Genomic DNA, 230,686 nt, shown 5'->3' on the forward strand with positions numbered 1-230,686 from the left:
TTGAGCGTGAAAGACAGCCTGCCCGCACGCGATTTGCAACAGGTCGATCGTTATCTGCTGGACAACGGCGCTGGCGGTACCGGAATTCGCTTTGACTGGTCGGTTTTGCATGGCCAAACGCTGGACAACGTGATGCTGGCTGGCGGCCTGAGTGCAGACAACTGCGTGGATGCGGCCCTGCTGGGCTGCGCGGGCCTCGATTTCAACTCTGGCGTAGAGAGCCAACCCGGCATCAAAGACGCCGAGCGTCTGGCGGCGGTGTTTCAAACCCTGCGCGCCTACTGATTGCGAACCTCATTTAACGGATAATAACGGGAAAAATAATGACGCTGCTTAACCCTTACTTCGGCGAATTTGGCGGTCAGTATGTGCCGCAAATTTTGATGCCAGCCCTGAAACAACTGGAAGAAGCCTTCGTCAGTGCCCAGCGTGACCCGGAGTTCCAGGCAGAGTTTATCGATCTGCTGAAAAACTATGCGGGCCGCCCAACGGCACTGACACTGTGCAAAAACCTGACTGCCGGTAGCAAAACCAAACTCTACCTGAAGCGTGAAGATCTGCTGCACGGCGGTGCCCATAAGACCAACCAGGTATTGGGCCAGGCGCTGCTTGCCAAACGCATGGGCAAAACCGAGATCATTGCGGAAACCGGCGCTGGCCAACACGGTGTCGCCTCTGCATTGGCCTGCGCCCTGCTCGGTCTGAAATGCCGTATCTACATGGGCGCCAAGGACATCGAACGCCAGTCACCCAACGTATTCCGTATGCGCCTGATGGGAGCTGAAGTGATCCCGGTACACAGCGGTTCTTCCACGCTGAAAGATGCCTGTAACGAGGCGCTGCGCGACTGGTCTGGCTCTTACGAGAAGGCCCACTACATGCTGGGTACTGCCGCAGGCCCGCACCCGTTCCCGACCATCGTGCGCGAATTCCAACGCATGATCGGTGAAGAAACCAAAGCTCAGGTGCTGGAGCGTGAAGGCCGCCTGCCGGATGCCGTATTGGCCTGCGTTGGCGGTGGATCCAACGCCATCGGCATGTTTGCCGACTTTATCGATGATACCAGCGTTGGCCTGATCGGCGTGGAACCCGCCGGTCTGGGGATCGAAACCGGCCAGCATGGTGCGCCGCTGAAGCATGGCAAGGTGGGGATCTACTTCGGTATGAAATCACCGATGATGCAGACCGCTGAAGGCCAGATCGAGGAGTCTTACTCGATTTCCGCCGGTTTGGACTTCCCTTCCGTTGGCCCGCAGCACGCCTATCTCAACAGCATCGGCCGTGCAGAATACGTGTCGATCACCGATGATGAAGCGCTGGAGGCTTTCAAGGAGCTTTCCCGCCACGAAGGAATTATCCCGGCGTTGGAGTCTTCCCATGCCCTCGCACACGCGCTGAAAATGATCCGTGAAGAGCCGCAGAAAGAACAGATCCTGGTGGTTAACCTGTCCGGTCGCGGCGACAAAGACATATTTACCGTTCACGATATTCTGAAAGCACGGGGAGAAATCTGATGGAACGTTATCAGCAACTGTTCAAACGGTTGGAAAATAATAAAGAAGGCGCCTTCGTGCCGTTTGTGACCCTTGGTGACCCAAACCCGACGCTATCGTTACAGATCATCGATACGCTGGTGGAGAACGGTGCGGATGCATTGGAGTTGGGGATCCCCTTCTCGGATCCGTTGGCCGATGGCCCAACCATTCAAAGTGCAGCGCTGCGTGCTTTCGCTTCTGGCGTGACGCCAACACACTGTTTTGAAATGCTGGCGGCAATTCGTCAGAAACACCCGGATATTCCGATTGGCCTGTTGATGTATGCCAACCTGGTGTTCCACGGCGGTATTGACGCGTTTTATCAGCGCTGTGCGCAGGCCGGAGTGGATTCGGTATTGATCGCGGACGTGCCTTTCGAAGAATCAGCGCCTTTCCGCGCGGCGGCAACTCGCCACGGCATTGCGCCAATCTATATCTGCCCACCAAATGCCGATGAGGATTTACTGCGTGAAATCTCGTCCCACGGCCGGGGTTACACTTATCTGCTGTCACGTGCCGGAGTAACCGGAACGGAAAGCCGTGCTCAGTTACCGCTGCACCACCTGGTCAACAAACTACGCGAATACCATGCGGCACCACCACTGCAAGGTTTTGGTATCTCTGAACCTGCACAGGTCAAAGACGCATTGCAAGCCGGGGCCGCCGGGGCAATCTCAGGCTCGGCAATTGTTAAAATCATCGAACAGAACCAGGCACACCCGGCAGAAATGCTAGCCAGGCTGGGCAAGTTCGTGCGTGAGATGAAAGCCGCAACCCGTTCTTAATCTTCGTCAAACACCGGATACAGGGAAGTATCCGGTGCTAACGCCTTGTTTCCCCCTGATGTTACTGCAGATAATTGATTAAAAGGTTTGAACAAACCCCACGCCTGCTCCACAATCATATTGACCTTATGTCCCTGTGTTATTCAATAAATACGATCCAGTTAGCTGATTGAAATCAGCCAGTAGTTTCAACAATAACATTTGCAAGGAGAGTCATTTATGAAGCTTTTTAAAACCCTTTCGGCACTGTGCATGGCGGGTATTTTGGCTATGGCCGTTTCTGCCTGTGCTCCAACGGCAAAATCTGAAGGGACGGGCGGCTATATTGACGATACGGTCGTTACGACCAAGGTGAAGTCAGCACTGCTGGCGGATAAAACCATCAAGTCCACCGAGATTAGCGTTGAAACCTTTAAGGGCCGGGTACAGTTGAGCGGTTTTGTCAGCTCCAGTGCCGATGCTAACCGCGCCGTTCAGGTCACACGCGGCGTGGCAGGGGTTAAATCTGTCGAAAACGATATGCGCATTAAATAACTGAAGAGGGAGGCGCCGAACGGCGCCTCCTTTATTGCTGGCTTAGAAGCGGTAACCCGCACCAAACATAAACACCCACGGATCCAGACGCGTATCAATGCTCTGACTTGAGCCACCAGCAACATCAAATCGGGTCTTGGTTTCGATATTCATCCACCAGACCGACATGTTCAGCATCCAGTGCTCATCCAGGTTGTAATCCATCCCCGCCTGGGCAGCAACGCCCCAAGAATCTTTCAGATCCAGGTTGCTTAAACCCGCGCTTTTACCGTAGTCGTTGAACTTCTCATTGAAGAACGTGGTGTAGTTTACGCCAACACCCAGATAAGGGCGTAGCTTGTCCTGCTTGTCACCAAAGTAGTACTGTGCCATCAGCGTTGGCGGCAGTTGGTGAACTGTCGCAATATCCTGGCCCGCCAAGGTAACTTTATGGCGGAATGGGGTAGCAGCCAGCAGTTCAACGCCGATATTGTCGGTCACCATATAACCGAACGTCAGGCCGAGCTGAGTGTTGTTTTTAGCATCGAGCGTCCCCAGCCCTAAGACGTTATCCGAACCCGCATTCGGACGAATTGTTGCAGTACCTGCACGGAACAGGAAATCACCCGCTTGATGCGCGCTTGCTACCATAGGAGCCATCAAAGCCCCTAACACCACCAGAGTTGTCTTTTTCATTATCCATTCCATTTGTGTGGTTTATAGTCGCGATGAATATACCTATTAACAGGTATTTATGATCCCATCGAGATCACATCTTAAGTGTAAAAATTTAAATTCCCACCAAAAACAAAGCCAACTAAGGATTTTAATAAATCAATAATTGATCTGAATCAATAAACGCATTTTGTTGAAAATTTTATGCATGTTTACATTTCTGTTACCAAAAAAAGTTGCTAAAAAAAATGCCTCTGCGTAATTTCATCATTCCTGTTGGTTTTGGTTGGGCCGGTAAGGAGTCGGTGGCAATCAAGATGAGCGAAATTCAAAATCCCTGCACCAGCTGCGGCGCCTGCTGCGGTTATTTCCGAGTATCATTCTATTGGGCCGAAGCGGAAGATGGCGGCGGCGTGGTACCTATATCCTTAACTGAGCCCTTGAGCCCCTTTCTGCGCTGTATGCAGGGGACCAACAGCAAATCCCCACGCTGCACCTCGCTGATCGGTGAGATTGGCCAGGCGGTGTCCTGTTCGATCTACCCCAATCGCCCTAGCCCCTGCCGCGAATTCAATCAATCCGGGGAAAACGGCCTGCGCAATGAAGCTTGCGATCGAGCCCGTGAACGTTATGGCCTGCCTCCCTTGCCGGTTCCCCTGCCATTATCATTGTCAGAGACCATAATCGCCCAAGAAATCAGCACAATGCCATTCGCGGGGTGCCACAGCGGCGTGGAACAAGGTACAATCGTCCACTGATTTAACTACCTTCCCGACGCCAAGGAGTCTGCATGCCACGCATGCCAATTACGGCCAACACGTTGTACCGTGACAGTTTTAACTTTTTCCGTAATCAGGTTGCCAGCATTGTGCTGTTGGCACTGCTGACCGCATTCATTTCAGTGCTGCTTAATCAGGCGTTCAGCCCCGATATCGAGCAGTTGAAGATCCTGACCGCGACGGAAAGTGATTTGGCCTCCACCGCCGGTGCCGGCATGGGGATCCAGGAAATCATTCAGCAGATGACGCCTGAACAGCAGATGGTGCTGTTGAAAGTGTCCGCCGCCGCCACGATTTCCGCTTTAGTGGGTAACGTGCTGTTGGTTGGAGGCATGTTGACGCTGATCCGCCTGGTTTCTGAAGGCCAGCGCACCAGTGCGCTGCGGGCTATCGGGATATCTGCCCCGCTATTACCACGTTTGCTGTTGCTGTTGTTTGTCTGCACCTTGCTGACCCAGCTTGGCCTGACGCTGTTCGTCGTGCCCGGCGTGATCATGGCGATCTCGTTCTCGTTGGCCCCGGTGATTTCCGTGGCCGATGGGAAAGGCGTCTTTGCCTCGCTGAAGCTGAGCTGCAAGCTGGCCTTTGCCAACGCGCGGGTGATCGTACCGGCGATGATGCTGTGGCTGGCGGCCAAACTGCTGGTGCTGTTTATGGTCAGCCATTTGTCGGTGTTGACGCCACACGTTGCCAGCATTGTGCTGACTGCATTAAGCAACCTGGTTTCCGCCCTGCTGCTGATTTATCTGTTCCGGCTGTATATGTTACTGCGGGAGTGATTGTCGGCTGGATGGATATGGATAAAGGGCACGCCGTTTGGTGTGCCCTTTTTATTTACTGCGCCGTGGTCGGTTCGGCCTGCTCCTTACTTTGTATCAGCTTAAGCGCCAGATAGAGATCGGGCACCAGGATCAGATCCTTGTCGCGCCCAAACCGATTGATACGAAACCAGCGCGTTAACTCGGTGCGCCGCCCGGCCAGCACCAGCTTTACGTTACGTTGTAACAAATCGCGTTTCAACTCATCAATCGCTGCCAGCACGCTGATATCCGCATGGGTAAAACTGGCTACGGCATCAATCACCACCCAGCGCGGTTGGAACGGCGTGCTATCGACCAGATTGAGGATTCGCCGTTTGAAGTAGGCCACGTTAAAATAGGTCAACGGGGAGTTAAAACGGTACATCATCACGCCCTGCACCGCTTTCACCCCGTTGTTGTTGCCCATTGAGTGGATCATGCCTTCCCCATTGACCCCCAGCAGCTGCTCCGTTGGGCGGAACACGGTGCGGAGAAACTGCATCAGGCCAAGCAATACCGCCAAGCCAATGCCGCTGATCACCCCCACCAGCAGTACGCTGACGAAGGTGAAAGCCGCCAGCCGGAATGCCTGGGTATTGCGTTTGCGCAGGATCCAGATACCGCGAATATCGATCAACGACCAGGCTGCGTACATCAGCACTACGCCTAATCCGGCCACCGGAATAAATTGCAGCGGCGAAGTCAGAAACAGCAGCACAATACCAATCACGATGGCAGCAATAATTGATACCAGTTGGCTCTTGCCGCCGTTGGCATCATTTACCGCCGTACGCGAATCGGCACCGCTGATAGCAAACCCTTGCGATAGCGCGGAGACAATGTTTACCAGCCCCAGCGCACGGAATTCCGCATCGGCATTAACTTCATAGCCATTTTTCGCCGCGAAGCTGCGTGCCGTGAGCATCATGCTGACAAAGCTGACTACCGCCAGGTTGAGCGCCGGTATCACCATGTCACGCAATAAGCCCGGCTGAAAATCCGGCCACTGAACGATGGGCAGCATACCGCTGAAGCCCCCTACGGTAATAATACCGTGCTGCTGCAAATTGCCCGCCCAAGTGATGAAGGCCACCAGTACAATGGCAAACAACGGCGCTGGCCAGTTAGGCCGCAGCTTTTTAACTCCCACTAGCATCGTCAGCGTAAGCAACGAAATGCCCACCGTCAGCCAATCGCTGTGCAGAATATTGCCGGGCAAGGCATAAATACGTTCAATCAGCTGCGCCGGTGGCGTTGCGAACCCCAGCACTTTACCGATCTGATCGACGATAATGGTCACCGCCACACCGTTCAGCAATCCGCTGAGGATCGGGCGAGAAAGCAGGTCTGCCAGTGCCCCAAGCCGGAAGCGGCTGGCCAACAGACACCAGGCCCCCGTCATGGCGGTCATCATGATGGTGAGCTGCCAGTGCAACTCCATGCTTCCTGCGGCAAGCGGAGTCACCACGGCGGCGATCACCGCACAGGTTGCGGCGTCCGGTCCAACAATCAGTTGCCGTGACGAACCAAAAATGGCATAGGCGATCATCGGTAAAATACAGGAGTAAAGCCCGACTACCGGGCTGACACCGGCCAATTCGGCATAGGCGATCGCCACCGGCAAAGCTACCGCGGCGACGGATAACCCGGCACGAATATCCGGCTTCAACCAACTGCGTTCATACCCTAACAAATGCGTCAAACCAGGCGTCCACGCCCGCAGAGATTTCCACTGCATAGCTGTTTTCCATGGTAAATTATGCGGCTATTATTATGCTTAATATGCGTCGTAGACCGAGCGCTTGCAAATAACCGACGGTAACAATCGTAAGTTTATGCAAATTCTGGTGTTTACAGCAGCAATCTAGCGGACGAACACCGATAATCTGCCCTTTAGTGCGATACACAGATCGCGCCAAATCCGGTATAGTCGCCCGATGAACCTATGATGGATTGATTTATGAAGCAGTTTCTTGATTTTCTACCCCTGATTGTCTTTTTTGCCTTTTATAAGCTTTACGATATCTACGTCGCCTCTGGTGCTTTGATAGTCGCGACCGCCCTGGCACTGGTCTTTACCTGGCTGAAATATCGCAAGGTTGAGAAGATGACGCTGATCACCTTTGCCATGGTCGCCGTATTCGGCACCTTGACCCTGGTGTTCCACAACGACCTGTTTATCAAATGGAAGGTCACGGTCATCTACACCCTGTTCGCCCTGGCGCTGCTGATCAGCCAACTGATACTGAAAAAGCCGCTGATCCAACGCATGCTGGGTAAAGAGCTGACCCTGCCGGACAGCGTCTGGAACCACCTTAACATTGCCTGGGCCCTGTTCTTCCTGGCCTGCGGCTTGGCCAATATCTATGTAGCATTCTGGATGCCACAGGACGTTTGGGTTAACTTCAAGGTATTTGGCCTGACCGTGATGACGCTGGTCTTCACCCTGTTAAGCGGTATCTATATTTACCGCCATATGCCAGAAGAGCAGAAGAAATAATGACCGAACAACGACCTTTGCCTAGCGGTGAGCTGGTGCTGCGTACGCTGGCCATGCCGGCAGATACCAATGCCAACGGGGATATTTTTGGCGGCTGGCTGATGTCACAAATGGACATCGGCGGCGCAATCCTGGCCAAAGAGATTGCCGAAGGGCGCGTAGTGACCGTGCGGGTAGACGGTATGACCTTTCTCAAGCCGGTCGCCGTGGGTGACGTGGTGTGCTGCTATGCCAACTGTATCCGCAGTGGCCGCAGCTCCATTACCATCAATGTGGAAGTTTGGGTCAAGAAAGTGTCTTCTGCACCGATCGGCCAGCGCTACCGCGCCACGGAAGCGGTCTTTACCTATGTAGCGGTAGATGATGGCGGCAGCCCCCGAGCCCTGCCAGACGGCAAGATGAACTTCCGCGTCGGCGAGTAAGCTAACGCCAGATAGCAAAAAGGTCGCAAACGCGACCTTTTTTATTGCTTACTCAACCGTCGAACCTTCCATTTTGAAGACGATGGTCTTCGTCAGGTTCTGCGCCGTTTTGGCTTCATAGCGCCATTTACGCATTGCCTGCTTCACCTCACGCTCGAACATATTACGTGGTTCCGCAGACAGAATACGCACGTTAGTCACCCGCCCGTCGCTATCGACGTCAAACTGAACCTTGACCTTGCCTTCGATCTGCAATGCCTGGGCGCGCGGTGGGTACATCGGCTTGCCGATGCTCAGGGCTTTCGGCCCCAACTCACGGGAAGTTCCCGGTGCGGGTGCTGATGGTGCCTGTTTGACCGGTGCCTTGTCGATCGGCTTGGCTTCGGATTGATTGTCGAACGGCGAAGGTTCACGCGGTTCAGTCTTCTTCACTTCGCGTTTGACCGGCTTCTCTACCTTCGGCTTCGGTTTTGGCTTCGGCTTGGGTTTCTCCGGCTCCGGTTTAGGAATAGCTACCGGTACCGGCGGTGGTGGCTCAGGTTCCGGAAGCGGTTCTGGCTCAGGTTCGACCTGCGGCTCCGGTTCCGCCGCAGCTGGCGGTGGTGGTTCTGCCAGCGCGGCCATATTCACCATCATGACGCTGATAGGGGCATCTTCCTGCTTCGGCAGCTCCAACACTTCGTTGACGGAGGCGTAGAGCAAGGCGGCCACCAGGGCACTGTGCAAACCAACGGAGAGGACAATTGGCACGGAAATTCGGCGAATAAGGAACATCTTGTTTAGCGGCATAATGATTCTGTTTCCTCTGGTGCGCCAAGTTTAAATGCAAATAGCAATCATATTCAATAACGAAAGACAAACTATCGCTTTAATCGGCATTATTAGGCGCTAAAACCAGCAAACTCATAGGGATATTAACCTTTAATTAGCCTTTTATTGAGCTTTGCATACGGATTGTTAACCAATATGTTCCATCACTCGTCAATCGCACCACACGAAGCTATCCTCAACACGGTAACGAATTTTTATCTGGATTGGCATTCCCTTGTCACAGCTTTTGCGCTACTTTGTGATTACCGTTGTATGGCAATGATTTTAAAGGTGAAATATGCTTTATCTGATCTACGCACAAGACGTACCTGGCACGCTGGAACAGCGCCTGGCCGTTCGCCCCGCCCATCTGGCTCGTCTACAGGTGCTGCGTGATGAAGGCCGGTTGGTGGTCGCTGGTCCAAACCCGGCTATTGATAGCAACGATCCAGGCCAGGCCGGATTTACCGGTTCTACCGTGATCGCCGAGTTCCCTTCGCTGGAGGCGGCAAAATCCTGGGCAGCACAAGACCCGTACGTGGACGCGGGTGTGTACGGCGAGGTCACGGTGAAACCGTTTAAACAGGTATTTTAAGCAAAAAAAAGCCAGCACTGAGTATGCTGGCTAAGGTGGGTTCTTCGAGGGAATATCTTTATGCGTTAACCATACTCGCCGAGCGGGATGAGCGCTATCTATCACTGCAATAGGTCAACCTTGGCGAACCGTATCGGTAAGAACCCACTTTTGCAGATCGGCAAACATCTCTTCCCATTCCTGCTGAGTAATATCCATAAAGCCGAAGAAGCGCAGCATGAAGGCCCCTTCGGTAGCCAGGAAGGCCAATCGCGCCTTTCTTCCCTGCTCACTACTCAGGTCCAATCCGGCGATGCGGCTGCGATACCATTCTCGCGTACTGTCCAGATGCTCTGGCGTCTGGATTAACGTGGCCATCAATCCGGCCGCCTTGGCACTGGAAGCCTGATCCGAACTGCGGGTAGCCTGCATATGCGCCTGGACGATGGTCAGCGGGTCCGGTTCGCTGCCCGCGATATCGTCAAACACCTGCTCATAAACCTTGCCCCAACGGTCAAACATCGCATCAATGAGCGCATCTTTACTCCCAAAACAGTATTGCACGCCCCCCTTGGAGATCCCCATGGCTTTGGCCACCGAATCGATGGTTAGCCCTGCCGCACCTTGGGTCGCCACAATCTCTTCTGCGGTATCCAGCACCTTGTCACGATCGATACTCCGTTGACGCCCCATTGAGAAAACCCCTTTTCAATACGTACGTATGGATTTATATTATAGCAGTATACCATCGGTGCTACCGGGTGGTTACCGTAAGGTGACGCAGCCGCGTCATCGGTTTACTAGGATACTCTTTATGCACGCCCAAAACCGCTGGTTGATCCTGGCAATGATCTCCAGTGCGCTATTTTTAATCATTACCGATATGACCGTGCTTTACACCGCGTTGCCTCGCCTGACCCAGGCATTGGATGCCACAGCCTCACAAAAACTGTGGATCGTTAACGCCTACCCGTTGGTGGTTGCAGGGCTACTTCCCGGTGCCGGCATGTTAAGCGACCGTCTTGGCCACAAGAATATGTTTATCGCCGGTTTGCCGGTCTTTGCCCTGGCCTCACTTTGCGCCGCGTTCTCCCCCAGTGCCGAGCTGCTGATTGCGTCACGGGCTTTCCTGGCCCTCGGGGCCGCGATGATGATGCCGGCCACGCTATCTATCGTGCGCCACGTCTTTACCGATGAGCGTGAACGTGCGCTGGCGATTGGCATCTGGGCCGCCGTCGCCTCCGGTGCTGCCGCACTTGGCCCGGTAGTGGGCGGCGTACTGCTGTCCTATTTCTGGTGGGGTTCGGTATTTCTGATCAACGTGCCGGTGGTGATGCTGGTCCTGCCGCTGGCGGTATATCTGATCCCTCGTTGCGGTGGAGACAGCCAACGCCCCTGCGATTTTATCAGCTCGCTACAGATCATGTTCGGCCTGGTGGCGTCGATCTATGCGCTGAAAGAGCTAAGCAAACCCGCGTTCTCCCTGGGTGACTTCGCCATTGCAGCGGCGCTCGGTACGCTGTTCCTGACCCTGTTTGTCCGCCGTCAGCAGCGGGCGCAACACCCCATGATCGATTTCTCACTGTTCCGCAATCGCCTGTTTGCCAGCGGTGTCGGTGTGGCGATCGTTTCAATGATCGCGCTGATCGGGATCGAACTGGTATTAAGCCAACGGTTACAGTTGGTGCTAGGCATGACGCCGCTGCTGGCCGCATTGTTTATTTTACCCATTCCGGTAGCCTCTGCGCTGGCTGGTCCGTTAGCCGGAGCTTTACTACCACGCTATGGCGAACGCTACATGTTGGTGGGCGGCTTTATTCTCACCGCCTTAGGCATTGCGGGGGTCGCCCTGTGGTATCAAGGCAACGTCATTATGCAGCTGGCCTGCCTGTTTGTAGTGGGCTTTGGCCTCGGCGGTGCCATAACCGCTGCCTCAACGGCCATTATGCTCAACGCCCCCGAAGACAAGGCGGGCATGGTCGCCGCCATTGAAGATGTCTCGTGGGAGTTGGGTGGCGTGCTAGGCGTCACGCTGCTGGGCGGGTTGATGACGGCGGTCTATAGCCACAGCCTGGTATTACCTGCCAATCTGCCCGTAGGCGATCTCGCTTATGACAGTATTGATGAGGCGTTACGGCTGGCCGGAAATATGGGCACGGACAGCGCAGAAAGGCTGATCCAGCTGGCTAGAGGCGCCTTTGATCAGGCATTTATGGCCGTGCTGATCGCCGCCGCATTGCTCACCAGCCTGAGCGCCGGTGTGCTAAAATTTGCTTTGCGCAAAAGGGCGCAGGTGTAATTTAATCGATGAAGTTAAGTGGGCGCAGCATGTACAGCGCCCCTACCCGATTAGCCAATTGATGAATGTAAACAACTTGAAAGACGACGGGTAAATTGGTTTGAGCGATTGAATTGATGCTTAGTAGCAACTTTAACCTTTTGATAGATCCGGCTAACCTGTTTTGTATGGATATCAATCTAGATAATCGACACAAATAATCAGGAGAAGATTATTATGGCAACGGCAAAGAAAGCGACCAAGACTCATATCGGCCTGGACACCAAACAATCAGCAAAACTCTCTGAAGCACTAAACGCCCTGCTGGCTAACTACCAGGTGCTGTACATGAACGTACGCGGCTACCATTGGAATATTTCCGGCCCGCACTTCTTCGAGCTGCACGTCAAGTTTGAAGAAACCTATAACGACCTGCTGACCAAGGTGGATGAACTGGCAGAGCGTATTCTGACTCTGGGTTCACAGCCTCGCCACGCCTTCAGTGATTATCTGAAAACGGCGGATATCAAGGAAGACACCAATGTCACCGACGATAAAGGCACTCTGCGCGGCCTGCTGGAAGGTTACGCCATTTTGTTGCAACAGCAGCGAGAACTGCTGACGCTGGCCGCAGAGGCCGGTGATGAAGGCACCTCTTCGCTGATGAGCGATTACATCAAAGAGCAGGAAAAACAGGTGTGGATGTTGAACGCCTATCTGGGTAAATAACCCAGGCCCAGCAAATAGCAGAACAGCCCATTACGGGCTGTTCTTGTTTTACCACTCGTAAGCCACAACGAACAATAAGGCTCTGCGGTGCTGATCGTCCAAACGACGGCGAACACGAATGATATGCCGATTGCTGCACGACTGGCGTTCCAGCCAACGATGCCTGCGTCGCTGGCTCTGCCGTAACATCCTCCAGCGGCCCACTTCATTTCTACTACGTCTCATTTTACGTTACCCATCAATGCCAACCGCGGGCATTATAGCCCTTTCAACGCGCGATCCAAGTCATGCACTCGCCAGCGTCGCCCTCCCACAGGCGACAAAAAGTACGGTTTTTATTTTCGGCAAGTCCCTTTAGTCAATCATTTTTATGTAACTTAACCACCGAGAAAAGGTTTCACCTTTGTTGTTCTGTGCGTACACTCATTATTGGTGGCTTAGCAACGGAAATTTTTGCCTTTATGACAACCTTTTATACCGTAATTAGTTGGCTTTTGGTGTTTGGCTATTGGCTGCTTATCGCCGGGGTCACATTGCGTATTCTGATGAAACGACGCACCGTGCCTTCGGCCATGGCCTGGCTGCTGGTGATCTATATTCTGCCATTGGTCGGTATCGTCGCTTATTTATCCTTTGGCGAACTGCACCTTGGCAAGCGCCGCGCAGAGAGAGCCAAGGCCATGTGGCCCTCAACCGCTCGCTGGCTGAATGAGCTTAAAGGAAGCAGCCGGATTTTTGCTACCGAGTACAGCGAAGTGGCCCGTCCGCTGTTCGAGCTTTGCCACCACCGCCAGGGTATTGATGGCGTCAAAGGCAACCAGCTACAGTTGCTGACGACCACCGATTCAACGATGAATGCCCTGGTGCGGGATATCGAACTGGCGCGCCATAATATCGAGATGGTGTTTTATATCTGGCAACCCGGTGGGCAGGTCGATCAGGTCGCCGAATCATTGATGGCCGCCGCGCGCCGTGGCGTGCACTGCCGTTTGATGCTGGACTCGGCTGGCAGCGTAAAGTTCTTCCGCAGCCCTTATCCCAGCATGATGCGTAACGCCGGTATTGAAGTGGTTGAGTCGCTCAAGGTTAACCTGTTCCGGGTATTCCTACGCCGCATGGACCTACGACAACATCGCAAAGTGGTGCTGATCGATAATTACATTGCCTACACCGGCAGTATGAACATGGTCGATCCACGCTTCTTCAAGCAGGAAGCCGGGGTTGGTCAATGGATCGATCTGATGGCACGCATGGAAGGCCCGGTGGCAACCACGATGGGTATCGTTTACGCCTGTGATTGGGAGATTGAGACCGGCAAACGCATTTTGCCACCGCCGCCAGATGTGAATGTCATGCCGTTTGAGCAGGAAAGCGGCCACACCATCCAGGTTATTGCCTCCGGCCCGGGATTCCCGGAAGAGATGATCCATCAGGCGCTGTTGACGGCGGTCTATTCCGCGCGTGAGCAGTTGATCATGACCACCCCCTACCTTGTACCAAGCGACGACCTGCTACACGCCATCTGCACGGCAGCGCTGCGTGGCGTTGACGTCAGCATTATCGTTCCGCGCAACAACGACTCAATGATGGTGCGCTGGGCCAGCCGCGCCTTCTTCTCGGAACTGTTGGAAGCGGGCGTGAAGATTTACCAGTTTGAAGGTGGACTGTTGCACACCAAGAGCGTGTTGGTCGATGGCCAGCTCAGCCTGGTCGGTACGGTCAATCTGGATATGCGCAGCCTGTGGCTGAACTTTGAGATCACCCTGGTGATTGACGACAGCGGTTTTGGTGCCGATCTAGCCTGTGTACAAGATGATTACATCGCCCGCTCGCAACTGTTGGATGCCAAGCAATGGTTGAAGCGCCCGTACTGGCACCGCCTGGTCGAACGCCTGTTTTACTTTTTCAGCCCGTTGCTGTAAAAGCGGCAACGAGCATGGTTTAATAACCTCAAATCATTTGTTATCAGGATTTTTATATGGACTTGAATAATCGCCTTACCGAAGATGAAACGCTGGAACAAGCCTACGACATCTTCCTTGAGCTGGCTGGCGACAATCTGGATCCCGCAGATATTCTGCTGTTCAATTTACAGTTTGAAGAGCGCGGCGGTGCCGAGCTGTACGATCCGGCAGAAGACTGGCAGGAGCACGTGGATTTCGATCTGAATCCGGACTTCTTTGCCGAGGTGGTGATCGGCCTGGCGGACAGCGATGGCGAGCCCATCAACGATGTGTTTGCCCGCGTGCTGATCTGCCGCGAAAAAGATAACAAGCTGTGCCACATTTTGTGGAAAGAATAAACCGATTAACGGTATAAAAAAACCTGCCCAATGGCAGGTTTTTTTTATTGCTAATCAACCAATTACAACGGATCAACTTTCAGGCACGATACCGCATGACGGAAGCTGCCTTCCAGCAGTGGGCGCGTTTTAGCGCATTCCGGCCCGGCAATCGGGCAACGGGTGCGGAACACACAGCCCGAAGGTGGGTTGATCGGCGATGGCAGTTCCCCTTCCAGCAGTTGGATCTGCTTTTCCTTCTCCTTGTCCGGATCCGGCACCGGAACCGCCGACATCAGCGCCTTGGTATAAGGATGCTGCGGGTTATGATAGACCTCATCATAGGTTCCCAGCTCCACCGCATGGCCCAGATACATCACCAGCACCCGATCGGAAATGTGTTTAACCACTGCCAGATCGTGGGCGATAAAGATTAACGATAATCCCATCTCGCGCTGCAACTGCTGCAACAGATTCACCACCTGCGCCTGGATAGATACGTCCAAGGCGGAGACCGGCTCATCACAAATCACCAGTTTCGGCTCCAGGATCAAGGCTCGGGCGATACCGATACGCTGGCACTGCCCACCTGAGAATTCATGCGGATAACGGTTGATCAGGTTCGGCAACAGGCCCACCTTCAACATCATCGCTTTGACCTTATCCTTCACTTCCTGGCGCGGCATTTTAGGATTATAGGTACGCAGCGGTTCGGCGATGATCTCACCGATGGTCATTCGCGGGTTCAGCGAGGCCAGCGGATCCTGGAAAATCATCTGAATATCGCTGCGTGTCTTGCGCCAATCGGCATCGCTCATGCCCAGCAGATCTTTGCCCAACCAGGCAACGCGGCCACTGGTCGCCTTTACCAGACCGATGATTGCCCGGGCAAAGGTAGACTTACCGCAGCCCGATTCCCCTACCACCCCTAGCGTCTCACCTTCAAACAGCCGCACGGTAACACCATCTACCGCCTTCAGCGTTTTAGGCGCCTGCCAGAACCACTGCTTGTCATCATGAATATCGAAGTGAACTTTCAGATCTGCCACTTCCAGCAGCACTCTTTTATCGGTTGCGGTCATACCAACGCCTCCACCGGCTTGAAACAGGCGCGCAAGCGCCCCTCACCAAACTGCTCCAATGGCGGAGCACTCGCGCACTGCTCCATCGCATGCGGACAACGCGGTTGGAACGGACAGCCCTTCGGCAAACGCAGCAGGTTCGGCGGATTACCAGGAATCGTCATCAGCGCTTCACCTTCAGCATCCAGACGCGGTACCGCATTGAGTAGGCCGATGGAGTATGGATGGCTAGGACGATAAAACACATCGCGCGCGCTGCCATATTCCATGGTGCGGCCAGCGTACATCACCAACACCTTGTTGCAGATCCCGGCAACAACGCCCAAATCATGGGTGATCATGATGATCGCCGTATTGAATTCACGCTTCAGTTCGTTAAGCAGCGTCATGATCTGTGCCTGCACGGTCACGTCCAGTGCGGTGGTTGGCTCATCGGCAATCAGCAGCTTTGGCCGACACAGCAACGCCATGGCGATCATCACGCGCTGGCGCATCCCGCCGGAAAACTCATGCGGATACATACGCATACGCTTACGGGCTTCCGGCATTTTGACCGCATCCAGCATGCGGACCGACTCTTCAAACGCCTCGCTTTTGCTCATCTTTTTATGCAGCATCAGCACTTCCATCAACTGCTCGCCAACCCGCATATAAGGGTTCAACGAGGTCATCGGGTCCTGGAAGATCATCGAGATCTCTTCGGCCCGCAGCTTGTTGAGTTGGCTTTCTGGCAGGTTGAGAATTTCACGGCCGTTGAATTTTGCCGAACCACCGATGCGGCCATTACTGGCCAACAGGCCCATCAACGCAAATGCCGTCTGTGACTTGCCGGAACCCGACTCCCCGACGATGCCCAAGGTTTCACCCGCGCGCAGATCGAAATTGAGATCGTTCACCGCGGTAACATCGCCGTCTGGCGTACCGAACGTCACACGCAGATCTTTGACGTCCAGCAGCAGTCCGTTTTGTGGTTGAGAATTAATGCTCATGGTTGCACTCCTTAACGATCTTTCGGATCGAGGGCATCACGCAGGCCATCGCCGATAAAGTTGAAACAAAACAGAGTGATAACCAGGAAACAGGCTGGGAACAGCAGCAACCACGGTGAGACCTCCATCGAGTTGGCACCATCGCTCAACAATGCGCCCCAACTGCTCAACGGCTCCTGAGTGCCCAGCCCCAGGAAGCTGAGGAAGGATTCAAACAGGATCATGCTCGGCACCAGCAGCGAGGCATACACCACCACCACGCCCAGTACGTTCGGCACGATATGCCGCAGGACGATATTGCGGGTCGATACGCCGCACACCAGCGCCGCTTCGATAAACTCTTTACGCTTAAGGCTGAGCGTCTGCCCGCGCACAATACGCGCCATATCCAGCCACGACACCATGCCGATCGCCACAAAGATCAGCAGGATGTTTTGTCCGAAGAAGGTCACCAGCAGGATCACAAAGAACATGAACGGGAAGGAGTTCAAAATCTCCAGCAAACGCATCATCACCGAGTCGGTCTTGCCGCCCAGATAGCCAGACAGAGAGCCGTATAAGGTGCCCAAGACCACGGCGACCAGCGCTGCGGCTACACCCACCATCAGCGAAATACGCCCACCAATGGCCACACGCACCAGCAGGTCACGCCCTGAGGAATCGGTGCCAAAATAGTGCCCGGACTCCAGGTTAGGCGCAGCGGACATCATTGCCCAATCGGTGTCATCATAAGCAAACTGCGACAGCCAGGGGGCACAGATCACAAACAGGGTGATCAGCGCTAACACAAACAGGCTGGTCACTGCCGCACGGTTATGCATAAAGCGGCGGCGGGCGTCCTGCCATAAACTGCGCCCTTCAACTTCCAGCTGTTCGCTGAAGTTTTCCAGAGCTTCGCTGTTCTTTTTCGTCAACATCTTGCGTGCTCCAGCTTAGTAACGGATTTTCGGATCGATCACGGCATACAGCACATCGACGATCGCGTTAAACAGAATGGTCAAGCCACCGACCAGAATGGTCAGGCTCAGCACCAGCGAATAGTCACGGTTCAATGCACCGTTAACGAACAACTGACCAATTCCCGGCAGGCCGTAGATGGTTTCAATCACCATCGAACCGGTGATAATCCCAACAAACGCTGGCCCCATATACGACAGCACCGGCAGCAACGCAGGTTTTAACGCGTGGCGCAGAATGATGCGACGCATCGGCAAACCTTTGGCGCGGGCGGTACGGATAAAGTTGGAGTGCAGCACCTCAATCATCGAACCGCGGGTGATACGTGCGATGCTGGCGATATAGGCCAGGGACAGCGCCACCATCGGCAGGATCATGAACTTCAGCGCCCCACCGTTCCAGCCCCCACCGGGCAACCACTTCAAGGTAATGGCGAAAATCAGCACCAGTAAGGGGGCGACAACAAAGCTGGGGATCACCACTCCGGTCATGGCGAACCCCATCACCGTATAGTCCCACTTGGTGTTCTGATTCAACGCGGCAATAACCCCTGCGCTCACTCCCAGCACCACCGCCAGAACAAAAGCGGCAAAACCCAGTTTGGCTGAAACGGGGAACGAGGCCTTGACCAGGTCATTAACCGAATAATCTTTGTATTTGAATGAAGGGCCAAAATCGCCTTGCGACAGCTGCACCAAATAGTGCCCGTACTGTTTCCAGATCGGATCGTTAAGGTGATATTTGGCTTCAATGTTGGCCAACACTTCGGGTGGCAGCGCACGTTCACCGGTAAATGGGCTACCGGGTGCGAGGCGCATCATAAAGAAAGAAATGGTGATAAGGATAAATAGTGTCGGGATCGCCTCTAACAAGCGACGAAAGATAAATTTAAGCATTGCCCTAGCCCTGTGCTTCAGCCTGATAACGGCTTATTGTCTTGAAATGGGCCGGCGACCTGTGCCGCCAGCCCTTGCCGCATCAATGTTTGATGATGTACAGGTTTTTGTCGTAAACGTTATCAAGCGGATCTTTGCCAGAGTAACCACCCACGTAAGGTTTCACCAGGCGAGCATTCACATAGTAATAAAGCGGAACGATGGCAGAGTCTTTATCCAGCTGGACTTCCGCTTTCTGATACAGACCGGCACGCTCTTCTTTGGTTTTCGCCGTCAATACGTTGCCCATCAGCTTGTCGAATTCTGCACTCTTATAGTGTGGGGTGTTACTGCTGCTGTCGGAAAGCATCATGTTGAGGAAGGAGCTTGGTTCGTTGTAATCAGCACACCAGCCAGCACGTGACACGTCATAGGTGCCCTGATGGCGGGTATCCAGGAAGGTTTTCCACTCCTGATTCACCAGCTTCACATCCACGCCCAGGTTTTTCTTCCAGATAGACGCAGCGGCAATGGCCAGCTTCTTGTGCAGATCGGAGGTGTTGTACAGCAGCGAGAAGGTCAGCGGTTTACCTGGGCCATAACCGGCTTCAGCCAGCAGTTTCTTGGCTTCTTCGTTACGCTTTTCCTGCGTCCAGCCAAACCACTCTGGCGGGGTCAGCTTGGCACCGTCGGTGTAAGGAGGAGTAAAGCTGTAAGCGGGCAGATCGCCCTGGTTTTTCACCTTGTTGACGATGATATCACGATCCATCCCCAGCTTCAGTGCTTCACGTACACGAGCATCGGTGAACGGCGCTTTCTGGTTGTTGATTTCATAGTAATAGGTACACAGGTATGGATCGACGTGCACTTCGTTCGGGATCTCTTTTTTCAACTTCTGGAACAGTTCGATCGGCATGTTGTTATAGGTCATGTCGATTTCACCGGTGCGGTAGCGGTTGACGTCAGTGACTTCTGAAGCGATCGGCAGGAAGGTGACTTTATTAATGACAGTTTTGGCGTTATCCCAGTATTGCGGGTTACGTTCCAGCACGATACGTTCGTTAACCACCCAGTCTTTCAGCTTGTATGCGCCGTTGCTGACGTAGTTCTGTGGCAGGGTCCACTTCTCGCCAAACTTCTCTACCGCTTCTTTATTCACTGGCTTCATGGCGTAGTGCGGTGTCATTTCTACCAGATACGGAACCGGCTCGGTCAACGTGACCTGGAAGGTATGATCGTCGATGGCCTTTACGCCCAGCGTCGATTTGTCTTTTTTACCCGCGATGATGTCATCCACGTTTTCTACGTGGGCATATTGCAGATAGCTGGCATAAGGAGAGGCGGTTTTCGGATCGACCAAACGTTGCCAGCTATACACGAAATCTTGTGCCGTTACCGGCTCACCGTTCGACCATTTGGCGTCTTTACGCAGATGGAAGGTCCACACTTTAAAATCTTTGTTATCCCAGCTTTCTGCTGCACCCGGCACGACTGAACCATCCAGGCTGTTATTGGCCAACCCTTCCATCAGATCGCGCGTCACGTTGTTTTCAGGCACGCCTTCGATCTTGTGCGGGTCAAGAGATTGTACTTCGGAACCGTTGTTCTTAACGATCTCCTGCTTGTCTGCCAGTTGTACGCCCGCTGGCACATCGGCCGCAAAAGCAGTTCCTGCCGCCGTCAAGCCTAGCGCCGCAATAATGCCTGCTGCCAGCAGGGACTTCTTCGTGATGTTGGTCATGTGTATAAACTCCAGTTTTTATTATCACAACTCCGTCGTGGGAGCTGCGTTGCCCGTTAACCGGGGGTTGCTATGGCTGGACGCCGTGGAACGAAACGGCGCTGCCTTTCCTGTGTATTACCGGCTGCTATCACCGCCGATAACACCCTTCATTACCTTTTGATGAGGTAAAAGTTTTTCAGATCGATATAGTCTTGCGGGTCTTTGCCGGTGAAACCGCCAACCGTAGGTTTGACCAGCCGCGCACTGACCCGATAATAAACCGGGATCAGCGCAGAATCTTTGTCCAGCAAGGTTTCCGCCTGCTGATAAATAGCCCCGCGTGCAGCGGCGTCCGGCGCTTGCAGGGTGCTGGCCATCAGCGCATCGAACGCCGGGCTTTTATAGAAGAAGGTATTATTGCTGCTGTTGGAAAGCAGCATATTCAGAAACGCGCTCGGTTCGTTGTAATCCCCACACCAGGTAGCACGGGCCACATCAAACTGCCCTTCATGACGGCTCTGTAGCGAGGTTTTCCATTCCTGATTTTGCAGTGTGACCTGTGCGCCGAGGTTCTTCTTCCACATCGAGGCGGCGGCAATGGCCTGCTGCTTATTTTGATCGGAGGTGTTGTACAGTAGGGTAAACTTGAGCGGTTTCTCAGCGGTGAACCCGGCCTGTGCCAGCAGTTTCTTCGCTTCTTCGTTGCGTTTTTCCTGCGTCCACCCTGCCCATTCCGGTTGGCTGAAGTTGCCCCCCTCGGTAAAGGTTGGCGTAAAGGTGTAGGCAGGGATTTGACCCTGGCCCATAATCTTGTTGGCAATAATGTCGCGATCCAGCGTCAATTTGACAGCCGCACGCACACGCTCGTCGGTGAACGGCGCACGTTGATTGTTGATTTCATAATAGAAGGTGCACAGGTAAGGGTTAACGTGCAACTGTTCTGGGATCTCGCGCTTCATTTTTGCGTACAGATTTGGCGGGATGGCGCTATTGGTAATATCGATTTCACCACTGCGGTAGCGGTTAATGTCGCTGACCTCGGAGGACAACGGCAGGAAAGTGGCCTGCTCAATCACCGTCTTGCCATTATTCCAGTAGCTCGGGCTGCGTTGGAGCACGATACGTTCGTTCACGACCCACTCGGATAAGCGATATGCACCGTTGCCCACATAGTTCTGTGGCAGTGTCCACTTATCACCAAACTTCTCAACCACGGCCTGCTTCACCGGTTTCATTGAAGTATGGGAAAGCATACTGACAAAATAGGGCACCGGCTCGCTGAGCGTTACCTTCAACGTTTTGTCATCAATGGCGCTGACGCCAAGTGACCGGGCCGGTTTTTTGCCGCCAAGAATAGCGTCAATATTTTCAATTCTGGCGTATTGCAGGTAGCTGGCATAAGGAGAGCCGGTCTTGGGATCCGCCAGGCGCTGCCAGCTGTAAACGAAATCCTGCGCGGTCACCGGCGAACCATCACTCCATACCGCCCCTGGACGCAGGTGGAAGGTCCACGTCTGGTAATCGGTATTTTCCCAGCTTTCCGCTACCGCTGGGGCCAAATGGCCATTGGCATCGGTGCTGACCAACCCTTCCAGCAGGTTGAGGATAATATTGCTTTCAGGCGTTCCTTCGACCTTATGCGGATCCAGTGAAGCGACTTCCGAACCGTTGTTGATCACCATGCGCTGAAGTGGCGCCAATTGCACACCGGCCGGAACCTCTACGGCCTGCAGGTTTTGGCTGGCGATCATCCCCAACACGGCGGCGATGATAACGGCCAACGGTTGATGCTTCGTGGTTTGCGGCATAGTACGGGCTCCTTTTCACTGCTAAGCAATAATTGTGAAATAGTTATCAAGCAGGCTAAATAAACGGATACCAGCAAAAATCATTCCTGTCTGGCGCGCCAAAGATAAGATTCTTCCTTCTGACAAGTTGCTCGGAAATTAGCAGAAGCAAAAATTCATAGCCAATAATTTTTACAGAAATGTTAAGAATTTCTCTTTTATCATCCCATAGCCATACAGACACCTAGCCTTTCCACCCGTTGGAGCTGGTGTTAATTATATGATTTTAATAGATAAATTATAACAACACTGTTAAGCTTTTTGACTGGGATAAAAAACACCACTCAAAAGAAACATTCCGTTAACAAAAATGCCGTTCAGAGAATAAACACCTGCCTATGCGTGGTTAATCACTAATAACACCTGTGTGAAACGGAGACAAGCCCTACAGAATGATGTGATTAAATTAACAACAGTTTTACCCGTTAGGGAGACAAAAAAACCGTCACGCGGATTTTAAAAGTGGAGAAAATAACATCTTGGTGCTTTATCGGCCGATAAAGTGAGATTTGTGCCACAGGGTTGGGCAAATAGAATGAAAAGCAGGCAGGTTATGCACTTTAATAATGCATTGGCTGAGAATATTTGAAAAATTAAAAATAACTTAAGCCGCAAACAGGATTATCCGCGGCTTTTTTAAGGTTATAACAACCCGGGGAAAATGGCTTTGATCCCAGTGACAATAAATTCAATCCCCAGTGCCATCAACAACAGCCCCATGATACGGGTAATGACGTTGATGCCGGTTTGCCCCAGCAGACGCACCAGCAGCGGAGCTGCCCGGAACAATAGCCAACAACAGAAAGCGAACAAGGCGATTGCCACGGTGAAACCTAACAGGTTCTGCCAGCTGTGGTAACGAGAACTCCAGACGATGGTGGAACTGATGGCACCCGGCCCGGCCATCAGCGGCAGCGCCAAGGGAACGACCCCGATGCTTTCGCGGATCGCGCTCTCTGACTTTTCCTGTTTGTTCTGCTTGTCTTCACCCAGTTTGCCACTGATCATCGACATGGCGATAGTCACCACCAGGATGCCGCCGGCAATACGGAAAGAATCGATGGAAATACCGAACATACGCAATATACCCTCGCCCAGGAACAGCGAGGTCCACAGAATAATCGCCACCGACAGGTTAGCCGTCAGGTTGGTTTTGTTACGCCCGACCTCAGCCTGATAGCTGGTCATGCTGATAAACACCGGCAGAATACCTACCGGGTTGACCAGCGCAAACAGGCCCACAAAGAACTTGATGTAGCCGGAAAAATCCAACAGAGATTGGCCCACGAAAAACTCCGCATAAATAGCTGTAAAAAGAGACACTGCCGATGCGCGCTAATGTAATGGAATTGCGCCAGCTAATCCATCCACTCAGACAGCATTTTTCCCTACCCCAACATAATGTTACAAAGCAATTCGCTATTGTTAATGCTTTGTGTGTTGCTTGCTGTTATTAAGTATCATCTCATCCTTCGCCAAATGCCTTGTTGATAATCACTCTCAACAAACGCCAGCTGAAAGGTGTCAGCATGCGTTTTTTATGATGTACATCACAAAAAATCTACTCAGGAATAGTTAAGCTCTTAGTCGTAGTCAAAAGGTAGCACGAAGTAGAGATACCGATTTCTGTCTCGCTTGCCTACTACCACTTGCACTTGGTAAAGCTCTTTAAGTAAATCAGCAGTATGGGTCGCTAACTGCGGGAAAAGTCTCATGATTTAACGGACGCCTTCCTGACAGATGTCTATACTAGTTCCTCGAACGGCTTATTTACTGAAAGAGTTTAACATTTATCAGGAGAGCATCATGGCTGTAACGAATGTCGCTGAATTGAACGAGCTTGTTGCACGTGTCAAAAAAGCCCAGCGCGAATATGCCAACTTCTCACAAGAGCAAGTTGATAAGATCTTCCGCGCCGCTGCCCTCGCCGCCGCAGATGCCCGTATTCCTCTGGCTAAAATGGCCGTTGAAGAATCAGGTATGGGTATCGTTGAAGACAAAGTCATCAAAAACCACTTCGCTTCTGAATACATCTATAACGCCTATAAAGACGAAAAGACCTGCGGGATCCTCTCCGAAGATGAAACTTTCGGTACCATCACCATTGCAGAGCCAATTGGCCTGATTTGCGGTATCGTGCCAACCACCAACCCAACTTCTACCGCGATCTTCAAAGCGCTGATCAGCCTGAAAACCCGTAACGGCATTATCTTCTCTCCGCACCCACGTGCCAAGAACGCTACCAACAAAGCCGCAGATATCGTGTTGCAGGCTGCTATTGCTGCTGGCGCCCCGAAAGACATCATCGGTTGGATCGACCAGCCAACGGTGGAACTGTCCAATCAGTTGATGCATCATCCAGACATCAACCTGATCCTGGCAACCGGTGGCCCAGGCATGGTTAAAGCCGCTTACAGCTCTGGTAAACCTGCTATCGGCGTTGGTGCCGGTAACACTCCGGTGGTGGTTGACGAAACTGCCGACATCAAGCGCGTCGTTGCCTCCATCCTGATGTCAAAAACCTTCGACAGCGGTGTGATCTGTGCGTCTGAACAGTCCGTGATCGTGGTTGATTCCGCATACGATGCTGTGCGCGCACGCTTCGCTTCACACGGCGGCTACATGCTGCAGGGCAAAGAGCTGAAAGCCGTTCAGGACATCATCCTGAAAAACGGTGGCCTGAACGCCGCTATCGTTGGCCAGTCAGCACCAAAAATCGCTGAAATGGCCGGTATCAAAGTGCCAGCCAACACCAAAATCCTGATCGGTGAAGTGAAACTGGTTGACGAATCAGAGCCGTTTGCTCACGAAAAACTGTCACCTACCCTGGCGATGTACCGTGCCAAAGACTTTGAGGACGCCGTCAGTAAAGCCGAGAAACTGGTCGCCATGGGCGGTATCGGTCACACCTCTTGTCTGTACACCGATCAAGATAACCAGACTGCACGTGTAGAGTATTTTGGCGACAAAATGAAAACCGCACGTATTCTGATCAACACCCCGGCTTCTCAGGGTGGTATCGGTGACCTGTACAACTTTAAACTCGCTCCGTCACTGACGTTGGGCTGCGGTTCCTGGGGGGGTAACTCCATCTCTGAAAACGTCGGTCCAAAACATTTGATCAACAAGAAAACTGTAGCGAAGCGAGCAGAAAACATGTTGTGGCACAAACTTCCTAAATCAATCTACTTCCGCCGTGGTTCTCTGCCAATCGCGCTGGAAGAAGTGGCTACCGACGGGGCAAAACGCGCCTTCATCGTTACCGACCGCTACCTGTTCAATAACGGCTATGCCGATCAGATCACCAAAGTTCTCAAATCGCACGGTATTGAAACTGAAGTGTTCTTTGAGGTTGAAGCTGACCCAACGCTGAGCATCGTACGTAAAGGTGCCGAGCAGATGAACTCCTTCAAACCAGACGTGATCATCGCTCTGGGTGGTGGTTCACCAATGGACGCTGCGAAAATCATGTGGGTGCTGTACGAACATCCTGAAACCCATTTCGAAGATCTGGCGCTGCGCTTTATGGACATCCGCAAGCGTATCTACAAGTTCCCGAAAATGGGCGTGAAAGCGAAAATGATCGCCGTCACCACCACTTCAGGTACCGGTTCAGAAGTCACGCCGTTTGCGGTTGTGACCGATGACGCCACCGGCCAGAAATACCCACTGGCTGACTATGCACTGACCCCGGACATGGCGATTGTCGATGCCAACCTGGTGATGAACATGCCTAAATCCCTGTGCGCCTTCGGCGGTCTGGATGCGGTCACTCACGCCCTGGAAGCCTACGTTTCCGTACTGGCCAACGAATATTCAGACGGCCAGGCATTGCAAGCGCTGAAACTGCTGAAAGAATATCTGCCAGCCAGCTATCACGAAGGGGCCAAAAACCCGGTTGCTCGTGAGCGTGTGCACAACGCCGCCACCATCGCCGGTATCGCGTTTGCCAACGCCTTCCTGGGTGTTTGTCACTCAATGGCCCACAAACTGGGTTCTGAGTTCCACATCCCGCACGGTTTGGCCAATGCCTTGTTGATCGCTAACGTTATCCGTTATAACGCCAACGACAACCCGACCAAGCAGACCGCATTCAGCCAGTATGACCGTCCTCAGGCACGTCGTCGCTACGCAGAGATCGCGGACCACCTCGGTCTGAGCGCTGCCGGTGACCGTACGGCACAGAAGATCGAAAAACTGCTGAAGTGGCTGGACGAAATCAAGGCCGATTTGGGTATCCCAACCTCGATCCGCGAGGCTGGCGTACAAGAAGCCGACTTCCTGGCCAAGGTCGACAAACTGTCTGAAGATGCATTTGATGACCAATGTACCGGTGCCAACCCACGTTATCCGCTGATTGCCGAACTCAAGCAAATCTTGATGGATACCTTCTACGGTCGCGAATTCAGCGAAGCGACTGAAGAAGAGAAGGTAGTTGCAGCACCTGTTGCAGCCAAAGCGGAAAAAAAGTCCAAGAAATAACCGTTCTCTGAATGGTCAAAACCCGCCGAATGGCGGGTTTTTTTATGCGCGGGATAAACTGCACTCAACGAGCACCACGCAACTTTGACAACAATACCTGCTTACCTAAAGGGTAGCATCCAAAAACGCCGCATAGGCCTTCTGCTGCGCTTCTGGCACAATATCACTCTGGAACCTTGATCGCTTCCTTGTAGTGCTTGCGGCATACCGAAACATAGCTTTCGTTACCCCCGATCACCACCTGCTCCCCCATATGCATCGCCTTGCCATCTTCCCCCAGACGCAGCACCATATTGGCTTTACGCCCGCAATGACAAATGGTCTTCAATTCAACCAGTTTATCGGCCCAGGCCAGCAGATGATGGCTGCCAACAAACAGCTCCCCTAGAAAATCCGTGCGTAAGCCATAACACAGCACCGGAATATCCAGTTGGTCGACCACCTCGCAAAGTTCTTCAACCTGTTCTTTGGTCAGGAACTGGCTTTCATCCACCAGCACGCAATGCACGGGCTGCTGCTGATGCTCCTGATTAATCATGGCGTACAGTTGAGTGGCGTTATTATAAAGCTGTGCTTGCGACGACAACCCAATCCGCGAACTCACTTTGCCCACGCCGAAGCGGTGGTCGATCTCCGCGGTGAACACCAGTGTGCGCATACCACGTTCTTGATAATTATATGAAGATTGTAACAGTGCCGTCGACTTCCCCGCATTCATAGCGGAATAATAAAAATAAAGCTGAGCCATGTGGCCGCGACTCCAATGGTTTAAAATATATACCCTAAGACTTTCTGGTTATAGCCTAGCCCCCCGCGGACTCCCCCTCTGATCTTGCTGGCGCGCTACACTGCGCCCTTGCCAATCAGGGCGAATATATTCGCCCCTGGTTGATGAGTCTGTTGCGGTTAACAACGCTGCGGCCTGAGAGACGACGGGTATATACTGTCGGAAGGTGCAGGTTGACAGTGTAGCATAGACCGTGGCCAGACTCAGCAAGCGGGTAGACATTATCTCGGTCTAAGAAAATAGCCATCAGCCAAGTTTCATGTGAAACATTTTACATGCGCAATGCACACTTTTACATCTATTTACAGATTGCTGTGGTTTATCAAGCACAATTAATTATTGTTAATGATTAACTAAACTCATTAATGCTCAAACGGATATGTCCTGCTAGCGAGCAACCTGCCCCCACCCGCTGGCAATGCAATTAAATGTGTTTTGAGCGATGGCGGCCCGGTTAATTGGAACACTTAACAACTTACTCTCTCCTGACGGACTGTTTACCACTATACCCCCATTCTTTACAGTACTAGTCCTTTTGGGGAAGTGATTATGGACACAAATCCTTCCCGATACTGTTATAGCGTATAATTATGTCAAGCTGACAAAAATGACTTTAAGCTCGGTGATTATGCCTTCCGGTTGGACAATTTGGCTTAAAAACCGGGCAGGATAAAAGCCTACTTCCCCTATGTTATTAGTCGGACAGTTCTCAATATCGGTTTCTTAAAGATAAATTTAGTCACTCTTTCAATTTGGCTATTGCAGAAAAGAAAGGAGCACTCTATTATTATCGTCACGCCCCCCCACCAATATAATTTGAGACTAGAACAATGAGCGAAGCATTGAAGATTTTGAACAACATCCGTACTCTACGCGCACAGGCAAGAGAATGCAGCCTGGAAACGCTGGAAGAGATGCTGGAGAAGCTGGAAGTTGTTGTTAACGAACGCCGCGAAGAAGACAGCCAGGCTCAAGCAGAAATTGAAGAGCGCACTCGTAAACTGCAACAATACCGCGAAATGCTGATTGCAGACGGTATTGATCCAAACGAACTGCTGCAAACTATGGCTGCTACCAAAGCCGCTGGTAAAGCAAAGCGTGCTGCACGCCCAGCTAAATACCACTATAAAGACGAAAACGGCGAAATGAAAACCTGGACTGGCCAGGGCCGTACTCCAGCCGTGATTAAAAAAGCTATCGAAGAGCAAGGCAAATCCCTGGACGATTTCCTGCTGTAATAGCATTTTAGTTGCCTTCAGAAGGCTCCCTATGGGAGCCTTTTTGCTTTCCAACCACGGTAATCAATCACCTTGACCTCCACGTGCGTTATCCCGTCTGACTAGCAAAATTCTGATGTACAGGAAAAGAAAAAGGAGCCGAAGCCCCTTATTTTACCCGTCTATCATTCGGTTACTGAACGTTATAAAACGCCCGATACCAATCAACAAACCGTTTAACCCCTTCATCAACGCTGGTCCCAGGTTTAAACGCGATAGTCTGGTACAACTCCTCGGTATCCGCGCTGGTATCCAAAACGTCACCTGGCTGCATCGGCAGCATATTTTTGTGCGCCGTGATGCCTAACGCAGCCTCCAGAGCATGAATATACTCCATTAACTTAACAGGGCTACTGTTGCCGATATTATAGACATGGTAAGGCGCAGAACTGCTGGCTGGAGACCCTTGTTCCACCGTCCAATTGGCATTGGGTTGAGGAACAATGGCCTGCAAGCGCACTACCGCCTCGGCAATGTCATCAATGTAAGTAAAGTCACGATGCATCTCACCATGGTTATATACATCAATGCTCTCACCGGCCAATATCGCCTTGGTGAATTTAAACAGCGCCATGTCAGGACGCCCCCAAGGGCCATATACGGTGAAAAAGCGCAGGCCGGTGGTTGGCAGACCATATAAATGCGAGTAGCTGTGCGACATAAGCTCATTGGCTTTCTTCGTCGCCGCATACAGGGATATTGGGTGATCGACCGAGTCATCCGTCGAAAACGGCAGCTTGCGATTCAGGCCATAAACCGAACTGGAAGACGCGTACAGCAAATGCCCAACCTTATTATGCCGACACCCTTCAAGAATGTTCAAATGGCCAATCAGGTTGGAATCCGCATAAGCCAAGGGGTGCTCCAGCGAATAACGCACCCCGGCCTGGGCGCCAAGGTGAATGACCCGCTCAAACTGATGTTCAGCGAACAGCTCGGCAATTCCATTGCGATCGGCCAAATCCAGTTTGATAAACTGAAATGCTGGCTGATTAGCCAGCCTGTCGAGTCGTGCCTGTTTCAGGCTGACAGCGTAATAATCATTCAGGTTGTCAATACCGACAACCTGATGCCCCATGGCTAGCAGGCGCTCCGTTACGTGATAACCAATAAACCCTGCCGTACCTGTTACCAGGAATTTCATACTCACCTCTTAAATGACCGGCTTAATCGATGCGCCGCGACCAATACCATAATAAGTAAAGCCGCGAGCTTGCAGACGTTCTGGATCAAACAGGTTACGGCCATCAAAAATAACGGGCTGCTTCAAGGACGCCTTAATCACATCAAAATCCGGAGCGCGGAAGCTCTGCCATTCGGTACAGATCACCAACGCGTCGGCTCCCTGTAACGCCGCTTCTTTGGTACCCATCAGTTTCAGATCGGCGCGTTGCCCATAGATACGCTGTGCTTCGGCCATGGCTTCCGGGTCATAGGCTTGCACGCTGGCGCCTAACTCCCACAGCGTCTCCATCAGCACACGACTGGAAGCTTCACGCATATCGTCGGTATTAGGTTTAAACGCCAGGCCCCACAGCGCGAAGGTTTTCCCTTTTACATCATTAGCAAAATGATGCTTGATGAACTGGGTCAGCTTATATTTCTGCTGGTTGTTCACCTGCTCTACCGCCTGCAACAGTTTTGGTTGATAACCGATATGCTCAGCGGTACGGATTAGCGCCTGAACGTCTTTCGGGAAACAGGAGCCGCCATAGCCGCAGCCTGGGTAAATGAAGTGATAGCCAATACGTGAATCCGAACCGATCCCCTGACGCACTTTTTCAATGTCCGCACCCAGCATCTCTGCCAGATTGGAGATTTCGTTCATAAAGCTGATTTTGGTCGCCAGCATGCAGTTGGCGGCATACTTGGTCAGCTCTGCGCTGCGGATATCCATCAGGATCATGCGGTCGTGATTGCGGTTGAACGGTTCATACAGCTCACGCAGCGGCTCGATGACGTCTTTGTTGTCGGTGCCCAGTACGATACGCTCAGGGCGCATACAATCGGCAACGGCGGCCCCTTCCTTGAGGAACTCAGGGTTGGAGACAACATCAAACGCCACGTCGCTGCCGCGCTTGCGCAACGTCTCGGTCATCACTTCGCGAACTTTATCAGCGGTACCTACCGGTACGGTTGACTTATCGATCACCACTTTGCGGTCTGTCATATGTTCGGCGATGGTGCGTGCCACGGCGGTGACATATTTCAGATCGGCAGAACCATCTTCGTCCGGTGGCGTTCCGACGGCGATAAACTGGATAGCGCCATGAGCAACGCCGGCTTTCGCATCGGTAGCGAAATGTAGACGACCAGCTTCATAGTTTTGCTGTACCAACGAGGTCAGGCCCGGTTCAAAGATCGGAATATTGCCTTTTTTGAGATTTTCGACCTTCTGCTCATCGATGTCGATACACATGACATCATGACCCACGTCAGCCAATACGGCTGCCTGTACCAGGCCAACATAGCCAATACCGAAAACGGTTACTTTCATCGGGAAGTCCTAATTTTCAAATTTAACAAAATGTTATCAAGCTACTTCTGTTTGTCTGCCACCTCAGGTAGCAGCCAAACCAGCAATTCTTTACCCGGATTGGGTGGTCTTTTCGTCTCGACACGCTATGGGTCAAAGCGCTCACAAACGGGCCTATCACCCGCAAATGGCTACTGAGGTCCTGACGAACCAAGCGGCTCTATTTTCGTGCTCAAATTACGCACTTACTCCGCCATACGAAAAACCCTCAAAGTATACCAGCTTAAATCCGCCGAGTATTACCCCAAGCTCAAATAGCAATAAATTAAGACAACTACCTATGAAAACAACGGTGATAGAGAATAAGAATAAACGGAGGCAATTGTGGGAGTTCCATTGATGATTTATTCAACACTCAGCATCAGACGTAACCGGCCGCCGCTACCCCAGACCTGGCACTGCCAGGCATCACAGCGTTGGCTAATTTGATTCATGTAAGTGGTGCCAAGCGTTCCCAAGGGGACACCATTAGCTAATTGAATCAGGTTATCCCCTGTATTTACATTGGCATGCAAACCAGCAGAAGCCAGCACCAGATTCTTATATTCGGCATGATAATAGCCCACCAACAGCGGAAATTGTCCTTCCAACTTGCCTTGGCGCAATAATTGGTTAACTTGTTTTAACAATGCAGACATTTGCGGCAGGCGATGCTGTTGATTGGCTAAATGATCTTGCAGTAAGCCGTTGAATAACGCACGCAATAGCAAGGCAGCCATCACGCCATTATCTCCCGCACGGGTGACATCAAGGCAATAAAACGCCAGATCTTTATCCGACAGCGCAGCGATATCCAGCACCAACCCCGGATTTTCGCTGGTAGTTAATTGCCGATAATTAATACGGCAACCGGCAATAGACTGCTGCACTGGTGGTTGTAACTGCTTGAGTAATCTCACGGCCTCGGAGGGGTTTTGGCTTAAAGCCTGCCAATCCTGGATCAACTCGGCCTCTTCGATCGCCTGCGAAGTAAACATATTAGGATAGAGGCAAGCCAGTACCACTTCACGCAGCCGATTGAGATCGCTCAATGGTTTCAGCAGCACATCCTGTACGCCGAGCCGCAACACCTTGGCGATATCCGCCATTTTATCGGTCGCCGAAATCACCAATACCGGGATCTTTATCCCTTGCAAACGCAGATGCTCAACAAACTCGATGCCGTCCATTTCCGGCATGGCGAGGTCGCACAGGATCAGATCGGGAGCGAACTCTTCAACCGCACTCAACGCCAAAAGGCCATTGGCCGCCTCGCTGGTATGCGCTCCCAAGGATGCAAGATAACCTACAAGCACAGAACGGAAAACCTGCTCGTCCTCAACGATTAAGATGCGCTTGTTTATCAGTGGTAATGCCATCGACCCAGCCTCTTCCCTTTTGATGTTGTAATAGTGGCTCATAATGAGCACTTGTGCTTGTCGAAAACACGCCCGATAGCATCATTCCACCCTAACAAATGGTAATCATTTATTTTTTATCAATGGTGCCAAAACATCTATCTGTTTTTCGACCGCCAAACAGCCTGCCTCTATCGCCTCGCTGGCCCGATGAAAATCCAGGGTGGATATTTGGGGACAATACGGTTGGATCAGCACGTCCGGCGGGTCGCTGGCCATACGGGTTCGCTTCACCCGATTCTCCAGCATCTGAATCGAAGCGCTCATGATCTCCATCGCCGTGGGGGTGAAAGTGGTTTTCTTCAGCATCATTTTATTCATGCGTTCCCGCAGGCGGTCGCGCCAGTTGTTGGCATCGCTAATGCCTGTTTCACTCTGCTCGCCAGTGTCATTACGTACCGAAAACAGATCCTGCTGCATCAGATGCGCATCATGTTGCAAATCCACGGCGATCACGATGTCTGCCCCCATCGCCCTGGCCAATGAAATAGGGACCGGGTTGACCAAGGCGCCATCCACCAACCAATACCCGTCAAACCAGACCGGTGCCAACAAGCCCGGCATACTGCAGGAAGCACGAATGGCTTGCTGGATATCCCCCTTGGTCATCCACAGTTCGCGGCCGGTACTGAGGTTGGTGGTCACCGCACCAAATTTCAGTGAGCAGTCGGTAAAGTCGTTAATTTTCAGCAATTGGCCGACGACGTTAAATACGCGTTCACCGCGTAATAATCCACCGCGCTGCCAGGAGAGATCCATCAGCCTGATCACGTCCCAGTAGCTGAATGAGCGTACCCACTTCTCCATCGCTGGTAACCGGTGGCTGGCAAACGCCGCCCCGACCAGTGCTCCCACGGAACATCCTGCAACAATATCTGCTTCGATACCCAGCTTACGCAGTGCGTTAATCACGCCGATATGCGCCCATCCCTTGGCGGCCCCGGCCCCTAATGCCAACCCGATTTTAATTTTCCGCATGCTTCGCCTATCCTTTGCACAGTGAATTCACTCAGCCCAATCGTAGGGTACATTGTCATCAACGAATGATGTTAGGTAACATATGCGTTAAATTCATTTTAGCTGCGGCTATACATCACGCAGGCTAACCACTGAGAGGCGATATTTTTGACTGAGCGATGCCCCTGCGGCAGCGGGCTGGACTACAGCGCTTGCTGTGCGCCCTATATAACAGGTACTCAATACGCCATGTCGCCGGGCATATTAATGCGTTCGAGATATTCCGCCTATGTAAAACGGGATGTGGATTATCTTATTGCGACCTGGCACCCAGACTGCAATCCCGAAGAGTGGCGCAGCGCCATCAGCGGCAGTTTTGGCAATACCGAATGGCTTGGGCTGACGGTAGTAGCGGAAACCGCCGGCAATAGCGCCGATGAGGGGTTCGTTGAATTCATAGCCCGATCGCGCGATGGGGAAAGCGCGAGTGCCATGCATGAGCGTTCCCGCTTCCTTCGTCTTGATCAACGCTGGTACTATATCGACGGAACCAAACCTCAACCGGGCAGAAATACCGTTTGCCCCTGCGGTTCAGGCAAAAAATATAAAAAGTGCTGCGGGCAATAAGCCTGCGGGTTAAGAATCAGACGGAAGCGACACACTCATGCCACAGCAAAACGTACAAAGAAAAATTTTACGCACCATCTGCCCCGATGCCAAAGGGCTGATTGCCAAGATCACCAACATTTGTTACAAGCACGAATTGAACATTGTGCAGAACAATGAGTTTGTCGATCACCTCACCGGTCGTTTCTTTATGCGTACCGAGTTGGAAGGGATCTTCAATGACTCGACCTTGTTGGCCGATCTGGACGGCGCGTTACCGGATGGTTCAGTGCGCGAGCTGCACAGCGCAGGCCGCCGCCGCATTGTGGTGCTGGTTACCAAAGAAGCCCACTGCCTGGGCGATCTGCTGATGAAAAGCGCCTATGGCGGACTGGACGTTGAGATTGCCGCCGTCATTGGCAACCACACCACGTTGCAGACGCTGGTTGAACGTTTTGACATTCCGTTCCATCTGGTCAGCCACGAGGGGCTGACGCGTGAGCAGCATGATCAACAGATGATCGCTCAAATCGACCAATACCAACCGGATTACGTAGTATTGGCCAAGTATATGCGCGTACTCACCCCGGCTTTCGTTCAGCATTACCCGAACCAGGTGATCAATATTCACCATTCGTTCCTGCCAGCCTTTATCGGTGCACGCCCTTATCACCAGGCTTATGAGCGTGGCGTGAAGATCATCGGGGCAACGGCGCACTACGTGAACGACAGCCTGGATGAAGGCCCAATTATCATGCAGGACGTTATTCATGTCGATCACACCTATTCGGCAGAAGATATGATGCGTGCCGGGCGTGACGTGGAGAAAAACGTACTTAGCCGCGCACTGTATCATGTGTTGGCTCAACGCGTGTTCGTCTACGGTAATCGCACGGTGATCCTGTAATTGCTTAAGAAAGCGGTGTCTTTCGTTCACGGAAGCACCGCTGAGAATAAAAAAGCGACAAACAATTCATTTTCTGCATTTCAATGCTTTACACAAGCGCTTCATTTGATATGATGCGCCCCGCTTACCGAGACAGACGTTTCGCTAGCAATTATGTAGTACCGAGGGATCTAGCCGATTCCCAGTAAATAGTAGTGAACCATGAGCATCATGGTGGGGTTCCCGAGCGGCCAAAGGGAGCAGACTGTAAATCTGCCGTCACAGACTTCGAAGGTTCGAATCCTTCCCCCACCACCATCTCCGCCTCGACCACTAAAATGAAATGTTGTTCAGAGTTTCATTTAGCACTGAGGAGGAAGGATGAGAAGCTTCAACCAAGGTTCGAGTCCACATCGTGGACAACGCGCTTGCGCGGTAATCCTTCCCACTACCATCATATGGTGAAGCGGTTACGGACTGACGAACACTACAAAACAAAAATGGAAATCTAGCCGATTTCTTGCCAGAAAAAAATCCATGAATACCATGGTGGGGTTCCCGAGCGGCCAAAGGGAGCAGACTGTAAATCTGCCGTCACAGACTTCGAAGGTTCGAATCCTTCCCCCACCACCATCTCTCTATACAACTCCCAGTTTCAAATCATCATCTCATTCCCATTTACCACCGAATTGGGAAGGATGAGAAGCTTCGACCAAGGTTCGAGTCCACGCAGTGGACAACGCGCTTGCGCGGTCATCCTCCCCACCACCATCTCTTTATATACCTCCCACACTTTAAATCATCACTCCACTCCCATGTACCACCGAATTGGGAAGGATGAGAAGCTTCGACCAAGGTTCGAGTCCACGTAGTGGACAACGCGCTTGCGCGGTCATCCTCCCCACCACCATCCTTGTATCCCCATCACAGACTAAATATTTCCGTCGTATCAGCATGCATCACCGAATCAAATAGCTGCTCCTCATTGTGATTCCGGTGGAAGTCATACAGAACGCCGACACACCGTAAACCCATCCCTGGGGGCTCGAAATCGCGCATCCCTGCGCTCAACGGTCGACTAACCTGCAATGACTCCCACCGGACGTCGCGGTATAAAACACTATTACTCAGACAACCAGTCTCGCCTGTACAAAGCCATCCTCCCCACCACCATTGCAATACCAATTCCCCCTTGAACTCCCGCCAACAATTCGCTATACCACTGGCTTCGTTAAAGCAGCAAGGGAAAGTCATGCGTAACAACATTTGTATCTTTTGTGGTGCCAGCGAGGGCAATAATCCGGCCTATGTCGAAAACGCACGTCAACTAGGCCATCTGCTTGCCACCCAAGGGCGGCGTCTGGTGTATGGCGGTGGTAAGAAAGGGTTAATGGGCGTGGTTGCCGATGCAGTTCTAGAGGCCGGTGGTGAAGCAATCGGCATCATTCCCCAACGGCTGGTCGAGGCGGAAACGGCTCACCGCGGCCTGACCGAATTGGAAATCGTCCCCGACATGCACACCCGTAAAGCGCGGATGGCCGAGCTGGCCGACGGCTTTATTGCTCTGCCTGGCGGTATCGGTACGCTGGAAGAGCTGTTCGAAATCTGGACCTGGGGGCAGATCGGCTATCACAGCAAGCCGGTCGGGTTACTGGATATTAACGAGTTTTACCACCCGCTAAGCCAGTTTTTACAGCACGTCGCCGACCAAGGCTTTATGCGGCATGATTATCTCAAGACCCTGCATATCAGCGATTCTCCAGCAGCCTTAATCCAGCTGTTTGATGACTATCAGCCACAGAATTACGACCGCTGGGCAAAATAACCCCTGGCCGCCAGCCAGCGGCAAACCGCCGCTGGTCCGCGTTACATTTTCGGCCAAACTCTGCTACTATCTGAACACATTTATTCGGATAAAACGGCAGCGCTCATGAAGTTTGTTTCTTTTAATATCAATGGACTGCGTGCACGTCCGCATCAGCTGGCAGCAATTATTGAACAGCATCAGCCGGATGTGATCGGCCTGCAGGAAACCAAAGTCCACGACGATATGTTCCCGCTGGAAGAAGTCAGCCAACACGGCTATCACGTGTTCTATCATGGGCAGAAAGGCCATTACGGCGTCGCGTTGCTGACTAAAGATCAACCTCTTGCCGTACGCCGCGGTTTCCCTACTGATGAAGAAGATGCGCAGCGTCGTATCATCATGGCCGACCTGGCAACGCCACAAGGCACATTGACGGTGATTAATGGTTACTTCCCGCAAGGAGAAAGCCGCGACCACCCTATCAAATTCCCGGCCAAAACCCGCTTCTATCAAGACCTGCAAAATTATCTGCAACAACTGCCGGCAGAATCGCAGGTATTGATCATGGGCGATATGAACATCAGCCCAAGCGATCTGGACATCGGCATTGGTGAAGAAAGCCGCAAACGTTGGTTGCGCACGGGTAAGTGCTCCTTCCTACCGGAAGAGCGTGAGTGGATGGGCCGCCTGCTGGACTGGGGGCTGGTAGATACCTACCGTCATGCCAACCCTGAGCGTAACGATGAGTTCTCATGGTTTGACTATCGTTCGCGCGGTTTTGATGAAAACCGTGGCCTGCGCATCGATCTGCTGTTGGCTAGCACCTCATTGGCTGCGCGCTGTACCGCCACCGGCATTGATTATCAGATCCGCGGTATGGAGAAACCCTCAGACCATGCTCCCGTCTGGGCCGAGTTCACACTGTAATCTCCCAGCCCCGATACACGTCGGGGCAATATTGAATACTCGCTATGAAAATCATTGATGTCGTTGCCGCCATTATCGAACAAGACGGCAAAATCCTGCTCGCCCAGCGCGATAGCAGCAGCGATCAGGCTGGCCTATGGGAGTTTCCCGGCGGTAAAGTCGAAATGGCTGAGAGCCAGCCCCAGGCGCTCACACGTGAACTGAGGGAAGAGTTGGGCATTATCGCCAAAGTGGGGAGCTTTGTGGCCAGCAATCAGTGGCCGCAAAAGGAAAGAATTATCCGGCTACATGCCTGGCAGGTTGTCTCCTTTAGCGGGGAATTACAGCGGCATTGCCATAGTGCATTTGCTTGGGTTACGCCCGAGCAGGCCAGAGATTACCCGCTAGCCCCCGCCGATATTCCCCTGTTGGAAAGCTATACCCGATTATTATCCCCCTCGCCCTAACTCTCCTTTAGTGAGAGGGAGCTGTAATGGTGCCGTTGTCAGGAATTGAAATCAATTGGTGGCACGGTTAAGGTGAGTACAGAGGTCAGGCTGTTGCTATCACCGCTTGAGGCGGATCCAGATTAACGGATTGGTGCCCGTTACGTTAGGGTCACGCGCGCATTGCATCATCTCGTCACCCACTTTCAGCAGCGCACCTTCAGAATAGTTTTGATTCTGATAAATGCAGCAACGATTGCAGGGCGGCGGCGTTGTCGTGGTACGTGCGGTACCCCATATTTCAGGGGAAACCGGCACGACGACATCGACATTGCCGCGATTGGCCAATACGCCAGTGGAAAACAGTGCCAAACAACCAATCAACAAGGGTATGCGGCTCATTCACTTTTCTCCCGTGCCTTACCGGCACTTTTTTTACGCTTTTTCGCCCCGGCTGACGGTGCAGGCGATAAGCCACGAAACGCTATACTGGCCCGGCTCTGCTTGGCCTGATAGATCAACTGCTGCAGTGTACCCTCCAACGGCTGCATAAAATCCTGATAACGGCAGGATTTTTCGCTGATTTGCGTCAACGTTGACTCCCACTGCGCCGTCATATCAGGGCGTGCCGCCAGGTCTGGCAATGAATGGATCAATGCCCGTCCGGTTTCGCTGGAATGAATATAGCGCCCTTTCTTGTAGAGAAACGCCCGCTTGAATAGCAGCTCGATAATGCCTGCGCGCGTTGCCTCTGTCCCTAAACCATCGGTCGCTCGCAGGATTTTCTTTAGCGCTTTATCCTGCACGAAACGCGCAATCCCGGTCATGGCCGACAACAGGCTGGCATCAGTAAAGGGCCTCGGCGGTTGAGTCTGGCGTTCAACCACTTCGCCACGCTCGCACAACAACTCATCGTCTTTGGCGACAACGGGCAGAGGTGCACCTTCGTTTTCCTCATCACGCTCTTTGCTACCCAGCAAGGTTCGCCAGCCCGCCTCAGCCAGGAAACGCGCCTTGGCGATAAACTTGCCGCCAGCGATATCCAGCTCGATGACGCACTTGCGGAACATCGCATCCGGGCAGAACTGCATCAGATATTGTCGGGCCACCAAACCATAAACGTTGAGTTCATCCTGGCTCAGACTGGCCTTGCTGGCACGCGCCGTGGGAATAATCGCGTGGTGAGCATCGACCTTTTTGTCGTCCCAGCAGCGGTTACGGCGTTCGCTATCGATTATCGGCTGTGGATAGAGATCCGGCTGATGGACGCTGATAGCGTTCAACACGGCATGACGCCCGGCAAAGTGCTCCTCTGGCAGATAACGGCAGTCAGAACGCGGATAAGTAATCAGCTTGTGGGTTTCATACAACCGTTGGCAAACGTCCAACACCTGCTGGGCGCTGAGGTTAAAGCGTTTCGATGCCTCAATCTGCAGCGTGGAAAGGGAAAACGGTAGTGGAGCAGTATCCGATTCCCGTTTATCGTTATACGAGGTGACCAGCGCCGGTGCGCCTTCGATGCGTTTAACTACGTGTTCGGCCAACGGCCGGTGCAGTAAACGCCCCTCCTCATCCTGATAAGGTTCACAAGACTCACTCGGTTGCCACAGGGCGACAAAGCGCTCTTCCTTGGGCGTGACGATGTGCGCTTTCACCTCAAAGAAGTCTTTCGCGACGAAGTTTTCGATCTCTTCATCGCGCCGCACCACCAGCCCCAACACTGGCGTCTGTACCCGCCCCACCGACAACACGCCGTCGTAGCCCGCGTTACGCCCTAGCAGCGTATAAGCCCGGGTCATGTTGATGCCGTAAAGCCAGTCGGCACGCGCACGCGCCAACGCAGAAACGCATAGCGGGATAAAATCACGGTTATCACGCAGGCGCTGTACCGCACGCTCCACCGCCTGTGGGTTGAGATCGTTAATCAGGCAACGTCGCACGTTCTGGCGTTTTTCCTGCGTCAGTGCCAGATAATCCAGCACCTCATCCACCAGCAACTGCCCTTCCCGATCCGGGTCACCCGCGTGGATCACTTCGTCGGCCTCTGCCAGCAGCTTTTTGATCGCGTTCAACTGTTTGCTGACCGAAGGACGCGGCTGCAATAGCCACTTCTGCGGGATTATTGGCAAGTCGGCCAACGACCAGCGCGCGTAACGGCTGTCGTAAGCATCCGGCTGCGCCTGCTCCAACAGGTGCCCAACGCACCAGGTCACCACATCGTTGCTGCCACAGGCAATAAAGCCGTCACCCCGACGATGGGGTTTGGGTAGGACATCAGCAATGGCGCGGGCCAAACTCGGTTTTTCGGCTATAAACAGTCGCATTATTCACCGTTATTCTGGCTATACGTCATCAGGAACTCTCTGACTTCCACGTAATTACCGCGAAAGATCACACGTTGGGTTTTCTTCTCTAGTTGATAGCGATACATCGGGTCGTAATAGTGCTGCAACAGCGGTACCAGCCATTGCTGATGCGCTTCGCTTTGGCCACTGAGCCGTTGCACTTGCAGCGCCGATCCCAGACGCACCGTCAACTGCTGGAACAGTTCCAGCCCCAGGCGGCGGCGGATGGCAAACAGGCCATGATGCAGATATTCATCATATTGCCGCCAGCCATCTTGCTCGCCATAAGCTTGCTCAAAGGCAATGCGCATCCGGTCGATGTACTCATCTTGCAGGCGTGCCACACGCACATCAAACGGATCGTCAATCACCACCAGAGCAGCCTGCTGCATGCCATTGAACAAGCTTAAAGGCAGATTGGTAGAACCGATAATCCGGCTTTCATCTTCTAACACCCAATGGCGGCAACCAGCATGCTGTTTTTTCAGCATGCGTATGGCCAGATGATTTTCGAAATCTATCTGGGTAGGCTGTTTCACCAGCGTACGGCCAAAGGAGGAGCCACGATGATGGGCGATCCCTTCCAGATCGATACCGGCCGCCAATTCATTAATCAGCAGCGTCTTGCCGCAGCCGGTATTACCGCCAACGATCAGCATAGGCAACGCAGCGGCGGCCTCAAGCGCACCGAGCAGAAAATTGCGCAACGCCTTATAGCCACCCACCACACGCGGATAATCAACGCCAGCCTCAAGCAGCCACTGTTGCACCAATTGCGAACGTAGACCACCGCGGAAACAGTAGATATAACCTTCTGGCTGCCGCGCACACTGTTCGATCCAGGCTTGCGTGCGCTGCTCTCGCAGTTTACCGTTGACCAGGCTGTGTCCAAGGGCAATCGCTGCTTGTTGACCATGCTGCTTGTAGCAGGTGCCCACCGCCTGACGTTCACTGTCGCTCATCAGCGGCAGGTTAACTGAACAGGGGAATGCCCCCTGCGTAAACTCTATCGGCGCGCGCACGTCAATCAGCGGCACATCCTGTAGAAAAAGGCGCTGGTAGTCTTGCGTATCCTGTCGAGTCTGCACCGTTGACACTAGACAACCTCGATCAGTGGTTTACCCGCCTGTGCGGCCTGCAATTCACCAATCGCGTTCAGCGTGATGCCATGTCGGGCTGCTATCGCCTGCACCTCGGCTTCGGCTTCCGGCAAGACCGCCAGCAGCAAACCGCCAGAGGTTTGCGGATCGCACAGCAATTGACGTTGCAGATCGCTCATAGCGCCCACCAGATGACCATAGCTTTCAAAGTTACGCCCGGTACCTCCCGGCACGCAGCCTTCGCTGATATAACGTTCGACATCCGGCAGTTTCGGCACGCATTCGAACCATACGGTTGCCTGCAGATCGGAACCCTGGCACATCTCGCTAAGGTGACCAAGCAGGCCAAAGCCGGTGACATCGGTCATCGCCGTTACGCCTGCCACTTCGGCAAAGTCCGCCCCAGGCTTGTTCAACTGGCACATGACCTCAGTAGCCAAGCCTTGGTGTTCGGCCAGCAGTTTGCTTTTCTTCTCTGCGGTGGTCAGTACGCCAATGCCCAGCGGTTTGGTCAGGAATAGCTTGGTGCCTGCCTGCGCCGCACTGTTTTTCTTCACCAGTTCGGTTTTGACGATGCCGGTCACGGCCAAGCCAAAAATCGGCTCTGGAGCATCGATCGAATGGCCACCCGCCAATGCAATCCCCGCCTGCTGGCAAGCATAGCGGCCACCGTCGATCACCTGTTGGGCAACCTCTGCGGGTAATTTGGCAATCGGCCAGCCGAGAATGGCAATCGCCATGATTGGCTTACCGCCCATGGCATACACGTCGCTGATGGCATTGGCTGCCGCAATACGGCCAAAATCAAACGGATCGTCGACGATCGGCATAAAGAAATCGGTGGTGCTGATGATGCCCACGCCGTTACCGATGTCATACACAGCGGCATCATCACGCGTTTCATTACCCACCAACAGATGGGGATCGATAAACTTTTCCTGCTCGCTATGCAGTATCGTTTCAAGCACTTTGGGCGAGATTTTACAGCCGCAGCCAGCGCCGTGGCTGTACTGGGTCAAACGAATGGCCGACGATGTCATAGTCCACTCCCTCTGGGTAACAAACGAATGTAAGGATATCACAATGGGATATAGGGTAGCGCTTGCCGAGGGGATTGATAAGAGCAGGTTGGCATTATGCGTGCGACCTGCTCAGAAACAGTACAAAACTGCGGGTTATCGCGCATTCTCGAGCGAGTTCCCGCATGGCGGATCAGAAGTAGCGGACGAAAGGTGTACTGTCTGGAGCGACCACTTTAGTGGAACCTTTTAACTGCGGCGTACCCAGATAGAGGAAACCGACGATCTCGTCCTGCTCACGGCAGGCGAAGGCTTCGCGCACCAACGGATGCTCTGTCCAGGCACCGCTGCGCCAGATGCCATTAAAGCCTTGCGCCAAGGCGGCCATTTGCATCGCCTGCACGGCGCAACCAGCAGAGACAACCTGCTCCCAGCGAGGCACTTTCGGGTTTTCACTGCAATGAGCAACCACTGTGATAATCAGTGGCGCACGAAAAGGTGCCTGTTTGGCCTTTTCCACCGCACTCTCATCCAGCTCATCGTGTCTGGCGGCCGCTTGCAGTAATTCACTGAAGCGTTGCAGACCCTGATCCTCGATCAGGATAAAACGCCACGGCTGTAACGTCCCGTGATCCGGTGCGCGCAGCCCTGCGTTGATGATATTCTGACGCACTTCACCTGTGGGTGCCGGGGCGGTCAGGCGTGACGCAGAACGGCGATTGAGTAAAAGATCCAGTGCATCCATCATTAACTCCTGATAACAATTTTCGTATAAATCACGTTAACATAGCTCTACATAGAGTTACAGCCTCTGTAATACTGCCTATACCCGTTGCCATTCAAGCTGCATGGGGATAAATGGCAGGTGATTTAAAGCTGACATTTCTTCGGCCGCTCATTAGGATAGCGGAACATTCTAGACTCTTGTTGGAGAGCACATGCGCACATTGGGGCGAATTATTGCAGGTATTTTCAGATGGACATGGCGTCTGCTGAATTTTGTCAGGGAACTTATCCTGAACTTGTTCCTGATTTTCTTGATCCTGGTCGGGGTCGGTATTTATCTCTCACTCCAAGGCAATTCTTCGGTAGTAACGCCACATGGCGCACTGCTGGTCGATCTCAGCGGCGTGGTGGTCGATCAACCTTCGGTGAACAACCGCGTTCGTCAGTGGGGCCGCGAACTGTTGGGCGCCTCCAGCAACCGTCTGCAGGAAAACTCACTGTTTGACCTGGTGGATACCATTCGCAAGGCCAAAGATGATAAAAACATCACCGGCATGGTGTTGCAGCTGAACGATTTTGCCGGGGCAGATCAGCCTTCCCTGCAATACATCGGTAAGGCACTGCGCGAGTTCCGCGACAGCGGTAAACCAATCTATGCCATCGGCGACAGCTATAACCAGACGCAATACTACCTGGCCAGCTATGCCAACAAGATCTACCTGTCACCTCAGGGTGCCGTCGATCTGCATGGTTTCGCGACCAACAACCTTTACTACAAATCCCTGTTGGAAAAGCTGAAGGTCACTACCAATATTTTCCGCGTGGGCACCTATAAATCTGCCGTAGAGCCGCTGATCCGTGATGATATGTCACCGGCAGCGCGGGAAGCCGATAGCCGCTGGGTCGGCGGGCTGTGGCAAAACTATCTGGCTACGGTGGCGGCTAACCGTCAACTCACACCCGATCAGTTGTTCCCAGGCGCAGCAGATATTCTCAGTGGCTTAAAGGCAGCGGGTGGCGATACCGCACAGTTCGCCCTGAACAGTAAACTGGTGGATGAACTGGCCTCCCGCACTGCGATAGAAACACAGTTGGTAAAAACCTTCGGTTGGGACAAGCAGAGCAATGACTTCAATGCGGTCAGCATCTACGATTACCAGCCGCAACCGGCACCGGATCAGGGCGGTGAGATCGCCGTTATCTTTGTCAATGGCGCGATCATGGATGGCCCACAGACGCCAGGATCGGTCGGTGGCGATACCACGGCCTCACAGCTGCGTCAGGCGCGTCTGGATCCGAAAATCAAAGCCGTCATCCTGCGCGTCAATAGCCCTGGCGGTAGCGTCAGCGCTTCAGAAGTGATCCGCTCCGAGCTGGCTGCGGTTCGCGCCGCAGGTAAACCGGTGGTGGTTTCCATGGGCGGAATGGCCGCGTCTGGCGGTTACTGGGTGTCGACTCCGGCAGATTACATTATTGCCAACCCGAGCACCCTCACCGGTTCCATCGGTATCTTTGGCGTGATCAACACCTATGAGAACACGCTGGACAGCGTTGGGGTACATACCGACGGCGTTGCGACGTCACCACTGGCCGATCTGGCCGTGACCAAAGCCCTGCCGCCAGAGTTCTCACAGATGATGCAGTTGAACATCGAAAACGGTTACCAGAACTTCATCAACCTGGTGGCCACCGCCCGGAAAATGACGCCGGAGCAGGTCGATCACATTGCTCAGGGGCACGTCTGGATCGGTAGTGACGCCAAGAAAAATGGCCTGATTGACCAACTGGGTGACTTTGACGACGCCGTGAAGAAAGCGGCAGAGCTAGCCAAGCTGCCACAGTGGCAACTCAACTGGTTTATCGATACCCCTAGCATGACGGATATGCTGCTGAGCCAGTTTGGCGTTTCTATCCACGCCATGCTGCCTGCGGCGATCCAGTCCATGCTGCCAGCTCCGTTGGCATCGGTGGCGTTGGCGGTGAAAGAACAGCCTGGCCTGTTTAATAACCTGAACGATCCACAGCATCGTTATGCCATATGCCTGACTTGCGGAGAGGTCCGTTAACAAATAAATCTCTAGCCCGGCAGCCGCCGGGCTTTTTTTCTGCTGCCATCTCCCTATAATTCAGCCTATCTGACAGCCACAAGATCGAAGCCATGCAAAAGAAATCCATTTACGTCGCCTATACCGGCGGTACTATCGGTATGCAGCGTTCCGAACAGGGCTACATCCCGGTTTCCGGCCACCTACAGCGCCAGTTGGCGCTGATGCCCGAGTTCCATCGGCCAGAAATGCCGGATTTCACCATTCATGAATATGCCCCGTTGATCGACTCTTCGGATATGACCCCCGAAGACTGGCAGCATATCGCCGACGACATCAAACAGAACTACGCTCACTATGACGGCTTTGTTATTCTGCACGGCACCGATACCATGGCGTTTACCGCTTCAGCCCTGTCCTTCATGCTGGAGAACCTGGATAAGCCGGTGATCGTCACCGGATCGCAAATCCCACTGGCAGAATTGCGCTCCGACGGTCAAACCAATCTGTTGAATGCCCTCTATCTGGCCGCCAATCACCCGGTGAACGAGGTCAGCCTGTTCTTCAACAACAAGCTGTTTCGTGGCAACCGCACTACCAAGGCACATGCCGACGGCTTTGATGCCTTCGCCTCGCCTAATCTGCCGCCCTTACTGGAAGCAGGTATCCACATTCGCCGCCAGACCGGCATCGCCTCTCCGGTGTGCAACGGGGAATTGATCGTGCATAACATCACGCCACAGCCCATCGGGGTGGTGACGATTTATCCGGGGATTTCCGGTGCCGTGGTGCGTAACTTCCTGCTACAACCGGTCAAAGCATTGATCCTGCGCTCTTACGGCGTCGGTAACGCGCCGCAAAAGGCCGAACTGGTGGATGAATTGCGTGACGCCTCCGAGCGTGGCATCGTAGTGGTCAACCTGACACAATGTATCTCCGGCCGGGTCAATATGGAGGGTTATGCGACCGGTAATGCCCTGGCCCATGCTGGGGTGATCAGCGGTTTTGATATGACGGTGGAAGCCGCACTGACCAAGTTGCATTACCTGTTGAGCCAGTCATTAACCCCGGAAGAGATCCGCAGCCTGATGCAACAAGACCTGCGTGGCGAACTAAGCGCTGCGGGCTAACCGAAGTAGGAATCTTGATGAAAACAGCCCTGTTGCTGATTGATTTGCAAAACGACTTTTGCCCCGGCGGCGCTTTAGGCGTGGCGGAAGGTGATGACACCATTGCCATCGCCAATCAGGCTATCGCAGCCAGCCTGGCCCGTAACGAAATGGTGATTGCCAGCCAGGACTGGCACCCGGTGGATCATCGCAGCTTCGCCATTAACTCCAGCGCACAGATTGGCATGCTTGGGGAACTTGAAGGGCTGCCCCAGATTTGGTGGCCGGTGCACTGCGTTCAAGGCAGCCCTGGCGCAGAGCTTCATCCCCAGCTTGATAAGCAGCATATCGCAGCGATATTCCGTAAGGGCGAGAACCCGGATATCGATAGCTATAGTGCTTTCTTTGATAACGGGCACCGGGCGCAAACGGCACTCGATGGCTGGCTGAAGGAGCGCGGCATCACTCATCTTGCCGTGATGGGGCTGGCCACCGATTATTGCGTCAAGTTCAGCGTGCTGGATGCCTTGCGCTTGGGTTATCAGACTCAGGTCATTACCGATGGCTGCCGAGGTGTCAATTTGCGTCCCGATGACAGCGAGCAGGCTTTAGCCGAAATGCAGTCGGCTGGCGCACAATTAGTTACGCTGTCACAATTTACTCAGCGCTAACGGTTTTTGGGGCTGCTTGACCTCTGCGCCCCATATCCCCCGCCAACCGCTTTATTTTCGACGCTGCTCACATTCCCACCATTCTTCTGCGATGTTGCCTTGTCCCCTCCCGTCTCTTTTGCTGTTATGGCTGCTGGTGCATTGGCATCAATAAGTTATACGCATCCGGGGCCTGCTGAGCCCGGCTTTATTGATACCGCCACGTGCGGTTCAGGTCAGCCTTGCTGACCAAAGGAGACAATATGGCTTTAACCCGTAAACTGCTGCCCTTGCTGGTCGCGGTGCAACTTGGTATGGCTGGCGTGGGCATCGCGCACGCGGCACCTTATCTTTCTGTCGGCTACTTCAACGGCGGTGGCGACGTAACCGCCGGGCCTGGCGGTGATATCAACCAGCTGGACGTCAGCCAGATCACCCACCTCAACTACTCTTTCGGCCTGATTTATAACGCTGAAAAAGAGGAAACCAACCCGGCACTGAAAGATCCCTCCCACCTGCACCAAATCTATCTTTCCCCAAAAGTCGAAGCAGACTTAAAGCGATTACCCGTATTGCGCCAACAAAACCCGGCGTTGAAGGTATTGCTGTCCGTTGGCGGCTGGGGCGCTCGTGGGTTCTCCGGCGCGGCAGCGACACCGGAAAGCCGGGCGGTATTTATCCGTTCGGTGCAGGAGGTGATTGCCAAGTATCAGCTTGATGGTATCGATCTGGATTGGGAATACCCTGTTAACGGTGCCTGGGGATTGGTGGAAAGCCAACCGACTGACCGGGCCAACTTCACCTCCCTACTGAGCGAACTGCATCAGGCGCTGGGTAAAGATAAACTGCTGACCATCGCCGTGGGGGCCAACGTCAAAAGTCCGCAGGAATGGGTCGACGTTAAGGCTATCGCGCCCTATCTGGACTACATCAATCTGATGACCTACGACATGGCGTACGGTACCCAGTATTTCAACTCCAATCTCTATGACTCCAAGGAGTGGCCAACCGTGGCTGCCGCCGACAAGTACAGCGCCGACTTTGTGGTTAACAACTATCTGGCCGCCGGGCTGAAGCCTGCTCAACTCAATCTGGGGATCGGTTTCTATGGCCGGGTACCTAAACGCGCCACCGAGCCAGGTATTGATTGGGATGTGGCAGAAGCGGCCAAGCATCCCGTCACCCAGCCCTATTTCACCGCACGTGAAAAAGACGTCTTCAAGTCGCTGGGCGTGGATTTGGATAAAGACAGCTACATCAAGTACAACGATATCGTGAACAAGATGCTGAAAGACCCACAACGGCGCTTCACCGCGCATTGGGATAACGAGGCCAAGGTGCCCTATCTGATGATGAAGTCAGCCACAGGTAAGCCGCTGTTCGCGATAAGCTATGAAAGCCCACGCTCGGTAGCCATCAAGGCCGAGTACATCAAGAGCAAAGGATTGGGAGGGGCGATGTTCTGGGAGTATGGCGCGGACGATAACAACCGCTTGGCCCATCAGTTGGCAGAAAGCTTAGGCTTGAGCCCGCAGAAGCAGTAAAACCATCAGGGCGATGACAACATCGCCCTATCAGCAACAGGTTACTGCGGCTTCAGCTTGGCCAACGGCTCGGCCATAAACTGCTGCTTCAGCTCCTGTTTGCTTTTCATCACGATTTGCCCGTCGGTGCCTATGCTCATGTGCTGTGGGTCCGCATTGTTCATCGACTGCCACAGCATCACCGCCTGCAGGCTGTGTTCTTTCTGCTCTGGCGTCAATGCCACACCATCCGGCCACTTGCCCAGTTCCACAGCCAGCACCAGCCGCTGGTAGATTTCCGGCGTCATGGCCGCAATCAGATCTTTTACTTCCATCAGAGCATGTCCTCACCCAGGGATGAATAATTAGCTGAATCGATTTTGTTGGTTTGGTTACAGCTTAACCTGCCGTCTGCTCGCCATTCTCGTCATCGGTGAAATTCAGTGACGCGGAGTTGACACAGTAACGTTCGCCAGTCGGCTGCGGACCATCGGGAAACACGTGTCCCAAATGCGCGTCGCAGTTACCACAGCGGATCTCAACTCGATGCATATTATGTGAATTATCATCAAGATAACGAATGGCATCGTCCGAGACTGGCTGATAGAAGCTGGGCCAGCCGCAGCCAGAATCAAACTTGCTGGCGGAGAAGAACAGTGGCGCGTTACAGCACAGGCAATGGTAAACGCCCTCACGCTGGTTATGCAGTAATTTACCGCTATAGGGAGCTTCCGTGCCGCGCTCTTGCGTCACATAACGTTGGATTTCATTCAGTTCCGTGAGCGGTGTCTTAGGGGTTGTCTCTTTAACCATTTGTGCTATTCCCGCAGTGTGGATAATATCAACGAAAACAATGAGTAATAATAACAAAAAATTAACAACGCTGCAGGCCTTTTTAGCCTAAACTGTACGGCATAAAGGTTACGCTGCCGCCATATGTGACTTTGATCACATATCTTGCACGTACTGACTTTAATACTTAGCGGTTTGTCCCCATATGTATTGGAGGCTAAACGTAAATGGAATGTGCGATTTGTGTGCAAAACCGGGCTTCTGGTTTGACTTGCAGCAAGAATTGACACGATTCCGCTTGACGCTCGGTAAGGTTTTTGTAATTTTACAACCAACCTTTTATTCACTAACAAATAGCTGGTGGAATATATGACTATCAAAGTAGGTATCAACGGTTTTGGCCGTATCGGTCGCATTGTTTTCCGTGCTGCTCAGGAACGTTCTGACATCGAAATCGTTGCAATCAACGATCTGTTAGACGCAGAGTACATGGCTTACATGCTGAAGTATGACTCTACCCATGGCCGTTTCGACGGTACTGTAGAAGTTAAAGACGGCCACCTGGTTGTTAACGGCAAAACCATCCGTTGTACCTCAGAAAGAGATCCGGCTAACCTGAAATGGAACGAAGTCAACGTTGACGTCGTTGCTGAAGCAACTGGCCTGTTCCTGACTGACGAAACTGCACGTAAACACATCGCTGCAGGTGCTAAGAAAGTTGTTCTGACTGGCCCATCCAAAGATGACACCCCTATGTTCGTTATGGGCGTGAACCACAAGTCTTACGCTGGCCAAGAAATCGTTTCCAACGCTTCTTGTACCACCAACTGCTTGGCACCACTGGCTAAAGTGATCAACGACAAGTTCGGCATCGTTGAAGCTCTGATGACTACTGTGCATGCCACTACCGCAACTCAGAAAACCGTTGATGGCCCGTCTCACAAAGACTGGCGCGGCGGCCGCGGCGCATCCCAGAACATCATCCCTTCTTCTACCGGTGCTGCTAAAGCAGTAGGTAAAGTTATCCCAGAACTGAACGGCAAACTGACCGGTATGGCGTTCCGCGTTCCTACCCCGAACGTGTCTGTGGTTGACCTGACTGCCCGTCTGGCAAAACCAGCTTCTTACAAAGAAATCTGTGCTGCTCTCAAAGCCGCTTCAGAAGGCGAGCTGAAAGGCGTGTTGGGCTACACCGAAGACGAAGTGGTTTCTACCGATTTCAACGGCGAAAAACTGACTTCTGTATTCGATGCCAAAGCCGGTATCGCGCTGAGCGACACCTTTGTGAAACTGGTTTCCTGGTACGATAACGAAACTGGCTACTCAAACAAAGTACTGGACCTGATCGCTCACATCTCCAAGTAATGGCATGATGCGAAGCTGATTATCAAGGGCGACTCTAAGTCGCCCTTTTTATTTGTTTTTGCGGCGAAAAGAAGGCAACAACATGAACGAAAAAATCTTCACCCTACCCGTTAGCGAACAAATCACCCCTTTTATCAGCCAACGTCAATTGGGCGAACTGCCGGTGGTGGTGGTTTCTCACCCGAAAGTCCGTGCGGCCATTACTCTGCAAGGAGCCCATCTGCTAGCCTGGCAGCCAAGCGGTGATAAACCGGTGCTTTGGCTGAGCAACAATACGCCATTCAAAAACGGCGTGGCGATCCGCGGCGGCGTACCGATCTGCTGGCCGTGGTTTGGCCCGGCTGGTAGCCCTTCCCACGGCTTTGCCCGTAATCAGCCGTGGCAGTTCACCGCGCACGATGAAGACGAAAACGGTGTGATCCTGACCTTCACGCTGCAAGACAACGAACAGAGCCGCAAATTGTGGCCACATGCTTTCACCCTGATCGCCCGCTTCAAGCTGGGTGAAGAGTGCGAGTTGGAGCTGGAATCACACGGTGACTACCAGGCTACCGCCGCTCTGCACAGCTATTTCCAGATCGGCGACATCGACAAGGTCAAAGTTGCCGGTTTGGGTGAGCATTATATTGATAAGGTGGCTAAGGGGATCGAGGCACGTCAGGTTGGCGAGCTGGAATTTACCGGGCAAACCGATCGCATCTACACCCAGGCCACGCCTTGCAGTCTGATCAAAGACCCGGTCTTACAGCGGACCCTCGAGGTTAATCATCACTATATGAGTGATGTGATCGCCTGGAACCCAGGCGTCGAGCTTTCCTGCAGCATGGCCGACATGCCAAACGACGGTTACAAAACCATGGTTTGTGTCGAAACCGGGCGCGTAAGCAAGCCGCTGATCGCCTCTGGAGAGCAACCTGCCCGCTTGGCGATGAAAATCCGCAGCATTAAAAATAGTTGATAAAACTGGGGCGAGTCATTTTGCCCCTCTTTCCTCCCCCCATACATGCACCTCAGATGTGCAAAAGGAGCATTGCTGCTCCTTTTAAATGCACCCATCGCACCAGAATAGTGCAACTGGCTGTTAGAAGGTGTAAGTTACGCCCGTCCACAGCATGCCGGAATAAGATTTATCAACCATTGGGCTGTCTTTAACATCGCTGCCCAGGCGCGTATAACGACCCGTGAAGAATGCATTCCAGTTGGCGTTGATATTATAGTTGGTAGTCAACTCGACGTATGGCGACCAGCTATCGCTCGGCTTGTAAGTATCAAAGGTACTACGGCGGGATTCATCGCCATTGATGCCATAGTAGTATTTGTTCTGGTTTGAACTGTTCCAGTTTACCCCGATGCCAGGAGCAAAGCTCCAGGAGTCCACTTGGAACTTATAGAGATAGGCAATATCACCCACCAGGCCGTTACTGTTGTCCAACGTATCGCCAGAGAAGGCCGTACGGATCGTTCCCCAATCAGCACTATGTGTAAAAGCCACACCGGCCATCATGGTGCTACGGCGCTTGTTCAACTGCTTCATGCGGTCGTCGTCACTGTCGCCTGGCTTATAGTGCAACGGCGAGTAATAGGCGATCAGGCTCAGCTGATTTTGCTGATCTTTCCATAGGTTATAGCCGGCCAACAGCGTATGGAAGTAAAAATCATCGCCATCGTAATTGATGATAGGAACGGGGTAGACACGATCCTGATAACCACGATAAGGATCGGGGCTAACCAGCGCTGAAGCACCGAGTGACCAGCTTCCTGCCTGAGCACTGTGCGCACAAACCATTGCGGAAGCGATAATTGCTAGCGTTTTGAGTTTAGATATCTTCACTGGCTTTTTTCCATAGATAACAAGGTGTAATTAACGCCCCTAGTTTATGTGAAAACGGATGAGCTTGCCGGATCTTTACAATAGAAAACGATGAAGATCGAATAACTTAGAACCTAAAGATGAATTATTGATGGCAAAAAGATGACATTTTTTGCCGCAACCCGCGCCAGACAAGGCATTTGCCGTCCTTCGCCATAACTGAGTCATTGAAATGACTTAAAAAAGACCCTTTCTCTTGCAGGAAATTTTCCAGTATGCAACTAAGCTTAAAATCAGAAGGTGAAATTAGGCTGGATCCGGTGGCAATACAGCGCAACTCGCGAGAATAAGCGCACCAAGTTGGCATACGGGTTGCTGTATTCAGTCATAACTTCACGCTTTCGGGAGCCAGAATACCAACACCAGCTCCTTTTTTAACCTGTGCTAATAACGAAAGGACGGGCATCGCCATGAACATATTTGACCACTATCGCCAGCGCTACGAAGCTGCCAAGGACGAAGAGTTCACACTGCAGGAGTTTCTTACCATCTGCCGGCAAGATCGCAGTGCCTATGCTAATGCGGCAGAACGTCTACTCATGGCTATCGGTGAACCAGTTATGGTGGATACCGCGCTTGAGTCGCGTATGTCTCGCCTGTTCTCCAACCGCGTGATCGCACGCTATCCGGCATTCGAGGAGTTCTACGGCATGGAAGAAGCTATCGAACAGATAGTTTCTTACCTGAGACACGCCGCCCAGGGCCTCGAAGAGAAGAAACAAATCCTTTATCTGTTGGGCCCGGTGGGTGGCGGTAAATCCTCGCTGGCAGAACGGCTGAAAGCCTTGATGCAGCGTGTGCCAATTTACACCCTGAGCGCCAACGGCGAGCGCAGCCCGGTCAATGACCATCCGCTGTGCCTGTTCAACCCGCAGGAGGATGCCAATATTCTGGAAAAAGAATACAACATCCCGACGCGCTATCTTGGCACCATTATGTCGCCGTGGGCCGCTAAACGCCTGCATGAGTTCGGCGGTGACATTACCAAATTCAAAGTGGTGAAGGTTCGTCCTTCAATACTTGAACAAATTGCCATCGCCAAAACCGAACCGGGCGATGAGAACAACCAGGATATTTCTGCGTTGGTCGGTAAAGTGGATATCCGCAAGCTGGAAAACCATGCGCAGAACGATCCGGATGCCTACGGCTACTCCGGTGCACTGTGCCGCGCCAACCAGGGGATCATGGAGTTCGTGGAGATGTTCAAAGCGCCAATCAAGGTGCTACATCCTCTGTTAACGGCCACCCAGGAGGGTAACTACAACGGTACCGAGGGGATCTCTGCCCTGCCGTTCAGCGGTATTATCCTGGCACACTCCAACGAATCGGAATGGGTGACCTTCCGCAACAACAAAAACAACGAGGCCTTCCTCGACCGTGTTTACATCGTCAAGGTGCCATACTGCCTGCGGGTGTCGGAAGAGATTAAAATCTACGACAAACTGCTGGATAACAGCGAACTGACCCATGCGCCTTGTGCCCCTGGCACGTTGGAAACGCTGGCTCGCTTTACCGTGCTGTCGCGTATGAAAGAGCCAGACAACTCCAGCATCTACTCGAAGATGCGTGTCTACGATGGTGAAAGCCTGAAAGACACCGATCCGAAGGCCAAGTCGTATCAGGAGTATCGTGACTATGCCGGGGTGGATGAAGGTATGAATGGCCTTTCGACCCGTTTCGCCTTCAAAATTCTGTCTCGGGTGTTCAACTTTGACCATGCCGAAGTCGCGGCTAACCCGGTACACCTGTTCTATATCCTGGAACAGCAGATCGAGCGTGAGCAGTTCCCGCAGGATCTGGCGGAGAAATACCTGGAGCACCTGAAAGGTTATCTGATCCCGAAATACGCCGAGTTTATCGGCAAAGAGATCCAGACTGCCTATCTGGAATCCTACTCGGAATACGGTCAGAACATTTTTGACCGCTACGTGACCTATGCAGACTTCTGGATCCAGGATCAGGAGTACCGTGATCCGGATACCGGCCAGCTGTTTGACCGTGAGTCCTTGAACGCTGAACTGGAGAAAATCGAGAAGCCAGCGGGTATCAGCAACCCGAAAGATTTCCGCAACGAAATCGTCAACTTCGTCCTGCGTGCCCGTGCCAATAACAGCGGCCGGAACCCGAACTGGACCAGTTACGAGAAGCTGCGTACGGTCATCGAGAAGAAAATGTTCTCGAACACCGAAGAGTTGCTGCCAGTCATTTCCTTTAATGCTAAAACCTCAACGGATGAGCAGAAAAAACACGATGACTTCGTCGACCGGATGATGGAGAAAGGCTACACCCGCAAGCAGGTTCGTCTACTGTGCGAATGGTATCTGCGGGTGAGAAAATCTTCATAAACCGACGACCGCTGACGTCATAGATAGCCTATACCTGGGGATTTCGGGCTGTAGCCTGGCGGTTACAGCCTGAAAGACCCAAGGTAGAGAAAGTTGGCAACGTTGTTTGGGGGATGTATGGCGTATTTCATTGACCGACGGCTGAATGGCAAAAACAAGAGCATGGTGAACCGCCAGCGCTTCTTGCGTCGCTATAAGTCGCAAATCAAACAGTCGATTGCCGAAGCCATCAACAAGCGTTCGGTCACCGACGTGGACAGCGGGGAATCGGTGTCGATCCCCGGTGGCGATATCAACGAGCCAATGTTCCATCAAGGGCGCGGCGGTAAACGCCATCGCGTTCATCCCGGTAACGATCACTTCGTCCAAAATGACCGCGTGGAACGCCCACAAGGCGGCGGTGGCAGTGGTGGTGGCCAGGGCAATGCCAGCCAGGATGGGGATGGCCAGGATGAATTTGTCTTCCAGATCTCCAAAGATGAGTATCTCGACCTGTTGTTCGAGGATCTGGCGCTGCCTAACCTGAAGAAAAATCAGTACAAACAGCTGACTGAATACAAAACCCACCGTGCTGGCTATACCGCCAACGGTGTTCCGGCCAATATCAGCGTGGTACGTTCGCTGCAAAACTCACTGGCGCGTCGAACCGCTATGACCGCCGGTAAGCGGCGTGCTTTGCATGAGCTTGAAGACAGCCTTGCCCAGTTGGAAAACACCGAACCGGTGCAACTGCTGGAAGAAGAGCGCATGCGTAAGGAAATTGCCGAGTTGCGCAAGAAAATCGACAGCGTGCCGTTTATCGACACCTTCGACCTGCGCTACAAGAACTACGAACGTCGGCCTGAACCCTCCAGCCAGGCGGTCATGTTCTGCCTGATGGACGTCTCTGGCTCGATGGACCAGGCAACCAAAGACATGGCCAAACGCTTTTATATTCTGCTGTATCTGTTCCTCAGCCGAACCTATAAAAACGTTGAGGTGGTCTATATCCGTCACCATACCCAGGCGAAAGAAGTGGATGAGCAAGAGTTCTTCTACTCACAGGAAACCGGCGGCACCATCGTTTCCAGCGCCCTGAAGCTGATGAACGAAGTGGTCGAAGAGCGTTATGATCCTGCACAGTGGAATATCTATGCCGCTCAGGCTTCGGACGGGGATAACTGGGCAGATGATTCACCACTGTGCCATGAACTGTTGTCAAAAAACATTCTGCCGATGGTGCGTTACTACAGCTATATCGAAATTACCCGCCGTGCTCACCAGACGCTGTGGCGTGAATATGAGCATCTGCAGGCGACGTTTGAAAACTTTGCCATGCAGCATATCCGCGAGCCGGATGATATCTATCCGGTGTTCAGGGAACTGTTCCACAAGCAGACGGCGTGATCTAATAGAAAACGGCCAGCAACGAGAGTTAGCTGGCCGTTTTAGCTCTCAGGGCGCGGCATCCTCACCCTTCCGCCAAGTTCTAACATGCTCAACCGCTATAAATTCAGCAGCACTGCCATTTGATCAACGCTTCGATACGTGAGGCACAGATATCAAGCTCACTCTGACTCACCTGTAAGGCCATCACGGCATCCCCGAAAGTCTCCCCGGTAAACGGTGTCTTCTCACACTTCTGTAGCAATACCGCTGGTGGATACACGTAGATCAGTTGCGGAGCTGGCGGCACCGCTTTTGGCTGTTCCGCGCAGGATATCGAGAGCATCAGCAGGCAACCGCTGATGACCGCAGTCGTTATCCTCCAGCGCTTTGCGTAACGTTCTATTCTCAGCATCGGCCTTTACTCTCTTTTGCTGTTCAATCTTGAGCTGTTGTTCGGTAGCTCGACGATCGGTATCCGCGGCACCTTTCAGCGCATTGATGGTTTCATCTCTTCCATCCAATGCACTGCCCAACTCCTCATTATCTTTCTGGTACTGGCCTATGTCGGCATTCAACGCATCAATACGCTGACTCATGCCAAACAACAGGGCTGCGAAACCTAAGATCATCAGTAGCTGCCAATGGCCTTTGGAAAACTGGATTACCCCTGCCAGGCTCATGATAGAAATACCTCGCAGCGTTTCACCAAGCCCCGCAACTCTTGATCCTTGGCAAATTTCCAATGAAGAGAGCAACCGCCAGCACGTTGTACACTTGTCTGCATTTGAGATACTCCTGCCCCCTGTTTGAATGAACAGTATCTCAAGGAAGAAAGATTGGGGATATTCGCAGGGGTTGTGCCAGCCATGCCACAACCCGTTCTCTGCTGATAGTTGGCATTCGCGATAAAAAACCCCACCGATTATCGTCGCCGTCAGTGAAAAATTATCGGCAAGAATATCAATCAGATCAGAGCGAAGTTAGCTGGCCGCTGTAAAGCACCGGACCGGTAGGAAGCCCTGTAGGTGAGCCACCCGCTGGCTCAAGACTGATGGCAATGGTCATGCCTTGCGCCAACGTCATCGAGTTCAATGCCAGCTCGGTCGGCCTCTCAGCAGCAACCAGCCCTAAGGAGCGCGGCTTTTCACCCGGCGGGATGGCCCACAGTTGCAGGCTATTGGCTACGGCTAGCGTTTGCGGGTTAAGCGGGGTCAGCCTCAGATGGCGTTTGCCACTGTCCATGCTGACAATCCATTGCCCACTACCCTGCTGCCCCGCATTGAGCACCACTGCCGGAGCAAAATCCGGCGGCTGCGTGATAAAGCGCGGGACCAGCAACAACGCGGCCAAACCGGCTGCCAGCGCCCAACCAAGATAGTCCCAGCGTTTACGGCGCGGTGCTGCCTCAATGGGCAAACTAAGCTGGATCTTTTTCCACACGCGTTCCGGTGGCAATACTGGGGTCAGCGCCAGATCCAACGGAGCCAGCAGTGTTTGCCAACGTGCCACCAAGGCAGCTAGCGTCGGTTCCCGCTGGATACGCCGTTCAAAGTGCAACCGCGCGGGCCCGCGCAACGTGCCCAAGGCATATTCTGCGGCTAAAGCCGAGTCATACTCACCTTTGCTTTTCATAGGCCCACACAGTTTTTCAAATGATCCAACGCCCGGCGGATCCAGCTTTTGATCGTGCCAAGCGGTTGTTGCAGATGTGCCGAAACCTCGCCATGAGACATGCCTTGGTAGTAAGCCAACACAATGCTTTGACGTTGTTCAACGTTCAGATAGTTCAGGCACTCGGCCAGTTTTCCAGCCTCTTCACCCAACAGCAACTGACTGACAGGTTCTTCCGTGCTCGCCCCCAGGTCATCCAGCCACTCCTCTTCCGTTTGCCCCGCCCGGCCACCGGCACCGCGCAGCCAATCAATAGCCTTGTTGCGCACAATGTGCGTTAACCAGGTCAGCGGTGCACTGAGGTTGGGATCATAGCTGGCAGCACGATTCCACACGCTGATAAAGCTTTCATGCAGCACCTCTTCAGCCCAGGATTGGCAGCGCAGTAAACGCAGAGCAACGGCAAACAATCGGGGCGAGGTCTGCCGATAGAGTTGTTCAAACGCGTTGCGGTCGCCAAGCGCAACGGCCTGCATCAATTCGACATGCTGTTCGGGAAGTGCTTTGGTCATGTCCTGTCCTATCAAGGTGCGGGCAGCCTTTTGGCAGCCTGCACCTAGTATAGACGGGATTTATTTTGGCAACAGAACGCTATCGATAACGTTGATCACGCCATTTTTCTGATAAACATCATAGGTGCTGATGTTGGCAATATGACCTTGACCATCTTTGAGCTGAATATTGTGTGGGCCGTTATTCATAATCCACAGCGGTTGGCCATTCACCGTTTTCAGCTCGGCTGTGCCGTGCCCTTCCTTGATTTTCTTCTCCAGTTGTTTCATATCATAGCGGCCAGCAACCACATGGTAGGTCAGCACTCCGGTCAGTGCCGCCTTGTTCTCAGGTTTGAGCAAGGTGTCGACCGTTCCGGCTGGCAGTTTGGCAAAGGCTTCATTGGTCGGAGCAAACACCGTAAACGGACCGGCGCCTTGCAAAGTATCAACCAGACCAGCAGCCTTCACCGCAGCGACCAACGTGGTGTGATCTTTGGAGTTGAGGGCATTCTCGACAATATTTTTGCTGGGGTACATGGCGGCACCGCCCACCATTACCGTATCGGACATCATGGCAGCCATTGAGACGCTACTGAACAACAGTGATGAGCACAGGGCAGTACAGAGAAGCTTTTTCATGGTCATATCCTCGAAGGGTGATGTGGGAAGATGTCCTCACATAGCCATATACGTAGTGAACGAGAATATTGGATGCAGTAATCTGAAAATATTTTTCGTGCGGGGAAAATGGATGTAAAAAACCCCGGCGTAAACGCCAGGGTTAAAAGTAGTGCCGGTCGCTTTCCCGGCTGTCATGATGCGGCGCAAGCGTCCATCGAACACTCCAGCATTGCACGGCCTAAGCACGGCCTTTTCACAACAGAAAAGCAAACTTTGGGGAAATAGGCTTTTCTGTCTACCCTCATGGCAGGGAGGATATATTCAACCCCGGCACCAGGCCGGGATTGATAGATAGAGTAATTATCGCTTGTCTGCTCCGGCTTAAGCCATCATCGCTATTGCAAGTTTCAACTACGCTACCGAGTCACATTACATCGCTGTAACGTTAACCGCTGATGGGCCTTTGGCGCCATTTTCGATGCTGAATTCAACCTGCTGGCCTTCATCAAGCGTCTTGTAATCATTACCCTGGATTGCAGAGAAGTGTACGAACACGTCTTTGCTGCCATCAGCAGGAGAAATGAAACCAAAACCTTTACCAGCGTCAAACCATTTTACTAAACCAGTCATTTTATTAGACATAGATACTTCCTTCATTGTTTTTTTAGGCCGCCATAATGGCGAATGAGGTCTGCAATTCAGTGGAAACTTATGGGGGCACTAGAAGGAAATTCGCGGAAGAAGAGGTATCTGTCGGATATCGCTAATACTGAGAACTACTTTACTAAAACTGCTTTCATAAGGTCTGTACTTCAAACCGATGACGCTATTTACTCATAACCCAGAGTTATTAGCAAGGGCTATTTATAATTAATTTCGATAAGGCGCTCTTTCACCCGTGCGACAAGCCGCCCTTTCCACCCTTTTACACCGCATTAACACATTGATTACTTGTGGGGAGCCGCCTAGAATGGGCGGTAAAAATTACCGGGATGGTTTTCATGTTATCGCTGTGGGAAGTCACGCAATACGTTTATTTTATTGGCCTGTTGGTTTCAATGATTATCACTTTTCTGGTCAGCCGCGATACCCTCCCCATCCGTATGCTTAGCGCGTTGATCATCGGCCTGACCTGGCCACTCAGCCTGCCCGTGGTGCTGCTGTTTTCGCTGTTTTAGCGCCTCATCCCGCTAACATTCAGCGGGATGAGTATGGGTTAGCCGTTAAAAGTCATAGCCCACGGTAGCGATTACCGAACGCCCCGCTCCCCAATAGCAGTAGCCAGTGCCATAGCAGCCGGCAACATATTCCCGGTCCGTCAGGTTATTGGCGTTCAGCTGCACATAAGCCCCTTTTAACGACGGTTTTACGCTATCCAGATCTATGCGCACCGAAGCATCCAGCAGCGTGACCGAAGGAATACGCAGGGTATTCTCATTATCCGCCCACTGTTTGCCAATATAACGTACCCCAGCCCCCAGATTGATACCTAGCCCCGCCTTGTACTGCCCCCATAAAGAGGCCATCTGATTAGGCGCCAGGTATGGCGTATTGCCATCGTTACCGTCAACGGCGTCTTTGAATTTCACTTGGTTATAGCTGTAACCCGCAATGACGTTCAGGCGCTCGCTCACCTGGCTACGGGCCTCCAGTTCAATCCCTTGTGAATGTACCTTACCGGCAGGCACATAGTAGCTGTCCTTCACCACGCGATTGGCTACGTCATTCTGCGTCAGGTCATAGAGGGCAATGCTATAGATCGAGCTGCTGCCAGGAGGCTGATACTTCAGCCCAGCCTCATATTGCTCGCTGGTGGTCGGTTTGAGCAGATGCCCCTCTTTATCGGCCAGGACTGCTGGCGTCACCGCCGAGCTGTAACTCATATACGGCGAGAAACCGCTGTCAAAGTGGTACAGCAAAGAGGCTCGCCCCGTAAAGTGGTCGTCAGTACGGGCATCGGTAGAATCGGTATTCAGCACGGTATTCCTGGTTTCCAAACGGTCAACGCGCCCGGAAAGATTGAGATACCAGTTGTAGAGGCTGACTTCATCCTGCAGATAGACTCCAGTCTGCTCATAACGCCGTTTAGAATCGGTATGACTGAGAATAGTAATAGCTGGCCCGCCGGAAACGCCGGTGAACGGGTTCAACGGCGTGGCCGAACCAGACTCTTCCCACAGATTATTGGTAAAACGCTGATAATCCAGCCCCAGCATTACCTTGTGTTCCAACGCGCCAGTCGCAAACTCCGCCGCCAGTTGGTTATCCACGGCATAAGCATCCAACGACGTACTGGAGCCGCTGTACCAACGGTTCAACTCGCTGCGGTCAGCGTTCCAGCCAATCTGGTAAACCTGCTCCAGCTCCACGTTGGAGTGGGTGTAGCTGGCATTTTGGCGGAACGACCAGACGTCGTTAAAACCATGCGAGAAGTCATAGCTGTAGATTTGCTGCCAACGTTTGAACACATTGCGGCTGCTTTCGCCGTCAAAAAATCCGCGGCCCAGCTTATCCCCACTGGAGGTATAAATACTGCCGTCTGATGGCACCGCGCTGTGGTAGCCACCGGAAGGGTCTTTTTGCAGATTGGCCTGCAACAGCAAAGAGGTATTTTCATCCGGTTGCCACAGCAACGCAGGCGAAATCGCATAGCGCTCTTCACGCTGATGGTCATACATGGTGTCGCTGGTGCGGGTAATGCCGGTCAAACGGTATGCCCACTGCTCGTTCAGCGCCCCTGTCGAATCAAACGCACCGCCTTTGGTATTGTTGTTACCGGCCATCACATTGACGTGGTTTTCACTGGCAAACTGTGGCCGTTTGCTGGTCATCGCCACTAACCCACCAGGGATGCTTTGCCCATACATCACGGAGGACGGGCCCTTAATCACATCAATGCGCTCCAGGAACCAAGGGTCGATCTGCAAAGCGTTATAACTGCCGCCGTCGCTAAGCAGGCGCAGGCCGTTCAGGAAGGTGTTATTGACATCGCCACCGTGGAAACCACGCAGAGCAATAGTATCGTAACGCGTCGCGCCACCAGAGAAGTTAGTGAATACGCCCGGGGTATATTTCAGCGCATCGTTAACCGTCAAAGCCCCTTGGTCGCTCATCTGTTGGCGTGTTACCACGGAGACGGATTGCGCGGTGAGCACCAGGGGCCGATCCGTTTTAGTGGCCCCCTGGCTGGTGCTGGCCTCATAACCATGCGTCGCCGTTTCCGCCGTATCGGCGGGTTTGGCCGTTACCACGAGGGTATCTTCAGCAAAAGAGGTCAGTGGCAGGAAAATCGCTAACGAGCAGTAAAGATAAGAACGACTGGCAGGAAAAAACGCAGGCATACCTGTATTCCCCATGGGATCCCATTGAAATTGCACCGAAAACTTACCGCGCTGGCAACGCTGGCCAGTTTGGCGTACAGAGGTCACGGTACTCTGATGTTGTTAGATATGTAATACTAATAACAATGATAATTATTATCTTTACCATCAATGAATTCAAGTAGCAAAATGCACTCTGGTGATGGGGCTTCAGGCAGGCTTTTCGGCTTATGGTTGGTTCGTCATCATGGAAAAAACTTTTTTCTCGGCAGATTATGCTCCTGAGCCGTTTAGTTTTCATTTAGCCTTTAAATGCTATAAATCTTGATAACTCAAGGAGAGTGCATGACTCAAACAGCAAATCACATCTCAGCCCCCTCCAGAAGACTGAAAGTGGTCTATGGCTGGTATGTCTATACGGTGTATGCGTTACTGATCTCTAATCTCTATCTGGCGGTATACAATCTTTGCGTTCGCCACCCCTTTGAATCACCGTTAATTTCCATCGCTCATAGTCTGTTTATCGCTTTTCTGCTCAGCCAGATCCTGAAGAAACGAAGAGGGTTCAGTTGGGTATTGCTGATCTACTTTATGACCATGCGCCTGTATTACGCCAATATTTTGCACACTGAGTTCTCCGCCGCCAGCCTGAGCCTGGTTTGGGTAATCATGACACTGTTGTTGGCTGGTACACTAACCGTCAGGCAATTCAACAATAACAAGGTGCAACCGGAATGGCTGTCACGCTTTGGTTGGCGCCAATGGACCGTGTTTATCGGGGCAGCGGCGATATTGACGTTATTACTCACCCGCGACTATCTGGGGTGACGGATGACTTGGGGATATGAGGTTCAGAGATATCCACCATGCGGCAGATTTTACTTAAGTTTTGCGCGTTTTCGCAGATTTTATCGGTAACGTAAACGCCAAAGTAGCCTAATACCAGCAGATAACCGATCATACATAGAATAAAAATAAGTGTTCTCAACGCTAGCTACCAACTCAGCAACATGACCAACACCATCATACCGTGAACAGACCGTTTTCACCTATTTCAAAGTAACGGGATATTCTGCCAGACTGTATGTAGTACCATCACAAGCTCGTTCAGCCTGGAGCCACCATGAACCATTTGATGCTAGATATTGAAACGCTGGATATTACCCCGAGCGCGGTGATCCTGGTGGTTGCTGGCGTGTTTTTTAACCCCAGGACCGGTGAGTTAGGGGCAGAGTTTGAAGCAGCAGTGAACAGCCAGCAGGAACAACCGGGCCGTACAATCAGTCTGGATACCGTGGCCTGGTGGGCAAAACAGTCAGACGAAGCTCGTAAACAGGCCTTCGGGGGCAGCGAAAGCCTCAAGCGCGTATTGACCAATCTGAGCCGTTTTATTCATATGCACAGCACCGACACGGTGAAAGTCTGGGGCAATGGCAAAGAGTTTGACTGCTCGATCCTGGAACATGCCTACCACCAGTTGGCAATGCCTTGCCCTTGGAAGTTCTGGGATACCCAAGACGCCCGCACTATCATTACGCTGGCAGAGCTGCATGGTTTCAATCCCAAAAAACAGCGTCCGTTTGAAGGTACACCACACCGGGCGCTGGATGATGCCAAACATCAGGCGCGCTACGTTGCTGATACCATTTCGGCGCTTTATTACCGCCAGCCCGCGGCAAAATGATCGCGCCCGGGAAAATCAAACGCAAACGGTTTCCTGTCTGTCATCAATACGTTATCGCTTCCCATTTGCGGTTGGGATCTCTACTCTAGTTCTCTTTGTCATTCGGACGTGCCATTTTTGTTATGCAAAAATTTCTCTTTCTCCTGCTTAGCCTGGTGTTGCTCGGCCCTCTGGGAATCGATCTCTATCTGCCCACCATTCCTGCCATTGCCCTGGGTCTTAACAGCAGCGAAGCTTTGATCCAATCCACCATTTCGCTGTTTATTCTGGTGTTGGGTCTTGGCCAGGTGATCGCCGGCCCACTGGTGGATAATTACGGTCGTAAGCCAGTGGCTATTGCCGGGATAGTGATTTATATGGTGGGCGCAGCCATGGCCGCGCTGGCGACAACGGCAGAAATCTTTGTCGCCTCACGCCTGATGCAAGGCGTGGCCGTTTGCTGTACCGCCGTTGTAGCATTCAGTGGCGTGCGCGATCGCATGAATGGTGATGATGCCGCACGCGCTTTCGGTTTCCTCAACGGCACGCTGAATATCATTCCTGCACTTGCCCCGTTGCTTGGTGGCTTGCTGGCAGAAGCCTTCGGCTGGCGCGCCCCATTCTGGTTCCTGGTCGGTTACGCCGCGGTGGTATTATTGCTGGTCATCTTCTTCCTACCGGAAACCCGTCCCGCTACTACCCTAGCCGTCAAAGGACTGCCGGTACGACAGTATCTGCGCATTCTCGGCGATCGCCGTTTTATCACCTTTGCGGTGGTCAATGCCGGGGCAATGGGAATGGCACTAACTTATGTTTCATTGGCACCTAACGTGCTGATGGGCACCGCCGGGCTATCACCGCTGCAGTTCTCTTTGGTATTTGGTGCCAACGGTTTCTGGATCATGCTGGTCAGCTTTGTCGCCAACCGCATCATTCACAAGATCGGCCGCCCTTTCTGCCTGGCGACCGGCGGCATACTGATGGGGTTAGGCTGTCTCGCGTTAGTGTTGGGGATAGCACTGCTGGGTGAAGCTGCGCAAAGCCATTGGTTGGCTTATATCCTGCCCGTGGCCTGCGCCTGCGCCGGATTGGCCTTTGTCATGGGGCCGTCAACCAGCTATGCATTAGAGCCTTACTCTAACGAAGCAGGTGTGGCTTCGGCACTGGTGGGCTTTATTCAGATGGCCGGAGGTGCCGCGCTGGGCCTGATCGCGATGGCGTTGCCGCTGCAGCCGAAACTGTCGCTGGCGTTGGTGATGCTGGTAGGTTGCCTGCTGGCGCTACACGCTCGGCAGCGCAGCAAGCAAATCAAAGGGCAGTTGAAGAAGATCGCCTGAGGCTATTTCTCAACAACAATAGGCACCCGTGCCGCCAGGGCTGTCAGCAGTTCGTAACCCAAGGTTCCGGCTGCGGCAGCCACATCATCAACCGGCAGCTTCCTTCCCCACAGTTCAACGTCAGTGCCAATGGTTGCCTGCGGGCACGGCGTCAAATCCACCGTCATCATATCCATGGAAACCGAACCTACAGTATGCGTCAGAACACCGTCCACCCAAACCGGGGTGCCGGTAGGCGCATGGCGAGGATAACCATCTGCATAGCCACAGGCCACCACACCGATACGCTGTGCCCCACTGGCGGTATAACGCCAACCATACCCCACACGGTCTCCCGCTTGCAGCTGTTGGATGCCTATAATCTTGCTGCTTAGCGTCATCGCCGGTTGCAGACCGGTAGCGGCGATGTCCTGCCAGTTGCCGCTGGGTGATGCGCCATAAAGGATAATCCCCGGCCTCACCCATTCCCCTTGCGTCTGCGGGTGCCACAAGGTGGCCGCCGAGTTGGCCAGGCTACGCGGCAGATCAATCGCAGCAGTGGCGCGTTCAATCACGGCCATCTGCTCCGTGACGCCTTCAGCCCCGTCGGCGGTAGCGAAGTGGCTCATTAGCGTTATCGAGCCAATATTACGCAGCTCCTTTGCGGTTAACCAAGCGCTATGTAACCGCTCCGGGGCAAACCCCAGGCGGTTCATACCGCTGTTCAACTTGAGATAAACATCCAGCGGGGCCTGTAAACTTGCTTCAGCAATCGCCTGTAGTTGCCAGTCGCTGTTCACCGCCGTGGTTAACCGGTAACGATCGATCAGCATCAGGTCTGCCGGTTGGAAAAACCCCTCCAGCAGCAGTATGGGTCCCTGCCAACCCGATTTGCGCAACAACACCGCTTCGGCCAGATCGAGCAAGGCAAAACCATCGCTATTCTCGGCCAGGCTGCGCCAGACGTGCTGCAAACCATGGCCATAGGCGTTGGCCTTAACAACGGCCCAGATTTTTGCCGCAGGAGCAAAACGACGAACTACCTGCAGGTTATTGGTCAACGCGGCCAAATGCAGCGTAGCGGTAATCGGGCGAGGCATGGGATCTCCTATCAGATTGGGTTTCAGCGTGCCGGATGCACATCATTCAAAGGAACAACAGGTCCCTGCCGAAAGTCTGCGCGGTAACGCGCCACCGCCAGATCGTCTGAAGCAATGGCCGGAGTGATCCCAGAGATCAAGTCGGCAAGCAGCTGGCCGGAACCGCAAGCCATCGTCCAACCCAAGGTGCCATGGCCGGTATTTAAATAGAGATTCTTCAGCGGTGTGCGCCCCACGATCGGCGTGCCATCTGGCGTCATCGGGCGCAGCCCCGTCCAGAACGTGGCCTCCTCAACCCGCCCACCGTTCGGATACAGATCGCGTACCACCATTTCCAGCGTTTCACGCCGCTTCTGCTCCAACTGGGTATTGAAGCCGACAATTTCCGCCATACCGCCCACACGGATGCGCTTATCGAAGCGAGTAATGGCAATTTTATAGGTTTCGTCCAGCACGGTTGAGAATGGCGCGGCCGCTTCATCGGCGATCGGGATAGTTAATGAGTAACCTTTCAACGGATAAACCGGAATCGACACCAGATCGCGCAGTAACGCGGTAGAATAGGCACCGAACGCCACAACATAGCTATCGGCAGTGATGATTTCACCATCACACTGCACACCGGTAATTTTATCTCCTGCCACCAGCAAGCGTTCAACGTTGCGGTTAAACAGGAAATTGACTCCAGCCCGCTGAGCCAGCTTGGCCAACTGCTGGGTGAACAGTTGGCAGTCCCCGGTTTCATCATTCGGGAGCTGTAAGCCGCCGGTAAGCTTGTGGGCAACCTGCGACAACGCGGGTTCGACCGTCGCCAACTGGCTGGCCTCCAGCAGTTTATAAGGCACCCCGGCATCCTCCAGCACGGCAATGTCCTTGGCCGCGCTGTCAAACTGCTGCTGGGTGCGGAACAGTTGCAGCGTGCCGCCTTGACGGCCTTCGTACTGGATGCCGGTTTCCTGACGCAGGGCTTTAATGCAGTCACGGCTGTATTCCGCCAGACGCACCATACGGCCTTTATTGGTCATATAGTGGGCGGTATCGCAGTTTTTCAGCATCTGCCACATCCAGCGCAGTTGGAAACTACTGCCATCGAAGCGGACCGCCAACGGCGCGTGACGCTGGAACATCCATTTAATCGCCTTCAACGGTACCCCAGGTGCTGCCCAAGGTGCAGCGTAACCCGGAGATATCTGCCCGGCATTGGCCGCACTGGTTTCCAAGGCTGGCCCAGGTTGACGATCGATCACCGTCACCTCATGGCCCGCTTTTGCCAAGTACCAGGCACTGGCAACCCCTACCACTCCGCTACCTAAAATAACCACTCTCATCGCTGACTCCAGCCCAAGGATCGATAAAGCACAATCTACCAATAACAGGAAATTAACTCAGTGGAAAAAACTACTCAACAACTCAATCATTAATCGTGACAATATTCACAATTATTTTATCGTTGATGCGCCCGGCTTTGGCAATAGCGTTCAAAAAATAACGATAAGATACTGTTAAAGCGCATTTTGCCGATAAAACAAGCTCTTCATCCCCCAAACACATCAGCGAAAATCCCCAGTGATACACTTAATGACAACCCACCCAGCCCGGAATATAAGTCTGTTTAATTAAATATTTCAGGCTAATAATTCCAACAACACCCCTTGCACATCAGTTTCCTCTACTCAACCGGTTGAATGCCTGATTGAGTGCCATCACGGGTCGAAAAGCCGGTTTTAGCAGAGCTGGCTCAATACTCAGCACGGATGATTTCAAACGATTTATTACGACTTGGACTATCATTGTTAAAGGGTCTGCCAAAAGAGCCGACGCCGTTCATAACGAGGGTGCGCTGATGACTACTTCGACACATAAAAAGGTTAAGGAAGATAAACGTCTGAGCGATGGACCAGACTGGACATTCGAGCTGTTGCAGGTGTATCTGGAACAGATCGACCGGGTTGCCAAGCATTATCGGCTCGACACCTACCCACATCAGATCGAGGTCATTACCTCCGAGCAGATGATGGATGCCTATTCCAGCGTCGGGATGCCGATCAACTATACCCACTGGTCATTCGGCAAGAAATTCATCGAAACCGAGCAGCGTTATAAGCATGGCCAGCAGGGGTTAGCCTATGAGATCGTGATCAACTCCAACCCCTGTATTGCCTATCTGATGGAAGAAAACACCATCACCATGCAAGCACTGGTGATGGCTCATGCCTGCTATGGACACAACTCGTTTTTCAAAAACAACTATTTATTCCGCAGTTGGACCGACGCCAGTTCAATCGTCGATTATCTGTTGTTTGCCCGCCATTACATCAGTGAGTGTGAAGAACGCTATGGCGTGGAAGAAGTAGAAAAGCTGCTGGACTCCTGCCATGCGCTGATGAATTACGGAGTCGATCGCTACAAACGGCCACAGAAAATCTCGCTGGTGGAAGAAAAAGCCCGCCAAAAGAGCCGTGAGGAGTATCTGCAAAGCCAGGTCAACTCGCTGTGGAAAACGCTGCCGCGAGTCGATCGCGAAGCCCTGCCGGAACAGGCCGTGCGTTTTCCACGAGAGCCGCAGGAAAACATTCTCTACTTTATGGAGAAAAATGCCCCGTTGTTGGAATCCTGGCAGCGTGAAGTGCTGCGCATCGTGCGTAAGGTAAGCCAATATTTCTACCCGCAAAAACAGACGCAGGTGATGAACGAAGGCTGGGCTACCTTCTGGCACTACAGCATCCTTAATCACCTGTATGACGAAGGGCGCGTGACGGATCGCTTTATGCTCGAGTTCTTGCACAGCCACACCAATGTGGTCTACCAGCCACCGTACAACAGCCAATACTACAGCGGCATCAACCCGTACGCACTGGGCTTTGCCATGTTCCAGGACATCAAACGGATCTGCCAGTCGCCGACCGAAGAAGATCGCTACTGGTTCCCGGATTTCGCCGGCAAAGACTGGTTGGATACCCTGCATTTCGCCATGCGTGACTTCAAGGATGAGAGCTTTATCAGCCAGTTCCTGTCACCGAAGGTGATGCGTGACTTCCGCTTGTTTACCGTGCTGGATGACGATCGCAACAATTATCTGGAGATTTCAGCGATCCACAACGAAGCGGGCTACCGGGCGATACGTCAGGAGCTGTCGGCTCAGTACAACCTGAGCAACCACGAGCCTAATATTCAGATCTGGAATGTGGATCTGCGTGGCGATCGCTCATTAACGCTGCGCTACATTCCGCAGGACCGGGCGCCATTGGACAAAAGTCGCCGAGAGGTCATGAAACACCTGCATCGTCTGTGGGGATTCGACATTATTCTGGAGCAGCAAAACGAAGATGGCAGCGTAGAATTGCTGGACCGCTGCCCACCAAGACCCAACGCATTATAAAGCGGTAAGATGACAAAGGGGCGCATGCAGCGCCCCTTCAACTCACTGATTACGGGAATGACACAAATTAACGACGCGCTTCGGTCAGATCGCTTGGCATAGTGCCCTGCATGCTCTGCCAAATGGCCCCGCTCTCTTTACCGTAGTTACGGACACAATCCATCACCTGATCGTACATCTTCTCATGACACAGGCTAGACAGCTTGTTGTAGAAGGTCAGTGCGAGTTTGCGCGCTTCAGGGTTGGAAAAGTAATAGCGGCCAACGCGGGTATACAGCCCTTTCAAGCCATTAAGGATCAGGCCATATATTGGGTTGCCCGAAGCAAAGGCCAAGCCACGGAAAATTTCATAGTCGAGTTGGTTGAAGGCATCCGCCTGATCGTCAACCAGCGCCGCTTTCGCCAACACTTCCTGCGCCTGCTCCGGGTGGTTACGCACCGCCGCACGGATAAAGATCGAGGCAATATTGGTACGCACCGACAGCAGATTATCGATCAGTTGCGGTACGCTGTTGTGATCGAGCCGGGCCAGGGTTTCCAGGATATTAAGGCCGGAGGTTTCCCAAAAATTGTTCACCTTGGTCGGTTTGCCATGCTGAATAGTCAGCCAGCCATCACGGGCCAATCGCTGTAGAACCTCACGTAATGTGGTGCGCGTGACGCCAATCAGTTCTGAAAGCTCACGTTCCGCGGGCAAAATAGAGCCGGGAGGGAAGCGGTTATTCCAAATACTTTCAATAATATACTCTTCCGCGAAACCGGCAGGACTCTGCGCCTTTATAACCATGTGTTTGATGTTCCGTAACGACGATAATCAGTAATTGTAATCGGCTGATCATACCAGATCGCCGGTGCATCACATAGCATGAGCAAAAAACAATAAACGAAAGTGTGCATAAGCTGGCAAAAAGATGAAAAAAACCACTTCGCCGAAATTTCAGGCTATTAGGGCCTCCTTATTTGCATCAGCCCCACTGCCGTTGTTAGGGTATGACGAGCCAACTCACTTAAAGGTTTCGCAAAAACAAGCATGGATATGACAATACGCTCGGCATTGGTAAAGAACTTTCTCGGGGCGTCCCCCGATTGGTACAAACTGGCCATCATCAGTTTTCTGGTGATCAATCCCTTGGTGTTTTTCCTGGTCAGCCCTTTCGTGGCGGGCTGGTTACTGGTTATCGAGTTTATCTTTACGCTGGCGATGGCGCTGAAATGCTACCCGTTGCAGCCCGGCGGGCTACTGGCCATTGAGGCAGTGTTGATCGGCATGACCAGCCCCGCACACGTCAGCGCGGAAATTGCCAGTAATCTTGAGGTGTTATTGCTGCTGGTGTTTATGGTGGCAGGCATCTACTTTATGAAGCAGTTACTGCTGTTTGTGTTTACCAAACTGCTGCTGAACATCCGCTCAAAGATGCTGCTGTCGCTGTCCTTCTGTGTTGCTGCAGCACTGCTCTCCGCATTTCTGGATGCCCTGACCGTGGTGGCGGTGGTGATCAGCGTCGGCACCGGATTTTACTCGATCTATCATAACGTCGCCTCCAATCAGGCGAGCGATATCAATGATGACAGCCATCTGGAAAATGCCGACCATAAACAGACGCTGGAACAGTTCCGTGGCTTTCTGCGCAGCCTGTTGATGCATGCGGGTGTCGGTACGGCTCTCGGCGGAGTAATGACCATGGTGGGCGAGCCGCAGAATCTGATCATCGCCAAAAGCGCCGGTTGGGGCTTTGGGGAGTTTTTCCTGCGCATGACCCCCGTTACACTGCCGGTGTTCGTTTGCGGTTTGTTGGTTTGCCTGCTGGTTGAACGTTTTGCGGTATTTGGCTACGGCACCAGACTGCCGGAACAGGTGCGTAACGTACTGAAAGAGTTCGATCGCCAGGCCACCGCCAAGCGTAGCCGCCAGGAAAAGATGAAGTTGGTGGTACAGGCGTTAATCGGCCTCTGGTTGGTGATTGCCTTGGCCTTCCACCTGGCGGAAGTGGGCCTGATTGGCCTCTCGGTGATCATTTTGGCAACCTCGCTGTGTGGCGTAACCGATGAGCATGCGATTGGTAAGGCTTTTCAGGAAGCCTTGCCCTTTACCGCGCTGCTGACGGTGTTCTTCACCGTCGTGGCAGTGATCATTGAACAACAGCTGTTTACTCCGGTGATCCACTATGTGTTACAGGCACCACCAAGCTCACAGCTTTCCCTGTTTTATCTGTTCAACGGCCTGCTCTCTTCCGTTTCTGATAACGTTTTTGTCGGTACGGTTTACATTAACGAAGCGCGGGCGGCACTGGCGGACGGCGCGATTTCACTGCAACAGTTCGAACTGTTGGCGGTAGCAATTAATACCGGCACCAATCTGCCATCGGTGGCTACCCCCAACGGGCAGGCTGCTTTCCTGTTCCTGTTGACCTCTGCCCTGGCGCCGTTGGTACGTCTGTCTTATGGCCGCATGGTCTGGATGGCGTTGCCTTACACCGTGGTATTGACCCTGGTTGGCCTGTTGTGTGTGCAGCATACCCTGGCACCGGTAACGGAGCTGTTTACCCAATGGCAGTGGTTAATGCCGCTACCACTTGACGCGACGGCCCCAATCGCTGCACATTAGCCGCCATATCCGTCCCCGCAAGTGACGATATTTTTCACTGAATCGTCTTTAGGTAGCTGGCAGCGGGGATGAATTGGTTTACACTGCCGGTTCAATTGCTTACTGCATGGAAGAATATAGATATGTTGCAATTCTTTAACCGCTGCTCGCAGGGGCGCGGTGCTTGGCTGTTGATGGCTCTGACTGCATTGGTACTGGAGTTGGCGGCCCTCTATTTTCAGCACGTGATGCTGTTACAGCCTTGCGTAATGTGTATCTACGAACGCGTCGCGCTGTTCGGGATTTTGGGAGCGTCGCTGCTTGGTGCATTGGCACCGAAGTCGCCGCTACGCTATGTGGCGATCTTGCTGTGGATTTACAGCGCCTGGGAAGGCCTGCAGTTAGCCTGGAAACATACGATGATCCAGCTGCATCCGTCGCCGTTTAATACCTGTGATTTCTTTGTCAGCTTCCCATCCTGGCTGCCGCTAGATAAATGGGTGCCTGCGGTATTCCACGCTTCGGGTGACTGCTCGGTGCGTCAGTGGCAATTCCTGTCGTTGGAAATGCCGCAGTGGTTGGTGGGGATCTTTGCTGCCTATTTGCTGATCGGGATTGTGGTTCTGCTCAGCCAATTTGTCCGCCAACGTAAACGCGATCTGTTTGGCCGTTAACGGTTTAACATCGCAAAAACGGCGCCTGAGGGCGCCGTTTTTTATGGCCGCTGACAACCATCTCCGGGCTCACAGCGTACGGAACTGCATGATGCTGCCCCCGTTAGGATAATCAATCGTATCGCGTGTGGTAAGCAAACAACATCAAGTATGGGTAAAGTAATACACGAGCACGATCAGTACTCCGGCCACGGCAAACAGGCGCACCATCTTCATCATCACATTCTCATCACAGGACGGAGGTACCGACAAGCTACCTAAGATTTCGTTTAAAAAGAAGCGTCCCCCAGGCGATTACGGCGTAATTTACATAACATTAAGTTTTGTTGCGGGTCTCCACCAATATACCGCCCCAATCTTTGGCAATTTACCCCTTTCAGGCACAGATATATTGGCTACACTTAATCACTGATTGGCCGTTATTCATTCACCACATTAATAGTTAAGGGAGGATCTTAAAGAAATGATGACGTATATAAGCCACTCCCCTCATCCGCCCTGATTTATTTACCCTATTGTTTAACTTCGGTTTAACTTGGCCATCCGGTTAGCACGCTATTTCGGCTATGCTCTGCATGATAAAACGCCTACGTCTACCAAGGCCGCAGGCGCTCAACCATTGAACAGTCGTAGCCAAATAAGATAGACAGGGTATTTTGAGCAAGGGATCACTATGTCAGAAAATAAAATCAATCTGCAATCGGCCATTACGACGCTGCCCTATTTAGACTGGAACGCCACTTCCTCTACCACTCTGGATGCCGTAGCCGAGTTGGAAAGCGGCAAGGTGCTGTATTTCCCTCATCTGGCCTTTAATCTGACCGACGCGGAAAAAACCTTACTCACCCCAGAATTAGTCGACCCCAAACGCAAGAATATTAGCTATCAGCCAGAGCAGCAAAAGCTGACGGGAGTTGCCATTGAGGCCAAACGCGAAGCGGTACATAAATTACTGGCCCGGCACTATCAGGCCTGCCAGCATTTAATCAATACCGTCCTGCCCGAATATCGGCACGCGGTGCAAATGCCCACTAATAGCCTGCGCCTGCACCCGATCTCTGCGTGGACCGCCGCGACCTCATGGCGCAAGGACGACCGCCGCCTGCATGTCGACGCGTTCCCTTCACGCCCCAACTATGGTAAACGCATTTTACGTATTTTCACCAATATCAATCCTCATGGTGAAAGCCGCCAGTGGCGCGTCGGGGAGCCGTTCCCTGAATTGGCGCAACGTTTTCTGCCACGCCTGAAGCGTTACTCGCCCTTTGCCAGCTGGTTGCAAAATAAAATTGGCATTACCAAAACGCGCCGTAGCCACTACGATCACCTGATGCTGCAAATGCACGATGCGATGAAGGCAGATAAAGACTATCAGGAAAGCGGCCCCCAGCAAGCTGTTGAATTCCCCTCAGGAAGCAGCTGGATCTGTTTTTCCGATCAAACCCCCCATGCAGCCATGGCCGGGCAGTATATGCTGGAACAGACCTTTATTTTACCGGTGAGCGCCATGAAAAACCCACAGTATGCGCCACTGAACGTCTTGCAGGATTTGTTACACAAGCCATTGATATAGAAGCCTGGCCTTTCAGCCGATCCGCGGGGTACTCGCTGGATCGGCCATAACTTCAATCTGTGTCACCCCAATGGGGCAGCAAGTTTGGTAGATTAATCGCGCAGTAGTATGCACATCACCTACTCATTAACGCCGATCTAATCGTTGTCGGTTCACGCAGACCAAGTATCACTACCTTCTTGCTCGGCACAACGGCATCATCGGTCGTCAGGTATGCCAAAACCTCGGTCTTGGTGGTGCGATAAGCCTACTGTCAAGACAGCCTTTAATACCGCGACACTTTAAGCTTAAGACAGGTGGGAGTCATTGCAGGTTAACCGACCGTTGAGCGCAGGGATGCGCGATACGAGCCCTCATAGGCGGGTTCACGGCGTGTCGGCGTTCTGCATGACTTCCGCCTGTAGCACTATGAATACAGCTAATTAGCTACAGGTTTTATTATTTACAGTAAAGTATTACCGTAAGGCGAGCCACTACTTATTAGCAGGTAGTCATCATTGCTATCCTATCGTTAACAAGTCGTAGCATCCAACCAGTAGAGAGCGTAGTAGCAACGCAAAAACCCACCGAAGTGGGCTAAGTACCGCGTATTGGCATTAAAAATTGGCTAGGCTATTTGCATGACTCACGCCAAATATTATCCATTCCTCCCACGGAAACTGAATTGCTTGGGTTTTCAATGGCTGGGCTTGAGTAATTGGCAGTCCTGCCGTTGTTAGATACTGTTATTCTAGAAAAGAATCGCACTCTTCCTGTATATGCGTTAAAGCTGTTTTTACCATTAACATAACCACATACTACGCCACTTATCACATCTCCTTGTGGGGTTTCATCTGGGTAAAACCTTACACTATCAAAAGTTGCTGAATCCGGGTCTTTCATCGCATTACGCACCCCTTTTTCAACAAAAAAGGTGGCATCGCTGGGTGATGGATCAGAAACGTTAGCCATCACCACCACTAATACAACAATTACAAATAAAGCAACGATTACATACCCGAAAACCTTCACATCCCTTCCTCCATCCGTAACAGTTTGTCACATGCTATCAGAGAATCTAGGTATGGTAACGCAAAAAACGCTCGCCGTAGGCATGGTTACCATAACAAAAAGCCCACCTGAGTGGGCTCCGATATCTGACAACATGACGCTACAGTAATTTAGTCAGCCCAACCTGATTTGGTTTCGACGACTGACTCAAACATGGTGTACTTCTCAACCACATCGCTAACGAAAAGGAGGGTTAGTTCTTTCTTCGTGCCGCTTGCCCCATTATGGAACAACCCATAGATCGGTATGAATGTAGAGCCGCTCATCTTCACTTTTACATGCACATACTTCCAAATTTCCTTGCCACCATCTGTAAAACTGACACTGTCAGGGGAGCCGAGCATTGTCTTGATTTGCGCTTTTGTAGTTACGCCTTCTTTAATCTTGCTTTAAGAGATACGGGCAATTCCCCACAGATGCACCAAGCATCTTTCAAGTGATTGAAATACCCTTCTAATTCAATCATCTACCTAGCCCAGCTAGGTTTGTTGAGAATGTGATCCTGCCAATCCACAACTTCACTTTCACGCACCGCGATATGGCGTACGGTAATGCGCTCACCGTGCATTGCCGCTTTTGAACCGCTGACCAACGGGTGCCAGTCAAACAAGGGTTTACCCTCACCGATCAGGCGATAGGCGCAGGTTGGCGGCAGCCAGTCGAACGTGGTGAGGTTTTCACGCGTCAGCTTGATGCAGTCTTCTTCCAGTTCAAAGCGGCGCTCGTAGTTGCGGCACTGGCAGGATTTGATATTGAGCTGATCGCAGGCCACGTTGGTGAAGTAAATCTCATCGGTATCTTCATCGATCAGCTTGTTCAGACAGCATTGCCCACATCCGTCGCACAGCGATTCCCACTCTGCCTCAGACATTTCGTCCAGCGTCTTCTGTTGCCAAAAAGGGAGTTGTGACATATCGACTTCCGAAAATAGGTAAATGAACAAACCACCTGCAAGCAGGTTCAAGGGGGCACACTATATAGACACTCAGCGCAAAAGGAAACGTTTCCCCGGCTGCCCCTGCCTGCCGCAACGACATCCAACGTGGATAGTTACAGTGTAAGGTACCAAAGAGGTTTCTGCCTGCAACACCCAGAAGGCCCGACAGGCAGAAAAATAAAGCGGGATTAAATCACTCGGGTGCTCAGGGTCTTACCGTTAAGCGAGATTTTCAGCATATCGCCGGAAACCATTGGCCCAACCCCTTGAGGAGTACCGGTCAGAATGATGTCGCCCGCACGCAGCGTAAAGAAACGGCTCATATAGGCAATCAGCGGCAAAATGGGGTTGATCATATCGCGAGTATTGCCCTGCTGGCGCAGTTCGTCATTGATCGACAAAGACAGCTCGGCATTTTGCGGATCGCCAAATTCAGCCACGGGAATAAAGCCGGAAATCGGGCAAGAGCCATCAAATGCCTTGGCTTTTTCCCAAGGTTGACCCGCCTTCTTGAACCCTGCCTGCAGATCGCGCAAGGTCAAATCCAGCGCCACTCCATAACCTGCAATGGCACGGGCCACGCGATCTTCATTGGCCTGCTTTAACGGGGTGCCAATCAGCACCGCCAACTCGACTTCATGATGAATCGAACCCAGCCCCTTGGGGATCGCTACCGGTTGACGAATATCACACAATGCCGTTTCAGGTTTGATAAACAACACCGGCTCAGGCGGGGTGACACTCCCCATCTCCTTGATGTGATCGCTGTAGTTGCTGCCTACACAAACCACTTTGCTTACCGGGAAATCAAGCAATGCTCCTTGCCAGTCTCTATGTTGATACATACCGCCTCTCCCAACCACAGTGTAGGGGCCAGATAACCTCAGCCCATGATACGTACGGGGCGCCATTCCAGGCACCGGGTAGTTACCGACCTATTGACCGATGCCGTCGGCCATCATTCCCACGCTGATCGCGAAATAATACGAACGATTCCAGTGCATGAGAGTACGAAAGTTATCATAAACCAGGAATGCGCGTCCTTGCATATCATCTGGAGCAATCACCCAACTACGCAAACCAGAGGCCGGTATGGGTGAACCATCCGCTAATACTACCCCTTTGGCCGCCCACTGTTCCTCTCGATGCCCCTGGGAGCCTTTCAACCCTAGTTGGTCAGCGTTAAATTGTGCGGGCAGTTTGACTTCACGGCCCCAACCAACCCCAGGCTGCCAACCCTCGGTAGCCAGGTAGTTGGCGGTGGAGGCAAACACATCGTCGAGATTATTCCAGATATCGATTTTGCCGTCGCCGTCCCCGTCAGCGGCATAGGTCAAAAACGAGGTTGGCATAAACTGGCTCTGCCCCATCGCCCCCGCCCAAGATCCCTTCAGGTTGCCCGCATCAACGTGGCCCTGCTCAATAATCTGTAAGGCCGCCATCAGCTGTTTGGTAAAGAACGCTTCACGCCGGCCCTCAAACGCCAGCGTCGCCAGGGCAGAAACAACATCTTCTTTACCCTGAATCTTGCCAAAGGCACTTTCCATACCCCATAGCGCGACAATATATTGTTCCGGGACGCCATAACGTGCCGTCACTCGCGCCAGCCTTGGCTGATATTGTTGACGCATCTCGCGCCCCCGCTGGATTTTCCACGCGGGTAGCACACGGCTGAGGTAATCATCCAGCGTGATTTTCTTTTCCAACTGATTGCGATCGGCATTAATCACCCGATCGACAAAATGCACGTTGGCAAAGGCGTTCTCAACGGTAGCCGCTGGGATGCCCTGCTTGATGGCCCGCCGCTTCAGTTGTTCCACATAGGCCGGGAACTCCGCCGGATCGCGCCCGGTTTCTGCCAGCGTACTCCCGACAGGCTGCGTAACAGGTGCGGGTGCTGGAGCCGCCCCCACCTGTTTAACGCAGCCTGCCATAAGGAGCAGCGTTAGCATCATCGACATTTTCTTCATGATTTTCCCTACCTGTGACGACCTGCCGCCAGTTGCAGACGGTTCTACACCGCTGGCGTTAACACAGGATTGAAAATCGACGCCCGGTTATTTTTGGCCGTCAGACAAATGAAGGTTTAATAGGTTTTCCACCGGTGGTGGGAACTGCAGATAAAACCCTTCCTGTATTAGGGCTTCTTTCACCTTCTCGATATCCGCTGATGCCAATTTCTTACGGCCGTCGAGCGATAGCATCATGGCATACTGCGGAGTGCCAAAACTTTTCATCAGTTCTTCCGGCACCCGAGAGAAATCGTCCTTTTTTTCGACATAAAGATAAGTCTGATCGCGCTTGGCGCTTCTATAGATGACACAAAACATTTTTAAAACTCTATTTAATTGAGGCGGCGACTTGCCTGGATATAACTCTGACTATAACATGCTTATAGTACTTCGGAATATCGCACCCCGAGTGGTATTCCGGGGATTTAAGTTGCTGAGACTGAGTCAGGATAGATGTCACAATCGCCAATTGAGCTAAAAGGCAGCAGTTTTACCCTATCGGTGGTTCATTTACATAATTGCGACCCCGAGGTAATACGCCAGGCACTGCAAGAAAAGGTGGAACAAGCGCCAGCTTTTCTCAAAAATGCCCCTGTTGTTATTAATGTTGCTACGCTGAACGGCGACGCAGACTGGAAAGAAATTCAACGGGCTGTCACAGCTGCTGGGCTGCGCGTGATAGGCATCAGCGGTTGCAAAGATGAGCGGCAAAAGCGGTCCATCGCCCGCGCCGGTTTGCCACTGCTCAATGAAGGCAAAGGCCAGAAGTCGGCCCCGCAGGCTCCAGTGATTGCGCCGGTACCTGATAATGCCCCAGCCAAAACGCGCATCATCAGTACCCCTGTCCGTTCAGGTCAACAGATTTACGCCCGTAACAGCGATTTGATCGTTACCAGCAGCGTCAGCGCCGGTGCCGAACTGATTGCCGACGGCAATATTCATATTTACGGTAGCATGCGTGGCCGCGCACTGGCTGGCGCCTCTGGCGATACCCAGTGTCAGATTTTTTGCACGCACCTGGGTGCTGAGCTAGTCTCTATCGCAGGGCAGTACTGGCTGAGCGATCAGATCCCGTCCGAGTTCCTCGGGCAGGCAGCAAGGCTTAGCCTGTTGGATAATGCTTTAACCATACAACCTTTAAATTAAGCCCTTTTGACAAGGAATCCATTTCATGGCACGCATTATTGTTGTTACATCGGGTAAAGGGGGCGTTGGCAAGACCACATCAAGTGCGGCCATTGCGACCGGCTTGGCCCAGAAAGGCAAGAAAACCGTGGTGATCGACTTTGATATCGGTCTGCGTAATCTTGACCTCATCATGGGGTGTGAACGCCGGGTAGTTTATGATTTTGTAAACGTTATCCAAGGTGACGCCACGCTGAATCAGGCGTTAATCAAAGACAAGCGTACCGACAACCTCTACATTCTGCCCGCTTCGCAAACCCGCGACAAAGACGCCCTGACCCGTGAAGGCGTGGAAAAAATCCTAGGCGATCTCGACGAGATGGCCTTTGAATTTGTGGTTTGCGACTCACCCGCAGGGATCGAATCCGGTGCCTTGATGGCACTGTATTTTGCCGATGAAGCCATCATCACCACCAACCCGGAAGTGTCTTCAGTACGTGACTCCGACCGTATTCTTGGCATTCTGGCTTCCAAATCGCGCCGTGCCGAGAGAGGCGAATCCCCGATCAAGGAGCATCTGCTGCTAACCCGTTACAACCCGGGCCGTGTCAGCCGTGGCGACATGTTGAGCATGGAAGACGTGCTGGAAATCCTGCGTATTCCGCTGCTTGGCGTGATCCCGGAAGATCAGTCGGTATTACGTGCCTCTAACCAGGGTGAACCTGTTATTCTTGATAGTGAGTCCGATGCCGGTAAGGCCTATGACGATACCGTTCACCGCCTGTTAGGGGAAGAACGCCCGTTCCGCTTCATCGAAGAAGAGAAAAAGGGCTTCCTGAAACGCCTTTTTGGGGGATAAACCATGGCTCTGTTAGACTTCTTTCTGTCCCGCAAAAAATCGACAGCCAGTGTAGCCAAGGAACGGCTGCAAATTATCGTCGCAGAACGTCGTCGTGGGGACAGCGAGCCCCACTATCTGCCTGATTTAAAGCGCGATATTCTTGCGGTAATTTGTAAATACATTCAGATCGACCCCGAAATGCTGCACGTACAATTCGAGCAAAAAGGGGACGATATTTCGGTACTTGAACTTAACGTGACGCTACCGGAATCGGAAGAAACGCCTAAATGATTGCGATGCAATGGGTGCCCCCTGTATATATTTATACAGGGGGAGGCTGTATATTCGTCCAGTTATTGGCGCGCCCGCAAAAATAAAAACTCCGCTCTATTGAGACAACTCTCAGTTCTTTTTGACGCACATTTCTTTATGGTGAATGCTGGCGGTTAAGATCCTCTTCGCATTATTTTTTGGCAAGTTCAAACGGAACAGTTTGATTTAAACTGCTCCGCCGGATCTTTAACGATTAATAATCCTGTAGGATTGCCTGCAACGGTGCTGCCAATAGCTCACCACGCCAACCACTGATTAACTCAGGCAACGACTCGCTCTCTTTCAATTTCCAGTGCCAATTCAGCAATTGGTTAATCTGCCGCCGCGAAGCCAACAGTTCGACGCTTAAGCCACTCTGCTCGCTCACCAACGTAATGGCGGCCTTAATATCCTTGAACACTTTCTTGTAGCCAGGATGATCGACCAGGTTGCTCAACGGCGCTGGCAAGGCCGATTCGTCCAGAACATTCGCTTGCGCCACCAGCGCCACCAGGGTTTTGCCATGATAGCGGATCTCCGGGCCACTCAGCCCCAGCGCCTCCAGCTCACCGAGCGAACCCGGCATATAGCGCGCCACGGCCCACAGGTTCTCTTCACGCACCACAAAGTTCACCGCCAGATCGCGTTCGCGTGCCTGGCGCAATCGCCATTCGGCCAGTATTTGCAGGCAAGCCAGCTGGCGCGGACGTAGCTGCCAGGCATTGGTGATTTCGCGATAGGCCAATTCCGGCGCCAGCGCCTCACTGCGCCGTTGGCAGAGCAAGAGGCACTCGTTATCAGCTGCAGCGGTCCAACCCGCCTCCTCGGTCTCCTGCACCAGTTGCTTGGCCATCGGCAACAGATAGAACACATCAGCTGCGGCATAAACGCATTGGCGCTCGGTCAATGGCCGCGCCAGCCAGTCGGTACGCGATTCACTCTTATCGAGATCGACCTGCATATACTCCGTCACCAGCTTGGCAAAACCGCAGGACAGCGTATGGCCGCTGAAGGCCGCCAGGATTTGGGTGTCGACCATCGGCGTCGGCAGCGTCTTGAAGGCGTTCAGAAACACCTCCAGATCCTCGCTACCGGCATGCAGGAATTTCACTACGGCGGTATCGGCCAGCAGGTCGATAAAGGGTTGCCACTGCTTGATGGGGAGCGGATCGATCAGGGAAAGTTGTTCACCATCGTATAACTGGATCAGGCCTAGCTGCGGATAATAGGTACGCGTGCGGACAAACTCGGTATCCAGCGCCACCTGGGCGTAGTTTCTTGCCTGCTCGCAGACCTGCTGCAATCCGGCGTCGGTAGTGATCAACTGATAATTCAAAACATCATTCTCTTGGTCGTTTTTATGATTCAAACACAACAACGCCGGCTTAATTCACCGGCGCGGTTGAAAAGGAGCAGTAACGATTGGCCTAGGCGGCATCGGCAGCCTTGGGCTTTTTCTGTTCGTCACGCAGTTCCCGTCGTAAGATCTTGCCGACGTTCGACTTCGGCAACTCGTCACGGAACTCAACAATTTTTGGCACTTTATACCCTGTCAGGTGCCGACGGCAATGGGTGAGCAACTCTTCTTTGGTGAGTGTCTGATCTTTCTTCACCACACAAATCTTCACCGCTTCACCCGAGGCATCGCTTGGCACCCCGATGGCCGCACATTCCAGCACTTTCGGATGCTGGCTGACTACCTCTTCGATCTCGTTCGGATAGACGTTAAAACCAGAAACCAGGATCATATCTTTCTTACGATCAACGATGCGGATAAAGCCCTGCTCATCCACGGTAACCACATCCCCGGTCGCCAACCAGCCGTCCTGCAACACTTCGTCCGTCGCCTCTGGCCGTTGCCAATAGCCTAACATAACTTGTGGCCCTTTAACCCAAAGTTCGCCTGGTTGACCGATTGGCACATCTTTACCTTCATCATCCACCAGCCGGATGTCGGTAGATGGCACCGGCAGGCCGATGCTGCCACTGTAATGCTTCAAATCATGTGGGTTGCCAGCAACCAGCGGAGAACACTCCGTCAGTCCATAGCCTTCCAGCAAATGATGGCCGGTCAGCTTTTCCCACTTTTCCGCCACCGATCTCTGCACCGACATCCCACCGCCGACCGAAAGCCGCAGCGAGGAGAAGTCGAGTTTCTGGAAATCCTCATTGTTCAATAACGCATTGAACAGGGTATTTACCCCGGTCATGGCGCTGAACGGGTATTTTGCCAGCTCCTTCACCAGGCCCGGGATATCACGCGGGTTGGTGATTAGCAGACTACGGCCGCCCAACTCGATAAACAGTAGGCAGTTCACCGTCAATGCAAAGATGTGATACAGCGGCAAGGCGGTGACCACCAACTCCTGCCCTTCACGCAGTAGCGGCACATAAGCCGCCTTGGCTTGTACCAGGTTGGCCTGCATGTTGCGGTGGGTCAGCATCGCGCCTTTCGCCACGCCGGTAGTGCCGCCGGTATACTGCAGGAACGCCAGATCGGTATTGATAATATCGGGCTTCACATACTGCAGGCGGCGGCCACGCTGCAACGCACTGCGAAACGAGATGGCATCCGGCAGGTCGTACTTCGGCACCAGCCGCTTGATGTACTTCACCACAAAGTTGACCAGCGTCCCCTTGGCTGCGGAGAGCTGGTCGCCCATGCGGGTCAGAATAACGTGTTTAACCTGCGTTTTGAACACCACCTTTTCCAAGGTGTGGGCAAAGTTAGAGACGATGACAATCGCACTGGCACCGCTGTCGTTCAGTTGATGTTCCAATTCACGGGGGGTGTATAGCGGGTTGACGTTAACCACCACCATCCCCGCCCGCAAAATACCGAACAGAGCGATCGGGTATTGCAACAGGTTGGGCATCATCAGCGCCACACGGTCGCCTTTCTTCAGCCCCAATTCGTTTTGCAGGTAGGCGGCAAACGCTCGGCTGCGCTCTTCCAGCTTGCGGAAGGTCATCACCTCACCCATGTTGATAAAGGCGGGTTGATCCGCGTAACGGGCAACCGCATTCTCAAACATTTCGATCAGGGATGAGTATTGATCGGCATCGATTTCTGCCGGAACATCCGCCGGGTAACGTTTTAACCAGACCTTTTCCAAGCTATTACTCCTGAAATCATTACTAATTATCATCGTAGCCCCCAAAATTGCAGCCAAACTTTAACAATATTTTAACTCAGCGTACCAGTTTGGGTTTTAAACAATATTCAGGTTGCGATGTGCGTCACTAATTGCCGACGCAACCGCACAACAAAAAAAGTTAAGGCGGCCATTAAGCCGCCTTAAATTGTAAAAACTAACCTACTTGCCGAGGCCTAAACCTGCGACCTTACTCCGTAACAAAAGTTTGCACCTGCGCCGGACCTGGATTATACCAGCCATAACCCCCGCCCCAACCTGGACCCCACGGGCCATGATGCCAGCCCCACGGCCCCATCGGCTGTGGCGGCATGACTATCTGCTGGGCGATGCGCCAACGCTTGAAGCCGGTTGCATCCATGGTGACAAAGCGGTAAGGCGTCATGCCAATCTTACCGTCCCGTAGGCCGGTGATCGGCCCAACCACGGTGACCAACTGCCCTCTGAAATCGACCGGGTCGAGGAAGCCATTAACCGAAGCCAGCAAACGCCCTTGCGATGGTTCCCCCAATATCGGGCGGGCGCCAGAATCGAGCGGCACCGCTGCAATCTCCAGTATGGTACGCCCACGTTCATTAGCCACCGCAACCACGGTACCGCCGAAGCGTGCCTCCGCACCGGTAAACTGTTTCGGCGCGTTTTGCACCATCGACAGTTGGCCGACCGGCGTGGGGCTGGTGCCTTGGATGGCATCCGGAATGGTCACACAGCCAGAGAGCGCCAATACGCTGCCTGCGATTGCCAGCGTTAACAACTTTTTACTCAAAGTACGGGTTAACATCATCGCAATCTCCTGAATTAGCTGTAACTTCGACAACACTCCTCAGCGCAAGTTGCAGGCGGATCGGTTTTCTCATCGGCAGCAACTTAAAATAACTATAGGAAACTATTCGCGTCCCGGCAGCTTCTTCCAGGTCACTTCGTTACGTAAATAGGTCGGCTCAGCATTTTCCACGCTGACCGCCAGACCTTGTTGCCAGGCCTGTAGCGCCAGAGGCAGCATATCTTCGGCCTGCGGCAACAGCATTTGCCCGTCGGTAACGTTCAGCGAAGAACCGGCAACCAAATCCGGATAGGTTTGCCAGCCGGTACCCACATGGGCCCAATCGCCTTGCAAATGCTGCGCACGCTCCAGAGCCTGCTGTGGAGACAGTACCGCTTCCCCTGCGCTTTCCAGCCACTGACCATCAAGCTGGCGTTCAAACTGGCCCCAATAGACCTCCCCCATCCGGGCGTCGATCGCCGCCAACACTCGTTGCGCGCCGGTCATACGCCAGGCACCTTGCGCCATGGTTTGCAGCGTGGAAATCCCGAGCATCGGCAGTTCAGCTCCAAGCGCTAGCCCTTGGGCAATACCAATGCCGATACGCACACCGGTAAAGCTACCGGGGCCACGGCCAAAGGCCAAGGCATCGAGTTGTGAAAGAGATAATCCGGATTCGGCCAGCACCTGCTGTACCAGCGGCAAAATGCGCTGGGTGTGCTCGCGCGGGCACAGTTCAAACAGGGCGTGGACTTCGCCTTGATTCCAGATAGCGACAGAACATGCTTCCGTCGCCGTATCGATCGCTAAAATTCGCGTGGACATGCCAAACCTCAGGCGGGAAATATCAGTGGTTTCATACAGGGCGCGCATTGTAGCACACCCCCGAAGTCGCGCCTATTCACCCTTGAGAAAGGCAATAGCCTGTGCCAGATCGCGGGTACGCGGCGTTGGTGGCAGGCTGTTGAGGAACACTTCACCATAAGGGCGCATCACCAGGCGGTTATCACAAATTACCAGCACGCCCCGATCGTCGGTATCGCGGATCAGACGGCCAACCCCCTGTTTCAGCGTAATCACCGCATCGGGCAGTTGCACATCGTTGAACGGATCACCGCCGCGCAAACGGCAATCCTCAATGCGCGCCTTCAGCAACGGATCGTCCGGCGAGGTAAACGGCAGCTTATCGATAATCACGCAGGAGAGCGCATCACCGCGCACATCTACCCCTTCCCAGAAGCTGCTGGTTGCCACCAGTAACGCATTGCCCGCCTCGACAAACTGCGCCAACAGTTGACCCTTGCTGGTTTCCCCTTGCAACAGCACCGGCAGCGTCAAGGTGGCGCGGAACTCTTCGGCCAGCTCACGCATCATCTGGTGCGAGGTGCAGAGGAAGAAACAGCGGCCCAGGTTGGCCTCAATCATTGGCCGCAGCATCCGGGCCAGTTGGCGTGCGCCACCAGGTTGATTCGGCGAAGGCAGGAAACGTGGCACGCACAACAGCGCCTGATTGGCATAATCAAACGGGCTGGGTAGCAGTAAGGTTTTGGCCTTATTCAGCCCCAAGCGATCGGTAAAGTGACCCATTTGCTCATTCACCGACAGCGTTGCCGAGGTGAAAATCCAACTGCCCGGCTTTTCATCCAGCATCTCGCGGAAGCGGTCTGATACCGTCAATGGCGTCAGCGCCAACACAAAACTGCGTGAGTTACATTCATACCAATAGCTGAAGCCGGGTTCGTTGACCTCTTTGAGCCGCTTCAGACGGGCGCGGAACTGCGTCGCACGCTCGAAGGCAGCATCCAGCAACGCCGAACGGCCAAGGGAAAGCTTGACCACGTCGTAACACAGCTCCAACGCATCATCGAGCAACAGCAAGGCGCGCTGGACGTTAGGCTGAGTAAGCACCTCGCGCAGGTTGCCGCGAAAACCCGGTTCTCCCAGCGCTAAACGGAAATCCTGCGTACTCTGGCTAAGGCGATCGGCGCTCTTTTGCAACTGTGCGCTGTCGCGTACCTCGGTGCGGTAGGCAATGGTGATGTCTTTGGCCAGATCCATCAGTTGGCGGCTGGTCAGCTGCTTGCCGAAGTATTGGCTGGCGATATCCGGGATCTGATGCGCTTCGTCGAAGATCATCACGTCCGCTTCCGGGATCAGTTCGGCAAAACCGCCCTCCTTGACCACCATATCCGCCAGAAACAGATGATGGTTGACCACCACCACGTCGGCGTCCATCGCCCGGCGTCGGGCCTTGACCACGAAACACTCTTTATACAGCGGGCAATCGCTTCCGAGACAGTTATCGTTGGTGCTGGTCACCAATGGCCAGACAAAGCTGTCTTCCGCCACATCGCTGCAGGAGCTGATATCCCCTTCTTCCGTCAGGGTTGACCAACTGCGCAGCCGCACCAGATCGATCAGCGTCTGGCCAGCCAGTTCGCCACCGGCCATGGATTGCTGCTCCAGACGTTCCAGGCACAGATAGTTGGAACGCCCCTTCAGCAGCGCCAGCTTGCCTTTATATTTTAATGCCTTGGCCACGGTGGGCAGATCGCGAGCGTAAAGCTGGTCCTGCAAGGCCTTGGAGCCAGTGGAAATAATCACCTTGCGCTTTGAACGCAGCGCCGGTGCCAGATAGGCGTAGGTTTTACCGGTGCCGGTTCCTGCCTCGACGACCAGTTCCTGTTTGAAATTGATGGCTTCCGTTACCGCCTCTGCCATCAATCTTTGCGGTTCACGGGGTTTGAACCCTTTAATTGCCTGCGCCAATGCGCCTTCTGGTGCGAAATCGTCTGCCACGCTATCTCTCTGCCGGTATCATTCAGCGGTGATTATGCCAAGCCTGCCACGCCGCTACCACCGACTTTATCCACACACACATCCGTTGCTAGCTGTGATACGCTTATGACGTTGATGATAAGGAGATAATTGCATGAATATCGAACGAATTGATCCGGCACAGCGCTGGTCAGAAGCGGTGATCCACAATGACACCGTTTATTACACCAGCGTCCCGGAAAATCTCGACGATGACGCTACGGCGCAAACTGCCAACACCTTGGCCGCTATCGATGTACTGTTGGAGCGAGTGGGTTCGGACAAGAGCCGGATTTTAGACGCCACCATTTTCCTGGCCAACGGCGATGATTTTGCCGCCATGAATGCCGCCTGGGATGCCTGGGTAGTTGCAGGCAACGCACCGGTACGTTGTACCGTAGAAGCACGTCTGATGAATCCTAAATACAAAGTTGAAATCAAGATCATCGCGGCGCTGTAAAACAAAAAACCGCAGGCCATACCCTTAATCCAAGAGTAGATACCTGCGGTTATTATTTGGCTGTTAAGCCAGTTTGATGATGACCATCCCCGTCAATAACAGGGCCAGCCCCATCCAGCCTTTGGCATTGAGCCGTTGACCGAACAGGATCCAACCGGCAGCGATGGTGGCAGCAATACCGAAACCGCCCCACAGCGCATAAGCGACCGAAAGATCGATCCCCTTCACCGCCTGCGCCAGCGCACTGAACGCCCCTAATACCGACACCAGAGACAACAGCCCCAGCCAAACTCGGCTAAAACCGTTAGACATCTTCAGAAAGATGTTGGCCACAATCTCCAGTACGATGGCCAAAGCCAGAAACCCAATGTGGTACAACTCAAGCTGTTGCATGGTTGTCACCTCGTGGGCTGACCTGTTTTCGTGGCTTGCGGGTGCCGGATTTCACCAGCAGGATCCCGGCAATCAACGCCACCAGACCCAGCACTTTCAGCGCCGAGATTGGCTCATCAAACAGCATCACGCTAAACAGGGTAATAAACAGGATGCCGATCCCTTCCCATAAGGCGTAAGCAACGCCCAGGGCCACGCGTTTTACCGCTAATGACAGCATGATGTAAGACAAGGTGATCATCACGTACATGACGATGTGTCCGGTCATACCGCCGCTGACGCTAGCGTATTTCATGGACAGGGTGCCGATAATTTCAGCGGTAATGGCAAAGCCTAAAAAGATCCAATAAATCATAATTTTTCTCCCAAACGGCGAATCACGCACGCTAAGGCGTATTTATCCCAATCTATCTCATCAAACAGGCGCACGGCGGCGCTTGAGATACAGAAATCTCTGGGGATAAACCTACCCAAACGTATTAAAGAAGTTTGTCCGGCAACGCCAAACGACGGGAAGTAAACCCTGTCATCAGCACCGGTTAAGGGAGAAAGACGCTATAGCTCGCTGCACCAGTGATGCTCACTGGCAAGAATGGCAGAAAGGAAAAGTTGGCAACAAGATGTTCTGAGAGGCGTTCCATTAAGTTTCATCATAATTATTCTCTATCTTCAGCCGCACACCGTGCGATTTGCCCAATATCCTCATGAATGTAAAATTTTCAACTGCATTAGTTTTACCATAGCGAAAATCAGAAAGCAAACCGCCGTTTTCACATTTAGCGAAAAAAAATGGTTTATAAATAAGAACGTTAATGTTTTCAAAAATTAAAAAAGGCTCGGATTTTCATCTGAGCCTTGCAAGAATGTCAGCAACCGGTAAGTGCGGCAGATTCAAGCGCCACGCGCCTTAGCGCAGGATCTGTTTGATGCCTTCCAGCAGCGATGCGACCTCTTCGGCACGGGTCTCTCCGCTGTGCGGATCGATGATGGAACTGTAAACGTGTGGCATCACCTTTGCGACTCCAGCGTCAAGGCAGGTTTCCAGTATTGGCAGGAAGTTTCGCGTATCGATCCCGCCGGTGGGTTCGATCATGGTCATGCCATTGCGTACGCAACTTTCCGCCAATGCGCGCAGTTCTGCCAACGACGATAAGCCGCCCATCGGGAAGAATTTGGCCGCGTGCCCCCCCAGATCGAGGATCATACGCACCGCGCTGTCACAACTCACCACGGCAGGCTCGCCTTGGCTGCTGTGAACCCCGGTGGAAATGATCACCTTCCCTGGCGTGCCGGTAGGCGAGATCAAGGCATTAATGCAGGTATTGCTGATGCCACGGGCTGCCAATGCACCCGCGGCAAAACCACAGCCGGTGAAGGTTTGGTTGACGTGTGCGGGCGCGGTGGCCGCCGCAATCATCGCCGCCTTATAAAACTGTGCCGCTGACCCCGCCCCCAGGCCAACGGAAATCGCCGGGATGTGCTCCATCCAGCGCTTCACCTCGGCCACACCCTGTTCCACGTTGGTAAACTGCGCCGAAATCACACCGATAGCAGCATGTCCTTCGGCGGCATGGTGTACCTGTAATGCGTTAGGAATATCTTTGGCCAGCACGTTGATGGCCACTCGCCCCTGGTAAAAATCAAGCTGTTGCATGTTGCCCCCTGGCCTGTTGCACAATTTCCGTCAGCCGCGCCACAATCAACGCAAAATCGTCGTCGCGCAGCGCCCGTGGATCGAAGCTGAAGACGCCCTGATTCAGCCAGTAATGGCGGGTGTAAATCGCCACCTCGCCAGTGCGCAGTTGCTCTTCCACCTGATAGGCGGTTAATCCTAGCCTGGAGGCGTCCACGTTTACCCGCACCCGATAAATCGCTCGCCCGGCTTCATCCTGTTCGATTTCAGCCTGTAGGCCAGGCAACGCGGATATCTGCTGTGCCAGATCGCGCAGCGCCGGTAATTGGCGGCTCCAGTCCGGCTGATGCTGCTGATAATGATCCAGTGCCATCACCAGCCCCACCATGTTCTCTTTACCGATCTTCATAGCGCGCGCAATGCCGTTATGCTGGGCCTTGCAGCAGGCGATCCAATGTCGATCGCCGGTGACAAAACCGGAGGTTGGTGCGTCCAACGCTTTAGCTCCACTGTAAACCACCATGTTGGCCCCGGCAGCCACGTAGGCCCGCAAATCTTCCTCTGCGGCCGCATCCACAATCAGCGGCAACCCGGCATCGCGGGCCACGGCAACAAAATCGCTTAGCGTCACCATGCCTTTTTGCACACAGTGATGCGACTTAACGTAAAACAGTGCCGCCGTCTGCGCTGTGACGGCTTTTGCCAGTTGCCAGCGGGCCGCCAGATTGCTTTGTCCCACCTCAACCACCTTACCGCCTCCTAACCGGATAGCGGTGGTGATCGGCGCGCCGTAGTCAATATTGTGGCCACGCAGCATGACGATCTCATTCGCCAGACCGTCACTGCACGGCATCTGCGCCACCCGGTCCGCTTCCCCTTGGGTAATAGCTGCCGCGACCGCAATCGCCACCCCGGCGGAAGCGCAGGAAGTCACATAGCTGTCTTGCGCACCGGTATGCCGAGAGATGAGTTCGCCAACGCGATCCACCAGCGCATCAATCTCCACAAAGGCTGACGCCGCCTCGGCCGTAGCGGCCATCACTTCTTTCGGCACCGAAGAAACACCAAGGATGGTCATCTTGCCACTGGCATTGATCACCCGTTTCAGCCCGAGCCGTTGATAAATATTCATCGTTGCTCCATTACAAAATGCCTAACAGGGAACACACCACGCTCAGTACCACCACCGAAAGCAGAATGGTGGTATAGCGCGGCCCTTTTTTGACCAGATAGAAGTAGATCGAGAACACCGCAGCCAGCGGCAACAGGCCGGGGGCGATGGAATCCAGGATCTGTTGCACCACCACTTCGGAGCCTTCCAACGCGCTGATTTTCAGCGGCGAGGTGATCTTGACGTAGCTGGCAGACAGCGCCCCCATCATGATCAGCCCGAGCACGTTGGCTCCGTAGATCAGCTCTTTTATCTTGCCCCCTTGCAACAGCCCGATGATTGACTCCCTTCCCAGCGTGTAACCTTTGTGGGCCAAGCCGTAGCTGATCGCCATGGTGATCACGGTATACAGCACTACCGGCATGATGCCGCCCATGGCGCTGCCGTTGGCCGCGAAGGGTATGAAGATGGCAATCAGCAGCGGCATGATCGCCGCCCAGACCACCGAGTCACCAATCCCGGCCAGCGGCCCCATCAGGCCGGTTTTGATCCCGGTGATGGACGAATCGGAAATCGGCTCGCCACGGGTTTTCTGTTCTTCCATGGCGATGGCTACGCCCTGGATCACTGCACCGAAGGTCTGTTCGCTGTTGAAGAAGTTCAGGTGGCGTTTCAGTGCCTCAACCTGCTCTTCTTTCTGCGGATAGAGCTTTTTGATAATCGGCGTCATTGAGGCGCAGAAAATCAGGCTCTGTAAACGCTCGTAAGAGTTGGAGACTTCGGCTCCCAGCCAGTAAATAAACCAGGCTTTGGTGATGTCCCGCTTGGTCAGCACGTTGGTTTGCCGTGCTCTTTCCACCAGTTCGTGTTGCATGATGTCGCTGCTCATGATCAGGCTCCCTCACCTTTGGCCATGTTTTTAACCAGGAATGCCGCGCAGGTACCGAAGATGGCCATCGCCATGATGTCGACCTTGAGGTACAGCACCGCGAAGAATCCGGCAATAAAGTAAGGCAGCAGGCTTTTCTTGCCGATCACCATGATGGTGATCGCAAAGCCCAGCGCAGGCAGAATGCCGCCCATGATTTCGAACGAGTGGGTCAGCCAGTGTGGCATCAGCGCCAGGAATTTCTCGACCACGCCCTGGCCGAAATAGTTGGCGGCAAACACCACCGGGAAGCGGATCACCAGGCCAAGCAGCGCCGGATACAGGAAGGCACAGCGCATGATCCCGCTGATATTGGCCTCTTCCGCATGCTTATCGGCCATATGTACCCAGACGGCGTTCACGGTGCGGCGTAACTGGTCAACGAACACGCCGATCACCCCAAACGGGATTGCCAACGCGATCGCCAGGTTAGGATCCATCCCCGCTTTCACGGCGATAGGCAGTGCGATACAAGCCGCCAGCGCCGGATCTGAAGGGACGTTGCCGCCCGGCGTAGAGGTGACGCCCAGATACACCAGCTGCATCCCGGCACCGATAATCATCGCCGTTTTCATATCCCCCAGCAGGAAGCCGACGAATACCGCGATGGCGATGGGTTGTACCAACATACCGGAGAGGGTGTAACCCAAACGCAGGCGGGCAAACCAGTAATACAGCCCCATACAGATGGCAACGGTCAAGTTATCCATGTTATTGCTCCTAATCGATCAGACGCCGAATATCAGAACTTCTTCAAAATATCTGCCAGTGCCTGCGGCTTGTCTTCCGGGATGGTCTGGAAGAACACCGTCACACCGCGTTGCTGGAGGTCACGCAGGATCGCCACATCAGCCTCATCCAGCGTAATGTTCTGGAATACCGCTTTACGGTTCGGCCCACCGCCCAGGCCACCCACCTGGATATTTTTGACGTCAAACCCGTCGACCACCGCTTGTTGCACCGCAGCCAGATTCGGGAACAGCACTAACACATTGCCCTCTCCCAGCTGGTTCTCCCGCCAAGCCGCCGCAAAGCTCTGGTTGCCATAGCAATCCACTTTCACATTCGGCGGAGCGGCCATCAGATAGATGCTTTTCATAAACGGATCGGCTTCCAGCTCATCACTCACTACCGCGATACGGTTGGCTTGTGACTGCCCAACCCATTTGGTGACGACCTGCCCGTGGATCAAACGGCTGTCAATGCGACATAAAACGATGTTAGCCATAATGATTATTCCCCTGATGTTATTGATTTAATTTGTTTAACTACGTCGAGGCAGCTGTTGCGCCCCAGTTCAACCAACTCATCGAGATGGCTGAGAAGATTGCCCTGCTCGCGTAAATCGATAGCGGCCAGCAGCAAGGTGGCGTTCAGGCCGGAAATCACACCGATGGCGTAGTCACGGCTCAATCGTGCCGCCACATTGGAGGTAGTGCCGCCGATAAAGTCGGTGAGGATCAATGAGCCCTCCGGCATGGTTTTCACCTGTTGTTCAACGCGCTCATGGAACTCCGCCAGCGTGTCGACCGGCATCAGCGCGATATCGAATACCCCACTGGTTTCTCCAATCACCATGCGGACGCTTTCACGCAGTTGTTGGCCCCAGCCGCCGTGGGTCAGTAGTAAAATCTGTGGTAATGCAGCCAAAATGGCCTCCTGGCAATCTATTGAAAGTCATCGAAAATTTCCGTTCCCTAGAGATATAGCAATGCCTGTGCCAACTTTGTGGCACGCCGGGAGGAGGTCAGTGGTGAGCGGGCCATCAAGGCCCGCCAGGGTGGGGTTTAGCGGTAGAGTAGCTCGTAGATATAAAAATATTCCGCATCGGACAGGCGGATAGAATAGGCACGTTCAATCGGTGAAAACGCGTCTTTGATGACAGAAAACGCCTGTTGATCGATATCCTGCTGGGCATCCAGAGCAATCTGTAACGGTTTGTGGCTTAAAACGATACGCTCCACCATGCAACAGCAGTGGATCAGGAAGCGAAGTGTCACTTGCCTTGAGGGCTGTAGATCCAACGTGCGGCAAATCTGATGCAACACCGCTTCGATCTCTTGCAGGATACGTTGGGGATTGAGCACGGAAATATGGTTGATGATGCTCTCCAGCGTCAGCGCACTGATGAAGCGCATTGAACAACGCTCCACCTGCAACTGGCGTTCGGCACTGCCAAGGTCCGGGTTCAACAAGCTGAGTACCAGCTCCGGCCCCTGTTCGGAGAACAGCTCTTCCAATGCGATAAACGGAATATCCGGCAAGCCGGGCTGGAAGGTGCCCACGATCCCCACCAGGCGTTCGTTGCCCCCAATCGCCTGACGCAACCGCTCCAGGCTACGCACTTCGTTGTAATCCACCAATACCATGCGAGTGTCTTCCGCCATCAGCTCACCGAAACTTTCCTCCAGCACCTTCTTGATCTTCACCGCCGTGCCCATCCCGGTAATACAGGAGATGGCCAACACCTTGCCGGTTTCGTCTTCACGCTGGTCATAAAGCTGATGGGCAATCCCTTTGCTGGCCATCAGTTCCATCAAGGGGGCGAAATCACTGGTTTCATAGGTCAGATCCAGCCCAATTTCCAGCAACGCCCCCATGGTGATGTTCTGGATCAGCAGCACATCGATGTGGAACAGTTTGCTGACGGTGCTGGCAAAGTGCACCAACGAGCCGATATCCACTATCAGGATCAAGCGCTGATAGCGCTTTTCCCGCAGTGTGGCGATCAGTAATTCCAATGTGTCATGCACCGACTGCTCAAACGGCATATCGATGGCGGTAAACAGCTCACATTCCAGCACCCGATTGACATAGTGCGCCATGCTGCTGGCCGTGGTGGTACCGTGGCCGATCAACATGGCACCACAATCGGGGTTAACCTCCTTGCGCTGCCGGAAACTGCGGCACTCCTTCAAAAACAGGCACAGGTAGACGATTTCAGTCGACGGGCATTGGATGTGGAAGATTTCATTGATTTTGCGGCATAGCTGGTTGGCGTTGTCGTACTCATCCTTGCAGTAATCCAGGATCAGGCTGGAGGAGTATAGGTTAGGGATCAGCCCTTTCTGCACATAGGAAAGCAGCGCCAGCAGGTGTTTGCGCAGATGGCCGGCCATATTCTGTGGCAGCGGGAAACCCAACACCTGTTCAATGCAGCCGATTAACAGGGTGATGCGTTGCTCAACCTGGCCGCCATAATAGCGTTCCTCGCTTTCCCCACCGTTGCGGCTGTACAGCCCATATTCAAAAATGGTACGTAGCTTGTTCTTCAGGATTGACAGGGTTTCCTGCGGCGGCACATTGCTGTTGCGCAGGTTGACGTATTCGCGCGTCAGATAGGTGTAAAACAGATCGCTGTCCTGCTCGCTGCTCAAGGCGCTCAGATGCTGCTTGAGCTGCTCCATAGGCTGTGAGCTGATGTCCAGATACTCCTGCTGACCAAATAGCGCATCCACCAGCAGGCGGCTGCTTGCGCTGGCTGAGTGCGGTACGTCCATCAGCCGCTTATCCAGCAGCAACCTTGGGCTACTGTGTCCCATCCCACTGGCCCAAGCCTGGGCACAAAAGAATTGGATATCGCTTTTGAGTTGGCCGATGTTGCCGCTCAGTGGTTTTTCCAGCAGATAGAGCAGCAACCCCTTATCCAGGCGGATAATGCGACCAATCTTGCGGCTCTCAAGCTGTAAGAAACCGGTAATGATTTCTACCAGTTCCTCCAGCGAGCGTTCCCGCAGCGCCGGTATGGCAATCGACACCTGAATACGCCGCAGGAAAGTGCGCAGCAGCGTAGAGTCTGGGCTTTCGGTGGTAGCACAAATCAACCGTACGCTGATAGGTCGGGCTTTATCGCTTGAACCCAGTGGCCGGTATTCGCCTTTATCGAGGATCGAAAACAGTTTCTCCTGCCCTTCGTAGGGCAAGCGGTGCACTTCATCGAGCAACAGAAAGCCACCATCCGCCTGTTCGATCAGACCACGTTTACTTTCAATCGCACCGGTAAACGCCCCCTGTTTGTGACCAAACAAATGGGATGAAAGCAGCTCCGGGTTATGGGCATACTCGGCACAGTTGAAATACACCAACGGGATTTGGCGCTGTGGCTGTTGCACCATGGCGAATTGGTGCATCACCTCGGCAAAGAAGGTTTTTCCCACCCCGGAAGGCCCGGTAAGCAACACATGCAATCCACCGGGATAAAGCACCGCCGCCTTGCCCTTCTCTACTGACAGCCGCAGACTGCGGTCATAACCAATTACCGTATGAAAAGGGTCATCACTGGCTGGCTGCGGCAAGGCTTTGGCGGGTAATAGATCCAGCAAGTCTTTGGCTTCCAGCCTGTCATCTGGCAACGACTGATCAATCAACTGCTCGCAGACTGCCCGGTGCAAAAACAGTACCGGGCGGGATTTAATCTTGATGACCAACCGCTCACCGTGCAACTCGTTGAGATCTTTACTGACGGAGTTACGCGCCAGCCCCAGGTTGAAAGCGATGGTTTCTGCGGCGAAACCACCAGCGCTTTGTTCCAGCGTTTCCCGGCTAAGCGTAAGGGTAAGACGTTCCAGCTCCTGGCGAACCGCATCTTTACGTTTCATTTTAACCTGTTGTTATTATTAATTATAAAGAAGAAAAAGACGGTGATTGGCAAGCGAACAGCCCATCAACCCGAAAACCATCCTAATACAGGGTTAGGGAAAACAACCACTGCAAAATGCGGAGTTGTGGTATTTGCAGGCAAAAAAACCCGATTTCTGTCTGAACCTTCGAATAACTTCAGCGACCTTAAAATGCGAAAATACAGGTAACACGTACCTAAGCAAGTGATAAAAACTTTCCCAGGCATCTTCTGTGCACGCATGGAGTGATATTTACCCTTGAGCAAATGCTACCTCCCCTGCTCCTTTCATCCGAGCCACAATGATCAATAATTATAGATACCAATAATATTTAGATGGTGTATCCACGCTCTCATCAATATAAAAACTGGCATTGGGCTGTCTGGGAAAGCCAGTATGGCGGGATATTCCATGTACCAACGGACTTAGTGAGGAATAATGACAATACTCTATTGACTTTTCATGATAATCGCTATAGCTTTATTTATTAAATGAGTATCATTGTCATTTGCATTATCATATTGGCAGCTCATTTTACTATTGTAGAAACAGAAAACGCTTAACTACGCGATGGTAATTACAACATCGGCAATTTATGGTTTTCCAATAGGATCTTGATGATACCTCTCATACGAAAGGAGTCTATATGAAACAATAAACGGGTATTGAACTATCGTTTCTCTATGGTTTTGAAGGTATCTCCGACGCCTTTGGTTTTCGGCTGCATAAACAAAATAGAAAATCACCGATGCCAAATTCATTAGCTGTCGAGTTACAACAGATACTGCTACCTAGTTGAGTCCTCAGATACTGGAAAAATGAAAATGAATAGCCTTTCTGCGCTTACTGAATATCTGGTTCCCTTTACGGCAAAAAAAATAGACACCCAGCTGCTTTGGAACAATCCCTTAGACAGTGATGTATTGGCTGAGCTGAAGACTGAGGCAAGTTACCTTATCGAGGATAATAAACGGCATTCGTGTTTCGATCCTCACAGCCAACTTTTAGCCGATGAAAAATTGTTTTATGCCGAACGCTATGGTGGCGGTGCGATCTCACACAACGGCGGTGGAGCCCGCTGCGGTTTTGATGGTCGCTGGCAGGTTAAAGGCATCGGTGCCAATGCATTAGTTGGCATAGGTTCCAAACAGGTCGACGGTGAACTGACGTTTACGGGCGCAGTGTTAGAAGCGCTGTGGGGAAATTTAATGGCTAAACTGCTGCCTTATGGTGCGGTGTCCAATAAAGCGATATTGCTAGCTGATAATGTCAGCATCTGCAACGCACCATTAACATCGTCGACGATACACGGCCGTCGGGCTTTATTAGTGCGAGAACCCGTTGTGCGCCCCGCCCATTTTTGCCGCGCTCCCTACTATCAACCCCATGCAGCAATGCTCTCGCAGCCAACGGATACTATCCGAGTAGAAAAATTGATCGCTGCCGTTCCCTCTTTGTTACCGCGCCCCTTGATGCTGGATGAGGAACAGTGGCTTGCATTAACGCAAGAAGAACGCGCCTTTTATGGCCTTTGTGAACTGGCCCAACGTCTTGCAACCCAGATTGCCTTTTGCCGCAGTCGTCATTTGGTGATGATGACGTCACCTTCCAATTGCGATATGCAGGGCCGGTTGCTCGATTTTCATGGTATGCGTAACGTTTTCCCCGGCGATCGGCAAGACGCTGGGCGCAGCTATATTCAACACAACAAGTTGAATCAAGATGCGCCATTGCTGCTGCGAGGCGTACAGGATCTCGGGTTCTATTTAGCCAAGTATCAATTCGGCACAGAATTTCTTTCTGCAACGCGGCAAAGTATCAGCGACTCCTTCAATAACGCCTATATACAGACACGCTTGCTGGAAAACCTTGAAATGGCGGGCTTTGATAAAACCTTTCTACAAGGCTTGATACTTACCAACGAGTGGGTAGTCTTTGGCGAGCGCCTGCAAAACATTTTCGACTTGTCCGCCGGCATCTTCACTCAGCGGCAAGGCCTAGGCCAGGGAAATACGCATCCGGCTATTATCCTGTTACACCAGTTGATCGACACTGGCGCGAGCGGCGTTGCTGCAAAAAATGCCACGACTGCGGGGGAGCAGTTCTCTCAAACTTTCCATCGGTTATGTGAGCAATATCTCCACGAATCACGGTCGCAGGGCATAACCGTTGCCGATCGACAAAAAACGATGAAAGATACCATCACCAGGAGACTGAGCCCTCGTGCTTTTATGACCCGTGAAACCATCTATCAGGAAATAGCCAGTTGGCACGGTGAAATAAATGAGGTCAGAGAACAGCTGCAGGCATACCAAATTAGTTTCGAGCACCAGGCAATAAGTATATTGCAATAATGAGCCTAAAGGGAGAGTTTAGTGAGCTTTATCAAAGATAAACAATATGGCAGAAATAAATTCAGCCGCTATGAGAGCCTGGGCTTTGCCGTAAGTTGCATGTTGATGAATCAAAATTACAGTTTGTATCATGTTAAAACACTGCAACTATGGACTCAGGAAGCCATTAATCAGAATCAGTTCAAGATCCTTTTTGATCACTTGGAAAACCCTTTAGGATATATTACCTGGGCCTATTTCAGACATGATACGTTAGCACGTTTCATCAACGATCCATCTTTCCTCCCCCATAGTTCTGAATGGAATGAAGGGGGGGCGTTATGTATTTTGGATTTCTGCTGTCAACCTGGTAGTGCCAGACTCTGTATGGATTACCTTAAAGACATAGCCCCGATAATAGATAGCGATTGCGTTTATTGGCGAGCAAAAAGATCCGGCAAACTAATGGTTGCGAAAAAATAAAAAGTACTAAATCAGGGATGAAACCATGAAAAAAAATAAATTACTGGATTCACAGTTTGGATTTTATTACGGTAACAAGATCAGCAATGACAAGTCCATTTACAACATCGCAGAATATGTTGAAATAAACCATCCACTCGATATCGAGCGAATGAAGCACGCCATTTATTTTGTGATCAGTCAAACACCTACGCTTCATGCGATGTTCTCGGAGGACAATGGGGTTCCTTATCAATCCACCATGGCGTGTAACACCATGGTGGAGTTAGTGGATCTCTCACTCCATGATAACAGCATGGCCGTCGCTCTTGCATTGATAAAGGAGGATGTCAGACACCCCTTTTCCTTGGATACGCCTCCGCTATTCAGACAAAAAATCTTGGTTCTGGGTGAAAACCATTTTCTTTGGTACTTCTGTAGTCATCACTTGCTGCTTGATGGCTATAGTGCCTATCTACTGATCCATCAAGTCGCTGAAACCTATCGAAATCAAATATTACAGCCGCAGAGTTTTTCTCTGACGCCAACGGTCGAGAAACTGCTCAAAGCAGAGTCTGAATACAAAAAGTCAGCAGACTATCAAGCGGACAAACAATTTTGGCAGATGACCAGCGCTTCGCTGCCCAACCCAACTACGTTAGCACGCGTCAACATACCGTCGGGATTAACTATCCGCCACGTAGAATCTTTTCCATGCTCGGCAGGCATCTTCACACTGCAAACCAATCAACCTTCCTGGCTGGCGAGAACCATTGCTGCCGTGGTGGTGTATCTGTACTTTTGTACCGGGGAAAACTCACAGGCGATCGGCATCCCCATGATGGCACGCACGGAGCATCTTGCACGTCAGGCGTTAGCCTGCAAAACCAACGTTCTTCCGCTGGCCCTCAACATCGAAGAAACCACCACCGGGCTACAGTTGGCACATGAAATAGAGCACAAACTAAAACAGATCAAAAAGCATCAGGCATTTCGTTCTGAAGAGATAAAAAGCATGCGGGGCAACGCCAGTCACTCTCCGCTATTCAACATAGTGGTCAATATTATTCCCTTCGAAGCATCGGCTTCGTTTTCTCCCTCGCAGCGCAGCATAGTACGCAACATACGCTCGGGGAGCGCTCAGGATCTGGTGTTCAATTTACGTCCCGATATTGATAGTCAGACGCTTCGGTTGGAAAGCGACGCCGACTCGGGGCTTTATGATCGGGCGAGCCTGGTTCGGCACAGTCTGGCGATACAAAAGCTTTGCTCATTACTGCACAGCGAACAGGAAAACGCCCCCGTTCAACAATTAAGGCAGCATTTCCCGCTTTCTCTGTGTGGTAAAGAACGCGATATCGATGTCGTCGATGTCATGCAACGCATTGAACACACTGTCACTCACGCACCACAGAGCCTAGCAATATGTACACCGGAGCATCCTTCAAAGTCTCTCAGGGAACTGTCTTACGCACTTTTGCAGCAGCACGTGCTCTCCTGGGCCAATTTGCTGGCCCCTGTCCGCACAATGAATACGGCTCTGTTGATCGACCTGCCCAAAGGGCCAGAGGCCGTGATCTTGATGTTGGCCTCACTGCAATTGAATATGCCATTCGTTAATCTGAACTCGAGCGCCAATGAAGCGGAATATTGCCGTTTACTCGAGCAATTTGACGATGCCATTTTGATAACCAAGCGCAAGTTTAATCGCCATTCACTGCTCCACGCCTCGATCCACTGGCAAAGTCTGGTGCTCGCTATACCAAAGGATTACACGAATTGCATCCTTTTCCGTCGTCGGATGCCGGTCAGCAATGCCGAGTTTCCCACCGGGATCGGCTATATCATGTTTACATCTGGCTCCACCGGGGTACCCAAGGGTGTTCTTTGCGGCAGGAATTCGCTCAACGTTTTCACCACCGCTGCAATTGAACGCTACAGCATCGGGCCGCATGACCGCATATTGCAGTTTGCCCCTCTGCATTTCGACGCCAGCATAGAAGAAATTTTCATGACGTTGGCAGTTGGTGCCAGTCTGTATGTAGCTTCCGACGCCTCGGCTCACAGTTTTCCTGACTTGTTAGAATTCTGCGCAACACATCACCTTAGCCTGTTGGATCTTCCCACCGCCTATTTTAACGAGTTGCTGTTTGCACTCGGCGGCGAACTGCAATTGCCGGAAACCGTCAAGACAGTGATCGTCGGCGGGGAAAGCCTTTCGTCACGAACCAGGGATCTCTGGTTCTTACAGTCTCCCTGTGGTAGACGATTAATCAATTCCTATGGCCCGACCGAGGCAACCGTGGTGGCTACAGCGGCAGAGGTCAAAAACGATGATGCCCCCATCACAATTGGCTCCCCACTCAACGGCGTATTCATTGCGATCGTCGGAGAGAATCTCACTCCGGTTCCACTGGGTTGCAATGGCGAACTGTTAATCGCCGGGCCTACCGTCTTTATGGGGTACCTAAATCAGCCAGCATTGACCGCGGAAAAATTCGTGAAGATAGAGGTAAACGGCCGACAGTTGCTTGCCTATCGCACCGGCGATATCGCCTGTTTGGATAATGATCGACAGTTGTTATTCCTTGGGCGAAAAGTTCACGAAACAAAAATCGCTGGGCAGCGGGTCAATATGAGCGAAATAGAAGCTTGCATCGCCAGACTACCCGGCATTGTCGAAGCCGCCGTGCTGGCAAAAAGTGGCGATGCGGGGACTGTGCTTTACGCGCATTATCACGGCCCGCAGCCGTTGGATGAGCTTACCCGACGCATGCTGTTTGGGGAACTGCCCAACTCGCACATCCCCAAAAGCTTCGTACATCATCAAACGCCGCTGGTAAAACTGCCTAACGGTAAGATCGATTATCGTACGCTTGAACGGCACTCCCTGGAATCAACGCCGAAAGATAAGGTGCATTCGACGACGTTCAAAGCGTTAGTCCAGGAAATTTGGCTGAGGACGCTGGGCTGTGATGATGGCGATTTTTTCACTCTCGGCGGTGAGTCCCTACAAGCGATAAAAATCATTAATGCACTTAACGCTTACTGTCAGTTCGATTTGAACCTGCGGGATATCTTTGAACACCCGAGCCTCGCAGACTTTTGCCAGCACCTCGTACAGCTGGCACATTCGCGTTACGGACTTAGTCAACACCATCTGGATATTCGCTGCGCCATCAGCCAATGTCTATCTATCGATGCAGACACGCCGAAAAGCCCGGTTCTGTTTTTCCAACAGCCCGAAGGCTCAGACGAACGGCGTTTGCTGGAGTCTCTTTCCTCCGAACATAACGCGCATATTCTCACGTCGCAGGAAGACGCTTATTGCTTTACAGGGCGGCTAGCCGCAGCGGTGTTCAACGTGCCAGAAGCACCTCTGCAATATGTGTGCTGGCTCAACACACTGCCTCCATTGCTGCACGCACTGTCGGGAAAAGTTCAGAAAATGATTTTTTTGTGTAACCCGTCAAGCAGCACCAAGCTCACACAAGATCTGTTGAATGGGTACCGACACGAAAAGCTGATGCTGCTGCGCAAGGCCGATCACAGTCTCAAATTCATCGATGATGGCTTAATCGAACTGATCGCCCTTTCAGCACAGTTGGGATACTTTCCCCACATTCGATTTGATACCACCAATGAGAGACTGCGCGGTTGCGTACTTAAAAGTATCGGCATCGACGATGGAGAGAGCACAGATCACCAAGCCGCTTTCGTTGCAGCACAACAAAGAAACCCTGGAGTACAACTTTGCGACTTGTCTTACTGGCTCAATTTGGTTGCCGCGAACAGCAAGCAACAGCCATGTAATGGACGCAGTGACAAGCAAGACGTAAATACCCTTCGGGAAGGAGTGAGTTTATGAGCGTGGCAGGCCTGATACATCTTATGGAAATGGCAAAAAAAGGCGCCAATTTTGGCAAGCTATCGTCACAACATCTGGAGATCGGCAATATCTCCGATGCCGAAATCGATGTCGCGCAAGTAGACATAGCAGCATTTCTATCTACATGCGCACCGGCTAAATCCGCGCAGGACGAAGGGAAAAAAGCGAACTATCTCGTCAACCGTTATGCGGGACAATACCTCTGGCTATACGACAACTTCACAAAAAATAGCCCCATGTATAATATCCCGATAGCCAAGGAGATCATCGGAACCTTTGAGCCCGAACGCTTGATTTCCGCGTTGAAAAAAATGCTTAAACGTCATGCTGCGCTGTGCGGTCACTACCAGCTTGACGGTGAAAACATCGCCGTCGACATCGTTTCCCCCGATACGACCATGTTTGAACGTTGCCTAGAAGATATCAACACACTTGATGACGAGGCGCAGCAAAACAGCGTGATGGCCGCTATGGAAGCACAGTGCAGCGTTCCGTTCAATCTTGGTTCAGAACTCCCACTACGTTGTCATATTCTGAGAAAAAACGCGCAGCACCACTACCTGTTTTTGACCTTCCACCACAGCGTAGTGGATGGCTGGACTGCCAACTTACTGGTTGACGAACTCACCCGTGACTACTGTTCTGATGAAGAACATCGCCCTCAATATGACGACAGTCATGCTTTTTTCCGCTTCCTTGAAGATCCTTTTCTTTCTGTCGCAAACGCCAATGATAGCCTTGAGTTTTGGCTCGATGAGTTGCGCTATGCTCCGGAAAAACACACATTGGACTATGACATCGCCATTACTGCAGCGGATAAAGCGCAAAACATCGTCAGAGAGTCGCTGGCGGGCGATTTGCAGCAAGCCTTGGCGCAACAGGCTAAATGCGCAGGTACGTCACTGTTTGCATTACTGCACACAGCCTTCGCTCTGCTGATCGCCAGAGAGTCTGCTTCGGAACGCGTGGTCATCGGCAGCCCGGTCGCCAACAGAACCGAGCCGGCGTTAAACGCCGCCGTTGGCAGTTTCGTTAACACCGTCGCTCACCAATTTCATATCGCCGCTGACGACAACTTCAGCACTTTATTGCAAAAAAGCGCCGGTAAATTTGCCCGCGCGTTTAAGCATCAGGGACTGCCTTTCTCCTATTTGGTTGAGCAATTGAAACCTGCACGCGGCAAGTTTCATCCCATTTTCCAGATCATGTTCGTTTGCCAACATCGCAAAAACAACGAACTGATTTTTGGTTCAGCGCAGGTTGATACTCTGTCGAGAAAGTATGCTCCACCTAAATTTGATCTGGTGTTGGAAGTCATCTCTACAGTGGACGGAATTCAATTTGAATGGCAATACAATGCCAAGCTGTTCGCACCTCAACGCATCAAAGCATTGTCGCAGACTTACATGCTACTGCTTGAGCAAATTGTACGCGATCCCTTGCTGGCCGTCGGCCGTTACTCCCTAACGCCAACTGCCGATATCGCGCAGTTGCGCAAGCTTTCTACGGGTGCGGAGATACCGGAATTCCTTCACCAAAACTTGTCGCAGCGGTTGTGGCGCGCCGGTAACGAACATGCTGCCCTGCCAGCATTGATCGAAGGTGAGCGCGTATGGAGCTACGAAAAACTGCTGCATCATGCTGGTACTGTCGCACATTGGTTAGCAGTTCATACTGTCCAGGAAGCCCTGATCGCTATAGATCTCCCTCGCGGTGCACTGCAGGCGATCGTGGCACTCGGTATCCTATTGGCTGGCCGAGCCTATTTGCCTCTGGCAGAGGGACTGCCGGACGCGCGCGCTGCTGACGTTATCCGGTTATCGGGATGCGATTGGGTAATCAATACCGCGTCGCATCAACACCCTCGCTATCCGTTCGGTACCCATTGTCAGGCTCTGGATGCAATATTTTCCACGTCCCACTTGCGCGATGAGTTTCATTTCACACAAGGAAAAGCGCATGATCTCGCCTATGTCATTTACACTTCGGGGACAACAGGAACGCCAAAAGGCGTGGCAATTGAGCATAGTGCCATCACCAACACACTGTTAACGATGAATAGGCTGTTCCATGTTTCTCCTCGGGACAACATATTAGCCATCGCGGATTTGGCTTTCGACCTGTCGGTTTACGACCTGTTCGGCAGTTGGTTAGCAGGTGCCACGGTCATCAGCTTATCGGCGCAAGACGCCAAAGAGCCAGCCTCATGGCTAAACACAATACGGCAACACCAGATTAGCATCTGGAACTCTGTCCCCGCCATGTTGCAAATGCTGCTGCAATATTGCGAGCAGGAAAACATCGCTTCCTTGCCTGAACTGCGGCAAATTTGGTTGAGCGGAGATCGCATATCACCACGGTTGATCGCCCAAGCATATAGACTATGTCCCAACGCGAGCATCACCAGCTTAGGCGGTGCGACCGAAGGAGCGATCTGGTCAATTTACCATCCCCTATCACGAGATACGCAATACAGAAACGCAATCCCTTATGGCGTAGCACTACCTAACCAGAATATGTGGGTATTAGATGAAGATCTCAAGCCGTGCGGCTATGGCGTAACGGGTGATATCTATATCGGTGGCACCGGGGTTGCGCGCGAATATTGGCACGACCGGCAAACTACTGCCGGCAGTTTTATAGCGTGCTCGGAGCTAGGTGGTCGTCTGTACCGCACTGGCGATCGCGGTCGTTGGAACCGTTGCGATTATATCGAGTTTCTTGGCCGCGAAGACCAACAGGTGAAATTACAAGGATTCCGTGTCGAACTGGGCGATATCGAGTTCGTGCTCAAAAACAACGCGCTGGTTGCGGAAGCATGCGTAGTATGCTGCAACGATCCAGACAGTGGCGCACGTCACCTAGAGGCCTATATCACATTGACGTCAGAGGGAAAATCGAGCGCGCAAGCGGAAGTGCAACTACGAGAACATGTGAGCACCGCGCTACCTGCCTATATGACACCAACGCGATACCACGTCATCGAACATTTCCCACTCTCGCGCAATGGAAAATTGGATCGTTCATTATTATTCTCAAACGATACTCCGTTACAGGCCCAACGTAATCCAATCCCTCAAACATTCACGGCAGAGTTGCTGCATTTGCAGATGCTGCTGGCGGAGACGCTGGGTTGCGAACCCAATCAGATAGATCCCCACGCTAGTTTCTTCGGCAACGGTGGTAGTTCGCTGTCCGGAATTACATTCTTAGGAAAAATTAAACATGCCTTAAACGTCGAGTTGACGCTAGCGGAAATTCTTGGTTACCAACAGCTCACTTCTCTTGCCAAACGCATTCGTCAGAATCCCCCATTAGCACTGTCGGTACTGTCCGAGCAGGTAAACAACCCATCGTTACCCACGCTGTATTTGGTACATGGTGCCGGTGGACAAGTTCACCAATACGCCCGATTGGTGGAGAAATTATCCCCCTATGCCAACATCATAACCATTGCCTGCCCAGAATTGGCAGGACCAGGAGACAGCGTATCCGTGACCTTGCCGCAGTTGGCCGCAGCTCATTTAACTGTCATTGCGAAAAACAAGCGTACCTCGGCCATGATCGCAGGCTGGTCATTAGGCGGCCAGTTAGCTATCCATATGGCAGCGTTAGCCACGCAGCAAGGCAAGCCATTTGCACATGCTGTCGTCATCGACAGCGGCTTACCTTCTTCTGACCCATTGAATAAACGCCAATTCAGCGTCACGCAGTGTTATCTGAATCTCTTCGACTCCCTCGGCATTGCACAACAATTATACCAGCATGGAAAAATGGCGCCTCAGTGCAATTTTATCGACGAAGTCAGAGAGCATTATGCTTCGAATCAGTCTGTCCTTGCCGAAAAAATTACGATTGAGCATGCCGAAGCCTTTTGTTTAGCGATAAAGAAATCATTTGAACTGACCGATAGCGCGGGTGAGCTCCCGCAACTCGATATTCCGCTAGCACTGTGCCTTAGCCAAGAACGTTTGTGCAAACAAGCCGATCTTTCATCAAGATGGAAAGCACAATCGTCGCAAAACGTTAGGCTCACCTATTGTGCAGAAACACATTATAGCATTATCGACAGTACGCCGCTTCACAATGCGCTGAGGTCTCTATTGTGTGAGTTGAAATGTTTGACAAAGCAAAGTCGATATAGTCCACACCAAATACTTAATGACTGAGCATTTATTTAATCAATATAGAACCTCACATAAACCAACACTATCTTAGAATAGGAGGGAGGTGCATCAAAAAATCAATCCTAACTGAAAAAAAGCCTAAGGCAACCTTTTTTATAACATATGGGTTATTCAAATCAAACCCAACAAACAGAATTAATATAGAGAGATTAACATGAAAGAATTGGACGAGAAGTTTCTAGAAAATGTTTCCGGTGGATATAGTGGTATTCTTGCTGGGGCATCTGGTTTAGGAGATAACAGTCCTAGTACAAATTCAGGTACTATTATGGGTTCAAGAGTACCTGGTAATAACGGCTCTTCAAATAACGACCCTTTTAACGATAACTGAAAAAATTAATCACTGAGCATGCCCTCCTTACAGGAGGGCATGATAACACATGAAAAAACTAAGCAAAAAAATAGCGATATTGAAAGAAAAGATCATTCATGGTGATAAAACCAAACTTATTGAAAAAGAAGGTAAACACAGAAATGAACTCTCTATTTTGTTAGACATGCTTAAAACCATTTATATTGATATAATACCAAAATCATCCTGCAAAAATAAAGAGGCCAACATAAACTCCATCGCTGACACATTTAGCTATGCCGCTATCTCATATGAGTCAGGAGTCGCAAAAAACATCTTAAAAAGTCTTATTTTTCTCGATGAATTACTTATTTGTATAGAAAGTAACTTTCAAGAACCTCCGGTGTGCACTCTGAGAGAAAAATTACTTTACTTGTACCAGTCAGCTCGCAACCTGCATGTATTCAAAAAATTAAATAGCAAAATAATTCACTTTATCTGGATTGGTAAAATGTCAAAAACCCAACTCAAACATGTAGAGTTATGGGCAAAGCATAATAATGACTACCGTATTATGTTATGGATAGACCCTAAAACGCTTTTAGCAGGTGAGTTATTGAAGGCAAAAAAAAACACATTGCGTTCCGATAGGACCGGAAAGCAAGAAGCATTGCGGATACAACGCGAATGTTGGTGCTTTTCACAAGAGAAACATGGAGTTAATGACGAAATAATAGCAGAATACCTTATTAAAACCCCAAGTAAAACAACACTAAATTCTTTACATAAAAAAAGAGAAAAAGCATACAGAGATTTTATTTATCTCAAGTCAAGCCATAACAACATAGAAATAATGGATATAAACAATCTGACTAGTAAAGTTAAAAACCGGATAGAATATGATATTTACAAGTTAGAAATATTTTACAGGACCAACCTCGCAGCTGCATCGGATGTAATAAGGCTACTGATATTACTAGAATTCGGCGGAATTTACATTGATATAGATACGCTACCTAAAATAAACATTAGCTTTCCAAATACGGAAAGATACTTAACCAACAATGACCGGCTTGAAGGAAACCATGAAAAAATAGAGGCAATGAAGAACACGATGGTATTTGAAAAGTTTTGGGGGATAAGATCCGAAGGAAAAAAATTTTTGGAGACCAATGATTATATCAATCGCCCAGCATTGTTCAATGCAATGAAAAAGGATTTGTGTAACATTGAAACCAACAGTATATTTAGTGGGTTGCAAGAAATAAAAATCCCTTTTGATATACCTCTAATCAGTAGAAACAATAAAAATATCAATGTGTTTTTCAGTAACGTTATAGTGGCTAATAGTCACTCCATGACGATAAATAGGGCCTTATGCATTATCAAAGAAAACTATAGAGAAATCACTTGCCTACTAGAAAAAAACAGTCAGAATGATTTTATTTCCAACTATACTCTTGATGGATACAAAAACAGTTCGAGGATAACGTTGAAAATCTCAGGCCCAGGGGTACTACTAAGGGCAATTATCTTAACAATAATTGACACACTAGAATTACCGAAAGATATCTCCGAGCCCGCATTATTAGGACTTATAAACACTCATCTATCCTTCACAGAACAGACGATGGAAACAGAAACGGGCCTGACATCATCATGGATGAAATAGAAAGCAGAGTCGCAACATTACGACTCTGCTTGTTTAGGTTATTTACTGTTTAACTTGTCTAGTTTTTTTTCACAATAATCATATGCGAAAAAAGCGACCATAAACTGTAAGGCCATAAGTATGACTAAAAGCATTAAACCTCCATTTCCTATTAATGGAGTAAAAAATATAACACTTCAAAGGTTATAATTCAAACAATAATCAATCGTTACAAGTGTTTTTTTGCCAACCTATTATACGCTTAACAATAGCTGGTCACATACCCAGCTTAAATTATATATTGTCAACCCAGTAACATCCCTCTATCCGTTGATAGCAATTATTGTCTGGGTGTGATAAGAAATTAGATAGTACTCTTGAGTACGATTAAACCTAAAGTAAAAATTAATTTACACTAGCGCTCTCAGATAAAAAATAAAGATACTGATTGTTCACTATTCTCTACTGCATTGCATAATACCCCATATCTATGAACAGGCACATTTAATAAAATTCACCACACGAATCAATATATTTTACGGCAAATTATCCACTTTACGCACGGTGTTGTACAACATGAAAAATATTTCTGTTACTTATCTTTATTAGTAAATCGTGAGATTACAGCTTACAAAATAAGGAGAAAATCCTAATCCAAAAAAGATATAACGACAGCTAAAACACCTTTCAAATTAAGCACTATAAAAATATAAATAAAATGACATATTTTCATCATCAATATCATGCTAATGGAATCACCCTATCCGCTGAAGCAATGGTCGAAGGACGGTGGGCAATAATGACACGTGTGATATTCAATTGCGCTATAGCGTTGTTGATATGCGCCTCATTTTCCAGATCCAAATGGCTGGTTGCTTCATCCATAAACAATATACTTGGCCTGCGGTACATCGCACGAGCGATCAACAACCTCTGTTTCTGTCCGCCAGATAAACTCCCCCCTAATTCCCCGATTAGGGTTTCATATCCCATCGGCATGCTTTGAATATCGTCATGTATATTACAGCGACGGGCACAGGCTTCAACACGCTTAAAATCCAACTCAGCATCAAACCCCGAAATATTTTCGGCAATGGAACCTGCCAACAACTTATCATCCTGTAACACGCAGGCAATACACTGACGATAATTATTTACACCGATATTGCTGATATCCAGACCATCAACCAGGATCGTACCTTCAACCGGTGTCAGCAATCCGCACATCAATTTCATCAACGTGGTTTTGCCCACACCGGATGGGCCGACGATCGCCACACTTTCACCCGCTGCGATACTGAGGTTTAAATCGGCAATAATAGGCTTCGTTAGATGATCGTATTGATAACGCAGATTTCTAACCTGAAGTTCCACTGCCTGACCTTTGGCGAATAACTGGCGAATTGGCATTTGCTGTTCCGGCGGAGATAATACGATGTCCGCCACCCTTTCGTTATGCAAACTTAGCATACGCAGCTGGAGTACCATGTCGATCAGGCTGCTGGCACGTTCAGAAAATTGACCTCGATAAGCGTTGAAAGCGACAAACATCCCGAGCGTCATTTGATTGTCGATCACTAATGCAGCCCCGAGCCACAGAATAATCACCTGATCGCAGGTGGCAATAAACGCGCCAAGCCCACCAAACATCATATTCAGCTTGGTTAACTTGATGCCAGCGTTAATCGTTTCCACATTCAGGTTTAACCAAAACTGTGCGCGAGTCTCGGATAATCCCAATGCTTTCAAGGTGCCAATACTATACAACGTCTCCATAAAGTGAGAACTTGCCCGCGCCCCCTTTACCAATTGCTCTTCCGACAGCTGCCGATGATATTGGTATGTCGATAGCCGCAAGATAATGTATGCCGCCGTGAAGCCGAGCACTACCCACACTAACCAACCGCCATAAAGCAGCATCATAATAAACACGCCGACTGACATGATGCTATCGATAATGCTGCTGACAATGCTGGTGGTAAACGTGGTTCTGATCGTATCCAGCGAGCCGAAGCGGGATTGAATATCACCCAACTTGCGCTTTTCGAAGAAAGAAAGCGGCAGTTTCAGCAGATGATCGAAAACCCCCGCCTTCCACTGCACGTCTATCAGCGCCCCCATAACAATCGAAATCCACGTTCTCAGCATGGATACGCCAGTACGGAATAAAATGAAGCACAACAATCCTATGCATATCAACGCCAAAAGGTCATGGTCACCAGCAAGGATGACATGATCCATAACCAACTGCGTGCCAACCGGAAGCAACAGATTGACGGCTTCAATCACTATCGAAAGACAGAAGATCTTAAGCAATGCCCCTTTGAGCCCATGCACGTTGGCCATGAGCTTGCGGAAACGCAACCTGCTCTTCTGCTTGATTGGTTGAAATTCGCTGTCGGGCCACAGTTCAAGTGCCACCCCGGTGAAGTGCCGCGAGATCTCATGCAACTCCATCACCTTACGCCCGAAGGCCGGATCGTGGATCACCGCTCGCCCGCGGCTGATACTGACCAGAACAACGAAGTGCTTCATATCCCAATGGAGGATACAGGGCAATTTCAACGCCTTGAGTTCGTCAATGTTCAATGACAGCGCGCGCGATTGCAATTTCAACGCACCAGCTATATCAATCAATGCGGATAACGTTGCACCACGCGACGAAAAACCGTAGCGGCTGCGCAAATTGAACAGATCGATTTGTAAGCCATGGTAATGACACACCATCGCCAAACTAGCCAAACCGCATTCAGATGCTTCGGTCTGTAGGATCTGCGGCACTTTCCTGCCAAATGCTAAATTCAATCTTCCCGTCAACGCTTCGAAATTGGAATCAGTCATTTATCGGTCCCATCAGACTTTTTTGCATATCGTAAAAAGGCGAGAACATCCATTGATATAATGGCCTTTTCTCCAGGAAAAGCGTCGACTGGGCATGCATGCCGTTAGTCAACTGCAGCACTTTGCCCTGATAACTGAGGCGCGTTTTTTCCAGCACAATGATAGCCTTATAATAAGATGCCGTCTGCGCGGCCATTTGATGCACTGGCGAACTGCTGTAAGTGGACATTTCTTGAACGGAGGCAGGAACATAAGCAATACTTTCGATCTTGCCAGGAAATTGCCCAAATTTTTCGTAGGGAAAAGCGTCGTAGCGAATATTGATGGTATCATTCGCAGAAACATAGGGTACGCTACTATTCGGCAACCACAGCACTAACTGATAAATCGCATCGCTACGAGGGATAATCTGCACCAAACTATCGCCACTATTGACCATTTGTCCTGGTGTAACGCTTAGAGACTCAATACGACCATCCGTTGGTGCGTTAACTATCAACGTCCCACTGGCATCTGCTTCAGTCAATTGACGCTGTAAATCATTACGCTGAAACTGGTACTGAGAAATCTGGTTATCAAAATCTGCGGCGCGCGTAACGATATCACTTTCAAGATTAGTGATTTGCAGTGATTCTTGGATATGCTGACTATACAAGTTTTGGAACAGACTCTGTTGTTGATAAAATGAATAAGTCTGCCCATTTAGTTGATCTTTGGTTATCAGGCCGCGCCGCTGATAGTCTTTATATGAGCGCATGTTATTCTGAGCAAAGTCGACTCCTTTCTGCGCATTATCCAACAACTTTTTGGATTGCAAATGGGCTGCTTCATACTGCTGTTTTTGCTGGTGTAGATTCTCCAACGTCATACGTTTATTGTCTTGTAGCTTCAAAATAATGCTATCGACATGCTGCACTTGATTTTCCAGCGCCAAACGCGTATTGGCGCTGACTTTACCGGTATCCGTCACACGACTGACATCAAGTTGATAAAGGCGCTGCCCCTTTTTGACCACATCTCCAATGCCAACAAAACGCTCTGCGATGAAGCCCTGTTGTGGCGCAAACACGTTTACCGAGCGAGGAAAGGTAGTTATTTCTCCATAAACATTGATGCGGCGGGTGTAACTACTGAATATAAGGAAGGCAAGCAAGATACTAAGAAACAGTAGCGACAAAACACAAAAAAACCAAGCTGGCATACCTGTTATCAATAACACTTTGCCCGCCCATTTGGCACGTTGGTGTTCCACGACTTCCTGTCGAAATAAATCCCGCATAAAATCTATTTACCGTAAAAATATTTCAAGCCAATCATGACCCGAAAATATATACGTTAAGATACTGGCAGAAATGTACCCAGCTGGTTAGATAAGCCGACTCTTTTCAAACAGCACCGTAAAGATAACCATTCTCATTATCATATATAACCATCTGCCATAATACAATCTTTTTCACATCCCATAACTGTAGACCCTATCTCCTCCGGAAAACCATTCAGTAAATAGATAACAACCACCGCAAAATGTGAAGTTGTGGTATTTGCAGGCAAAAAAAATGCCAATCACAGAGGATTGGCATCAGCAGGAGCGAACGCGGGTTTAGGCGGTAGCACCTTTGACGGCTTCACGTGCCAATTCGGTGATACGGGCATAGTCGCCGCTTTCCAGCGCATCCGCAGGCACTAACCAGGAACCGCCGATGCACAACACGCTTTTCAGCGCCAGATAATCACGGTAGTTGTTCGGCGTGATGCCGCCGGTTGGGCAGAAGCGCACCTGCGAGAACGGCCCGGCAATGGCTTGCAGCGCCTTGACGCCGCCGTTGGCTTCCGCTGGGAAGAATTTAAACTCGCGCAGGCCATAATCCATCCCCAACATCAGCTCGGAAACGGTGCTGATACCCGGGATCAACGGAATGCTGCCTGCGGTGGCGGCTTTCAGCAGCTCGGCGGTCAGGCCAGGGCTGATGGCAAACTGTGCACCAGCCTCGGTCACTTCCTGCAGTTGCTGTGGATTAATCACCGTACCGGCACCAATGATGGCATCAGGCACCTCTTTGGCGATCGCACGAATAGCGTCCATCGCACAGGCGGTACGCAGCGTCACTTCCAGCACGCGCACGCCACCCGCAACCAGCGCTTTGGCCAACGGCACTGCATATTCCAGCTTGTTAATCACAATCACCGGAACTACGGGGCCTGCCGTCAGGATCTGCTCTGCACTGGTTTTCCAGTTTTTCATCGTCATTATCTCCATTACTTTCGGTTGGTGTATGGCACGCCCCTGCCACAGGGCTCCGCATCACTGCAGATTCCGATCGCACCGCTAAAAGCCAGCAGACAGGCTGACGCCGGTCACCTAGGCTAATTCTGTTGACGTGTTCCCAGCCCCTCACCCCAGCCCTCTCCCAAAGGGAGAGGGAACTAAACGGTGCTCTCAATAAGCCTTTTCTGTTTCAGGAAGAAAACCAAATCTATCTACCTCTGCCGCTCCAGCAAGAAAACCAGAACAGCAGCAACTTCGATCTATCCCCTCTCCTTTTGGGAGAGGGTTAGGGTGAGGGAACAGGTAAACTGCTGCTTATTCGAACTCGTTCCACGAACGGCCATCGCGAGTAATCATCGCGACGGAAGCCACCGGCCCCCAAGTCCCAGACTGGTATGGCTTAGGCGCTTCGTTATCCGCTTTCCAGGCATCCATGATTGAGTCAACCCACTTCCAGGCCTCCTCCACTTCGTCACGGCGCACGAACAGCGCCTGAATGCCACGCATGGTTTCCAGCAGCAGGCGCTCATAGGCGTCGGCCACGTGTTCCTGATTGAAGGTTTCCGAGAAGCTCAGATCCAGCTTGGTGGTTTGCAGACGATGCTTGTGATCCAATCCCGGCACCTTGTTCAGGACCTGGATTTCGATCCCTTCGTCCGGCTGCAGGCGAATGGTCAGTTTGTTCTGCGGCAGTTGTTGATAGGAGTCACGGAACAGGTTCAATGGTGGGTTTTTAAAGTACACCACCACTTCTGAACATTTGGTCGGCAAACGCTTACCGGTACGCAGATAGAACGGCACCCCGGCCCATTGCCAGTTGTCGATATCGACGCGGATGGAAACAAACGTCTCGGTGTTACTGCTCTTGTTTGCCCCTTCCTCTTCCAGGTAGCCCGGCACTTTTTTACCCTGCACGAAACCTGCTGTGTACTGGCCGCGCACGGTGGTTTCCCGAACATTGGTCTGATTGATACGGCGCAGCGAGCGCAGCACTTTGACTTTCTCATCACGAATACGGTCAGTGGTCAGATCCGCCGGTGGCGACATGGCAATCATGGTCAGGATCTGCAACAGGTGGTTCTGGATCATGTCGCGCATCTGTCCGGCCTGATCGAAATATCCCCAGCGCCCTTCAATACCCACCTCTTCCGCCACGGTGATCTGCACGTGATCGATGGTGCGGTTATCCCAGTTGGAAGCAAACAGGGAGTTGGCAAAGCGCAGCGCCAGCAGGTTCAGTACCGTCTCTTTACCCAGATAGTGGTCGATGCGGTAAACCTGGGATTCGTTAAAGTACTCAGCGACCTGATCGTTGATCACCCGTGAGGACGCCAGATCAGTACCAAGTGGCTTTTCCATCACTACTCGCGCAGGTTCTTTATTCAGTTTGGCCTCGCCCAGACCCTTGCAAATGGCGCCAAAGGTGCTTGGCGGCATGGCGAAATAGTTGATGGTGGTACGATGTTTCTGGTCCAGCATCTTGCCCAACTCGGCGAAGTGCTTGCTGTCGTTGACGTCCAGATTGCAGAAGTCCAGGCGTGCGCTCAGCGTGGCCCAAAGCTCATCGTCCAGCTTTTCTTTCATAAAGGTGCCCAGGGCTTCCTTGACCACCTTGGTATAAGCTTCTTTATCCCACTCGGCACGGCCTACCCCGATGATACGGGTATCCGGGTGGATGTGACCGGCTTTCTCTAACTGGTACAGGGAAGGCAGCAGTTTACGACGCGCCAGATCGCCTTTTGCGCCGAAAATAACCAGGTCACAGGCCTGGGCTGTAGAAGTTACCGCCATGTTCATCTCCTCGATGCAGGATATTTGTAATTTTCTTACATTACTAATGTACTCTCTTTCGCTACAGCCAGTAAACCCGGATCAAAAGCAGAAAAAAAGCCCCAGAAACTACGGCGTTATCCCTGACGTAGCGCTAACGCTGCTGGCAACGGGGAAAACTGTAATTTTCTGTCTTTTTTGACACTCTTTTACCATTATGAAAGTTAGACACAGGTCATGTTCTGGTGAAAAAAGCCAGCTTATCCCTTGTCGACACTGCCAACGCTTACCAGCACGTAGTATATTTTCATTAAACCGGATTGATTTCTCCTTTGATTGAAATCGACATACCCGATGGATCGCCAGCGACAGCCGGTGTCCGGCAGGTATAAACCATGAGTGACTCTCGTTATATGAATACGCTGGAAAAAATCCAGAGCCATCTGGAGCTCCTGAGCAAATCGGAAAGGAAAGTCGCCGAGGTGATCCTGGCCTCCCCACAAACCGCCATTCACTCCAGCATCGCCCGGCTGGCCAAATTGGCCGATGTGAGTGAACCGACCGTTAACCGCTTTTGCCGCCGCCTTGAAACCAAAGGATTCCCCGATTTCAAACTGCATCTGGCACAAAGTCTGGCCAACGGCACGCCCTATGTAAACCGCAATGTCGAAGAAAACGACACCGTTGCCGCTTACACCGGTAAGATCTTTGAGTCGGTGATGGCCAACCTGGATACAGTAAAGGCAAATCTCGACATTACCGCAATCAATCGTGCGGTTGATCTGCTTACCCAGGCAAAAAAAATCTCGTTCTTCGGATTGGGGGCTTCTGCTGCCGTGGCGCACGATGCCATGAACAAATTTTTCCGCTTCAATATTCCGGTAGTCTATTTTGACGATATCGTCATGCAGCGCATGAGCTGTATGAACTCCGTCGAGGGGGATGTCGTGGTACTGATCTCCCATACCGGACGCACCAAGAATCTGGTCGAGATGGCGCACCTGGCGCGAGAGAACGACGCCACGGTCATCGCCATCACCTCGAAAGATACACCGCTGGCCCAGGCGGCAACCCTCCCGCTACTGCTGGACGTGCCGGAAGATACCGATGTTTATATGCCAATGGTATCCCGAATTGCGCAGTTAACCCTGATTGACGTGCTGGCCACCGGATTTACCTTGCGCCGAGGGGCTAAATTCAGAGATAACTTGAAGCGGGTCAAGGAAGCGTTGAAAGAATCGCGCTTTGATAAAGGGATCGTCCCTAATAGTTTCGACTGAAAACGGATTTAAAAACCGCCGGTCAGATCAGCAAGTTGACCCACGGGATTATAGTTGTACCCTGATAGCTCGTACATACAGATAGCCCAGGTGAAAATTGGCCAGGCAAACAGCGTCGGCCCCCTCATCCGGTTTCGTTATCTGACGTTCAGCAACACCAATACTTGCGTCACCAGTCAACGGAGTAATACATGACCAGACGGCTCAGAAGAACCAAAATCGTTACCACACTGGGTCCGGCTACCGACCGCGACAATAATCTGGAAAAGATTATTGCTGCTGGTGCGAACGTAGTTCGGCTTAACTTTTCCCACGGCAATGCAGAAGACCATCAGGCACGGGCAGATAAAGTGCGTGAGATTGCGGCCAAGCTGGGGCGTCATGTCGCTATCCTGGGCGATCTTCAAGGGCCAAAAATCCGCGTTTCCACCTTTAAGGAAGGCAAGATTTTCCTTAACATCGGCGATAAATTCCTGCTGGATGCCAACCTGACCAAGGGCGAAGGCGATAAAGAAAAAGTCGGTATCGACTATAAAGGCCTGCCTGCGGACGTGGTTCCTGGCGATGTGCTATTGCTGGACGATGGCCGCGTGCAGCTGAAAGTGCTGGAAGTTCAGGGCATGAAAGTGTTCACCGAAGTCACCGTGGGTGGCCCGCTGTCGAACAATAAAGGCATCAACAAACTGGGCGGCGGCCTTTCTGCCGAAGCACTGACCGAGAAAGACAAAGCCGATATCCTGATCGCCGCCAAAATTGGCGTCGACTACCTGGCCGTCTCCTTCCCGCGCACCGGCGAAGACCTGAACTATGCTCGCCGCCTGGCACGTGATGCAGGCTGCAACGCTAAAATCGTGTCAAAAGTAGAACGGGCCGAAGCCGTATGCAGCGACGAAGCGATGGATGACATTATCCTGGCCTCCGATGTGGTCATGGTTGCCCGTGGCGATCTGGGCGTCGAAATTGGCGACCCGGAGCTGGTGGGTATCCAGAAGAAACTGATCCGTCGCGCCCGTACGCTGAACCGTGCAGTGATCACCGCCACGCAGATGATGGAATCGATGATCACCAACCCGATGCCGACCCGTGCCGAAGTGATGGACGTGGCGAACGCCGTGCTGGATGGTACCGATGCGGTCATGCTGTCTGCCGAAACCGCTGCGGGCCAGTATCCAGCCGAAACGGTAGCCGCCATGGCGCGTGTTTGCCTGGGCGCAGAGAAGATCCCAAGCATCAACGTATCCAAGCACCGTCTGGACGTGCAGTTCGACAATATCGAAGAAGCCATCGCCATGTCGACCATGTATGCCGCTAACCACCTTAAAGGGGTTACCGCCATCATCGCCATGACCGAGTCTGGCCGCACCGCGCTGATGATGTCGCGTATCAGCTCCGGCTTGCCGATCTTCGCCATGTCACGCCATGAACACACTCTGAACCTGACGGCGCTGTATCGCGGTGTCACTCCGGTCTACTTCGGTAGCCACAGTGATGGTGTCGTCGCCGCTAATGATGCAATCGCCCGTCTACGTGATAAAGGCTATCTGGTGTCTGGCGATCTGGTGCTGGTTACCCAAGGTGACGTTATGGGTACCGTTGGCACCACCAATACCAACCGAATCCTGCGCGTAGACTGATTACCGCGCATTTAATGTTAAGGCCGGTCGGTTTACGCTGACTGGCTTTTTTATTGCTATTTGGGGAACCTCTTCATGCTGCATCAACATCATCAGCAATATACTCGTGGCTCGCTGGATCTTGATGGGCGGCAATTGGCCAATCTGGATAGTGAAGATCTCAGCGGTACCTTCCTGCAAAAAATCAGCCTGTACAATAATTGCCTGACCCGCTTCCCCGAGCAGATTTTTCACCATCGTAACCTGAAAGTGCTCAACATTTCCTGCAATCAGATTGCCGAACTGCCGACGGAAATCGGTTTGCTCCGCCAGTTGCAGATGTTCGATTTTGGTCACAACCAGGCAGCATCAATTCCCGCCGAAATCGGGGAATTGGGTAAATTAAAGTATCTGTATTTAAGTGATAACGGCTTCAGCCAGCTACCCGATTCACTTCGTCAGCTGCAAGCGTTGTGTTATCTGAATCTGACGGATAATCAGCTAGTGGAACTCCCCACGGCACTGTGCGCCCTGGCGGCGCTACAAGAGTTGCGTCTCTACAATAACGCCATCACCACATTACCCTGCGAGATCGGTTTGTTGGGCCAGTTGCGTGAATTACACCTGATGAAAAACCGACTCACTACCCTGCCCAGCGAGATCGCTCAGTTGTCGGAATTACAGGTGATGGATTTGGAAAATAACGCCATTGCGTACTTACCCGATCAATTTTGCCAATTACCCAAGCTGACTACGCTTAATTTACGTTTTAATCAGTTAACCCAGTTGCCAGAGAATTTTGGTGCGTTAAGTTCACTGGCCTCATTGGATTTACGTGCCAATCGGTTAAGCACATTACCGGCAAGCATGGCGCAGATGAAAAATCTGCGGCGGCTAGATCTGCGATGGAATGACTTTGACCACAGCCCTGCGGTGCTTGAACCGCTGATCCAGCAGGGCTGCATGGTGCATTGGTGATTTATCAAAAGCTGGGAATACTCGAATTGTGTACTGTTACGCAGAGTTGATAGGTTGTTGGCGTGTAACTCTATGAGCACCCTTGGTTTACAAAGTAAAACGACGGGCTTCATGTCCGTCGTTTTACTTTGCTGGTAACTATCTTAACGATATAAATCATCCCGCGAGTAAGGTTCAATCTCACCTTCCTTGCGAGTTTTCAGCAGCTTCAAAATCCAGGTATATTGCTCTGGATTAGGGCCCACCAGGTTTTCCACTTCTTCGTTCATGCGGCGCGCAATGCGAACATCGTCGGCTTCGGCCAGATCATCCATCGGTTCACGAATATAAATGTCCAGCATGCTGGTTTTACCGTCATAAACCGGGAATAGCGGCACGATCGCCGCTTTGCAGACTTTCATCAGGCGGCCGACCGCAGGCAATGTGGCTTTATAGGTCGCAAAGAAATCCACGAATTCACTGTGCTCGGCACCGTGATCCTGATCAGGCAGATAATAGCCCCAATAACCATGGCGCACCGAACTGATAAAAGGCTTGATGCCATCGTTGCGGGCGTGCATACGGCCACCAAACTTGCGGCGCACGCTATTCCACAGATAGTCGACCAATGGGTTGCTCTGGTTATGGAACATCGCCGCCATGGGTTGTCCGCGCGCAGCCATCAGCATCGCAGGCACATCGACGGCCCAGCCGTGCGGCACCAGGAAAATCACGTTGCGGCCTTCCTCACGGATTTTATCCAGCACGTCTTCACCGTGCCAACGCACGCGCTTGAGTACTTTCTCCGGTTTGGTACAGGCCAGTTCCGCCATCAGGATCATCGATTGCGGCGCGGTGGCAAACATCTCATCGATAATTTGTTCGCGTTGCTGTTCTGGCAGTTCCGGCATGCAATAGAGCAGATTGATACGGGCGCGGCGTCGTGCCCCTTTCGCAACCTTGCCAGCCAGTTTACCAATCGCACCCAGTAATGGGTCTCGCATTCGAGCAGGGACCAGAGAAATACCGGCCATCAGCCCGGTTCCCAACCAAACGCCCCAGTAGCGCGGATGATAGAAGGCTTTATCAAATTGTGGGATGAACTCTACGTTCGATTTTTTCTCGTTTTGCATGACCTGCTCTCACTCAACGTGTCTGCTCGCAAAATATATACCCGTCGTCTTTCAAGCTGCAACGTTGTTAACTGCGCTTGTTCACCCCAGTCACTGACTAAACAGATTAGAACCACGACCGTACGCTGACAATATAAGGTATTGTGACCTCGAGCAGGCACTAATAAAAACATCGGCCCGAAAACAGGCCGATGGGAAATTATAAATTATAAGGGATAGCGATGGTTAATCCAGCTGCAGCTGCGGCACCACTTCCTTCACCTGTGCCAGGTAATCGCTGCGATCTTTCCCCATCAGCCCTTCAGAGCGAGGCAATTTAGCCGTCAATGGGTTTACCGCTTGCTGGTTAGTCCACATTTCATAATGCAAATGTGGGCCAGTAGAGCGGCCAGTGTTACCGGAAAGCGCAATGCGATCGCCACGTTTCACCTTCTGCCCTGGCTTGACCAACAGCTTTTTCAAGTGCATATAACGCGTGGTGTATTGGCGTCCATGACGGATCGCCACATAGTTACCTGCCGCGCCACTGCGTTTGGCGATCAGCACTTCGCCGTCACCCACCGCCAGCACAGGCGTACCGACAGGCATGGCGAAGTCGACACCTTTATGCGGTGCAATGCGTCCGGTCACCGGATTTACGCGGCGCGGATTAAAGTTGGAAGAAATGCGGAACTGCTTCATGGTCGGGAAACGCATAAAGCCACGCGCCAACCCGGAACCCTGACGATCGTAGAACTTACCGTCATCGGCGCGGATGGCGAAGTAGTCTTTGCCACTGCTGCGCATGCGTACGCCCAACAGTTGGCTCTGCTCGCTCTTGCCGTCAAACTCTTCGCGCGACATTAACACCGCGAACTGATCGCCTTTACGCAGCTTGCGAAAATCAAGCTGCCATTGCAGGGCTTTGATCACCGCATTAATCTCGGCACGGCTCAGGCCAGCCGCCGAGGCGCTGCTGACAAAGCTGCCGTTCAGCTTGCCGGTCAGTACGCTGTTGCGCCATTCACCCTTCTGGGTTTCTTTGGTTTCTTTAAAAGCGTTGCCCACCCGATCATAGGTGCGGGTTTCGCGGCGGGAAACCTCCCAGGTCAGGCGCTTAAGATCGCCATCTTCGGTCAGTGTCCAGGAGAGTTGCTGGCCGATTTTCAGGTTACGCAAATCGCGGTTCTGTGAAGCCAGCAGCGAAACATCCGACATTTCGATGCCGTACTGGGTCAGAATACTGCCGAGCGTGTCACCGGTAGAAACCACATACTCATGCACACCTTCCTCTCCGGCGACCTTCTGGTCCAGCTCATCCTCAGGGATGTCATCATCGGGGGTAGGTTGGTCGGCATCTATAGGTTCACTGGCTTCGGGCTGCAATGCCCTTAACTGGTTGGCTTCCAACTCGACGCTTTTAACGATAGGGTTATGTTCTGGGTGATAAACGGAAGGCCGCCAAACAGCGACGGCCAACGTAACGACTGTCAACGACCCTAGCATAACGCGGTGGGGCCGAGGCAGGTTGTTATACGCCAGAGTGATAGTTCGGACTATCTTCTGCACTCAATAATATCCTCATAATCTTTACTTCAGGCAGCTCACGTACTGGTTGGACAGCGCTGTCAGGAAGTTCCCGTAGCTGTCTTTCCCCAGTGCGATGCCGATGCCCAGCGGGTCCAGCGTTCCTGAACGCACATTGGTCCCTTTGGCAACGGCATTAATTACGGCCGGCCTGAATTGTGGCTCAGCAAAAACACAGACTGCTTTCTGCTCAACCAACTGTGTTCGAATTTGGTGTAAACGCTGTGCGCCAGGTTGAATTTCGGGATTAACGGTAAAATGGCCCAGTGGGCTCAAGCCGAAGTGTTTTTCAAAGTAGCCATAAGCGTCATGAAAAACAAAATATCCCTTACCTTGCACAGGCGTTAGTATCTTAACAAGATTTTTATCAGTTTGCGCTAGCTGATCCTCGAACTGGCGCAGGTTTGCGTCTAATTTGTCCTTCTTTTGCGGCATAAGTTCCAATAATCTGTCGTGAATCGCGATCGCGGTCACTTTTGCCACCTCTGGCGACAGCCAAACGTGCATATTATAGTCACCATGATGATGGTCGTGCCCGTCGTCGCTATCCGCATGACTATGCGCTTCGGCTGCATGGTCATGGTCATGGTCATGGTCATGATCGTCATCGCCTTTCATCAACAACGGCTGTACCGCAGGCAGTTCACCGATCGCCAATTGCTGATTGGCAGGCAACTGAGTCAGGGTTTTGGTCAGAAAAGCCTCCATATCTGGCCCGACCCAAAGCACCAGGTCGGCGCTACGCAGCCGCTGAATGTCCGACGGGCGCAAGGCGAAGTCGTGGGGCGAGGCGCCGTCCGGTAATAAAATCTCGGTAGGCGTTACCCCATCTGCGATGGCGGATGCGATAAAGCCCAGCGGGCGGATAGAGGTCACTACGGCGGCCGTTGCATTGCCCGCCATTACCAAAGCCGCCGCCAGCAGTGTGCGTTGCAGCCATTTATTTTTCTGTACCATCATCAGTAATCCCGTCGTTTTCAGCAAAGAAGCGTGATATTATAACATTCGGTTAGTTCTGCAAAATGTAATCACGATATGTCTACACTGGCAACGCTAAAAAATATCTCTGTTTCTTTTGGTACCCGGCGGGTACTGACGAATATCTCTCTCAACCTGCAACCGGGTCGTATTCTGACGCTCCTCGGGCCTAACGGGGCCGGCAAATCAACGCTGGTTCGCGTAGTGCTGGGCTTAATTGCCCCAACGGAAGGCACGCTGGAACGTCTGCCTGGGCTGCGCATTGGCTATGTGCCGCAAAAGCTGCATCTCGATGCCACCCTACCCTTGACCGTCAACCGCTTTATGCGGCTCAAGCCCGGGGTGAAAAAGGCCGATATCCTGCCCGCACTCAAACGCGTACAGGCTGCGCATCTGCTGGAACAGCCCATGCAAAAACTGTCCGGCGGCGAAAACCAGCGGGTGTTGCTGGCGCGAGCTCTATTGAACCAACCGCAGCTGCTAGTGCTGGATGAACCCACGCAGGGGGTGGACGTCAACGGCCAGTTGGCGTTATACGACCTGATCGACCAATTGCGCAAAGAGCTGGGCTGCGCGGTGCTGATGGTTTCCCATGACCTGCATCTGGTGATGGCCAAAACCGACGACGTCCTGTGCCTGAACCAACATATCTGCTGCTCCGGCACACCGGAAGTGGTGTCAATGCACCCAGAGTTTATCGCCATGTTCGGCAACCGGGGCGCTGAGCAGTTGGCGATCTATCGCCATCACCATAATCACCGTCACGACCTGCAAGGCAGAATTGTGCTGAAAAAAACCGGGGGCCGTGAGGCATGATTGAACTGTTATTGCCCGGCTGGCTGGCCGGTGTGCTGTTGGCGGCGGCGGCGGGCCCGTTGGGTTCCTTTGTGGTCTGGCGCCGGATGTCTTACTTTGGCGATACGCTGGCACATGCTTCGCTGCTGGGTGTTGCCTTCGGCTTATTGCTGGACGTCAATCCGTTTTACGCCGTGATTGCCGTCACGTTGCTGTTGGCCCTGGTGCTGGTTTGGCTGGAGCGCCGCCCACAGCTGTCGATCGATACGCTGCTCGGTATTATGGCGCATAGTGCGCTATCGCTAGGTCTGGTGGTGGTCGCACTGATGTCCAACGTGCGCGTAGATCTGATGGCATATCTGTTTGGGGATTTGCTGTCGGTGACGATCAGCGATATCTGGATGATCGGTACTGGCGTGGTGATTGTGCTGCTGGTGCTCTGGTGGCAATGGCGCGACCTGTTATCGATGACCATCAGCCCGGAGATGGCACATGTCGATGGCGTTAACCTGCCCCGCGCACGCACCATCTTGATGCTGGTCACCGCCTTGACCATCGGGCTGGCCATGAAATTTGTCGGCGCGCTGATTATTACGTCACTACTGATTATCCCGGCGGCAACCGCACGGCGTTTTGCACGTACTCCGGAACAAATGGCCGGTTATGCGGTATTGGTAGGGATAATTGCGGTCACAGGTGGGCTGACCTTCTCGGCGTTTTACGATACGCCAGCGGGGCCTTCGGTAGTGTTAAGCGCTGCGGTGCTGTTTGTTCTGAGCCTGTCGAAAAAGCAGCAGGCTTGATCTCATTACGCCAGGGGCTCCCCTGGCGTAAATACTGGATTTCTACTTCTCTTCCCGCTCGATACCAAAGTGCTTATAGGCATGATTGGTCGCCATTCGGCCACGCGGAGTACGCTGAATAAACCCCTGCTGGATCAGGAAAGGCTCAATCACGTCTTCTATCGTTTCACGCTCTTCACCGATCGCCGCCGCCAGGTTATCCAAACCTACCGGGCCACCGGTAAACTTGTCGATAATCGCCAGCAACAGCTTGCGGTCCATATAGTCGAAACCTTCCGCATCGACGTTCAACATATCCAACGCCTGCATGGCCACTTCGCCATTGATCACCCCGTTGGCTCGCACTTCGGCAAAGTCGCGCACGCGGCGCAGCAGGCGGTTGGCAATACGTGGCGTACCGCGGGCGCGACGAGCCACTTCATGCGCCCCATCGGTAGACAGATCCAGCCCCAGGCAGTTGGCACTACGGGAAACGATATGCTCCAGATCGGCCACCTGATAGAACTCCAGGCGCTGCACGATACCGAAGCGATCGCGTAATGGAGAGGTCAAGGAACCGGCACGGGTGGTTGCCCCAACCAAGGTGAACGGTGGCAGATCGAGCTTGATTGAGCGTGCCGCCGGGCCTTCACCGATCATGATATCCAGCTGATAGTCTTCCATCGCTGGATACAGGATCTCTTCCACTACCGGCGAAAGGCGGTGGATTTCGTCGATAAACAGGACGTCATGCGGCTCCAGGTTGGTCAGCATTGCCGCCAGATCCCCAGCCTTTTCCAGCACTGGGCCAGAAGTGGTTCGCAGGTTAACGCCCATCTCATTGGCTACGATGTTGGCCAGGGTGGTTTTACCTAACCCCGGCGGCCCGAATATCAGCAGGTGATCCAGAGCATCGCCGCGTTGTTTGGCCGCCTGAATAAAGATTTCCATCTGCTCACGCACGTGTGGCTGACCGACGTACTCCGTCAGCAGCTTGGGACGGATCGCACGATCCAGCACCTCTTCTTCATTGAACGGCTCGGCAGAGATCAGGCGGTCGGCTTCAATCATGGTCTACCCCTTTCCGCCCTACAGTGCGGCACGTAATGCTTCGCGGATTAATGCCTCGCAATCCGCACCCGGCTTGGCAACCTTGCTGACCATACGGCTGGCTTCCTGCGGCTTATAGCCCAAGGCCACCAGCGCAGAGGCAGCTTCGGCTTCAATATCCATCTCCGCCGCTTTGGCCGCGCTGGCCGGCAGGGGGATTTCGCTGCTGTTATTGAACAGATCGCCGTTCAATCCTTTGAAGCGGTCTTTCATTTCAACGACCAGACGCTCGGCAGTTTTCTTGCCCACGCCTGGCAATTTAATCAATGTGGTGACCTCTTCACGCTCTACCGCACTGACAAACTGCTGGGCAGACATGCCGGAGAGGATAGCCAGTGCCAGTTTCGGCCCTACGCCGTTCACTTTGATCAGCTCACGGAACAGCGCACGCTCTTGTTTATCATTGAACCCATACAGCAGCTGTGCATCTTCACGCACCACGAATTGGGTAAACACGATAGCCTCTTGCCCCAGCTCCGGCAGTTCGTAAAAGCAGGTCATCGGCATATGCACTTCATACCCGACGCCATTGGTTTCAAGTAACACCAGCGGTGGCTGCTTTTCCAGAATAATTCCTCTGAGACGACCTATCATTACCCCTCCTGAATGGATCCCTGTACGTGGCGCACTGCCACGCAGTATTGATACAGCTTATACCATAAAAAAGGCTGGATGAATATCCAGCCTCAGATTACTGACATTTAGCAACATTGCCACATTTCAACGGCCCTAACGCAAACGCCCGCGCGCCAGATTCAACCGCCCTTCACTCATGCGCAGCACGTTCTGGCTGAGATGGCAGTGGGTAATGGCGATAGCCAACGCATCCGCAGCATCCGCCTGTGGATTGGCAGACAGCTTCAGCAATGAGCGCACCATATGCTGCACCTGAGACTTTTCTGCCGCACCGGTACCGACCACCGTCTGTTTTACCTGGCGCGCCGCGTACTCAAACACTTCCAGGTTCTGATTGACGGCGGCAACGATCGCCACGCCCCGCGCCTGCCCCAGCTTAAGCGCCGAGTCCGGGTTTTTGGCCATAAACACCTGTTCGATGGCAAAGAAGTCCGGTTGAAACTGGGTGATGATTTCGCTCACGCCGGCATAAATCAGCTTCAGGCGCGTTGGCATATCATCCACCACGGTACGAATACAACCGCTGGCAACATAGGTCAGTTGGCGGCCCTGCTGGCGGATCAGGCCATAGCCGGTGACGCGCGAGCCGGGATCGATACCCAGTATGATCGCCATTGCTACCACCACCCTGCATTGATTGTTGCCTGGCGTTGCCGGTTGGCAACGCCATCGTTCACCTGCATTACAACGTTGCAGCGATCTCGTCGGAGATCTCACCGTTATGGTAAACCTCCTGCACGTCGTCACAGTCTTCCAGCATGTCGATCAAGCGCAGTAACTTAGGCGCCGTTTCCGCATCCATATCCGCTTTGGTGGACGGGATCATGGAAACCTCGGCCGAGTCTGCCTCAAAACCTGCGGCGGTCAACGCATCTTTCACTTCACCCAGATTTTCCCAGGCGGTGAAGACGTCAATGGCACCATCGTCATAGGTCTGGATATCTTCGGCACCCGCTTCCAGCGCGGCTTCCATCACAGTGTCTTCATCCAGACCCGGTGCATAGGTGATCACGCCTTTTTTGGTGAACAGATAGGCCACGGAACCGTCGGTACCCAGGTTGCCACCACACTTGGTGAAGGCATGGCGCACTTCTGCCACGGTACGGTTACGGTTGTCACTCAGGCACTCGATCATTACCGCAGTGCCACCAGGGCCGTAACCTTCATAGATGATGGTTTCCATATTGGTATCATCATCGCCGCCTACGCCACGGGCGATAGCACGGTTCAGGGTATCGCGCGTCATGTTGTTAGACAGCGCTTTATCGATAGCCGCACGCAGACGCGGGTTCGCCCCCGGATCGCCGCCGCCCAATTTGGCGGCAGTCACCAACTCACGGATAATTTTAGTGAAAATCTTACCGCGTTTGGAATCTTGTGCAGCTTTGCGGTGTTTGGTGTTGGCCCATTTACTATGACCTGCCATAAAAATATCTCCAAAAAGAACTACTGGACAGAATGGATCACAAACTCTTCAATCGCCTGCTGATTACTCCAGGACTTGGTCAGTTTGACCGCCTCGGACGCCTCAAGCCATTGGTAAGCATGATGTTCGGTCAAGACCGGATCGCGCTCATCAGGTAACGCCAGACAGAACCAGTGCTCTTTATTACGCGTGGTTCCCGGCGCATAGCGGTGTCGCAAATGGACAAAGAGTTCAAATTCCACACAGCGCTGGCAATCGAACAACGGCAGCCCCTCTGCTGCGATATCGATGCCAATCTCTTCCATGACTTCGCGCTGCGCGGCATGCGGCGGCGATTCGGCCTCTTCGAGGCTGCCGGTCACCGACTGCCAGAACTCCGTATCGTCACGCCGCTGTAACATCAGCACCCGGCCACTGGATTTTGCATAAATCACTACCAGAATAGACTCGGGCCGCTTGTAATTCATCACTCGCTCTCTTGTTCGGCTGAGGCTTTCTTCACCACGCTGATCGCCAGTTCCTGCAACGAAGCCGGGTTGGCGAAGCTTGGTGCATCGGTCATCAGACAGGCTGCCGCGGTGGTTTTCGGGAAGGCGATAACGTCACGGATGTTCTCGGTACCGGTCACCAACATCACCAGACGATCCAGACCGAAGGCCAAACCGGCGTGCGGAGGCGTGCCGTACTTCAGCGCATCCAGCAGGAAGCCGAACTTCTCGCGTTGTTCTTGCTCATTGATGCCAAGAATGCCGAAGACGGTTTGCTGCATTTCACTGCGGTGAATACGCACGGAACCGCCACCCACTTCATAGCCGTTCAGCACCATATCGTAGGCATTGGCGATAGCTGAGGTAGGATCTTTTTGCAGCTCTTCCGGGCTCATATCGCGCGGTGCGGTAAACGGATGGTGCATCGCCGCCAGGCCACCTTCGCCGTCTTCTTCAAACATTGGGAAATCGACCACCCACAGCGGTGCCCAGCTGTCGAGCTTGGTCAGGCCCAGATCGCGGCCAATTTTCAAGCGCAGCGCGCCCATGGCATCGGTAACGATTTTAAAGCTGTCGGCACCGAAGAACAGAATGTCGCCGGTTTGCGCATTGGTACGCACCAGGATCGCTTCCAGCACTTCGGCACTAAGGAATTTGGCAATCGGGCTTTGCACGCCTTCCATACCCGCAGCACGATCGTTAACCTTCAGCCATGCCAAACCTTTGGCGCCGTAGATATTAACGAAAGCGCCGTATTCGTCGATCTGCTTACGGGTCAGCTGTGCGCCACCCGGAACACAAATCGCGGCCACGCGGCCTTTGGCATCGTTCGCCGGGCCAGAGAATACTTTGAACTCAACGTCTTTCACCAGATCGGCAACGTCCACCAGCTCCAGCGGGTTACGCAGGTCTGGCTTATCGGAACCGTAACGGCGCATCGCTTCGGCAAAGGTCATGATCGGGAATTTACCCAGATCGACGCCCTTCACGTCCAGCCACAGTTCATGCACCAGTTGCTCCATCACTTCACGCACCTGCTCGGCGCTCATGAAGGAGGTTTCCACGTCGATCTGGGTGAATTCCGGCTGGCGATCGGCGCGCAGGTCTTCGTCACGGAAACACTTGACGATCTGGTAGTAACGGTCGAAGCCAGACATCATCAGCAGTTGTTTGAACAACTGTGGGGACTGCGGCAACGCGTAGAATTTACCTTTATGTACGCGGCTTGGTACCAGATAGTCACGGGCACCTTCCGGCGTGGCTTTGGTCAGCATGGGGGTTTCGATATCCAGGAAACCGTGGCTGTCCATAAAGCGGCGCACAAAGCTGGTGATCTTGGCACGGGTTTTCAGGCGGTCGGCCATTTCCGGGCGACGCAGATCCAGGTAGCGATATTTCAGGCGCGCTTCTTCGCTGTTGGTCTGGTTCGAGTCCAACGGCAGTGGTTCGGAGCGGTTGATGATCTCCAGCGCGTGAGCAAACACCTCAACTTCGCCAGTTGCCATATCCTTGTTGACCTGGCTTTCCGGGCGCGCACGCACGGTACCGACGATCTGGATGCAGAACTCGTTACGCAGTTCGAAGGCTTTGTCGAAGGCCGCTTTCTGATCCGGATCGAAGAACACCTGCACGATGCCTTCGCGGTCACGCATATCAATAAAGATCAGGCCGCCCAGATCGCGGCGGCGGTTGACCCAACCACACAAAGTGACTTCCTGGCCGACGTGGGCCAGATTCAACTGCCCGCAATATTCAGTACGCATACGCTATCCTTTTGACTTAAGCCGATTCCGCCGGAGGTTGGCAACAGTTGCTGTTTCCGCACGGCGGTTATCTGACGAATTGTTATTTATCACCCGGTTTGAAGTCTGTTGCATACCAGCCAGTACCCTTTAACTGGAAACCGCTGGCAGAGATCAACTTGGTCAGTGCGGGCTGCCCACACGCCGGGCATTGAGTCAACGGCGCGTCGGAAAATTTTTGTAGTTTCTCTAATCGATGTTGGCATGAGCCACATGCATATTCATAAATCGGCATAGATCGCTGGATTAAAGATTGGTGAAAAAAGGCGGTCATTATAAAGGAAATTCCTGCGCCAGATAAGAGCGAACACGGCATTGTTGCAATGCTAAATCGCATCTATCGGTAGCAAACAACACATCGGTTAACAAATTTCCCATTAACCAGCAGCAGTTTTATCACGTAGCCTGTATACCCGTCGTCTTTCAAACCGTAGCGTTGTGATCGCCAAGCTGCGCCGTACAGGGATGTGCAAATGCCGCAAGCGCATGAATGCGCATCCATAAGGCATAACAGATGCTATCTGGATAGGCGTTTAACGACCAGCGACCAACAAAGATTTAAACCACTTTAACCCTGAGACGCTCCCAATGCTGAAACTTGATGCCCAAACCACCGCCCTGGTCCTGATCGACCTGCAAAACGGCATACTACCTTACGCCGCTGGTCCGCACAGTGCCAGCCAAGTCGTCACCCATGCGGCCCATCTGGCAGGGCGTTTCCGCGCGCTGAATGCCCCCGTGTTTCTGGTGCGTGTCGGCTGGTCTGATTCCTTTGCCGAAGCCCTCAAGCAGCCGGTAGATAGACCTTCGCCGTCTCCGGTCGGTGGGCTGCCAGCGTCCTGGTGGGAATTCCCCGAAGAGCTGGCAGTACAAGACAGCGATGTGTTGATCACCAAACGCCAATGGGGCGCATTCTATGGCACCGATCTGGACCTGCAACTGCGCCGTCGGGGTATCAAATCGGTGGTATTGGGCGGTATCGCCACCAATATTGGCGTGGAGTCTACCGCTCGTGCGGCCTGGGAACATGGCTACGAGCTGGTGATAGCCGAAGACATGTGCAGCACCTACGGCGCCGAGATGCACCAATTCGCCTTCGATAATATCTTCCCGCGTATCGCCCGTGTGCGCAGTACCAGTGAAATCCTTGCCGCACTGTAAGCCTGGTGTCACTTGAAAGGCGGCGCAGATACCGTTAACGTTGTTACCAGAAAGTAAAACATGGAAGGTGACCGTTGATTTATATTGGACTACCGCAATGGCAACATCCGGCCTGGAACCGCATCGGCCTGCGCGATCTGGCAGACTACAGCCGCTACTTCAACTGTGTGGAAGGCAACACCACCTTCTACGCCTTGCCAAAAGCAGAGATTGTACATCGCTGGCGCGACATGACCGGCGATGATTTCCGTTTTTGCTTTAAATTCCCGTCAGCGATCAGCCATAAAGCGGCACTGCGCGGCTGTGAAGCCGATATCAAGGCATTTTATGATTGCCTGCGCCCCATTGAAGGGCGTATTGGACAGCTGTGGTTGCAGTTACCCGCCGCCTTTGCACCCGAGCATCTCGGCATTCTCTGGGCTTTTCTTGATGCCTTACCGCCGGAGTTTACCTACGGAGTCGAGGTCCGCCATCTGGAATTTTTCGCCAAGGGTGACGCTGAACGCCAACTGAATCAGGGTTTGCACCAACGAGGCATTAACCGCACCATCCTCGATAGCCGCCCACTGCACCATGCCAAGCCACACAGCCCGGCGATCCGCGACGCACAACAGAAAAAGCCCAAGCTGCCGGTGCATGCAGTGGTAACGGCCAACAACCCGTTGATCCGCTTTATCGGCGGTGACGTGCTGGCGGACAATCAGCGCTGGTTCGAGTCCTGGCAACAGAGGCTGCCTGACTGGGCGCAACAACATCAGCCTTACCTGTTTATTCACACGCCAGATAACAGTGATTCACCGCAGCAGGCACAGAAAATCTGGCAACGGCTACACGGCATAATTCCGAATTTAGCAATGCCACCGGACTGGCCAGAGCAGGAAGCCTTGTTTTAACCGATTAATCTGCTGGATCTCATCGGATATTTCCTCGCGACAGTCGAGATAATGACGGTTATGATGCTCGTTGCCAGATTTGGTTACGAATGGAGTTAAGAATGGTAAGCGCGCTCTATGTGGTGCTTGGCGCATTGTTGTTGATCAAACTCTCTTTTGATGTAGTCAGGTTGAGAATGCAGTACCGGGTCGCCTATGGTGACGGCGGGTTCTACGAGCTGCAAACCGCGATCCGCGTACACGGTAACGCCGTGGAATACATCCCGATCGCTGCCATCCTGTTGGTGATCATGGAGATGAACGGTGCCGAAGTCTGGATGGTGCATCTGTGTGGTTTGCTGCTGATGGCAGGCCGGCTGGTTCACTACTATGGCTTGCGTAACCGTGAAGTCCGCTGGCGCCGTTCGGGTATGGCGGCTACCTATATTTCTTTGATACTGATGGTGATAGCCAATATCGTTTATCTGCCGTGGGACATTATCTTCAGTTTGCACTGATATCCCCTCTGTTCAGGCGGCCACGCCGCCTGCTTCTGCCTGCGCCGCTTTTCTGTTAGTATACGCCCCTTCGAATTCTGACCTGATTTGCCGCTATGCCAAACCGCGATACTCTTTTTTCCGCCCCGATCGCCAAACTGGGCGACTGGACCTTCGACGAGCGCGTTGCTGAAGTCTTCCCAGACATGATCCAGCGTTCCGTTCCGGGCTACTCCAATATCATTTCAATGATTGGCATGCTGGCCGAACGCTTTGTCCAGCCACACAGCCGGGTGTATGACCTGGGATGCTCGCTCGGCGCGGCCACGCTATCGATGCGCAGGAACATCAGCGTCGAAGGCTGTCAGATTATTGCGGTCGATAATTCTCCCGCGATGGTAGAGCGCTGCCGCCGTCACCTTGATGCGTTTCGCGCCGATACGCCGGTCGAGGTCATTGAAGCGGACATTTTAGACATTACCCTCGAAAACGCCTCGATGGTGGTGTTGAATTTCACCCTACAGTTTCTTGAACCGGCCGATCGGCTGCGCCTGCTCGAACAGGTTTATCGCGGGCTACGTCCAGGAGGTGCCTTGGTGCTTTCAGAGAAATTCAGCTTTGAGGATGCGGACGTCGGTGAACTGTTGTTCAACATGCACCACGACTTTAAACGAGCCAACGGCTACAGCGAGTTGGAAATCAGCCAAAAGCGCAGCATGCTGGAAAACGTGATGCTGACCGATTCGGTCGAAGCGCATAAAGCGCGCCTCCGGCAAGCCGGTTTTGAACATGCAGAAGTCTGGTTCCAATGTTTCAACTTCGGCTCGTTGATCGCCCTGAAATCAGGAGAAACCGCATGATCGAATTTGGCGACTTCTACCAGCGCATCGCCAAAAGCCCGCTGAGCCACTGGCTGGATACGCTGCCGGCGCAAATCACCGCCTGGCAACGTGAATCGCTGCATGGCAAGTTCAAGCAATGGTTCAATTCGGTAGAGCATCTACCATCCCTGACGCCGACCCAGTTGGATTTATTGCATGGCGTCCGTGCAGAGATGGAACAACCGCTGTCACCAGGCCAGCTCGAAGGCATTGAGAAAATGCTGCGTACGCTGATGCCATGGCGCAAAGGGCCATTCTCGCTTTACGGCATCGATATCGATACCGAATGGCACTCCGACTGGAAGTGGGATCGAGTGCTGCCGCATATCTCCCCGCTGGCTGGCCGTACCATTCTGGATGTGGGTTGCGGCAGCGGTTATCATCTGTGGCGCATGGTAGGTGCCGGGGCGCATCTGGCGGTGGGTATCGATCCGATGCAGCTGTTCCTGTGCCAGTTTGAAGCTGTACGTAAACTGCTGGGTGGCGATCAACGCGCCCATGTGTTGCCGCTGGGTATCGAACAACTGCCCGAACTGGCCGCTTTCGACACCGTTTTCTCTATGGGCGTACTTTATCACCGCCGTTCCCCGCTGGATCACCTGTATCAGTTGAAGAACCAGCTGGTTTCCGAGGGCGAGCTAGTGTTGGAAACGCTGGTAGTGCCAGGCGATCGCCATCAGGTGTTGGTACCTGGCGACCGCTACGCGCAGATGCGTAACGTCTACTTTATTCCGTCTGCAGAAGCGCTGAAGTGCTGGCTGGAGAAATGCGGATTTGTGGACGTCAGGATTGCCGATATCTGCCCGACCAGTACCGAAGAGCAGCGCCGTACCGACTGGATGACCAGCGAATCACTGGCCGAGTTTCTCGATCCCCAAGATCCAACCAAAACGGTTGAAGGCTACCCGGCACCGATCCGCGCCGTGCTGATCGCCAAAAAGCCCTAAGCCTTAGCCGACGCACCATGTAAGGGCGCAGCACACAGGCTACGCCCTTTTAGTCGCAAATGTTATTTTCTCAGTGCCTGTAGCAAATCCTTTTCAAACACCCCGCTGGATGAACACTCGAAAGGCTTGACCTTATCATTGCCATCGGCCGCCACCAGCCCCGCAACGCCATTGACTTGCACCATTACGTTAGTCCCTTCTCCGGCGCTAAAAATCTGCACCAGGATCCGGTAGGTCGTATTCAGATTTGACGGTCCTGGCTGGTCTGAACAAGTCAGATACAGGCTGGCCAGTTCGGCGTCATCGCCCGTCGTGCCAACGATCCCCAGATGTGGGTCGACAACCGTGGCCTTTAATCCCTTCTGGGCAAAAATTGCCTCAGTACGGGTTAACAACTCATCCGGCTTACGGTTGCCTATCAAGGTGGGCTTCGCACCAGCTGTCGGATCGCCAGCGGCAGTTTCAGCCGCACTGCCGGGTTGGTTACCGGTTTTAGTTGGGCCATACACCGAAACACAACCACTCAATGCCAATGTCAGCAAAAAAATAAAATATCTCATCATTCACCTGTAATACAGCGTGGCGCAAGCCGTTAACGACATGACAAGACCGACAATCAGTAAATAACGCATCTCCCCTCCTCCGTTAACGATAATAGGCCGCAACACAGCCCGACAATGAACAACAAACCAGCATTAACCACACAACGTAAACTCTCATGGACCCTCCTAACTGAAACCGGTTGATTTTGTATCGTGCAAGCACCGACAAACGGTATCGTCTCCACAGCAACATGTCGCTTCCTGTCATATGTATCAACGCTGACAATACAATCGCGGGGAAAACCGATCGGGGCCCAGCGTTGAGGATTGAACGCTTTCTCTGACGTGCTAGACTGGACAAAACTCAACAAATTCATAAGGGTGGTTAATGCGAGGTGCTGACAGGCTGTTGATGGCATTGCTTACCCTCATGCCTGGCATCTGGATCGCCGTCATATTTAATATCGGCGGCACCGTGCAAATGCTCTCTGTCATTTTTCACTGGATGGAGAGCCTGCTATAAGCGACAGCTGCCGGTTACATTTTATCAATATTTAAACTTAAGGCAGTGGCGCATCGTTAACTAGAGTTAAAGTGTTGGTATCGCGCCAACACCAGAGAAGTATTGAACCTGTTTGCCCTGAGCACCTCTACCCTGTTCAGGGCTTTTTTTGCGCACAGATGCAAAAAGCCCCGAATATTCGGGGCTTCAAACAGGTCTCGCAACCGGGCGCAGCATGCAGCGCCCCTACGATGGCGTCAGCATGGCCAACGCATTCTTCATCGCCTCTACCGTTTCACCATCCACGCAGTAGTGGCTGAATTCGTCAAACTCATTGTCGGCACACATGGTGACACCCGCCTTACGGTAGCGCATAGTGGAAGGCACCGTATGCCCGGCCGAGCTATGCAATTCCTGAATACCGATATCCACAAACTTATGCATATTGCTCAAACGCACACCGGCACCAGCCATGATCATCGGCCCCTGGCTGGCATGCTGCAGGTCGCGCAACAGTGGCAAGCCCAACTCGGCATTCTGCTGCTGCCCAGAGGTCAGAATACGCGCCACGCCAAGCTGTGTCAGTTGATCCAGAGCCATCATCGGGTTTTGACACATATCGAACGCGCGATGGAAGGTCACCGCCATATCACCGCTTGATTTCATCACCTCACGCATCCGCGCAAGATCGATATGCCCTTCGTCGTCCAACATACCGATAACCACACCGGCAAAGCCCATCTCGCGAATTTGCGCCACGTCGTTCTTCATAATCTCGAAATCGACGGCGCTGTAACAGAAATCGCCCCCACGCGGGCGTACTATTGGATGAACGGGTATCGTTACCCGCTCCCGTGCCAGCCGCAACGAACCAAAGCTCGGCGTCAACCCGCCCTCACTCTGGCTAGCACACAATTCTATGCGGTCAGCGCCCGCATGCTCTGCTGTTATGGCACAGTCGACGCTATAGCAACAAACTTCCAGCTTCATTATTGTTACCCCCAAATAACGGTCAAAAATGCTACAGCAAACGTTTACCCGTCGCCCTATAGGCTACAGGATGACAGCCTGATAGATGTCTTAACGGCACAAGATGCTAACTATGGCACTCAATTTTGATTAATGGATCGATCGCAGTCACAGTGGCGGCGTTAAGTAGGATAAATAACGTGAACGCACTATTTTTCCCCGTACCCCCCATTCGAAACCGGCAACGAACGACACGCTATGGTTTCGCCCGTTCGCTAGCCACGATGTCACGAATATGATGTGGATGGAATTTGATGGTGACATCGCCATCAGTGATCGCCAAGGTCGGATTGGCTAAGCGTTCGCCCTCACCTTTAGGTGAGCTCTGCTTGAGTTTGATGCCCGGTAGCAGCAAGGCCTCATCCGCCAGATGTTCCAGGGCACGGGCGTACAAGGTAGCGGGATCGACACTCAGCACCAGCTCCACATGTTCCCATCCTTCATGCGGATAGCGTTTCTCGCCGGGGTACGGCAGCTCTATACAGTCAATCTGCCAAGGGCCGACCTTCAGCGGTTCATGGAGATCAAACAGGCAAATCGGCCTGCCGTTAATCATTGTTTCCGAAAGCAGCGTTCCGCATTGCAGCAACCCCTGCCGCCAACGATCGGCGGTGCTGTTCTGGTGGCAACGCAGCGAAATATGGTCAGCGTTGAAGTTTGCCAGCTCGAGATGGAGCCGTTGTGCAAACTGCTCCAGCGCCAGTTCGAAGCGAGGTAAATCCAGCGTCAGGTCGTTAAGTTCGGCGATCGATGACAAAGTAGTCATAAGTTTCTCAGGTTCTCCAGGATTTTTGGCAGGCCAATAATCTACACGTCGAATAGCCTGGAGGCTATGGATCAGAGAATAAAAACCTGGCGGATGAACATAATGTTGCCTCTTTTGCGCTGGTGCCTATTCCAGCCCGAGCTATCCTTCACAAAAGAAGAAATAATAAAGAATCATCTTATATCATATTTAATCAATCCATTATTAAAACTCTTAAGACACCCTAATGCTTTATCATTTTACTTTCTCAAATCTAATGTATGAAAATCGATTGGAATAAAATTCAAAGACCAATCAAAGATAATTATAACACTATGTTTTTATGATAAAAAAACAGATTTAATGCGAGAAGTCCTAAACAGCAACAATGCAATTGATTAGATGACACTAATAAGTTAGGTTAGGAGGGCATTTGATTTTGGATAAATAAACATGACACTGTTAGGTATATCCCTTGTTTTAATGACCATTGCTGGCTACGCGATTTATCGCCATTTCAAAACTCGCCAGAATAGTGCGTTACGCTCTGGCCGAGGTAATAAAAAGCGTTAAAGCCACCATTAATCCGCTCCCATCAAACCAATGACAGAGGACGGTTTGATTCACCTACTTACCTTTTGGCCTTCACTTTTCTCTATCTTTCACCATACCAGCCCGCGTCAACTACTGACGCGGTGCCGTCAATCGGTTACAATTGCAGGCTGTTTTGTGGTTGAGCGTCGCCTGCGATATGCGGCGTCGTCCCTGCTGGACTGCAAGTTGTGCGCCAAGGCGTTTTGCAGGCCAACGGAGTAAAACCACCTTTTGATCCGGAGGGCGTACTGCACGGCCCTCGTTTGTCATTTAAGGTAACCCGGTGAATATTCAGGCTCTTCTATCAGATAAGGTCAGCCAGGCGCTGATTGCCGCAGGCGCACCTGCCGATTGCGAAGCTCAGGTTCGTCAGTCTGCGAAAGCACAGTTTGGTGACTATCAGGCCAACGGCGTGATGTCCGTTGCCAAAACTCTTGGTATGCCGCCACGACAACTGGCAGAGAAAGTCGTGCAACTGCTGGATCTGGGTGACATCAGCAGCAAAGTGGAAATTGCCGGCCCGGGCTTTATCAATATCTTCCTGAACAGCGAATGGGTTGCCCGCCAGGCCGATGCCACCCTGGGCGCAGCCAAGCTGGGCATTGCCCCCGTCAAGCCGCAAACCATCGTGATCGACTATTCTGCGCCCAACGTGGCAAAAGAAATGCACGTGGGCCACCTGCGCTCCACCATTATTGGTGATGCGGCAGCCCGTACTCAGGAATTTCTGGGCCACAAAGTGGTGCGCGCCAACCATGTGGGCGACTGGGGTACCCAGTTCGGCATGCTGATCGCCTATCTGGAAAAAATGCAAAACGAGCACGCCAGCGATATGGGGCTGTCGGATCTGGAGCAATTTTACCGCGAAGCCAAGAAAAACTACGACGAAGACGAAGATTTCGCCCTGCGCGCCCGTGGCTACGTGGTCAAACTGCAAGGCGGAGACGAATACTGCCTGAAGATGTGGCGCAAGCTGGTGGACATCACCATGGCGCAGAACCAACTGACCTATAACCGTCTGAATGTCACCCTGACCGAAGATGACGTCATGGGCGAAAGCCTGTACAACGCCATGCTGCCGGGCATCGTTGCCGATCTCAAGGCGAAAGGACTGGCGGTAGAAAGCGAAGGCGCCACCGTGGTGTTCCTGGATGAGTACAAAAATAAAGACGGCGATCCGATGGGTGTCATCATCCAGAAGAAAGATGGCGGCTACCTGTATACCACTACCGATATCGCCTGCGCCAAATATCGCTTCGAGACCCTGGGTGCCGATCGTGTTCTCTATTACATCGATTCGCGCCAGCATCAACACCTGATGCAGGCCTGGACCATCGTGCGCAAAGCGGGCTACGTACCAGACTCCGTCTCGCTGGAACACCACATGTTCGGCATGATGCTGGGTAAAGACGGCAAGCCGTTCAAGACCCGTTCAGGCGGCACCATCAAACTCTCCGATCTGCTGGATGAAGCCGTTGAACGCGCCAGCAAGCTGATTGCCGAGAAAAACCCGGATATGCCTGCCGATGAAATGCAGAACGTGGCTAACGCGGTCGGCATCGGTGCGGTGAAATATGCCGATCTGTCGAAAAGCCGTACCACGGACTACATCTTCGATTGGGATAACATGCTGACCTTCGAGGGCAACACCGCGCCATATATGCAGTATGCCTATACCCGCGTCGCCTCGGTGTTCAAGCGTGCTAACGTGGACGAAAGCAACCTGACGCTGCCGTTGGTGATGACCGAAGAACGTGAAGTCGCGCTGGCAACTCGCCTGCTACAGTTCGAAGAAACCCTCACCGTGGTCGCCCGTGAAGGTACACCGCACGTGATGTGTACCTATCTGTATGACCTGGCGGGGCTGTTCTCCGGCTTCTACGAGCATTGCCAGATCCTCAATGCAGAAAGCGAAGAGGCCCGTCAGAGCCGCCTGAAGTTGGCCCTGCTGACCGCCAAAACGTTGAAAACCGGTCTGGAAACGCTCGGGATTGAAACCGTCGAACGCATGTAACATGTAGGGCGCATTTGCGCCCGTTTAGTCTTTGTCATCAATCTGAAAAAGGTCGCGCTACCGACTTCTCAGGTTGCTGACAAAGTTCTTACCTGACGGCCAGAACTTGATTCTACTAAAGTCAGTGCAAATAACGGACTGGCCTCCATATAAAAAACTCTCACTCATCAGTACCAATTTTAACTCATGATCCTTGATGTTAATGACACCCCCAAGGACTTCTGATATATACCATTGATACTATCATCAGCCTTGATCCTCCGCGCTGTTGGCGCGTTTTTCAATAAGCCCAGTCAGTTTTAACCTAATTGCTCAATTTCGCAGGATAGCTTAGTGTGTTTATCTTCCTCAATAGCCAGGTTGGTGGTTAGCCCGGCGAAATGCCGGGCTAGTATGCAAAAATTAGAATTAGAATTTATTTAAAATGGTATTTCGTTATTTTTTGAACCATTCTTTAATATAATCCTATCAGTTTACGTTCGTTTGATTAAGCTCCTCTCAATTTCCCCATATGGGGTCAGACGAACCCATATTTCCTCCTACACAAGTCCCGGAACCTGTTGCTACAGAAGTACCTGGGCCATAAAATCCACCAGGTAATGAACAACTATAACCTAACCCATCCATAACTCCGGCCCAAGCCCCTGCAGCTCCAGTTTCCCATTGCCCACTGCCACCACCACTGCCACCAACGGACATCAATTCAATTTCATCTGTTATTTCTCTTAAAACTAAATCATGATATTTATTCATTACTTATTTCCCTTATTCGTTTAACAACAGGATTAATATTGTTGCTCACATATTCCATTGTACTAAGATAAATAATATTTTTTTTATCAAAACCATTACGATATAACTGGAAGCGTAATCCAGGTGCGCAAACCAGCAATTGAGCATTTTTCTCGATAAGTTTCTCTATATCTGATTCAGTATCATCCCGCTCAACGATCCAGTTGAGATTTTTTTTATTTAGATAATCCTGCAAAGCTGTAATATATTTATCTTCTTTGTAAAAACCGAACAAACCGCCACCTGCACCTTGGATAGGAGACCGACCAAATGTCGGGCTGGGTCTGTAAATAAAGTAAATTCTTTTACTTACCATTATCATCCTCATAATTTAGTGTGTTTGTATTGTTCAAGTATTGATTAACAATTTCCGGTGAAAATCCATTATCCCTAACACTTAGCAATAGCTTTCTTGCCTGTTTCACCATACCAATCTCATTAAGATAAAATGAAAGCGCAGCATCAATATGTAGCCCCTCTGAATGAACCATTCCCTCATAGGCTTTTTTATTCTTTCTTTTATATTCTATAATTTCTTTGATTGATGCTCTACACTTGCATTTCCATTTCAATAACTCATAAATAAGTTTATAGTAAAAACCATTGCTATTATAAGGAATGATAGCATCCATGAGATCAATCACCTCATAAAATTCGTTATCATTATCCATCATACTTAGTTTTGCTTTCGCCATCAGATTAAGGATGGAAAAGGTATAGGCTACCATCTTTATATTTGTCATGCTTAACGATTCTAACTCTTCGCATTTTATTGCTTTCGCTAAGCCTTTATAAATTTCATCGGGTGGAGTCCCCTCAAAGCAGTCTCGGTAGTAAAAAAATTTCCAACGAAGATACAAAGGCTCTTTAGATAAGTTTTTTATATTCAGCCGATTATTTCTATTGTATTTTTCCTTGGATTTTACAACATCATGAGTATAACCATCGTGATTGATAATAATATCAACACTGATGTCAATAATTCTATGTCTGTCTTTTCGCCTTAACTCTTCATGGACATATCCAAAATAGAAAAACCCTCCATTATTAGCAAATCCTCTTCGTATAGCCTTTGATATATCACCATCATGATTTTTAATTTTTGGACAAATTGCAATAAAGTTTCTATTGTTATTTTTATTTCTGCAAATATTTTTGATACTTCATGCTTTGAAGAAACAACATACTTATCTGCATCAACAAAAAAATATAATTAGATATTAACTTGCTTATGGCAAGATTTCTTGGTTTTGAAAAACTATCTTCCCATTCCATATGAAATATTTTAACTCCATCAGCTAAATAGCCATTTAATATTCTAAGCGTATTATCTGTTGATCCTGTATCAACAACGATTATTTCTTGAAAAAGTGGAAGTAAGCTGTCGATGCAGCGAGCAATACAGCGCTCTTCATTTTTGACAATAATCGCCGCTGCTACTGTCACGTTGCTTTCAAAGTCATTCATTCAAGCCTCCCTTTATTGATTCCTATCGCCCTCCGTAGATGATATCTATTATCAATAACACTGTGTGAAATACACATAAAAGCGCATTTTAAGGTCAAAAACGTGATGCGCTTCATGTTATTGCATTTTTTTTCTAACAATGAACACATCATTAACAGCTATTCTGACTTATAAAACTACTATCCTCCTAACGTCGAGCTCGCCATCCTTCATAAACACATACCCAATTGAATATTGGTCAAAATACGCTATTTTAAGCAAAGCGATTTAGATCCCGGCATGAGTAATATTCTCAGTCATTAGCTTATTTAACCCCCCTATTCTCCATTAAAAATTTAATGGTCTTCAAAAGTCTGGTTTCTACATGATCAACATAGTGTATGTGAAAGAATAATCCGTGCGTATTAACTCAGCATTACCGTTCAGATCCTACAGTGTGTCAACGGTGTGAGCAGACGCAGCAGTGTACGCAGAACAGCAAAGTACAGAAAACGATAACGCGGCCCGTCTGGGAGGCGTCGAAAGAGGAGACCAATAGGTTGCGGCTGACAAAATGGGGCAAAAAGGTCTACGCACGGCGTAAGGAAACGCTGGTGAGAAGCTTCGCGGATGCGAAACAACATCATGGGCAGAGATATGCGCGGTTCCGTGGTCTGTTAAAAGTGCAGATGCCGTGTCTGCTTGCAGTCACGGCGCAGAATATGAAGAAGATGGCGCTGTTGGCGCTTCTTTAGCGTCTTTATATGTGGCTGAACGAGGTTCAGAAGGAACAGAAGGCTTCTATAGACGAGAATACAGATCAACTAATGTGGTTATGGAAATTATCGCGATCGCAACCTGCGGTCACTAAAAAGAAGAACCCCACCTGAAAAAGTGGGGTTAGTCACCTGTCTGAGGTCGCATTAGCGACCTTTTTGTTATCTGGTGATTAGCGGTTGGAAGTCAATCTACCCGCCGAGCGAAGTCTCTAGGGCGGAACCCAAGGATCCCCAACACCGCGAAGTAGGCAACAATCCCCGCGGCCACCACGACCGCCAGACGCAGCAAGCGAGCCAGCATATTGCCCTGATCCCATTCCGGCATCAGCCACATCACACCAAGCAGTACCGCTGCCATCACTAGTACGGCCACTATCAGCTTGAACAGGAACATCGCCCAACCGGGTTGCGGTTGGAAAATATCCTGCTTGCGCAGTTGCCAATACAACAGTGAAGCATTCAGACAGGCCCCCAGACCAATCGACAGCGAAAGCCCGGCATGTTTCAGTGGGCCAATAAATATCAGGTTCATCACCTGGGTCAGGATCAGCGTAATGATGGCAATCTTGACCGGCGTTTTGATGTCCTGGCGCGAGTAGAAACCCGGTGCCAACACTTTCACCACGATCAGGCCCATCAAGCCAACCGAATAGGCCACCAGCGCACGCTGGGTCATCGCCGCATCAAAGGCGGAGAACTTGCCGTACTGAAACAGCGAAACGGTTAACGGCTTGGCCAGGATGCCTAACGCAATGGCACTCGGCAAAGCCAGCACAAAGCACAGACGCAGGCCCCAGTCCATCAGGCGGTTATATTGGTCATGGTTACCACTGGAGAAGCTCTTCGCCAAGGACGGGAGCAGGATGGTTCCCAAAGCCACACCCAACACCCCAGACGGGAACTCCATCAGGCGATCGGCATAATACATCCACGAAACCGAACCGGAGACCAGGAATGAGGCGAAGATGGTGTTGATGATCAGCGAGATCTGGCTGACCGAAACCCCCAGGATCGCCGGCCCCATCTGACGCATCACGCGCCATACGCCCGCGTCATTCAACTTCAGACGCGGCAATACCAGCATGCCGATTTTCTTGAGGTGAGGTAATTGATAGCCCAGTTGCAGCACGCCCCCCGCCACCACCGCCCACGCCAAAGCCAGCACCGGCGGATTGAAATACGGCGCGGCAAACAGCGCAAAGCCGATCATGCTGACGTTCAACAACGTTGGCGCAAAGGCCGGAATGGAGAAACGGTTCCAGGTGTTAAGGATCGCCCCCACCAGCGAGGCCAACGAAATCAGCAGGATATAAGGGAAGGTGATACGCAACAGCGACGAGGTCAGGGCAAACTTATCCGGCGTATCGGTAAAACCAGGGGCCGTAACGAAGATCACCCAGGGCGCGGCCAGCATGCCAAGCACGGTCACCACCGCCAGCACCAGCGTCAACAGCCCGGAAACGTAGGCAACAAAGGTGCGCGTCGCCTCTTCTCCCTGCTGGTTTTTGTATTCTGCCAGGATCGGCACAAACGCCTGGGAGAAAGCCCCTTCCGCAAAGATGCGGCGTAAAAGGTTTGGCAGCTTGAATGCCACGAAGAAAGCATCCGTGGCCATTCCTGCCCCAAAAACGCGTGCCACGATGGCATCACGCGCAAAGCCCAGCACCCGTGAAAACATGGTCATCGAGCTAACGGCTGCCAGTGATTTAAGTAGATTCATGTGGTTTTTCTGATGAGTACGACGGGTAAATATCAACGCCTGCATCGGCAGGCGTCAGTTGAGTGGCGTTAGTCTACGGCTCCACGCCGCTAATAGCTACCGCCATATGTTACATGGGGTTAACTGGCATCACGCAGCATTTTCTCGATCAATCGCTGGGCGTAAATGGCCTGTTCTCCGGCGGTGTCCGGCACGGTCTGGTTGCTGATGGACTGAATAAAATGCTGCACCGCACCGGAAAAACCGCGTTGTTCCAACGAGGTTTGCCAGCCTGGGGCGGGTTTCTCGACCACGCCTTGCGGGTCTTCCCGCAGCCATTGACGCATATCGTTCAGCTGATAGATCGCGCCGTTGGTGACTGCCTGCACACTCTCCCGTTGGCTGCCTGCACGCCGGTGCATACTGGTCGTAACGTTGGTATCGCCGCAGGCAAAGTGGTGTTCCGCGTAGAGCATCTCACCCGCTTCGTTTGTACGCAGTTGGCCACTCTGCAAGCTGGTGCTACCGCCTCCCAGCCACAGCGCAGTATCCACCACGTGCAGATAGTCATCCAGCAAGGTGAATCGCAGATCCTTTGGCCCCACGCTATCGGCGCGGTGTTTGTCCATGCGGATCGAGGCCGGTAGCTGCATTTGCTGTTTCAGTTGGCGATACAGTGGCGCAAAACGGCGGTTGAAGCCCACCATCAGTGCCACGCCCTGCTTTGCGGCCAGCTCGATCAACTGCTCGCCCTGCTCCAACGTTTCCGCCAGCGGTTTATCGACATAGACGTGTACGCCCTGCGCCAGCAGTTCACCCACTACCTGAAAATGGCTGGCGGTGCTGCTGTGTACGAACACCGCATCACACTGTTGCGCCAGACTATCAAGGCGAGAGAAATAGGGCATACGATAGCTGTCGCATACCGGCCGGGCCTTTTGCTGATTCGGTGAGAAGCCGCCGATAAGCTGCCAGTCCACCGCCTGAGAGAGAATTGGCAGGTAAGCCTTTTGCGCGATACCGCCCAAACCCACTACCCCGATACGCAGTTTACTCATGTTGACCCCGCGCCAACAGTTGCTGTATCTGTTGCTTCAATTCGGCGACTTCGGCCTCCAAGCGCACCACGCGTTCAGCCAGTTCACCCGCGTTTGCCTCCTCGGCTTCGGCCGGAGCCGCATCAATCTGGCCGCTGAACAGATGCATAAACCGGCTCTCACGTTTGCCTGGCTCGCGTGGCAAACGCACGACGAACGGCCCATCTTCACGGGTCGTCAACTGTTGCAACACCTCTTCCACTTCGCTGACGTCGTTGAATTCATGCATCCGGTTGGTGCGGGTACGCAGTTCACCCGGCGTCTGTGCGCCACGTAATAGCAGGGTTGCAATCACCGCCAGTTCGGCCGGTGACAGCTTCAGGTGGCCGAACTCGGAGTTGCAAAAACGCTGCTCATACTTCACGACGCGGTTGCCAAAGCCACTCAGGGTGCGCAAGAAGTGCCTTCTTAACAGCAAGTCAAGCTGCTGTTGGACTTCACTTTCCGACAGCTCCATTACCGGCTCGCGGTTGGTTTTTTGATTACAGGCCAGCGTAATGGCATTAAGAGAAAGGGGATATTGGTCAGGCGTGGTCACCTGCTTTTCCAACATGCAGCCGATCACTCTGGCTTCTTTGGCATTTAATTCATATTTCATTGTTACGGCCTCAGCGTGGCGGTTGCCACTCTTTATTGGTCAATGCGGTCAGCACATGATCCTGCCACTGTCCGTCGATCAGCAGGTAATCCTTGGCATAGCCTTCGCGTTCAAAACCGAGCCGGGTCAGCAACGCACCGCTGCGTTGGTTATGCGGCATATAGTTGGCCATAATGCGATGCATCCGCTGTTGGCGCTGCATATAACGGATGGCCGTTTGCAATGCCTCGTACATCAACCCCTGCCCTTGCCACTTTTCACCCAGGGAATACCCCAGGAAACAGGCATGGAACGAGCCGCGAAGCACATTGCTGAAGTTGGCGACGCCGCACACATGAAGTTCTTCCGGATCTAGCAGGATAAAATAGTAGGCACTGCCCTGCTTTTGCATTTCCGTGATCATAGCCAGGCGGGCTTGCCAGCCAGAGGGGTAACAGTGGCTATCATCGCGCACCGGCTCCCAGGGCTTCAGGAACGCCCGATTTTCGGCATAGTATTCGGCCAGGCGGTAGGCGTCGCGTTCGTGAACTAAACGGACAACCAGCCGGTCGGTGGTAAGGCGTACTTTCGGTGATGCAGAGCGATAGCCAAACATCATTTCCCCCGCGGTCAGAACGGTTCGATAAGAAGTATTGATGGGGTCAACGTCTCCAGGCTCAGGCGTTATCTCGCATGACTCATGGCAGACTATCGGCGCAGAACCGCGCATTCCCCCGGTAATATAACCGTAGCCCGCCCGGCAGGTAAGCCCCTGAGCGCTCAGTAAATAGCCAGTCAGTCGTTTGGCCCATTTTTAAGTGTAGTTTTGCCACTCAGGTAACGTATTGACGATTAAAAAATATTATCTATCACCCCCCTATCAGTCATTACATATTGGGTAGAGAATAACCTGGTAGTCTTCCTCTCCTTTTAATTGCTCGTGGTGAAGCATGTCTCTGGTATCGCAAGCTCGCAGCTTGGGTAAGTATTTTTTATTGTTCGATAACCTGTTGGTGGTTTTAGGCTTTTTCGTCGTCTTCCCACTTATTTCCATTCGCTTTGTCGATCAACTTGGCTGGGCGGCCGTCGTCGTGGGCCTGGCCCTGGGGTTACGCCAACTCATTCAGCAGGGATTGGGGATCTTTGGCGGGGCGATTGCCGACCGTTTTGGCGCCAAACCGATGATCGTCACCGGCATGCTGCTGCGTGCCGCGGGCTTTGCCACCATGGCGATGGCCGATCAACCCTGGATACTGTGGTTTTCCTGCGCGCTGTCCGCCATTGGCGGCACCCTGTTCGATCCGCCCCGCACCGCGCTGGTGATCAAACTGACTCGCCCACATGAGCGCAGCCGTTTCTATTCGCTGCTGATGATGCAAGACAGCGCCGGTGCCGTGATCGGTGCGTTAATCGGCAGTTGGCTGTTGCAGTACGATTTCCATTTCGTCTGCTGGGTAGGTGCCGGTATTTTCGTGCTGGCCGCAGGTTGGAACGCCTGGCTGTTACCCAATTACCGGATCTCTACCATACGGGCACCGATGAAGGAAGGTATGATGCGCGTGCTGCGCGATCGCCGCTTCCTGACCTATGTGTTGACGTTGACCGGGTATTACATGCTGTCGGTGCAGGTGATGCTGATGCTGCCAATCGTGGTCAACGAGATCGCCGGTTCGCCGTCGGCGGTCAAATGGATGTATGCCATCGAAGCCGCGCTATCGCTCTCATTGCTATACCCGCTGGCCCGCTGGAGTGAAAAGCACTTCCGGCTGGAGCAACGCCTGATGGCCGGCTTGCTGCTGATGACACTCAGCCTGCTGCCCGTCGGCTTTGCCACCAGTCTGCAAGCGGTGTTTACTCTGATCTGCTGCTTCTACCTGGGATCGATCATCGCCGAACCGGCACGTGAGACCCTGAGCGCCTCGCTGGCCGATTCACGGGCGCGCGGCAGCTATATGGGCTTTAGCCGCCTGGGGTTGGCGCTCGGTGGTGCATTGGGTTATACCGGCGGTGGCTGGATGTATGACACCGGTAATACGATGGGCATGCCGGAGTTACCCTGGTTCCTGCTGGGGCTGGTGGGCTTTATCACGCTGTTTGCCCTGTACTGGCAGTTTAATCCGCGTGCCACTGCCCCCGCAATCCTCCGTGGTGGCTGATTTTTGCCCGGGCGCATCCCTTGCGCCCAGTCTCTGGCGACCAAATCTGCCAAAGTTGCTATCCTGATAGTACAAAAAACGGCGCGGAAAGGCTTATGATGGCCCATCATCCCACTACAACCTGCGCAGCGGCCCAGACTGGCTGCTAAACCTGACAACAGGAGCATGCATGAAACTGTTTATTTACGATCACTGCCCATTCTGCGTAAAGGCCCGCATGATATTCGGCCTCAAGGATTTACCGGTGCGTTTTGTGACCCTGCTAAGCGATGACGAAATCACTCCCACCAGCATGATCGGCAAGAAAATGGCGCCAATCCTGCAAAAAGACGACGGCAGCTATCTGCCCGAAAGCATGGATATCGTGCATTACATCGATAACCTGGACGGCAAACCGTTACTGACGGGGAAAACCAATCCGGCCATCGCCGCGTGGTTGCAACACACCGCCACCTACGTCAACAAACTGCTGTTACCGCGCTTTGCCAATGCCGATTTCGAAGAGTTCGCCACTGACAACGCGCGCCGCTATTTCAGCGACAAAAAACAGGCAGCCAGCGGTGATTTTGCCGTGCTACTGGCCGACAGTGCCGACCTGATCGCCCAGTTGGAAAAAGATCTGGCCACGCTCTCCCCACTGATCCAGTCATCGGAAGCGGTCAACGGCACTCTCAGTGACGATGACATCCATCTGTTCCCACTGTTACGCTCGCTGTCGATCGTGGCCGGTGTCGCCCTGCCGGACAACGTGGAGGCTTACCGCAACCACATGGCGCAGCGCGTTGATATTCCGTTGTTGTTCGATATGGAGCAATGATCCGCAACGGCGATAAGGGAGTCGCGCGCAGATGTTAAAAATGTTTTTTGTCACCGCTCGTGACCGCACCAGGCTGCAAGAAATCTCATCCGTACTGATCCGCTACGGTTTGCAGGACGTTATCAGGCTGCTCGGGTTAGGCAAATTGCTGGGCGGCCTGAGCAGCGGCGGCGTGGAGGTCGATAATCAGACATTGCCAGAACGCCTGCGCGCGGCCCTGGAAGCCCTGGGGCCAACCTTCGTTAAATTCGGCCAGATCCTGGCCACCCGCACCGACCTGCTGGAACAACGCTGGACCGACGAGCTTGAGCGCCTGCATAGCCAGGCGACAACCCTCCCCTGGGAAAAGCTGGTCGCGCAGATCACCGCCGATCTGGACGGCGACCCTCAGCAGGTGTTTGCCCAGTTCGATCCGATCCCGCTAGCCGCCGCCTCCATGGCGCAAATCTACCGCGCCCGCCTGCACAGTGGCGAGTCGGTGGTGGTGAAAGTGTTGCGCCCTGGATTAGCCAAAACCATTCATGCCGACCTGCGCCTGTTAGCCTATCTGGCGGAAACCGTGGAACAACAAAGCCCGGCGCTGGCGCGTTATCGCCCACACCAGATGGTGCAAACGCTGGCCACCGCGCTTAACCACGAGCTGGATCTGACGCATGAAGGTAATAATTGCGATCGGGTTGCGGAACACTTTGCCAAACAGCCCGAAGTGGTAATACCGAAAATTTATTGGCAGCACTCGTCAAAACGCCTGCTGGTACAACAATATCTGCCCGGCATTGCCCCCGAAAATCCACAGCAATTAGCCGCTGCCGGTTTCGACGGCCCGTTGCTGGCACAGCGTGGCGCGCAGGCTTTTATGACCATGGTGCTGGAACATCGGCTTTATCACGCCGATCCTCACCCCGGTAACGTGATGGCCCTGGGCGACAACCACGTCGGGTTTATCGACTTTGGCATGGTTGGCCAACTGTCGGAGCGGCGGCGTAACCAGCTTCTGCTGTTGCTGCAGGCCATTGCGGAGCGCCAGAGCGACGGCATCGTCAATACGCTGATCGCCTGGTCTGACAGCCAGGAACTGGATCTGACCGATCTGGAACAGGCAGCGCAAAACTTTCTTGATAAACAGGCTTCGACCACCCTGACGCTAGGCAAGGCACTCACCGATCTGTTGGTGATGGCCCGCGAGCACCAACTACCGTTACCTCCCGATCTGGTGCTGTTATTTAAGGCATTGATCACCGCAGATGGCGTTTTGCACCGCCTGGATCCCGCCTTCGATATCGTTGCCACCCTGAAACCGATGTTGCGTCAGGTAATGCTCCAGCGCTATACACCCGAAGCGCTGCGCCGTCGTGCTCTATTGCTGGGGGGGGAGGCACTGGATGCCGGAGAGGAACTGCCGCAGGCCATTCGCTTGCTGATGCGCCGGTTAAAGCAGGGCAAGATCGATGCCGAAATCAACGTCAAGAACCTTAACCAACTCAGCAAGGCTCTGGAACGCGCAGCGGTCACGCTGGCCATTGCGATCGTCACGGCGGCATTCGCTCTGGGGCTGGCTCCCTATCTGATGCGTTCCACCAGCCAGCTGTGGGGCATTCCTCTGTTCCCTGCGCTCGGCGGGCTAACCTGTCTGGGAGGCGTGATGCTGCTGGTATGGCGGTTGCGGCGATAGGTAATTTCAGCCTTATCCGACTAGGTAAAAAACCCTTTGCGCCGCGTCATCTGTTATCCTGCGAGCTGAAATTTTTCTTTGTTGGCAGTCACCTTTGGTTTGCAACAGGCAAAGTCTGCCGCATTTTCGTTTTACGAGGTTTGAATGAAGAAGATCCTGATGGGCGTGACCGCCCTGGTCGTTGCCGGTACGCTTATCGGCTGTAACCAGCTTACCCAATACAGCGTCAGCGAGCAGGAAGTGAATAATTACCTGCAAAAACACAACGACTACCAAAAGCAGATCGGCGTGCCGGGGTTGGTTGATGCCAATATCGTGTTAACCCAGTTGCAGAGCCAGATTGGCCGCACTGAGCCTAATAAGGTAACGCTTTCCGGTAATGCCAAGGTCAACATTACTTCGATCCTCGGGCCACAGGCCGCGGATTTACAACTGACGTTGAAGGCGCAACCGGTCTATGACCGTGAAAAGGGGGCGATCTTCCTCAAGGACATGGAGTTGGTCGATTACCAGGTGCAGCCGGAGAAGATGGATACGGTGATGAAGGCCCTGTCGCCCTACCTGAATCAGTCGTTGAAATCGTATTTCAATCAGAAGCCGGTGTATGTTCTTAATGCAGATAAGAGCAAAACGGAAGCCATGGCACTCAAACTGGCTAAAGGGTTGGAAGTGAAGCCGGGTCAGTTGGTGATCCCGTTTACCGACTAATCGCTCTTAGGGGCGCAGTGCTTGCTGCGCCCTCGTTCATTTACTCTTCTTCGTCCTTCCCTTCTTCATCCTGCTCATACTCTGCTAGCTCATCGCACATAGCCGCGATGGCATGGCGAGCGATCTCTGCCAGGGTACGGTAAAAACCGCTGGTGGCGTGTGCTTCAACCTTACCCAGGAAGCGGCCACACCAAGGCAGCAAGAACTCGTTAAACAGCGTGATTTGCGCCTGGACTTCATCTTCCTGCGACTGATCTTCCAGCCAGGAGGCGGCCAACAGCAGTGAGCCGAAATGATCGGCTGGCGCTTCGCCTAATGGCATCCCACGCTGTTGGAGAAATACCCGCACGTCCGCTTCGCTGGCACCTTCAACATAGGACGAACGCAGTGGTGAAACACTGCATTCGCTGCCGACAAACAGAGCGTTAAAATCGGCGGCCAACTGTGGATCGGTACAATGCTGTTGCAAACGAGTCAGCAGTTCGTCCTGCTCGAGCGGCCAGTGCTGTTGCAGTTTACCCTCTTTGATCAAGGTAAACAGCGGCTCCAACAACGGATCCTGCGGCTGGCGGTAAAACAGCGTGCCTAAAACCCGGCAGACAACGGAAAACTCATTCATGATAACACCCTATAAAAACAGAAAATTTGCCGTGACGATGTCACAGATCGGCTAATTCCGCAATTGCCGGTCTGCCACGCTGTTCAAGAAAGTTCAGGATCCGGCGCGGTGAGACATTTAAAATGCGCTCCTGCGGGAAATTCACCTCCTCAAGGATACGCTCGCAGTGTTCAAAACCACCGAGAGCAAAAGCCACGTGCGAGTCTGAGCCTAATGCCAGCCAGCCGCCAGCGTCACGCACTGCGGCAGCTATCGCACGGCAATTTGATTCACTGCCCTTGCGGGAATGAATAAACGAAGAGTTATTCAGTTCCAGCGCTACCTGATATTTGGCTGCTGCTGCGGCTATCGCCGGGATATCGACCGGATATTTGGGGTTGCCCGGATGGCTGATGATATGGACATCGCCCTGCGCCATGGCGGCTATCATCGCCTCGGTGTTGGCGGCCCGATCCTGCGGTGCAAATACCGGTTCATGGAACCCGGCAATAATCAGATCGATTTCGTTGAGCATGGGTCCGGTGCAGTCGATATCACCGGCCAGGTTTTTGATATTGGCCTCAATGCCGCGCAGAATGCCAATGCCATCCACCAGGCGTGGCCACACACGCATGTTCATAAAGTGCCAGTAGTGTGGTGCATCGGCCATATCCGGCCCGTGGTCGGTGATGGCGAACAGTTTGATGCCTTTGTGTTTCGCTTCGGCTATATAGTCGTGCAGGGTGCTATAGGCATGGGTGCTGGCTACGGTATGCATATGTAAATCAACGGGGTACATTCTTTCTCCTTCTTGGGCGCTTGCCAGGGTCAGCGGATGGCAGGCCGATCCTTGTTCATGATAGCAGTTAACACCACTAGCGGCATGTTAACGGATTGGGAAAGCATCAATAGCCACGCTGAATATCAACCCGGCCAGCAGGCTGTTCACCCGCCTCAAGCCGCAGGAGATTGGCGCTAACCTGATCCATGGCCTGTTCCGGCAGGGTAACAGCAGCAATATGCGGCGTAATCGTGACACGAGGATGACGCCAGAAGGCATGAGCGGAAGGTAAAGGTTCGCTGACAAAGACGTCAAGCATGGCAGCCGCCAGCTGCCCTTGTGCCAACATCGCCAGCAGATCGTCTTCCACCAGATGGGCACCGCGTGCAATGTTGATCAGGTAAGCGCCTGGCACCAAACGGCTAAACAGTTGGCGGTTGAGGATACCTGCCGTTTCAGGCGTATTGGGCAGCAGGTTGATCAGCAGCCGCGTGCCGGCAAGAAACGCCGCTAGCTGAGGTTGCCCGGCGAAACTCTGCACGTGCTCAATCTGCTTGGGGCTGCGGCTCCAGCAGCGGACGTTAAAACCGAACGCCACCAGCTTTTGCGCCACGCTTTTCCCCAACACCCCGGCGCCCAGAATGCCGATGGTGAAATCACTCTGCTGATGAGGCTCAAGCGGCAACCAGTTCTGCTGCTGTTGCTGCAACTGATACTCATCAAAACGACGGAAATAGCGCAACACGCCGGCCAACGCATATTCATCCATCTGCTGCGCCATGCCGGTATCCTCCAACCGGATTAGCGGCACTCCCGCCGGTAGGCTACCTGGATGTTGGCGTTCCTGCTCAAGGATGGCGTCTACACCAGCACCCAGGGCAAAGATCCCTTTCAGATCGCGGCGGTTGGCCAGCATCTCATAAGGTGGCCGCCATACCAGCGCGTAGTCCGCCGGGCGATCGTCCCCCGGCTGCCATGCCCGGATATTCGCCTGTGGTAAGCGCTTCGCCATCCCTGCCAGCCAATCTTGCGCATCAAAAAACGGGTGATAGAAAATGATATTCACTGCCGGTTCCCTTCTTGAGTGGATTTTTAGCTATCCTTTCGCGCTTTGCCGCACTATGCAAGGATAAATTGACGCTGAAAAGGCGGGATGATCGTGCGACAAATCAGCAGATTGCTGGAAGTTTGGCTAAACGCACACGGTAATGACACAAGGCTATTGACGCTGGGATCAGATTCTCCTACATTAGCGCCCGTCGACAGCGTAAACCGTTGCCGATGACAAAACGGTGAGGTGTCTGAGTGGCTGAAGGAGCACGCCTGGAAAGTGTGTATACGCGTAAGTGTATCGAGGGTTCGAACCCCTCCCTCACCGCCATCTTTAAAAAAGAAGTCTGAGCTAACGTTCAGACTTTTTTTTTGCATATTCCCCAGCCTGGGAGGGTGAGAAGCCTCGACAGGGTTCGACAAAATGGCTCGCATCGCAGAGACATTTTGGACGGCCGACCGGCCGCCCGCAGGGTGAGCTTGCGAATCAAGCCCTCCCTCACCGCCATCTTTAAAAAAGAAGTCTGAGCTAACGTTCAGACTTTTTTTTTGCATATCCCCCAAGCCGGGAGGAGTGAGAAGCCTCGACAGGGTTCGACAAAAAGGCTCGCAGCGCAGAGACATTTTGGACGGCCGGCAGGCCGCCCGCAAGGTGAGCTTGCGAATATAATCCATGTCGGCTACGAGCGAAGAGCAGACATGAAGTGAGAGATTGACAAAGCCGCTAGCTTAATGGTTGTATGTTACAACTATTGTTGTTGGGGTAAGCAAATGACTTCAGAACTACAGACCATAAAAAGCATACGCGCGGCTTCACGTTTAATGGTGCGTGAACTGGGTTTCATGAACCAAAATCTTGCTGCAACCAATTATCCTCCCTCAGCTGTTCACTCTATGCTTGAAGTTGAAACTCATGGGGCAATGACAGCCGCTCAACTGGTGCATATTTTGGGGCTGGAGAAGTCCAGCATCAGCCGTATGCTCGCTAAACTTGTCGAGGCCGGAGAACTTGAAGAAACCCCTTCCGCTGACGATGCCAGGACGAAGCTATTAAGCCTCACCGGTAAGGGTAGAGAGACAGTACAGAACATAAACACTTACGCTGACCAACGGGTAGCCGCAGCACTCGGTAAGCTCGATCCGTTTACCCAAGAGGCTGTATCAAAGAACCTTTCTTCATATGCCATCGCGTTGAAAGCCTGTCGCGAAAACTCCGCAGGAAAAGTGCAGAACAGCTTCAAAATAGTCTCGGGTTATCATGCAGGTATGATTGGCCGCATTACTGAAATGCATGGCAGTTATTACGCCAGAGAGTATGACTTCGGCAATTTTTTTGAAGCGAAGGTTGCCGCAGGTCTTGCAGATTTTTCGATGCGACTAGATAAGCCATGTAATCAGATCTGGCTGGCAATGGTGAACGAGCGCATAGTCGGCTCAGTTGCTATTGACGGTGAGGATCTGGGAAATAATGAGGCGCATCTGCGCTGGTTCATCCTTGACGATGGCTGTCGTGGCAGCGGACTGGGCAGAAAACTCATTGCAGAAGCAATGAGTTTTTGTGATGAGCAGAAGTTCACTTCGGTACAATTATGGACGTTTAATAAACTTATCGCGGCAAGACGATTGTACGAATCATTCGGATTTGAATTGTCGAAAGAATGGGAAGGCGATCAGTGGGGCAGTACCATTACTGAGCAACAATTTACTCGAAAATTATCTAAACATCGCTAACCACTTATTCTTTTGGACATGATGTTTTTGCGCAATTGCTTCGACTAGTCACTCATTCCAAACTGGTCATGTCCGCTCCTGGCACTAAGCAGACTGCCAGACCAGAATAAGAGACCGATGCGTTGGACAATACCTGCCACTACCAGTGGTCTGCGCAGGGAGCATTGGACGAGGTGCAATACCCGGATGGCAGCCGCGAGCGCTTCGTTCGCGACGCCTTTAGCCAAGTGCTGGAGCACCATCAACGCAACGGACTGACCCACTACTACCGTTACAACCTGCTGGGGCAGGTGATCCACCACAACGACAGCCCACTCGCGAGATGAGTTTCTCGCATGCATAGAAACTGATGAAGAAGAAGTTTATGTATGTGTAGGTAGCAATGAAAAAGGAAGGATAGGGAATATCGCTGACATTCCAGATGAGCAAATAAGTATTCGATGTAGAGGATCTTACGCGGATATTAATACAGCGCAGGATACTGAAGAGTATTATAGAAAAAATCTGAAACATTTTTGATTGTAGGCGGGCGCAGCATGCAGCGCCCCTACGTTTGTACCCAGTGAGAAACCTCAACAGAGTTTGGAAAAATGGCACCTCCTCAAATCAGCTTCGCTTCCCTCAGTTCACTTTTCAGATAGGCATAATAGATAGGAGCGGCAACCACGCCAGCCAGGCCGAATGCAGCCTCAAAGACCAACATCGCCAGCAAAATCTCCCAAGAATTGGCCTTGATTTTAGTGCCGACAATACGGGCATTGAGGAAATACTCAAACTTGTGGATCACGATCAGGTAGAGCAGCGCAATCAGTGCCACTCCGAGTGAAACCGACAGGCCAGAGATGAAAACAATGGTATTGGAGATCAGATTGCCGATCACCGGCAGCAGACCAAAGATAAAGGTAAACACCACCAGCGTTTTCGCCAACGGGATATGGATCCCACACAGCGGTAACACACCAAGGATAAAGATAGCCGAGAAGAAGGTATTGATTGCCGATATTTTAACCTGAGCAAACACAATATTGCGGAACGCCTGAGACAGCAGCGAAATCCTTTTCATCAGCTCACTTTTCAGTAATGGCCGATCCTCGCTGCTATCAATGTTATACAGTGAGACTATGGCACCGAGCACCATCCCGATCAGCATGGTCACCAGGCCATGCAGTACGCTCTTGCCCATCGTCTGTAACAGAGCTATGTGCTGTTGCAATCGGCTCAGGATCTCGTTCTTCAGCTCTTCCACACTCAACGGCAGATAGCCCGGCATATATTTTGCCACCTCTTGCTGGACATCCTGCAGGATGAACGCAATACGGGTGTTGATGCCAGAGATGTTCTTCATATCCTGCATCAGATAGCCGACGATACTCCCCACAATAGTGATCAACAGGCCGACCACCAAAGTACTGATCACCGCCACAACCAGCCATCTTGCCCGATGACCGCCAATCACCTTCTGAAAATGTGGCGTAAGGATATTCACGATCTCGTAAACCAGAAAACCCGCCATAAAGCAGGTAAGAAGATGCAACGGTAACAGCAGCAGGATCCCCCCCATCACAAAGATGAAACTGATTATCCTGGCCTGTTTGACATTCATTATCTGCATTGTTACTCGCTTGTCCTGGAGAGGATAGAATTTTTAAGCACCTGTTTAGTATTCTATTTCATTATCATGTCAAACAGTACACGACAACCTAAATTCCCCCTCCCAAGCCGTAGGATTAGGTTTTTTCCCTAATAGCTCTCAGGCTCTGCCGAAAGGCTGTCCCCCTAAAATATGTGGCGACTTTACGCCCCCCCTCCTCTAAAGGCCGGGAGCCTTCCACATTGACGTCGTCAAACCGTGATCGACCAAACCAAGTTGATCCAGATACACCTCCTGCCATTTTTGACGTGCCTGTTGATAAATCTCGCTGTTTTCTGGATTCGGGACATGTTCCCTATCCCAACGCACCAGGTTCTCCCCCGCATCTGCCAACGACGAATAGACCCCTACCCCCACGCCAGCCGCAATAGCACATCCCAGCGCGGTCGCTTCCTTAACCACCGGGACTCGTACGGTCAGTCCGGTGACATCGGCCAGGATCTGGCTCCAAAGCGTGCCTTTTGAACCGCCACCTGCAAACACCAGTGAATCGGCTTTGACACCTGAGAATTCGGCGATTTGTTGTAGGTTACAGGCCGACACGATAGCCGCATTCTCTTCCAGGGCACGAAACAACGTAGCTTTGTTGCACTTTTCCGGGTCGATCGACAGGTTGATAAATGAGGGAGCGGCGTGATACCAGTTCTTAAAGCGCATGACATCGGAGAAGATGGGCATAACGCCATGAGCACCCGATGGTACCCGCCTGGCCATATCCTCCAGCAAGGCATAGGTATCCACGCCCAGACGTTCACCAATCAGCTTCTCCTCGGCGCAGAAGGCATCACGGAACCAGCGCATGGTCAGCCCGGTAAAAAAGCTGATGGATTCAGCCTGAACCATGCCCGGGATCACATGGGGGTTAATGCGCACATTCATATTGGGATCGGTAACCGGCGCAGGAAGGTTCACCACCTGCTGCCAGAACGTTCCTCCTAATACGGCGGTCTGCGCTGGTCTGACGATGCCTAGACCCACGCATCCCAATTGAACATCACCGCCCCCGACAATCACCGGTGTGCCAGCCCGCAGGCCGGACAGTGCGGCAGCGTTGTCCGTCACTGCCCCCAGCAGCGTTCCCGTCTCTTTTACCGGTGAAAGAATGTCCGAACGCAGACCTGCCATTTCCAACAGGCCTTTTCTCCAGTCTCGCGTGACCAGATCAAGCAACCCGGTAGTCCCGGCATTTGACGGATCGACCGCAAGCTCACCGCTGAGCATATAAGCCAGCCAGTCACTGATCATGGTGACCGCGGCTGCCTGGCGATAGATATCAGGACGGTAGTGTGCCAACCACAGCAGCCGGGGCATTGCGCTGAGTGCCAGCGTCTGCCCTGAACAGCGGTAAACCTCATCTTCAAAAGTATGGTGGTGGATCTCTTTTAACTCGCTGACCTCACGCGTAGCCCGTGCATCTACGTTGGCACATGCCCAGATCGGCTGACCTTCTGCATCATAGATCACAATCCCTTCACGCATTGAACACGCAGCCACGGACACAATCGCCTCCGGCGCAATGGCCGCCATCTTTAACGCCTGCTGGATGCATTGGCAGGTGAGGTGCCAGTTTTTGGCAAGATCGAATTCCATTGAGCCCGGTACATCAGGGACCGCCAAATGTAGCCATTCGGCTTGCCCTACTGAGACTTGATTGCCTTCCAAATCAAAAATTACCGCTCTAATGCTGCCGGTGCCGGCATCCAGAGCCATCAGGTATTGGCCTGATGTGACAGGAGTACAGAGTCGAGCCATGTGTTTGTCCTCGGCTGATGTTGCTTCAAGGTGTGGCAGTGAGACAGTCTGTTACATCGCTAATGACCTTTACTTTCCAATAAGTTTAAGCATTTCTGCCGCCGTGTCCTGATCGGTGACTAACGCGTTGATATAACCGCCCTTCAATGCCGCCACGATCGCCTCGGCTTTTAGTCTTCCCCCCGCTACCCCGACGACGGTAGGTATGGTGGCGAGCGAGCTCAAGCTCAGCCCTATCAATTCTTGATGAATTTGCATATCGGGAATGACTTCGCCGCTGGCATCAAAAAAGTAGCCGAGAATATCGCCAACGGCACCTTTGCGGCCAATCATCAGCTGCTCGCCTTCGGTGATATAGCCAGCGCGTAAGATGGTGGCGGCATCTTTTTGACTCACCGCACCGATCCCAACGACGGCGACATCAGCAGCCTGAGCCGCCAGCAGCACGTCCCTGACGCTATTTTCATCCCGCAGGGTGCGGGCAATATCGGCAGAAGAGGCGCGCAACGGGGCTGGGATCATACTGACGCTGCAGGCGGCATCCAACTGCCCAATCCCGGCCATATAAGGCCCTACCCCCCCGGAAAGCGTAACCAGACGAATTTGCTGCGCAGAAATGAAGCCGTTCAGTCTTTTCAGCGTGCTCATGGTGGCCTCGCCAAACCCCGCCGCCAACAGTTGCCGCGGCTCCAGGGATTCCATCAGCATATGTGCCGCACCGATCCCCAACCTTGCACTGTCGTCAGCCCCGGCCAAGGCGGGCAATATGCGAATGTTTTTCAAGTCAAAATGCTTTTTCAGTGCATCTTCATACTGCAGGCAACCTTCAAAGCGAGAATTAATCTGCACCCAAATGATCCCTGATTGATGCCCTTTCTCCAGCAGACGTGAAACCTTAAGGCGCGTCAGCCCGAGCCGGGCGCTGATCTCACTTTGCGTCAACCCATCGTGATAGTAGAACCAGGCGATACGGGCGACCTGCTCCTCCTCACACATGCCATGTTCGATTATCAATGCACTGTCATTTATCGTCATAAACCCGCTTCTCTTTGAACATTTTTAAATCTTGAACGCAATTGTTCCGCCAGTGCTCAACAATAACCGTGAGTCATGCCACAAATATACACCAAATTTGAACATCGGTTTTTACAGCGGACAAATATTCAAAAAACGTGATCGTAGTGATGGTTTTATCGCCAAAGCCTGACTAAGGTTATGAACAATTAGTTTTCTAAAAAAGATTTGTTCAACTCTATCGCACCGATTTTTTGGAGAGAGTAATACAATGGCTGATTTAGATGACATCAAAGATGGCAAAGACTTCCATATTGACCAACCGCAGCAAAATGCCCTGTTTAGTTTAAAAGGGTGCGGTGCGCTGGATTGGGGCATGCAGTCCCGCCTGGCTCGCATTTTCAATCCCCGCACTAACAGAACCGTGATGCTGGCCTTTGATCACGGCTATTTCCAGGGGCCGACGACCGGGCTGGAGCGTATTGATATCAATATTGCGCCGCTGTTTCAGCATGCAGACGTGTTGATGTGTACCCGGGGTATTCTGCGTAGCGTGATCCCACCTGCCACCAACAAACCCATCGTCCTGCGCGCTTCAGGGGCAAACTCCATTCTGACCGAGTTGAGCAATGAGGCGGTGGCTGTCGCCATGGACGACGCGGTGCGTCTGAATAGCTGCGCCGTCGCCGCACAGGTTTATATCGGCACAGAACATGAACACCAGTCGATTAAAAACATCATCCAACTGATCGATGCGGGTCTGAAAGTCGGTATGCCCACCATGGCGGTGACCGGGGTGGGGAAAGATATGGCGCGCGATCAGCGCTATTTCTCACTGGCCACGCGTATCGCTGCCGAGATGGGGGCGCAAATCATCAAGACTTATTACGTGGATAAAGGATTCGAACGCATTGTGGCCGGTTGCCCGGTCCCCATCGTCATCGCCGGTGGGAAGAAGCTGCCAGAGCGCGAGGCACTGGATATGTGCTTCCAGGCAATCGATCAAGGGGCGTCCGGGGTAGATATGGGGCGAAATATTTTCCAGTCAGAAAGCCCGGTTGCCATGATCAAGGCGGTACACGCCATCGTTCATCAGAACGAGTCGGTAGAACGCGCCTACGAACTATTCCTCAGCGAAAAAGGCTGATGCGGCTGAAATGCAGGCCGATTTTCCAGGCTCGCCCCATCCAAGGAGGCTTTTATGCACGTTACCCTGGTCGAAATTAACGTCCATAACGACAAGGTTGAACGGTTTATCGAAGTGTTTCGTCAAAACCATCTGGGCGCGATCCAGGAAAAGGGCAACCTGCGCTTTGATGTGTTACAGGACCCAGACATCCCCACGCGCTTTTATATTTACGAGGCCTACGCCGATGAGCAGGCCGTAGCTTTCCATAAAACGACCCCGCACTACCAAGCCTGCGTCGAAGAGCTGGAATCGCTGATGACCGGTCCACGTAAAAAGACGGTCTTTATTGGTTTGATGCCCTGAAGGCTTGCCCCACCTTTCTGGTGGGCAAGCCATGAAAGACATCGCCTCGCTGGCGGCCAACGCCTACCCACCAGTGCAGCGCTCAACAAACGTGGCATTCCGGTCTTGATTTACGGCAAAGCGACCACGGCTTAACCACCTGAGCTAAAACCGTAAAAATATTCTTGACCGGTTAGCCGACACTCCCTATAGTAGCGCCCCGTTGCACGGAGTAACGCGCAACATACGGTGAGGTGTCTGAGTGGCTGAAGGAGCACGCCTGGAAAGTGTGTATACGCGAAAGTGTATCGAGGGTTCGAACCCCTCTCTCACCGCCATATTAAAATGAGAAAGCCTGAATTCACGTTCAGGCTTTTTTATTGCATATACCCCAAGCCAGGAGGGGTGAGAAGCCTCGACAGGGTTCGACAAAACGGCAATGTCGCTTCGACCGTGGGGCGCAGTTGCCCCCTAAGCCTGCAAGCCGCTTGAGGGTTGTCTGCCATCTCGCCTAAAGCTTCTTCGCCGCCATAGGGCTAAACCCCTTCCCCAACGGTGATAGCGACATCAAACGGCTGCTGACCACACGGTTTTTACCCTCACGCTTGGCGTCATACAGCGCTTCATCCGTCATCTCTATCGCTTTTTCTACCGACATACCGGCCAGATAGAGCGAGGTCCCAATGGAGATGGTCAACCGGATCACCTCCCCACTCTCGGTAATAAAATCAAATCCTTCCACCCGGCTGCGAATGCGTTCCGCCACGGCCGCAATATGCTGCGGTTCATAGCTGGAAGTGATGACCATAAACTCCTCGCCGCCGTAACGCCCGACAAAGTCCTCAACGCGTACGCAATCTTTCAGAATGGCCCCCACGCTGGCCAACACGCCGTCGCCAGCCAAATGGCCATAGGTGTCATTCACCTGTTTGAAGTTGTCTAAATCCAGCAGCATCAGGCCACAAGACTCCCGTTGGGCATGTTGCAGCATCATTTTGTAATCCACACTGGCTCGGTTGCTGATGTGGGTCAGGCTGTCGGTCGTCGCCTTGTTGCGCATGGAGAAAAAGGCGTGAATATGGCGCTCTTTAAAGCTCAGGGCGTGGTAGCAAATCGCCAGACAAAGCGCCGATGCAACCTGATACAACAGGGTATCCAGCCACAGTTCACGGAAGTTGACCAACGAGCCGACCACGGCAATCCGGTAGAGCGCAATGATGCCGATGGTAAGGTAAAACACCCGGTTCGATTTTTTCCGCCAGACTCCCGATAGCAGCATCGGCAAGATGATCGAACCGATAAACAGATTATCCAGCGTAAAGCCGCCGTTAAAGCCAAAACTCACCAGATAGCACACTATCCCACTGACTGCACCACCGAAAAACAGCACCAGAATCATCGGGATCATGGCAAAGCTGTAGTAAATGTCACCGGTAAGCAACAGCCGAGTCTGATTCAGATACAGCACAGCCAGCCCCGCCAGCACACCAAACAATACCCGTTTCCACAGGGCCGACTGGTAGGAGAAAGGGGCATTTTTGCTAAGCGCAAAGTAGGAAACCGACAGCGTGGCATAGGTGATGCACGCGTCACTGTAAAAAGACGATATCGACGCAATATATGTCATAACTATTCGGCATACTCCAGGATGCGGCAATGTTGTTTTTCGAGTCACTACTGATTATCCAGACGGGTACAGCATGCAGCGCCCCTATGATACTCAAAATGATAATGGCTAGGCGGGTATATATTATTGCCAGGCAATCTATGACCTATCTTCAGTTCAGGATAGTCTGTTATCCATCACACCACGGAGAAAATCTGATGAATATCGATGATGAATTGCAAGCGCTGGTTGCGCAAGAAACGGAGCTCACCTTCCACCATTTCAACCATGCCACCGCCTGGGAGTTGGGGATAGCCCTCAAAAATGCCGCAGAACATCGCCAATTACCCATCGCTATTGAAATCCAGCTGAACGGACAAACGCTGTTTTATTACGCCATGCCAGGGGCAACACCAGACATTGCCGACTGGGTGCGGCGCAAGCGCAACGTGGTCAACCATTTCCAGAAAAGCTCTTATGCCGTGGGTTTACGCCTGCAACAGCGGCAAGTCACGCTGGAGGAAAGATATGGCCTTAGCGTACGCGATTACGCCGCCCACGGCGGTGCATTCCCCATCAACCTGCTCAATGTGGGCTGCGTCGGCTCCATATCCCTTTCTGGCTCCCCGCAGCTCGAAGACCATCATCTGCTGGTCAGCACTCTTGCTCATTTTCTAGGTTTATCCTTGCCCGCAGTACACTAAGCGATAAAAATTGCACTTTTCCCCACATCCACAGCGGGCGATCTGCACAGGCTGGCGCTTGGCGAAAATAATCCGTTGAACAAATATAAATTAATCACAATCCTGATGCCTTGATGCAAATCTAGGTATCGGCGGACAGAAAGGGGTATGGTATCTACCAGCTATTCCGAGACGGACCTCCATGGCCCGCCATTCCGTTCTCTTTTATAGACTTGGTTTGCAACTTAGATGAAAACGCACGAAATCAACGGTATCCGTCCTTTTAGCGCCCTGATAGAAGCCTGCTGGCGTGAGCCCTATTCTCTTCAACGTCTGCTGAAAGATACCATTGCCGGGGTCACCGTCGGCATCATTGCCATTCCGCTGGCGATGGCACTGGCCATTGCCAGCGGCGTTCCCCCACAGTATGGGCTGTATACCGCCGCGATTGCTGGCATCGTGATCGCCGTCAGCGGCGGTTCGCGCTACAGCGTTTCCGGCCCCACCGCAGCGTTTGTGGTGATCCTGTTCCCCGTTTCACAGCAATTTGGGCTCTCTGGCTTATTGATTGCCACCATGCTGTCCGGCGTGTTCCTGCTGATTATGGGGTTAGCGCGGCTAGGCCGCCTGATCGAGTACATTCCACTTTCGGTCACACTTGGGTTTACCTCTGGGATCGCCATCACCATCGCCACCATGCAGGTGAAGGATTTCTTTGGCTTAGGGCTGGCGGAAGTACCGGAAAACTACATCGGCAAGGTCAATGCGCTGTTGCATGCCTTGCCCACCTTAGATTATGGCGACACGCTGATTGGCGCGGTCACCCTGGTGGTCCTGCTGCTGTGGCCGAAGCTGGGGCTGCGTATTCCTGGCCACCTGCCCGCCTTGTTGGCCGGTACCGCGGTGATGGCTATTCTGGCACAGTTCGATCATCAGGTGGCAACCATTGGCTCCCGCTTCAGTTTCGAACTGGCCGACGGCAGCCAGGGCCAAGGCATCCCACCGATCCTGCCGCAGTGGTTGTTACCCTGGCATTTGCCTGCTGGCGACGGCAAACCGACGGAGCTGAGCTGGCAGCTGCTTTCCGCCCTGTTACCAGCAGCATTTTCCATGGCGATGCTTGGGGCAATCGAATCGCTGCTGTGCGCGGTAGTGTTGGATGGCATGACGGGCAAAAAACACCACTCCAACGCCGAACTGATTGGCCAGGGCGCAGGCAACATCATCGCACCATTCTTCGGTGGCATCACCGCGACCGCCGCCATTGCCCGCTCGGCAGCCAACGTGCGTGCAGGGGCGACCTCACCGGTTTCTGCAATCATCCACTCGTTAATGGTACTGCTTGCCTTGCTGGTGCTGGCACCATGGTTGTCCTACTTACCGTTGGCAGCAATGGCTTCGCTGTTGCTATTGGTCGCCTGGAACATGAGTGAGGCACATAAAGTGGTTTATCTGCTGCGCCGGGCGCCGAAAGACGACATTCTGGTGATGCTGCTGTGTATGTCGCTGACGGTACTGTTTGATATGGTGATTGCCATTACCGTTGGCATTGTGCTGGCCTCACTGCTGTTTATGCGCCGAATCGCACGCATGACTCGCCTGAGCGAGCTGAGCACCGATGATGGCCGTCTGGTGTTGCGCGTCAACGGGCCGCTGTTTTTCGCCGCTGCCGAACGCGTGTTCAACGATCTGCTGGTACGCGGTGAAAACTACCGCACCATCGTACTGCAATGGGATGCCGTGCCAGTGCTGGATGCTGGGGGGCTCAACGCGTTGCAACGTTACATCGACGCCCTGCCCGCCGAAAAACAGCTGGTGATCACCGACATCCCGTTCCAGCCGCTAAAAACCCTGGCTCGTGCACGCATGCAGCCAATCGAGGGCAAACTGCATTTCTATCCCACCCTGCCAGAAGCGCTCACCGCGCTGAATGCCCAATAAGCAAAAGGCCCGACAAGTTAATGTCGGGCCTCCAGATTGGCGGGCGCGGCATGCGGCGCCCCTACACAGCGATTTGTCAGCAGCCGTTAGTTGCTGGTATCCAGCTCGGCAAAGCTTTTCACCAGATCGTCGATGGCTTTCATCTGTACCAGGAATGGTTCCAGCTTATCCAGCGGCAACGCCGAAGGACCATCGCATTTGGCATGGCTTGGATCTGGGTGCGCCTCGATAAACAGGCCAGCCAAACCTACCGCCATACCGGCACGAGCCAGCTCGGCAACCTGCGCGCGGCGGCCGCCTGAAGCTGCACCAAACGGATCGCGGGTTTGCAGGGCGTGGGTCACGTCGAAGATCACCGGATGGCCACCGGTCACATTCTTCATCACGTTGATACCCAACATGTCGACCACCAGGTTGTCATAACCAAAGTTGCTGCCACGATCGCACAGGATAACCTGATCGTTGCCGCCTTCTTTGAATTTATCGACAATATTACCCATCTGGCCCGGGCTGACGAACTGCGGTTTCTTGACGTTGATCACCGCACCGGTTTTCGCCATGGCTTCAACCAGGTCGGTCTGGCGTGCCAGGAAGGCGGGCAGCTGGATCACATCAACCACTTCGGAAACTGGCTGCGCCTGTGCGGCTTCGTGTACATCGGTGATCACTTTCACGCCGAAGGTGCTTTTGATTTCCTGGAAGATCTTCATCCCTTCTTCCAGGCCTGGACCACGGTAAGAATGGATAGATGAACGGTTGGCTTTATCAAAAGAGGCTTTGAAAACGTAAGGGATGCCCAGTTTTTGCGTCACGGTGACGTAGTGTTCGCAGATGCGCATCGCCAAATCGCGTGATTCCAGTACGTTCATACCGCCGAACAGTACAAACGGCAGATCGTTCGCTACCTTGATGTCGCCAATGCTGACTACTTTCTGTTCCATGCTTGCACCTTATTGATTAATAAATCGGAATCAGTGAATTAATGCAGCGTGACCTGCTTGAGCTCGATGGCGTGGATTTGAATTTTTATCACTTCACTCACCGGATCTTCAGGGCACTGCTCGACAAAATAGTTGAGATCGGAAATGGCGATATGGTTGCATTCCAACTGGGCATAAATCAAGCCACGGTCGCGGATCTCGTAAGGATCATCTGGGTCAAAACTCAGCACTGCCTCGCTGGCTCGCAACGCAATTTCCATCTGTTTTTCTTCCATCAGCGCGGCTTTCAGCGTATCGAGCATCTTACGCACCACCAGAATATTTTCCGATTCGTCCAGATCGTCATCTTCCAGTTCAGCACCCAGGCCCAGATTACCCTTGAGCCAAACCTGCAACTGATGTTCGTTAAGCGTTTCCCCGTTCAGCGGGTTGACCAGCCACATCTCCTCATCCAGCCAATCGGCACGCATGATCAGCTGAGTGGGGAAAATCACCGGCATCAGCGGCAGGCCCAACTGGTGGGCAATATGCAGGAAAATGGTTCCCAGAGAGACTGGCGTACCCTGGCGGGCTTCCAAAACCTTATCCAGCCAGATGGCGTCAGAGAGCCGATAAACGCCGCTGGCACCACCGAATCCCCAGGTTTTAAAAAATAATTCGATGAGCGCTTCCAACTGCTGATCCTGGTTGAGCTCGCCCGGGATGGTTGCACGCGCTTCTTCAGTCAACTGCTGTAACTTGCGTTCAACTTCCACCACCGGAAAATCCCGCCGGATGATCTTTGATACCAGGATCACCCCCTCACTCAGTGAGGAAGTGTTAAATTCGAAATCGGCAATGCTGCTCATAGGTATCCCATCAAGAACGGTATTTTGGTCGTGGCAAGTGTAACGATCAGATACAGACAGCCCAGTGCCAGAACGAATGCCAAGGTGCGAATGTTCCAGCTTGGCGTCTTCTTGCCCAATGCGACATAGCCCAACAGGATATAGATAATAACGCCAAACAACTTCTCGGTCAGCCACGAGTCCATACCAAGCAGTGGGTAAAGTTTGAACATCACCACCAGGGCAATACCGGTGGCAAACAGCACCGTGTCATTAATATGCGGTGTGATCTTTACCCAGCGTTTGTTGATCATCGGCGATGCACGCCACTTCCAGAAGAAACGCAGTACAAACAACGTAATGCTGATGGCTACCGTTAATAAATGTAGATGTTTTAGCGCCATGTAAGCGGCCATAGTGGTTTCCTTGGTTTCTTATAGTGGTTTTTGGCCCAGAGTCACACGATCGTTGCCGCCATAGTCGCGATGCGTTGCCACCGCGATAAACCCCTCAGCATTCAACAACGTACGTACATTTTCACCCTGTTGCCAACCGTGCTCAAGCAGCAGCCAACCCTGTGGCTCTAAATAATCGGCGGCCTGCTGCACGATCGCCGCCAGATCGGCCAGACCCTGTTCGGCGGCCACCAGCGCACTACCGGGTTCAAAGCGGACATCGCCCTGTACAAGGTGAGGATCGGCTTCATCAATATAGGGAGGATTACTGGCGATCAGCGCAAACTTTTGCCCGGCCACCGGGGTAAACCAGTTCCCTTGCAAAAAGCGTGTATTGTTAATCGCCAGCTTTTGCGCGTTATGCTGCGCCAGTGCCACGGCTTCCGGTTGCAGATCGATGCCGGTAAGCTGGCAGTCTGGCCGTTCGCTGGCTAACGCCAGAGCAATCGCGCCGGTGCCGGTGCCAAGATCCAGAATGGCACACGGTGCCGCTGGCAAACGCTCCAGGGCCAATTCCACCAAACATTCGGTATCCGGACGCGGGATCAGCGTAGCAGGCGAAACCGACAGCGGGAGCGACCAGAACTCACGTTCACCAACCAGATACGCCACCGGTTCCCCGCGTTCACGGCGAGCCAGCAATAGCGTTAACTGCTCAACCTGCTCCGCCGTCAGTGGGGTTTCGCCAAATGCCAACAAATAGGTTCTGGCCCGGCCGGTCACGAAACCCAACAGGATCTCCGCATCACGTTTGGCGCTGTCACTGTGCGTCAGGCGTAAGGTCGCGGTTTTCAGCCAGGTCTGATAATCCATTACTCAGGCTCGGCAGAGAGTGCAGCCAACTGATCGGCCTGGTATTCCTGCACGATTGGTTGGATTAGCATATCCAGCTTGCCTTCCATCACCTCATCCAGACGGTACAGCGTCAGGTTGATGCGGTGGTCGGTCACGCGCCCCTGCGGGAAGTTATAGGTGCGGTTACGATCGGAACGATCGCCGGTGCCCAGCAGGTTGCGGCGGGTAGAAGCCTCTGCCAACTGGCGTTTTGCCATCTCTGCCGCGCGGATACGTGCCCCAAGCACCGACATCGCTTTGGCTTTGTTCTTGTGCTGTGAACGTTCGTCCTGGCATTCGACCACAATGCCGGTTGGCAAGTGGGTAATACGGATCGCCGAATCGGTGGTGTTAACGTGCTGGCCACCGGCCCCGGAGGAACGGAAGGTATCGATTTTCAGATCGCCCGCGTTGATTTCTGGCAGCTCCGCCTCTGGCACCGCTGGCATCACCGCCACCGTGCAGGCAGAGGTATGAATACGACCCTGGGATTCGGTTTCCGGCACGCGCTGAACGCGGTGACCGCCGGATTCAAACTTCAGTTGACCGTAAACGCCGTCGCCAGACACTTTGGCAATCACTTCTTTGTAACCGCCGTGTTCACCCACGTTTTCGCTCATGATCTCAACCCGCCAGCGGCGAGTTTCAGCGTAACGGCTATACATACGGAACAGATCGCCAGCAAAAATAGCCGCCTCGTCGCCACCGGTTCCGGCACGCACTTCCAGGAAGCAGTCACGCTCATCGTCCGGATCCTTCGGCAGCAATAGCACCTGCAGCTGCTGTTCCAGCTCTTCCGTCGCCGCTTTGGCCTGTTTCAACTCTTCCTGCGCCATTTCACGCATTTCCGGATCGTCCAGCATCATTTCAGCCGTGGCAAGATCGTCCTGCACCTGACGCCATTCCAGAAAACAACGGCTGACATCAGTCAACTGCGCATATTCGCGCGACAGACCACGGAACCGATCCTGATCGGCAATAACACCGGCATCGCCAAGCAACGCCTGAACTTCTTCATGGCGCTCTTGTAACGCTTCCAGTTTGGCAACAATAGAAGGCTTCATGCGTGGTTTTAAACCCTGTTAATAAAAGAGAACTAATGCTGATCCAGCCCGAGGCTGTCGCGTAAAATGTGCAACCGCTCCATGTCGCCGTCGCCGGCGGCCTGCTGGAGGGATTTGGTAGGGGCATGAATAAGACGATTGGTTAATCTGTGGGCCAGCTCATGGATCACCTGCTCCACGTTAGCGCCTTGAGCAATGGCTGCCAGTGCTTTTGACTCCATTTCCGCCCGGATCTGATCGGCCTGCGAACGGTAGTCTCTGATGGTATCTGTCGCGCCCTGTGAGCGCAGCCAGGTCATGAAATTGCTGCTTTCCTGCTGCACAATGGTCTCGGCCTGTACGGCCGCCGCCTGCCGTTGCGCCATATTGCTCTGAATAATGGCTTGCAGGTCATCCACGGTGTAAAGATAGGCGTTCGCCAGTTTGCCCACTTCCGGCTCGATATCGCGCGGAACGGCAATATCCACCAGCAACATGGGCTGGTTACGGCGCGCTTTCAATGCCCGCTCGACCATGCCTTTGCCGATGATGGGCAACGGGCTGGCGGTGGAGCTGATAATGATATCGGCATCTGCCAGACGTGCATCGATCTCCGGCAATGAGATCACCTCTGCCCCCACCTCTTGCGCCAATACCTGAGCGCGTTCACGGGTGCGGTTAGCGATCATCATATGCTGCACTTTATGCTCGCGCAGATGGCGGGCGACCAACTCGATCGTTTCCCCAGCACCAACCAACAGCACATTCAGTTCGGCAAGGGATTCAAAGATTTGACGCGCCAGCGCACAGGCGGCGAAGGCAACGGATACCGCGCTGGCACCGATTTCGGTTTCAGTGCGTACACGCTTGGCAACGGAGAAGGATTTCTGGAACAGGCGCTCCAGCTCTCCGGAAAGTGACTGGCCACGCTGGGATTCGGCAAAGGCTTTCTTTACCTGCCCGAGGATCTGGGGTTCACCCAGTACCAAAGAGTCTAACCCGCTGGCAACGCGCATCAGGTGGCTGACGGCCTCGTCGCCATGGTGCCAATACAGGCTCTTGCGCACGTCTTCCGGACGCAGATGGTGATAATCACATAACCAGGCTACCAGCTGTTCATGCAGATGATCCTGCTGCTCCACGCTGAGGTACAGCTCGGTACGGTTACAGGTAGACAGCACAACGCCGCCCTGCACCAATGGCTGTTGCAGCAAGCTATTCAGCGCCTTGTCGATCGACTCTGGGGAGAAGGTCACCCGTTCTCGCAGAGAAACCGGAGCGGTCTTGTGATTAATACCTAACGCCAGAAGGGTCATTGCTTCGAGTAATACTTCTCTTGGTACGGGTTCTCGTTGATCGGCATTCTACTTGATGCGCGACATCAATTAAAGTGACAACCGCATCTTCCGGCCAATCGCTGGTATTGCCGAGACAAATAAGTCAGCAGGACAAAACTCGGTATGTTTCAAACTCATTAGAAACCGCAGGGGGAAAACGCTGAAATGCCATGCCAACCCTTGCAGACTCCCCCCTTTCAGCCTGCCTGGCGACATCCTTCGTATCCCGGCCGCTTAATATTACACATCACTGATAGTCGCGATACGTTACGGTTTATCTTGTTTTAATTGCATTTTTTTCGACAGGTTCTCATAAAAAACCGTGGACGACGCCGATATCTACGCCGCTTACCTGTTCAACGATGACGAATACCTGCCTGGTACCGGCCTGCGCTACAAGCGTAAGGGCGGCGGTTCACTCGGTGTGGGTTATCACCTGAGCAAAGATTTGACCTGGGGCACCGCCTGGAACTACACCAGCGCCGAGATGCGCAACCCCAATAACGACGACAGCAAAGACTACAATCAGAACATGTTAGGTACTGCGCTGAACTGGAAACCGGACAACTGGACACTCAGCTTCGGCGGTGGCTGGTATGACAATTTCCTGACTACCAAGAAAAAACAGGTTAATGACTATTTCGCTGGGGATGCCTGGGGGATTGAATATTTCGCCGGTTATAGCTTCCCGGTAGGCGAATACGCGGTGAAATCCATCATGCCTTACTTTACTGCAGTACATCACTGGCCGCGATTACCAGCGTATTGATAATGGCTTGGGCATCTCCTGCCAGTTCGACTACGGTTTGCGCGCCGACGTTAAACACGTGCTGACATCCAGCACCGATAATCTGGGCGATATGACGGTTGTGCGTTTGCGTTACGATTTCTGATCCACCAAAGTGCGCCCTTAAATGGAGCGCTCAGACGGCAGACTCACTCTGTAGTGGGCGTCGCATACTGCGCCCACAGATTTCCAGCCCAAAAAGCTTTGCCATCGTTTACAATCCTCCACATGCCAGACGCCACCCTTGCTGCACGGCTTTTGCGCCATTGTATTATTGACGTTACGCCACTCGCCCGTTAGCGTGGTGGCAGAAATGCTAACCCGCACCGCCCCGCAAGGACAAAAGGACAACAAAACGATATGCCTATCCGCAAAGTCAGTTTGCTTCGCCTGATCCCATTAGCCAGCCTGGTGTTGACGGCCTGTACCCTCACCAAGCCAGGCCCGGCCACCAACCCGACTTCTCCGCAATGGCTCGCTCATGAGCAAGCGGTGCAACAGCTTGAGCAGTATCAGACCCGGGGCGCTTTCGCCTACCTAACCGAACAGAAGAAAGTCTACGCCCGCTTCTTCTGGCAACAATACACGCCCGATCGCTACCGCCTGCTGCTGACCAACCCGCTTGGCAGCACCGAGCTGGAGCTGAACGTGCAAAAAAGCGTGGTGCAGCTCACCGATAACCAGGGTAAACGCTATGTCAGCGACAACCCGGAAGAGATGATCCACAAGCTGACCGGTATGCAGATCCCACTGGATAACCTGCGCCAATGGATGCTTGGCCTGCCAGGGCAAGCCACCGATTTCAGCCTCGACTCCCAGTACCGCCTGAACAAGCTGACCTACAAACAGGGCGATCTGACCTGGGTCGTCACCTATCAGGACTACAACACCGATCTAAAAATCCCGTTACCGAGCCGCCTTGAACTGCAACAGGGCGATCAACGCATCAAGCTGAAAATGGATAACTGGACGCTCAAGTGATGATCCGTCAATGGCCCTCCCCGGCAAAGCTGAACCTGTTTCTCTATATCACCGGCCGTCGTGCAGACGGCTACCATCAGTTGCAAACGCTGTTCCAGTTTCTGGATTACGGCGATACGCTGACCATCGTTCCCCGCCAGGATGAACAAATCCAGTTGCTAACGCCCGTAGAAGGGGTGCCAGACGAGCAGAACCTGATTGTCCGGGCCGCCCGTCTGTTACAGCAACATTGCACAACCCACGCCATTACCACCCTTCCCCGTGGGGCAGATATCAGTATCGACAAGCGCTTGCCGATGGGCGGCGGCCTTGGCGGCGGCTCATCCAACGCGGCGACGGTACTGGTCGCGCTGAATGAACTTTGGCAATGTGGCCTGAGCGACGATCAATTGGCCGATATGGGGCTAACTCTCGGTGCCGATGTCCCGGTATTTGTGCGCGGCCATGCGGCATTTGCCGAAGGGATCGGCGAGCAGCTACAGCCGGCAAATCCGGCAGAAAAGTGGTATTTGGTCGCTCATCCCGGTGTCAGCATCCCCACACCGGTGATTTTTGCCGATGCAGAATTAAAAAGAGACACCCCGGTTCGCCCCCTGAGCGCCCTATTACAGGCGCCTTACGCAAATGATTGCGAACCGATCGCAAGAAAACGTTTTCGCGAGGTTGAACAGCTTCTTTCATGGCTGTTACAATACGCGCCGTCACGCCTGACTGGCACAGGTGCTTGTGTGTTTGCAGAATTCGACTCCGAGCCCGCCGCTCTTCAGGTGTTAAATCAAGCCCCGGCCTGGTTGCGTGGATTTGTAGCGCGTGGCGTTAACGTCTCACCACTACATCGCATCCGTTCCGGGCAGTTTGAGCCGTAGCTCAACGTGTCGTTGCGCAGGGTCGTCTACCTGGCCCTGTCATCTCTGCGCTGCTCTGCAGTTCAAGTTAGTTTTACACACCCGTATGTATATTGCGTCGGCGTCGCCAACTGCCCCTTGGCGAAGACCGTATGACAATATCTTCTCTGGACGCATGCTGAGGTTCTTCTCGTGCCTGATATGAAGCTTTTTGCTGGTAACGCCACCCCGGAACTAGCACAACGTATTGCCAACCGTTTGTACACCAGCCTTGGTGACGCCGCTGTGGGTCGTTTTAGCGACGGCGAAGTGAGCGTGCAAATCAACGAAAATGTACGCGGCGGTGATATTTTCATCATCCAGTCCACCTGTGCCCCCACCAACGACAACCTGATGGAACTGGTTGTTATGGTTGATGCCCTGCGTCGCGCCTCCGCAGGTCGTATTACTGCTGTAATTCCTTACTTCGGCTATGCCCGTCAGGATCGCCGCGTGCGTTCTGCGCGTGTGCCAATCACTGCCAAAGTTGTTGCCGACTTCCTCTCCAGCGTAGGGGTTGACCGCGTATTGACAGTCGATCTGCATGCCGAGCAGATCCAAGGCTTCTTCGATGTTCCGGTAGATAACGTATTCGGTAGCCCGATCCTGCTGGAAGACATGCTGCAACAGAACCTGGAAAACCCGATCGTGGTTTCCCCAGACATCGGTGGTGTTGTGCGCGCCCGCGCGATCGCCAAACTGCTTAACGATACCGACATGGCCATCATCGATAAACGTCGCCCTCGCGCAAACGTTTCTCAGGTGATGCATATTATCGGTGACGTGGCAGGCCGTGACTGCGTGCTGGTCGATGACATGATCGATACCGGTGGTACCTTGTGTAAAGCAGCCGAAGCGTTGAAAGAACGCGGTGCCAAGCGCGTATTTGCCTACGCCACGCACCCGATCTTCTCCGGTAACGCCGTAGATAACATCAGGAACTCGGTGATTGATGAAGTGATCGTCTGTGACACTATCCCACTGTCAGCAGAAATCAAGGCGTTGAAAAACGTTCGTACTCTGACCTTGTCCGGTATGTTGGCTGAAGCTATCCGCCGTATCAGCAATGAAGAGTCAATTTCCGCGATGTTTGAACATTAATCCCTTCTCTGGCGCGGTTTACCTCCACTGCGCCAGGCTGTTCGGGTGAACATCCCAGAAAACAAAAAACCCGTTGCTGCTTGCGCTTCAACGGGTTTTTTACGGGATGTGGGACATAACCTTAAACCTTATACGACCAGGCTCCCTTGCCTTTGTTCGCCAGATCATTGGTTGCGGTTAATCAATGTGACGGGCGGCGCGGGTTGTTTTGGCAGCGTTTGTCAAAGTGTTTTACCCACCAATAACGATCTGCTACCCGCTCGCGGCCACCAATACGTGCACCGGCCAACCACAACAAGGCGCCAATAAAGATACTCATGATGGCGCCGTGGGCAAAGAACTGCGGCAAATTGAACTGTGATACTTCAGCCAGGATGGAGTATCCCACCCCGCCAACCATCACCACCATACCCATTCCCATTAAAACGTTGCCAATGATCTCGGCGTTTTTACGTTTCATATGCCACCTCCAAAGTGCCATGTGCCAATAGAGGGAAAACCCTAACTCGTTATCCCACTTTGATTAGTTAAGTATAGTCATTAATTCAGCATGGGTATTGCGTGGCCGATCACAAATGGCGACAAAAGGCTGACAATTCTTTACGTTATGTTAAAAGTTAGCGAGATAACTGAATTATTTTACTAATGTATTATTCAGTTTTCAGCTATTCAGGAGGGAGGGTGCCAGATTTTTGTCATTCAGCACGCAGGCAGGTACACTAACGGCCTATAAATTTCGAGCTGTGCCGCTGTGAATCCTTGGGCGATCGCAACTTGGCAGGCAACGGGCACGCCCTTTCCATTTTTCTAGCATAGTGAATCTCTTGTGAGCAGTATCAAACTGATTGTTGGCCTGGCCAACCCGGGCGCAGAGTATGCCCAGACACGGCACAATGCCGGCGCATGGTATGTTGACCTACTGGCGCAACGCCACAACCAACCGTTGAAGGAAGAGAGTAAGTTCTTCGGTTACACCGCACGCCTGAATTTGGCCGGTAACGACGTTCGGCTGCTGGTTCCTACCACCTTTATGAATCTGAGTGGTAAAGCCGTTGGCGCCTTGGCTACCTTCTACCGCATTTTGCCGGAAGAGATCCTGGTAGCCCACGACGAGTTGGATCTGCCACCAGGGGTGGCGAAGCTCAAATTAGGCGGCAGCAACGGTGGCCACAACGGCCTCAAGGATATCCAGAGCAAGCTGGGCAATAACCCGAACTTTTATCGCTTGCGCCTTGGCATCGGCCACCCTGGTGATAAAAACAAGGTGGTAGGCTTTGTGCTGGGTAAACCGCCAGCATCAGAACAAACGCTGATTGATGATGCTATCGATGAGTCGCTGCGTTGCACAGAGATCTTGCTGAAGGATGGTATGACTAAAGCCATGAATCGTTTGCATGCGTTTAAAGCGACTAGCTAGACGGTTAGGCCAAGTAATGGATTTTCACTTGCTTGGCCTCCTGCTACTTATCGGGCAATAGCGGCACAGTTTACGAGTACAGCATGGCTGCACACTGTCTTGTATAGCAACATCAACGACATCCAACGTAGTTTTCTTTTTCAAGTCCTCACTTCCAGTGAAAAAAGGCCGCTCAATCAGGCTTTTCCTCCGCTCGTTCCGGAAATGAATAATGAAAGCAATAACCGAGAGTAATAATAAAATAGGTGCAGAAAGCACATCAATTCCATTCATGGAATAAATCCCTCCTTGAATTCAAATAGCAAAATGAATAACCCGCGGATAATAACTTAAAAAAATACGCTCAACAACACTTGCAGATAAATTTATCGCCAACCACCTCAAGCTACCTCAATATAATTAAGATAACGCCCAGTAATAATAAGTAATATCCTATCTAAAAAATAGGATTTATCTACCAATATGGTGTGATAAATCTCAATAACCAAATGTATTTATCAAAATATATTAAATACATTAACCATTTAAATCAAGTACAGAGAAAAACCTCAAAAAACAAATGCCTATAAAAACAATATGATAGAGATATGATTTATTGAAAAAAATGCTCATGAAACGGTTGTGTGATTAAATCACAATCATATTTACAACAATAGTTGGCGTAAAATTAATGGTTTTTTCTAACCTACGTAGATGGCCCCAAATAAGACAAGTAACGTATTGCGACTTTACGTTCTGTAACGCTTTATCCGCTATAAGACACCAGCTTTTATTTTGATATGTTGCCACGCTGTTTCATTGAATCATAACGAGCAAAATCCAGGAGTACCCCCATACAAAAAGTGCCTTTATAACTAAACATGCATTTAACATAACGTATTCACTCACCTTTAGTACTCAATATCCGATGACAGATAGCAGATCCCCCCCGATATTAGCGTCACATTACCCGATCTGCTCAACTTGGATCCGCACTTTACCTGCAGAACACATCGACGGGCGTTGATTTGAATCCATCCGGGCGTTAGCAGCATAGGGAACGCCTCGGGCGATAGCGCCAGCAACGGGCAGATCGAGATAACAGCCCATTACGTGTATAATGGCGGGATAATTTCGTCCTTTATGCAGCAGGTTGATGTTAACCTGTTGATAGTCAAGATATTTAAGGTGATATAAACATGGGATTCAAATGCGGTATCGTCGGTCTGCCTAACGTCGGCAAATCCACCCTGTTCAATGCGTTGACCAAAGCGGGTATTGAAGCGGCCAACTTCCCGTTCTGCACCATTGAGCCCAATACCGGCGTGGTACCAATGCCCGATGCACGTCTGGATCGGTTAGCCGAGATCGTCAAACCACAACGCATTCTGCCCACCACCATGGAATTCGTTGATATCGCTGGCCTGGTAAAAGGGGCTTCCAAAGGCGAAGGCCTGGGTAACCAGTTCCTGACCAACATCCGTGAAACCGAAGCTATCGGCCACGTGGTACGCTGTTTTGAGAACGACAACATCATTCACGTGAATAACAAAGTGGATCCGGCCGACGATATCGACGTCATCAACACCGAGTTGGCGCTGTCCGATCTTGATACCTGCGAACGCGCCATTCACCGTGTGCAGAAGAAAGCCAAAGGCGGCGATAAAGACGCAAAAGCCGAATTGGCCGCACTGGAAAAATGCCTGCCACAGTTGGAAAACGCCGGTATGCTACGCGCACTGGATCTGACTGCTGAAGATAAAGCCGCGATCCGCTACCTGAGCTTCCTGACCTTGAAGCCGACCATGTACATCGCCAACGTCAACGAAGACGGTTTTGAGAACAACCCGTATCTGGATGTCGTGCGCAAGATTGCTGCCGAAGAGGGTTCTGTAGTCGTTGCGGTTTGCGCCGCTGTTGAATCCGACATCGCAGAGTTGGAAGATGAAGACCGCGCTGAATTTATGGCTGAGTTGGGGCTGGAAGAACCAGGTCTGAACCGCGTGATCCGCGCAGGTTACGAATTGCTCAATCTGCAAACCTACTTCACCGCAGGCGTGAAGGAAGTGCGTGCCTGGACCATCCCGGTTGGTGCTACTGCCCCGCAAGCCGCCGGTAAAATCCACACTGACTTTGAAAAAGGCTTTATCCGCGCACAGACCATCGCCTTTGAAGACTTTATCACCTACAAGGGTGAGCAAGGTGCCAAAGAAGCCGGCAAGATGCGTTCAGAAGGGAAAGACTACGTCGTTAAAGATGGCGATGTGATGAACTTCTTGTTCAACGTCTAAATAAAATCTGTTGCCTCATGTGGTTTCATCGAATCTCATGAAGACTGATAAAACTCATAAAATCCACGCAATTGCGTGGATTTTTCTATCTGAAGTAGCACATTAAATTGGTGCCATCTGATCAGGGACAGCTTAGCTAATATTATACGATAAACCGATTCACTAATTTGGTCATCGCCGCCGCTTGGTTATCCAGTATCTGGCTGGCACTGGCCGCTTGTGAAACCAAAGCCGCATTTTGCTGTGTGACTTGTTCAAGTTGATTCAAAGCCAGATGAACCTGCCCCACCCCCAATGATTGTTCGTTGGCGGCCTGAGCAATATCGCTAACATATTGTTTCATCATTCCTGAATTATCTGCTGCCGCTTTTAGCGCGACTCCTGAAGCCGAAACTCGGGCGACACCCTCCGCAATTTTTTCCATATTTTGATTAATCAACTCTCGGATCTGACTCGCCTCTTTAGCACAACGTTGAGATAAGTTACGCACCTCACTCGCCACTACCGCAAATCCCCTTCCAGACTCGCCAGCTCGAGCGGCTTCTACCGCAGCATTGAGCGCCAATAAATTGGTCTGAAAAGAAATATCATCAATAGAGGTCACGATACGTGCAATCTGCTCGCTGGAATTACGGATCTCCGCCATGCTCTGGCTGGCTTCATTCGCCACGCGATTCGCCTGCATAACATCGTGCTCCATCGCCAGCGTAAGTTGTTCAGCTTCGCGGGCGTTATCGGCAGTCTGGGAGATCGCCGTGGATATTTGTTCCATACTTGCCGCAGTTTCGACGATAGACGCCGCCTGTTCATCAGTACGTTGAGCTAAATCCTGATTGCCAGCGGCGATATCACTGCTGGTATGGTGAAGGATCTTCGAGCCGGATTTAATCTCTTTAACAATATGCTGAATATTTTCAATGGATTGGTTATAAGCTTGATTCAATGCTGACAACTCATCACTACCTGGCACGCCAAGACGTTGGGTCAAATCACCCTCCATTTCACCAATCGTTTTCAGCGTTCCTTGCAGTTGCAGATGGATACTCCGCGCAACAATGATGGCTATCGCCAAGGCCACGGCCAGAGAAAGAAGGCTGATGCACAGGAAAGTTATCCATTCGCTACGTGCCGTACGTGACAGCTCTGCGGCATGCTTTTGTAACGCGTCAGCGGTTTGATTCTCTATTTGACGCAACACGTCAATACGCAGAGTCTGAGCCTTAAACCAATCGGTAGGATTAACCTTGAATCCACTGGTTGCGACTTTATCGAGTGCAATCTCACGAAACTTAAGGGCATCAGTTGCCGATGTAGCGCGTAAGGCACCATCAAGCGCCGCCACCTGCTCTGCGGTGCTGAAACGACGAGTTGCAGAAAGCCAGGCCTCTTGTTTTCCCACCACATCGCTCACCTGGCGGAATTGCCCATCACCAAAACGATCGCTAGAGAAAACGCCGGAAAGTAATGCTCGCTCTATACCCGACTGTTCTTTTAAGTTAAGCAGGCTGTAATAAGCTGCCAATTCTTGGCCGATCTTGCCCGATGTCGTCAAGTGCCCAATACCGCCGACAAAATCCAACACTTGGGCGATAGTCTTGGTATAGAAACTGATGGCTTGCGGCGTCGCGGTCTTTAAATTGCTGACGTTATTACGCACCTCGCTCAGCAACTGGGTCTGGTTGTTAAATAACTGAATCGCCGATGTATCAATCCCTTCCAATGCGCCGTGATCCGTTTTAGATAACAGTTGGTTAAATTTCGCCAGAGCCGCATCTGTCAGTTTACGTTGGTCCGCTAGTTCAGCGCGAAACTGCCCACCGCCAGAGCCCAGGTAACCTGCGCTCATGCCACGCTCTTTTTGCAGCTCATGCACGGCATCCCCTGCACCACGCGTAATTGCCGTTAGCTGAACGATGACATCCATCTGACGTTCGGTATTGATACGGGTTTTCATACCCGAACCGGCAAACCAGCATAAAGCCAGTAGCAGTGGAAACAGAGCAATGAAAAGCTTCATTCTCATCGATATACGGTAGATCCATAACATCTGGCTTCGTCCTATTTAGGTGACAACATCAATAGAACAGCTATCGGCCTGCTTTAAGCACCCTTTAACCACAATGATGGGATTGTTGTTATTGCATTGATAAATATTATTATTTTTATTAAAGCATGAGGGCTACCAATACGACCTCCCGGCTTTGCTCCACCACTTCATCTTCACTTCACACAGCCCCGATAAAGTCGCTAGATTCTAACTTCGAGGGATTGAACATGATTTTTAGCAAACGCCTATTGGCCATCCTCTTTCTCACCATCGGCCTGATGACCGTGCTGGTCAGCCAAGCACGCGAGCTACCCGCAGTGCAGGATGGTGACATCATTTTCCACACTTCCCGCTCGTCACAGAGCCTGGCGATACAGCAGGCCACCGGCTCGCGTTACAGCCATATGGGCATCATTGTGCTGCGTGATGAAAAACCTTACGTATTCGAGGCGGTATCGACAGTGAAATACACGCCGCTCGCTGCCTGGATAGATCGGGGAGATAAAAAGCATTTTGTCGTCAAACGCCTGAAGAACGCCGAGCAAATGATGACGCCGTCCGCACAGCTAAAAATACGTCAGCAGGCTAATAGCTTTGCGGGGAAGCCATATGATATACAGTTTTCCTGGTCGGATGAGAGGTTATATTGCTCTGAGTTGGTCTGGAAGATTTATGATCGTGCTCTCGGGATAAAAATCGGCAAGTTGCAAAAAGTACGTGAATTTAACTTCGGCGCTCCTGCCGTACAGCAGAAACTGCTGGAGCGCTACGGAACGCAAATCCCGTGGGATGAGTCGGTTATTTCGCCGAAGGCAATGTTTGAATCACCGCTGTTGGTCACGGTGATCGCGAATTAATCTACGGTGACGTCCCCCATCCACATGGATAGGGGACTGTATGTGCGACATATTAGCTCCGCACCTGACGCTAGCGCCCTCGCCCTTTGGAAGGGTTGGCGGAAACTGGTTATTTACAGTTGATAACCAACCAGACTAGCTTGCATCCTGCACCCGCAACTCCACCTCATGCGCTTCGTCCGCCTGCGGGATCTCCAATTTACTCAGCATCCGCGCCATTGCCTCAACAGGTACGCTGTATTCCCGCTCGGCATTCTGCCGCTGCCACTGAGCATAAGGCACTTCCAGGTAAACAATCTTCACCCTTGCGCCATAGGCGATAAATAACTCAACCAACTGGCTACGCAACTGCCGGGTAATATTGGTGGCATTCCAGACAAAGGATTCGCCACGCCGTAGCAACGTCTTAGCCTGCAATTTGGCCTGCTGCACGACCCAGCCGGTCGCGTTTTTGTCGGTAGGAGACAACCGGTGTTGGCGACGAATGTTGTCCAGACTGATAACCTCAAGCCCAGCGGCATGCTGCGCGATATAGCGATCTTTCCCCATTCCCGGCAACGCACAGAGTAGCGTCACTTCGCTCTGAAATTGCTCGTAGGGAACAAAATCCACGCTAGCCTGCGGATGCGTAAGGTAATGGTAACGCTGGTTATCGCTAGCAAAGGGACGCGCCTGCCCCCAGCACTGCTGCTCCTGACAGAACAGTTCGAACAGCTCGATATTATCCAGCAAGCCGTTTTGGTCTTCACACTCGCGCCCCAAGACGTCCGCTCGTGCCAGCAGCGCCAGCAACCTTGTATCCAACCGTAGGGCCGCTAATAACAGCGCCCGCTCCGGCGATGGCCGCCCCATGATCCACAACGGCAAACCATGAAAACGCACCAAGGCCGCTATCTGTTCACGCAGTTGAAACGGCGTAACGATATCCCGATAGAGGATCGAGCGCGTAGTCAGCTCACCACGTTTAGCATGATTGGGTGAGGTCACCGAACCATCGTCTGCAACCCGCGTGGTGCTGCGTTTTTCCACATCATGCAGCAGCGCGGCAGCCCAGAGCAATTCCTGCTGTTGCTTTGGCAACGCCAAAAACTGCGCAGACTCGGTCAGTGCCGCCAGTACGCGCTGGGTATGGATTGCCACATCGCCTTCCGCATGATGACGGGGATCTTGTGGCACCTGATGCATATCAGCCACCCAGCGGAATTTATCCGCCAGCCTGCTCCATTGCTTGTCTTCACTTAAGCACCACATGGTTTAGCCTCCTGCTGATACTCGTACGCCATACGCGCTCGTTGCCAATTCACTCTCCAGTGGCGATCGGTTTTCACATGGTTTTTACGCACGTACTTAAATACGTTATGGGAAAACTGTTCCACCGGGAATTCAGCCGCATTGCGGGTGACAATCCCTTCCATGGTGCATGGCAAGCCGGTATGCGCGTCGTGCGGCGCAAACCAACCCGTTCCCCCCACCTGCTCCAGTATTGCTGAGCGGTATTCTTGTTCCATCTGGCGCGGCACGTCCTGTATCACTTCAGACACACAGGCAAAGTCAAATAATGCCGCGTAGAACTGCACCTCTTGCCAACTCAGCCACATGTCTTTACAGCGCACGGCAAATAGATAGAAGTCCTGCTGCAGGCCGCGATACTCGATCGAATGCGTGGCATACAGATTCTCCCCAAACAGTTCGATATCGCCCAGGTCATGTTTAATCAGTTGCCAGCGCTGGCGGATCTGGCGCGTCCAGGCAGAAACCGTCGGTGCCGCATGGGAGCGTGCAAATACGCCATAGCGATTCAGGCAGTTATTCTCACCATCGAGCTTTTCCGTATGGATCAGTGAGGGAATTAACCGTATATCTTGCCAATAGTGTTGATTGATCCGATCGTCACTGGTGGTACCCGGTGAGAACGGATAATGGTACGTCCGACCATATTTATGTGTTTCCATTTCTTTGCTTCTTATTTGGTTATCGGCCTGCCCCATCAGACCGATATTTGATTATTCGTTTTCACTCATCAAGCGAGCGGCGTAAAACTTTCGCCTTTAAACACCCGAACCGGTGAACCACGCACTATTTGATGATGAAACATCCGTCGTTCAGCACGTTGTTCTTCCAACTGCTGCTGCTCAAGCTGTTCCAAGCGGTGAGCGATCAGCAAATACGCCAAACGTTTATTGGCATGTTGGCTACGCTCGGTCTGCACCTTAACGCTGATGCCACTGGCAATATGGGTGGCGCGAATAGCCGACTCCGTTTTATTCACATGCTGCCCACCCGGCCCGGAGGACTTCAACGTCTCAAAACGGATCTCGCTCTCTTTTGGCACTGCTGCCGGAGAGAAACGCGCTGCACCAATAAACCAGTTCTTTCTGGAGCGCCCAGTGCGCCACGGGCTTTCGCAAATCCACTGCAATGTCCCGCACCACTTGGCGGCTAATGGCTCCGCCGCTTCGCCGTTAAGCGTCAAAAGCACCGAACGCAACGTGCCGGGCAGGCGGCCCTCTTCCCGCTCAACCTCATGCAGTTCCACCTGCATGGCCTGGGCCTCTTTATGGAACTGACGTAGCGCCAGGCTGACCGCCAGGCAACATTCATCCGGCCCCTGGGCGGCAGAAATCTGTAATAAGATCATCACTGCCCCCCGCTGGTTTTGTAGGTCAACACCGGCTGCATACGCGCCACCAGCGTGACCAATCCGGCCTGCTGCAAGGCTCCTACTACGCTATCAATCGGCTTGTAGGCTTCCGGCGCTTCCTGATAAATCAGTTGGCGGTCGCGGCAAATCACCCGGCTGCCGAAGCGGGTTCTGGCCAACTGCTCGGTGCTGAAACGCGCTGATAAGCGATCTTTACACTCCGAGCGCATCCATTTGCGCCCGGCACCGTGTGCCAGCGAATACAAACTGCTGGCAGCAGGTAGCGGCTGGACGATATAACTGTAATCGCCGCGCGATCCGGGGATCACCACCAGTCCTTCATCCGACGGCGTAGCCCCTTTACGATGCAGCCAGCCAGGTACGCCCTCGATAGTGGCCATCGCCAGCAGGTTATGGTGAATATCCAGCAGACAATCACCAGCAGTGCGTAACCGCTGCAATATCCGCTGGGCAATCAGTCGCCGGTTATAACCGGCAAAATCCAGTGCCTGTTGATGCTGCTGCAAATAGTCGTTGGCCGCGTCGGTATTTTCCAACAGACCATGATGCCCATGGGCGCGCACATGCTGTTCCAGTATTAACTGGCCCAAACCACGCGACCCACTGTGCACCAACAGCATCAGGCGTTTTTTATCGAGACCGGCCTGCGGCTGATATATTTCGTCGATGCGCAACAGTTCAGCAAAATGATTACCGCCTCCAATAGTGCCCAATGCACGAGAATAAGCACCAAACGCTGGCGGAATATCCCCCAAGGCGTCTTCATCTAACGGACCGTCAATGTTACCCAGGTTTTTTTCCAGCTTATCCAGCGACTGTTTCATCGCCAGTAAATCTGTTTGCCATAGCGACATACCGCAACCGATATCATTACCGATTAACGCCGGGTAGAAGCGATGTTGTGAAAAGAAAGCGGCACCAACCGGATAGCCACGGCCAGGATGCAAGTCTGGCATCCCGACTACGCGCACCATATCCGGCAGTTTGGCGGTAATTTCTAATTGTTGGATTGCATTTCCTTCAATCCAGGTGTGTTCCGACGCGATCAATGAAACTCGCGGCGCAACGGAGCCAATAGTATTGCTCATAACCAATCCTGATTAATATTTTATCTAATTTTTTGGATTTGGCGGGCGGTAGCCCTAGCAATACCTGAAGAACAGGAAATTATGCCTGAGGATACGACCCGCAAAGGGTAAACAGTGCTTGATAATTCATGATGTACCTCCTTTGCAAAGTGAATGAATGGGAAAACGCGGCGATGGTACATATAAACTCCAGCATTAGCAATGGTTGCTCGCGTAGAACGCAAAAATTTAATTCGGCGAGCCGAAAAGTTTGCGCTGGTAGGCAATCAGCCGTTTAAAGATCGTCGTGCCATGATGCCGTTGCGCGGCGCGAACCCCGTGGAAAAACCGCTGATTTCACTTTAAAATCAACCCAATAAATTATTTCGCCACCAATCATATAACCCCCTGCTTCGTCTATAATTTAAACAGGCTGAAAATTGGCATCCAAGGTGGGCACTATGACAGGAAAGATCACGGGTTTGAGAAGCCGCTATCCGCTACATATTCAGATTGCCGCGCTGTTTACCTTGCTGATTGTCTCCATCGGCAGCGTGATCGTGCTTTTTAGCCACAGCCAACTCACCAAACTGACCGAGGCCAGCACCAACCGCCAGTATCAAAAAACCGGCGAAGCCATTGCTGCGGAGCTGGACTCCGTTACCCGCAGCATGAAAATGTCGGCGAAGATGTTGGCACGCATGCCCATAATAGACGCCACCACGCTCGAACAACGCATGGCATTTATCGGCCCGCTAGTCGAGATACTCAAGCAAAATGATTATGCCACTGCGGTATACAGCGCTTATCCCAACGGCGACTTCTTTATACTGCGCCGCCTCTCCCTTGCCAACCGAGCTTTATTTAATGCGCCGGAAGATGCCGAATGGTTGGCGCAGAGCTACCGATTTTTAGAGACCTCGCCCCAGGCTCAGAATATCTTTTTGGACGGCAAACAGCAGGTTATGGCGATAAAAACCGTGCCGTATAACAATTATGATCCCCGGGAGCGTACCTGGTATCAGTTGGCGGTAAAAACTCAGCAACTGATTACTTCACCGCTCTATACCTTCAAAGGCACCGGTGAGGCCGGCTTCACCTACAGCATCCAGGCTCCAGATGGCCATGCCGTGATCGGTTTGGACGTTTCGCTGGCTTCACTTTCATGGTTTCTTCAACAAAACCTACCGCCGGATAGCCAGGCGGCGATTATCAACGCTGCCAACGAAACCATCGCCAGCCTGCCAGCGCAAAACCTCCAAGGCCAGGATGGACTGAACAGTGTTGCGCATATCCCGGTACTGCAAACATTGCTAGATCCCCATCACGGCGCAAGCAGCCTCTTTACGGCACAAGGGCAGAGCTGGTTTGGGGCCGTTGTGGAGCTTAAGGGGCAAAGCCAAGGCTACCAGTTGATGATTGCCACGCCCTCGGCCTATCTGACCGCCGATGCCAACGCCATCCGCAACCGCTCGACCCTGATCGCCTTTGCGTTGCTGCTGCTCAGCCTGCCGCTGGTCTGGTATTTCTCCCTACGAATTTCCCGGCCGCTGATCCGCCTGCGCCAGGATGCCGACGCCATCAGCAATCTGCATTTTGATGAGCGGGCGGAGGAACGCTCGATGATTGAAGAAGTGGACGACCTGCACAAAGCCATGTCCAAAATGAAGCTGACGCTCAAGCAGTTTATCTCGATGGGTAGCCTGTTATCCGCCAAGGATAATTTCCCGCAGCAGATGCAAGGCTTGCTCAACGAAACGGGCAAAATCTCAGCCATGTACGGCGGAATGATTTTCCTGTCAGACAAAACGCCCGGTGGCTTTTCACCCATAGCCTGTAACTGGGCCGGAAAAGAGATGACCTGTTCGGAGGTGGCATCGTTACAGTTTGATCCACAACAACCCAGCGCGTTTTGGCAGATTCTGGAAGGTAAAACCGTTGCCGGAGTCTTTACTCGCGAGAATAGCCCCAGCCAACTGCTGACGGTCTTTGGTTCCCATTTACCCCTGCGCTATGTGGCCGTCCCGATGCAAACTCATGATCGGCAACTGATGGGGTTCTTACTGCTGTTTAATCCTGCCGAAGCTGGCCCGGAACATGGGCAAGCCAAAATACAGCTGATTAATGCCCTGGTGGGCAGTTTATCGGTAGCGATAGAGACGCAATACCTGCTGCAAGAACAAAAGGATCTGATGGGAGCCTTTATTCAGTTGATCGCCGGCGCGATCGACGCCAAGAGCGCCTATACCGGCGGCCATTGCCAGCGCGTACCCGTCATTACCAAGATGCTGGCCAAGGCAGCGGTTGAGGCCAAACAAGGACCGTTCGCCGATTTTAGCCTTTCCGCCAATGAGTGGGAGGAACTGCACACCGCCTGTTGGCTGCACGACTGCGGGAAAATCACCACGCCGGAAGCCATAGTGGATAAGGCCACCAAGCTGGAGATGATTTACGACCGTATTCACGAGGTACGAATGCGCTTTGAGGTGCTGAAGCGGGAAAAAGAGGTTAGCTTCCTGCGCAAGCACGCTCAGATCCCCGCTACCGAGCAGGACGAACAACAGCTACACGATGAGTTGCAGCAGTTGGATGAGGATTTCTATTTTATTGCCCAGTGCAATATCGGTGGTGAATTCCTGTCTGACAGCGCCCTTGCACGCATTCAGCAAATCGCACAATATCAATGGACCCGCACTCTGGATGATACCGCAGGCGTTGCCCGGGAAGAATTGGCGCGCAAAAATCGCCGTCCTGCCGTCCCCCTACCTACCCAGGAGCCACTGCTGGCGGATAAAGAAGAACATATCATCTACCGCGATGAGAAAAGCCATCTGCCGGCAAGCTATCACTTCAAACTCAAGGAGCCAGCCTTACTCTATAACCACGGGGAGATTTACAATCTGGGCATCCGCAGAGGCACCCTGAGTGAGGAGGAACGCTATAAAATCAACGAGCACATTATGCAGACTATCATCATGCTGGAAAAACTGCCGTTCCCACGCACTATGGCCAACGTGGCGGTGATCGCCGGTGGCCATCATGAACGCATGGATGGCAAAGGTTATCCTTATCAGTTAACCCACCAACAGATGAGCATCCCGGTGCGTATGATGGCGATCGCCGACGTGTTTGAAGCCCTGACGGCGGCAGATCGGCCTTATAAACCGGGCAAACTGTTATCTGAGGCACTCAATATTCTGGTCAGCATGGCGAATGAAAATCATCTGGACCGCGAATTGATGATCCTGTTCCTGGAGTCTGGTATTTGGCATGACTACGCACTGAGCTATCTGCAAGCCGATAAAATAGATAGCGTCGATATTCCCGCGCTATTACGCAAACTCGAAATACCCGATTGCCAACCGACGAACTGATAGCCAACAGTTTTGCAGCCCTCCCCCCAACCCTTTCCCAACGGGTTGTGGGGGGAGGGAAAAATATCAGAAGCCGTTATTTTTTCTGCCGTTGCGCCTCAAACCATACGCCGCATTGGGAAAAGATCAGCGTATTGCGATCTTTCACCAACACGTTATCACCGGGAACGCCTTCACTCCCTTGGTCGGTGATCCCCGGGACGGTGACATCCTGATGCTGAATGATGACTCGCTGCACCGAAGGCGTGCTGATGCCTAAAATCGGGAAATCGACGTACGAGGTATCGCCCGAGTTATCCTCCACAAACTCTTGCGCCTCTACCGTGGTGGTGATCGCCCCCTGATTGCTCAGTTGCTGTTCATGCCAGGTAAAACCGTCTGCTTTATAGTTGATACTATTACCAACCAACTGCTGTGCCTGCGTTTCATCCCAGCAGCCCACGGTCTGGGTGGGAATGACCTTGGTCACGCTCCAATTACCGATTAACGCCGATGGGATCGGGGCCGGGGCGTTTTGTGCCGCCCAGGCGGTGGATAACGACAGCGCCAGCAGCGCAGCCAACGGCACGATTCTTTTACTCAGGGCGGGGAATTGCATGGTACGGCTCCTTAAGGTACTGCAAGTCTATCAATTACGGTGACCAATCTGTCTATGACTTTACCTAAGCCATTGGCCTTTCAGCAAGCGGTGAGTTGCACCGTTCAATCTGTGCCAGCACGGCGGCCAGATTATGAGCAATATCCCCTTCACGGCAGGTAATTTGGGCCAAGGTTATCCGCATTGATTACTCCTTTCTCAGTCGAACAGTGTTTTTACCTGCTATTGCTACCGGCTGACAAGTCACTGTTAGGGTTAAAACCGCCCCCTTCCCCCGATCCTGAAGGCCGAGGTTTCCCGCAGGCATGCTGATGATCCGTCTCAATGTGAGATCCCACCACCGTACCCAGCCGACAAACCGACAGCAGCGATATGTTGCAATTTTGCTAGGCAAAACCCGCCGCAGGTAGCTAATCCCTTGATTGCCTGTCATTCCCAGGTTTCGACTGCCAACCAAAGACCCACCATCAAAAGTAACAATCTGATAACCAGCATGATTTTGTTCAAAAAACACCCTGCAAAAGGTTTATTTTTGAGCAACAACTGTATATATTATCACCACTCAAAGGGAATGAGTCAGGCAATCCAGCCACTTCATTTCAGGGATAGACGTTCAATTGCTCTTTCAGAAACCATTTATGCTTAAATTTTTTGCTGTATTTCTCACTTGCTCAGCTTTTTGCATGAGCTTTTCCGCTTCAGCCAATTCCGGCCACAATAATACTCAGGAGCTAAAAAAAATCCTGGCGCATTATGACCGATGGGAAGGAGTACGTTACAAATTCGGGGGTAACTCGCGCAAAGGTATCGACTGTTCAGCCTATATGCAGCGCGTGTTTCAAGATGAGTTTGCCGTCAGCTTGCCACGCAGCACCAGTGAACAAATAAAACTGGGCTCGCGAGTCGCTAAAAGTGAATTAAACACTGGCGATCTGGTGTTTTTCAAAACCTCACCCCGTCAGCGCCACGTCGGCGTTTATATCGGAGAGGGTGAGTTTATTCACGCCTCTACCAGTATGGGTGTCACCGTTTCCAGCCTGGATAACCAATACTGGAACGCGCGTTACGAACTGGCCCGGCGTATCAATGGCAGCGACGCATAAACCTGCCCACCAGGCCAAACCGCCGGTCACCACACACACCGGCGGTCAATACAAGGTTCACAGCTTCTTGCGGTTACGGCGCATATCGATAGCCACGGCAGCCACGATGATCATGCCTTTGATAATGTCCTGAATGTAGGAATCCACGCCAATAAAGGTAAAACCACTTTTGATCAGGCCGAGGATCACCGCGCCGATCAGCGTGCCGGTAATGCGCCCCACTCCGCCCATCAGGCTACTGCCACCGATGACCGCTGCGGCAATAGCGTCCAACTCATAAGACACCCCCATGCTCGACTGTCCGCTACTGACCCTTGCCGCCAGCACCACGCCTGCTAATCCTGCCAACCCACCAGCAATGGTGTAGACCATCACCAGGTATTTATTGACGTTGATCCCAGAGACCCTTGCCGAGGTCATGTTGCCGCCGATGGCATATACGTATTTGCCATAACGGGTGTGTTTCAGGGCGATATGGAAAATCACCGCCACCACCAGGAAGATAATCACCGGCATGGCGCCTTGGCCAATCGAGGTAAAACCGTCCGACAGGAAACTGACCGGGTTACCTTTAGTGTAATACTGTGCCAAACCACGGGCAGACACCATCATCCCCAAGGTAGCGATAAACGGTGGAATGCCGGTGCGAGTGATCAAGACCCCGTTGATAAACCCGCAAATAATACCCACTCCAATCCCGGCCCCGATGGGGATCGCGGCAGGCAGATCCAGCAAGCCCGGATACATTGGTGAAATGCTTTCGGAGGTTTGCGCCAGGCTTGCCGCCACCACCGCCGTCAGGGCAATCAACGAGCCAGAAGAGAGATCGATACCGGTGGTAATGATGACCTGGGTTACGCCAACGGCGATGATGCCGATAATCGCCACCTGCAAGACGATCAGCAGCAGGCGGTTCGGATTAAGCAGGAACGACTGATCGCGCACATACCAGCCCAGCATTTCAAAAATCAGCGCGATACCGATCATGACGATAAAAATACCGGTATCTTTCGGCAGCTTGCCGCTGAAACCGGCAAACAGTGAGGCTTTGACTGGCTGAGTTTCCACTTTGACGTTATTCATTGTGTTTTACCTTTGCGTTATTCCGAGGCCAACGCCATGATTTTTTCCTGGTCTGCTTCATCTTTATCCAGGATCCCCGTAATGCGTCCGGCATGCATCACCATGACGCGATCGCTCATGCCGAGTATTTCCGGCAATTCCGACGAAACCAAAATAATGGCGACGCCACGGTGTGCCAATTCGCTGATCAGGCGGTAAATTTCTGCCTTGGCCCCCACGTCGATACCACGCGTGGGTTCATCCAGGATCAGGATCTTCGGCTGCGCCAATAGCCAGCGGGCAATCAAAACCTTCTGCTGATTGCCGCCACTGAGGTTATTGATAATCTGATCCATCGTCGGGGTTTTAATATTGAGCTTGCTAATTTGCTCCATGCAGTCTTTAGCCATTTGCGTCTGGCTGACAAAACCGTTTTTGCTGGTATAGGCGGAAAGATTGACGATGCTCATGTTCTCTACCACCGACAGCACCAGAAACAGCCCAGACTTTTTACGGTCTTCGGTCAGGAATGCCAGCCCCTGCTCGATGGCTTTGGAGGGTGAATCTATTTTTACCGGCAAGCCTTCAATATAAATTTCGCCCCCCTCGGCCGGGTGCATACCAAACAGGCTCTCCATCACTTCACTGCGCCCAGCGCCCACCAGCCCGGCAACCCCGAGGATTTCCCCGCGCTTAACCGCAAAGGAGATATCCTGGAACCAGCCGCTGCGCCGCAGCCCGGCCACACGCAACACCTCTTCGCCAATATTGTTATTGAACTTGGGGAACATCTGGGTCAGCTCGCGGCCCACCATCATGGTGATCAGCGACTGTTTGGTCAGGTTTTCGGTTTTATCACTGGCGATCAAGGTACCATCGCGGAAGATGCTGACCTCGTCGGTGATGGCAAAGATTTCATCCATTTTATGGCTGATATAGATAATGCCTTTGCCCTGCTGCTTCAGTTCACGAATGATCGCAAACAGGTGTACCACTTCCCCTTCCGTTAATGCCGAGGTCGGCTCATCCATAATCAATACGTCGGCGTTATAAGACACTGCCTTGGCAATCTCGACCATCTGTTGGTTGGCGATGCTCAGCGTGCCTAGTTGGGTTTCCGGGTTTAATTTAATCTTGAGATGCGCCAACAGTTCGCGGGTTTTGCGGTTTAATTCCTCGTGATTAACAAAACCCAGCTTGGCGGGTTCACGCCCCAGCCAGATATTTTCTGCTACCGTCATATGCGGCACCAGGTTCAGTTCCTGGTGGATCATGGAGATGCCCGAGTGCAGGGCTGCCAGCGTATGGTTAAACGTCACCGGTTGTCCTTTGACCTTGATGGTGCCTGCATCGGGCCGATAAATACCGATTAAGCACTTCATCAGCGTCGATTTGCCGGCTCCGTTTTCCCCCATTAACGCATGTACGCTGCCCGGTTTGATCTTGAGCGACACGTTATCCAACGCCTTAACGCCCGGGAACTGCTTGCTGATACCTTCCGCCTCCAACACATAAGGATACATACTGATAACCTCCGCCGTTATCCTGCCGATCGCTGTAAACGATGCCCCTTACCGTTAGGCAAGGGGCCGGTTGGTAATTACTTTTTATTCTTGTCGGCAAAGTCTTGGTAATTGGCTTTGGTGATCAGTTGGTAAGGGATCATGACGCTGCTTTCAACCTTCTCGCCTTTAACCAGTTGAATGGCGGTTTGTACGGCGCCCTCCCCCTGACCTTTGGCATCCTGGAAGATGCTGAGGCTCAAATCTCCCTTCTTGATAAACTCCAGCGCATCCGGCGTACCGTCGACCCCCGCCACCAGCACGCCGGTTTTCTTCGCCTGCTTTAGCGCCAGAATGGCACCAATCGCCATCTCATCATTGTTGGAAGCGATGGCATCAATCTGCTGGCCGGAAAGGATCCAGTCGGTGGTCACGTCAACCGCCTCTTTGCGGAAAAACTTGGCGGTTTGCTTGTCGATGATATGAATATTCGGATATTGGGCCGCCACTTCCTCAACGCCGCGGGTCCGGTCACGGGTGGCTTCACTGGAAAGCTCACCGAGCAGGATCATCACGTTGCCCTTGCCGTTCATCAGCTTGGCCAGCTCTTCCATCTGCAGCTTGCCCGCCAGTTTGGAATCTGAACCTACATAGGCCATACCGGCTGGCAGCGTGGCTTCTGGCCGACGGTTGACGAACACCAGTGGAATATGGGCGTTCTCCGCCAGCTTGATCATTGGCTTGACGCCCTGGGTATCCACCGGGTTAAGGATGATGGCATCGACCCCTTGGCTGACAAAGTTCTCTATCTGCTGGATCTGCTGTGCGATATCGCCTTTGGCATCTTCAAACTGGCCGCTGACGTTACCTTCCTGCTTCATTTTGTGCTGCATGGACTGGCGCAGGATGGTCAGAAAGTTGTCATCAAAGTAGGCCATCGACACGCCGATCTTGATATCTTTGGCTAACACCGAGGCTGGCAGCATGCACATCAGTAGCGAGGTGACGATCAATTTCTTCAGCTTCATGTTCTGTACCCTTTAATCGTTAGAGTGAAGAGGCCTGTTGATTTGACGGCTAATGAAAAATATTTTTTACATTCAAACAACAATCCGCTCGTTTTTATCGCCTTAAAACCCTGTTCCACGTGGCATCTCATTAGCTGAGGCTGTCTATTAACCACCTGGCATAGATAAAGAAAAAGCTATAAAACAATGCATTGAAATGAATTCCTGGCGTAATTGTCAAATACCCCACCCATTTGTTAAACGTTTGTTTCAAAAATTAGACTAATGAAATTTTTAAACCCAAACAAGCGAAACGTGCGTTTTGGAATGAGCAAATAACAAAAACATGACAGGGATCTAACAAATGGACGCAAAGTGACCGCCAATGCGTCTGGTTTGGCAGCGTTTATGCGAATGGGTTATGGCTGAGGTTCGCGGGGCGGGCGCGGCATGTGGCGCCCTACATGGCGACTTAGCGAATCGGTTGAAGTTTTGTCAGTTGCCGGAGCTAGTTTTGTTCTGAGACCAGCACGGCCAGTGTATCCGGTTCCAGGGCGCGGAAGAGGTGTGGCCGGTCGGCTGGGTAGCAAATGTAATCCCCGGCATTCAGCTCGGCAGGCTCCTCTGCCAGTCCGACCAAAGCGCGCCCTTGGGTGATGATGATATGTTCCACCGAACCTGGCGGATGCGGATGAGAAAGGCGGTCGGCACCCGGCTGGGTCGTCAGCAGATAGATATCCCGCCGTGCGCCAGGCGGACAGGTTGCCAACAGCACTGCCGTATAGTTAGCCACCTCTGACACCACCGCCGCCCCTTCCCCACGCCGGATCACCTGCGTTTTACTCTGCTGCGGCTCCATCAAACGCGCAAAGGGGATATCCAGCGCGACGCAGAGTGCCCACAGCGTTTCCAGGCTCGGATTGCCATTCCCCGCTTCGAGTTGAGAAAGTGTCGATTTGGCAATTCCTGCCCGGCGGGCAATTTCTGCCAAAGAGAGGCCAGTGCGCTGGCGTTCGCGCACCAGGGCTTCCGCAATGATGTTGATGGGTTGTTTCATAGACCGCGTAACTCACCTTATAACGAACGATCGTTCGACTTGTAAATCGAGATTGAAGTGTTCATTATAATAGAACAACCGTTCGTTTTGAGAAAGATAGTGAGAAAAATAGTATGGCTAAAAATCGCTTCCCCTCGCTCGATAAGGGCGTGATCAAAGGGATCGCGCTGGTCTGCCTGGCGGACGGCATCGTGGGGATCTCCTATGGCTCATTGGCGACCGGCCTGGGTTTCGAACTTTGGGTCCCACTGATGCTGTCGTTATTGGTGCTGGCGGGTGCCTCTGAATTTCTGTTTATCGGCATCGTGGCCAGTGGCGGTAGCCCCTTTGCTGCGGCGGCAGCCGGACTGCTGGTGAATGCACGCCACCTGCCGTTCGGTATGGCAGTGAAAGAGGTGATCGAGCGCAGCCGCTTTAAGTTATTGGGTTGCCATATCATGAACGACGAAAGCGTGGTGTTCGGCATTTCCCAACCGACGCAGGCCAAAAAGCGGGCAGCCTACTGGCTCTGTGGGCTGGGGATCGCCGCCTGCTGGCCGTTGGGCGTATTGATTGGCGGCACCATCGGCAGCTTTATTCCCGATATCCATGCCATTGGGCTGGACGCCGTGTTCCCCACCATTTTGCTGGCCTTGATTGTTGGCTCACTGAAAAAACTGCGTACCAGCATTTCTGCCTGTTCCGGCACCCTGATTGCCCTGGCTAGCGTGCCCTGGGTACCGATTGGCATGCCGGTGCTGTTTTCACTGTTGGGTTTACTGATCAGAAAGCGAGAAAAATAATGGACAACCAAACACTCATCATCGGCATCCTGATCCTGGCCAGCGGCACCTTTGCGTTTCGCTTTGCCGGTTTTCTGCTAGGCCGCAGCCTGAGCTTTTCCGACCGGGTTCAAGCCCTGCTCGCCGACTCCGCCACCACGTTGCTGCTGGCCGTGGCGGTGATCGCGACGCTGTTCGAAGGGCAGCACTTTGCCGGTTATGCTCGCTTGGGTGGCGTGGCAGTAGGAGCATTATTAGCCTGGCGGAAAACGCCGTTAATCGTGGTGTTGCTGGCGGCGGCGGCGGTAACGGCGCTGTTACGGGTAGCCGGTGTGGCATAACTCGCAGCTGGCCGGGTATGATGGCGGCTGACAGATATACTGCCTCACCGGAGATGGGAGAGAAATGGAGAAGCTTGCCACTTTAGCCGTAGTTGGAACATTGCTGCTTGCGCCCTGGACAGCGCTACAGGCCGTGACGCCAGTGGGCTCAGGTTTTACCCCTGACCGACCTGCTTCTCTGTTCGACTGCCAGGTTCCGTTGAGCAAGCTGTTAGCCAGCAGCAATCAGGCGCTGATCCAGGCGGAGAAAGTACCGGCGGACAAGTTGGCAACCCATATTGAATCGCGGGCCAACGGCATACAGGCCATTCAACTGTTCGATCGCCGAAAGCCCCCCTCACCTGATTCACCAGGTGCCGGACATCTTGGTTGGGTCATGTACGATCCACAAACCGGACAGCTACTGGATAACAGCACCGACGAACAGCATCCGCTGCAACTCACCTTTAATCCACAGTACGGTAAACAATATCAGCAATGCCTACAGAAGGAGCAGCGCTGCGCGGCCATTTTGGACCAGATGAAATTAGGTGCCATCATTGCCGATTCCCCTAAATATGTGGTGCGTGGTAAAGGCCGGGCTTATTTTCACGCTGCCCCTACCGAACAGTGCGTCAATGGATCTCAATTTGTGATCCCGAACGATAAGGTGCAGGTGGTGGGTTATGCCGCACTTGAGCCCGTCAAAGGCGAGAAAAATGGCTATCTGTTAGTCGGTTATGGCAATGCCTCCGGCTGGATAAACGTTGATCGTCTGGCCCCGCTCGACGAAATTTGCCACGATGCCCAGGCGAATGCCGAAGCTGCAATGAGCAAAGCGGCCTCGCCTGCGGCGAAGTATCTGGTAAAGAGCAAAAAACTCTATTTTTACGACTCTCCGGATAAGCTCTGCCAGGATGAAGGCGGGAAGTTTGTCGTCAATGGCGATAGCGTTACCGCCACGCACGGGCAGCCTTATAAGGAATTTTTGTTCGTGAGTTATATTCACCCCAAAACCGGCGATAAAACCACGGGCTGGATGAAAGCTGATGGTTTGACGGCACAATAAATGCATAGACTGGCTCCCCCGCCCTTTGGGAGGGTACAGACCGGGGTAAGGGGAAATAGCGATCAACGAATGTTGCCTTATCCACTGATTTTCCAGACGGGCGCAGCATGTGAATGAACTGCGCCCGTTTTGAACCTGTTGGCATTTGTCAGCGGTTAAAACCCACCGTTCGGTGGGTTATTTAGCAATCAGGCAACCAGCTCAAATAAATAGAGCGTGTAATCAACCTTGCTCGCCACATTACCCGGCGTTGCGCGGCCGGTACTGCAGAAGTTTGCGGTAAAGGAGGTGTAAACCTCACCATTCATCACCGGGACAAACGCTGAACTGACCAGTTGAGAGTTACTACCTGCCGAGACAATATCACCTTGCTGGTTACGCAATTGGATCTGCACGTTACCTGCCTCCGCCATATTAATCAGGCCGCCGGTGACAACATCAACCGTGGCACCCCCCTCAAAAAAGACCAAGGCGTGAGTATATTGCTCCGAGATGCCCGCAACACGAATGTTAAATTGGTGTGGCATGGCCCTGTCGCCGGGATTTGCCAGCTGTACTTCGCTTACGGCACCAAGCTGCACGTAGCCATTTTGGGTTTCGCTGCCGTTAACGCTGACGGTGAGGCCAGCACTGCGTGGCCGCTGTAAAATAATGCCACCATCTTCAATCCCCAGGGTTTGGGCAACGATTTGTCCAGCAAAATTGATGGTTCCATTGACGGTATTGTTCATGGTAAATATCCTTATCCTAATAAGAGAGTAGAGTGGTTCTAATGTTCCACCTTATTTAATTCGCAGTACTTGTTCTGCTTAATTAAATATTACCCGTTTAATGATAAGGATCCCTTCTGTTACCGTTGTGCTGTCAATGGCAGAACGCTGATGCTCAGCGTGATTGACTATATTCACTCAACCCGTTGTTCTTCAACATCATATTTTACCACCACATCGTTCTGGTATAGCCGTTCGGAATGTAATACCACCGAGTCCTGCCCTTTGGTGGAGATATCACGCCAGATTTCATTCTGCCGGTAAACACGCTGTTGCCGACGGATAAATCGGTGGGATTTTTGGTAGATATGATATTTAACCGTGCGAGGGGCCGAACACAGCAGCTCACCTTCCAACTGGTGTTCTGCAACGTTGAACACCAGTTGGAAGCTATCCTGAGTCGGGTTATGCAGCACCAGATCGATATAGTTGTAGAAAATGGCGGCTCCTGAGCCAAAAGGCAATATCCGCCCTTCGTCCGGGAAAGGATCAAAACTGTGATTTGCCCGTTCAATCACGACCAACGGTGAGTGGATCGCCATCCAGTGGATTAAATTGCTTAGCTGGCAAATCCCCCCGCCAATACCGCTGCGCGCTTCACCAAACGATAGCTCCATCCCTTCAACAAAACCACGGGCGCGAGTCGGTTTCCCCACCAGTTTACAAAACGAGAAATACTCACCCGGCTTGATAATAATCCCGCTGGTTGCCGCAACCGCCAGCCGCAAATTAATCACTTTATTGTGCTGCAAGCCGATATCGCTATTGCCCAGCTTGCGGATAAGCTTGGAGGTATGCTTGATAAAACGGTGCTCCAACCGCTGCCCCGGCGTTTTCTCGCTGGCATACCGGCGCGATGACCATTGCCACGCAAGATGGCGCAAAACCCGCTTTTGCCGAACACGCAGCCAATAAAGCAGTGGATGATAGGATGATAAAGACCTGCGCATAGCATTAACCCATTAGCCAGTAACTTACTGATAAAATTATTAACCACCACGTTATGGCGTAGTGGCCAGGGAAAAGCGCCGCTCAGTATACCCGAGCACGGGGTAAATCACTCAGCCTGGTGGTATAAGCCGGTGACAGCAGTTCACGCTTCATCGACCAAACCTGCTGCGTTCCCTGGCCAGCAAACCACAGCTTGGCCCGGCCCGAGTTATTGATATGATCCATCACCTGCATCAGCTTTTCGCTGTCGGGCCTTGGCTGATACTCGTCAAACATGTCGAGCTGGGCGACGCCCCGGCTGAAAAAATCCTGCAGCATCACCCCGCCCTTATCGAAACGATGACCGGGTTGCCAAATGGCATCCATGCAGCGCATCGCAGCGGCAATAATGTCGCGGGTGTCTTGCGTTGGCGTGTTCAATTTGACGCTGGCCGAATTGCCGTAATAGGCCTCGTGAGTGGCGAACGGGCTGGTTTTGATCCAGGCGCTGACGTGCCGACAATACTGCCGTTCTGCCCTCAGCTTTTCTGCCGCTCGCGTGGCATATAAACAGATCGCCTGATGCATATGTTCATACTCGGTGATCCGTTCGCCAAAGCTGCGGCTGCTGATAATCTGCTGCTTGGTGGGCGCGAACTCTTCCAGCTCCAGGCAAGGTTCACCACACAGTTCCCGCACCGTTCGTTCGATCACCACGCTGAAGCGTTTACGTATCATGGTGGTACTGGCATCAGCCAGTTGCAGCGTGCTTTCTATCCCCATCGCGTTCAGCTTTTTTGCTATCCGCCGCCCAATGCCCCAGACCTCCTCTACCGGCACCTTGTTCATCAGCTTACGCTGCCGCTCCAGGCTGGAAAGATCGACCACACCGTTGGTCTGTTCCACCCACTTTTTGGCGGCAAAGTTTGCCAGCTTGGCCAGCGTTTTGGTTTGCGCAATCCCGACCCCCACGAACAGTCCTGTTTCGCGCCGTACCTGGTGCCTAATCTGCCGCCCGAACTGTGCCAAATTGCCGCAATTGGGCAGCGAAAACAGATCGAGAAAACTTTCATCGATGGAGTAGATCTCAACCCGTGGCACCAACGCTTCCAACACCGTCATCACCCTGGCAGACATATCGGCATACAGCTCGTAGTTACTGCTAAAAGCGACGCCCCCCGCCCGCTCCAACTGCTGCCTGACCTTAAAGTAAGGCCCGGTCATTGCCATCCCCAATTTTTTAGCCTCTTGGTTACGGGCAACTACACAACCATCGTTATTTGACAATACCACCACTGGGCGATCACGCAGATCGGGCCGCCACAGCATTTCACAGCTGGCATAAAAGCTGTTCACATCGGCCAGCGCGTACATTACTTGAGCCTCGTGATGGTCGATACCACCACGCCGACAATGTCCAAATCGTCAGCGCCATCGTGTAGTGGAATGGGTTGGTAGTTGGGGTTCATCGGCTCGAGCTGCGCGACTGGCCGCAGACATAGCCGCTTCACCGTGAACTCCCCACCAACGCTGGCGATCACGATGTCACCGTGTTCTGCCCCAATGCTGCGATCGACAACCAGCATCGAGCCATCGGTAATGCCCGCTTCCAGCATGCTTTCACCGGAGGCGTAGAGAAAGTAGGTAGCGTTCGGGTGGCTGATGCAATATTCGTTGAGATCGATCCTGGCATGGACGTAGTCCTGCGCCGGGCTAGGAAAGCCAGCAGGCACCCGATCGGAAAACAGTGGCAGGTACAATTTCTCTGGGGTTGGCGTTGGAACAAAGTGTTTCATAGGGGTATGTCTCTATACTGTATTTTTATACAGTATAGATATACCAAATGGTGGGAGGAAGAAAGATTTTCACCGTGAATGATATGGCTATGATCGGTAAGGAAAGAAAGTCAGCCTCTCTTTCCAATACCCATCATCGGTTACGGCAGGGGCCGCTGACATGGAGCTCATTGATTATTGGGCAACTATCGTTGAAATAATTACCCAGAACCGGTCAACGGCTAATCAAATACCCCATTGATAACAGAGGCAACAATAGCCGTACTTAAAGCCACCAGGACTAAATCATTCCCGGCGATACGCCATTCATAGCCAGGATAAGAAGGTAGTTGCCCCAGCATTGAAGCGGGCACCATTTTCTTGGCGATCCCCGGTGGCAATGGTTTGCCCCGTGCCAGGTTCTTGGCGATGCCGGGAGGTAAAGATTGATACCCGGTCAATCCGTAGTTTACCGCCAGGGGCCGTACGCGGTCATAATTGATATTCACGGTAACCAGATCGTCATCACCACCTTTGGCTTTTTTGCCTTTGTCTGAATGACCTTTGCCTGAATTACCCTTCCCATGATTATCTCCATGGTTAGCGGAATTACCATGCCCACCTCCGTTACCGTTACCACCTCCATTGCCATTACCATTCCCTGGATTGGCCATAACAGAGGCTGAGGAAGTGAACACGATCAACGCAAGTGCGAGGGCAGACCAGCGATGCTTGAGCATTTTAAATAACCTCAACAATAAGGGGATACCCGATCAATCTAGCCCTCATCTGACTACCGGGCAATATGGATTCATCTTATAGTTGGTTTTGTGGTAAGTTGATTCATACGTTGCAGGTGTAATGGTCTAATCATCCCGGACACTTTGTTAGAGATATAATAAGCAGCACTAACGAGGTGAGAATGCGCAGAAAAACGTTTACCCATGAGTTCAAACAGGAATGTGTCAATCTAGTCCTTCAGCACAACTATCCAGTGCCATTACACCTGAACAACGGCGAGTACAGGAGCTTGAAAAGCAGGTACGTCAGCTTCAGAGCGACAATGACCTGTTAAAAAAAGCTTCAGCCTTCTTCGCCATGGAAATGAACAACGACAAAAAGTCGCGGTGAAGCTGAAGAAGGCCGGTGTGCAAACATTCAGCAGGTATGCCGCTGCCTGTCGCTTACGCGCAGTGTATTTTATAGCGGCCAGCGCTCAAGGCCGATGTTCTTATGCTTCACGCGGCGGCTAAACATGTTCATGCTGAAATGGATGCGACGTACGGCAGTCGGCGCATGTGTATCGAGTTGCGTGAACAGGGTTTTAACGTTGGCCGATACCACATCCGTCAGATAATGAAAACCCTGTTGCTGGTTGCAAAGCGCCCTGGACGTCACCGCTATCCACGAGGTGGAAAACAGGCAGTAGTAGCGGATAACCTACTGAATCGACAATTTAATCCAGAGACATTGAATACCTGGTGGTCAGGAGATATCACCTACCTTCGTACAGCTCAGGGTTGGTTGTATCTGGCTATTGCCATGAACTTATGTTCAAGAAAAATAGTGAGCTGGGCCTTCTCAGACAAACCGGACAGCACCCTGACCATCCGGGCATTACGGCTGGCGATCAATAAACGGCGGCCAACAGGCCCAGTCGTGCTCCATAGCGATCAGGGGACGCAGTATACCAGCGCTCAGTTCCAATCATGCCAGCAGGAGCTTGATGTGACGGGCAGCATGAGCCGTAAGGGCAACTGTCTGGATAATGCGGTTACGGAGAGGTTTTTCCGCAGCCTGAAAGGAGAACGAGTTAACTATCGTCGCTATGAAACCCGAAGTCAGGGTATTGCAGACGTTATCGATTATATCGACAGTTTTTACAATCTGAAGCGGCAGCATTACCGGCTGGGAAATATCTCACCGGATGAATACGAACGACGGCTACAACAATGTGCCTATTGCCATGGTTTCTCCGGGCATAAAAAAACCCGCACAGGGCGGGTTAGAAGTGAGGATATGGTGATGCGGCTAGATACACTAGCCAGATAGCAAAAAACCACCGGGAGGTGGGTTTATGGCTTAGGGAAATAGAGTTTTAAGTTCAGCAAATCTATTGTTGTTATGATTGACTTTGCAGGCTTACACAACTCCCTTGAGTCGTAGAGCCTTGACCAGTAGCAAAGCCAGTTTTCCATATCCTCAACATCATACTCTTTGCATGCCATGCCCTCAGCTATAGCCACAACCTCTTCACTGGGTGCGGTCAACTCATACCCATTCATCAGAAGGAATATATAACCGGACATCATGGCCGTTCGTTTGTTGGCGTTTGCGAATGGGTGGTTTTGGATCAAGCTCTCTATCAAGACAGCAGACAGAGTGAACATGTCATCTGTCTGCTGGTAGTATCTCACTTGGCTAGGCCTTGCTTGCGAAGAATGAAGATTGTTGGAGTTTAAAACTTCGATAGGCTCACTTGGCGTCTGCGCTTCGATCAAGGCCCTATTAATGTAGATAATGTCTTCTACTGACAGGTAGTTAATTCCCTCAACAATCTCTGCCATAGGTATCTACTTACACCTTTGATAGGTCTTCCATTGCTTTTTCGTAGCGTGCAAAACCAAAGTCAAAGGCATTCTTGACCTGATCGCCATGGGTGCTGTTATCCCCAATAGCTGCTCGTGGTGATGCTACCGCGCTTTTGTCACGAGGCGGAATGCACAAACGCTCAGCCTTTTTCAGTGCGTGACTCATAGACGTACCCTCTACACTTTATACATAAACCACTGAAGTACATGGTACTTAGTGGAATCTCGTGGAATATAACCACGGTTATCTAATACAGAGTGTATAGCCCGGGCGATATCCAATCAACTTTTAGTTGATTTTAGCAGCCTTAAATCGTCGCCCTATCCTTCGCCAAACAACCGGAAATGAGTGCATACCTACCTACGGTAAGGATTTCGACTTCTCAGAACTGGATGTAGAAGGTTTTAGGGGTATAGTAAAACATCAAATTTTCACGCAACGGCACCATAACATTATGGCTGCCCAACAAAAAGCCCACTTAAGTGGGCATGCGTCATAAAAACAGCACTGTCCTTTGCAGCTCACAGGCAACGACCAAGCCAATGCTTAAGCATGATTAGTCGGATCATTGCTTTTTAATGATTCTGAGCATCCCCTCAAGTTCCGCCCCAAAGGTTTCCCTAAGGTTTTTGGGTAGACCACTCTTAAGCTTACGAATCACAGGCTCATGCATCACCATTATGGAAAGAGCTGAGTTCTTCGGCATTTCATTATGTAGCTGATTAGCAAAGGATTTAATACCATCATAATTAAGAGCAACGTCACCATCCTGATCTTTGGTAACGAAGTCGCTAGCAACAAGAGCTTTCACTTCCTCGGCAGCACCTCCAGCTTTTAAGGAACCAACATCACTCCCACAATGCTTACACTTAATCGCCTCGGGATTAATCGATTCGGCGCATAACGGACACTTGACCGTGGCAGTCGAGCGCTTACCAAAAATCGCCATCAGCAACCCGCAAAGGGTGATAAACGCACCGATTACAATATGATTTTGCTTTGAAGCCATTAGGCCAATATTATTTACGCGGGTGGTGCCGTAGCCAGTGGATACACTGGTGTCCAAATTAAACGCAACCAACAACCAAATAACACCAACCACTAAAGCAACATAACCGAGAGTTTTCATTGGAAATTCCTTTTTGAAGCAAGTGATAATATCCTATCACCACTTGCAGAGGATGTGCAGGCAGCCCATTACAATTACTAATGCTTACCTTTTATTCTGCGCACACCAAATCTGGCCGCCAGGCCGAAGCTCTCTCGCAATCCCCTCCCCCCTCCCTAACTGATGAGTCCAGCCGAATTCCTGAATGCTATCCACCAGCTTTTTTACTTGCGCGTCGCTGTGCAAACGCGCATTGCGTGCATAAACAATGAGCGAATCGATTGGCTTATAAACGATTGCCAGCTTTCCCTGATTTTTTCTTTGGTTATTTCCGAGCACCTAACAAGATGGCCCCGCTCTCGAGAGCAAGTGGGCCTTGGTTCGTACTCATCATGACTACCCGTGGGTATGAATGGTTACCGGTAGCTCTAACTATCGGTGGCCGCCCACCTTCAAATAGAATTTTCTACTGCCTCCCAAAATGCCCAGCCCGGGAAATTTCCAACCAGCACCACCTAAAACAGATCGTTTGTGCTGATTTTTCTCGTGGGTAACAGCGAAGTGCAGAACAAAATAAAAAAACCACCGGCAGAATAACGGTCAGGGTGACCTGGCAGGATTTGCCGGTGATTTTGCTTGCGCATTGAAGAGCAGTCTCGTAAAACTGCTCTTCAACAGTCAGGTAAACATTACAATCTAGCGGGAGTTCCAATGGACTTAGGAGCATATAAAGCATGAGAGGAACAAAAATCTCCAGAATAAAGCCTTATTAATCAAATTCATAAAGAGTATGGTTGGTTTGAATTCGCAACTTCTTTTGAAGGAGCCCGCGGCCCGAGCCCTGAACTCAAAGCAGCATTTCATTTAAAATGGGTTGAATTGGGAGCCTTCATCAGAAAAAGTATTAACGACGACAAAAAACTTCTTCTCGTTCTTAGGATGCTTTTACCCGCATACGATGGCGATGGTTTGGTGGTATACCGTGGAGAAAACCTTGATCGCTACTACCAAGGAGCTATAGGTTTTTGCTGGACCACTAAAAAAGAGAAAGCGGAGCAATTCGCAAGAGGACTGAACCTCGGTCTTTTAGGTGGTGTCCTCATGAAAGCCTGGGCGCCTAGATCTTCAATCCTCGCAGGTGTACACCCGCATAGTCGTCATCTTGGAGAGCATGAAATCACGGTAAATGGCTCTGCTGTACAAAATTTGCAACTACTCGAAAGGTTTCCACCTAAAAATTAAGTGTTGAAAGTTCATGCGAAAACCATACCTTTGCCTACTCAGGAGCTAGCTAGGGGTATACTTCTTATGCACTGCGCAGATACCCCTTAAAGCTGCTCGGTGATGCATTAAAAATGCCCCACGATATGGCGAGACTAGTCGAAATACTTATCGAGTTGCTTACTCAGCACCCTGTTAAATAGTTCTTTCGATACTGTAACCAGCGTCCCTATGCTTGCATCCTTGAAACCACTTTTGAGGGTTGCCCAAACTTCTTGGTTTCGAATGGCATCTAAAAAATCATGTCCTGAAGCAGTTAACCGTAAGGGTACTGCATCGAAAAAACCCTCATCTTCACCATCATCAGTTGATACGCCGTAGTAACCTATCCCTGGTTCGCCATCAGACCTTCCAATAAGACCTCGATCCTCAAGCAATCTCACGTGAAAGATGAATTCTTTACTCTGATGATCATAACCAACCCTCAGTAACTTATTTATATCAGTTTGAGGCTCTTCGGACGACTCAAAGGCTTCCAACAGCCCCTTCAGGTAATCTTGATCTATTTTCATGGTTCCTCCCGTAAATCAGGGAGTAACATAACATTATCGATAGCACTTCTGTGAATGCCACCTGTAATGCTTGTGATTCAATTGAAAATGATTGACATTATCAAATTACACAACAGAAAAGGATTTCCTATGAGTAAAGCAAATTTGATCCGCACCTGGTTTGCCGGTGCCACCGTTTATACCTGCCTCGATCTCAGCAATCGGGTAACTGATGTGTATTTCTGCGGCGCGCAATGGCCCAATTTTGTCGCCATGGTCATAATGATTGCGATCTGCTGGGGTGCTCGCTCAAAACTTAAAGAAATGAACTAAGCATTATCGAGCGCCCACGTATAGACGCTCTGTAATGCCCTACTGCGCCAGGCACACATCTCTGATGTAATCCTGCAGCCCTGCTATTTGGCTTCGGGCGGTTTCGATTCGCTCTCTGAGGGTGAAATAATCCCGTTCAGCGGCGTCAGTAAGTCGGGCCCGTCCGCCATCAGCCATGCTGCTGGAGCCGGTAGCTTTGGCTTTTCCGCAGTTGGCGTTGAGCTGCAGCCGCTTAGTGCCGGCAGCAACAGCACGCTGCAGATCAGCAACTTCATTTTTGGCATCTTTCAATTCCTTGTAGCGTTGGGTGTCGATAGCGTTAGCGCGGATCTGCATATCTGACTGAATGCGCAGTGATTGGGACAGTGCTTTGTTGTCTCTCTGGGATTCTGCGAGGTCGCTTCTCAGTTCTGACATGTACCAAGCTTGAGCAATGACCACCGCCAGCGCAGCCAGCAATAATTGCCGCGAGGTCATTATGGGTAGTCCTGCCGTCGCAACTCAAAATGCGGGCCATCATAAAAACGCTCATCATCACTGCGGCCGTTTTCGTTCCAGTCCCCGCCCCAGCGGATTTTCACGCCCAATTCTTTTACCGCAGTAAACATGGCATCAGATACCGCCTTAAACTGGGTTTTGTCATTCCAGGGGATCACACCATTTACCAGCGGCGCGCAATCCACGGCGTGGCCTGTTAGGTGGCGGCTGTTAAGCGTTTGACTGGCTACGTTACGCACAAGCTAGCGCTGGCACTCTTGAATGCGCACCCCCTCAATCACAGTGAAGTCTATCGAAGTCAGCTCTATTGCCCGCCGAACCACAGACACCAATTCGGGTCGGGCACCGCGCAGGTTCGTTATGCTGCGCTTCCCTAAAATGAATTTATTGGCCATCTTTCCTTCTCATCAAGCGGTGTATTAGTTTTCATGCTCGCAACCATCCGTATAATTGCAAGACAGCGCTCGACTCCCATTCCACCTACAATTACGCCGACGGTTACCGCATTGGCTTGGCTCATACCGAACATCTCAAGTGAGTTGATAACCCCGCCCAGAAATTGCGCCAGCATAAAAACAGTCATGCCAGCCCTTACCGTCCCTCAGAGTGATAAGGGCAACCATGCCGAACGCAGCAAAAATGCCGTACAACGTAGGAGAGTTAATTTTTAGCCACATAATGCAGGCTTCCACTAAGCCAGGTGGCATATTGTGATTGTCCATACCCAGCTCCATGTGGGTTTTAGGAATAAAAAAAGGCCCACCGAAGTGAGCCATTAAAACCTGAGTATTTAACATCTCAGGCGCTGTATTGAGCACATCAAAACTGTCAAGAAAAAAGCCGCACAACCCAAGGTTAAAAATAAAAAATCACACGCCTTTCTTAACCCGCCCCCATTCATATTTCAACAAGTCTTGTGAGATTTCCAAAATCGAACTCAAGCACTTATGCATACCTTCTAACTTAGATGGATAAACACTCATATCTAACTCTTCAAATGAATTATAGATTATGTCTATCTCACGAAACTCAGCACTTAAAGCCATGTACCATTTTTCTTTTGGGCTGAGCATCATTTTGATTTTTGCGACAAGGAGGCTACCCTTTAACTTGACTGCCTCAAAATCATTAACGCTTTCGACGAACTCAGCAGAACGCCTGTCCAGTATTTTTTTATAAGAATCAAGTGAGTAATTTGCGGGATTATCCGTTCCTTGTTTCAATGTCGAAGAGTATGTTTGTTTCGCATTGAGATAGTTAAATTTAGCATTCAATAGATTGGGGGCCATTGCGCTATATTCAGCCAGCAAATCTCTTAAGTTATTTATCCATGCCTGTCTATTAACAGATAAAACCTGCATATTAAAATTTTGTTTAGCAATTGCTAGCTGTGCTTCCCTATCTTTTTCAGTTGAAGCAATTTGAGCAGCCCGTTCTTCTTTCAAAAAAAGTTGTTGCTCTGCTCTTTCCTGAGTTAAAAATCTTTGCTGGGCCTCACGTTCACTCTTAGTGTTACGAGAATTTCTTTTAAAAGTCCAAATTGCAATACAGGCTGGGATAGCGCCTGCAATCACTGAAACTACAGCCGTAATAATGGGTGAGGTGTAATCAGGTGGACTATCGATGACAATCGTTGGTATCGATCGTAGTGCCAAATTTACCGTTTCGGCTGCTTCATTAGAAATCAATTTATATGGAATGCCTTGCCAAGTCATGATGCCCTCCGTTTTTTATGCGGAACATCATAGCAAAAAAACTTCGCAGTGAAACCAAGCCAACACATCATATTAAATCTACGTGTTGCAAACCGAGCATGTGAGTGTAAACAAAAACCCGCTCACTGGCGGGTTTTTTATAACTTTGGCATCATATCAAAAGATGACGTAAATATGGCGTAAAGTGTCGAGTTACAATACTCTGACCTCAATTTTACACTGCGCGCCCAACAAAGATCCCTCATCCAGATCAGTAGCGATCGCTTTCAGTTCCTGCCAGGGTGCGGCGTAGGTTTGATACCAGAGTTGAGGGTGGTTATTGATCGTTGCCGTCAGGCAAGCACCACAGATTTCATGATCAGCGCTGGTATCAGGAAAAACAGTCCAGACGGATCGCTTAATTCTGACAGCTTAACCAAAAAATTTGTCACGGCAAGGAAAGATGCGGGGATTGTTTTGGAGGATAGCCCACCCACATTCCACGAATGTCCGGAGCCTAGCAGGAAGGTTGTATGAGAGGGAGAAAGGGAAGGAATTTGCCATGAAGTTACTGGGGCATAAATCGGGAAAAATGACCAATAAATACCTGGATACGAGGGGGAAAGAATACGTGATGCTATAAAAGACCGAGTATCAGTTTTCGGACAATTTCGCACACAAACGCACAACCAATTGAAATAAAACGAAAATAAAAAAAAGACCGATTACGATTCCTATAATCGGTCTAGGGAAAGGGCTCTTGGGAGAGAGCCGTGCGCTAAAAGTTGGCATTTATGCAAGGTTTGTTCAACCGTGCTTTCTAAGAATAGTCTAAGGTGCCAGTTTTGCCAGCCCAGCGCACACAAGTGATAGTTACAAACAGAAATTAATTATGTACATCTCGTCACCACCCGTAAACTTTTTCATAAGTATCTAGTGGTTAGTTGATTAGTCAGCACACAATTTTTCTGCTCTTTCGCGGAAAGGTTGCACGCTCATTTTCTGGCCAGGATGGTTGGCGTCATCCAGCAGGATCACATCCAGCGATTGGGCACGCTGCTGCCCCGCTTTCACCTGTGCTTCAGCTGCTTCATTGAGCGGATACTGCATCAGGGTGCTGTTGTTGAGCACGAACAAGGCGGCCCCTTTGCGGCATTGCAGCGTGACTTCCTCTTTGGTGAACGCCCACTGTTTGCCGTACTCCAGCTTAGTGACGTTAACCAGCTTATCTGCCGCCAGCGCGCTCGACGCCGTTGCCAGCAGCACAATACCAAGAATTACAGATTTCATGTTTTTGGCCTTAAGTTGCGATTTAAATCGATTTTCCCGCAGTTTGGGGGCATCCGGCAAGGCGCAATGTCATACCGGCGCATAGGTTGCAAATAAACTCACCAACAGCAGCACCACAGCTCCCAACGCCACCTCAAGCCAGCAGGCGATAACCAACCCGCACTGTGCCAGATTGGGGGTGGTGCGCATCGCGGGGACGATAACGTAACGGTTGGCCAATGCGACTATAACCATCAATGCCACCAGCCCGGCTTTCACTAACAACAAGCGCTGATAGGCGGAGCCGAGATCGACTGGCCAGCGGCCAAGGATAATCAGGCTGTTGATTATGCCCGTCACGATCACCAGCACCACGGCAACATGGCCCCAGCGGGAGAAACGGATCAAGGTGGCGATCGCATCGCTACGCCACTGCGGCTGTGGCAAGTAGCGCAGGCAAAGCAACAACGGCAACAGGCTGCCGAACCAGTAGCCTGCGGCCAACAGGTGCAAGGCGTGGTTAACGCGGTGCGCTATGCCCAATAAGCCCGCATGCATCGCCGCATGGCCGATAAACGCCATGTTGACCAGTAGCAGTGCCGAGCACAGTGCCAACGCTTGTCCCCGCTTTGCCGCAGGTAACAGCAAGGCTAACAAGGCCAGCAGGGAAAAACCCAGATGCCAGCGCCAGGCTTCACCAAAGGTGGTGCCCAACACCGCCCACCAAATGCTCAATTGCCAGGTATCCGCCCAGCCATCGCCCATCAATCCGGCCTGAATGGCCAGCATCAGCAAGGCGGTTAATGCGAAGATCCAGGTCGAGGCGAGCAGCAGAGGGCGCAAATCGCGGGTGATTATCGGGGAGAGGCGCTGTGGCGACAGGACGGCGGTGAACAGGCTGACGCCAAACATCAGCATCACCGCCGTAAAGTGCACAAAGCGACACAGCACAAACAGGGTCGCCAGAGTCATGGCTTAGTTAACGGTAAAGCTGTACTGACCTTTGGTTTTATGACCGTCAACGGAAACAACGTGCCAGCTGACCTGGTATTTCCCCGCAGCCAGTTCACTTTCAATCGGTACATTAACCTGAGTGTTGTTGCTTGGATCCAGATCCAGCTTGCCGGTTTTAACCACGGCGTTATCTGGGCCGGTCACTTTGACACCGCTGAAGTTAGGCTCAATACCTTCGGAGAAATTCAGCGTCAGCACTTTTGGCGCGGAGCTGACGGTGGCGTCTGCCGCCGGAGTCTGTACTTTCAGGTGGGCATGCGCCAACGCCTGCTGGGAAGACAAGCCGACAAACAGTACAAAAATGGTGGAAAGCAGGTGATAGGATGAACGAATTTTAGCGATCACGGAGGAGTCCTTTATCAATTATGTAGGTGATAAGGGCCAAGACCGGTTACGCGGAGCGATGTTTCCGCAGCCTCAACCCACCACTGTGATTGCGCCACGGGTAAACAGCAGAAGGAGTGGGTAACTCACTGTTATAACTCTCTACCTCCCGGTAGCGTATCGCGTTAAATCATAACTACGGTGAATCGGCAAGTCGAGCACATCACTGATATTTTGCGATCTGGCAGCACGTATCGCTATAGCCGCTCGATAAACACAGGGCAAAAAAAACCGCGTACGGTGGAAAGTACGCGGTTTTCAGATTGATGACAAAAGCGGGTTATCAGGCCTGGCCGTTACCGCTTACTGCCTCAGCACCCATTCTCTTCAGATCTTTATCAATGAAGAACAATGCCTTGCCGCTGTTGCCTACCAGCGCCAACTTGTCCAGCACGGATTTGAACAGCTTCTCTTCTTCGTGCTGTTCCGCAACATACCATTGCAGGAAGTTGAAGGTTGAGTAGTCATGTGTGGTCATTGCCACGTGTGCCAGTTCATTGATTTGACGAGTGATCAGTTGCTCATGCTCGTAAGTCTGCTGGAAAACGTCCGCCAGTGACTCAAACTCTACCGGTGGCGCTGCAATGCTGCCGATCAGTGGCAAGGCCCCGGTATCACTGAGGTAGTCGAACAGACGCTGCATGTGCTGCATCTCTTCGCGTGAATGTTCTTTAAGGAATGCGGCAGCCCCTTCGAAGCCTTTATCGCTGCACCAGGCGCTCATTTGCAAATACAGATTGGCAGAATAGAATTCCAGATTCAGTTGCTCATTCAGTTTCGTGGTCATTGCTTGCGTTAGCATGAGGATCCCTATTATTTTTGCAGGTCATAAACTTAATTTCCTGCATTATGCCCTGATTAACACAAAATAAAAACACTTGATTTACATCCATTTATTTTAACGAAACTTATGCTTCAAATTCAATATGTTACATAAACACTTAATTTAACATTAAATTATTATGATAATCATTTTCATCTTTATGTTTACAGTAAGACGAATCATTCTTATTTAACAAAATAAACCAATAACATTACGCTTAAACATTATATCACCCTGCTTTCTGTAATGGCTCTGAGCACAAAGCCTGGAGATGATAGGGACATGTTGGCTTGAGAAGCTTGCCAAGCGCGGCACGGTAGATTACCTTCTGCGCTGAGTTGCCGTTACACAATAGAAGGAAAATATCATGGGCTACAATCTGGCAGAGCTTTCCAAAGACGAGATGGACAAGGTGAACGTAGATCTGGCCGCGTCTGGGGTGGCATTCAAGGAACGCTATAATATGCCGGTGATCCCTGAGATGGTGGAACGTGAGCAGCCAAAGCACCTGCAGGACTACTTCCGCGAGCGTGTGATGCACTATCGCGTCGAATCACACAAATTCTCTCGCCTACCTTACGAACCTAAAATGAAGTAATGGCCCCTCACCCTAACCCTCTCCCACAGGGAGAGGGAACCGATCGAGTGTGTTTGAAATTTATCGGGACTCACCTTGGATAAGGAGGTGATCGATTTTGCTAAAGTTACCGATTTACCTCCAAATGAGCCGATCGAGTGTGTTTGAAATTTATCGTGACCACCTTGGATGAGGAGGTGATCGATTTTGCTAAAGTTACCGATTTACCTCCAAACGAGCCGATCGAGTGTGTTTGAAATTTATCGGGACTCACCTTGGATAAGGAGGTGATCGATTTTGCTAAAGTTACCGATTTACCTCCAAATGAGCCGATCGAGTGTGTTTGAAATTTATCGTGACCACCTTGGATGAGGAGATGATCGATTTTGCTAAAGTTACCGATTTACCTCCAAACGAGCCGATCGAGTGTGTTTGAAATTTATCGTGACCACCTTGGATGAGGAGATAATCGATTTTGCTAAAGTTACCGATTTACCTCCAAATGAGCAGGGGCTAACAGCTCCCTCTCCCTGTGGGAGAGGGTTGGGGTGAGGGACCGGCAAAACGGTCGGTAGCCAGCATCAGCTGGTGCAAAATACCCGGTTCATCCGTTGAGTGCCCTGCCCCTTCGACAATATGCAGTTCCGCCTCTGGCCAGGCTTTGGCCAGATCCCAGGCGTTTTGTACCTGGCAGGCCATATCGTAACGGCCATGGACGATCACCGCCGGAATATGACGGATCAACGGGACGTTGCTCAGCAATTGGTCATCGCTGTCGAGAAAGCCTTGATGGCTAAAGTAGTGGTTCTCAATGCGGGCAAAGGCCAGCGCGAAATCATCTTCGCCAAAGGAGGCGGAGGCACCGCTTGGCAACAGCGTTACCGTTTCCCCTTCCCACACGCTCCACAGTTTGGCTGCCTCAAGCTGCACTTGCAGATCCGGTGACGTCAGGCGTTGACGGTAGGCAGCAATCACGTCCTTGCGTTCTTCCTCCGAAAGGATAGACAGCACCCGCTCCCATTTATCCGGGAAGAAGCGGGAAGCGCCGTCTTGGTAATACCAACTCAGTTCCTGCTTACGCAGCGTGAAGATCCCCCGCAGCACCATCTCGCTGACGCGTTGCGGATGCGTCTGTGCATAGGCCAGCGCCAGCGTGGAACCCCAGGAGCCACCAAAGACCAGCCACTGGTCCACCCCGGCCATGACACGCAGTCTTTCAAGATCGTCGACCAGGTGCCAAGTGGTGTTATTGTCCAGGCTGGCATGCGGTTTGGAACGGCCACAGCCCCGCTGATCGAACAGCAAAACCTTATAGCGCTGCGGATCGAACAGTTGGCGATGATAAGGTGCGCTACCACCGCCAGGCCCGCCGTGGATAAATACCGCAGGCTTACCGTGTGGATTGCCGCTCAGCTCCCAGTAGATCCGGTGCCCATCTCCAGTATCCAGCCAACCGCTGTCATAGGCGGCTAATGGCGGGTACAAACCTCGTAATTGTTCCATGGCGCGTACGTCTCTCTGTGAGTGATACCTTCATCAAAGCCGAAGCCGCTCATCAGGTCAACGGTAAAACGCTAAAACCTCCACCTATACCAACATGTTAGTGTGCGTTTGCTCAAAATGAAGTCGACTTGCTTTTACGCATGTGAGGTTCGCGCATTTCTTGTGCGGTTTTGGCTTCAATACTCAGTTCTGCCGTGGGGCGCAATAACAGGCGTGGCAGGCCAATAGGCTCACCCGTTTCAAGGCAATAACCAAAATCACCGGTTTCCAGGCGCTGCAGAGCGGCGGCCATCTTGGGCAGCAGGCGGGTTTCCCGATCCAGTTGACGGAACAGCAGGCGCAGATCTTCTTCACGCGCGGCTTTATCCGCTTCGTCGCCGCTAATGTCACCGCTATCGATATCACGTTTCAACACATCGATGTGCTGCCAGAGTTTTTGTTGCTCGTCCAATAGGCGTTGGCGGAAAAACGCCCGCTGCTCCGTATTCATGTAATCAGATTCTGGCATTGCCAGCAGTTGTTGCTCGCTCAATAATGTCATGACTGTCATGGCACACTCCGTGTACATAAGTTTGTTATATTATAACATTTTTGCCACGTGAAAGGTTAATAATAAATAATCATTGGATAAACAAGGTGTTGACGTTTCCATACCCTTTGCCGCTTGCATATGGGGATCGTTAGGGGGTTAATGGTTCGGCAAGCCACCCAACCATAGGTTAACCAAGAGGCCATCATGAGTAAGGGAATGGACAGCAAGAAAAATGCGAAGAAGAAGCCGTTGAAAACCCCAGCCGAAAAAAAGGCAGATAAACGCGCCAAGAAAGGAAGTGCGTCTGGTGAGTAAACCAACTTCAGAACATAGTTAAACCCGCCAAGGCGGGTTTTTTGTTGCCTGTGAAAAGTACAGGTTGGCATCACCCCCCCATCTCGTTAATCTAGGGAGTAGACTTTAGCTGGGAACATCATGATGTTACGTGTAATCGATACTGAAACCTGTGGGCTAGACGGCGGCGTAGTGGAAGTCGCTTCCGTTGACGTGATCGACGGGAAAATCACCAATCCGATGAGCGACCTGATCAGCCCAGACCGGCCTATCGGCCTGGACGCCATGGCCATTCACCACATCACCGAGCAGATGGTTGAGGGTAAGCCGCGTATCGCCGTCGCTATTGGTCGCTACCAGGGTAGCCCATACTATGTCGCGCACAACGCCGCCTTTGATCGGGCCATGCTGCCGGAAATGAACGGTGCCTGGATTTGCACCCTCAAGCTGGCACGTACACTGTATCCAGACATTAAATATGGTAATCAATACCTGCGCTATGCGCTGGATCTGGATGTGCAACTGCCGCAGGACACCGCGCTTTATCCACACCGCGCACTGTACGACTGCTACGTCACCGCCGCACTGCTGCAACGCATTGTACAGGACTCCGGTTGGACGCCAGAACAGATGCTGGAAATCACCGAGCAGCCGGTATTGTTGAAAAAATTCAAGTTCGGCAAATATCGTGGGCAATCCATTGAGCAGGTAGCGCTGGACGATCCTGGCTATCTGCGTTGGATGCTGAAATCCATCGACGATCTCAACCCGGATATGAAACACACGCTGAAATACTACCTGCTAGGTTAAGCAAACGGGCGCAGCGCTGCGCCCGTTTAATCACATGTAACGCCCCTACTTGGCCAGCGCCAGAATAAACGCATATTCCAGCGCAATATCCTCATAAGCCTTAAAGCGCCCAGACTTGCCGCCGTGGCCGGCATCCATATCGGTATACAGCAGCAGTTGGCGATCGTCGGTTTTCAACTCACGCAGCTTCGCCACCCACTTGGCTGGCTCCCAGTATTGCACCTGCGAATCGTGCAGCCCGGTGGTGACCAGCATATGTGGATAATCCTGCGCTTTCACCTGGTCGTACGGGCTGTACTGCAAGATGTAATCGTAATACGCCTTGTCGTTTGGGTTGCCCCACTCGTCATATTCACCGGTGGTTAGCGGGATGGACTCATCCAGCATGGTGGTTACCACGTCCACAAACGGCACCTGAGCCACTACGCCATTAAACAGCTCAGGAGCCTGGTTGACGACCGCGCCCATCAGCAAGCCACCGGCACTGCCCCCCATGGCGAACACTCGGCCAGCATCGCCATAGCCCTGCTCTACCAGTGTCTTGGTAACGTCGATAAAGTCGTTAAAGGTGTTTTGTTTGTTGAACAGCTTGCCGTCTTCATACCAGAGCTGCCCCAGCTCGGCACCGCCGCGAATATGCGCCAGCGCGAAGACAAAGCCGCGATCCAGTAAGCTTAGGCGGCTGGCACTGAATGCCGGATCCATGCTGCTGCCATAGGAGCCGTAGGCGTACACCATCAGTGGGTTCGCCCCATGCGCAAAGCGGTCAGCACGGTAAACCAAAGATACCGGCACCTCGACGCCGTCACGGGCTTTCACCCACACGCGCTCGCTACGATAATCTTCCGCCGTGAAGTTTTTCACTTCCTGCTGCTTGAGCAACTCCCGCGCGCCGCTGTCCAGGTTCAGCTCATATAGCGTAGTTGGCGTGGTCATGGAGGAATAGCCGTAACGCAGCAGCTCGGTTTCCGGCTCCGGATTATAGGCCAGCCAGGTGACATAGGTCGGATCGTCAAACGCGATGCGCTTGTCTTCACCGCTCTGCCAGTGGATTTGGCGCAGTTGGGTCAGCCCGGCGATGCGCTCCTCCACCACCAGCCAGTCACGGAACAGGCTGAACCCTTCGAGCATGACATCGGTGCGCGGGGCAATCAGTTCCTGCCATTGGCTTTCGTCAGCCTGCTCGCTCTGGTACAGGCCAAAGTTCTTACCGTTTCTGTTAGAGCGAATGTAAAAATGCTCACGGTAGTGATCGATGGCGTATTCGTGATCTTTACGGCGCGGCGCAAACATCTGTGGCTTACTGTCTGCACTGCTCGCATCCAGCAACAGGATCTCTGAGGTGGTGGTGCTACTGAGGTGGATCAGGATAAAGCGCTCGGAGGTGGTTTTTTCCAGGCTGACGTAGAAAGTGTCATCCTGTTCCTCGTAGATCAGCACGTCCTGCTGCGGATCGCTGCCCACTACGTGGCGATAGACCTGATACGGCAGCAATGTCTTGGCATGTTTACGCACGTAGTAGACGGTGGCGGAGTCATTGGCCCACTCGAAATTGCCAGAGGTGTTTTCCAACACCTCATCGGCCCAGCTATCGTCGCGTAGATCCTTGAAACGGATATCGTATTGGCGGCGCGACAGGAAGTCTTCCGCCACGGCCAGGCGCTGGTTGTCCGGGCTGACGTCCAACCCGCCCAGCGTATAGAATTCGTGCCCTTCCGCACGCTGATTGCCATCGAGCAAGGTGTCCCAAAGCTCGGTAGCCGCTGCCGGCTGGCGCACATACAGCGCATATTCATTCCCCGGCTCATAGCGGGTCTGATAGCGGAAACCACGCCTGACGTAAGGCACGGAATGCTCCTGCTGTGGGATACGCGCGACCATCTCCTGATACAGCGTTTCACGCAGCGCCTGTTGCGGCTTGAGCTGCGCGTCGGTGTAGGCATTTTCAGCCCGCAAATAGTCCAATACCTGGGGATCGGTACGTTCGTCGTCGCGCAGCCAGTAGTAATCATCCACACGCGTGTCGCCATGGGTGGTGATTGGGTAAGGACGTTTTTCTGCCTTGGGAGGTGTCATCATTGATAAATCATCCGCTTACTTTGATTAAGGCAAGAGTGACACGAATTTCACCAGCTTAACAAGCCGCGTAGCTATTTTTTCAATGGAGGTGTCAGCGCAGATAGGATAGAGGATTTCCCCTACCCTAGCCCTCACCCAAAGGGAAAGGAGACCGAACGTGCCACGGTTGGACATTCGTTCAAATCCACAACATCGCGCCAGTTCCCACAAAAGTGGCTGAGGCGATGCGGAGGATTAAGTGGCGTCCCGGGACTAACGTTTGGTAAACGCGATGACAAACAGCTCATCCAGCCCTGGGTAGATATCCTGGATCACCTGCTTGAGTTCGCCGAGCGTCATATTCTCCTGCTGCGCATGTTCATGCGTTAGCTCATCCAGGCGCACCGGCGTTACCGACTTTACCTCGATATAACAGAAAAATACGCCGTCTTCGTTGCGGCTGACGCGCAGCACCTCATTCGGCTGGAAGTGAGCTTCGCTGGCATCCCGAATGGTGATGGTTTTACGCCCGGCCAGAATATCTTGCTCAAAACGGCTGAAGAAGGTTATTTCACGAGACATGCTGGATCCTTGGTTATGAACATGTTGCGGTACCACGGCTTAGGCGGCCTGCTGCTCTTCTGACGCAGCACCTTCTTCCGGGACGGCGGCAGGTTTCTCACCTTTGGTTTTGGCTGGCTTTTTGACAGCTTCTTGCGGGGCACCACCACGCAGGATCTGCACCAGCACATCTTTGTGTTCCGCCAGGAAGAAGCTCAACCCTTCACGCTGTTCTTCTTCCAGCGTGACTGGCGCTTGCTGCAACCATTCACCGAGGCTATCGGCCAGATCCAACATTTTGTCGTAGGCATCGGCTTCTTTCTTATTTGCGAAAGTCATTTTTTCCTCACCGTTTCTCACTACTACATATTTCACTTCAACAGCCATGAGCATCTTCCTCAAAGGTTATGATACTGTATTTTTATACAGTATAGAGTGATTTCGGGCAGGGCTGCAAGCGCCCTGCCGTTTATTATTTCAACAGCCGCACTTTGCAGCTCTTGCCTTTGATCTTACCTTGCTGAAGCTGTTGCAGTGCCTTACGGGCGCTGGCCTTACGGATAGCCACATAGGCATGCACCGGGAACATGTCGATCTTGCCGACTTCTGCAGCCGTTAGCCCGGCGTCACCGGTCAACGCCCCAAGAATATCGCCAGGGCGGATTTTAGCCTTGCGGCCACCGTCGATGCACAGGGTGACCATTTCCGCTTCCAGCGGCGTGTTAGGCGCCCCGCTCAGCTCAGACACGGGTGACCATTTTGCGCGCATGGACAGATACTCTTCGAGAGCATGAACACGCACCATTTCCTGCGGCGTACACAGGCTGATCGCCAACCCGCTCAGACCGGCACGACCAGTACGGCCAATGCGGTGGACGTGAACCTCAGGGTCAAACGACAGCTCGTAGTTGACCACCAGCTCCAATTCTTTGATATCCAGGCCACGCGCGGCCACGTCGGTCGCCACCAGTACACGGCAGCTGCGGTTGGCAAAGCGAACCAGCACCTGGTCCCGATCGCGTTGTTCAAGATCGCCATGCAGCGCCATGCAACTGATATCACGGGCTTCCAGCGCTTCATACACGCTCTGGCAATCACGCTTGGTGTTACAAAACACCACGCAGGACGCTGGTTGATAATGGCGGATGGCGCTCACCAGCACTGCAGGGCGTTGATCGCGGGTGGTCTCATAAAAACGCTGCTCGATTGAGGCTTGCTCATCACCACCTTCAACTTCCACATTCAGTGGCTGGCGCTGCACACGGGCGCTAATGCGCTCGATGCCCGCCGGATAGGTGGCAGAAAATAGCAGGGTCTGGCGCTGCGGCGGCGTATAGCTGATCACATCATCGATATCATCGGCAAAGCCCATGTCCAACATGCGGTCAGCCTCATCCAGCACCAACACGGTCATCTCGTCCAGCACCAGAGTTTTCTTGCGCAGATGCTCCTGCACACGGCCCGGCGTACCCACCACAATGTGTGGCGCATGCACCAGGGAGTCGAGCTGTGGTCCCACCGGCTGGCCGCCACACAGGGTCAGTATCTTGATGTTCTGGGTAAAGCGGGCCAGGCGACGCAGCTCTTTGCTCACCTGGTCGGCCAGCTCACGCGTCGGGCACAGAATAAGCGCCTGGGTTGCCACTTTGGCAACGTTGATTTTATCCAGCAGGCCGATACCAAATGCCGCCGTTTTACCGCTACCGGTTTTCGCTTTGGCACGTACGTCCTGCCCGTTCAGGATGGCAGGCAGCGCTGCGGCCTGTACCGGCGTCATTTCGGCATACCCCAGTTCGTTGAGGTTGGCCAACTGTTCAGCTGGCAGCGGCAGGGAAGAAAAAGAAACTGTGCTCACGGCAATAACTCTTATATAGCAAGTGGAAAGGCGGCGCTGCGCTTGGCTGGCGCCGGATCAGGCGCAGATAATAACAGAGTTGGCGGGGTTTCCGGATTTCGGCGTTAAAAAAAGCGCTTAATATGCGCCACTGGTTGTACGCAATCGTTTTCGTATATACTGCGCACTCAGTGTCAGACTAGCGAATTCATTCAGATCCAGGTATCAGACTATGTTAACTATTGGAACCGCCCTGCGTCCTGCCGCCACCCGCGTTATGCTACTCGGCTCAGGCGAGCTGGGCAAAGAAGTGGCCATCGAATGCCAGCGTTTAGGCTTGGAAGTGATTGCCGTCGACCGTTACGCCGATGCCCCAGCCATGCATGTGGCACACCGTAGCCACGTCATCAATATGCTGGATGGTTCGGCGCTCAAAGCGTTGATCGAACAGGAACGCCCCGATTTTATCGTGCCGGAAATAGAGGCTATCGCCACCAGCATGCTGGTTGAGTTGGAGCAACAGGGCCATCACGTCGTTCCCTGTGCCGAAGCCACACGTCTGACCATGAACCGCGAAGGTATTCGCCGTCTGGCCGCTGAAACGCTGGAGCTGCCCACATCCAGCTACCGCTTTGCCGATAACGAGCAAAGCTTCCGCCAAGCGGTGGCCGAGATTGGTTACCCGTGCATCGTCAAGCCAGTGATGAGCTCATCCGGCAAAGGGCAAAGCCTGATCCGTGAAGAGCAGCAACTGGGTGCCGCCTGGGATTACGCACAGCTTGGTGGCCGCGCTGGCGGAGGCAGGGTGATTGTTGAAGGTCTGGTCAAATTTGATTTCGAGATCACCCTGCTGACCATCAACGCCGTCGATGGCGTACATTTCTGTGAGCCGATAGGCCACCGTCAGGAAGAGGGGGATTACCGCGAATCCTGGCAGCCGCAACGGATGTCTGAACTGGCATTAAGCCGTGCTCAGGGGATAGCCGCAAAGGTGGTTAACGCGCTGGGTGGATTTGGCCTGTTCGGCGTTGAGCTGTTCGTCTGCGGTGATGAGGTGATTTTCAGCGAGGTTTCTCCACGCCCGCATGATACCGGCATGGTCACGCTGATTTCGCAGGATCTGTCCGAGTTTGCGCTGCACGTGCGCGCTTTCCTTGGGCTGCCGATTAACGCGATACGCCAGTTTGGGCCCGCCGCCTCTGCAGTGATCCTGCCGGAGCTAAGCAGCAGCAACGTACGTTTCAGCGGGTTGGAGACGGCACTAAGTGGTTATAATCAGGTGCGGTTATTCGGTAAACCGAACATTGAGGGCAAACGCCGGATGGGCGTTGCACTGGCCGTTGCACCAGAAGTAGAACAAGCGGTAGAGCTGGCCAAACAGGCCGCTGCTGCAGTGACGGTGCAAGGGTAAACCGGTTGGGGGTTCGGGATGCCGACCCCCGCTAACATCAGTAGTTTTCGTCGTGTTCGCTATCTTCGTCCAGATACTCGATCGGCTCTTCCTGCTGTTGCTGTTCTTCTTCATCGTCGAACATCACGCTAACCTGGTCGCCCTGATGTTTTTCGCGGATTTCCTGCGCTACAGTCGCGATGGCCTCTCCGCTGCTCATGCCCTGCCCCATCAGCAAATGGATACGTTCAGCAGCTTCCTGCTGTTCTTGGTGACTCAGTGACGGCATACCTGCAAGCATGTATTTCTCCCCGGTAAAATAGACGAGAATTATACGCGCTAACGACGCAGATCCCTACACCTGTTATTCGCTGGCCCGCAAGGGAATCGCGTTCTCACTGCGCCACTGTTTTAAACGATGCAGCCACAACATCACCTGCCATGCCTGCTTGATCCCCCTCATGTTGTCGATCATCATCCGCTGAATACCGCGCCGGTAGAAATCTTCGGTGATCTGTTGTTGCGCCTGCAGTTCGGGCTCACGACGAATACTATGGCAAATCCCCAGCGCCTCGCGCGCGATCTGCCAGTGGAAAGCTGCGCAAATCGGGATCTTGCTGCTGTAGCGCTGGTTGAGGGCCACCAGCATCTCGACGATCTTCATATAGTGGCGCTGATACTCGACGTTCGCCTTCCCGGTACGCCGACGGTTGCTGATCGAGCGGTCGTGTACCCGTTGGCGATAAAGCGGTTTGCTCAGGTATTTAACTCGTTGAGCATTGAACATCACCTCGGTGGTCCAGGGGATATCCTGGTGGTGTAGGCCCGGTTCGAAATAGAGTTGGTGCTGCTTGATAAAATCCAGGCGATACACGGCTAACCACACCACATGAATAAAGCGTCTTGATTTCAACGCTTTTTCCAACCACTGTGCACCGGAAATAACCGCCGTATCTTTCAGACGCGCAGCGGGAATAATGGGCTGCAAATCACCATTACTTGCAAAATAGCGTTCGCCGTTACATTGCATCACGTCTAATTGATGTTCTTCGGCTAATGCAAGCAGTGTTGAATACATTTTTGGATCCAATAAATCATCGGCATCGGGGAAGGCGACATATTTGCCACGGGCCACGGCCAACCCGGTATTGCGGGCATTGGAAACCCCTGAATTGGGCTGATCGATGACCTTGATATGCGGATGCTGCATGGCGTAGCGGTGCGCGATCTCTCCTGAGCCGTCGGAGGATCCATCGTTAACGATGATCACCTCCAATTGCTGCTCATGTTGCGCCAGCAATGAATTCAAGAAAGGAATAAATAGCTCCCCAACATTATGTAAAGGAACAATAACGCTTAATTTTAATGACATTGTTGTCCTCACCTGTGGGGTAAATCAGAATAATTATCGGGTAAAACAAGATACATTTATTATTGTTATTTTACTTATTGAAATATCCACCGAAGAAATTTCTTTCCGCGGGAATATAATGGCATTCTACATTTTAAAATATGTCAGACGTTGCAAAAAATGCTCCATTTACCCTTGGTTTATTTTTCATCCGGCTAATCTGTAAGCAGCACCCTATGGCGTAATGTGGCAGAATGGCTGCCAACACCGCTGATTACGTGAGTCAGGTTGATTGAACCCTATGAGTTTCACCGCCCCAAACCTTAAGTCTTTACCTTATACGCACGATGCCGTGTTGACGCTGTTCGCACCATTGGCACCACGGCCTTGGGCCATGCTGCTGCATTCAGGCTTTGCCGAACACCCACACAACCGGTTTGACATTCTGGTGGCAGAACCGCGCACCACGCTGACCACCTGCGGCGCCAGCACCGAGATCCAGCAAGGAGAGACTCGCAGCAACTCACCGGAAGATCCCTTCGTTCTGTTGCAACAACAGCTGGATGCTCTCAACCTGCATCCGCCACTGAACGGCGATCTGCCCTTTCAAGGGGGAGCGCTAGGGCTATTTGGCTATGATTTAGGGCGGCGTATCGAAGCGTTGCCACAGTTAGCGCAGGCCGATACCAAGCTGCCAGATATGGCGGTGGGCATTTATGACTGGGCACTGATCGCCGATCACCAGCGGCAAAAACTGACCCTGCTCAGCTATGGGGATGTAGAACAACGCTGGCAATGGCTTAACCAACAGCAGGTCGTGCCACAGCCCCGCTTCGCCCTGACCGGCAACTGGCAGGCCAATATGACGCGCCAACAGTATGGCGAGAAATTCCGGCGGATCCAGGATTATCTGCGCAGTGGCGATTGCTATCAGATCAATTTGGCTCAGCGTTTTTCCGCCCCTTATCAAGGGGACGAATGGCAGGCATTCCAGCAGCTAAGCGCCAGCAACCGTGCGCCGTTCTCTGCTTTCCTGCGCCTGCCCGCCAACGCGGTGTTAAGCGTTTCACCAGAACGTTTCCTGTGGTTGGCCGATCGGCAGATCCAGACCCGGCCCATCAAAGGCACACTACCCCGCCTTGCCGATGCCGCGCTGGATGCCGAACAGGCGCAAAAGTTGGCCAATTCCCCCAAGGACCGGGCCGAAAATCTGATGATTGTCGATCTGCTGCGTAATGACATTGGCCGTGTGGCAGAGCCTGGCAGCGTCAAGGTGCCGGAACTGTTCGTGGTTGAGCCGTTCCCGGCGGTACATCATCTGGTCAGTACCGTTACTGCCACCCTGCCCGCTAACCGCTCGGCTAGCGAGCTGTTGCGCGCCTGTTTTCCCGGCGGATCGATTACCGGCGCTCCCAAAGTACGGGCAATGGAAATCATCGAAGAGCTGGAACCACAGCGCCGTAATGCCTATTGTGGCAGCATTGGCTATCTCAGCGTTTGCGGAACGATGGACACCAATATCACCATCCGTACCCTGATTGCCGAAAACGGCCGTATCAGTTGCTCTGCTGGCGGTGGCATCGTTGCAGATAGTCAGGAACAGGCGGAATACCAGGAAACCTTTGATAAGGTAGGCCGCATCTTGCCACAATTGGGGGAGTTTAGCGTTTCGTGAGCCATCAGGATTATCCGACCTCATTGGCCGATTTTATCAGTCGCTTTCAGCTGCAACTGCCGCAGGCGATGCAGATCTCCCGCAACGCACGCCCGGCCGCCGTGCTGATCCCGATCGTTTGTCGGCCAGAACCGACCCTGCTGCTCACGCGTCGCGCAGACTCATTGCGTAAACATGCGGGTCAAGTGGCCTTCCCAGGCGGTAAAACCGATGCTGAAGACGGCTCCCCCATCATTACCGCACTGCGTGAAGCGCAGGAAGAAGTAGCAATCCCGCCGCAGCGGGTACATATCCTCGGCCAGTTGGCCCCTCTCGACAGCAGTACCGGTTTTCAGGTGACGCCAGTGGTGGGCCTGATCCCGGCAGATGTGGCGTTTCATGCCAACGAAGATGAGGTCGCCGAGGTGTTCGAAATCCCGCTGCACGAAGCGCTACGGCTCTCACGCTATTATCCGCTGGATATTCATCGTGGTGGTCACACACATCGAGTCTATCTTTCCTGGTATCAGAGCCAGTTCGTCTGGGGGCTGACGGCCGGTATTATTCGTCGCCTGGCACAGCAAGTCAGCATTTGAGTTTGTTTTTTTGTGACAAACATCACGTTAAAGCCGAGATTACCTGTTGTTTTCAGTATAAAGCGATCGCTATCACTCCAGCAGCCTGTTTTATCAACTACCGTTAACGCTATCGATGTTTTAAAAAAACTGTAAACTCTCTCTTCAACCTTACGAAATACCTGTAAAATAGCCAAGGCCGGAATAAACCACTAATATTATAAGGATTACCCCGGCAGCGTTTTAAGACGTTAACAGTAATACCAAGGATTACTTTATTTCATGCGAAAAAGGCCGCAAAACCCGTACGGCCCTTTTACACTATCGCCGTTCCCTGCGTGGTTTTTAACCGCAGCAGCCATAACAATATGCCTCTTTAAGGAGTTTTAGCGTGATTAGCGTTTTCGACATGTTTAAGATCGGCATCGGCCCGTCCAGCTCTCATACGGTTGGACCGATGAAAGCCGGCAAACAGTTTGTCGACGATCTGGTAAACGAAGGCTTGATGCCTTCCGTCACGCGTGTTGCCGTCGATGTTTACGGCTCACTCTCATTGACCGGTAAAGGTCACCATACCGATATCGCCATCATTCTCGGCCTGGCGGGCAATATGCCTGATACCGTCGATATCGATGGCATCCCGGGCTTTATTCGCGATGTTGAGCAACGTCAACGCCTGATGCTGGCCAGCGGCCTGCACGAAGTCGATTTCCCACGCGACGGCGGCATGGTATTCCGTAGCGACAATATGCCGCTGCACGAAAACGCCATGCAGATCCATGCCTTCGCTGGCGACAAGCAGATTTACAGCAAAACCTATTACTCCATCGGCGGTGGATTTATCGTTGACCAAGAACACTTCGGCAAAGCCGAAACTAACGAAGTCTCGGTTCCCTATCCGTTCAACTCCGCGAGCGAAATGCTGGCTCACTGCCACACCACCGGTCTGTCCCTATCCGGGATGGTCATGCAAAACGAACTGGCGCTGCATAGCAAACAAGAGATCGAGGCCTACTTCGGTAACGTTTGGCAAACCATGCGCGCCTGTATCGATCGCGGTCTGAACACCGAAGGCGTGCTGCCTGGCCCGCTGCGGGTTCCACGCCGCGCCTCCGCCTTGCGCCGTTTGCTGGTTTCCTCCGACAAACTGTCCAGTGACCCAATGAACGTGATCGACTGGGTCAACATGTTTGCGCTGGCGGTGAACGAAGAGAACGCCGCCGGTGGCCGCGTGGTGACCGCCCCAACCAACGGAGCCTGCGGGATCGTCCCTGCGGTGCTGGCTTACTACGATCATTTCATCGAGTCCGTCAGCCCGGAAACCTATGTCCGCTACTTTATGGCGTCCGGTGCCATTGGCACGCTGTATAAAATGAACGCCTCGATTTCCGGTGCCGAAGTGGGTTGCCAGGGCGAAGTCGGCGTGGCCTGTTCGATGGCCGCTGCGGGCCTGGCAGAGTTACTTGGCGGCAGCCCTGAGCAGGTTTGCATCGCCGCCGAAATCGGCATGGAGCATAACCTGGGCTTGACCTGCGATCCCGTTGCAGGCCAGGTACAGGTCCCTTGCATTGAGCGCAACGCCATTGCCTCGGTGAAAGCGATCAACTCGGCGCGTATGGCACTGCGCCGCACCAGCGAGCCGCGCGTGTCTCTGGATAAGGTGATCGAAACCATGTACGAAACCGGAAAAGACATGAACGCCAAATATCGTGAGACCTCCCGTGGCGGTCTGGCGATCAAGGTTCAGTGTGACTGATTAAGTCTGTCCCCCTGGTCCTCATCGGCTAGGGGGAACGGCTGACAAAACCTGAACTGGCTACGCGACACGGGCGCTGCTGCGCCCGCTTAGATAATCAATAGATTACCTCTTCGCCCGACAAATTCAGCAATACTGCTAATCTGACCGCCTCGCCCAATCCGCCGGCTAACATCCAAATTTCCCCTATGAACGCACCAACCGAAATAATTTGTTGAGTTACCATCAATTTTCCATCCGAACAGGCTAGAATTAGCCAAGCATCGTATTACAGAATTTGCGCCTGGAAGTGACGTCAGGCCGCTAGACTGAACAAGGACTTACCGGATGTTGATGACCCAACTTGCCGCATCGAAATACCGCTATTACCGTTGGCTCCTCTCTGGCGCGGTTGGGTTGGCTATTCTGTTGATTTCACTGTATACCCGCTACTATCAGGAAGTCCGTAATACCGAGCAGAATCAGCGTGCCCTGGCCAGCCGGGTGATCACCAAACTCAATGCGTTACTGCAGCCCGCAGAACAACAGGCGCTCCGTACCATGTCGCTGGTCGGGCAATCCTGCGATTCAGTGATGCCGACCTTACGCTTTCGTGCCGCACAGAATCAGGCGCTGCGCTCGTTGCTGCTGGTCAAGGACGGCACGATTTATTGTTCCAGCCTGTTTGGCCAACGCCATTATGTGTTTAACGCCATTTTCCCGACCATGACCAAAGGCGGCATACAACTGGCACTGCGCCCGTCCATCACAGTAGCAAAAGGAACGCCAACGCTGGTGCTGTGGACTCCGTTGCCCGATCAAAGTACCGGCGGCGTGCTGCACGTTTTCAATATCGATCTGTTGTCCAATTTCCTGCTGGAACCGCAAGAGCCTTATGCTCACCGGGTTGCCCTGAACGTAGGTGCCTACAGACTGGAATATGGTCAACAGGGAATTACCCTGAGCAATGCCAAAGCCGAGGGCCTGCAATACACCGCAAAATCCGCCAAGTATCCTTTTTCCATCTCCCTGTTTGGCCCCGATGCCCGCACTCTGGCGCTGGCCGCGTTACCCCGCCATATTCCTCTGGCGCTAATGCTGAGCTTGCTGGCGGCCTATGTGGTCTATCTGATCACAGCCAACCGTATGAGTCTGTCTTATCATATTGGCCACGCCATTGCGCATCGCGAATTTCGCGTTTATTGCCAGCCGATTATCAACAGCGATAATGGGCGCTGTGTCGGCGTTGAAACCTTGATGCGCTGGAAGAACAAGCGGCAAGGCTGGATTTCGCCAGACGTATTTATCCCGCTGGCCGAACAGCACGCCCTGATCATTCCCCTGACGCGTTATCTGATGACCACAGTGGTAGAAAACCTCAACCTGTTCCCCCCTCGCCCCTCTTTCTATATCAGCATCAACGTCGCAGCAGAGCATTTCAATACCGTCAGCATTATTGATGATATCCGCCGGATCTGGCTGCCCGCCCATCCGATGCCTTCATTGATGCTGGAGCTGACGGAGCGAACCGCCCTGTCGGAGATTCAGCATGAGCAGATTAAAACGCTCAAAGAGATGGGCATCATGTTGGCGATAGACGACTTCGGCACCGGCCACAGCTCGCTCAGTTACCTGAAAAAGCTCAGTCCGGACGTGTTGAAGATCGATCGTGGTTTTACCGCCGCCATTGGCACCGACGCGGTCAATGCCACCGTGACCGATACCATCATTACGTTGGCACAACGCCTGAAATTAAAACTGGTAGCCGAAGGGGTTGAGACAGAGGAGCAGGCAGAGTATCTACGCTCGCAGGGTGTCAATGCCTTACAGGGGTATTATTTTGCCAAGCCGATGCCGATCAACGTGTTTCCACTGTGGCTGCAACAGTATGAAACCCGCCAACGTGTGCTGCATCGACAGCCGCAAACAGAAAAGAAACCGAGAGAAATGCCCTAATACCAGTAACCCCTCACCCTAACCCTCTCCCACAGGGAGAGGGAACCGATCGAGTTAACCTGAAAGTACAGCAATTCATCATAGGCTCTGGCTGGCTCACCTTGCATAAAGGGGCGATCGAGAGTTGACCTGAAAGTACAGCAATTCATCATAGGCTCTGGCTGGCTCACCTTGCATAAAGGGGCGATCGAGTTGGCCTGAAAGTGCAGCAATTCATCATAGGCTCTGGCTGGCTCACCTTGGATGACGACCGAGGTTGCTGAGATGACCTCTTTATTCCTAAAAGTGCAGGGGCTAATAGCTCCCTCTCCCTGTGGGAGAGGGTTGGGGTGAGGGGCAGATGCGTTACTCGTCTTGCTCGTGCAACGGTTTCACCTTGGTGATACTGACCAGTTCGATGCGATAATCCGAGATCTCAAG

At 52.3% G+C, this 230,686-nt stretch carries 216 protein-coding genes, 4 tRNA genes, 1 other RNA gene and 6 pseudogenes (2 of these 227 only partly in view); 98 read left to right on the plus strand and 129 right to left on the minus strand.

Annotated elements, in window-relative coordinates; all coding sequences use genetic code 11:
- The 4 genes from trpCF to ABIE29_RS07830 form a co-directional block, all read left to right on the plus strand.
- Positions 1–285, plus strand: partial view of a bifunctional indole-3-glycerol-phosphate synthase TrpC/phosphoribosylanthranilate isomerase TrpF gene (gene trpCF / locus ABIE29_RS07815; RefSeq protein WP_429618067.1) — the end only. The gene continues 1,077 nt to the left of window position 1, outside the view; 285 of the gene's 1,362 nt are visible here — the last part of the coding sequence; its start codon lies off the left edge, out of view; its stop codon occupies positions 283–285.
- Positions 286–323: 38 nt separating this feature from the next.
- Positions 324–1,514, plus strand: coding sequence for a tryptophan synthase subunit beta (gene trpB / locus ABIE29_RS07820; protein WP_429617771.1), 1,191 nt, complete (start codon positions 324–326; stop codon positions 1,512–1,514).
- Positions 1,514–2,320 (plus strand): tryptophan synthase subunit alpha, encoded by an 807-nt coding sequence (gene trpA / locus ABIE29_RS07825; protein ID WP_429617773.1) that lies wholly within the window; start codon positions 1,514–1,516, stop codon positions 2,318–2,320. Before trpB ends, trpA begins: the two co-directional genes overlap by 1 nt.
- Before the next feature lie 219 nt (positions 2,321–2,539).
- Positions 2,540–2,854, plus strand: a complete 315-nt coding sequence (locus tag ABIE29_RS07830) for a BON domain-containing protein (RefSeq protein WP_429617775.1) — start codon at positions 2,540–2,542, stop codon at positions 2,852–2,854.
- Between the two features lie 42 nt (positions 2,855–2,896).
- On the opposite strand, the gene ompW is transcribed toward ABIE29_RS07830, so the two are convergent.
- On the minus strand, positions 2,897–3,529 hold the full coding sequence (gene ompW / locus ABIE29_RS07835; RefSeq protein WP_429617776.1) for an outer membrane protein OmpW: 633 nt from the start codon (positions 3,527–3,529) through the stop codon (positions 2,897–2,899).
- Positions 3,530–3,825: 296 nt separating this feature from the next.
- On the opposite strand from ompW, the gene ABIE29_RS07840 reads away from it, so the two are divergent.
- The gene (locus tag ABIE29_RS07840; RefSeq protein WP_429617778.1) at positions 3,826–4,266 is read left to right on the plus strand and encodes a YkgJ family cysteine cluster protein; all 441 of its coding nucleotides are present in this window, start codon (positions 3,826–3,828) and stop codon (positions 4,264–4,266) included.
- Positions 4,267–4,307: 41 nt separating this feature from the next.
- The gene (locus ABIE29_RS07845; protein WP_429618069.1) at positions 4,308–5,066 is read left to right on the plus strand and encodes a YciC family protein; all 759 of its coding nucleotides are present in this window, start codon (positions 4,308–4,310) and stop codon (positions 5,064–5,066) included.
- Positions 5,067–5,121: 55 nt separating this feature from the next.
- Here the strand turns inward: ABIE29_RS07845 and ABIE29_RS07850 are convergent, their stop codons facing one another.
- Positions 5,122–6,825 (minus strand): SulP family inorganic anion transporter, encoded by a 1,704-nt coding sequence (locus ABIE29_RS07850; RefSeq protein WP_429617779.1) that lies wholly within the window; start codon positions 6,823–6,825, stop codon positions 5,122–5,124.
- Between the two features lie 222 nt (positions 6,826–7,047).
- Here ABIE29_RS07850 and ABIE29_RS07855 point away from each other — a divergent pair, with 222 nt between their 5' ends.
- Positions 7,048–7,587, plus strand: a complete 540-nt coding sequence (locus tag ABIE29_RS07855; RefSeq protein WP_429617781.1) for a septation protein A — start codon at positions 7,048–7,050, stop codon at positions 7,585–7,587.
- Complete coding sequence (gene yciA / locus ABIE29_RS07860; RefSeq protein ID WP_021181241.1) at positions 7,587–8,009, plus strand: acyl-CoA thioester hydrolase YciA; 423 nt, start codon at positions 7,587–7,589, stop codon at positions 8,007–8,009. Before ABIE29_RS07855 ends, yciA begins: the two co-directional genes overlap by 1 nt.
- Before the next feature lie 48 nt (positions 8,010–8,057).
- On the opposite strand, the gene tonB is transcribed toward yciA, so the two are convergent.
- On the minus strand, positions 8,058–8,798 hold the full coding sequence (gene tonB, locus ABIE29_RS07865; protein WP_429617783.1) for a TonB system transport protein TonB: 741 nt from the start codon (positions 8,796–8,798) through the stop codon (positions 8,058–8,060).
- A 319-nt stretch (positions 8,799–9,117) separates the two neighbouring features.
- Here tonB and ABIE29_RS07870 point away from each other — a divergent pair, with 319 nt between their 5' ends.
- Positions 9,118–9,414 (plus strand): YciI family protein, encoded by a 297-nt coding sequence (locus tag ABIE29_RS07870; protein ID WP_429617784.1) that lies wholly within the window; start codon positions 9,118–9,120, stop codon positions 9,412–9,414.
- 114 nt (positions 9,415–9,528) lie between these two features.
- Here ABIE29_RS07870 and ABIE29_RS07875 read toward each other — a convergent pair whose 3' ends face one another.
- Positions 9,529–10,086, minus strand: coding sequence for a TetR family transcriptional regulator (locus ABIE29_RS07875; RefSeq protein ID WP_429617786.1), 558 nt, complete (start codon positions 10,084–10,086; stop codon positions 9,529–9,531).
- 121 nt (positions 10,087–10,207) lie between these two features.
- Between ABIE29_RS07875 and ABIE29_RS07880 the strand changes: the two genes are divergently transcribed.
- Positions 10,208–11,692, plus strand: coding sequence for an MFS transporter (locus ABIE29_RS07880; protein WP_429617787.1), 1,485 nt, complete (start codon positions 10,208–10,210; stop codon positions 11,690–11,692).
- Positions 11,693–11,908: 216 nt separating this feature from the next.
- The gene (locus ABIE29_RS07885; RefSeq protein ID WP_021181236.1) at positions 11,909–12,400 is read left to right on the plus strand and encodes a Dps family protein; all 492 of its coding nucleotides are present in this window, start codon (positions 11,909–11,911) and stop codon (positions 12,398–12,400) included.
- A 48-nt stretch (positions 12,401–12,448) separates the two neighbouring features.
- On the opposite strand, the gene ABIE29_RS07890 is transcribed toward ABIE29_RS07885, so the two are convergent.
- Complete coding sequence (locus ABIE29_RS07890) at positions 12,449–12,625, minus strand: YciY family protein (RefSeq protein ID WP_004945296.1); 177 nt, start codon at positions 12,623–12,625, stop codon at positions 12,449–12,451.
- Positions 12,626–12,861: 236 nt separating this feature from the next.
- On the opposite strand from ABIE29_RS07890, the gene cls reads away from it, so the two are divergent.
- Both cls and ABIE29_RS07900 read left to right on the plus strand, forming a co-directional pair.
- Positions 12,862–14,322 carry a cardiolipin synthase gene (gene cls, locus ABIE29_RS07895; RefSeq protein WP_429617790.1) on the plus strand — a complete coding sequence of 487 codons (1,461 nt, stop codon included), beginning with the start codon at positions 12,862–12,864 and terminating at the stop codon, positions 14,320–14,322.
- 56 nt (positions 14,323–14,378) lie between these two features.
- The gene (locus ABIE29_RS07900) at positions 14,379–14,702 is read left to right on the plus strand and encodes an HI1450 family dsDNA-mimic protein (RefSeq protein WP_429617792.1); all 324 of its coding nucleotides are present in this window, start codon (positions 14,379–14,381) and stop codon (positions 14,700–14,702) included.
- Between the two features lie 62 nt (positions 14,703–14,764).
- Here the strand turns inward: ABIE29_RS07900 and oppF are convergent, their stop codons facing one another.
- From oppF to ABIE29_RS07935, 7 genes are all read right to left on the minus strand, one after another.
- The gene (oppF, locus tag ABIE29_RS07905; RefSeq protein WP_021181234.1) at positions 14,765–15,763 is read right to left on the minus strand and encodes a murein tripeptide/oligopeptide ABC transporter ATP binding protein OppF; all 999 of its coding nucleotides are present in this window, start codon (positions 15,761–15,763) and stop codon (positions 14,765–14,767) included.
- Positions 15,760–16,752: an ABC transporter ATP-binding protein gene (locus tag ABIE29_RS07910; RefSeq protein ID WP_429617794.1), complete on the minus strand. Its 993-nt coding sequence runs from the start codon at positions 16,750–16,752 to the stop codon at positions 15,760–15,762. The genes oppF and ABIE29_RS07910 overlap by 4 nt, the downstream gene beginning before the upstream one ends.
- Before the next feature lie 11 nt (positions 16,753–16,763).
- A complete protein-coding gene (oppC, locus tag ABIE29_RS07915) occupies positions 16,764–17,669 on the minus strand; it encodes an oligopeptide ABC transporter permease OppC (RefSeq protein WP_021181232.1) in 906 nt (301 codons plus the stop codon).
- 15 nt (positions 17,670–17,684) lie between these two features.
- On the minus strand, positions 17,685–18,605 hold the full coding sequence (gene oppB, locus ABIE29_RS07920) for an oligopeptide ABC transporter permease OppB (RefSeq protein WP_021181231.1): 921 nt from the start codon (positions 18,603–18,605) through the stop codon (positions 17,685–17,687).
- A gap of 82 nt (positions 18,606–18,687) precedes the next feature.
- On the minus strand, positions 18,688–20,325 hold the full coding sequence (gene oppA / locus ABIE29_RS07925; protein ID WP_429617796.1) for an oligopeptide ABC transporter substrate-binding protein OppA: 1,638 nt from the start codon (positions 20,323–20,325) through the stop codon (positions 18,688–18,690).
- Positions 20,326–20,477: 152 nt separating this feature from the next.
- Positions 20,478–22,115, minus strand: coding sequence for an ABC transporter substrate-binding protein (locus ABIE29_RS07930; RefSeq protein WP_429617797.1), 1,638 nt, complete (start codon positions 22,113–22,115; stop codon positions 20,478–20,480).
- Between the two features lie 681 nt (positions 22,116–22,796).
- Complete coding sequence (locus ABIE29_RS07935; RefSeq protein WP_021181228.1) at positions 22,797–23,441, minus strand: YchE family NAAT transporter; 645 nt, start codon at positions 23,439–23,441, stop codon at positions 22,797–22,799.
- A 519-nt stretch (positions 23,442–23,960) separates the two neighbouring features.
- Between ABIE29_RS07935 and adhE the strand changes: the two genes are divergently transcribed.
- The gene (gene adhE / locus ABIE29_RS07940) at positions 23,961–26,636 is read left to right on the plus strand and encodes a bifunctional acetaldehyde-CoA/alcohol dehydrogenase (RefSeq protein WP_429617798.1); all 2,676 of its coding nucleotides are present in this window, start codon (positions 23,961–23,963) and stop codon (positions 26,634–26,636) included.
- A gap of 163 nt (positions 26,637–26,799) precedes the next feature.
- Here adhE and ABIE29_RS07945 read toward each other — a convergent pair whose 3' ends face one another.
- Positions 26,800–27,384, minus strand: a complete 585-nt coding sequence (locus tag ABIE29_RS07945; protein ID WP_260514739.1) for a thymidine kinase — start codon at positions 27,382–27,384, stop codon at positions 26,800–26,802.
- A gap of 869 nt (positions 27,385–28,253) precedes the next feature.
- Between ABIE29_RS07945 and hns the strand changes: the two genes are divergently transcribed.
- The gene (hns, locus tag ABIE29_RS07950; RefSeq protein WP_024486694.1) at positions 28,254–28,661 is read left to right on the plus strand and encodes a histone-like nucleoid-structuring protein H-NS; all 408 of its coding nucleotides are present in this window, start codon (positions 28,254–28,256) and stop codon (positions 28,659–28,661) included.
- A gap of 172 nt (positions 28,662–28,833) precedes the next feature.
- On the opposite strand, the gene ABIE29_RS07955 is transcribed toward hns, so the two are convergent.
- From ABIE29_RS07955 to rssA, 4 genes are all read right to left on the minus strand, one after another.
- Positions 28,834–29,844 carry an NAD-dependent epimerase gene (locus tag ABIE29_RS07955; protein ID WP_429617800.1) on the minus strand — a complete coding sequence of 337 codons (1,011 nt, stop codon included), beginning with the start codon at positions 29,842–29,844 and terminating at the stop codon, positions 28,834–28,836.
- Between the two features lie 9 nt (positions 29,845–29,853).
- Complete coding sequence (locus ABIE29_RS07960; protein ID WP_429617801.1) at positions 29,854–31,197, minus strand: UDP-glucose dehydrogenase family protein; 1,344 nt, start codon at positions 31,195–31,197, stop codon at positions 29,854–29,856.
- Positions 31,198–31,580: 383 nt separating this feature from the next.
- Complete coding sequence (rssB, locus tag ABIE29_RS07965; protein ID WP_429617802.1) at positions 31,581–32,594, minus strand: two-component system response regulator RssB; 1,014 nt, start codon at positions 32,592–32,594, stop codon at positions 31,581–31,583.
- 105 nt (positions 32,595–32,699) lie between these two features.
- A complete protein-coding gene (gene rssA, locus ABIE29_RS07970) occupies positions 32,700–33,611 on the minus strand; it encodes a patatin-like phospholipase RssA (protein ID WP_429617803.1) in 912 nt (303 codons plus the stop codon).
- Between the two features lie 147 nt (positions 33,612–33,758).
- Here rssA and ABIE29_RS07975 point away from each other — a divergent pair, with 147 nt between their 5' ends.
- From ABIE29_RS07975 to ABIE29_RS08005, 7 genes are all read left to right on the plus strand, one after another.
- Positions 33,759–34,217, plus strand: a complete 459-nt coding sequence (locus ABIE29_RS07975) for a YchJ family protein (protein WP_429617804.1) — start codon at positions 33,759–33,761, stop codon at positions 34,215–34,217.
- A gap of 37 nt (positions 34,218–34,254) precedes the next feature.
- On the plus strand, positions 34,255–35,103 hold the full coding sequence (gene purU / locus ABIE29_RS07980; protein WP_429617806.1) for a formyltetrahydrofolate deformylase: 849 nt from the start codon (positions 34,255–34,257) through the stop codon (positions 35,101–35,103).
- Positions 35,104–35,315: 212 nt separating this feature from the next.
- Positions 35,316–35,400, plus strand: a tRNA-Tyr gene (locus tag ABIE29_RS07985).
- A gap of 230 nt (positions 35,401–35,630) precedes the next feature.
- Positions 35,631–35,715 (plus strand) — tRNA-Tyr (locus tag ABIE29_RS07990).
- Between the two features lie 619 nt (positions 35,716–36,334).
- Positions 36,335–36,907, plus strand: a complete 573-nt coding sequence (locus ABIE29_RS07995) for a TIGR00730 family Rossman fold protein (RefSeq protein WP_429617807.1) — start codon at positions 36,335–36,337, stop codon at positions 36,905–36,907.
- Positions 36,908–37,012: 105 nt separating this feature from the next.
- On the plus strand, positions 37,013–37,816 hold the full coding sequence (xthA, locus tag ABIE29_RS08000; RefSeq protein WP_429617808.1) for an exodeoxyribonuclease III: 804 nt from the start codon (positions 37,013–37,015) through the stop codon (positions 37,814–37,816).
- A gap of 44 nt (positions 37,817–37,860) precedes the next feature.
- Entirely contained in the window at positions 37,861–38,262 is a 402-nt protein-coding gene (locus ABIE29_RS08005) for a pyrimidine (deoxy)nucleoside triphosphate diphosphatase (RefSeq protein ID WP_429617809.1), read from the plus strand.
- A gap of 99 nt (positions 38,263–38,361) precedes the next feature.
- Here ABIE29_RS08005 and ABIE29_RS08010 read toward each other — a convergent pair whose 3' ends face one another.
- The 5 genes from ABIE29_RS08010 to ABIE29_RS08030 form a co-directional block, all read right to left on the minus strand.
- Positions 38,362–38,643, minus strand: a complete 282-nt coding sequence (locus ABIE29_RS08010; RefSeq protein ID WP_024528782.1) for a DUF1496 domain-containing protein — start codon at positions 38,641–38,643, stop codon at positions 38,362–38,364.
- On the minus strand, positions 38,640–40,565 hold the full coding sequence (locus ABIE29_RS08015) for a DNA topoisomerase III (RefSeq protein WP_429617811.1): 1,926 nt from the start codon (positions 40,563–40,565) through the stop codon (positions 38,640–38,642). The genes ABIE29_RS08010 and ABIE29_RS08015 overlap by 4 nt, the downstream gene beginning before the upstream one ends.
- Positions 40,565–41,683 (minus strand): tRNA 2-selenouridine(34) synthase MnmH, encoded by a 1,119-nt coding sequence (gene mnmH / locus ABIE29_RS08020; protein ID WP_429617812.1) that lies wholly within the window; start codon positions 41,681–41,683, stop codon positions 40,565–40,567. Before mnmH ends, ABIE29_RS08015 begins: the two co-directional genes overlap by 1 nt.
- The gene (gene selD / locus ABIE29_RS08025) at positions 41,683–42,726 is read right to left on the minus strand and encodes a selenide, water dikinase SelD (protein ID WP_429617813.1); all 1,044 of its coding nucleotides are present in this window, start codon (positions 42,724–42,726) and stop codon (positions 41,683–41,685) included. The genes mnmH and selD overlap by 1 nt, the downstream gene beginning before the upstream one ends.
- Before the next feature lie 172 nt (positions 42,727–42,898).
- Positions 42,899–43,450, minus strand: a complete 552-nt coding sequence (locus ABIE29_RS08030; RefSeq protein ID WP_429618070.1) for an NAD(P)H nitroreductase — start codon at positions 43,448–43,450, stop codon at positions 42,899–42,901.
- Positions 43,451–43,643: 193 nt separating this feature from the next.
- On the opposite strand from ABIE29_RS08030, the gene sppA reads away from it, so the two are divergent.
- The 4 genes from sppA (at position 43,644) to ABIE29_RS08050 (ending at position 48,779) form a co-directional block, all read left to right on the plus strand.
- Complete coding sequence (sppA, locus tag ABIE29_RS08035) at positions 43,644–45,497, plus strand: signal peptide peptidase SppA (RefSeq protein ID WP_429617814.1); 1,854 nt, start codon at positions 43,644–43,646, stop codon at positions 45,495–45,497.
- 92 nt (positions 45,498–45,589) lie between these two features.
- On the plus strand, positions 45,590–46,606 hold the full coding sequence (gene ansA / locus ABIE29_RS08040; RefSeq protein WP_429617815.1) for an asparaginase: 1,017 nt from the start codon (positions 45,590–45,592) through the stop codon (positions 46,604–46,606).
- A gap of 17 nt (positions 46,607–46,623) precedes the next feature.
- Positions 46,624–47,256, plus strand: coding sequence for a bifunctional nicotinamidase/pyrazinamidase (gene pncA, locus ABIE29_RS08045; protein WP_429617816.1), 633 nt, complete (start codon positions 46,624–46,626; stop codon positions 47,254–47,256).
- A gap of 242 nt (positions 47,257–47,498) precedes the next feature.
- Positions 47,499–48,779 carry a glycoside hydrolase family 18 protein gene (locus ABIE29_RS08050; RefSeq protein WP_429617818.1) on the plus strand — a complete coding sequence of 427 codons (1,281 nt, stop codon included), beginning with the start codon at positions 47,499–47,501 and terminating at the stop codon, positions 48,777–48,779.
- Between the two features lie 41 nt (positions 48,780–48,820).
- Here the strand turns inward: ABIE29_RS08050 and ABIE29_RS08055 are convergent, their stop codons facing one another.
- Complete coding sequence (locus ABIE29_RS08055) at positions 48,821–49,093, minus strand: YeaC family protein (RefSeq protein WP_021181206.1); 273 nt, start codon at positions 49,091–49,093, stop codon at positions 48,821–48,823.
- Between the two features lie 64 nt (positions 49,094–49,157).
- Positions 49,158–49,571, minus strand: a complete 414-nt coding sequence (gene msrB / locus ABIE29_RS08060; RefSeq protein ID WP_429617820.1) for a peptide-methionine (R)-S-oxide reductase MsrB — start codon at positions 49,569–49,571, stop codon at positions 49,158–49,160.
- A 348-nt stretch (positions 49,572–49,919) separates the two neighbouring features.
- Here msrB and gapA point away from each other — a divergent pair, with 348 nt between their 5' ends.
- On the plus strand, positions 49,920–50,915 hold the full coding sequence (gapA, locus tag ABIE29_RS08065; protein WP_429617822.1) for a glyceraldehyde-3-phosphate dehydrogenase: 996 nt from the start codon (positions 49,920–49,922) through the stop codon (positions 50,913–50,915).
- An 82-nt stretch (positions 50,916–50,997) separates the two neighbouring features.
- A complete protein-coding gene (locus ABIE29_RS08070) occupies positions 50,998–51,873 on the plus strand; it encodes a D-hexose-6-phosphate mutarotase (protein ID WP_429617824.1) in 876 nt (291 codons plus the stop codon).
- A 123-nt stretch (positions 51,874–51,996) separates the two neighbouring features.
- Here the strand turns inward: ABIE29_RS08070 and ABIE29_RS08075 are convergent, their stop codons facing one another.
- Complete coding sequence (locus ABIE29_RS08075) at positions 51,997–52,701, minus strand: MipA/OmpV family protein (RefSeq protein WP_429618072.1); 705 nt, start codon at positions 52,699–52,701, stop codon at positions 51,997–51,999.
- A 494-nt stretch (positions 52,702–53,195) separates the two neighbouring features.
- Between ABIE29_RS08075 and yeaG the strand changes: the two genes are divergently transcribed.
- The gene (yeaG, locus tag ABIE29_RS08080; RefSeq protein ID WP_411752425.1) at positions 53,196–55,130 is read left to right on the plus strand and encodes a protein kinase YeaG; all 1,935 of its coding nucleotides are present in this window, start codon (positions 53,196–53,198) and stop codon (positions 55,128–55,130) included.
- Between the two features lie 117 nt (positions 55,131–55,247).
- On the plus strand, positions 55,248–56,516 hold the full coding sequence (locus tag ABIE29_RS08085; protein WP_429617826.1) for a YeaH/YhbH family protein: 1,269 nt from the start codon (positions 55,248–55,250) through the stop codon (positions 56,514–56,516).
- Positions 56,517–56,622: 106 nt separating this feature from the next.
- On the opposite strand, the gene lysC is transcribed toward ABIE29_RS08085, so the two are convergent.
- The 6 genes from lysC to cspE form a co-directional block, all read right to left on the minus strand.
- Complete coding sequence (lysC, locus tag ABIE29_RS08090) at positions 56,623–56,841, minus strand: Rz1-like lysis system protein LysC (protein WP_429617828.1); 219 nt, start codon at positions 56,839–56,841, stop codon at positions 56,623–56,625.
- A complete protein-coding gene (locus ABIE29_RS08095) occupies positions 56,744–57,178 on the minus strand; it encodes a DUF2570 family protein (protein ID WP_429617830.1) in 435 nt (144 codons plus the stop codon). The genes lysC and ABIE29_RS08095 overlap by 98 nt, the downstream gene beginning before the upstream one ends.
- 289 nt (positions 57,179–57,467) lie before the next feature.
- Positions 57,468–58,130 (minus strand): anti-sigma factor, encoded by a 663-nt coding sequence (locus tag ABIE29_RS08100; RefSeq protein ID WP_429617832.1) that lies wholly within the window; start codon positions 58,128–58,130, stop codon positions 57,468–57,470.
- Positions 58,127–58,681, minus strand: coding sequence for a sigma-70 family RNA polymerase sigma factor (locus ABIE29_RS08105; protein ID WP_429617833.1), 555 nt, complete (start codon positions 58,679–58,681; stop codon positions 58,127–58,129). The genes ABIE29_RS08100 and ABIE29_RS08105 overlap by 4 nt, the downstream gene beginning before the upstream one ends.
- A 60-nt stretch (positions 58,682–58,741) precedes the next feature.
- Positions 58,742–59,302, minus strand: a complete 561-nt coding sequence (locus ABIE29_RS08110) for a fasciclin domain-containing protein (protein ID WP_021181194.1) — start codon at positions 59,300–59,302, stop codon at positions 58,742–58,744.
- 411 nt (positions 59,303–59,713) lie between these two features.
- Positions 59,714–59,926 carry a transcription antiterminator/RNA stability regulator CspE gene (gene cspE, locus ABIE29_RS08115; protein WP_024485401.1) on the minus strand — a complete coding sequence of 71 codons (213 nt, stop codon included), beginning with the start codon at positions 59,924–59,926 and terminating at the stop codon, positions 59,714–59,716.
- 359 nt (positions 59,927–60,285) lie between these two features.
- On the opposite strand from cspE, the gene ABIE29_RS08120 reads away from it, so the two are divergent.
- Positions 60,286–60,462 (plus strand): GhoT/OrtT family toxin, encoded by a 177-nt coding sequence (locus ABIE29_RS08120; RefSeq protein WP_074423378.1) that lies wholly within the window; start codon positions 60,286–60,288, stop codon positions 60,460–60,462.
- Positions 60,463–60,507: 45 nt separating this feature from the next.
- Here the strand turns inward: ABIE29_RS08120 and ABIE29_RS08125 are convergent, their stop codons facing one another.
- A complete protein-coding gene (locus ABIE29_RS08125; RefSeq protein ID WP_429617835.1) occupies positions 60,508–62,625 on the minus strand; it encodes a TonB-dependent siderophore receptor in 2,118 nt (705 codons plus the stop codon).
- Positions 62,626–62,949: 324 nt separating this feature from the next.
- On the opposite strand from ABIE29_RS08125, the gene ABIE29_RS08130 reads away from it, so the two are divergent.
- From ABIE29_RS08130 to ABIE29_RS08140, 3 genes are all read left to right on the plus strand, one after another.
- Positions 62,950–63,432: a hypothetical protein gene (locus ABIE29_RS08130; RefSeq protein ID WP_429617837.1), complete on the plus strand. Its 483-nt coding sequence runs from the start codon at positions 62,950–62,952 to the stop codon at positions 63,430–63,432.
- Between the two features lie 295 nt (positions 63,433–63,727).
- On the plus strand, positions 63,728–64,288 hold the full coding sequence (locus ABIE29_RS08135) for a 3'-5' exonuclease (RefSeq protein WP_429617839.1): 561 nt from the start codon (positions 63,728–63,730) through the stop codon (positions 64,286–64,288).
- Positions 64,289–64,410: 122 nt separating this feature from the next.
- Positions 64,411–65,604: a multidrug effflux MFS transporter gene (locus ABIE29_RS08140; protein ID WP_429617840.1), complete on the plus strand. Its 1,194-nt coding sequence runs from the start codon at positions 64,411–64,413 to the stop codon at positions 65,602–65,604.
- A 2-nt stretch (positions 65,605–65,606) separates the two neighbouring features.
- Here the strand turns inward: ABIE29_RS08140 and dadX are convergent, their stop codons facing one another.
- On the minus strand, positions 65,607–66,683 hold the full coding sequence (gene dadX, locus ABIE29_RS08145) for a catabolic alanine racemase DadX (protein ID WP_429617842.1): 1,077 nt from the start codon (positions 66,681–66,683) through the stop codon (positions 65,607–65,609).
- A gap of 23 nt (positions 66,684–66,706) precedes the next feature.
- Positions 66,707–68,011 carry a D-amino acid dehydrogenase gene (locus ABIE29_RS08150; RefSeq protein ID WP_429617843.1) on the minus strand — a complete coding sequence of 435 codons (1,305 nt, stop codon included), beginning with the start codon at positions 68,009–68,011 and terminating at the stop codon, positions 66,707–66,709.
- Between the two features lie 515 nt (positions 68,012–68,526).
- On the opposite strand from ABIE29_RS08150, the gene ABIE29_RS08155 reads away from it, so the two are divergent.
- Positions 68,527–70,062, plus strand: a complete 1,536-nt coding sequence (locus ABIE29_RS08155; protein ID WP_429617844.1) for a SpoVR family protein — start codon at positions 68,527–68,529, stop codon at positions 70,060–70,062.
- A 67-nt stretch (positions 70,063–70,129) separates the two neighbouring features.
- On the opposite strand, the gene fadR is transcribed toward ABIE29_RS08155, so the two are convergent.
- Positions 70,130–70,849 (minus strand): fatty acid metabolism transcriptional regulator FadR, encoded by a 720-nt coding sequence (fadR, locus tag ABIE29_RS08160; RefSeq protein ID WP_021181184.1) that lies wholly within the window; start codon positions 70,847–70,849, stop codon positions 70,130–70,132.
- Between the two features lie 243 nt (positions 70,850–71,092).
- Here fadR and nhaB point away from each other — a divergent pair, with 243 nt between their 5' ends.
- The 4 genes and pseudogenes from nhaB to ABIE29_RS08180 form a co-directional block, all read left to right on the plus strand.
- Complete coding sequence (gene nhaB / locus ABIE29_RS08165) at positions 71,093–72,667, plus strand: sodium/proton antiporter NhaB (RefSeq protein ID WP_429617846.1); 1,575 nt, start codon at positions 71,093–71,095, stop codon at positions 72,665–72,667.
- Between the two features lie 122 nt (positions 72,668–72,789).
- Entirely contained in the window at positions 72,790–73,320 is a 531-nt protein-coding gene (dsbB, locus tag ABIE29_RS08170; protein ID WP_429617847.1) for a disulfide bond formation protein DsbB, read from the plus strand.
- A gap of 673 nt (positions 73,321–73,993) precedes the next feature.
- Positions 73,994–74,893: a Kdo hydroxylase family protein gene (locus tag ABIE29_RS08175; protein ID WP_429617849.1), complete on the plus strand. Its 900-nt coding sequence runs from the start codon at positions 73,994–73,996 to the stop codon at positions 74,891–74,893.
- Positions 74,894–75,018: 125 nt separating this feature from the next.
- Positions 75,019–75,138: pseudogene (locus ABIE29_RS08180) on the plus strand (universal stress protein); the annotation flags it as partial.
- Between the two features lie 367 nt (positions 75,139–75,505).
- Here the strand turns inward: ABIE29_RS08180 and ABIE29_RS08185 are convergent.
- The 5 genes from ABIE29_RS08185 to ABIE29_RS08205 form a co-directional block, all read right to left on the minus strand.
- Positions 75,506–75,904 (minus strand): hypothetical protein, encoded by a 399-nt coding sequence (locus ABIE29_RS08185; protein WP_429617850.1) that lies wholly within the window; start codon positions 75,902–75,904, stop codon positions 75,506–75,508.
- A gap of 505 nt (positions 75,905–76,409) precedes the next feature.
- A complete protein-coding gene (locus ABIE29_RS08190) occupies positions 76,410–76,856 on the minus strand; it encodes a YcgN family cysteine cluster protein (protein WP_021181179.1) in 447 nt (148 codons plus the stop codon).
- Between the two features lie 212 nt (positions 76,857–77,068).
- Complete coding sequence (locus ABIE29_RS08195; RefSeq protein ID WP_024486626.1) at positions 77,069–77,725, minus strand: fumarylacetoacetate hydrolase family protein; 657 nt, start codon at positions 77,723–77,725, stop codon at positions 77,069–77,071.
- 90 nt (positions 77,726–77,815) lie between these two features.
- Positions 77,816–78,850, minus strand: coding sequence for a lytic murein transglycosylase (locus tag ABIE29_RS08200; protein ID WP_429617852.1), 1,035 nt, complete (start codon positions 78,848–78,850; stop codon positions 77,816–77,818).
- An 87-nt stretch (positions 78,851–78,937) separates the two neighbouring features.
- Positions 78,938–79,210: a YcgL domain-containing protein gene (locus ABIE29_RS08205; RefSeq protein ID WP_429617854.1), complete on the minus strand. Its 273-nt coding sequence runs from the start codon at positions 79,208–79,210 to the stop codon at positions 78,938–78,940.
- 135 nt (positions 79,211–79,345) lie between these two features.
- Between ABIE29_RS08205 and minC the strand changes: the two genes are divergently transcribed.
- From minC to minE, 3 genes are read left to right on the plus strand one after another with little or no spacing between them, the layout of a single operon-like run.
- The gene (minC, locus tag ABIE29_RS08210; protein ID WP_429617855.1) at positions 79,346–80,038 is read left to right on the plus strand and encodes a septum site-determining protein MinC; all 693 of its coding nucleotides are present in this window, start codon (positions 79,346–79,348) and stop codon (positions 80,036–80,038) included.
- A 25-nt stretch (positions 80,039–80,063) separates the two neighbouring features.
- Positions 80,064–80,876: a septum site-determining protein MinD gene (minD, locus tag ABIE29_RS08215; RefSeq protein ID WP_024486629.1), complete on the plus strand. Its 813-nt coding sequence runs from the start codon at positions 80,064–80,066 to the stop codon at positions 80,874–80,876.
- A 3-nt stretch (positions 80,877–80,879) separates the two neighbouring features.
- Positions 80,880–81,149, plus strand: a complete 270-nt coding sequence (minE, locus tag ABIE29_RS08220; RefSeq protein WP_021181173.1) for a cell division topological specificity factor MinE — start codon at positions 80,880–80,882, stop codon at positions 81,147–81,149.
- 235 nt (positions 81,150–81,384) lie between these two features.
- Here the strand turns inward: minE and rnd are convergent, their stop codons facing one another.
- The 5 genes from rnd to ABIE29_RS08245 all read right to left on the minus strand — a co-directional run bounded on the left by rnd (position 81,385) and on the right by ABIE29_RS08245 (position 87,887).
- Positions 81,385–82,506 carry a ribonuclease D gene (gene rnd / locus ABIE29_RS08225; protein WP_429617858.1) on the minus strand — a complete coding sequence of 374 codons (1,122 nt, stop codon included), beginning with the start codon at positions 82,504–82,506 and terminating at the stop codon, positions 81,385–81,387.
- Positions 82,507–82,597: 91 nt separating this feature from the next.
- Entirely contained in the window at positions 82,598–84,286 is a 1,689-nt protein-coding gene (gene fadD, locus ABIE29_RS08230) for a long-chain-fatty-acid--CoA ligase FadD (protein WP_429617859.1), read from the minus strand.
- A gap of 229 nt (positions 84,287–84,515) precedes the next feature.
- Positions 84,516–85,106, minus strand: a complete 591-nt coding sequence (locus ABIE29_RS08235) for a Slp family lipoprotein (RefSeq protein ID WP_429618074.1) — start codon at positions 85,104–85,106, stop codon at positions 84,516–84,518.
- A gap of 105 nt (positions 85,107–85,211) precedes the next feature.
- Entirely contained in the window at positions 85,212–85,913 is a 702-nt protein-coding gene (tsaB, locus tag ABIE29_RS08240; protein WP_024487104.1) for a tRNA (adenosine(37)-N6)-threonylcarbamoyltransferase complex dimerization subunit type 1 TsaB, read from the minus strand.
- Positions 85,914–85,985: 72 nt separating this feature from the next.
- Positions 85,986–87,887: an ATP-dependent DNA helicase gene (locus ABIE29_RS08245; RefSeq protein WP_429617861.1), complete on the minus strand. Its 1,902-nt coding sequence runs from the start codon at positions 87,885–87,887 to the stop codon at positions 85,986–85,988.
- A 133-nt stretch (positions 87,888–88,020) separates the two neighbouring features.
- On the opposite strand from ABIE29_RS08245, the gene ABIE29_RS08250 reads away from it, so the two are divergent.
- A complete protein-coding gene (locus ABIE29_RS08250) occupies positions 88,021–88,365 on the plus strand; it encodes a RidA family protein (RefSeq protein ID WP_429617862.1) in 345 nt (114 codons plus the stop codon).
- A gap of 63 nt (positions 88,366–88,428) precedes the next feature.
- Here ABIE29_RS08250 and mdtI read toward each other — a convergent pair whose 3' ends face one another.
- The 9 genes from mdtI to dagR all read right to left on the minus strand — a co-directional run bounded on the left by mdtI (position 88,429) and on the right by dagR (position 97,028).
- Positions 88,429–88,758, minus strand: coding sequence for a multidrug/spermidine efflux SMR transporter subunit MdtI (gene mdtI, locus ABIE29_RS08255; RefSeq protein WP_021181166.1), 330 nt, complete (start codon positions 88,756–88,758; stop codon positions 88,429–88,431).
- The gene (gene mdtJ, locus ABIE29_RS08260; RefSeq protein ID WP_024528744.1) at positions 88,745–89,113 is read right to left on the minus strand and encodes a multidrug/spermidine efflux SMR transporter subunit MdtJ; all 369 of its coding nucleotides are present in this window, start codon (positions 89,111–89,113) and stop codon (positions 88,745–88,747) included. Before mdtJ ends, mdtI begins: the two co-directional genes overlap by 14 nt.
- Before the next feature lie 552 nt (positions 89,114–89,665).
- Positions 89,666–90,412, minus strand: coding sequence for a 2-dehydro-3-deoxy-phosphogluconate aldolase (dagF, locus tag ABIE29_RS08265; protein ID WP_161711657.1), 747 nt, complete (start codon positions 90,410–90,412; stop codon positions 89,666–89,668).
- Entirely contained in the window at positions 90,399–91,523 is a 1,125-nt protein-coding gene (gene dgaE, locus ABIE29_RS08270) for a D-glucosaminate-6-phosphate ammonia lyase (protein ID WP_429617865.1), read from the minus strand. The genes dagF and dgaE overlap by 14 nt, the downstream gene beginning before the upstream one ends.
- A gap of 10 nt (positions 91,524–91,533) precedes the next feature.
- Positions 91,534–92,394 (minus strand): PTS system mannose/fructose/sorbose family transporter subunit IID, encoded by an 861-nt coding sequence (locus ABIE29_RS08275; protein WP_161629439.1) that lies wholly within the window; start codon positions 92,392–92,394, stop codon positions 91,534–91,536.
- The gene (locus ABIE29_RS08280; RefSeq protein ID WP_021806649.1) at positions 92,394–93,140 is read right to left on the minus strand and encodes a PTS mannose/fructose/sorbose/N-acetylgalactosamine transporter subunit IIC; all 747 of its coding nucleotides are present in this window, start codon (positions 93,138–93,140) and stop codon (positions 92,394–92,396) included. Before ABIE29_RS08280 ends, ABIE29_RS08275 begins: the two co-directional genes overlap by 1 nt.
- Positions 93,141–93,172: 32 nt before the next feature.
- Positions 93,173–93,658: a PTS system mannose/fructose/N-acetylgalactosamine-transporter subunit IIB gene (locus ABIE29_RS08285; RefSeq protein WP_429617867.1), complete on the minus strand. Its 486-nt coding sequence runs from the start codon at positions 93,656–93,658 to the stop codon at positions 93,173–93,175.
- 5 nt (positions 93,659–93,663) lie between these two features.
- On the minus strand, positions 93,664–94,080 hold the full coding sequence (locus tag ABIE29_RS08290; protein ID WP_429617869.1) for a PTS sugar transporter subunit IIA: 417 nt from the start codon (positions 94,078–94,080) through the stop codon (positions 93,664–93,666).
- A gap of 137 nt (positions 94,081–94,217) precedes the next feature.
- On the minus strand, positions 94,218–97,028 hold the full coding sequence (gene dagR, locus ABIE29_RS08295) for a transcriptional regulator DagR (protein WP_429617870.1): 2,811 nt from the start codon (positions 97,026–97,028) through the stop codon (positions 94,218–94,220).
- An 839-nt stretch (positions 97,029–97,867) separates the two neighbouring features.
- Here dagR and ABIE29_RS08300 point away from each other — a divergent pair.
- The 6 genes from ABIE29_RS08300 to ABIE29_RS08325 all read left to right on the plus strand — a co-directional run bounded on the left by ABIE29_RS08300 (position 97,868) and on the right by ABIE29_RS08325 (position 109,884).
- Entirely contained in the window at positions 97,868–99,403 is a 1,536-nt protein-coding gene (locus ABIE29_RS08300) for a hypothetical protein (protein ID WP_429617872.1), read from the plus strand.
- 21 nt (positions 99,404–99,424) lie between these two features.
- A complete protein-coding gene (locus ABIE29_RS08305) occupies positions 99,425–99,865 on the plus strand; it encodes a toxin-activating lysine-acyltransferase (RefSeq protein ID WP_429617874.1) in 441 nt (146 codons plus the stop codon).
- Positions 99,866–99,890: 25 nt separating this feature from the next.
- Positions 99,891–103,712: an AMP-binding protein gene (locus tag ABIE29_RS08310; protein WP_429617876.1), complete on the plus strand. Its 3,822-nt coding sequence runs from the start codon at positions 99,891–99,893 to the stop codon at positions 103,710–103,712.
- The gene (locus ABIE29_RS08315) at positions 103,709–107,902 is read left to right on the plus strand and encodes a non-ribosomal peptide synthetase (RefSeq protein ID WP_429617877.1); all 4,194 of its coding nucleotides are present in this window, start codon (positions 103,709–103,711) and stop codon (positions 107,900–107,902) included. The genes ABIE29_RS08310 and ABIE29_RS08315 overlap by 4 nt, the downstream gene beginning before the upstream one ends.
- A gap of 172 nt (positions 107,903–108,074) precedes the next feature.
- On the plus strand, positions 108,075–108,251 hold the full coding sequence (locus ABIE29_RS08320; protein ID WP_429617879.1) for a hypothetical protein: 177 nt from the start codon (positions 108,075–108,077) through the stop codon (positions 108,249–108,251).
- Between the two features lie 49 nt (positions 108,252–108,300).
- Complete coding sequence (locus ABIE29_RS08325) at positions 108,301–109,884, plus strand: TcdA/TcdB catalytic glycosyltransferase domain-containing protein (RefSeq protein ID WP_429617881.1); 1,584 nt, start codon at positions 108,301–108,303, stop codon at positions 109,882–109,884.
- Positions 109,885–110,604: 720 nt separating this feature from the next.
- Here the strand turns inward: ABIE29_RS08325 and ABIE29_RS08330 are convergent.
- The 4 genes from ABIE29_RS08330 to zwf all read right to left on the minus strand — a co-directional run bounded on the left by ABIE29_RS08330 (position 110,605) and on the right by zwf (position 116,761).
- A complete protein-coding gene (locus tag ABIE29_RS08330; protein WP_429617883.1) occupies positions 110,605–112,704 on the minus strand; it encodes a peptidase domain-containing ABC transporter in 2,100 nt (699 codons plus the stop codon).
- Positions 112,697–113,983 (minus strand): HlyD family secretion protein, encoded by a 1,287-nt coding sequence (locus ABIE29_RS08335; RefSeq protein ID WP_429617885.1) that lies wholly within the window; start codon positions 113,981–113,983, stop codon positions 112,697–112,699. Before ABIE29_RS08335 ends, ABIE29_RS08330 begins: the two co-directional genes overlap by 8 nt.
- A gap of 321 nt (positions 113,984–114,304) precedes the next feature.
- On the minus strand, positions 114,305–114,946 hold the full coding sequence (locus ABIE29_RS08340) for a bifunctional 4-hydroxy-2-oxoglutarate aldolase/2-dehydro-3-deoxy-phosphogluconate aldolase (RefSeq protein ID WP_429617887.1): 642 nt from the start codon (positions 114,944–114,946) through the stop codon (positions 114,305–114,307).
- 339 nt (positions 114,947–115,285) lie between these two features.
- Positions 115,286–116,761 (minus strand): glucose-6-phosphate dehydrogenase, encoded by a 1,476-nt coding sequence (gene zwf / locus ABIE29_RS08345; RefSeq protein ID WP_065685647.1) that lies wholly within the window; start codon positions 116,759–116,761, stop codon positions 115,286–115,288.
- A 392-nt stretch (positions 116,762–117,153) separates the two neighbouring features.
- Between zwf and ABIE29_RS08350 the strand changes: the two genes are divergently transcribed.
- The 3 genes from ABIE29_RS08350 (at position 117,154) to ABIE29_RS08360 (ending at position 120,611) form a co-directional block, all read left to right on the plus strand.
- The gene (locus ABIE29_RS08350; protein WP_429618076.1) at positions 117,154–118,020 is read left to right on the plus strand and encodes a MurR/RpiR family transcriptional regulator; all 867 of its coding nucleotides are present in this window, start codon (positions 117,154–117,156) and stop codon (positions 118,018–118,020) included.
- A 191-nt stretch (positions 118,021–118,211) separates the two neighbouring features.
- Positions 118,212–119,654 (plus strand): pyruvate kinase, encoded by a 1,443-nt coding sequence (pyk, locus tag ABIE29_RS08355; protein WP_024486464.1) that lies wholly within the window; start codon positions 118,212–118,214, stop codon positions 119,652–119,654.
- Positions 119,655–119,729: 75 nt separating this feature from the next.
- Positions 119,730–120,611, plus strand: coding sequence for a leucine-rich repeat domain-containing protein (locus tag ABIE29_RS08360; RefSeq protein WP_429617890.1), 882 nt, complete (start codon positions 119,730–119,732; stop codon positions 120,609–120,611).
- Positions 120,612–120,754: 143 nt separating this feature from the next.
- Here ABIE29_RS08360 and lpxM read toward each other — a convergent pair whose 3' ends face one another.
- The 3 genes from lpxM to znuA form a co-directional block, all read right to left on the minus strand.
- Positions 120,755–121,723: a lauroyl-Kdo(2)-lipid IV(A) myristoyltransferase gene (gene lpxM / locus ABIE29_RS08365; RefSeq protein WP_039996032.1), complete on the minus strand. Its 969-nt coding sequence runs from the start codon at positions 121,721–121,723 to the stop codon at positions 120,755–120,757.
- A gap of 225 nt (positions 121,724–121,948) precedes the next feature.
- A complete protein-coding gene (mepM, locus tag ABIE29_RS08370; protein ID WP_429617891.1) occupies positions 121,949–123,271 on the minus strand; it encodes a murein DD-endopeptidase MepM in 1,323 nt (440 codons plus the stop codon).
- A gap of 21 nt (positions 123,272–123,292) precedes the next feature.
- Positions 123,293–124,246, minus strand: a complete 954-nt coding sequence (gene znuA, locus ABIE29_RS08375) for a zinc ABC transporter substrate-binding protein ZnuA (RefSeq protein ID WP_429618077.1) — start codon at positions 124,244–124,246, stop codon at positions 123,293–123,295.
- Positions 124,247–124,324: 78 nt separating this feature from the next.
- Here znuA and znuC point away from each other — a divergent pair, with 78 nt between their 5' ends.
- The gene (gene znuC, locus ABIE29_RS08380) at positions 124,325–125,083 is read left to right on the plus strand and encodes a zinc ABC transporter ATP-binding protein ZnuC (RefSeq protein ID WP_024528731.1); all 759 of its coding nucleotides are present in this window, start codon (positions 124,325–124,327) and stop codon (positions 125,081–125,083) included.
- A complete protein-coding gene (znuB, locus tag ABIE29_RS08385) occupies positions 125,080–125,865 on the plus strand; it encodes a zinc ABC transporter permease subunit ZnuB (RefSeq protein WP_074028721.1) in 786 nt (261 codons plus the stop codon). Before znuC ends, znuB begins: the two co-directional genes overlap by 4 nt.
- A gap of 42 nt (positions 125,866–125,907) precedes the next feature.
- Here znuB and ruvB read toward each other — a convergent pair whose 3' ends face one another.
- The 7 genes from ruvB to ABIE29_RS08420 form a co-directional block, all read right to left on the minus strand.
- Positions 125,908–126,915: a Holliday junction branch migration DNA helicase RuvB gene (gene ruvB, locus ABIE29_RS08390; RefSeq protein ID WP_024486543.1), complete on the minus strand. Its 1,008-nt coding sequence runs from the start codon at positions 126,913–126,915 to the stop codon at positions 125,908–125,910.
- Between the two features lie 18 nt (positions 126,916–126,933).
- Positions 126,934–127,548, minus strand: a complete 615-nt coding sequence (gene ruvA / locus ABIE29_RS08395; protein ID WP_284122569.1) for a Holliday junction branch migration protein RuvA — start codon at positions 127,546–127,548, stop codon at positions 126,934–126,936.
- A 135-nt stretch (positions 127,549–127,683) separates the two neighbouring features.
- Positions 127,684–128,205: a crossover junction endodeoxyribonuclease RuvC gene (gene ruvC / locus ABIE29_RS08400; protein ID WP_021181146.1), complete on the minus strand. Its 522-nt coding sequence runs from the start codon at positions 128,203–128,205 to the stop codon at positions 127,684–127,686.
- Positions 128,206–128,272: 67 nt separating this feature from the next.
- Positions 128,273–129,016 carry a YebC/PmpR family DNA-binding transcriptional regulator gene (locus ABIE29_RS08405; protein ID WP_429617893.1) on the minus strand — a complete coding sequence of 248 codons (744 nt, stop codon included), beginning with the start codon at positions 129,014–129,016 and terminating at the stop codon, positions 128,273–128,275.
- Positions 129,017–129,036: 20 nt separating this feature from the next.
- Positions 129,037–129,483 (minus strand): dihydroneopterin triphosphate diphosphatase, encoded by a 447-nt coding sequence (nudB, locus tag ABIE29_RS08410; RefSeq protein WP_429617895.1) that lies wholly within the window; start codon positions 129,481–129,483, stop codon positions 129,037–129,039.
- Positions 129,483–131,267, minus strand: a complete 1,785-nt coding sequence (gene aspS / locus ABIE29_RS08415; RefSeq protein WP_429617897.1) for an aspartate--tRNA ligase — start codon at positions 131,265–131,267, stop codon at positions 129,483–129,485. The genes nudB and aspS overlap by 1 nt, the downstream gene beginning before the upstream one ends.
- An 82-nt stretch (positions 131,268–131,349) precedes the next feature.
- Complete coding sequence (locus ABIE29_RS08420; protein WP_429617898.1) at positions 131,350–131,643, minus strand: FmdB family zinc ribbon protein; 294 nt, start codon at positions 131,641–131,643, stop codon at positions 131,350–131,352.
- 251 nt (positions 131,644–131,894) lie between these two features.
- On the opposite strand from ABIE29_RS08420, the gene ABIE29_RS08425 reads away from it, so the two are divergent.
- The 5 genes from ABIE29_RS08425 to cmoB all read left to right on the plus strand — a co-directional run bounded on the left by ABIE29_RS08425 (position 131,895) and on the right by cmoB (position 135,664).
- The gene (locus tag ABIE29_RS08425; RefSeq protein ID WP_429617900.1) at positions 131,895–132,467 is read left to right on the plus strand and encodes a hydrolase; all 573 of its coding nucleotides are present in this window, start codon (positions 131,895–131,897) and stop codon (positions 132,465–132,467) included.
- 77 nt (positions 132,468–132,544) lie between these two features.
- The gene (locus tag ABIE29_RS08430; protein ID WP_429618079.1) at positions 132,545–133,360 is read left to right on the plus strand and encodes a DUF72 domain-containing protein; all 816 of its coding nucleotides are present in this window, start codon (positions 132,545–132,547) and stop codon (positions 133,358–133,360) included.
- Between the two features lie 101 nt (positions 133,361–133,461).
- Positions 133,462–133,857, plus strand: coding sequence for an MAPEG family protein (locus tag ABIE29_RS08435; protein ID WP_429617901.1), 396 nt, complete (start codon positions 133,462–133,464; stop codon positions 133,855–133,857).
- 95 nt (positions 133,858–133,952) lie between these two features.
- Entirely contained in the window at positions 133,953–134,696 is a 744-nt protein-coding gene (gene cmoA / locus ABIE29_RS08440) for a carboxy-S-adenosyl-L-methionine synthase CmoA (RefSeq protein ID WP_429617903.1), read from the plus strand.
- Positions 134,693–135,664 (plus strand): tRNA 5-methoxyuridine(34)/uridine 5-oxyacetic acid(34) synthase CmoB, encoded by a 972-nt coding sequence (gene cmoB, locus ABIE29_RS08445; RefSeq protein ID WP_429617905.1) that lies wholly within the window; start codon positions 134,693–134,695, stop codon positions 135,662–135,664. Before cmoA ends, cmoB begins: the two co-directional genes overlap by 4 nt.
- Positions 135,665–135,726: 62 nt before the next feature.
- Here cmoB and ABIE29_RS08450 read toward each other — a convergent pair whose 3' ends face one another.
- The 3 genes from ABIE29_RS08450 to ABIE29_RS08460 form a co-directional block, all read right to left on the minus strand.
- Positions 135,727–136,224, minus strand: a complete 498-nt coding sequence (locus tag ABIE29_RS08450) for a hypothetical protein (protein ID WP_429617907.1) — start codon at positions 136,222–136,224, stop codon at positions 135,727–135,729.
- A 730-nt stretch (positions 136,225–136,954) separates the two neighbouring features.
- Complete coding sequence (gene cutC, locus ABIE29_RS08455; protein ID WP_429618081.1) at positions 136,955–137,701, minus strand: copper homeostasis protein CutC; 747 nt, start codon at positions 137,699–137,701, stop codon at positions 136,955–136,957.
- A 232-nt stretch (positions 137,702–137,933) separates the two neighbouring features.
- Positions 137,934–138,503: a VOC family protein gene (locus ABIE29_RS08460; RefSeq protein WP_429617909.1), complete on the minus strand. Its 570-nt coding sequence runs from the start codon at positions 138,501–138,503 to the stop codon at positions 137,934–137,936.
- Between the two features lie 856 nt (positions 138,504–139,359).
- On the opposite strand from ABIE29_RS08460, the gene argS reads away from it, so the two are divergent.
- Positions 139,360–141,090 carry an arginine--tRNA ligase gene (gene argS, locus ABIE29_RS08465; RefSeq protein ID WP_429617911.1) on the plus strand — a complete coding sequence of 577 codons (1,731 nt, stop codon included), beginning with the start codon at positions 139,360–139,362 and terminating at the stop codon, positions 141,088–141,090.
- A 498-nt stretch (positions 141,091–141,588) separates the two neighbouring features.
- Here the strand turns inward: argS and ABIE29_RS08470 are convergent, their stop codons facing one another.
- The 4 genes from ABIE29_RS08470 to ABIE29_RS08485 all read right to left on the minus strand — a co-directional run bounded on the left by ABIE29_RS08470 (position 141,589) and on the right by ABIE29_RS08485 (position 143,349).
- Entirely contained in the window at positions 141,589–141,843 is a 255-nt protein-coding gene (locus tag ABIE29_RS08470; RefSeq protein ID WP_429617912.1) for a hypothetical protein, read from the minus strand.
- Entirely contained in the window at positions 141,836–142,198 is a 363-nt protein-coding gene (locus ABIE29_RS08475; RefSeq protein WP_429617914.1) for a nitrogen fixation protein NifS, read from the minus strand. The genes ABIE29_RS08470 and ABIE29_RS08475 overlap by 8 nt, the downstream gene beginning before the upstream one ends.
- On the minus strand, positions 142,188–142,625 hold the full coding sequence (locus tag ABIE29_RS08480) for a hypothetical protein (RefSeq protein ID WP_429617916.1): 438 nt from the start codon (positions 142,623–142,625) through the stop codon (positions 142,188–142,190). The genes ABIE29_RS08475 and ABIE29_RS08480 overlap by 11 nt, the downstream gene beginning before the upstream one ends.
- Positions 142,626–143,019: 394 nt before the next feature.
- Complete coding sequence (locus ABIE29_RS08485) at positions 143,020–143,349, minus strand: glycosyltransferase (protein WP_429617918.1); 330 nt, start codon at positions 143,347–143,349, stop codon at positions 143,020–143,022.
- Positions 143,350–143,759: 410 nt separating this feature from the next.
- On the opposite strand from ABIE29_RS08485, the pseudogene ABIE29_RS08490 reads away from it, so the two are divergent.
- A pseudogene (locus tag ABIE29_RS08490) lies at positions 143,760–144,083 on the plus strand (transposase); the annotation flags it as partial.
- 208 nt (positions 144,084–144,291) lie between these two features.
- Here ABIE29_RS08490 and murJ read toward each other — a convergent pair.
- The 4 genes from murJ to rimJ all read right to left on the minus strand — a co-directional run bounded on the left by murJ (position 144,292) and on the right by rimJ (position 148,096).
- Entirely contained in the window at positions 144,292–145,827 is a 1,536-nt protein-coding gene (gene murJ / locus ABIE29_RS08495) for a murein biosynthesis integral membrane protein MurJ (protein ID WP_429617920.1), read from the minus strand.
- A gap of 119 nt (positions 145,828–145,946) precedes the next feature.
- Positions 145,947–146,864 carry a Gfo/Idh/MocA family protein gene (locus tag ABIE29_RS08500; RefSeq protein ID WP_429617921.1) on the minus strand — a complete coding sequence of 306 codons (918 nt, stop codon included), beginning with the start codon at positions 146,862–146,864 and terminating at the stop codon, positions 145,947–145,949.
- Positions 146,857–147,501 (minus strand): YceH family protein, encoded by a 645-nt coding sequence (locus ABIE29_RS08505; RefSeq protein ID WP_429617923.1) that lies wholly within the window; start codon positions 147,499–147,501, stop codon positions 146,857–146,859. The genes ABIE29_RS08500 and ABIE29_RS08505 overlap by 8 nt, the downstream gene beginning before the upstream one ends.
- Positions 147,502–147,511: 10 nt before the next feature.
- Positions 147,512–148,096: a ribosomal protein S5-alanine N-acetyltransferase gene (gene rimJ / locus ABIE29_RS08510; RefSeq protein ID WP_429618083.1), complete on the minus strand. Its 585-nt coding sequence runs from the start codon at positions 148,094–148,096 to the stop codon at positions 147,512–147,514.
- Between the two features lie 334 nt (positions 148,097–148,430).
- Between rimJ and mdtH the strand changes: the two genes are divergently transcribed.
- The 4 genes from mdtH (at position 148,431) to ABIE29_RS08530 (ending at position 152,833) form a co-directional block, all read left to right on the plus strand.
- Positions 148,431–149,636 carry a multidrug efflux MFS transporter MdtH gene (gene mdtH / locus ABIE29_RS08515; protein WP_429617925.1) on the plus strand — a complete coding sequence of 402 codons (1,206 nt, stop codon included), beginning with the start codon at positions 148,431–148,433 and terminating at the stop codon, positions 149,634–149,636.
- Between the two features lie 169 nt (positions 149,637–149,805).
- The gene (grxB, locus tag ABIE29_RS08520; protein WP_429617927.1) at positions 149,806–150,453 is read left to right on the plus strand and encodes a glutaredoxin 2; all 648 of its coding nucleotides are present in this window, start codon (positions 149,806–149,808) and stop codon (positions 150,451–150,453) included.
- Positions 150,454–150,484: 31 nt separating this feature from the next.
- Positions 150,485–152,125 (plus strand): ABC1 kinase family protein, encoded by a 1,641-nt coding sequence (locus ABIE29_RS08525; protein WP_429617929.1) that lies wholly within the window; start codon positions 150,485–150,487, stop codon positions 152,123–152,125.
- A 144-nt stretch (positions 152,126–152,269) separates the two neighbouring features.
- Positions 152,270–152,833: a lipoprotein gene (locus ABIE29_RS08530; protein WP_429617930.1), complete on the plus strand. Its 564-nt coding sequence runs from the start codon at positions 152,270–152,272 to the stop codon at positions 152,831–152,833.
- A gap of 40 nt (positions 152,834–152,873) precedes the next feature.
- Here the strand turns inward: ABIE29_RS08530 and ABIE29_RS08535 are convergent, their stop codons facing one another.
- The 3 genes from ABIE29_RS08535 to ghrA form a co-directional block, all read right to left on the minus strand.
- The gene (locus tag ABIE29_RS08535) at positions 152,874–153,452 is read right to left on the minus strand and encodes a TorD/DmsD family molecular chaperone (RefSeq protein WP_024530477.1); all 579 of its coding nucleotides are present in this window, start codon (positions 153,450–153,452) and stop codon (positions 152,874–152,876) included.
- 40 nt (positions 153,453–153,492) lie between these two features.
- Positions 153,493–154,230 (minus strand): phosphatase, encoded by a 738-nt coding sequence (locus ABIE29_RS08540; protein ID WP_429617931.1) that lies wholly within the window; start codon positions 154,228–154,230, stop codon positions 153,493–153,495.
- Between the two features lie 106 nt (positions 154,231–154,336).
- The gene (ghrA, locus tag ABIE29_RS08545) at positions 154,337–155,278 is read right to left on the minus strand and encodes a glyoxylate/hydroxypyruvate reductase GhrA (RefSeq protein WP_429617932.1); all 942 of its coding nucleotides are present in this window, start codon (positions 155,276–155,278) and stop codon (positions 154,337–154,339) included.
- Between the two features lie 225 nt (positions 155,279–155,503).
- On the opposite strand from ghrA, the gene ABIE29_RS08550 reads away from it, so the two are divergent.
- The 4 genes from ABIE29_RS08550 to ABIE29_RS08565 all read left to right on the plus strand — a co-directional run bounded on the left by ABIE29_RS08550 (position 155,504) and on the right by ABIE29_RS08565 (position 157,319).
- A tRNA-Ser gene (locus ABIE29_RS08550) sits at positions 155,504–155,593 on the plus strand.
- Positions 155,594–155,638: 45 nt separating this feature from the next.
- Positions 155,639–155,770, plus strand: a non-coding RNA gene (locus tag ABIE29_RS08555) — RtT sRNA.
- Positions 155,771–156,033: 263 nt separating this feature from the next.
- Positions 156,034–156,993, plus strand: a complete 960-nt coding sequence (locus ABIE29_RS08560; protein ID WP_429617934.1) for a bifunctional helix-turn-helix transcriptional regulator/GNAT family N-acetyltransferase — start codon at positions 156,034–156,036, stop codon at positions 156,991–156,993.
- Between the two features lie 122 nt (positions 156,994–157,115).
- Complete coding sequence (locus tag ABIE29_RS08565) at positions 157,116–157,319, plus strand: hypothetical protein (RefSeq protein ID WP_429617935.1); 204 nt, start codon at positions 157,116–157,118, stop codon at positions 157,317–157,319.
- A 275-nt stretch (positions 157,320–157,594) separates the two neighbouring features.
- Here the strand turns inward: ABIE29_RS08565 and ABIE29_RS08570 are convergent, their stop codons facing one another.
- The 3 genes from ABIE29_RS08570 to lsrR form a co-directional block, all read right to left on the minus strand.
- Entirely contained in the window at positions 157,595–158,605 is a 1,011-nt protein-coding gene (locus ABIE29_RS08570; protein ID WP_429617936.1) for an AI-2E family transporter, read from the minus strand.
- A gap of 198 nt (positions 158,606–158,803) precedes the next feature.
- Positions 158,804–160,396, minus strand: coding sequence for an autoinducer-2 kinase (gene lsrK / locus ABIE29_RS08575; RefSeq protein ID WP_429617938.1), 1,593 nt, complete (start codon positions 160,394–160,396; stop codon positions 158,804–158,806).
- Between the two features lie 69 nt (positions 160,397–160,465).
- Positions 160,466–161,431, minus strand: a complete 966-nt coding sequence (gene lsrR, locus ABIE29_RS08580) for a transcriptional regulator LsrR (RefSeq protein WP_429617939.1) — start codon at positions 161,429–161,431, stop codon at positions 160,466–160,468.
- Between the two features lie 250 nt (positions 161,432–161,681).
- Here lsrR and lsrF point away from each other — a divergent pair, with 250 nt between their 5' ends.
- From lsrF to ABIE29_RS08595, 3 genes are all read left to right on the plus strand, one after another.
- Positions 161,682–162,557: a 3-hydroxy-5-phosphonooxypentane-2,4-dione thiolase gene (gene lsrF, locus ABIE29_RS08585; RefSeq protein ID WP_429617941.1), complete on the plus strand. Its 876-nt coding sequence runs from the start codon at positions 161,682–161,684 to the stop codon at positions 162,555–162,557.
- 54 nt (positions 162,558–162,611) lie between these two features.
- Positions 162,612–162,902, plus strand: coding sequence for a (4S)-4-hydroxy-5-phosphonooxypentane-2,3-dione isomerase (lsrG, locus tag ABIE29_RS08590; protein ID WP_429617943.1), 291 nt, complete (start codon positions 162,612–162,614; stop codon positions 162,900–162,902).
- A gap of 227 nt (positions 162,903–163,129) precedes the next feature.
- Positions 163,130–163,219 (plus strand) — tRNA-Ser (locus tag ABIE29_RS08595).
- A 173-nt stretch (positions 163,220–163,392) separates the two neighbouring features.
- Here the strand turns inward: ABIE29_RS08595 and ABIE29_RS08600 are convergent.
- Complete coding sequence (locus ABIE29_RS08600) at positions 163,393–164,508, minus strand: diguanylate cyclase (protein WP_429617945.1); 1,116 nt, start codon at positions 164,506–164,508, stop codon at positions 163,393–163,395.
- Between the two features lie 197 nt (positions 164,509–164,705).
- Here ABIE29_RS08600 and ABIE29_RS08605 point away from each other — a divergent pair, with 197 nt between their 5' ends.
- Both ABIE29_RS08605 and dauA read left to right on the plus strand, forming a co-directional pair.
- Positions 164,706–165,191 carry a heme-degrading domain-containing protein gene (locus ABIE29_RS08605; RefSeq protein ID WP_429617947.1) on the plus strand — a complete coding sequence of 162 codons (486 nt, stop codon included), beginning with the start codon at positions 164,706–164,708 and terminating at the stop codon, positions 165,189–165,191.
- A gap of 228 nt (positions 165,192–165,419) precedes the next feature.
- Complete coding sequence (gene dauA / locus ABIE29_RS08610; RefSeq protein ID WP_429617949.1) at positions 165,420–167,111, plus strand: C4-dicarboxylic acid transporter DauA; 1,692 nt, start codon at positions 165,420–165,422, stop codon at positions 167,109–167,111.
- A gap of 86 nt (positions 167,112–167,197) precedes the next feature.
- Here dauA and kdsA read toward each other — a convergent pair whose 3' ends face one another.
- From kdsA to hemA, 6 genes are read right to left on the minus strand one after another with little or no spacing between them, the layout of a single operon-like run.
- Positions 167,198–168,052: a 3-deoxy-8-phosphooctulonate synthase gene (gene kdsA / locus ABIE29_RS08615; protein ID WP_429617951.1), complete on the minus strand. Its 855-nt coding sequence runs from the start codon at positions 168,050–168,052 to the stop codon at positions 167,198–167,200.
- A gap of 38 nt (positions 168,053–168,090) precedes the next feature.
- Positions 168,091–168,900: an invasion regulator SirB1 gene (sirB1, locus tag ABIE29_RS08620; protein WP_429617953.1), complete on the minus strand. Its 810-nt coding sequence runs from the start codon at positions 168,898–168,900 to the stop codon at positions 168,091–168,093.
- Complete coding sequence (locus ABIE29_RS08625) at positions 168,897–169,295, minus strand: SirB2 family protein (protein WP_429617955.1); 399 nt, start codon at positions 169,293–169,295, stop codon at positions 168,897–168,899. Before ABIE29_RS08625 ends, sirB1 begins: the two co-directional genes overlap by 4 nt.
- A gap of 18 nt (positions 169,296–169,313) precedes the next feature.
- A complete protein-coding gene (gene prmC / locus ABIE29_RS08630; RefSeq protein ID WP_429617957.1) occupies positions 169,314–170,147 on the minus strand; it encodes a peptide chain release factor N(5)-glutamine methyltransferase in 834 nt (277 codons plus the stop codon).
- Positions 170,147–171,232 carry a peptide chain release factor 1 gene (gene prfA, locus ABIE29_RS08635; protein WP_024528846.1) on the minus strand — a complete coding sequence of 362 codons (1,086 nt, stop codon included), beginning with the start codon at positions 171,230–171,232 and terminating at the stop codon, positions 170,147–170,149. The genes prmC and prfA overlap by 1 nt, the downstream gene beginning before the upstream one ends.
- Positions 171,233–171,264: 32 nt before the next feature.
- Positions 171,265–172,527 (minus strand): glutamyl-tRNA reductase, encoded by a 1,263-nt coding sequence (gene hemA, locus ABIE29_RS08640; protein ID WP_429617959.1) that lies wholly within the window; start codon positions 172,525–172,527, stop codon positions 171,265–171,267.
- A 337-nt stretch (positions 172,528–172,864) separates the two neighbouring features.
- Between hemA and ABIE29_RS08645 the strand changes: the two are divergent.
- The 4 genes and pseudogenes from ABIE29_RS08645 to prs form a co-directional block, all read left to right on the plus strand.
- Positions 172,865–173,441: pseudogene (locus tag ABIE29_RS08645) on the plus strand (autotransporter domain-containing protein); the annotation flags it as partial.
- Between the two features lie 254 nt (positions 173,442–173,695).
- A complete protein-coding gene (gene lolB, locus ABIE29_RS08650; RefSeq protein ID WP_429617961.1) occupies positions 173,696–174,316 on the plus strand; it encodes a lipoprotein insertase outer membrane protein LolB in 621 nt (206 codons plus the stop codon).
- Entirely contained in the window at positions 174,316–175,182 is an 867-nt protein-coding gene (ispE, locus tag ABIE29_RS08655) for a 4-(cytidine 5'-diphospho)-2-C-methyl-D-erythritol kinase (RefSeq protein ID WP_429617963.1), read from the plus strand. Before lolB ends, ispE begins: the two co-directional genes overlap by 1 nt.
- Positions 175,183–175,353: 171 nt before the next feature.
- Positions 175,354–176,301: a ribose-phosphate diphosphokinase gene (gene prs, locus ABIE29_RS08660; protein WP_002211240.1), complete on the plus strand. Its 948-nt coding sequence runs from the start codon at positions 175,354–175,356 to the stop codon at positions 176,299–176,301.
- A gap of 181 nt (positions 176,302–176,482) precedes the next feature.
- On the opposite strand, the gene ychH is transcribed toward prs, so the two are convergent.
- Complete coding sequence (gene ychH / locus ABIE29_RS08665; RefSeq protein ID WP_429617967.1) at positions 176,483–176,761, minus strand: stress-induced protein YchH; 279 nt, start codon at positions 176,759–176,761, stop codon at positions 176,483–176,485.
- Positions 176,762–177,127: 366 nt separating this feature from the next.
- On the opposite strand from ychH, the gene pth reads away from it, so the two are divergent.
- Together pth and ychF are read left to right on the plus strand one after the other, a co-directional pair.
- The gene (pth, locus tag ABIE29_RS08670; RefSeq protein WP_429617969.1) at positions 177,128–177,718 is read left to right on the plus strand and encodes an aminoacyl-tRNA hydrolase; all 591 of its coding nucleotides are present in this window, start codon (positions 177,128–177,130) and stop codon (positions 177,716–177,718) included.
- Between the two features lie 1,178 nt (positions 177,719–178,896).
- Complete coding sequence (ychF, locus tag ABIE29_RS08675) at positions 178,897–179,988, plus strand: redox-regulated ATPase YchF (RefSeq protein WP_429617971.1); 1,092 nt, start codon at positions 178,897–178,899, stop codon at positions 179,986–179,988.
- Positions 179,989–180,130: 142 nt separating this feature from the next.
- On the opposite strand, the gene ABIE29_RS08680 is transcribed toward ychF, so the two are convergent.
- Positions 180,131–182,035 carry a methyl-accepting chemotaxis protein gene (locus ABIE29_RS08680; protein ID WP_429617973.1) on the minus strand — a complete coding sequence of 635 codons (1,905 nt, stop codon included), beginning with the start codon at positions 182,033–182,035 and terminating at the stop codon, positions 180,131–180,133.
- A 227-nt stretch (positions 182,036–182,262) separates the two neighbouring features.
- On the opposite strand from ABIE29_RS08680, the gene ABIE29_RS08685 reads away from it, so the two are divergent.
- Complete coding sequence (locus ABIE29_RS08685) at positions 182,263–182,892, plus strand: YiiX family permuted papain-like enzyme (RefSeq protein WP_429617975.1); 630 nt, start codon at positions 182,263–182,265, stop codon at positions 182,890–182,892.
- Positions 182,893–183,027: 135 nt separating this feature from the next.
- Here ABIE29_RS08685 and ABIE29_RS08690 read toward each other — a convergent pair whose 3' ends face one another.
- From ABIE29_RS08690 to ABIE29_RS08705, 4 genes are all read right to left on the minus strand, one after another.
- The gene (locus ABIE29_RS08690) at positions 183,028–184,143 is read right to left on the minus strand and encodes an AAA family ATPase (protein WP_429617976.1); all 1,116 of its coding nucleotides are present in this window, start codon (positions 184,141–184,143) and stop codon (positions 183,028–183,030) included.
- Positions 184,131–184,844 carry an RNA ligase family protein gene (locus tag ABIE29_RS08695; protein ID WP_429617978.1) on the minus strand — a complete coding sequence of 238 codons (714 nt, stop codon included), beginning with the start codon at positions 184,842–184,844 and terminating at the stop codon, positions 184,131–184,133. Before ABIE29_RS08695 ends, ABIE29_RS08690 begins: the two co-directional genes overlap by 13 nt.
- A 68-nt stretch (positions 184,845–184,912) precedes the next feature.
- Positions 184,913–185,530 carry a peptide chain release factor H gene (gene prfH / locus ABIE29_RS08700; protein ID WP_429617980.1) on the minus strand — a complete coding sequence of 206 codons (618 nt, stop codon included), beginning with the start codon at positions 185,528–185,530 and terminating at the stop codon, positions 184,913–184,915.
- The gene (locus ABIE29_RS08705) at positions 185,530–186,642 is read right to left on the minus strand and encodes an RNA ligase RtcB family protein (RefSeq protein ID WP_429617982.1); all 1,113 of its coding nucleotides are present in this window, start codon (positions 186,640–186,642) and stop codon (positions 185,530–185,532) included. The genes prfH and ABIE29_RS08705 overlap by 1 nt, the downstream gene beginning before the upstream one ends.
- Before the next feature lie 201 nt (positions 186,643–186,843).
- Between ABIE29_RS08705 and ABIE29_RS08710 the strand changes: the two are divergent.
- A pseudogene (locus ABIE29_RS08710) lies at positions 186,844–186,969 on the plus strand (hypothetical protein); the annotation flags it as partial.
- A gap of 113 nt (positions 186,970–187,082) precedes the next feature.
- Positions 187,083–189,995: an HD domain-containing phosphohydrolase gene (locus ABIE29_RS08715; protein WP_429617984.1), complete on the plus strand. Its 2,913-nt coding sequence runs from the start codon at positions 187,083–187,085 to the stop codon at positions 189,993–189,995.
- A 76-nt stretch (positions 189,996–190,071) separates the two neighbouring features.
- On the opposite strand, the gene ABIE29_RS08720 is transcribed toward ABIE29_RS08715, so the two are convergent.
- A complete protein-coding gene (locus ABIE29_RS08720; RefSeq protein WP_429617986.1) occupies positions 190,072–190,593 on the minus strand; it encodes a hypothetical protein in 522 nt (173 codons plus the stop codon).
- A 638-nt stretch (positions 190,594–191,231) separates the two neighbouring features.
- Between ABIE29_RS08720 and ABIE29_RS08725 the strand changes: the two genes are divergently transcribed.
- Positions 191,232–191,696 (plus strand): NlpC/P60 family protein, encoded by a 465-nt coding sequence (locus ABIE29_RS08725; RefSeq protein WP_429617987.1) that lies wholly within the window; start codon positions 191,232–191,234, stop codon positions 191,694–191,696.
- A gap of 57 nt (positions 191,697–191,753) precedes the next feature.
- Here the strand turns inward: ABIE29_RS08725 and ABIE29_RS08730 are convergent, their stop codons facing one another.
- The 4 genes from ABIE29_RS08730 to ABIE29_RS08745 form a co-directional block, all read right to left on the minus strand.
- The gene (locus ABIE29_RS08730; protein WP_429617989.1) at positions 191,754–192,779 is read right to left on the minus strand and encodes an ABC transporter permease; all 1,026 of its coding nucleotides are present in this window, start codon (positions 192,777–192,779) and stop codon (positions 191,754–191,756) included.
- Between the two features lie 17 nt (positions 192,780–192,796).
- A complete protein-coding gene (locus tag ABIE29_RS08735) occupies positions 192,797–194,281 on the minus strand; it encodes a sugar ABC transporter ATP-binding protein (protein WP_429617991.1) in 1,485 nt (494 codons plus the stop codon).
- A gap of 77 nt (positions 194,282–194,358) precedes the next feature.
- A complete protein-coding gene (locus ABIE29_RS08740) occupies positions 194,359–195,288 on the minus strand; it encodes a sugar ABC transporter substrate-binding protein (protein WP_429617993.1) in 930 nt (309 codons plus the stop codon).
- A 487-nt stretch (positions 195,289–195,775) separates the two neighbouring features.
- Positions 195,776–196,324, minus strand: coding sequence for a helix-turn-helix domain-containing protein (locus ABIE29_RS08745; RefSeq protein WP_429617994.1), 549 nt, complete (start codon positions 196,322–196,324; stop codon positions 195,776–195,778).
- 113 nt (positions 196,325–196,437) lie between these two features.
- On the opposite strand from ABIE29_RS08745, the gene ABIE29_RS08750 reads away from it, so the two are divergent.
- The 3 genes from ABIE29_RS08750 (at position 196,438) to ABIE29_RS08760 (ending at position 198,474) form a co-directional block, all read left to right on the plus strand.
- Complete coding sequence (locus tag ABIE29_RS08750; protein ID WP_429617996.1) at positions 196,438–197,106, plus strand: AzlC family ABC transporter permease; 669 nt, start codon at positions 196,438–196,440, stop codon at positions 197,104–197,106.
- Entirely contained in the window at positions 197,106–197,426 is a 321-nt protein-coding gene (locus ABIE29_RS08755) for an AzlD domain-containing protein (protein ID WP_024528813.1), read from the plus strand. Before ABIE29_RS08750 ends, ABIE29_RS08755 begins: the two co-directional genes overlap by 1 nt.
- Before the next feature lie 64 nt (positions 197,427–197,490).
- The gene (locus ABIE29_RS08760; RefSeq protein ID WP_429617997.1) at positions 197,491–198,474 is read left to right on the plus strand and encodes a hypothetical protein; all 984 of its coding nucleotides are present in this window, start codon (positions 197,491–197,493) and stop codon (positions 198,472–198,474) included.
- 188 nt (positions 198,475–198,662) lie between these two features.
- Here ABIE29_RS08760 and ABIE29_RS08765 read toward each other — a convergent pair whose 3' ends face one another.
- The 5 genes from ABIE29_RS08765 to ABIE29_RS08785 all read right to left on the minus strand — a co-directional run bounded on the left by ABIE29_RS08765 (position 198,663) and on the right by ABIE29_RS08785 (position 202,689).
- On the minus strand, positions 198,663–199,205 hold the full coding sequence (locus ABIE29_RS08765; protein WP_429617999.1) for a fimbrial protein: 543 nt from the start codon (positions 199,203–199,205) through the stop codon (positions 198,663–198,665).
- A gap of 173 nt (positions 199,206–199,378) precedes the next feature.
- The gene (locus tag ABIE29_RS08770) at positions 199,379–200,194 is read right to left on the minus strand and encodes a VanW family protein (protein WP_429618001.1); all 816 of its coding nucleotides are present in this window, start codon (positions 200,192–200,194) and stop codon (positions 199,379–199,381) included.
- 82 nt (positions 200,195–200,276) lie between these two features.
- A complete protein-coding gene (umuC, locus tag ABIE29_RS08775; protein WP_429618002.1) occupies positions 200,277–201,548 on the minus strand; it encodes a translesion error-prone DNA polymerase V subunit UmuC in 1,272 nt (423 codons plus the stop codon).
- Positions 201,548–201,970, minus strand: coding sequence for a translesion error-prone DNA polymerase V autoproteolytic subunit (gene umuD / locus ABIE29_RS08780; protein WP_429618004.1), 423 nt, complete (start codon positions 201,968–201,970; stop codon positions 201,548–201,550). Before umuD ends, umuC begins: the two co-directional genes overlap by 1 nt.
- A gap of 221 nt (positions 201,971–202,191) precedes the next feature.
- The gene (locus ABIE29_RS08785) at positions 202,192–202,689 is read right to left on the minus strand and encodes an anti-virulence regulator CigR family protein (protein ID WP_429618006.1); all 498 of its coding nucleotides are present in this window, start codon (positions 202,687–202,689) and stop codon (positions 202,192–202,194) included.
- 493 nt (positions 202,690–203,182) lie between these two features.
- On the opposite strand from ABIE29_RS08785, the gene ABIE29_RS08790 reads away from it, so the two are divergent.
- On the plus strand, positions 203,183–204,001 hold the full coding sequence (locus ABIE29_RS08790; protein WP_429618007.1) for an IS3 family transposase: 819 nt from the start codon (positions 203,183–203,185) through the stop codon (positions 203,999–204,001).
- A gap of 23 nt (positions 204,002–204,024) precedes the next feature.
- On the opposite strand, the gene ABIE29_RS08795 is transcribed toward ABIE29_RS08790, so the two are convergent.
- From ABIE29_RS08795 to ABIE29_RS08805, 3 genes are all read right to left on the minus strand, one after another.
- Positions 204,025–204,516, minus strand: a complete 492-nt coding sequence (locus ABIE29_RS08795; protein WP_429618009.1) for a type II toxin-antitoxin system death-on-curing family toxin — start codon at positions 204,514–204,516, stop codon at positions 204,025–204,027.
- Positions 204,517–204,526: 10 nt separating this feature from the next.
- Positions 204,527–204,706 (minus strand): hypothetical protein, encoded by a 180-nt coding sequence (locus ABIE29_RS08800; protein WP_429618010.1) that lies wholly within the window; start codon positions 204,704–204,706, stop codon positions 204,527–204,529.
- Positions 204,707–205,106: 400 nt separating this feature from the next.
- Positions 205,107–205,670 carry a zinc ribbon domain-containing protein gene (locus tag ABIE29_RS08805; RefSeq protein ID WP_429618012.1) on the minus strand — a complete coding sequence of 188 codons (564 nt, stop codon included), beginning with the start codon at positions 205,668–205,670 and terminating at the stop codon, positions 205,107–205,109.
- 858 nt (positions 205,671–206,528) lie between these two features.
- Between ABIE29_RS08805 and ABIE29_RS08810 the strand changes: the two genes are divergently transcribed.
- Complete coding sequence (locus ABIE29_RS08810; protein ID WP_429618013.1) at positions 206,529–206,891, plus strand: hypothetical protein; 363 nt, start codon at positions 206,529–206,531, stop codon at positions 206,889–206,891.
- Between the two features lie 134 nt (positions 206,892–207,025).
- Here ABIE29_RS08810 and ABIE29_RS08815 read toward each other — a convergent pair whose 3' ends face one another.
- Positions 207,026–207,442 (minus strand): DUF2513 domain-containing protein, encoded by a 417-nt coding sequence (locus ABIE29_RS08815; RefSeq protein ID WP_429618015.1) that lies wholly within the window; start codon positions 207,440–207,442, stop codon positions 207,026–207,028.
- A 129-nt stretch (positions 207,443–207,571) separates the two neighbouring features.
- On the opposite strand from ABIE29_RS08815, the gene ABIE29_RS08820 reads away from it, so the two are divergent.
- The gene (locus ABIE29_RS08820) at positions 207,572–207,754 is read left to right on the plus strand and encodes a hypothetical protein (RefSeq protein WP_429618017.1); all 183 of its coding nucleotides are present in this window, start codon (positions 207,572–207,574) and stop codon (positions 207,752–207,754) included.
- A gap of 39 nt (positions 207,755–207,793) precedes the next feature.
- Here ABIE29_RS08820 and ABIE29_RS08825 read toward each other — a convergent pair whose 3' ends face one another.
- The 4 genes and pseudogenes from ABIE29_RS08825 to ABIE29_RS08840 all read right to left on the minus strand — a co-directional run bounded on the left by ABIE29_RS08825 (position 207,794) and on the right by ABIE29_RS08840 (position 209,967).
- The gene (locus ABIE29_RS08825; protein WP_429618019.1) at positions 207,794–208,231 is read right to left on the minus strand and encodes a lysis protein; all 438 of its coding nucleotides are present in this window, start codon (positions 208,229–208,231) and stop codon (positions 207,794–207,796) included.
- Positions 208,231–208,647 (minus strand): annotated as a pseudogene (locus ABIE29_RS08830) (M15 family metallopeptidase). The gene ABIE29_RS08825 and the pseudogene ABIE29_RS08830 overlap by 1 nt, the downstream one beginning before the upstream one ends.
- 135 nt (positions 208,648–208,782) lie before the next feature.
- Complete coding sequence (locus tag ABIE29_RS08835) at positions 208,783–209,049, minus strand: hypothetical protein (protein WP_429618021.1); 267 nt, start codon at positions 209,047–209,049, stop codon at positions 208,783–208,785.
- A 72-nt stretch (positions 209,050–209,121) separates the two neighbouring features.
- Positions 209,122–209,967, minus strand: coding sequence for a hypothetical protein (locus tag ABIE29_RS08840; RefSeq protein WP_429618023.1), 846 nt, complete (start codon positions 209,965–209,967; stop codon positions 209,122–209,124).
- Between the two features lie 306 nt (positions 209,968–210,273).
- On the opposite strand from ABIE29_RS08840, the pseudogene ABIE29_RS08845 reads away from it, so the two are divergent.
- A pseudogene (locus ABIE29_RS08845) lies at positions 210,274–210,589 on the plus strand (tyrosine-type recombinase/integrase); the annotation flags it as partial.
- Between the two features lie 305 nt (positions 210,590–210,894).
- Here ABIE29_RS08845 and ABIE29_RS08850 read toward each other — a convergent pair.
- The 4 genes from ABIE29_RS08850 to ftnA form a co-directional block, all read right to left on the minus strand.
- The gene (locus ABIE29_RS08850) at positions 210,895–211,236 is read right to left on the minus strand and encodes a YebY family protein (protein WP_223535838.1); all 342 of its coding nucleotides are present in this window, start codon (positions 211,234–211,236) and stop codon (positions 210,895–210,897) included.
- A gap of 69 nt (positions 211,237–211,305) precedes the next feature.
- The gene (copD, locus tag ABIE29_RS08855) at positions 211,306–212,187 is read right to left on the minus strand and encodes a copper homeostasis membrane protein CopD (RefSeq protein ID WP_429618025.1); all 882 of its coding nucleotides are present in this window, start codon (positions 212,185–212,187) and stop codon (positions 211,306–211,308) included.
- 3 nt (positions 212,188–212,190) lie between these two features.
- Entirely contained in the window at positions 212,191–212,574 is a 384-nt protein-coding gene (gene yobA, locus ABIE29_RS08860; RefSeq protein WP_179246598.1) for a CopC domain-containing protein YobA, read from the minus strand.
- A 322-nt stretch (positions 212,575–212,896) separates the two neighbouring features.
- Positions 212,897–213,415: a non-heme ferritin gene (ftnA, locus tag ABIE29_RS08865; protein WP_429618027.1), complete on the minus strand. Its 519-nt coding sequence runs from the start codon at positions 213,413–213,415 to the stop codon at positions 212,897–212,899.
- Positions 213,416–213,803: 388 nt separating this feature from the next.
- On the opposite strand from ftnA, the gene ABIE29_RS08870 reads away from it, so the two are divergent.
- On the plus strand, positions 213,804–214,034 hold the full coding sequence (locus ABIE29_RS08870; protein ID WP_021181054.1) for a DNA polymerase III subunit theta: 231 nt from the start codon (positions 213,804–213,806) through the stop codon (positions 214,032–214,034).
- Between the two features lie 492 nt (positions 214,035–214,526).
- Here ABIE29_RS08870 and pip read toward each other — a convergent pair whose 3' ends face one another.
- Entirely contained in the window at positions 214,527–215,516 is a 990-nt protein-coding gene (gene pip, locus ABIE29_RS08875) for a prolyl aminopeptidase (protein WP_429618028.1), read from the minus strand.
- Between the two features lie 112 nt (positions 215,517–215,628).
- Complete coding sequence (locus tag ABIE29_RS08880) at positions 215,629–216,066, minus strand: TraR/DksA C4-type zinc finger protein (RefSeq protein WP_021806760.1); 438 nt, start codon at positions 216,064–216,066, stop codon at positions 215,629–215,631.
- Between the two features lie 417 nt (positions 216,067–216,483).
- Here ABIE29_RS08880 and exoX point away from each other — a divergent pair, with 417 nt between their 5' ends.
- Positions 216,484–217,152, plus strand: a complete 669-nt coding sequence (gene exoX, locus ABIE29_RS08885) for an exodeoxyribonuclease X (RefSeq protein WP_429618030.1) — start codon at positions 216,484–216,486, stop codon at positions 217,150–217,152.
- 45 nt (positions 217,153–217,197) lie between these two features.
- Here exoX and ABIE29_RS08890 read toward each other — a convergent pair whose 3' ends face one another.
- The 4 genes from ABIE29_RS08890 to dbpA form a co-directional block, all read right to left on the minus strand.
- On the minus strand, positions 217,198–219,231 hold the full coding sequence (locus ABIE29_RS08890) for a S9 family peptidase (RefSeq protein ID WP_429618032.1): 2,034 nt from the start codon (positions 219,229–219,231) through the stop codon (positions 217,198–217,200).
- Between the two features lie 252 nt (positions 219,232–219,483).
- On the minus strand, positions 219,484–219,792 hold the full coding sequence (gene yqfB, locus ABIE29_RS08895; protein WP_429618034.1) for a N(4)-acetylcytidine aminohydrolase: 309 nt from the start codon (positions 219,790–219,792) through the stop codon (positions 219,484–219,486).
- A 39-nt stretch (positions 219,793–219,831) separates the two neighbouring features.
- A complete protein-coding gene (locus tag ABIE29_RS08900) occupies positions 219,832–220,158 on the minus strand; it encodes a YebG family protein (protein ID WP_429618036.1) in 327 nt (108 codons plus the stop codon).
- Positions 220,159–220,243: 85 nt separating this feature from the next.
- Positions 220,244–221,626 carry an ATP-dependent RNA helicase DbpA gene (dbpA, locus tag ABIE29_RS08905; RefSeq protein ID WP_429618037.1) on the minus strand — a complete coding sequence of 461 codons (1,383 nt, stop codon included), beginning with the start codon at positions 221,624–221,626 and terminating at the stop codon, positions 220,244–220,246.
- A 211-nt stretch (positions 221,627–221,837) separates the two neighbouring features.
- Here dbpA and purT point away from each other — a divergent pair, with 211 nt between their 5' ends.
- Complete coding sequence (gene purT, locus ABIE29_RS08910) at positions 221,838–223,016, plus strand: formate-dependent phosphoribosylglycinamide formyltransferase (protein WP_429618039.1); 1,179 nt, start codon at positions 221,838–221,840, stop codon at positions 223,014–223,016.
- A gap of 37 nt (positions 223,017–223,053) precedes the next feature.
- On the opposite strand, the gene ABIE29_RS08915 is transcribed toward purT, so the two are convergent.
- Together ABIE29_RS08915 and ABIE29_RS08920 are read right to left on the minus strand one after the other, a co-directional pair.
- Positions 223,054–223,296, minus strand: coding sequence for a YoaH family protein (locus ABIE29_RS08915; protein ID WP_429618040.1), 243 nt, complete (start codon positions 223,294–223,296; stop codon positions 223,054–223,056).
- Positions 223,297–223,359: 63 nt separating this feature from the next.
- Complete coding sequence (locus tag ABIE29_RS08920) at positions 223,360–224,367, minus strand: glycosyltransferase (RefSeq protein ID WP_429618042.1); 1,008 nt, start codon at positions 224,365–224,367, stop codon at positions 223,360–223,362.
- Positions 224,368–224,647: 280 nt separating this feature from the next.
- Here ABIE29_RS08920 and pabB point away from each other — a divergent pair, with 280 nt between their 5' ends.
- The 4 genes from pabB (at position 224,648) to ABIE29_RS08940 (ending at position 230,266) form a co-directional block, all read left to right on the plus strand.
- Positions 224,648–226,021 carry an aminodeoxychorismate synthase component 1 gene (gene pabB / locus ABIE29_RS08925; RefSeq protein ID WP_429618043.1) on the plus strand — a complete coding sequence of 458 codons (1,374 nt, stop codon included), beginning with the start codon at positions 224,648–224,650 and terminating at the stop codon, positions 226,019–226,021.
- Entirely contained in the window at positions 226,018–226,596 is a 579-nt protein-coding gene (locus ABIE29_RS08930; protein ID WP_429618044.1) for a CoA pyrophosphatase, read from the plus strand. Before pabB ends, ABIE29_RS08930 begins: the two co-directional genes overlap by 4 nt.
- A 370-nt stretch (positions 226,597–226,966) precedes the next feature.
- Positions 226,967–228,331, plus strand: a complete 1,365-nt coding sequence (gene sdaA / locus ABIE29_RS08935; protein WP_429618045.1) for an L-serine ammonia-lyase — start codon at positions 226,967–226,969, stop codon at positions 228,329–228,331.
- A gap of 327 nt (positions 228,332–228,658) precedes the next feature.
- Complete coding sequence (locus ABIE29_RS08940) at positions 228,659–230,266, plus strand: EAL domain-containing protein (protein WP_429618047.1); 1,608 nt, start codon at positions 228,659–228,661, stop codon at positions 230,264–230,266.
- 345 nt (positions 230,267–230,611) lie between these two features.
- Here ABIE29_RS08940 and ABIE29_RS08945 read toward each other — a convergent pair whose 3' ends face one another.
- A protein-coding gene (locus ABIE29_RS08945; RefSeq protein WP_429618048.1) for a TerC family protein crosses the window boundary here: on the minus strand, positions 230,612–230,686 show its 3' end. 1,473 nt of this gene lie beyond the right edge of the window; only the last 75 of its 1,548 coding nucleotides appear in the window; its start codon lies beyond the right edge, outside the window — the gene reads right to left on this strand; the stop codon is at positions 230,612–230,614.

Source organism: Serratia sp. 2723 (assembly GCF_050434425.1).
Taxonomy (GTDB): domain Bacteria; phylum Pseudomonadota; class Gammaproteobacteria; order Enterobacterales; family Enterobacteriaceae; genus Chania.

What these genes read in the sequence shown, in the direction of transcription:
- trpB (WP_429617771.1), top strand. Translation starts at nt 324, where the DNA reads ATGACGCTGCTTAACCCTTACTTCGGCGAATTTGGCGGTCAGTATGTG.
- trpA (WP_429617773.1), top strand. Translation starts at nt 1,514, where the DNA reads ATGGAACGTTATCAGCAACTGTTCAAACGGTTGGAAAATAATAAAGAA.
- ABIE29_RS07830 (WP_429617775.1), top strand. Translation starts at nt 2,540, where the DNA reads ATGAAGCTTTTTAAAACCCTTTCGGCACTGTGCATGGCGGGTATTTTG.
- ompW (WP_429617776.1), bottom strand. Translation starts at nt 3,529, where the DNA reads ATGAAAAAGACAACTCTGGTGGTGTTAGGGGCTTTGATGGCTCCTATG.
- ABIE29_RS07840 (WP_429617778.1), top strand. Translation starts at nt 3,826, where the DNA reads ATGAGCGAAATTCAAAATCCCTGCACCAGCTGCGGCGCCTGCTGCGGT.
- ABIE29_RS07845 (WP_429618069.1), top strand. Translation starts at nt 4,308, where the DNA reads ATGCCAATTACGGCCAACACGTTGTACCGTGACAGTTTTAACTTTTTC.
- ABIE29_RS07850 (WP_429617779.1), bottom strand. Translation starts at nt 6,825, where the DNA reads ATGCAGTGGAAATCTCTGCGGGCGTGGACGCCTGGTTTGACGCATTTG.
- ABIE29_RS07855 (WP_429617781.1), top strand. Translation starts at nt 7,048, where the DNA reads ATGAAGCAGTTTCTTGATTTTCTACCCCTGATTGTCTTTTTTGCCTTT.
- yciA (WP_021181241.1), top strand. Translation starts at nt 7,587, where the DNA reads ATGACCGAACAACGACCTTTGCCTAGCGGTGAGCTGGTGCTGCGTACG.
- tonB (WP_429617783.1), bottom strand. Translation starts at nt 8,798, where the DNA reads ATGCCGCTAAACAAGATGTTCCTTATTCGCCGAATTTCCGTGCCAATT.
- ABIE29_RS07870 (WP_429617784.1), top strand. Translation starts at nt 9,118, where the DNA reads ATGCTTTATCTGATCTACGCACAAGACGTACCTGGCACGCTGGAACAG.
- ABIE29_RS07875 (WP_429617786.1), bottom strand. Translation starts at nt 10,086, where the DNA reads ATGGGGCGTCAACGGAGTATCGATCGTGACAAGGTGCTGGATACCGCA.
- ABIE29_RS07880 (WP_429617787.1), top strand. Translation starts at nt 10,208, where the DNA reads ATGCACGCCCAAAACCGCTGGTTGATCCTGGCAATGATCTCCAGTGCG.
- ABIE29_RS07885 (WP_021181236.1), top strand. Translation starts at nt 11,909, where the DNA reads ATGGCAACGGCAAAGAAAGCGACCAAGACTCATATCGGCCTGGACACC.
- ABIE29_RS07890 (WP_004945296.1), bottom strand. Translation starts at nt 12,625, where the DNA reads ATGAGACGTAGTAGAAATGAAGTGGGCCGCTGGAGGATGTTACGGCAG.
- cls (WP_429617790.1), top strand. Translation starts at nt 12,862, where the DNA reads ATGACAACCTTTTATACCGTAATTAGTTGGCTTTTGGTGTTTGGCTAT.
- ABIE29_RS07900 (WP_429617792.1), top strand. Translation starts at nt 14,379, where the DNA reads ATGGACTTGAATAATCGCCTTACCGAAGATGAAACGCTGGAACAAGCC.
- oppF (WP_021181234.1), bottom strand. Translation starts at nt 15,763, where the DNA reads ATGACCGCAACCGATAAAAGAGTGCTGCTGGAAGTGGCAGATCTGAAA.
- ABIE29_RS07910 (WP_429617794.1), bottom strand. Translation starts at nt 16,752, where the DNA reads ATGAGCATTAATTCTCAACCACAAAACGGACTGCTGCTGGACGTCAAA.
- oppC (WP_021181232.1), bottom strand. Translation starts at nt 17,669, where the DNA reads ATGTTGACGAAAAAGAACAGCGAAGCTCTGGAAAACTTCAGCGAACAG.
- oppB (WP_021181231.1), bottom strand. Translation starts at nt 18,605, where the DNA reads ATGCTTAAATTTATCTTTCGTCGCTTGTTAGAGGCGATCCCGACACTA.
- oppA (WP_429617796.1), bottom strand. Translation starts at nt 20,325, where the DNA reads ATGACCAACATCACGAAGAAGTCCCTGCTGGCAGCAGGCATTATTGCG.
- ABIE29_RS07930 (WP_429617797.1), bottom strand. Translation starts at nt 22,115, where the DNA reads ATGCCGCAAACCACGAAGCATCAACCGTTGGCCGTTATCATCGCCGCC.
- adhE (WP_429617798.1), top strand. Translation starts at nt 23,961, where the DNA reads ATGGCTGTAACGAATGTCGCTGAATTGAACGAGCTTGTTGCACGTGTC.
- ABIE29_RS07945 (WP_260514739.1), bottom strand. Translation starts at nt 27,384, where the DNA reads ATGGCTCAGCTTTATTTTTATTATTCCGCTATGAATGCGGGGAAGTCG.
- hns (WP_024486694.1), top strand. Translation starts at nt 28,254, where the DNA reads ATGAGCGAAGCATTGAAGATTTTGAACAACATCCGTACTCTACGCGCA.
- ABIE29_RS07955 (WP_429617800.1), bottom strand. Translation starts at nt 29,844, where the DNA reads ATGAAATTCCTGGTAACAGGTACGGCAGGGTTTATTGGTTATCACGTA.
- ABIE29_RS07960 (WP_429617801.1), bottom strand. Translation starts at nt 31,197, where the DNA reads ATGAAAGTAACCGTTTTCGGTATTGGCTATGTTGGCCTGGTACAGGCA.
- rssB (WP_429617802.1), bottom strand. Translation starts at nt 32,594, where the DNA reads ATGGCATTACCACTGATAAACAAGCGCATCTTAATCGTTGAGGACGAG.
- rssA (WP_429617803.1), bottom strand. Translation starts at nt 33,611, where the DNA reads ATGCGGAAAATTAAAATCGGGTTGGCATTAGGGGCCGGGGCCGCCAAG.
- purU (WP_429617806.1), top strand. Translation starts at nt 34,255, where the DNA reads ATGCCACAGCAAAACGTACAAAGAAAAATTTTACGCACCATCTGCCCC.
- ABIE29_RS07995 (WP_429617807.1), top strand. Translation starts at nt 36,335, where the DNA reads ATGCGTAACAACATTTGTATCTTTTGTGGTGCCAGCGAGGGCAATAAT.
- xthA (WP_429617808.1), top strand. Translation starts at nt 37,013, where the DNA reads ATGAAGTTTGTTTCTTTTAATATCAATGGACTGCGTGCACGTCCGCAT.
- ABIE29_RS08005 (WP_429617809.1), top strand. Translation starts at nt 37,861, where the DNA reads ATGAAAATCATTGATGTCGTTGCCGCCATTATCGAACAAGACGGCAAA.
- ABIE29_RS08010 (WP_024528782.1), bottom strand. Translation starts at nt 38,643, where the DNA reads ATGAGCCGCATACCCTTGTTGATTGGTTGTTTGGCACTGTTTTCCACT.
- ABIE29_RS08015 (WP_429617811.1), bottom strand. Translation starts at nt 40,565, where the DNA reads ATGCGACTGTTTATAGCCGAAAAACCGAGTTTGGCCCGCGCCATTGCT.
- selD (WP_429617813.1), bottom strand. Translation starts at nt 42,726, where the DNA reads ATGACATCGTCGGCCATTCGTTTGACCCAGTACAGCCACGGCGCTGGC.
- ABIE29_RS08030 (WP_429618070.1), bottom strand. Translation starts at nt 43,450, where the DNA reads ATGGATGCACTGGATCTTTTACTCAATCGCCGTTCTGCGTCACGCCTG.
- sppA (WP_429617814.1), top strand. Translation starts at nt 43,644, where the DNA reads ATGCGCACATTGGGGCGAATTATTGCAGGTATTTTCAGATGGACATGG.
- ansA (WP_429617815.1), top strand. Translation starts at nt 45,590, where the DNA reads ATGCAAAAGAAATCCATTTACGTCGCCTATACCGGCGGTACTATCGGT.
- pncA (WP_429617816.1), top strand. Translation starts at nt 46,624, where the DNA reads ATGAAAACAGCCCTGTTGCTGATTGATTTGCAAAACGACTTTTGCCCC.
- ABIE29_RS08050 (WP_429617818.1), top strand. Translation starts at nt 47,499, where the DNA reads ATGGCTTTAACCCGTAAACTGCTGCCCTTGCTGGTCGCGGTGCAACTT.
- ABIE29_RS08055 (WP_021181206.1), bottom strand. Translation starts at nt 49,093, where the DNA reads ATGGAAGTAAAAGATCTGATTGCGGCCATGACGCCGGAAATCTACCAG.
- msrB (WP_429617820.1), bottom strand. Translation starts at nt 49,571, where the DNA reads ATGGTTAAAGAGACAACCCCTAAGACACCGCTCACGGAACTGAATGAA.
- gapA (WP_429617822.1), top strand. Translation starts at nt 49,920, where the DNA reads ATGACTATCAAAGTAGGTATCAACGGTTTTGGCCGTATCGGTCGCATT.
- ABIE29_RS08070 (WP_429617824.1), top strand. Translation starts at nt 50,998, where the DNA reads ATGAACGAAAAAATCTTCACCCTACCCGTTAGCGAACAAATCACCCCT.
- ABIE29_RS08075 (WP_429618072.1), bottom strand. Translation starts at nt 52,701, where the DNA reads ATGGTTTGTGCGCACAGTGCTCAGGCAGGAAGCTGGTCACTCGGTGCT.
- yeaG (WP_411752425.1), top strand. Translation starts at nt 53,196, where the DNA reads ATGAACATATTTGACCACTATCGCCAGCGCTACGAAGCTGCCAAGGAC.
- ABIE29_RS08085 (WP_429617826.1), top strand. Translation starts at nt 55,248, where the DNA reads ATGGCGTATTTCATTGACCGACGGCTGAATGGCAAAAACAAGAGCATG.
- lysC (WP_429617828.1), bottom strand. Translation starts at nt 56,841, where the DNA reads ATGCTCTCGATATCCTGCGCGGAACAGCCAAAAGCGGTGCCGCCAGCT.
- ABIE29_RS08095 (WP_429617830.1), bottom strand. Translation starts at nt 57,178, where the DNA reads ATGAGCCTGGCAGGGGTAATCCAGTTTTCCAAAGGCCATTGGCAGCTA.
- ABIE29_RS08100 (WP_429617832.1), bottom strand. Translation starts at nt 58,130, where the DNA reads ATGAAAAGCAAAGGTGAGTATGACTCGGCTTTAGCCGCAGAATATGCC.
- ABIE29_RS08105 (WP_429617833.1), bottom strand. Translation starts at nt 58,681, where the DNA reads ATGACCAAAGCACTTCCCGAACAGCATGTCGAATTGATGCAGGCCGTT.
- ABIE29_RS08110 (WP_021181194.1), bottom strand. Translation starts at nt 59,302, where the DNA reads ATGAAAAAGCTTCTCTGTACTGCCCTGTGCTCATCACTGTTGTTCAGT.
- cspE (WP_024485401.1), bottom strand. Translation starts at nt 59,926, where the DNA reads ATGTCTAATAAAATGACTGGTTTAGTAAAATGGTTTGACGCTGGTAAA.
- ABIE29_RS08120 (WP_074423378.1), top strand. Translation starts at nt 60,286, where the DNA reads ATGTTATCGCTGTGGGAAGTCACGCAATACGTTTATTTTATTGGCCTG.
- ABIE29_RS08125 (WP_429617835.1), bottom strand. Translation starts at nt 62,625, where the DNA reads ATGCCTGCGTTTTTTCCTGCCAGTCGTTCTTATCTTTACTGCTCGTTA.
- ABIE29_RS08130 (WP_429617837.1), top strand. Translation starts at nt 62,950, where the DNA reads ATGACTCAAACAGCAAATCACATCTCAGCCCCCTCCAGAAGACTGAAA.
- ABIE29_RS08135 (WP_429617839.1), top strand. Translation starts at nt 63,728, where the DNA reads ATGAACCATTTGATGCTAGATATTGAAACGCTGGATATTACCCCGAGC.
- ABIE29_RS08140 (WP_429617840.1), top strand. Translation starts at nt 64,411, where the DNA reads ATGCAAAAATTTCTCTTTCTCCTGCTTAGCCTGGTGTTGCTCGGCCCT.
- dadX (WP_429617842.1), bottom strand. Translation starts at nt 66,683, where the DNA reads ATGCCTCGCCCGATTACCGCTACGCTGCATTTGGCCGCGTTGACCAAT.
- ABIE29_RS08150 (WP_429617843.1), bottom strand. Translation starts at nt 68,011, where the DNA reads ATGAGAGTGGTTATTTTAGGTAGCGGAGTGGTAGGGGTTGCCAGTGCC.
- ABIE29_RS08155 (WP_429617844.1), top strand. Translation starts at nt 68,527, where the DNA reads ATGACTACTTCGACACATAAAAAGGTTAAGGAAGATAAACGTCTGAGC.
- fadR (WP_021181184.1), bottom strand. Translation starts at nt 70,849, where the DNA reads ATGGTTATAAAGGCGCAGAGTCCTGCCGGTTTCGCGGAAGAGTATATT.
- nhaB (WP_429617846.1), top strand. Translation starts at nt 71,093, where the DNA reads ATGGATATGACAATACGCTCGGCATTGGTAAAGAACTTTCTCGGGGCG.
- dsbB (WP_429617847.1), top strand. Translation starts at nt 72,790, where the DNA reads ATGTTGCAATTCTTTAACCGCTGCTCGCAGGGGCGCGGTGCTTGGCTG.
- ABIE29_RS08175 (WP_429617849.1), top strand. Translation starts at nt 73,994, where the DNA reads ATGTCAGAAAATAAAATCAATCTGCAATCGGCCATTACGACGCTGCCC.
- ABIE29_RS08190 (WP_021181179.1), bottom strand. Translation starts at nt 76,856, where the DNA reads ATGTCACAACTCCCTTTTTGGCAACAGAAGACGCTGGACGAAATGTCT.
- ABIE29_RS08195 (WP_024486626.1), bottom strand. Translation starts at nt 77,725, where the DNA reads ATGTATCAACATAGAGACTGGCAAGGAGCATTGCTTGATTTCCCGGTA.
- ABIE29_RS08200 (WP_429617852.1), bottom strand. Translation starts at nt 78,850, where the DNA reads ATGAAGAAAATGTCGATGATGCTAACGCTGCTCCTTATGGCAGGCTGC.
- ABIE29_RS08205 (WP_429617854.1), bottom strand. Translation starts at nt 79,210, where the DNA reads ATGTTTTGTGTCATCTATAGAAGCGCCAAGCGCGATCAGACTTATCTT.
- minC (WP_429617855.1), top strand. Translation starts at nt 79,346, where the DNA reads ATGTCACAATCGCCAATTGAGCTAAAAGGCAGCAGTTTTACCCTATCG.
- minD (WP_024486629.1), top strand. Translation starts at nt 80,064, where the DNA reads ATGGCACGCATTATTGTTGTTACATCGGGTAAAGGGGGCGTTGGCAAG.
- minE (WP_021181173.1), top strand. Translation starts at nt 80,880, where the DNA reads ATGGCTCTGTTAGACTTCTTTCTGTCCCGCAAAAAATCGACAGCCAGT.
- ABIE29_RS08235 (WP_429618074.1), bottom strand. Translation starts at nt 85,106, where the DNA reads ATGTTAACCCGTACTTTGAGTAAAAAGTTGTTAACGCTGGCAATCGCA.
- tsaB (WP_024487104.1), bottom strand. Translation starts at nt 85,913, where the DNA reads ATGTCCACGCGAATTTTAGCGATCGATACGGCGACGGAAGCATGTTCT.
- ABIE29_RS08250 (WP_429617862.1), top strand. Translation starts at nt 88,021, where the DNA reads ATGAATATCGAACGAATTGATCCGGCACAGCGCTGGTCAGAAGCGGTG.
- mdtI (WP_021181166.1), bottom strand. Translation starts at nt 88,758, where the DNA reads ATGCAACAGCTTGAGTTGTACCACATTGGGTTTCTGGCTTTGGCCATC.
- mdtJ (WP_024528744.1), bottom strand. Translation starts at nt 89,113, where the DNA reads ATGATTTATTGGATCTTTTTAGGCTTTGCCATTACCGCTGAAATTATC.
- dagF (WP_161711657.1), bottom strand. Translation starts at nt 90,412, where the DNA reads ATGCAACAGCTTGATTTTTACCAGGGGCGAGTGGCCATCAACGTGCTG.
- dgaE (WP_429617865.1), bottom strand. Translation starts at nt 91,523, where the DNA reads ATGAATATTTATCAACGGCTCGGGCTGAAACGGGTGATCAATGCCAGT.
- ABIE29_RS08280 (WP_021806649.1), bottom strand. Translation starts at nt 93,140, where the DNA reads ATGGATAACTTGACCGTTGCCATCTGTATGGGGCTGTATTACTGGTTT.
- ABIE29_RS08285 (WP_429617867.1), bottom strand. Translation starts at nt 93,658, where the DNA reads ATGGCTAACATCGTTTTATGTCGCATTGACAGCCGTTTGATCCACGGG.
- dagR (WP_429617870.1), bottom strand. Translation starts at nt 97,028, where the DNA reads ATGAAACGTAAAGATGCGGTTCGCCAGGAGCTGGAACGTCTTACCCTT.
- ABIE29_RS08300 (WP_429617872.1), top strand. Translation starts at nt 97,868, where the DNA reads ATGAAAATGAATAGCCTTTCTGCGCTTACTGAATATCTGGTTCCCTTT.
- ABIE29_RS08310 (WP_429617876.1), top strand. Translation starts at nt 99,891, where the DNA reads ATGAAAAAAAATAAATTACTGGATTCACAGTTTGGATTTTATTACGGT.
- ABIE29_RS08315 (WP_429617877.1), top strand. Translation starts at nt 103,709, where the DNA reads ATGAGCGTGGCAGGCCTGATACATCTTATGGAAATGGCAAAAAAAGGC.
- ABIE29_RS08320 (WP_429617879.1), top strand. Translation starts at nt 108,075, where the DNA reads ATGAAAGAATTGGACGAGAAGTTTCTAGAAAATGTTTCCGGTGGATAT.
- ABIE29_RS08325 (WP_429617881.1), top strand. Translation starts at nt 108,301, where the DNA reads ATGAAAAAACTAAGCAAAAAAATAGCGATATTGAAAGAAAAGATCATT.
- ABIE29_RS08330 (WP_429617883.1), bottom strand. Translation starts at nt 112,704, where the DNA reads ATGACTGATTCCAATTTCGAAGCGTTGACGGGAAGATTGAATTTAGCA.
- ABIE29_RS08335 (WP_429617885.1), bottom strand. Translation starts at nt 113,983, where the DNA reads ATGCGGGATTTATTTCGACAGGAAGTCGTGGAACACCAACGTGCCAAA.
- ABIE29_RS08340 (WP_429617887.1), bottom strand. Translation starts at nt 114,946, where the DNA reads ATGAAAAACTGGAAAACCAGTGCAGAGCAGATCCTGACGGCAGGCCCC.
- zwf (WP_065685647.1), bottom strand. Translation starts at nt 116,761, where the DNA reads ATGGCGGTAACTTCTACAGCCCAGGCCTGTGACCTGGTTATTTTCGGC.
- ABIE29_RS08350 (WP_429618076.1), top strand. Translation starts at nt 117,154, where the DNA reads ATGAATACGCTGGAAAAAATCCAGAGCCATCTGGAGCTCCTGAGCAAA.
- pyk (WP_024486464.1), top strand. Translation starts at nt 118,212, where the DNA reads ATGACCAGACGGCTCAGAAGAACCAAAATCGTTACCACACTGGGTCCG.
- ABIE29_RS08360 (WP_429617890.1), top strand. Translation starts at nt 119,730, where the DNA reads ATGCTGCATCAACATCATCAGCAATATACTCGTGGCTCGCTGGATCTT.
- lpxM (WP_039996032.1), bottom strand. Translation starts at nt 121,723, where the DNA reads ATGCAAAACGAGAAAAAATCGAACGTAGAGTTCATCCCACAATTTGAT.
- znuA (WP_429618077.1), bottom strand. Translation starts at nt 124,246, where the DNA reads ATGGTACAGAAAAATAAATGGCTGCAACGCACACTGCTGGCGGCGGCT.
- znuC (WP_024528731.1), top strand. Translation starts at nt 124,325, where the DNA reads ATGTCTACACTGGCAACGCTAAAAAATATCTCTGTTTCTTTTGGTACC.
- znuB (WP_074028721.1), top strand. Translation starts at nt 125,080, where the DNA reads ATGATTGAACTGTTATTGCCCGGCTGGCTGGCCGGTGTGCTGTTGGCG.
- ruvB (WP_024486543.1), bottom strand. Translation starts at nt 126,915, where the DNA reads ATGATTGAAGCCGACCGCCTGATCTCTGCCGAGCCGTTCAATGAAGAA.
- ruvA (WP_284122569.1), bottom strand. Translation starts at nt 127,548, where the DNA reads ATGATAGGTCGTCTCAGAGGAATTATTCTGGAAAAGCAGCCACCGCTG.
- ruvC (WP_021181146.1), bottom strand. Translation starts at nt 128,205, where the DNA reads ATGGCGATCATACTGGGTATCGATCCCGGCTCGCGCGTCACCGGCTAT.
- ABIE29_RS08405 (WP_429617893.1), bottom strand. Translation starts at nt 129,016, where the DNA reads ATGGCAGGTCATAGTAAATGGGCCAACACCAAACACCGCAAAGCTGCA.
- nudB (WP_429617895.1), bottom strand. Translation starts at nt 129,483, where the DNA reads ATGAATTACAAGCGGCCCGAGTCTATTCTGGTAGTGATTTATGCAAAA.
- aspS (WP_429617897.1), bottom strand. Translation starts at nt 131,267, where the DNA reads ATGCGTACTGAATATTGCGGGCAGTTGAATCTGGCCCACGTCGGCCAG.
- ABIE29_RS08420 (WP_429617898.1), bottom strand. Translation starts at nt 131,643, where the DNA reads ATGCGATTTAGCATTGCAACAATGCCGTGTTCGCTCTTATCTGGCGCA.
- ABIE29_RS08425 (WP_429617900.1), top strand. Translation starts at nt 131,895, where the DNA reads ATGCTGAAACTTGATGCCCAAACCACCGCCCTGGTCCTGATCGACCTG.
- ABIE29_RS08435 (WP_429617901.1), top strand. Translation starts at nt 133,462, where the DNA reads ATGGTAAGCGCGCTCTATGTGGTGCTTGGCGCATTGTTGTTGATCAAA.
- cmoA (WP_429617903.1), top strand. Translation starts at nt 133,953, where the DNA reads ATGCCAAACCGCGATACTCTTTTTTCCGCCCCGATCGCCAAACTGGGC.
- cmoB (WP_429617905.1), top strand. Translation starts at nt 134,693, where the DNA reads ATGATCGAATTTGGCGACTTCTACCAGCGCATCGCCAAAAGCCCGCTG.
- ABIE29_RS08450 (WP_429617907.1), bottom strand. Translation starts at nt 136,224, where the DNA reads ATGAGATATTTTATTTTTTTGCTGACATTGGCATTGAGTGGTTGTGTT.
- ABIE29_RS08460 (WP_429617909.1), bottom strand. Translation starts at nt 138,503, where the DNA reads ATGACTACTTTGTCATCGATCGCCGAACTTAACGACCTGACGCTGGAT.
- ABIE29_RS08470 (WP_429617912.1), bottom strand. Translation starts at nt 141,843, where the DNA reads ATGAATAAATATCATGATTTAGTTTTAAGAGAAATAACAGATGAAATT.
- ABIE29_RS08475 (WP_429617914.1), bottom strand. Translation starts at nt 142,198, where the DNA reads ATGGTAAGTAAAAGAATTTACTTTATTTACAGACCCAGCCCGACATTT.
- ABIE29_RS08480 (WP_429617916.1), bottom strand. Translation starts at nt 142,625, where the DNA reads ATGACAAATATAAAGATGGTAGCCTATACCTTTTCCATCCTTAATCTG.
- ABIE29_RS08485 (WP_429617918.1), bottom strand. Translation starts at nt 143,349, where the DNA reads ATGAATGACTTTGAAAGCAACGTGACAGTAGCAGCGGCGATTATTGTC.
- murJ (WP_429617920.1), bottom strand. Translation starts at nt 145,827, where the DNA reads ATGAATCTACTTAAATCACTGGCAGCCGTTAGCTCGATGACCATGTTT.
- ABIE29_RS08500 (WP_429617921.1), bottom strand. Translation starts at nt 146,864, where the DNA reads ATGAGTAAACTGCGTATCGGGGTAGTGGGTTTGGGCGGTATCGCGCAA.
- ABIE29_RS08505 (WP_429617923.1), bottom strand. Translation starts at nt 147,501, where the DNA reads ATGAAATATGAATTAAATGCCAAAGAAGCCAGAGTGATCGGCTGCATG.
- rimJ (WP_429618083.1), bottom strand. Translation starts at nt 148,096, where the DNA reads ATGTTTGGCTATCGCTCTGCATCACCGAAAGTACGCCTTACCACCGAC.
- mdtH (WP_429617925.1), top strand. Translation starts at nt 148,431, where the DNA reads ATGTCTCTGGTATCGCAAGCTCGCAGCTTGGGTAAGTATTTTTTATTG.
- grxB (WP_429617927.1), top strand. Translation starts at nt 149,806, where the DNA reads ATGAAACTGTTTATTTACGATCACTGCCCATTCTGCGTAAAGGCCCGC.
- ABIE29_RS08525 (WP_429617929.1), top strand. Translation starts at nt 150,485, where the DNA reads ATGTTAAAAATGTTTTTTGTCACCGCTCGTGACCGCACCAGGCTGCAA.
- ABIE29_RS08530 (WP_429617930.1), top strand. Translation starts at nt 152,270, where the DNA reads ATGAAGAAGATCCTGATGGGCGTGACCGCCCTGGTCGTTGCCGGTACG.
- ABIE29_RS08535 (WP_024530477.1), bottom strand. Translation starts at nt 153,452, where the DNA reads ATGAATGAGTTTTCCGTTGTCTGCCGGGTTTTAGGCACGCTGTTTTAC.
- ABIE29_RS08540 (WP_429617931.1), bottom strand. Translation starts at nt 154,230, where the DNA reads ATGTACCCCGTTGATTTACATATGCATACCGTAGCCAGCACCCATGCC.
- ABIE29_RS08560 (WP_429617934.1), top strand. Translation starts at nt 156,034, where the DNA reads ATGACTTCAGAACTACAGACCATAAAAAGCATACGCGCGGCTTCACGT.
- ABIE29_RS08570 (WP_429617936.1), bottom strand. Translation starts at nt 158,605, where the DNA reads ATGCAGATAATGAATGTCAAACAGGCCAGGATAATCAGTTTCATCTTT.
- lsrK (WP_429617938.1), bottom strand. Translation starts at nt 160,396, where the DNA reads ATGGCTCGACTCTGTACTCCTGTCACATCAGGCCAATACCTGATGGCT.
- lsrR (WP_429617939.1), bottom strand. Translation starts at nt 161,431, where the DNA reads ATGACGATAAATGACAGTGCATTGATAATCGAACATGGCATGTGTGAG.
- lsrF (WP_429617941.1), top strand. Translation starts at nt 161,682, where the DNA reads ATGGCTGATTTAGATGACATCAAAGATGGCAAAGACTTCCATATTGAC.
- lsrG (WP_429617943.1), top strand. Translation starts at nt 162,612, where the DNA reads ATGCACGTTACCCTGGTCGAAATTAACGTCCATAACGACAAGGTTGAA.
- ABIE29_RS08600 (WP_429617945.1), bottom strand. Translation starts at nt 164,508, where the DNA reads ATGACATATATTGCGTCGATATCGTCTTTTTACAGTGACGCGTGCATC.
- ABIE29_RS08605 (WP_429617947.1), top strand. Translation starts at nt 164,706, where the DNA reads ATGAATATCGATGATGAATTGCAAGCGCTGGTTGCGCAAGAAACGGAG.
- dauA (WP_429617949.1), top strand. Translation starts at nt 165,420, where the DNA reads ATGAAAACGCACGAAATCAACGGTATCCGTCCTTTTAGCGCCCTGATA.
- kdsA (WP_429617951.1), bottom strand. Translation starts at nt 168,052, where the DNA reads ATGGAACAGAAAGTAGTCAGCATTGGCGACATCAAGGTAGCGAACGAT.
- sirB1 (WP_429617953.1), bottom strand. Translation starts at nt 168,900, where the DNA reads ATGAGCAGCATTGCCGATTTCGAATTTAACACTTCCTCACTGAGTGAG.
- ABIE29_RS08625 (WP_429617955.1), bottom strand. Translation starts at nt 169,295, where the DNA reads ATGGCCGCTTACATGGCGCTAAAACATCTACATTTATTAACGGTAGCC.
- prmC (WP_429617957.1), bottom strand. Translation starts at nt 170,147, where the DNA reads ATGGATTATCAGACCTGGCTGAAAACCGCGACCTTACGCCTGACGCAC.
- prfA (WP_024528846.1), bottom strand. Translation starts at nt 171,232, where the DNA reads ATGAAGCCTTCTATTGTTGCCAAACTGGAAGCGTTACAAGAGCGCCAT.
- hemA (WP_429617959.1), bottom strand. Translation starts at nt 172,527, where the DNA reads ATGACCCTTCTGGCGTTAGGTATTAATCACAAGACCGCTCCGGTTTCT.
- lolB (WP_429617961.1), top strand. Translation starts at nt 173,696, where the DNA reads ATGCCTATCCGCAAAGTCAGTTTGCTTCGCCTGATCCCATTAGCCAGC.
- ispE (WP_429617963.1), top strand. Translation starts at nt 174,316, where the DNA reads ATGATCCGTCAATGGCCCTCCCCGGCAAAGCTGAACCTGTTTCTCTAT.
- ychH (WP_429617967.1), bottom strand. Translation starts at nt 176,761, where the DNA reads ATGAAACGTAAAAACGCCGAGATCATTGGCAACGTTTTAATGGGAATG.
- ychF (WP_429617971.1), top strand. Translation starts at nt 178,897, where the DNA reads ATGGGATTCAAATGCGGTATCGTCGGTCTGCCTAACGTCGGCAAATCC.
- ABIE29_RS08680 (WP_429617973.1), bottom strand. Translation starts at nt 182,035, where the DNA reads ATGTTATGGATCTACCGTATATCGATGAGAATGAAGCTTTTCATTGCT.
- ABIE29_RS08685 (WP_429617975.1), top strand. Translation starts at nt 182,263, where the DNA reads ATGATTTTTAGCAAACGCCTATTGGCCATCCTCTTTCTCACCATCGGC.
- ABIE29_RS08690 (WP_429617976.1), bottom strand. Translation starts at nt 184,143, where the DNA reads ATGTGGTGCTTAAGTGAAGACAAGCAATGGAGCAGGCTGGCGGATAAA.
- ABIE29_RS08695 (WP_429617978.1), bottom strand. Translation starts at nt 184,844, where the DNA reads ATGGAAACACATAAATATGGTCGGACGTACCATTATCCGTTCTCACCG.
- prfH (WP_429617980.1), bottom strand. Translation starts at nt 185,530, where the DNA reads ATGATCTTATTACAGATTTCTGCCGCCCAGGGGCCGGATGAATGTTGC.
- ABIE29_RS08705 (WP_429617982.1), bottom strand. Translation starts at nt 186,642, where the DNA reads ATGAGCAATACTATTGGCTCCGTTGCGCCGCGAGTTTCATTGATCGCG.
- ABIE29_RS08715 (WP_429617984.1), top strand. Translation starts at nt 187,083, where the DNA reads ATGACAGGAAAGATCACGGGTTTGAGAAGCCGCTATCCGCTACATATT.
- ABIE29_RS08720 (WP_429617986.1), bottom strand. Translation starts at nt 190,593, where the DNA reads ATGCAATTCCCCGCCCTGAGTAAAAGAATCGTGCCGTTGGCTGCGCTG.
- ABIE29_RS08725 (WP_429617987.1), top strand. Translation starts at nt 191,232, where the DNA reads ATGCTTAAATTTTTTGCTGTATTTCTCACTTGCTCAGCTTTTTGCATG.
- ABIE29_RS08730 (WP_429617989.1), bottom strand. Translation starts at nt 192,779, where the DNA reads ATGAATAACGTCAAAGTGGAAACTCAGCCAGTCAAAGCCTCACTGTTT.
- ABIE29_RS08735 (WP_429617991.1), bottom strand. Translation starts at nt 194,281, where the DNA reads ATGTATCCTTATGTGTTGGAGGCGGAAGGTATCAGCAAGCAGTTCCCG.
- ABIE29_RS08740 (WP_429617993.1), bottom strand. Translation starts at nt 195,288, where the DNA reads ATGAAGCTGAAGAAATTGATCGTCACCTCGCTACTGATGTGCATGCTG.
- ABIE29_RS08745 (WP_429617994.1), bottom strand. Translation starts at nt 196,324, where the DNA reads ATGAAACAACCCATCAACATCATTGCGGAAGCCCTGGTGCGCGAACGC.
- ABIE29_RS08750 (WP_429617996.1), top strand. Translation starts at nt 196,438, where the DNA reads ATGGCTAAAAATCGCTTCCCCTCGCTCGATAAGGGCGTGATCAAAGGG.
- ABIE29_RS08755 (WP_024528813.1), top strand. Translation starts at nt 197,106, where the DNA reads ATGGACAACCAAACACTCATCATCGGCATCCTGATCCTGGCCAGCGGC.
- ABIE29_RS08760 (WP_429617997.1), top strand. Translation starts at nt 197,491, where the DNA reads ATGGAGAAGCTTGCCACTTTAGCCGTAGTTGGAACATTGCTGCTTGCG.
- ABIE29_RS08765 (WP_429617999.1), bottom strand. Translation starts at nt 199,205, where the DNA reads ATGAACAATACCGTCAATGGAACCATCAATTTTGCTGGACAAATCGTT.
- ABIE29_RS08770 (WP_429618001.1), bottom strand. Translation starts at nt 200,194, where the DNA reads ATGCGCAGGTCTTTATCATCCTATCATCCACTGCTTTATTGGCTGCGT.
- umuC (WP_429618002.1), bottom strand. Translation starts at nt 201,548, where the DNA reads ATGTACGCGCTGGCCGATGTGAACAGCTTTTATGCCAGCTGTGAAATG.
- umuD (WP_429618004.1), bottom strand. Translation starts at nt 201,970, where the DNA reads ATGAAACACTTTGTTCCAACGCCAACCCCAGAGAAATTGTACCTGCCA.
- ABIE29_RS08785 (WP_429618006.1), bottom strand. Translation starts at nt 202,689, where the DNA reads ATGCTCAAGCATCGCTGGTCTGCCCTCGCACTTGCGTTGATCGTGTTC.
- ABIE29_RS08790 (WP_429618007.1), top strand. Translation starts at nt 203,183, where the DNA reads ATGCTTCACGCGGCGGCTAAACATGTTCATGCTGAAATGGATGCGACG.
- ABIE29_RS08795 (WP_429618009.1), bottom strand. Translation starts at nt 204,516, where the DNA reads ATGGCAGAGATTGTTGAGGGAATTAACTACCTGTCAGTAGAAGACATT.
- ABIE29_RS08800 (WP_429618010.1), bottom strand. Translation starts at nt 204,706, where the DNA reads ATGAGTCACGCACTGAAAAAGGCTGAGCGTTTGTGCATTCCGCCTCGT.
- ABIE29_RS08805 (WP_429618012.1), bottom strand. Translation starts at nt 205,670, where the DNA reads ATGAAAACTCTCGGTTATGTTGCTTTAGTGGTTGGTGTTATTTGGTTG.
- ABIE29_RS08815 (WP_429618015.1), bottom strand. Translation starts at nt 207,442, where the DNA reads ATGAAAATAGATCAAGATTACCTGAAGGGGCTGTTGGAAGCCTTTGAG.
- ABIE29_RS08820 (WP_429618017.1), top strand. Translation starts at nt 207,572, where the DNA reads ATGAGTAAAGCAAATTTGATCCGCACCTGGTTTGCCGGTGCCACCGTT.
- ABIE29_RS08825 (WP_429618019.1), bottom strand. Translation starts at nt 208,231, where the DNA reads ATGACCTCGCGGCAATTATTGCTGGCTGCGCTGGCGGTGGTCATTGCT.
- ABIE29_RS08835 (WP_429618021.1), bottom strand. Translation starts at nt 209,049, where the DNA reads ATGTTAAATACTCAGGTTTTAATGGCTCACTTCGGTGGGCCTTTTTTT.
- ABIE29_RS08840 (WP_429618023.1), bottom strand. Translation starts at nt 209,967, where the DNA reads ATGACTTGGCAAGGCATTCCATATAAATTGATTTCTAATGAAGCAGCC.
- ABIE29_RS08850 (WP_223535838.1), bottom strand. Translation starts at nt 211,236, where the DNA reads ATGAAATCTGTAATTCTTGGTATTGTGCTGCTGGCAACGGCGTCGAGC.
- copD (WP_429618025.1), bottom strand. Translation starts at nt 212,187, where the DNA reads ATGACTCTGGCGACCCTGTTTGTGCTGTGTCGCTTTGTGCACTTTACG.
- ftnA (WP_429618027.1), bottom strand. Translation starts at nt 213,415, where the DNA reads ATGCTAACGCAAGCAATGACCACGAAACTGAATGAGCAACTGAATCTG.
- ABIE29_RS08870 (WP_021181054.1), top strand. Translation starts at nt 213,804, where the DNA reads ATGGGCTACAATCTGGCAGAGCTTTCCAAAGACGAGATGGACAAGGTG.
- pip (WP_429618028.1), bottom strand. Translation starts at nt 215,516, where the DNA reads ATGGAACAATTACGAGGTTTGTACCCGCCATTAGCCGCCTATGACAGC.
- ABIE29_RS08880 (WP_021806760.1), bottom strand. Translation starts at nt 216,066, where the DNA reads ATGACAGTCATGACATTATTGAGCGAGCAACAACTGCTGGCAATGCCA.
- exoX (WP_429618030.1), top strand. Translation starts at nt 216,484, where the DNA reads ATGATGTTACGTGTAATCGATACTGAAACCTGTGGGCTAGACGGCGGC.
- ABIE29_RS08890 (WP_429618032.1), bottom strand. Translation starts at nt 219,231, where the DNA reads ATGATGACACCTCCCAAGGCAGAAAAACGTCCTTACCCAATCACCACC.
- yqfB (WP_429618034.1), bottom strand. Translation starts at nt 219,792, where the DNA reads ATGTCTCGTGAAATAACCTTCTTCAGCCGTTTTGAGCAAGATATTCTG.
- ABIE29_RS08900 (WP_429618036.1), bottom strand. Translation starts at nt 220,158, where the DNA reads ATGGCTGTTGAAGTGAAATATGTAGTAGTGAGAAACGGTGAGGAAAAA.
- purT (WP_429618039.1), top strand. Translation starts at nt 221,838, where the DNA reads ATGTTAACTATTGGAACCGCCCTGCGTCCTGCCGCCACCCGCGTTATG.
- ABIE29_RS08915 (WP_429618040.1), bottom strand. Translation starts at nt 223,296, where the DNA reads ATGCTTGCAGGTATGCCGTCACTGAGTCACCAAGAACAGCAGGAAGCT.
- ABIE29_RS08920 (WP_429618042.1), bottom strand. Translation starts at nt 224,367, where the DNA reads ATGTCATTAAAATTAAGCGTTATTGTTCCTTTACATAATGTTGGGGAG.
- pabB (WP_429618043.1), top strand. Translation starts at nt 224,648, where the DNA reads ATGAGTTTCACCGCCCCAAACCTTAAGTCTTTACCTTATACGCACGAT.
- ABIE29_RS08940 (WP_429618047.1), top strand. Translation starts at nt 228,659, where the DNA reads ATGTTGATGACCCAACTTGCCGCATCGAAATACCGCTATTACCGTTGG.